At 52.7% G+C, this 219,891-nt stretch carries 201 protein-coding genes, 1 tRNA gene, 3 rRNA genes and 18 pseudogenes (1 of these 223 only partly in view); 114 read left to right on the forward strand and 109 right to left on the reverse strand.

The annotated features are described in order from the left end of the window. Positions 1-71 carry the beginning of a ribonuclease PH gene (rph, locus tag GTU79_RS28895; protein ID WP_203524131.1) on the reverse strand. 646 nt of this gene lie to the left of the window's left edge, so 71 of the gene's 717 nt are visible here — the first part of the coding sequence; it begins with the start codon at positions 69-71; its stop codon lies beyond the left edge, outside the window. A 127-nt stretch (positions 72-198) separates the two neighbouring features. On the opposite strand from rph, the gene GTU79_RS28900 reads away from it, so the two are divergent. Together GTU79_RS28900 and GTU79_RS28905 are read left to right on the forward strand one after the other, a co-directional pair. Further along, on the forward strand, positions 199-1,062 hold the full coding sequence (locus GTU79_RS28900) for a YicC/YloC family endoribonuclease (protein ID WP_132924243.1): 864 nt from the start codon (positions 199-201) through the stop codon (positions 1,060-1,062). Between the two features lie 90 nt (positions 1,063-1,152). Continuing rightward, a pseudogene (locus GTU79_RS28905) lies at positions 1,153-3,130 on the forward strand (RNA-binding domain-containing protein). Positions 3,131-3,374: 244 nt separating this feature from the next. Here GTU79_RS28905 and GTU79_RS28910 read toward each other — a convergent pair. After that, complete coding sequence (locus GTU79_RS28910) at positions 3,375-3,659, reverse strand: helix-turn-helix transcriptional regulator (RefSeq protein WP_214513589.1); 285 nt, start codon at positions 3,657-3,659, stop codon at positions 3,375-3,377. A gap of 124 nt (positions 3,660-3,783) precedes the next feature. On the opposite strand from GTU79_RS28910, the gene GTU79_RS28915 reads away from it, so the two are divergent. The 12 genes and pseudogenes from GTU79_RS28915 (at position 3,784) to GTU79_RS31760 (ending at position 12,812) form a co-directional block, all read left to right on the forward strand. Then, a complete protein-coding gene (locus GTU79_RS28915; RefSeq protein WP_132924240.1) occupies positions 3,784-4,053 on the forward strand; it encodes a helix-turn-helix domain-containing protein in 270 nt (89 codons plus the stop codon). 313 nt (positions 4,054-4,366) lie between these two features. Continuing rightward, on the forward strand, positions 4,367-4,609 hold the full coding sequence (locus GTU79_RS28920; RefSeq protein ID WP_203524134.1) for an ogr/Delta-like zinc finger family protein: 243 nt from the start codon (positions 4,367-4,369) through the stop codon (positions 4,607-4,609). Positions 4,610-5,566: 957 nt separating this feature from the next. After that, positions 5,567-6,121: a sce7726 family protein gene (locus tag GTU79_RS28925; protein WP_214513590.1), complete on the forward strand. Its 555-nt coding sequence runs from the start codon at positions 5,567-5,569 to the stop codon at positions 6,119-6,121. A 153-nt stretch (positions 6,122-6,274) separates the two neighbouring features. Then, on the forward strand, positions 6,275-6,580 hold the full coding sequence (locus GTU79_RS31750; RefSeq protein ID WP_214513591.1) for a sce7725 family protein: 306 nt from the start codon (positions 6,275-6,277) through the stop codon (positions 6,578-6,580). A gap of 201 nt (positions 6,581-6,781) precedes the next feature. Further along, positions 6,782-7,102, forward strand: a complete 321-nt coding sequence (locus tag GTU79_RS31755; protein ID WP_420854214.1) for a sce7725 family protein — start codon at positions 6,782-6,784, stop codon at positions 7,100-7,102. A 601-nt stretch (positions 7,103-7,703) separates the two neighbouring features. Next, positions 7,704-8,201 (forward strand): RES family NAD+ phosphorylase, encoded by a 498-nt coding sequence (locus GTU79_RS28940; RefSeq protein ID WP_253073450.1) that lies wholly within the window; start codon positions 7,704-7,706, stop codon positions 8,199-8,201. 577 nt (positions 8,202-8,778) lie between these two features. Further along, positions 8,779-9,206, forward strand: a pseudogene (locus GTU79_RS28945) (transposase); the annotation flags it as partial. Positions 9,207-9,260: 54 nt separating this feature from the next. Then, complete coding sequence (gene tnpB, locus GTU79_RS28950) at positions 9,261-9,557, forward strand: IS66 family insertion sequence element accessory protein TnpB (RefSeq protein ID WP_214514198.1); 297 nt, start codon at positions 9,261-9,263, stop codon at positions 9,555-9,557. A 30-nt stretch (positions 9,558-9,587) separates the two neighbouring features. Further along, positions 9,588-10,013: pseudogene (locus GTU79_RS28955) on the forward strand (transposase domain-containing protein); the annotation flags it as partial. 64 nt (positions 10,014-10,077) lie between these two features. Continuing rightward, positions 10,078-11,602, forward strand: a pseudogene (locus GTU79_RS28960) (IS3 family transposase). A gap of 3 nt (positions 11,603-11,605) precedes the next feature. Next, positions 11,606-12,596 (forward strand): annotated as a pseudogene (gene tnpC / locus GTU79_RS28965) (IS66 family transposase); the annotation flags it as partial. 69 nt (positions 12,597-12,665) lie between these two features. Further along, positions 12,666-12,812, forward strand: a complete 147-nt coding sequence (locus GTU79_RS31760) for a transposase domain-containing protein (protein ID WP_420854215.1) — start codon at positions 12,666-12,668, stop codon at positions 12,810-12,812. A gap of 32 nt (positions 12,813-12,844) precedes the next feature. Here the strand turns inward: GTU79_RS31760 and GTU79_RS30925 are convergent. Beyond that, positions 12,845-12,970, reverse strand: a pseudogene (locus tag GTU79_RS30925) (transcriptional regulator); the annotation flags it as partial. A gap of 104 nt (positions 12,971-13,074) precedes the next feature. Here GTU79_RS30925 and GTU79_RS28970 point away from each other — a divergent pair. After that, a pseudogene (locus tag GTU79_RS28970) lies at positions 13,075-13,296 on the forward strand (type II toxin-antitoxin system Phd/YefM family antitoxin). A 56-nt stretch (positions 13,297-13,352) separates the two neighbouring features. Here the strand turns inward: GTU79_RS28970 and GTU79_RS28975 are convergent. The 3 genes and pseudogenes from GTU79_RS28975 to GTU79_RS28985 form a co-directional block, all read right to left on the reverse strand. Then, complete coding sequence (locus GTU79_RS28975) at positions 13,353-13,655, reverse strand: helix-turn-helix domain-containing protein (RefSeq protein WP_203524138.1); 303 nt, start codon at positions 13,653-13,655, stop codon at positions 13,353-13,355. Beyond that, positions 13,645-13,978, reverse strand: a pseudogene (locus GTU79_RS28980) (type II toxin-antitoxin system RelE/ParE family toxin). The gene GTU79_RS28975 and the pseudogene GTU79_RS28980 overlap by 11 nt, the downstream one beginning before the upstream one ends. A gap of 488 nt (positions 13,979-14,466) precedes the next feature. Continuing rightward, positions 14,467-14,769 (reverse strand): hypothetical protein, encoded by a 303-nt coding sequence (locus GTU79_RS28985; protein ID WP_203524139.1) that lies wholly within the window; start codon positions 14,767-14,769, stop codon positions 14,467-14,469. 219 nt (positions 14,770-14,988) lie between these two features. Between GTU79_RS28985 and GTU79_RS28990 the strand changes: the two genes are divergently transcribed. The 7 genes from GTU79_RS28990 (at position 14,989) to GTU79_RS29020 (ending at position 18,817) form a co-directional block, all read left to right on the forward strand. Continuing rightward, the gene (locus GTU79_RS28990) at positions 14,989-15,207 is read left to right on the forward strand and encodes a MarR family winged helix-turn-helix transcriptional regulator (protein ID WP_203524140.1); all 219 of its coding nucleotides are present in this window, start codon (positions 14,989-14,991) and stop codon (positions 15,205-15,207) included. Then, complete coding sequence (locus GTU79_RS28995) at positions 15,204-15,527, forward strand: NAD-dependent epimerase/dehydratase family protein (protein WP_203524141.1); 324 nt, start codon at positions 15,204-15,206, stop codon at positions 15,525-15,527. The genes GTU79_RS28990 and GTU79_RS28995 overlap by 4 nt, the downstream gene beginning before the upstream one ends. Positions 15,528-15,871: 344 nt before the next feature. Next, entirely contained in the window at positions 15,872-16,150 is a 279-nt protein-coding gene (locus tag GTU79_RS29000; RefSeq protein WP_132924235.1) for a hypothetical protein, read from the forward strand. A 255-nt stretch (positions 16,151-16,405) separates the two neighbouring features. Next, on the forward strand, positions 16,406-16,462 hold the full coding sequence (locus GTU79_RS30930; protein ID WP_253073708.1) for a YjiS-like domain-containing protein: 57 nt from the start codon (positions 16,406-16,408) through the stop codon (positions 16,460-16,462). A 299-nt stretch (positions 16,463-16,761) separates the two neighbouring features. Continuing rightward, positions 16,762-17,052, forward strand: coding sequence for a YdgH/BhsA/McbA family protein (locus GTU79_RS29010; RefSeq protein ID WP_132924233.1), 291 nt, complete (start codon positions 16,762-16,764; stop codon positions 17,050-17,052). Positions 17,053-17,401: 349 nt separating this feature from the next. Next, a complete protein-coding gene (locus tag GTU79_RS29015; protein ID WP_203524143.1) occupies positions 17,402-17,542 on the forward strand; it encodes a hypothetical protein in 141 nt (46 codons plus the stop codon). 225 nt (positions 17,543-17,767) lie between these two features. Further along, complete coding sequence (locus GTU79_RS29020) at positions 17,768-18,817, forward strand: winged helix-turn-helix domain-containing protein (protein WP_253073451.1); 1,050 nt, start codon at positions 17,768-17,770, stop codon at positions 18,815-18,817. A 345-nt stretch (positions 18,818-19,162) separates the two neighbouring features. On the opposite strand, the gene GTU79_RS29025 is transcribed toward GTU79_RS29020, so the two are convergent. Beyond that, positions 19,163-20,536 (reverse strand): MFS transporter, encoded by a 1,374-nt coding sequence (locus GTU79_RS29025; protein WP_203524145.1) that lies wholly within the window; start codon positions 20,534-20,536, stop codon positions 19,163-19,165. Between the two features lie 60 nt (positions 20,537-20,596). Between GTU79_RS29025 and GTU79_RS29030 the strand changes: the two genes are divergently transcribed. Continuing rightward, positions 20,597-21,514, forward strand: a complete 918-nt coding sequence (locus tag GTU79_RS29030) for a LysR family transcriptional regulator (protein WP_253073452.1) — start codon at positions 20,597-20,599, stop codon at positions 21,512-21,514. Between the two features lie 1,028 nt (positions 21,515-22,542). Next, positions 22,543-24,198 (forward strand): UbiD family decarboxylase, encoded by a 1,656-nt coding sequence (locus tag GTU79_RS29035; protein ID WP_203524147.1) that lies wholly within the window; start codon positions 22,543-22,545, stop codon positions 24,196-24,198. Between the two features lie 99 nt (positions 24,199-24,297). On the opposite strand, the gene GTU79_RS29040 is transcribed toward GTU79_RS29035, so the two are convergent. The 14 genes from GTU79_RS29040 to GTU79_RS29105 all read right to left on the reverse strand — a co-directional run bounded on the left by GTU79_RS29040 (position 24,298) and on the right by GTU79_RS29105 (position 40,274). After that, positions 24,298-25,170, reverse strand: a complete 873-nt coding sequence (locus GTU79_RS29040; RefSeq protein WP_203524148.1) for a MurR/RpiR family transcriptional regulator — start codon at positions 25,168-25,170, stop codon at positions 24,298-24,300. A gap of 117 nt (positions 25,171-25,287) precedes the next feature. After that, positions 25,288-25,704, reverse strand: a complete 417-nt coding sequence (locus tag GTU79_RS29045; RefSeq protein ID WP_253073709.1) for an FGGY-family carbohydrate kinase — start codon at positions 25,702-25,704, stop codon at positions 25,288-25,290. Then, a complete protein-coding gene (locus GTU79_RS29050; RefSeq protein WP_203524149.1) occupies positions 25,620-26,771 on the reverse strand; it encodes an FGGY family carbohydrate kinase in 1,152 nt (383 codons plus the stop codon). Before GTU79_RS29050 ends, GTU79_RS29045 begins: the two co-directional genes overlap by 85 nt. 9 nt (positions 26,772-26,780) lie before the next feature. Then, complete coding sequence (locus GTU79_RS29055) at positions 26,781-28,091, reverse strand: MFS transporter (RefSeq protein WP_203524150.1); 1,311 nt, start codon at positions 28,089-28,091, stop codon at positions 26,781-26,783. An 83-nt stretch (positions 28,092-28,174) separates the two neighbouring features. After that, positions 28,175-28,717, reverse strand: a complete 543-nt coding sequence (locus tag GTU79_RS29060) for an SIS domain-containing protein (protein ID WP_203524152.1) — start codon at positions 28,715-28,717, stop codon at positions 28,175-28,177. Next, positions 28,717-29,622 (reverse strand): phosphogluconate dehydrogenase (NAD(+)-dependent, decarboxylating), encoded by a 906-nt coding sequence (gnd, locus tag GTU79_RS29065; RefSeq protein WP_203524154.1) that lies wholly within the window; start codon positions 29,620-29,622, stop codon positions 28,717-28,719. The genes GTU79_RS29060 and gnd overlap by 1 nt, the downstream gene beginning before the upstream one ends. A gap of 288 nt (positions 29,623-29,910) precedes the next feature. Then, on the reverse strand, positions 29,911-30,858 hold the full coding sequence (locus GTU79_RS29070) for a Gfo/Idh/MocA family protein (RefSeq protein ID WP_203524155.1): 948 nt from the start codon (positions 30,856-30,858) through the stop codon (positions 29,911-29,913). A 349-nt stretch (positions 30,859-31,207) separates the two neighbouring features. Further along, positions 31,208-32,362: a Fic family protein gene (locus GTU79_RS29075; protein WP_203524156.1), complete on the reverse strand. Its 1,155-nt coding sequence runs from the start codon at positions 32,360-32,362 to the stop codon at positions 31,208-31,210. Positions 32,363-32,562: 200 nt separating this feature from the next. Beyond that, the gene (locus GTU79_RS29080; RefSeq protein WP_203524157.1) at positions 32,563-33,321 is read right to left on the reverse strand and encodes a transcriptional regulator NanR; all 759 of its coding nucleotides are present in this window, start codon (positions 33,319-33,321) and stop codon (positions 32,563-32,565) included. A 110-nt stretch (positions 33,322-33,431) separates the two neighbouring features. Further along, positions 33,432-34,994 carry an MFS transporter gene (locus tag GTU79_RS29085; protein ID WP_203524159.1) on the reverse strand — a complete coding sequence of 521 codons (1,563 nt, stop codon included), beginning with the start codon at positions 34,992-34,994 and terminating at the stop codon, positions 33,432-33,434. A 112-nt stretch (positions 34,995-35,106) separates the two neighbouring features. Next, entirely contained in the window at positions 35,107-36,012 is a 906-nt protein-coding gene (gene nanA, locus GTU79_RS29090) for an N-acetylneuraminate lyase (RefSeq protein WP_203524160.1), read from the reverse strand. Between the two features lie 1,336 nt (positions 36,013-37,348). Then, the gene (locus GTU79_RS29095) at positions 37,349-37,621 is read right to left on the reverse strand and encodes a hypothetical protein (RefSeq protein WP_214513593.1); all 273 of its coding nucleotides are present in this window, start codon (positions 37,619-37,621) and stop codon (positions 37,349-37,351) included. Between the two features lie 227 nt (positions 37,622-37,848). Continuing rightward, positions 37,849-38,169: a hypothetical protein gene (locus GTU79_RS29100; protein ID WP_214513594.1), complete on the reverse strand. Its 321-nt coding sequence runs from the start codon at positions 38,167-38,169 to the stop codon at positions 37,849-37,851. Positions 38,170-38,447: 278 nt separating this feature from the next. Continuing rightward, a complete protein-coding gene (locus GTU79_RS29105; protein WP_203524164.1) occupies positions 38,448-40,274 on the reverse strand; it encodes a hypothetical protein in 1,827 nt (608 codons plus the stop codon). Between the two features lie 816 nt (positions 40,275-41,090). Between GTU79_RS29105 and GTU79_RS30935 the strand changes: the two are divergent. Both GTU79_RS30935 and GTU79_RS30940 read left to right on the forward strand, forming a co-directional pair. Then, positions 41,091-41,573: pseudogene (locus GTU79_RS30935) on the forward strand (MFS transporter); the annotation flags it as partial. Between the two features lie 58 nt (positions 41,574-41,631). Beyond that, entirely contained in the window at positions 41,632-42,330 is a 699-nt protein-coding gene (locus GTU79_RS30940; protein ID WP_253073453.1) for an MFS transporter, read from the forward strand. 75 nt (positions 42,331-42,405) lie between these two features. On the opposite strand, the gene GTU79_RS29120 is transcribed toward GTU79_RS30940, so the two are convergent. The 4 genes from GTU79_RS29120 to GTU79_RS29135 form a co-directional block, all read right to left on the reverse strand. Continuing rightward, complete coding sequence (locus tag GTU79_RS29120) at positions 42,406-44,001, reverse strand: methyl-accepting chemotaxis protein (RefSeq protein ID WP_203524166.1); 1,596 nt, start codon at positions 43,999-44,001, stop codon at positions 42,406-42,408. Positions 44,002-44,113: 112 nt separating this feature from the next. Beyond that, on the reverse strand, positions 44,114-44,641 hold the full coding sequence (locus GTU79_RS29125) for a DUF4865 family protein (RefSeq protein ID WP_203524167.1): 528 nt from the start codon (positions 44,639-44,641) through the stop codon (positions 44,114-44,116). Then, positions 44,638-45,027, reverse strand: a complete 390-nt coding sequence (locus GTU79_RS29130) for a tautomerase family protein (RefSeq protein ID WP_132924214.1) — start codon at positions 45,025-45,027, stop codon at positions 44,638-44,640. The genes GTU79_RS29125 and GTU79_RS29130 overlap by 4 nt, the downstream gene beginning before the upstream one ends. Continuing rightward, positions 45,027-45,335 carry a carboxymuconolactone decarboxylase family protein gene (locus GTU79_RS29135; protein ID WP_132924213.1) on the reverse strand — a complete coding sequence of 103 codons (309 nt, stop codon included), beginning with the start codon at positions 45,333-45,335 and terminating at the stop codon, positions 45,027-45,029. The genes GTU79_RS29130 and GTU79_RS29135 overlap by 1 nt, the downstream gene beginning before the upstream one ends. Positions 45,336-45,436: 101 nt before the next feature. Between GTU79_RS29135 and GTU79_RS29140 the strand changes: the two genes are divergently transcribed. Beyond that, positions 45,437-46,333, forward strand: a complete 897-nt coding sequence (locus tag GTU79_RS29140) for a LysR substrate-binding domain-containing protein (RefSeq protein ID WP_203524168.1) — start codon at positions 45,437-45,439, stop codon at positions 46,331-46,333. A 249-nt stretch (positions 46,334-46,582) separates the two neighbouring features. Here GTU79_RS29140 and istB read toward each other — a convergent pair. From istB to GTU79_RS29170, 6 genes and pseudogenes are all read right to left on the reverse strand, one after another. Continuing rightward, positions 46,583-47,362: pseudogene (istB, locus tag GTU79_RS29145) on the reverse strand (IS21-like element helper ATPase IstB). Next, positions 47,362-48,540: an IS21 family transposase gene (gene istA, locus GTU79_RS29150; protein ID WP_214513595.1), complete on the reverse strand. Its 1,179-nt coding sequence runs from the start codon at positions 48,538-48,540 to the stop codon at positions 47,362-47,364. The pseudogene istB and the gene istA overlap by 1 nt, the downstream one beginning before the upstream one ends. Before the next feature lie 73 nt (positions 48,541-48,613). Next, positions 48,614-49,756: an alpha/beta hydrolase gene (locus tag GTU79_RS29155; RefSeq protein WP_203524169.1), complete on the reverse strand. Its 1,143-nt coding sequence runs from the start codon at positions 49,754-49,756 to the stop codon at positions 48,614-48,616. A gap of 289 nt (positions 49,757-50,045) precedes the next feature. Then, entirely contained in the window at positions 50,046-50,957 is a 912-nt protein-coding gene (locus tag GTU79_RS29160; protein WP_132924210.1) for a LysR family transcriptional regulator, read from the reverse strand. 117 nt (positions 50,958-51,074) lie between these two features. Continuing rightward, positions 51,075-51,803: an ABC transporter ATP-binding protein gene (locus tag GTU79_RS29165; protein WP_203524170.1), complete on the reverse strand. Its 729-nt coding sequence runs from the start codon at positions 51,801-51,803 to the stop codon at positions 51,075-51,077. A 2-nt stretch (positions 51,804-51,805) separates the two neighbouring features. Beyond that, positions 51,806-52,584, reverse strand: a pseudogene (locus GTU79_RS29170) (ABC transporter permease). Between the two features lie 549 nt (positions 52,585-53,133). Between GTU79_RS29170 and GTU79_RS30945 the strand changes: the two are divergent. The 3 genes and pseudogenes from GTU79_RS30945 to GTU79_RS29180 all read left to right on the forward strand — a co-directional run. Continuing rightward, positions 53,134-53,424, forward strand: a pseudogene (locus GTU79_RS30945) (glycosyltransferase); the annotation flags it as partial. A 582-nt stretch (positions 53,425-54,006) separates the two neighbouring features. Then, positions 54,007-55,083 carry a dTDP-glucose 4,6-dehydratase gene (gene rfbB, locus GTU79_RS30950; RefSeq protein WP_203524172.1) on the forward strand — a complete coding sequence of 359 codons (1,077 nt, stop codon included), beginning with the start codon at positions 54,007-54,009 and terminating at the stop codon, positions 55,081-55,083. Beyond that, entirely contained in the window at positions 55,080-56,018 is a 939-nt protein-coding gene (locus GTU79_RS29180; RefSeq protein ID WP_203524173.1) for a rhamnosyltransferase, read from the forward strand. Before rfbB ends, GTU79_RS29180 begins: the two co-directional genes overlap by 4 nt. A gap of 93 nt (positions 56,019-56,111) precedes the next feature. Here GTU79_RS29180 and GTU79_RS29185 read toward each other — a convergent pair whose 3' ends face one another. From GTU79_RS29185 to GTU79_RS29225, 9 genes are all read right to left on the reverse strand, one after another. Next, complete coding sequence (locus tag GTU79_RS29185) at positions 56,112-57,428, reverse strand: glycosyltransferase family 4 protein (RefSeq protein ID WP_203524174.1); 1,317 nt, start codon at positions 57,426-57,428, stop codon at positions 56,112-56,114. Positions 57,429-57,438: 10 nt separating this feature from the next. After that, the gene (locus GTU79_RS29190) at positions 57,439-58,308 is read right to left on the reverse strand and encodes a dTDP-4-dehydrorhamnose reductase family protein (RefSeq protein WP_203524175.1); all 870 of its coding nucleotides are present in this window, start codon (positions 58,306-58,308) and stop codon (positions 57,439-57,441) included. Positions 58,309-58,310: 2 nt separating this feature from the next. Further along, positions 58,311-58,865 carry a dTDP-4-dehydrorhamnose 3,5-epimerase gene (gene rfbC / locus GTU79_RS29195; protein WP_132924202.1) on the reverse strand — a complete coding sequence of 185 codons (555 nt, stop codon included), beginning with the start codon at positions 58,863-58,865 and terminating at the stop codon, positions 58,311-58,313. Next, entirely contained in the window at positions 58,862-59,743 is an 882-nt protein-coding gene (gene rfbA / locus GTU79_RS29200; RefSeq protein ID WP_132924201.1) for a glucose-1-phosphate thymidylyltransferase RfbA, read from the reverse strand. Before rfbA ends, rfbC begins: the two co-directional genes overlap by 4 nt. 634 nt (positions 59,744-60,377) lie before the next feature. Beyond that, the gene (locus GTU79_RS29205) at positions 60,378-60,584 is read right to left on the reverse strand and encodes a GntR family transcriptional regulator (protein ID WP_214513597.1); all 207 of its coding nucleotides are present in this window, start codon (positions 60,582-60,584) and stop codon (positions 60,378-60,380) included. 133 nt (positions 60,585-60,717) lie between these two features. Beyond that, entirely contained in the window at positions 60,718-60,825 is a 108-nt protein-coding gene (locus tag GTU79_RS31765; protein WP_214513598.1) for a GntR family transcriptional regulator, read from the reverse strand. A gap of 585 nt (positions 60,826-61,410) precedes the next feature. Beyond that, entirely contained in the window at positions 61,411-62,379 is a 969-nt protein-coding gene (locus GTU79_RS29215) for a homocysteine S-methyltransferase family protein (RefSeq protein ID WP_203524177.1), read from the reverse strand. A gap of 15 nt (positions 62,380-62,394) precedes the next feature. Beyond that, positions 62,395-63,273 carry an amino acid ABC transporter permease gene (locus GTU79_RS29220; protein ID WP_203524178.1) on the reverse strand — a complete coding sequence of 293 codons (879 nt, stop codon included), beginning with the start codon at positions 63,271-63,273 and terminating at the stop codon, positions 62,395-62,397. Further along, positions 63,273-64,097 carry a transporter substrate-binding domain-containing protein gene (locus tag GTU79_RS29225; RefSeq protein ID WP_132924197.1) on the reverse strand — a complete coding sequence of 275 codons (825 nt, stop codon included), beginning with the start codon at positions 64,095-64,097 and terminating at the stop codon, positions 63,273-63,275. Before GTU79_RS29225 ends, GTU79_RS29220 begins: the two co-directional genes overlap by 1 nt. A 303-nt stretch (positions 64,098-64,400) precedes the next feature. On the opposite strand from GTU79_RS29225, the gene GTU79_RS29230 reads away from it, so the two are divergent. Continuing rightward, positions 64,401-64,964, forward strand: coding sequence for a helix-turn-helix domain-containing protein (locus GTU79_RS29230; RefSeq protein WP_214513599.1), 564 nt, complete (start codon positions 64,401-64,403; stop codon positions 64,962-64,964). Positions 64,965-65,046: 82 nt separating this feature from the next. Here the strand turns inward: GTU79_RS29230 and GTU79_RS29235 are convergent, their stop codons facing one another. Then, complete coding sequence (locus tag GTU79_RS29235; RefSeq protein ID WP_338091451.1) at positions 65,047-65,676, reverse strand: RES domain-containing protein; 630 nt, start codon at positions 65,674-65,676, stop codon at positions 65,047-65,049. Positions 65,677-66,008: 332 nt separating this feature from the next. Between GTU79_RS29235 and GTU79_RS29240 the strand changes: the two genes are divergently transcribed. Beyond that, complete coding sequence (locus GTU79_RS29240; protein ID WP_203524181.1) at positions 66,009-67,052, forward strand: uroporphyrinogen decarboxylase family protein; 1,044 nt, start codon at positions 66,009-66,011, stop codon at positions 67,050-67,052. Here GTU79_RS29240 and GTU79_RS29245 read toward each other — a convergent pair whose 3' ends face one another. Next, positions 67,053-67,493, reverse strand: coding sequence for a DUF2000 domain-containing protein (locus GTU79_RS29245; protein WP_253073455.1), 441 nt, complete (start codon positions 67,491-67,493; stop codon positions 67,053-67,055). A gap of 46 nt (positions 67,494-67,539) precedes the next feature. Further along, positions 67,540-68,379 (reverse strand): AraC family transcriptional regulator, encoded by an 840-nt coding sequence (locus GTU79_RS29250; protein WP_203524183.1) that lies wholly within the window; start codon positions 68,377-68,379, stop codon positions 67,540-67,542. 691 nt (positions 68,380-69,070) lie between these two features. Here GTU79_RS29250 and GTU79_RS29255 point away from each other — a divergent pair. Next, positions 69,071-70,141 (forward strand): type III polyketide synthase, encoded by a 1,071-nt coding sequence (locus GTU79_RS29255; RefSeq protein WP_203524184.1) that lies wholly within the window; start codon positions 69,071-69,073, stop codon positions 70,139-70,141. A 62-nt stretch (positions 70,142-70,203) separates the two neighbouring features. Here GTU79_RS29255 and GTU79_RS29260 read toward each other — a convergent pair whose 3' ends face one another. Next, on the reverse strand, positions 70,204-70,662 hold the full coding sequence (locus tag GTU79_RS29260; RefSeq protein ID WP_203524185.1) for a GNAT family N-acetyltransferase: 459 nt from the start codon (positions 70,660-70,662) through the stop codon (positions 70,204-70,206). Positions 70,663-70,897: 235 nt separating this feature from the next. Here GTU79_RS29260 and GTU79_RS29265 point away from each other — a divergent pair, with 235 nt between their 5' ends. From GTU79_RS29265 to GTU79_RS29275, 3 genes are all read left to right on the forward strand, one after another. Further along, positions 70,898-72,289, forward strand: a complete 1,392-nt coding sequence (locus tag GTU79_RS29265; RefSeq protein WP_203524186.1) for a purine-cytosine permease family protein — start codon at positions 70,898-70,900, stop codon at positions 72,287-72,289. Between the two features lie 172 nt (positions 72,290-72,461). Then, the gene (locus GTU79_RS29270) at positions 72,462-74,534 is read left to right on the forward strand and encodes a CocE/NonD family hydrolase (RefSeq protein ID WP_203524187.1); all 2,073 of its coding nucleotides are present in this window, start codon (positions 72,462-72,464) and stop codon (positions 74,532-74,534) included. Beyond that, entirely contained in the window at positions 74,531-75,289 is a 759-nt protein-coding gene (locus GTU79_RS29275) for a nitrilase-related carbon-nitrogen hydrolase (RefSeq protein ID WP_203524188.1), read from the forward strand. Before GTU79_RS29270 ends, GTU79_RS29275 begins: the two co-directional genes overlap by 4 nt. On the opposite strand, the gene GTU79_RS29280 is transcribed toward GTU79_RS29275, so the two are convergent. The 8 genes from GTU79_RS29280 to GTU79_RS29315 all read right to left on the reverse strand — a co-directional run bounded on the left by GTU79_RS29280 (position 75,290) and on the right by GTU79_RS29315 (position 85,280). Next, entirely contained in the window at positions 75,290-76,207 is a 918-nt protein-coding gene (locus GTU79_RS29280) for a GlxA family transcriptional regulator (protein WP_203524189.1), read from the reverse strand. Positions 76,208-76,362: 155 nt separating this feature from the next. After that, positions 76,363-78,357, reverse strand: coding sequence for a CocE/NonD family hydrolase (locus GTU79_RS29285; protein WP_203524190.1), 1,995 nt, complete (start codon positions 78,355-78,357; stop codon positions 76,363-76,365). 29 nt (positions 78,358-78,386) lie between these two features. Then, a complete protein-coding gene (locus GTU79_RS29290) occupies positions 78,387-79,655 on the reverse strand; it encodes an MFS transporter (protein WP_165934194.1) in 1,269 nt (422 codons plus the stop codon). A 218-nt stretch (positions 79,656-79,873) separates the two neighbouring features. Then, positions 79,874-81,436 carry an ABC transporter substrate-binding protein gene (locus GTU79_RS29295; protein ID WP_203524191.1) on the reverse strand — a complete coding sequence of 521 codons (1,563 nt, stop codon included), beginning with the start codon at positions 81,434-81,436 and terminating at the stop codon, positions 79,874-79,876. A 29-nt stretch (positions 81,437-81,465) separates the two neighbouring features. Continuing rightward, the gene (locus GTU79_RS29300; RefSeq protein WP_165934193.1) at positions 81,466-82,458 is read right to left on the reverse strand and encodes an ABC transporter ATP-binding protein; all 993 of its coding nucleotides are present in this window, start codon (positions 82,456-82,458) and stop codon (positions 81,466-81,468) included. Then, the gene (locus GTU79_RS29305) at positions 82,451-83,419 is read right to left on the reverse strand and encodes an ABC transporter ATP-binding protein (RefSeq protein ID WP_203524192.1); all 969 of its coding nucleotides are present in this window, start codon (positions 83,417-83,419) and stop codon (positions 82,451-82,453) included. The genes GTU79_RS29300 and GTU79_RS29305 overlap by 8 nt, the downstream gene beginning before the upstream one ends. Then, positions 83,419-84,333, reverse strand: a complete 915-nt coding sequence (locus GTU79_RS29310; RefSeq protein ID WP_203524193.1) for an ABC transporter permease — start codon at positions 84,331-84,333, stop codon at positions 83,419-83,421. The genes GTU79_RS29305 and GTU79_RS29310 overlap by 1 nt, the downstream gene beginning before the upstream one ends. 2 nt (positions 84,334-84,335) lie before the next feature. Further along, positions 84,336-85,280, reverse strand: a complete 945-nt coding sequence (locus GTU79_RS29315; protein WP_132924180.1) for an ABC transporter permease — start codon at positions 85,278-85,280, stop codon at positions 84,336-84,338. A gap of 1,220 nt (positions 85,281-86,500) precedes the next feature. Here GTU79_RS29315 and GTU79_RS31770 point away from each other — a divergent pair. The 5 genes from GTU79_RS31770 to recG all read left to right on the forward strand — a co-directional run bounded on the left by GTU79_RS31770 (position 86,501) and on the right by recG (position 92,634). Then, positions 86,501-86,749 carry a hypothetical protein gene (locus GTU79_RS31770; RefSeq protein ID WP_420854145.1) on the forward strand — a complete coding sequence of 83 codons (249 nt, stop codon included), beginning with the start codon at positions 86,501-86,503 and terminating at the stop codon, positions 86,747-86,749. 688 nt (positions 86,750-87,437) lie between these two features. Next, the gene (gmk, locus tag GTU79_RS29325) at positions 87,438-88,061 is read left to right on the forward strand and encodes a guanylate kinase (RefSeq protein ID WP_203524194.1); all 624 of its coding nucleotides are present in this window, start codon (positions 87,438-87,440) and stop codon (positions 88,059-88,061) included. A 54-nt stretch (positions 88,062-88,115) separates the two neighbouring features. Further along, positions 88,116-88,391: a DNA-directed RNA polymerase subunit omega gene (rpoZ, locus tag GTU79_RS29330; protein ID WP_132924177.1), complete on the forward strand. Its 276-nt coding sequence runs from the start codon at positions 88,116-88,118 to the stop codon at positions 88,389-88,391. Between the two features lie 20 nt (positions 88,392-88,411). Continuing rightward, positions 88,412-90,514, forward strand: coding sequence for a bifunctional GTP diphosphokinase/guanosine-3',5'-bis pyrophosphate 3'-pyrophosphohydrolase (spoT, locus tag GTU79_RS29335; RefSeq protein WP_132924176.1), 2,103 nt, complete (start codon positions 88,412-88,414; stop codon positions 90,512-90,514). A 38-nt stretch (positions 90,515-90,552) separates the two neighbouring features. Continuing rightward, complete coding sequence (recG, locus tag GTU79_RS29340; RefSeq protein ID WP_203524305.1) at positions 90,553-92,634, forward strand: ATP-dependent DNA helicase RecG; 2,082 nt, start codon at positions 90,553-90,555, stop codon at positions 92,632-92,634. Positions 92,635-92,712: 78 nt separating this feature from the next. Here the strand turns inward: recG and GTU79_RS29345 are convergent, their stop codons facing one another. Then, complete coding sequence (locus GTU79_RS29345) at positions 92,713-93,528, reverse strand: GntR family transcriptional regulator (RefSeq protein ID WP_203524195.1); 816 nt, start codon at positions 93,526-93,528, stop codon at positions 92,713-92,715. A gap of 313 nt (positions 93,529-93,841) precedes the next feature. Here GTU79_RS29345 and GTU79_RS29350 point away from each other — a divergent pair, with 313 nt between their 5' ends. The 5 genes from GTU79_RS29350 (at position 93,842) to GTU79_RS29370 (ending at position 99,988) form a co-directional block, all read left to right on the forward strand. Continuing rightward, positions 93,842-94,615, forward strand: a complete 774-nt coding sequence (locus GTU79_RS29350) for an ABC transporter substrate-binding protein (protein WP_203524196.1) — start codon at positions 93,842-93,844, stop codon at positions 94,613-94,615. An 81-nt stretch (positions 94,616-94,696) separates the two neighbouring features. Continuing rightward, entirely contained in the window at positions 94,697-95,671 is a 975-nt protein-coding gene (locus GTU79_RS29355) for an SIS domain-containing protein (protein ID WP_203524197.1), read from the forward strand. Between the two features lie 70 nt (positions 95,672-95,741). Then, entirely contained in the window at positions 95,742-96,635 is an 894-nt protein-coding gene (locus GTU79_RS29360; protein ID WP_203524198.1) for a PfkB family carbohydrate kinase, read from the forward strand. A gap of 145 nt (positions 96,636-96,780) precedes the next feature. Then, positions 96,781-98,166, forward strand: a complete 1,386-nt coding sequence (locus GTU79_RS29365) for a uracil-xanthine permease family protein (protein ID WP_203524199.1) — start codon at positions 96,781-96,783, stop codon at positions 98,164-98,166. A 130-nt stretch (positions 98,167-98,296) separates the two neighbouring features. Next, positions 98,297-99,988 (forward strand): AsmA family protein, encoded by a 1,692-nt coding sequence (locus GTU79_RS29370; protein ID WP_203524200.1) that lies wholly within the window; start codon positions 98,297-98,299, stop codon positions 99,986-99,988. 140 nt (positions 99,989-100,128) lie between these two features. On the opposite strand, the gene fabY is transcribed toward GTU79_RS29370, so the two are convergent. From fabY to rbsK, 7 genes are all read right to left on the reverse strand, one after another. Further along, complete coding sequence (gene fabY / locus GTU79_RS29375; RefSeq protein ID WP_132924174.1) at positions 100,129-101,070, reverse strand: fatty acid biosynthesis protein FabY; 942 nt, start codon at positions 101,068-101,070, stop codon at positions 100,129-100,131. A 32-nt stretch (positions 101,071-101,102) separates the two neighbouring features. After that, positions 101,103-101,540, reverse strand: coding sequence for a D-aminoacyl-tRNA deacylase (dtd, locus tag GTU79_RS29380; RefSeq protein ID WP_203524201.1), 438 nt, complete (start codon positions 101,538-101,540; stop codon positions 101,103-101,105). Then, positions 101,537-102,391, reverse strand: a complete 855-nt coding sequence (locus GTU79_RS29385) for a virulence factor BrkB family protein (protein ID WP_203524202.1) — start codon at positions 102,389-102,391, stop codon at positions 101,537-101,539. Before GTU79_RS29385 ends, dtd begins: the two co-directional genes overlap by 4 nt. 66 nt (positions 102,392-102,457) lie before the next feature. Beyond that, positions 102,458-103,045: a glucose-1-phosphatase gene (gene yihX, locus GTU79_RS29390; protein WP_132924171.1), complete on the reverse strand. Its 588-nt coding sequence runs from the start codon at positions 103,043-103,045 to the stop codon at positions 102,458-102,460. A 161-nt stretch (positions 103,046-103,206) separates the two neighbouring features. Continuing rightward, positions 103,207-104,226, reverse strand: coding sequence for an aldose 1-epimerase family protein (locus tag GTU79_RS29395; protein WP_203524203.1), 1,020 nt, complete (start codon positions 104,224-104,226; stop codon positions 103,207-103,209). Positions 104,227-104,243: 17 nt separating this feature from the next. Next, entirely contained in the window at positions 104,244-105,584 is a 1,341-nt protein-coding gene (fucP, locus tag GTU79_RS29400) for an L-fucose:H+ symporter permease (protein ID WP_203524204.1), read from the reverse strand. A 4-nt stretch (positions 105,585-105,588) separates the two neighbouring features. Next, positions 105,589-106,515, reverse strand: coding sequence for a ribokinase (gene rbsK / locus GTU79_RS29405; protein ID WP_132924168.1), 927 nt, complete (start codon positions 106,513-106,515; stop codon positions 105,589-105,591). 187 nt (positions 106,516-106,702) lie between these two features. Between rbsK and deoC the strand changes: the two genes are divergently transcribed. Beyond that, positions 106,703-107,380, forward strand: a complete 678-nt coding sequence (gene deoC, locus GTU79_RS29410) for a deoxyribose-phosphate aldolase (protein WP_203524205.1) — start codon at positions 106,703-106,705, stop codon at positions 107,378-107,380. A gap of 45 nt (positions 107,381-107,425) precedes the next feature. Next, a pseudogene (gene deoR / locus GTU79_RS29415) lies at positions 107,426-108,197 on the forward strand (DNA-binding transcriptional repressor DeoR). A 117-nt stretch (positions 108,198-108,314) separates the two neighbouring features. On the opposite strand, the gene typA reads toward deoR, so the two are convergent. Continuing rightward, positions 108,315-110,138 carry a translational GTPase TypA gene (gene typA, locus GTU79_RS29420; protein WP_132924165.1) on the reverse strand — a complete coding sequence of 608 codons (1,824 nt, stop codon included), beginning with the start codon at positions 110,136-110,138 and terminating at the stop codon, positions 108,315-108,317. Positions 110,139-110,514: 376 nt separating this feature from the next. Here typA and glnA point away from each other — a divergent pair, with 376 nt between their 5' ends. The 4 genes from glnA to GTU79_RS29440 all read left to right on the forward strand — a co-directional run bounded on the left by glnA (position 110,515) and on the right by GTU79_RS29440 (position 114,792). Then, on the forward strand, positions 110,515-111,924 hold the full coding sequence (gene glnA / locus GTU79_RS29425) for a glutamate--ammonia ligase (protein ID WP_132924164.1): 1,410 nt from the start codon (positions 110,515-110,517) through the stop codon (positions 111,922-111,924). 140 nt (positions 111,925-112,064) lie between these two features. Beyond that, on the forward strand, positions 112,065-113,114 hold the full coding sequence (gene glnL / locus GTU79_RS29430; RefSeq protein WP_132924163.1) for a nitrogen regulation protein NR(II): 1,050 nt from the start codon (positions 112,065-112,067) through the stop codon (positions 113,112-113,114). A gap of 7 nt (positions 113,115-113,121) precedes the next feature. Further along, the gene (glnG, locus tag GTU79_RS29435; protein ID WP_132924162.1) at positions 113,122-114,534 is read left to right on the forward strand and encodes a nitrogen regulation protein NR(I); all 1,413 of its coding nucleotides are present in this window, start codon (positions 113,122-113,124) and stop codon (positions 114,532-114,534) included. 135 nt (positions 114,535-114,669) lie between these two features. Then, on the forward strand, positions 114,670-114,792 hold the full coding sequence (locus GTU79_RS29440) for a YshB family small membrane protein (RefSeq protein ID WP_165934192.1): 123 nt from the start codon (positions 114,670-114,672) through the stop codon (positions 114,790-114,792). 122 nt (positions 114,793-114,914) lie between these two features. Here GTU79_RS29440 and hemN read toward each other — a convergent pair whose 3' ends face one another. Together hemN and yihI are read right to left on the reverse strand one after the other, a co-directional pair. Then, complete coding sequence (gene hemN, locus GTU79_RS29445; RefSeq protein WP_132924161.1) at positions 114,915-116,288, reverse strand: oxygen-independent coproporphyrinogen III oxidase; 1,374 nt, start codon at positions 116,286-116,288, stop codon at positions 114,915-114,917. 182 nt (positions 116,289-116,470) lie between these two features. Next, positions 116,471-117,004: a Der GTPase-activating protein YihI gene (yihI, locus tag GTU79_RS29450; protein ID WP_214513600.1), complete on the reverse strand. Its 534-nt coding sequence runs from the start codon at positions 117,002-117,004 to the stop codon at positions 116,471-116,473. A 769-nt stretch (positions 117,005-117,773) separates the two neighbouring features. Here yihI and yihA point away from each other — a divergent pair. Continuing rightward, the gene (gene yihA, locus GTU79_RS29455) at positions 117,774-118,388 is read left to right on the forward strand and encodes a ribosome biogenesis GTP-binding protein YihA/YsxC (RefSeq protein WP_213085632.1); all 615 of its coding nucleotides are present in this window, start codon (positions 117,774-117,776) and stop codon (positions 118,386-118,388) included. Positions 118,389-118,515: 127 nt separating this feature from the next. Here yihA and spfP read toward each other — a convergent pair whose 3' ends face one another. The 5 genes from spfP to GTU79_RS29475 form a co-directional block, all read right to left on the reverse strand. Beyond that, positions 118,516-118,563: a small protein SpfP gene (gene spfP / locus GTU79_RS31880; protein ID WP_071892919.1), complete on the reverse strand. Its 48-nt coding sequence runs from the start codon at positions 118,561-118,563 to the stop codon at positions 118,516-118,518. A 163-nt stretch (positions 118,564-118,726) separates the two neighbouring features. Next, on the reverse strand, positions 118,727-121,516 hold the full coding sequence (gene polA / locus GTU79_RS29460) for a DNA polymerase I (RefSeq protein WP_203524207.1): 2,790 nt from the start codon (positions 121,514-121,516) through the stop codon (positions 118,727-118,729). A gap of 492 nt (positions 121,517-122,008) precedes the next feature. Continuing rightward, positions 122,009-122,638 (reverse strand): thiol:disulfide interchange protein DsbA, encoded by a 630-nt coding sequence (dsbA, locus tag GTU79_RS29465; RefSeq protein ID WP_132924157.1) that lies wholly within the window; start codon positions 122,636-122,638, stop codon positions 122,009-122,011. Between the two features lie 20 nt (positions 122,639-122,658). Continuing rightward, positions 122,659-123,645 carry a serine/threonine protein kinase gene (locus GTU79_RS29470; RefSeq protein WP_203524208.1) on the reverse strand — a complete coding sequence of 329 codons (987 nt, stop codon included), beginning with the start codon at positions 123,643-123,645 and terminating at the stop codon, positions 122,659-122,661. An 86-nt stretch (positions 123,646-123,731) separates the two neighbouring features. After that, on the reverse strand, positions 123,732-124,001 hold the full coding sequence (locus GTU79_RS29475; RefSeq protein ID WP_132924155.1) for a YihD family protein: 270 nt from the start codon (positions 123,999-124,001) through the stop codon (positions 123,732-123,734). 292 nt (positions 124,002-124,293) lie between these two features. On the opposite strand from GTU79_RS29475, the gene mobA reads away from it, so the two are divergent. From mobA to GTU79_RS31780, 4 genes and pseudogenes are all read left to right on the forward strand, one after another. Beyond that, positions 124,294-124,866, forward strand: a complete 573-nt coding sequence (gene mobA / locus GTU79_RS29480) for a molybdenum cofactor guanylyltransferase MobA (RefSeq protein ID WP_203524307.1) — start codon at positions 124,294-124,296, stop codon at positions 124,864-124,866. A gap of 22 nt (positions 124,867-124,888) precedes the next feature. After that, the gene (gene mobB / locus GTU79_RS29485; protein WP_132924145.1) at positions 124,889-125,407 is read left to right on the forward strand and encodes a molybdopterin-guanine dinucleotide biosynthesis protein MobB; all 519 of its coding nucleotides are present in this window, start codon (positions 124,889-124,891) and stop codon (positions 125,405-125,407) included. A gap of 928 nt (positions 125,408-126,335) precedes the next feature. Further along, positions 126,336-126,452, forward strand: a complete 117-nt coding sequence (locus tag GTU79_RS31775) for an inverse autotransporter beta domain-containing protein (protein WP_420854216.1) — start codon at positions 126,336-126,338, stop codon at positions 126,450-126,452. A gap of 19 nt (positions 126,453-126,471) precedes the next feature. Next, positions 126,472-126,948 (forward strand): annotated as a pseudogene (locus GTU79_RS31780) (inverse autotransporter beta domain-containing protein); the annotation flags it as partial. Positions 126,949-127,312: 364 nt separating this feature from the next. Here the strand turns inward: GTU79_RS31780 and GTU79_RS30960 are convergent. The 5 genes from GTU79_RS30960 to GTU79_RS29520 form a co-directional block, all read right to left on the reverse strand. Further along, on the reverse strand, positions 127,313-127,723 hold the full coding sequence (locus GTU79_RS30960; protein WP_253073716.1) for a hypothetical protein: 411 nt from the start codon (positions 127,721-127,723) through the stop codon (positions 127,313-127,315). Between the two features lie 869 nt (positions 127,724-128,592). Then, positions 128,593-128,708: ribosomal RNA gene (rrf, locus tag GTU79_RS29505) — 5S ribosomal RNA — on the reverse strand. A 124-nt stretch (positions 128,709-128,832) separates the two neighbouring features. Continuing rightward, a 23S ribosomal RNA gene (locus tag GTU79_RS29510) occupies positions 128,833-131,820 on the reverse strand. Between the two features lie 363 nt (positions 131,821-132,183). After that, positions 132,184-132,259 (reverse strand) — tRNA-Glu (locus tag GTU79_RS29515). A gap of 231 nt (positions 132,260-132,490) precedes the next feature. Further along, positions 132,491-134,028: ribosomal RNA gene (locus GTU79_RS29520) — 16S ribosomal RNA — on the reverse strand. The 16S, 23S and 5S rRNA genes sit together here with 1 tRNA gene alongside, the layout of an rRNA operon. Positions 134,029-134,494: 466 nt before the next feature. On the opposite strand from GTU79_RS29520, the gene GTU79_RS29525 reads away from it, so the two are divergent. Then, positions 134,495-135,184 carry a FadR/GntR family transcriptional regulator gene (locus tag GTU79_RS29525; RefSeq protein WP_132924143.1) on the forward strand — a complete coding sequence of 230 codons (690 nt, stop codon included), beginning with the start codon at positions 134,495-134,497 and terminating at the stop codon, positions 135,182-135,184. An 82-nt stretch (positions 135,185-135,266) separates the two neighbouring features. On the opposite strand, the gene kup is transcribed toward GTU79_RS29525, so the two are convergent. Next, positions 135,267-137,135, reverse strand: a complete 1,869-nt coding sequence (gene kup, locus GTU79_RS29530; protein WP_132924142.1) for a low affinity potassium transporter Kup — start codon at positions 137,133-137,135, stop codon at positions 135,267-135,269. Between the two features lie 239 nt (positions 137,136-137,374). Between kup and ravA the strand changes: the two genes are divergently transcribed. The 23 genes and pseudogenes from ravA (at position 137,375) to GTU79_RS29645 (ending at position 161,707) form a co-directional block, all read left to right on the forward strand. Then, positions 137,375-138,874, forward strand: coding sequence for an ATPase RavA (ravA, locus tag GTU79_RS29535; protein WP_203524211.1), 1,500 nt, complete (start codon positions 137,375-137,377; stop codon positions 138,872-138,874). A gap of 6 nt (positions 138,875-138,880) precedes the next feature. Then, entirely contained in the window at positions 138,881-140,350 is a 1,470-nt protein-coding gene (gene viaA, locus GTU79_RS29540; RefSeq protein WP_132924140.1) for an ATPase RavA stimulator ViaA, read from the forward strand. Between the two features lie 60 nt (positions 140,351-140,410). After that, entirely contained in the window at positions 140,411-140,872 is a 462-nt protein-coding gene (gene asnC, locus GTU79_RS29545; RefSeq protein WP_132924139.1) for a transcriptional regulator AsnC, read from the forward strand. Between the two features lie 89 nt (positions 140,873-140,961). Next, positions 140,962-141,408 (forward strand): FMN-binding protein MioC, encoded by a 447-nt coding sequence (gene mioC / locus GTU79_RS29550; RefSeq protein ID WP_214513603.1) that lies wholly within the window; start codon positions 140,962-140,964, stop codon positions 141,406-141,408. A 374-nt stretch (positions 141,409-141,782) separates the two neighbouring features. Beyond that, positions 141,783-143,672, forward strand: a complete 1,890-nt coding sequence (gene mnmG, locus GTU79_RS29555) for a tRNA uridine-5-carboxymethylaminomethyl(34) synthesis enzyme MnmG (RefSeq protein ID WP_203524213.1) — start codon at positions 141,783-141,785, stop codon at positions 143,670-143,672. Between the two features lie 45 nt (positions 143,673-143,717). Continuing rightward, entirely contained in the window at positions 143,718-144,338 is a 621-nt protein-coding gene (gene rsmG, locus GTU79_RS29560) for a 16S rRNA (guanine(527)-N(7))-methyltransferase RsmG (RefSeq protein WP_203524214.1), read from the forward strand. 628 nt (positions 144,339-144,966) lie between these two features. Further along, complete coding sequence (atpI, locus tag GTU79_RS29565) at positions 144,967-145,347, forward strand: F0F1 ATP synthase subunit I (protein WP_203524215.1); 381 nt, start codon at positions 144,967-144,969, stop codon at positions 145,345-145,347. Between the two features lie 8 nt (positions 145,348-145,355). After that, on the forward strand, positions 145,356-146,177 hold the full coding sequence (gene atpB / locus GTU79_RS29570) for a F0F1 ATP synthase subunit A (RefSeq protein ID WP_132924134.1): 822 nt from the start codon (positions 145,356-145,358) through the stop codon (positions 146,175-146,177). Positions 146,178-146,227: 50 nt separating this feature from the next. Then, positions 146,228-146,467, forward strand: coding sequence for a F0F1 ATP synthase subunit C (atpE, locus tag GTU79_RS29575; RefSeq protein WP_132924133.1), 240 nt, complete (start codon positions 146,228-146,230; stop codon positions 146,465-146,467). A 63-nt stretch (positions 146,468-146,530) separates the two neighbouring features. After that, positions 146,531-147,001, forward strand: coding sequence for a F0F1 ATP synthase subunit B (gene atpF / locus GTU79_RS29580; protein ID WP_132924132.1), 471 nt, complete (start codon positions 146,531-146,533; stop codon positions 146,999-147,001). 14 nt (positions 147,002-147,015) lie between these two features. After that, a complete protein-coding gene (atpH, locus tag GTU79_RS29585) occupies positions 147,016-147,549 on the forward strand; it encodes a F0F1 ATP synthase subunit delta (protein ID WP_132924131.1) in 534 nt (177 codons plus the stop codon). Between the two features lie 12 nt (positions 147,550-147,561). Further along, positions 147,562-149,103: a F0F1 ATP synthase subunit alpha gene (gene atpA, locus GTU79_RS29590; protein WP_132924130.1), complete on the forward strand. Its 1,542-nt coding sequence runs from the start codon at positions 147,562-147,564 to the stop codon at positions 149,101-149,103. A 50-nt stretch (positions 149,104-149,153) separates the two neighbouring features. Beyond that, a complete protein-coding gene (gene atpG / locus GTU79_RS29595) occupies positions 149,154-150,020 on the forward strand; it encodes a F0F1 ATP synthase subunit gamma (protein WP_132924129.1) in 867 nt (288 codons plus the stop codon). Between the two features lie 32 nt (positions 150,021-150,052). Next, positions 150,053-151,453: a F0F1 ATP synthase subunit beta gene (atpD, locus tag GTU79_RS29600; protein WP_214513604.1), complete on the forward strand. Its 1,401-nt coding sequence runs from the start codon at positions 150,053-150,055 to the stop codon at positions 151,451-151,453. A gap of 1 nt (position 151,454) precedes the next feature. Further along, the gene (locus GTU79_RS29605; protein WP_132924127.1) at positions 151,455-151,877 is read left to right on the forward strand and encodes a F0F1 ATP synthase subunit epsilon; all 423 of its coding nucleotides are present in this window, start codon (positions 151,455-151,457) and stop codon (positions 151,875-151,877) included. Positions 151,878-152,232: 355 nt separating this feature from the next. Beyond that, positions 152,233-153,612, forward strand: coding sequence for a bifunctional UDP-N-acetylglucosamine diphosphorylase/glucosamine-1-phosphate N-acetyltransferase GlmU (gene glmU / locus GTU79_RS29610; RefSeq protein WP_203524216.1), 1,380 nt, complete (start codon positions 152,233-152,235; stop codon positions 153,610-153,612). Between the two features lie 173 nt (positions 153,613-153,785). Further along, positions 153,786-155,618, forward strand: coding sequence for a glutamine--fructose-6-phosphate transaminase (isomerizing) (gene glmS / locus GTU79_RS29615; protein WP_203524217.1), 1,833 nt, complete (start codon positions 153,786-153,788; stop codon positions 155,616-155,618). 480 nt (positions 155,619-156,098) lie between these two features. Next, positions 156,099-157,137 (forward strand): annotated as a pseudogene (gene pstS, locus GTU79_RS29620) (phosphate ABC transporter substrate-binding protein PstS). 62 nt (positions 157,138-157,199) lie between these two features. Then, the gene (gene pstC / locus GTU79_RS29625; protein ID WP_132924122.1) at positions 157,200-158,159 is read left to right on the forward strand and encodes a phosphate ABC transporter permease PstC; all 960 of its coding nucleotides are present in this window, start codon (positions 157,200-157,202) and stop codon (positions 158,157-158,159) included. A 20-nt stretch (positions 158,160-158,179) separates the two neighbouring features. Beyond that, positions 158,180-159,052 carry a phosphate ABC transporter permease PstA gene (gene pstA, locus GTU79_RS29630; protein WP_420854217.1) on the forward strand — a complete coding sequence of 291 codons (873 nt, stop codon included), beginning with the start codon at positions 158,180-158,182 and terminating at the stop codon, positions 159,050-159,052. A 39-nt stretch (positions 159,053-159,091) separates the two neighbouring features. Beyond that, the gene (pstB, locus tag GTU79_RS29635) at positions 159,092-159,868 is read left to right on the forward strand and encodes a phosphate ABC transporter ATP-binding protein PstB (RefSeq protein ID WP_203524219.1); all 777 of its coding nucleotides are present in this window, start codon (positions 159,092-159,094) and stop codon (positions 159,866-159,868) included. Positions 159,869-159,882: 14 nt separating this feature from the next. Continuing rightward, positions 159,883-160,662 carry a phosphate signaling complex protein PhoU gene (phoU, locus tag GTU79_RS29640; RefSeq protein WP_203524220.1) on the forward strand — a complete coding sequence of 260 codons (780 nt, stop codon included), beginning with the start codon at positions 159,883-159,885 and terminating at the stop codon, positions 160,660-160,662. A 334-nt stretch (positions 160,663-160,996) separates the two neighbouring features. Next, the gene (locus tag GTU79_RS29645) at positions 160,997-161,707 is read left to right on the forward strand and encodes a hypothetical protein (RefSeq protein WP_203524221.1); all 711 of its coding nucleotides are present in this window, start codon (positions 160,997-160,999) and stop codon (positions 161,705-161,707) included. 297 nt (positions 161,708-162,004) lie between these two features. Here the strand turns inward: GTU79_RS29645 and yieH are convergent, their stop codons facing one another. Continuing rightward, complete coding sequence (gene yieH, locus GTU79_RS29650) at positions 162,005-162,673, reverse strand: 6-phosphogluconate phosphatase (RefSeq protein WP_203524222.1); 669 nt, start codon at positions 162,671-162,673, stop codon at positions 162,005-162,007. 366 nt (positions 162,674-163,039) lie between these two features. Here yieH and GTU79_RS29655 point away from each other — a divergent pair, with 366 nt between their 5' ends. From GTU79_RS29655 to GTU79_RS29690, 8 genes are all read left to right on the forward strand, one after another. Further along, on the forward strand, positions 163,040-163,321 hold the full coding sequence (locus GTU79_RS29655) for a PTS sugar transporter subunit IIB (protein WP_132924117.1): 282 nt from the start codon (positions 163,040-163,042) through the stop codon (positions 163,319-163,321). Positions 163,322-163,324: 3 nt separating this feature from the next. Beyond that, positions 163,325-164,698: a PTS galactitol transporter subunit IIC gene (locus GTU79_RS29660; protein ID WP_203524223.1), complete on the forward strand. Its 1,374-nt coding sequence runs from the start codon at positions 163,325-163,327 to the stop codon at positions 164,696-164,698. A 5-nt stretch (positions 164,699-164,703) separates the two neighbouring features. Next, positions 164,704-165,156 carry a PTS sugar transporter subunit IIA gene (locus GTU79_RS29665; RefSeq protein ID WP_214513605.1) on the forward strand — a complete coding sequence of 151 codons (453 nt, stop codon included), beginning with the start codon at positions 164,704-164,706 and terminating at the stop codon, positions 165,154-165,156. Positions 165,157-165,225: 69 nt separating this feature from the next. Beyond that, entirely contained in the window at positions 165,226-165,519 is a 294-nt protein-coding gene (locus GTU79_RS29670) for a DNA-binding protein (RefSeq protein WP_253073456.1), read from the forward strand. A gap of 164 nt (positions 165,520-165,683) precedes the next feature. Beyond that, positions 165,684-166,718 (forward strand): HoxN/HupN/NixA family nickel/cobalt transporter, encoded by a 1,035-nt coding sequence (locus GTU79_RS29675; RefSeq protein WP_203524225.1) that lies wholly within the window; start codon positions 165,684-165,686, stop codon positions 166,716-166,718. A 135-nt stretch (positions 166,719-166,853) separates the two neighbouring features. Beyond that, positions 166,854-167,567: a hypothetical protein gene (locus GTU79_RS29680; RefSeq protein WP_203524226.1), complete on the forward strand. Its 714-nt coding sequence runs from the start codon at positions 166,854-166,856 to the stop codon at positions 167,565-167,567. Between the two features lie 164 nt (positions 167,568-167,731). Next, positions 167,732-167,965 (forward strand): hypothetical protein, encoded by a 234-nt coding sequence (locus tag GTU79_RS29685; protein WP_214513606.1) that lies wholly within the window; start codon positions 167,732-167,734, stop codon positions 167,963-167,965. 12 nt (positions 167,966-167,977) lie between these two features. Then, positions 167,978-168,322, forward strand: a complete 345-nt coding sequence (locus GTU79_RS29690; RefSeq protein WP_214513607.1) for a DUF3313 family protein — start codon at positions 167,978-167,980, stop codon at positions 168,320-168,322. A gap of 64 nt (positions 168,323-168,386) precedes the next feature. Here GTU79_RS29690 and GTU79_RS29695 read toward each other — a convergent pair whose 3' ends face one another. Next, a complete protein-coding gene (locus GTU79_RS29695) occupies positions 168,387-168,608 on the reverse strand; it encodes a DUF378 domain-containing protein (RefSeq protein WP_203524227.1) in 222 nt (73 codons plus the stop codon). 701 nt (positions 168,609-169,309) lie between these two features. Between GTU79_RS29695 and GTU79_RS29700 the strand changes: the two genes are divergently transcribed. From GTU79_RS29700 to GTU79_RS29710, 3 genes are all read left to right on the forward strand, one after another. Beyond that, a complete protein-coding gene (locus GTU79_RS29700; RefSeq protein ID WP_253073711.1) occupies positions 169,310-170,668 on the forward strand; it encodes an aspartate aminotransferase family protein in 1,359 nt (452 codons plus the stop codon). Positions 170,669-170,837: 169 nt separating this feature from the next. Then, positions 170,838-171,818, forward strand: a complete 981-nt coding sequence (locus GTU79_RS29705) for a peptidogalycan biosysnthesis protein (protein ID WP_214513608.1) — start codon at positions 170,838-170,840, stop codon at positions 171,816-171,818. Further along, a complete protein-coding gene (locus GTU79_RS29710; protein WP_203524230.1) occupies positions 171,815-172,702 on the forward strand; it encodes a hypothetical protein in 888 nt (295 codons plus the stop codon). Before GTU79_RS29705 ends, GTU79_RS29710 begins: the two co-directional genes overlap by 4 nt. Here GTU79_RS29710 and GTU79_RS29715 read toward each other — a convergent pair. From GTU79_RS29715 to GTU79_RS29740, 6 genes are all read right to left on the reverse strand, one after another. Further along, the gene (locus GTU79_RS29715; protein WP_203524231.1) at positions 172,699-173,922 is read right to left on the reverse strand and encodes a DegT/DnrJ/EryC1/StrS family aminotransferase; all 1,224 of its coding nucleotides are present in this window, start codon (positions 173,920-173,922) and stop codon (positions 172,699-172,701) included. The genes GTU79_RS29710 and GTU79_RS29715 overlap by 4 nt on opposite strands. Then, positions 173,919-174,296: a DMT family transporter gene (locus GTU79_RS29720; protein WP_203524232.1), complete on the reverse strand. Its 378-nt coding sequence runs from the start codon at positions 174,294-174,296 to the stop codon at positions 173,919-173,921. Before GTU79_RS29720 ends, GTU79_RS29715 begins: the two co-directional genes overlap by 4 nt. Further along, a complete protein-coding gene (locus GTU79_RS29725) occupies positions 174,293-174,649 on the reverse strand; it encodes an EamA family transporter (RefSeq protein ID WP_203524233.1) in 357 nt (118 codons plus the stop codon). The genes GTU79_RS29720 and GTU79_RS29725 overlap by 4 nt, the downstream gene beginning before the upstream one ends. Positions 174,650-174,671: 22 nt before the next feature. Continuing rightward, on the reverse strand, positions 174,672-175,565 hold the full coding sequence (locus GTU79_RS29730) for an alpha/beta hydrolase (protein ID WP_132924105.1): 894 nt from the start codon (positions 175,563-175,565) through the stop codon (positions 174,672-174,674). Then, complete coding sequence (locus GTU79_RS29735; RefSeq protein WP_203524234.1) at positions 175,549-176,295, reverse strand: MtnX-like HAD-IB family phosphatase; 747 nt, start codon at positions 176,293-176,295, stop codon at positions 175,549-175,551. The genes GTU79_RS29730 and GTU79_RS29735 overlap by 17 nt, the downstream gene beginning before the upstream one ends. A 242-nt stretch (positions 176,296-176,537) precedes the next feature. Next, positions 176,538-176,990 (reverse strand): MipA/OmpV family protein, encoded by a 453-nt coding sequence (locus GTU79_RS29740; RefSeq protein ID WP_214513609.1) that lies wholly within the window; start codon positions 176,988-176,990, stop codon positions 176,538-176,540. A 582-nt stretch (positions 176,991-177,572) separates the two neighbouring features. Here GTU79_RS29740 and cueP point away from each other — a divergent pair. The 3 genes and pseudogenes from cueP to GTU79_RS29755 all read left to right on the forward strand — a co-directional run. Then, the gene (gene cueP, locus GTU79_RS29745; RefSeq protein WP_203524236.1) at positions 177,573-178,136 is read left to right on the forward strand and encodes a copper-binding periplasmic metallochaperone CueP; all 564 of its coding nucleotides are present in this window, start codon (positions 177,573-177,575) and stop codon (positions 178,134-178,136) included. 190 nt (positions 178,137-178,326) lie between these two features. Continuing rightward, complete coding sequence (locus tag GTU79_RS29750; RefSeq protein WP_203524237.1) at positions 178,327-179,364, forward strand: aldo/keto reductase; 1,038 nt, start codon at positions 178,327-178,329, stop codon at positions 179,362-179,364. A 75-nt stretch (positions 179,365-179,439) separates the two neighbouring features. Then, a pseudogene (locus GTU79_RS29755) lies at positions 179,440-179,532 on the forward strand (type II toxin-antitoxin system Phd/YefM family antitoxin); the annotation flags it as partial. A gap of 129 nt (positions 179,533-179,661) precedes the next feature. Here GTU79_RS29755 and GTU79_RS29765 read toward each other — a convergent pair. Continuing rightward, positions 179,662-180,561: a LysR family transcriptional regulator gene (locus GTU79_RS29765; protein ID WP_203524238.1), complete on the reverse strand. Its 900-nt coding sequence runs from the start codon at positions 180,559-180,561 to the stop codon at positions 179,662-179,664. Positions 180,562-180,758: 197 nt separating this feature from the next. Between GTU79_RS29765 and GTU79_RS29770 the strand changes: the two genes are divergently transcribed. The 3 genes from GTU79_RS29770 (at position 180,759) to GTU79_RS29780 (ending at position 183,072) form a co-directional block, all read left to right on the forward strand. Beyond that, positions 180,759-181,505 (forward strand): SDR family NAD(P)-dependent oxidoreductase, encoded by a 747-nt coding sequence (locus tag GTU79_RS29770; RefSeq protein ID WP_132924099.1) that lies wholly within the window; start codon positions 180,759-180,761, stop codon positions 181,503-181,505. Positions 181,506-181,638: 133 nt separating this feature from the next. Beyond that, on the forward strand, positions 181,639-182,388 hold the full coding sequence (locus GTU79_RS29775; protein WP_203524239.1) for a glucose 1-dehydrogenase: 750 nt from the start codon (positions 181,639-181,641) through the stop codon (positions 182,386-182,388). 51 nt (positions 182,389-182,439) lie between these two features. Continuing rightward, the gene (locus GTU79_RS29780; protein ID WP_203524240.1) at positions 182,440-183,072 is read left to right on the forward strand and encodes a glutathione S-transferase family protein; all 633 of its coding nucleotides are present in this window, start codon (positions 182,440-182,442) and stop codon (positions 183,070-183,072) included. A gap of 196 nt (positions 183,073-183,268) precedes the next feature. On the opposite strand, the gene GTU79_RS29785 is transcribed toward GTU79_RS29780, so the two are convergent. Then, positions 183,269-183,670, reverse strand: coding sequence for a tautomerase family protein (locus GTU79_RS29785; RefSeq protein ID WP_203524241.1), 402 nt, complete (start codon positions 183,668-183,670; stop codon positions 183,269-183,271). Between the two features lie 595 nt (positions 183,671-184,265). Between GTU79_RS29785 and GTU79_RS29790 the strand changes: the two are divergent. The 3 genes and pseudogenes from GTU79_RS29790 (at position 184,266) to GTU79_RS29800 (ending at position 187,530) form a co-directional block, all read left to right on the forward strand. Beyond that, positions 184,266-185,401 (forward strand): annotated as a pseudogene (locus tag GTU79_RS29790) (porin). A 216-nt stretch (positions 185,402-185,617) separates the two neighbouring features. Then, a complete protein-coding gene (locus tag GTU79_RS29795; RefSeq protein WP_203524242.1) occupies positions 185,618-186,301 on the forward strand; it encodes a GntR family transcriptional regulator in 684 nt (227 codons plus the stop codon). A gap of 146 nt (positions 186,302-186,447) precedes the next feature. Continuing rightward, positions 186,448-187,530 carry a YeiH family putative sulfate export transporter gene (locus GTU79_RS29800; RefSeq protein ID WP_203524243.1) on the forward strand — a complete coding sequence of 361 codons (1,083 nt, stop codon included), beginning with the start codon at positions 186,448-186,450 and terminating at the stop codon, positions 187,528-187,530. A gap of 47 nt (positions 187,531-187,577) precedes the next feature. Here GTU79_RS29800 and GTU79_RS29805 read toward each other — a convergent pair whose 3' ends face one another. The 6 genes from GTU79_RS29805 to GTU79_RS29830 all read right to left on the reverse strand — a co-directional run bounded on the left by GTU79_RS29805 (position 187,578) and on the right by GTU79_RS29830 (position 193,332). Further along, positions 187,578-188,498, reverse strand: a complete 921-nt coding sequence (locus GTU79_RS29805) for a LacI family DNA-binding transcriptional regulator (protein WP_253073458.1) — start codon at positions 188,496-188,498, stop codon at positions 187,578-187,580. A 152-nt stretch (positions 188,499-188,650) separates the two neighbouring features. Then, a complete protein-coding gene (locus GTU79_RS29810) occupies positions 188,651-189,412 on the reverse strand; it encodes a glutamine amidotransferase (protein WP_132924092.1) in 762 nt (253 codons plus the stop codon). 44 nt (positions 189,413-189,456) lie between these two features. Further along, entirely contained in the window at positions 189,457-190,365 is a 909-nt protein-coding gene (locus GTU79_RS29815) for an ABC transporter substrate-binding protein (protein WP_132924091.1), read from the reverse strand. 75 nt (positions 190,366-190,440) lie between these two features. Beyond that, entirely contained in the window at positions 190,441-191,580 is a 1,140-nt protein-coding gene (gene solA, locus GTU79_RS29820; RefSeq protein WP_203524245.1) for an N-methyl-L-tryptophan oxidase, read from the reverse strand. 55 nt (positions 191,581-191,635) lie between these two features. After that, positions 191,636-192,448: an amino acid ABC transporter ATP-binding protein gene (locus GTU79_RS29825; RefSeq protein WP_476749684.1), complete on the reverse strand. Its 813-nt coding sequence runs from the start codon at positions 192,446-192,448 to the stop codon at positions 191,636-191,638. A 5-nt stretch (positions 192,449-192,453) separates the two neighbouring features. After that, positions 192,454-193,332, reverse strand: a complete 879-nt coding sequence (locus tag GTU79_RS29830) for an amino acid ABC transporter permease (RefSeq protein WP_203524246.1) — start codon at positions 193,330-193,332, stop codon at positions 192,454-192,456. A gap of 575 nt (positions 193,333-193,907) precedes the next feature. On the opposite strand from GTU79_RS29830, the gene GTU79_RS29835 reads away from it, so the two are divergent. Next, on the forward strand, positions 193,908-194,162 hold the full coding sequence (locus tag GTU79_RS29835; RefSeq protein WP_203524247.1) for a helix-turn-helix domain-containing protein: 255 nt from the start codon (positions 193,908-193,910) through the stop codon (positions 194,160-194,162). Positions 194,163-194,191: 29 nt separating this feature from the next. Here the strand turns inward: GTU79_RS29835 and GTU79_RS29840 are convergent, their stop codons facing one another. Then, positions 194,192-195,106, reverse strand: coding sequence for a LysR family transcriptional regulator (locus GTU79_RS29840; protein ID WP_203524248.1), 915 nt, complete (start codon positions 195,104-195,106; stop codon positions 194,192-194,194). 102 nt (positions 195,107-195,208) lie between these two features. Between GTU79_RS29840 and GTU79_RS29845 the strand changes: the two genes are divergently transcribed. Beyond that, on the forward strand, positions 195,209-195,664 hold the full coding sequence (locus GTU79_RS29845) for an ester cyclase (RefSeq protein ID WP_203524249.1): 456 nt from the start codon (positions 195,209-195,211) through the stop codon (positions 195,662-195,664). A gap of 16 nt (positions 195,665-195,680) precedes the next feature. Here the strand turns inward: GTU79_RS29845 and GTU79_RS29850 are convergent, their stop codons facing one another. Next, on the reverse strand, positions 195,681-196,562 hold the full coding sequence (locus GTU79_RS29850) for a LysR family transcriptional regulator (protein WP_203524250.1): 882 nt from the start codon (positions 196,560-196,562) through the stop codon (positions 195,681-195,683). A gap of 164 nt (positions 196,563-196,726) precedes the next feature. On the opposite strand from GTU79_RS29850, the gene GTU79_RS29855 reads away from it, so the two are divergent. Further along, positions 196,727-197,893 (forward strand): MFS transporter, encoded by a 1,167-nt coding sequence (locus tag GTU79_RS29855; protein ID WP_203524251.1) that lies wholly within the window; start codon positions 196,727-196,729, stop codon positions 197,891-197,893. A 154-nt stretch (positions 197,894-198,047) separates the two neighbouring features. Here GTU79_RS29855 and GTU79_RS29860 read toward each other — a convergent pair whose 3' ends face one another. Further along, positions 198,048-198,701 carry an NUDIX hydrolase gene (locus GTU79_RS29860; protein WP_214513610.1) on the reverse strand — a complete coding sequence of 218 codons (654 nt, stop codon included), beginning with the start codon at positions 198,699-198,701 and terminating at the stop codon, positions 198,048-198,050. Between the two features lie 371 nt (positions 198,702-199,072). Between GTU79_RS29860 and GTU79_RS29865 the strand changes: the two genes are divergently transcribed. The 3 genes from GTU79_RS29865 (at position 199,073) to GTU79_RS29875 (ending at position 201,467) form a co-directional block, all read left to right on the forward strand. Beyond that, positions 199,073-200,143: a bifunctional transcriptional activator/DNA repair enzyme AdaA gene (locus tag GTU79_RS29865; protein ID WP_203524252.1), complete on the forward strand. Its 1,071-nt coding sequence runs from the start codon at positions 199,073-199,075 to the stop codon at positions 200,141-200,143. A 116-nt stretch (positions 200,144-200,259) separates the two neighbouring features. Further along, positions 200,260-200,919, forward strand: a complete 660-nt coding sequence (locus GTU79_RS29870) for a LysE family translocator (RefSeq protein ID WP_214513611.1) — start codon at positions 200,260-200,262, stop codon at positions 200,917-200,919. A 23-nt stretch (positions 200,920-200,942) separates the two neighbouring features. Further along, entirely contained in the window at positions 200,943-201,467 is a 525-nt protein-coding gene (locus GTU79_RS29875) for a GNAT family N-acetyltransferase (protein ID WP_203524254.1), read from the forward strand. Between the two features lie 74 nt (positions 201,468-201,541). On the opposite strand, the gene GTU79_RS29880 is transcribed toward GTU79_RS29875, so the two are convergent. Continuing rightward, positions 201,542-201,928, reverse strand: a complete 387-nt coding sequence (locus GTU79_RS29880; protein ID WP_203524255.1) for a MerR family transcriptional regulator — start codon at positions 201,926-201,928, stop codon at positions 201,542-201,544. Between the two features lie 89 nt (positions 201,929-202,017). Between GTU79_RS29880 and GTU79_RS29885 the strand changes: the two genes are divergently transcribed. From GTU79_RS29885 to GTU79_RS29895, 3 genes are all read left to right on the forward strand, one after another. After that, the gene (locus GTU79_RS29885; RefSeq protein ID WP_253073459.1) at positions 202,018-202,926 is read left to right on the forward strand and encodes an alpha/beta fold hydrolase; all 909 of its coding nucleotides are present in this window, start codon (positions 202,018-202,020) and stop codon (positions 202,924-202,926) included. A gap of 216 nt (positions 202,927-203,142) precedes the next feature. Next, on the forward strand, positions 203,143-204,051 hold the full coding sequence (locus tag GTU79_RS29890; protein WP_203524256.1) for an alpha/beta fold hydrolase: 909 nt from the start codon (positions 203,143-203,145) through the stop codon (positions 204,049-204,051). 269 nt (positions 204,052-204,320) lie between these two features. Next, positions 204,321-204,602 carry a helix-turn-helix domain-containing protein gene (locus GTU79_RS29895; protein WP_132924080.1) on the forward strand — a complete coding sequence of 94 codons (282 nt, stop codon included), beginning with the start codon at positions 204,321-204,323 and terminating at the stop codon, positions 204,600-204,602. A 30-nt stretch (positions 204,603-204,632) separates the two neighbouring features. On the opposite strand, the gene GTU79_RS29900 is transcribed toward GTU79_RS29895, so the two are convergent. Then, positions 204,633-205,547 (reverse strand): LysR family transcriptional regulator, encoded by a 915-nt coding sequence (locus tag GTU79_RS29900; RefSeq protein ID WP_203524257.1) that lies wholly within the window; start codon positions 205,545-205,547, stop codon positions 204,633-204,635. Between the two features lie 96 nt (positions 205,548-205,643). Here GTU79_RS29900 and GTU79_RS29905 point away from each other — a divergent pair, with 96 nt between their 5' ends. Beyond that, a complete protein-coding gene (locus GTU79_RS29905; RefSeq protein WP_203524258.1) occupies positions 205,644-206,501 on the forward strand; it encodes an aldo/keto reductase family oxidoreductase in 858 nt (285 codons plus the stop codon). Between the two features lie 82 nt (positions 206,502-206,583). Here GTU79_RS29905 and GTU79_RS29910 read toward each other — a convergent pair whose 3' ends face one another. From GTU79_RS29910 to GTU79_RS29920, 3 genes and pseudogenes are all read right to left on the reverse strand, one after another. After that, positions 206,584-208,929, reverse strand: a complete 2,346-nt coding sequence (locus GTU79_RS29910) for a membrane-bound PQQ-dependent dehydrogenase, glucose/quinate/shikimate family (RefSeq protein ID WP_253073460.1) — start codon at positions 208,927-208,929, stop codon at positions 206,584-206,586. A gap of 586 nt (positions 208,930-209,515) precedes the next feature. Beyond that, positions 209,516-209,620: pseudogene (locus GTU79_RS29915) on the reverse strand (Rpn family recombination-promoting nuclease/putative transposase); the annotation flags it as partial. A 385-nt stretch (positions 209,621-210,005) separates the two neighbouring features. Then, on the reverse strand, positions 210,006-210,887 hold the full coding sequence (locus tag GTU79_RS29920) for an Rpn family recombination-promoting nuclease/putative transposase (protein ID WP_214513612.1): 882 nt from the start codon (positions 210,885-210,887) through the stop codon (positions 210,006-210,008). A gap of 299 nt (positions 210,888-211,186) precedes the next feature. On the opposite strand from GTU79_RS29920, the gene GTU79_RS29925 reads away from it, so the two are divergent. After that, positions 211,187-211,369: a virulence RhuM family protein gene (locus GTU79_RS29925; RefSeq protein WP_253073461.1), complete on the forward strand. Its 183-nt coding sequence runs from the start codon at positions 211,187-211,189 to the stop codon at positions 211,367-211,369. Between the two features lie 99 nt (positions 211,370-211,468). Here the strand turns inward: GTU79_RS29925 and GTU79_RS29930 are convergent, their stop codons facing one another. After that, positions 211,469-211,789 (reverse strand): DoxX family protein, encoded by a 321-nt coding sequence (locus GTU79_RS29930; RefSeq protein ID WP_203524261.1) that lies wholly within the window; start codon positions 211,787-211,789, stop codon positions 211,469-211,471. Between the two features lies 1 nt (position 211,790). Then, a complete protein-coding gene (locus GTU79_RS29935) occupies positions 211,791-212,171 on the reverse strand; it encodes a DUF4267 domain-containing protein (protein ID WP_203524262.1) in 381 nt (126 codons plus the stop codon). A 118-nt stretch (positions 212,172-212,289) separates the two neighbouring features. Here GTU79_RS29935 and GTU79_RS29940 point away from each other — a divergent pair, with 118 nt between their 5' ends. Next, the gene (locus tag GTU79_RS29940) at positions 212,290-212,886 is read left to right on the forward strand and encodes a TetR/AcrR family transcriptional regulator (protein WP_203524263.1); all 597 of its coding nucleotides are present in this window, start codon (positions 212,290-212,292) and stop codon (positions 212,884-212,886) included. Positions 212,887-213,072: 186 nt separating this feature from the next. On the opposite strand, the gene GTU79_RS29945 is transcribed toward GTU79_RS29940, so the two are convergent. Together GTU79_RS29945 and GTU79_RS29950 are read right to left on the reverse strand one after the other, a co-directional pair. After that, positions 213,073-213,474, reverse strand: a complete 402-nt coding sequence (locus tag GTU79_RS29945; protein WP_214513613.1) for an RpnC/YadD family protein — start codon at positions 213,472-213,474, stop codon at positions 213,073-213,075. A 311-nt stretch (positions 213,475-213,785) separates the two neighbouring features. Next, positions 213,786-214,118: a helix-turn-helix domain-containing protein gene (locus GTU79_RS29950; RefSeq protein ID WP_203524265.1), complete on the reverse strand. Its 333-nt coding sequence runs from the start codon at positions 214,116-214,118 to the stop codon at positions 213,786-213,788. 96 nt (positions 214,119-214,214) lie between these two features. On the opposite strand from GTU79_RS29950, the gene GTU79_RS29955 reads away from it, so the two are divergent. Further along, positions 214,215-214,442: a helix-turn-helix domain-containing protein gene (locus tag GTU79_RS29955; protein ID WP_214513614.1), complete on the forward strand. Its 228-nt coding sequence runs from the start codon at positions 214,215-214,217 to the stop codon at positions 214,440-214,442. Between the two features lie 281 nt (positions 214,443-214,723). On the opposite strand, the gene GTU79_RS29960 is transcribed toward GTU79_RS29955, so the two are convergent. The 7 genes from GTU79_RS29960 to rpmH all read right to left on the reverse strand — a co-directional run bounded on the left by GTU79_RS29960 (position 214,724) and on the right by rpmH (position 219,271). Beyond that, positions 214,724-215,017, reverse strand: coding sequence for a type II toxin-antitoxin system RelE/ParE family toxin (locus GTU79_RS29960; protein WP_203524267.1), 294 nt, complete (start codon positions 215,015-215,017; stop codon positions 214,724-214,726). Continuing rightward, positions 215,005-215,286: a CopG family ribbon-helix-helix protein gene (locus GTU79_RS29965; RefSeq protein WP_203524268.1), complete on the reverse strand. Its 282-nt coding sequence runs from the start codon at positions 215,284-215,286 to the stop codon at positions 215,005-215,007. Before GTU79_RS29965 ends, GTU79_RS29960 begins: the two co-directional genes overlap by 13 nt. A gap of 150 nt (positions 215,287-215,436) precedes the next feature. Further along, entirely contained in the window at positions 215,437-216,801 is a 1,365-nt protein-coding gene (mnmE, locus tag GTU79_RS29970) for a tRNA uridine-5-carboxymethylaminomethyl(34) synthesis GTPase MnmE (protein WP_203524269.1), read from the reverse strand. A gap of 79 nt (positions 216,802-216,880) precedes the next feature. Continuing rightward, positions 216,881-218,527: a membrane protein insertase YidC gene (gene yidC, locus GTU79_RS29975; RefSeq protein WP_132924067.1), complete on the reverse strand. Its 1,647-nt coding sequence runs from the start codon at positions 218,525-218,527 to the stop codon at positions 216,881-216,883. Between the two features lie 2 nt (positions 218,528-218,529). After that, positions 218,530-218,787 carry a membrane protein insertion efficiency factor YidD gene (gene yidD, locus GTU79_RS29980; RefSeq protein ID WP_132924066.1) on the reverse strand — a complete coding sequence of 86 codons (258 nt, stop codon included), beginning with the start codon at positions 218,785-218,787 and terminating at the stop codon, positions 218,530-218,532. Further along, positions 218,751-219,110 carry a ribonuclease P protein component gene (rnpA, locus tag GTU79_RS29985; RefSeq protein WP_132924065.1) on the reverse strand — a complete coding sequence of 120 codons (360 nt, stop codon included), beginning with the start codon at positions 219,108-219,110 and terminating at the stop codon, positions 218,751-218,753. The genes yidD and rnpA overlap by 37 nt, the downstream gene beginning before the upstream one ends. A gap of 17 nt (positions 219,111-219,127) precedes the next feature. After that, positions 219,128-219,271: a 50S ribosomal protein L34 gene (rpmH, locus tag GTU79_RS29990; RefSeq protein WP_132924064.1), complete on the reverse strand. Its 144-nt coding sequence runs from the start codon at positions 219,269-219,271 to the stop codon at positions 219,128-219,130. Between the last annotated feature and the right edge of the window lie 620 nt (positions 219,272-219,891).

Genomic DNA, 219,891 nt, shown 5'->3' on the forward strand with positions numbered 1-219,891 from the left:
GCATGTTTGGTGAAATGGCGGGTAATGGTGACGGGGCGCACTTGCTGTACTTCTCTGCTTGCTGGACGCATTGTGTCTCTCCGGACGGGTTAATCATGTATTGGCTGCGCATTATACGGTCTTCGTCGCCTTATGCCTATCATGCTCGTCCATGCGACGCTATAATCCCCCCATCTTTTTTAATGGACGGGTATGTTTATGATCCGCAGTATGACCGCTTTCGCCCGACGTGAGATCAAGGGTAACTGGGGCAATGCCACCTGGGAGCTACGCTCTGTCAATCAACGCTATCTGGAAACCTATATCCGGTTGCCGGAGCAATTTCGCGGGCTGGAGCCGGCCATTCGTGAACGCACCCGCAATCGCCTGACCCGCGGCAAGATTGAATGCAATTTGCGCTTTGAGGCCAATCCCCATATGCAAAGCGCGTTGATCTTAAACGAGGCATTGGCGAAACAGCTGGTGGAAGCCGCTCAATGGGTCAAGATGCAAAGCGACGAGGGTGAAATCGACCCGGTGGAAATCTTGCGCTGGCCCGGCGTGATGGCGGCGGAAGAGCAGGATCTGGACGCCATCAGCGCGGAACTGCTGGCGGCCCTGGACCAGACCCTGGATGATTTTATCCTGGTACGGGAAACCGAAGGCGCGGCAATGAAGCTGATGATCGAGCAGCGCCTGGCGAACGTCAGCGCCGAAGTCGCCAAGGTGCGCCAGCAAATGCCGGATATCCTGGTGTGGCAGCGGGAACGCCTGCTGGCCAAAATGGAAGACGCCAAGGTCCAGCTGGAGAACAACCGCCTTGAGCAGGAACTGGTGCTGCTGGCCCAGCGCATCGATGTCGCCGAGGAGCTGGATCGCTTGGAGGCCCACGTAAAAGAAACCTACAACATCCTCAATAAGAAAGAAGCCGTCGGCCGCCGCCTGGATTTCATGATGCAGGAGTTCAACCGGGAATCGAACACGCTGGGGTCGAAGTCCATCAATGCCAGCGTAACGACCTCGGCCATTGAGCTGAAGGTGCTGATTGAGCAGATGCGGGAGCAGATACAGAATATTGAATAACGACGCGCTAAGAATTAATAGGACGCAAATTTTCTAGGAGCAGTTCAAAATTTTGTGGCCTTTTATCTGCAAAATTTACAGGGAGGTACTATGTTCCGGATATCTGATTTAACAGACCTGCATGCACTTTCTGAATCCTCAGAGCTAGAATTCAAATTGGCTCAAGGTAAGGAAGGGCAAGGCAAGTTGCCAGATGACTTCTGGCCAACATCTAGCGCCATGGCAAACTGTCGTGGTGGATATGTTGTTTTGGGTATTCGTGAAAAAAAAGGCGAGTTCTCCGTAGCGGGTATTCCAGATATTAATATCGTCAGAAAACAGCTTTTCGACCTGGTAGGCAGTAGGAAAAGGTTAATGTTAACCTTCTTACTGAGCAGTCAGCCCAGATTGTCAGCCTGGAAGGCAAAGAGGTACTTATCGTTGAGATACCGATTGCCCGACGTGAGCAAAAGCCGGTCTATCTAAACAATCAGCCCATTTCAGAAACGTGGTTACGAATGCATGATGGGGATCATCGTTGTACGGAAGAGCAAGTACGCCGAATGATGTCCGAACAGGTAGAAGAAAGCCGGGATAACCGCGTTTTGAGAATTTCGATATGAACGATATAAGCTTGGAAAGCTTGTTAGCATATCGAAATCTCCTTTCAGCATCGAATCCCGTTCACCCCGCCTTAGAGCTGGATAATTTTGCCTTCCTGCGCAGTATCGGAGGTTATAGAAAAGATCGTCAAACAAACGTTGAAGGTATGACGCTCGCGGGAATTCTTATGTTCGGAACATGGGAGGCTATACAAGACGCCGCTCCAAATTACTTCGTCGACTACCAAGAACGCCCCGCGGCACGAACGGAAAGAAGATGGGTCGATAGATTATGTCCAGATGGAACATGGTCAGGTAATGTATTTGATTTCTACAGGCGTACGTACCGAAAACTTATTGCGGATCTAAAAATTCCGTTTGAGCTCAAGGAAGGCATCCGGCAAGACGATACCCAAATACACACAGCTTTACGCGAGGCGCTCGTTAATACTTTAGTTCACGCAGATTATACAGGGCGTGTTTCGATCATGGTCGTGAAAAGGCCTGATCTGTTCGGATTCCGCAACCCCGGATTGATGCGAATTCCACCAGAACAAGCGATCAAGGGTTATGAAAGTGATTGCCGTAATCGCCTTATGCATCAAATGTTTTTAATTATTGGCGCTGGTGAGCGCTCTGGCTCGGGGATCCCCAAAATATTCAGCGGTTGGAAATGGGCCAACTGGCGAATACCGCGACTATATGAAAAAGCAGAGCCTGAACAAACGCTTTTAGAATTATCAATCGGTAATCTTGTATCGGAAGAGATCGCTAATCTTCTACATGCCAAATTTGGTGATAAGGTTGATCATCTCAATGAGCTTGACCGCAATATCGTTATTACCGCCGCAGTTGAAAAATGGATCAATCATGAACGGGCATGTCAGCTCACGAGTTTGCATTCTCGTGAAGTAACACTTGCTCTCCCTCGACTTGTTATTAGCGGCTTCCTTATTCCTCATGGTGAAAAAAGAAATAAATCATACACATTACCAGGACAACAACTCGTCTCCCCAGAAGAAGTCTTTGGCGTAAATCCGTTATCAATAGAAATCTCAACCTCCGTTGAAGGCCTTATCATCACGGATAGCGATGATTTGATCACGGATAACGATGAATTGATCACGGATAGCGGGCAAGAACGAGACGCCTTGGGCCGTTTCATAACTGCAAAACTACCTTACCCATATGTAGATGATCTTGATGGACTTTCTCCTGCATTAAGAAAACGGCTGGAAGATCTGTCCGCATTAGCAAGGGAGAAAAAAAGGCTCTCAAATCAAGTGATGGATGAAATGATACTTGCACTTTGCTCTGGTCATTACATGCCCCTGAGTGTTATTTCAAAACTGATGGCGAGAACACCACAAAATTTGCGGGAAAAACAGCTTGTGCCTTTAGTAAGGACGGGAAAAATCTGTTTAGCCTTCCCTCACGAGAGAAGACATAAACGCCAAGGTTACATAGCCTTCGATCAAACAAGCTAATAAGAATTATATTGCTCTGAGATTCATCTAACTTTCCGTAGTTACCGAGGGTATTCACCTATAGATAAATCTCTCGATAATTAAGCCGTGTTGCAAAGAGCCCTAACGTATTCATTCAATAATACGATAAATTTTTTAAATGATTTCCCACCGTTTTACCAAATGTCCCAATGACCTGTTTTCAGGGCATTTTTGTTGCCACTCACTGACTCTTATTTTTCCCTAAATATATTATGGTCCACTGCTACTGCGCTGCGTAATTAAGAGCGATTAGACGCCTTTTCTTATCGGTATGGTAGTTAAGGATCATTTCGGCGAGATCGTCTTCTACCGTATAGAAATACGACGCGGGTATATCGAGCACCGCCGCCAGCCGGCATGCAAGGTCAAAATCCGGGGTATGAACACCTCGCTCATACTGATTCATCCGCGCGCTGGCCGTGGCTTCATCGATACCGGCAAGAACGCCAAGCCGTTGCTGTGACAACTTCGCTCTTAGTCTGGCTTCCTTTAAACGAAATGGCAGCATGATAATCCCGGTGCAGTGGATAGCTCTGCCGTGATTTTCATGCCTGCTGGTTGAAATTGTACTAAGTATTACTTAGTATAAGTTGTGAGGAAAGATTTCTGACCGCTCCCAGCCATGAGGAACTATGACAAAGAAAATGGATATGCATACGGCTGACATTATTGCCATGCTACACAAAAACAAAACGACCCTGGCCGCTGTATCCCGCAAGGCTGGATTAAGCTCTTCAACCCTTGCAAACGTGCTTACCCGCTCATGGCCGAAAGGCGAATTTCTGGTTGCGGAAGCATTAGGCATTCATCCATCAGAGATTTGGCCGAGCCGGTACTTTGATAAAGAAGGAAACTTGATTGAACGTCAGAAGCTAATGAGGAAAATGGCGAAGCGCTCATAAGCGAGACTTCCCTTTAGCGGGTTGAAACGTATAACAAACCATGAACTATTAGACACTGCATGATACCGTGGCGTGGTATTTGCCTGGAGAACTGGCATCCCGATTGCGGCGTTCAACCAATATTCCCCGCAGTGGGATAGAGCCAATTGCTTTAGGAAACGGCTTTTTATCCTGATGCGCAAGAATTCGATGACGGAAGAATGGCCTACCGGCCAGCGCAGCATCACCAGAATGCCTTAAAAAAAGCCGAACTGGATGCACTGCTCAAGGCAAATCAATAAGGGGGATCACCTATGGCTATGCGTTCCCCTTTATGCGGCAAAACCGCCACACTCGCAGCAGCTTTTACATTTCCGAGAAGACCAAGGAAGCCTATTACCAATGCCATAATATTGACTGCTCCTGCACGTTCAAGATGATCGAGAGTCTGGCAAGCATCATTCGCCGCCCGGAAGACAAAAAAGATGGTGGCGCGCCGGTGAACACCGTACCCTTGCCACGCAACTTAAATCGCTACGACGACGGGTTTAAGTTACCGGATCGTCATCGCTGGTGAGACATGCGTAAAACTTTGACCATACCTCCCCGCCAGGCTAAACCGGCGGGGATTTTTTTGGCCGCGTTTTACTGCACGAATGCCGCATCAAACTGCATGAATTCGCATGATTAAACGTCGGCATAAACTGCCCTTGGAGGCCAGTGCTAGCGGGCTTCATTGCAGTCCATGCACCTGCATGAAAAGCAATAGATCAAGCGGGCAGGCGTGGCGGGGCTATGATCGCGCTCAGAAACAAACTGTGATTCAAGAAAATCAAGCTAATTGCCGGAGATTATCCAATTCTAGACACTACGTACTCTGCTTACATGGCAGATCGGCTGCTGTCGGTGAATATGAACCCCATGTCAAACTCTTCGAAAAGGAGGTAAGCAGCATGGGCCAAAATTGACAAGTTACATAAATAAATTCATATGTGAGACTTTAGCATCAGACTAGCACTGTTTATGCGTACTGTAGTTATAGCCTTGCGCAATAAGATTAAACGATTGGTAGTGGCACCATTTTGAGATCATTCAATATTGGCATTACTAATGATTTTCTTTCAGATACTATAAATGTAAATTTTGATACGGCCCACAGTTGTTGAAAATATGATATTTTATAATAATAATCCTAAGTAAGTTGATTAAGAAAACAACAGTAATTATGCTTTAATGGTGCTTTACTTAAGAACTTTTACTGGTTATAAATACAGTCAAAGTTTAAAAACTTCATTTTACGGTTTTGTTGAGAAGATGGATGCAGGTATGAAAACACAAAAGCTGATTTTAATAACTTATTGATTTACATAAATTTTTGGAGTGGAAATTTTGCTTGATGATAGAAGCGCGGCTCAGCTGTTTACAAGCCAGGCTATTAATAAAATAGTCAGTGGAGATTTTTCTTTTCTTCATCAACTTGTGCATGAGTATGTTGTACCGAAATTTTGCCGGTAAAAGTTTCAGATGTTTTGAAATGACTTTTGAAAAATCCATAAGAGAATATAAGGGTGAATATTATTATAAAAACCTAATCGCTAAAAAAATATTCCTTAAAAATCATATCGATAGCAATGCCACTGTGGTTAGTGAATTGAGGGTGGGAAATAACAAAGCTGACTTAGTCATTGTTAATGGTCATTCAGTTTGCTACGAAATAAAAACTGAACGTGATACCTTGAAAAGATTACCTGATCAAATTAAAACTTTTGATAAGATATTTGATCGTGTTTATGTAGTCTGTTCACAGAATCATATTAAAAATGTCCTGAAAATAACTCCTGAAAATGTTGGTGTCTTTGAGTTAAGCCAAAAAGGAGCGTTGAAAGAAATAAAGAAAGCGTCAAATAACCTTGGTATAGATCGGAGTTTGATGATAAGTTCCTTGAGAAAAAATGAATATGTATATATTGCTGAAAAAATATCAGGGCATGTTTTAGTCTCATCTAACATGGATACTTTTTCTGAGTGCCTTGCAATTTTTGAAAATAGTCCTTCATGCGACTTAAAAAGCTCTATCGTGAAGCCTTAAAAAATACAGAAATGCTGACTTTGATTTTTGAAAGCACTGCCAAATTCACTGATAAACTCTGCAATTAGTTTTAAAATGTCTAAAAGCAATAAAGAAATGCTTAGGAAAAATTGGCTGAATATATTTATTAGGAGATGAAATGTACTTTCCTTTTTGAGAGGCAAACAGTTCGAACTGATAGCTTTAAGAGAGTTAGCGCCAAGGCTGCCTAATAATATTTATAAACCGATAATTGAACCTGTAAGGAAAAATTTACTGCCTTTATTGAAAACAATAAAAATAATAAACGAATACAATATAGAACCTATAGTCATCATAAACCCTAATATAGGTGATTATACTAAAGAACATATTAACTTGAATGATTTATTGTTAACACATAGTAAAGAATTAAGATTTATACCTTGCGTAAAATTTACGATGACAAAGATAATTATCAAAATATCTTTGATTCATTAAAAATACAACCTGCAGTTTTATTTCAGAGTTAGTAGATAGCACTAACATCGCACTACTGTCAGGAGCTTCATATTCAATAGTTCCTAAAACCACTATTGATGGAATATTAAGCAAGTTAAGAAACAATGTAGTTCTTCTTGATGATCCATTCCAAAGAAAAGTAGGAATGCCGATTATAAAGATAAATCTGCCTTTTCAGATATTCATTCCAACTTTTATATTAGACCTAACGTAATTGGGTTCAGTGATTATACTATTGTTGGTTCTGATTATTCTGAGGCCGGTGGGCCTGCTTACGTAGTTACCATACATCTTTCATATATCGAAGATGAATACAAACAGCTGCTTATACGCCATTTTTCTTCGGAAGAAAGCAATAGTCCAGCAAATCCTGGGGTAAATTCAAAGAGGCTCTTTCGAAGACTTTCGATTATATTAGATCAAACCCCGACGTATTTGATGAAACTCTCGGACTGGATGAATTACTGTATCTCTATGAGAAAGGCCATTTTCCGGGTTTAGGACAAGTAAAAAATCTCAGTTGAACATCATATTGAAACGTTATGTAACTTTTGAATGCCTAATTTCACGAGGAAGCAAAATGAGCTTATGCTGTGCATCGTGTTTCCATGATGCGTTTATTCGAGATAATATTGCTAAAACCACGGAAATGGTCGCTGTAGTCATTGTGGTAATGAAGATGAATTTACAGTTGAGACAGAGAAGTTATCACAGTTTTCGAACCATTTTAGGGTTAGTTGAAGAAACTGATGAGGGTAATAGTTTAGCTAATATTCTACAAAGCTTATTTTTATGTTTAGTGATCGAGTTGGAGATAAAAATCGGCTTGTTGCTCATATCTTGGGTGAAGAATATCATAGCAAAAATATAAATTAACTCATAACTATCAACAGCATTTAGATGGATGGGAAGATTTTAAAGAAGAAATAAAGCATAAAATAGATTTTTCCCGGAAAATTCAATATTTTCCTCTTTTTTGATATGAAGGAAATAGTTTTGATGCCGATTTTTTGATATAATTGAGCAATTAAAGGTTGATTATCGCGAAGGCGATAAATTTTATCGCGCACGTATAAATGAGACAACGCTTACAAAAGATCAAATGGGAATGCCTCCTAAAAACTCGGCATCAGCAGGAAGGGCAAATCCGATAGGAATTTCATATCTATATCTAGCTAATAATAAAGAGACATGTGTTGCAGAGGTTAGGCCTAACAATACAAGCAAAATATATATATCTGAATTCGACTTAGTTAAAGATGTTTCCTTAATTGACCTTACAAAGCCAAGAAAAAAGGTCTCTATATGTAAGTTTGAAGAAGGACACTACAACAATGTTATCAGTATAATAAATTTAATCGAAACTTTGTCTAGAGAACTAGCTAAACCCGTACGCCCCGAAAGCTCAAACATAGATTACATTCCAACTCAGTTTTTATGTGAATTCTTAAAAGGTTTTAGTAAATGCGATGGGATTATATTTGAAAGTTCATTTGGCTGCGGTTCAAATTTTGTATTTTATTCGGATGATGGTTTTGCTATAAATGAACCTAAACCTCATAGAATTACTCGAATCACGCATCTGTATGAAGAGAGTTGAATCTGGGTCAAACGTGATGCCTTTTGATTTGTCTCGATCAATACCTAACGTAATGCATTAAGAATAATTATGATATGAGATCGATCATCTGTGATTGATTCCTTTCTCTGATAGCCATTTCAAACTGTACCAAATGATGTACAAAACTCGTTTATTTTATCATAAAACATTTAAAACTATATAGATAACATATATTTTATAAATAGATACAGAATATCGAGTGATGTTCACTCTTAATACTCGCGACAAAAATGCCCTGTTTACAGGGCATTTTGTCGCCCTCTTCCGCTACGTTTTATCCCGTCCACAAGAATCCATCCCCAAGCGATTGGCATTAACGCTATTGCGGCCGATTAGACGACTTTTCTTATCGGCTTGGTAGTTAAGGATCATTTCGGCGAGATCGTCTTTAACCGTATAAAAATAAGAGGCGGGAATATCAAGCACCGCCGGCAGCCGGCAGGCAAGGTCAAAATCAGGGGTATGAACACCGTAAGCGTAAAGCCAGCGCCGTCTGTTATATGGGCCCCAGGATGGGTAGGTTAGAGCTCCGTCTCATTTAGAAAGAGCTCTATTCATGGATAATCTCGCGAACTGGCGTAACGATCCCCGTAACGTCTATTCCAATGAATTTAAACTGCGCATGGTTGAATTGGCATCCCAGCCTGGTGCCAATGTTTCCCAAATCGCCCGCGAGAATAGCGTTGGCAGTAACCTTATCTTTAAATGGTTACGACTTTGGCAGCAGGAAGGTCGTATATCCCGGCGCCTGCCGGCCACGGTGACGTCGCCATCAAAACCGGCGTTATTGCCGGTTGAAGTGATACCCGAGTTGCCGACATCGGACACCGCTGTTGATAAAACCCGGCATTCCCGAGCAACATTACCCGCAGCAGTCAGCGCTCCATCCTGTTGTATCGAGTTCCGGTCCGGCAAAATGACGCTGGAAAATCTCTCCCGGAACTGTTGACGGTTGTGCTTCGGGAACTGACCGGGAGTGCCGAGGATGATCCCACTCCCTCTGGAACCCAAATCTGGCTGGTTGCCGGCGTGACCGACATGCGAAAGTCCTTTAATGGTCTCGGTGAACAGATACAGCAGGCTCTCAATGAGAACCCTTTTTGCGGCCACCTGTTCATCTTCCGTGGCCGCCGTGGCGACATGGTGAAAATCCTTTGGGCGGATGCGGACGGTCTGTGTCTGTTCATTAAACGTCTGGAGCAGGGTCAGTTCGTCTGGCCGACGGTTCGCGACGGCAAAATCACGCTCACCCGGTCTCAACTGGCTATGCTACTGGACAAGCTGGACTGGCGCCAGCCTAAAACGACACGCCTTAACTCACTGACAATGTTGTAAAAAAATCACTGCTGCATTATAAAGGGGGGCATGAGTCAGGACTATCTCGCCCGTATCGCTGAACTGGAACGGCAGCTTCACCAAAAAGACCAGCAACTCAGTCTCGTTGAGGAGACTGAGGCCTTCCTGCGCCAGGCGCTGACGCGGGCGGAGGAAAAGGTAGAAGAGGAAGAACGTAAAAACGAACGCCTGCGCGCGCAGTTGGATAAGTTGCGTCGGATGCTGTTCGGTGCCTCCTCGGAAAAGCTGCTGCGTGAGGTTGACAACGCACAAACGGCACTCGAGCAGAGTGAACAGGACAGCGACCGGCGCACCGGCCGGGTGGATGACCCGCAGGTTCCCCGCCAGTTGCGTCACTCCCGGCACCGTCGCCCGCTTCCTGAATCTCTTCCCCGTGAGATAAACCGTCTGGAGCCCACAGAAATCTGTTGCCCGGAATGTGGCGGTCGGCTGGACCCCCCCCTGTCAGGATAGATGGCATCCCCTACTGAAAATCTAATTGGGGGTAGTGGAGCCTGACATGAAACGTTATTCACCTGAACGTAAAGCTGCTGTTTTGGACAAATTATTACCTCCTCACAACATGACTGTTAGCGCACTTGCACAGCAAGAAGGAATATCGGAAGCTACCCTTTACAACTGGCGTATTCAGGCCAAATTGGAGGGAAAGCCCGTGCCCGGAGCGAATAAAACTACCGAACAATGGTCGACCGAAGCCCGTTTTGCCGTGATCGTGGAAACTGCCACACTCAGTCAAGCCGAGTTAGGCGAATATTGCCGTCGTAAAGGGCTTTATCCAGAACAAATAGCCCAGTGGAAACAAGACTTCCTTCAAACGCCACAACCCGATACCCGGCAGTCGCAAAAACAGGCCCAAAAAGAAATCAAAGGGCTGAAGCGAGAACTGGCCCGAAAGGAAAAAGCCCTGGCGGAGGCGGCCGCGTTGCTGGTGTTGCGAAAAAAGCTCAATGGTTATTACGGGATAGCAGACGAGGACGACTGACGCCAGCGAACGAGCGAGTGCAATTTATCCGGTGGATAGGCGAGGCGACGAGCGCCGGTGCGCGCTTGCTCCCCGCCTGCCGAGAAGTGGGCATCAGCCTGCGCACCTGGCGGCGCTGGAACGGGCAGGCCGAAGACCGCCGGCCTTCGGCGGTGCGCCCACGACCGGCCAATAAGCTGACACTCGCCGAAGAACATCAAATACTGGCCGTGTGTCACGAGCCGGAGTATGCCAGTTTGCCGCCAGCGCAAATCGTGCCACGTCTGGCGGACACAGGGGTCTATCTAGCCAGCGAATCGACGTTTTACCGGATCCTGCGGCGCCACGGTCAGGTGCATCATCGAGGGCGTAGCCGGGCACCGCTGAAGGTCAATAAACCGACCAGCTATCAGGCGCTTGCGCCCCGCCACGTGTGGACATGGGACATCACCTGGCTCGCGTCACGAGTCCGTGGCCGGTATTTTATCTGTATCTGATAGAAGATATCTTTAGCCGGAAAATCGTCGGTTACGAGGTTCACGAAGAAGAAAATGGTGACCAGGCCGCCGCCCTGCTGCAGCGTACCGTGCTGCGTGAACAGTGCTACCGGCAACCTTTGGTGCTGCACGCCGATAATGGGGCGCCGATGAAATCCCAAACGCTGAAAGCAAAGCTGGAAGAACTGCAGATCACCGGTTCGCACAGCCGGCCGCGGGTCAGCAACGACAATCCGTATGTAGAATCGCTGTTCAGAACGCTGAAATATGTTCCAGCGTGGCCGTCATCGGGCTTCCTGGACCTAAATGAGGCAAGACAGTGGGTTGAGTGTTTTAGCCGATGGTACAACGAAGAGCACCGGCATAGCGCTATCGGTTATGTGACGCCGGAACAACGCCATCAGGGGCATGACATTGCCCTGTTGGCAAACCGAAAAGCCTTGTATGAATCAGCCCAAAGGGCCAACCCGGAACGATGGTCAAAACACTGTCGCCAATGGCAACGTGTCGAAGTGGTGATGTTGAATCCGGATAAGCCGGAAACAGCGCTGGAAAATGCAGCATAAAAAATGACTAAGGGTGCCAACATCCTTGACAGCCGCCGGGACTACCTGGGTGAAACGAGCGCGGAGCAGCTTGAGCTGATACGCAGCGCCCTGAAAGTTATCCGTACCGTCCGGGTGAAAAAAGCCTGTGTGAAGTGCGACTGTATCGTTGAAGCTCCAGCGCCAACGCGCCCCATCGATCGGGGCATCGCCGGTGCCGGTCTGCTGGCCCGCGTGCTGACCTCGAAGTATGCCGAGCATGTGCCGCTGTATCGCCAGACGGAAATCCTGGCGCGTCACGGTGTGGACCTGAGCCGGGCGCTGCTCGCGAACTGGGTGGATGCGTGCTGCCGTCTGATGGCGCCGCTGGAAGAAGCCCTTTACCACTACGTCATGGCCACCGGCAAACTTCATACCGATGACACGCCGGTGCCGGTACTGGCGCCAGGCAAGAAAAAGACCAAAACCGGTCGTCTATGGACCTACGTCCGGGATGATCGTAATGCCGGTTCATCAGATCCGCCGGCGGTCTGGTTCGCCTACTCGCCGGACCGGCAGGAAAACATCCCAAGCATCATCTTCGTGACTTCTATGGCGTGCTGCAGGCGGATGCGTATACCGGCTATGACCCGTTGTTCAGCGATGAACGCGAAGGCGGCCCACTCAAGGAAGCGGCCTGCTGGGCTCATGCCCGGAGAAAATCCACGACGTGTATATCCGAACGAAAAGTGCGGGCACGGCGGAGGAAGCGCTGGTGCGTATCCGTGAACTGTATATCATCGAAGCCGAAATCCGGGGACTTGCGGCAGAGGAGCGACTGAAGGCACGGCAGGCGCGCAGCAAGCCGTTGCTGGTCTCACTGCATGACTGGATACAAGAAAAGATGCTGACGCTGTCGAAAAAATCGCGGCTGGGCGAGGCCTTCGGTTACGCGTTGAATCAATGGGATGCCTTGTGTTATTACTGCGAAGACGGTCTGGTGGAAATAGACAACAATGCGGCAGAGCGCACCCTGAGAGCCGTCACCCTGGGCAGAAAGAACTACCTCTTCTTCGGTTCAGATCATGGTGGCGACAGGGGTGCGATGCTGTATAGCCTGATCGGCACGTGCAAACTCAACGGCATCGATCCTGAAGCGTATCTGCGTCATGTCCTCAGCGTTCTGGCAGACTGGCCGATAAACCGGGTGGCAGAACTCCTACCCTGGAATGTGGATCTTACTGCGGAATAACAGTCAATACGGCGCTGGATATACGCTTACTGAACACCGCGTTCATACTGATTCATCCGCGCACTGGCCGTGGCTTCATCGATACCGGGAAGAACGCCAAGCCGTTGCTGCGACAACTTCGCTTTCAGTCTGGCTTCCTTTAAACGAAATGGCAGCAGATAAGCCCGGCGCAGTGGATAGCTCTGCTGTGTTTTTCATCCCGATGAATGAAAAGAGAACAAACGATGTGTACACTTAATATGTACAACTTAGGAGAAACGATATGCTGACCTATACCTCGACTCAAGCCAGAGCTAATATCTCCGTAGTGCTGGATGTCGCTGTCAACGGCGAACCGGTTGAAATCACTCGTCGGGATGGCAGCGTTGCCGTGGTGATCAGCAAAGCGGAATTCGAGGCTTATAAGAATGCCTAACGGGATGCTGAGTTTGATATCATCATGCAACGGCACGGCCACACAATAGCGGCACTGACCGATCGATGAACTGGGTAGCTAACAAGATTGTGATCTTAGCTTAAACCAATCCCTGCAACGCAGATTCATGTTAAATGATTTAATTGAAAAACAAAAGAACCACCCAAGGCCGCTGCGTACTTATTCAGCGTTGAGAAATTCGGCGATACCAAACCATTTTCAATTCGGCTGATATTCTGCTTTTTTATCCCGGTCTTTAAGGCGATATATTGCTGTGTAAGGTGCATAGCTTTGCGGGCTGTCTTGAGCTGAGCGGCGAGCGCTTTTCTGACTTGGATGTCGTTATAAGCTTCCTGTACATCCGGGTTTTTCAAGGCAATGGCTTTAACTTCAGCAAATGGGACGAGATCGAAGTCTTCATTTGTCATTTTTAAGCATCCTCTTCAACATATTCATGCGTTCTTTTGCCAGTTCCAATCCCGCTTTTGGTGTTTTTTGACTCTTCTTGTGTAGGATATGCACGACATAAATTTGCCGGTCAGCCTCAAAAAAAAAAGCCCCTGGCGATACCCTCTTGCGCGTTCGCACGCAGTTCTTTCAAGCCGTTGCCTATATCTCTAACTTTTGGTTCTTTTAAAGAGACTCCTGCTTCACCTAATTCTTCCATCAAATCAAGCATCGCCGCATACAGGCCGGCAGGCAGCTTGACTAACTCTTTTTGCGCCGCCCGGATAAGGCTAATGGTGAACATGAGTACATCCTTGTAATCAATTATGATTACTTTAGCATTCTCCTCTAAAGTAATCAAATATGAATTTTAAGTTATAATTCACTGATAATAAAGTAATTATTAACAGTTGTAGTTGCTTGTAATTTTGTAATAAAGAGTGGTTTCACGTATAGGGGATGGTTAGTGTTTCTCCGTTTTCAACGTTCCTCAAAACCTCCCAAGATATTTAACATCCATTTGTACGTAGTGCCGACTAATTTGATAAGGAATCAATTTACCGAATTTACGACGATTTGGCCTATCCTAGGCAAATCAAAGTGCGAGAGCGCGACTACAATGCCGAGAATATCCGGGATATCCGGCTATTAAAACAATGATTATCCCACTCGGAGACCTAATCAAGGAGCTCGAACAGAATCCATCCTTGAGCTCCTCGGTATTTTACCGACTGCAAAGCATCAACATTGAAAATGATTAATACGCATATGCTCGGCCAGCAAGGCCCTGGCTTAATGCAGCACCTTGCTTTCAGGAATATCATCAATCCTGCTATTCACAATCAATTCCATGGCTTCGATGCCCCATTCCGTCAGCTGTGGCGGTTCGGTAAGAAAATCAGGGTCAACCAAATCACGTAAAAATTCACAGGCGTATTCCGGGCCATGTTCCAAACCATATTCAATTATATGATCGGCTTCTACTTGCCAAGCGATCTTGATTTCAAGCGCATCCAGCGCCAATGGCTGGCCCACCCCCTTTGGATAAGCAGAAATTTTGGTAAGCCAGTGCGGCAACGCGACGATACAGGGCAATACGAAGTTCGGTGGTGAGAATGGCGGTATTCATAATACAATCTCCATGGAGTAACATTAAGATTGCGCTGGCGCGCGTTCGCCATGGAGCTCATCGGGCTGCAAATCCCGGCTGCCGACTCTTCGGCAGCAAGAGAATCATATTAAATTACGAATATTTATTGTTCATGAATCATGAACGAATTAATACCATGAACAAGTCAGGTGCGCAAAGCGCTGGTGGAGCAGACCACAGACCCTGCGGACCAACGTCAGAAACTGCTGTCGATGACGCCCGCCGGACGGGCTTTGTGGCAGGTCCTGCCCAACCCCATCGACCTTATCCTGAAAACCGCCTTCGAGGGTATCCCCGAGGACGACCTTGCCACCGTCGTGCGTGTGCTGAGCACCGGCACCGAAAGGCTGAATAACCTACTGCAGAAAGGAAAAAAATCATGATGACTATTCTTGTCACCGGCGGTACCGGTCTGGTGGGCAGCCGTCTTTTGCCCCGGCTTGTGGCAGCGGGCATCAACTGCCGCGCGCTGGTCCGCGCCGGTAAGACCGTTCCCCCAGGCGTGACGGCGGTCCAGGGCGATATCCTCGATCCGGCCTTGCTGGCCGCGGCGGTGAAAGGGGTCGACGCCGTCGTACATCTTGCCGCCGTCCTGCGCCTCCCCGAGCCTGAAAAAATCTGGGCCGTCAATCTTGAGGGCGCGCGCAATCTGATTGCGGTAGTCAACAACCATGACCTTCACTCTGTCATACTCCCTCTATAGCCGCGATGCAGCTCAGTTGCTTGGGTTGTCAATCCACAATGCACCGATCGAGCGTGAGTTGACGATATAAGTATTGGCAGAGCATTGCCATACTTCCTGGTAGGCCGCAGTCATTCTCATACCCATAGTTTCCACTCCACCATCAAGATGCATTGCCGATTTTTTGAAAGAAAACGGTAAGGTATAAAAAACTTCAAGCACATGGATCTTGTCATAGCAAACCTACAGTGTTATCTTAGTAACAAGGTAACTATGTAAGGCCCGCTCAACTGTATATATCATTCTTTTCCTGCATGCAGCCGTAGTGCTGAATAAGCGGTAAAACCCATAGAGAGGATCGATAAATGACTGTTAACCAAGAAAACGTTTCAAAACCTTATACTGTAGAACGAGTGCAATCCGGTTTTCGTATTGAAAAACGTCTTCTAAAAGTACTTAAGGGTCTGGCCGAATATCACGATATAAGCTTGGGAAATCTTGTCGAAGGTATCGTACTACACGCCTTTGAAGGTAAGTGCGCATTCGGCGACCAAAGCCTTGCTCGTATTGGTGAACTTAAGAAAATCTATGGCCTTGATTTGACTGCTGATGTATCCCACCAATTGGTGGAAATTGAAAAATAATATGGCTGAAACGTTAAGTTATTATGCCATTTTTATATTGAGGACCAAGGACGATACATAAGTATCGTCTAGTTTCATATTAAAAGAATATGGAAAATGCCCAGTAAAAAAAGACGTCAGAATAAAAACCTTATTTCGTCTAAATTAAAAAAGGTTACTTCAAGGCCCAGGCTAATATTTGTTTTATATTCGAAATTTTGTATTTTTTTATACAAAAAGAAACTGCGTCGCAAAGCACGTATCGAACTGCTCAGAATGAATGATCGACAATTGCGTGACATTGGTTTAACTCGGGATGATCTACCCCGATAGCAACCCCGATTACCATCCCGCAATTTGTCTCCGCCATAGAATCTACCAAGCAACGGACGCTCGTCGCGTCGCAACCAAGGCGTGTTGCGGCAACTCGATTTTTTGCCGGGAAGATACGTGGCGGGGGTGAGGCCAATGCCATGAGCCACGCCGATTTGGCAATGGTTGGACCCGGACTTGTAAAAACCGGCAATACCGTGCTCACATTGACTTTTCACGGATTTAAGCTATTCCTTAAGAGGTGAGTAAAATAATTTTAACCCCCCCCGCAAATTTTCTATAAAAAATAAGGTCAGGCAATGAAATACATTATCTCCATACTGGCTGTAACCGTTCTGTTTTCTGCCTCTACTTTTGCGGCAAAGCAGATTACCCGTGAAGAGTCCGCTAATTACACCAAAATAGGCGATGTGTCTCTTACGCAGACGGGCACCCCTTCCATCGGTCATAAAAAACTGGCAAAAGAAGCAAATAAAAAATGTTGGGCATCGGGCAACGTAAAAGCACGTGATTGCTTCTATCTTATTGTCGATAGATCAGGTCACGAGTCGGATCATAAAACCGTTAATGCCGAAGTCTTCAAAAAATAAAGTATTAAAGCCTCGTATTTAATATTTTAAATCGTAAGCATGTGTATCTGATTAAACCTGATCTTAACGTTATATGTTTTTACAGGTGTCTGTCTGGTTAAATCTGGCTTAAATTTTCTAGGCCAGATGCGCCTGCAGTTTAGTAATGTTTCATCTACGACCGGGCACGGCACAATTTTATTTAGCAGATGCTTCCGTTCATTCACTTTCAGTGCCTTCGACCGTCAGTAAATTTGCCCAATCGTACTGCTGCTATCAAAACAATCGACTACCGGTGCTTGCCGGTTCCAAACGACCCACGCCTTGATAAAAATTCCTCTTGTACATGATGCAAGCTAATGTATTAAATATGAAACGCTACGGTGCCTTTACCGCAACCGCCGCTCCGCTCAATGTTGAAGCGTTTTACAAACGACGATCCCGCATTGATACCAAGACAGCGCTTTTCGGAGAAAAAGATGGCTTTAGCTTATCCAATCTACCTATGTGATAACCGACCCGCCAACCTGCGCGCACTTATCTCCATTGTAACGGGAGAGCCATTCTGAAGGCGGAAATCTCCGTTGCGGAAGCACGTCGCGTCGCGCTTACGGCCCAGGGCTTCAACGGGCTGCATCGCCTGGAGGCTGTCGGCGCGGCTCAGCTGCGCAAGGGCGTTGAAAAGCTCGGTCTACTTCAGATCGACAGCGTGAATATTCTAGTGCGCGCGCACTATATGCCGCTCTACTCACGCCTGGGCTCTTACGAACCGGCGCTCCTCGACGCGCTGTCGGCAGCCAAACCCAAGCGCTTCTTCGAATATTGGGGACATGAGGCGTCCATGCTGCCCATTGACTGTCAACCACTGCTGCGCTGGCGTATGAACCGCGCGCTTCGCGGCCAGGGCGTGTGGCGGCAACTCGAGCCCTTTGCCGGGGAGAAGCGGGGCGAGGCCGATGCCCTGCTTGCCCGTATTGAGGCAGAGGGTCCGCTGGCCGCATCCGATATAGCGGGCAGCCGAGCCGCAAAGGGCATGTGGGTATGGAGCGCCGCCAAGCATGCGCTGGAATGGCTGTTCTGGGCCGGGCTGGTTGCCTCAACCCACCGCAGGGGCAGCTTTGAGCGGGTCTACGATCTGCCCGAGCGGGTGTTGCCACGGGCTATCCTGCAACTCCCCACGCCAAGCGGCGTTGATGCCCGGCGGGCGCTTATCGAACGCTCCGGGCGCGCCTTGGGCATCGCGACGGTGGATGACCTGCGTGACTACTATCGCATCCCCGCGCCGGACGCAAGGTTGCCCATCGAACAGTTGGTGGAAGAGGGAACCCTCATCCCGGTGCGGGTGCGTGGCTGGCAGCAGCAGGCCTATTTACACAAAGAGGCCCGCGCCGGTCGCAAGCTTGAGGGCGCGGCACTTCTGTCGCCCTTCGACCCGCTTATATGGCACCGTCCGCGCACCGAGAGGGTATTCGGATTCCGCTATCGCCTTGAAATCTACACGCCCGCCCATAAGCGCGAGCACGGTTATTACGTACTGCCCTTCCTGCTGGATGGCGCGCTCGTCGCCCGCGTGGACCTGAAGGCGGATCGCAAAACCGGCACACTGCTCGTCCTGCGGGCACATATCGAGCCCGGTGCGCCGCAGTGTACGGTGGAACGACTTATGGGAGAGCTTCACCTGATGGCGTCCTGGCTAGGACTGTCGAACCTGACCATTGTGCCGGCAGCGGCTGTCCATCCTCTATGTTGCGAGCAAGTCTGTTTTGGCAATATTAGAAACAGTTAAGGAACCATTTAGTCTCAGGATGGCACTCTACAGCTTCATTCTTTTGCTGTGTGCCATGGATGGGCAAGTGAATCGGTCGGGCTGTCAGGTCCGGCCTTTTTTTTCAACCCGCCAGGTCTGTTTGCGGTGTCATGCCCTTTCGAGTGACGAGCAGAAGTTGCGCGTGTAGATAACGCCATAAACCGACTGCATAGCCAACATTTCAAGGGATATCAGTTAATGGCCGTCGATACCAAAAGACGAAACATAGTGATGTTCGTTATGTTCCATTAGCTGTAACAATCTCGGATGGACAAAAAGCTTTTCTTTCCCAACCGCCATCTTGTTCGTTCATGTACGGATTTTTCATTTTTCAGGGAGCCATCGCCAGACCACCAGCGCCAGCAGGAGATGAACCAGCGCTGAAACCAGCATCAGCATCGCCAAAGGCGAGACGATAAGCGAAAATACCAGGCCGGTCAGGGCGATACCCATCAGCGACCCCAGCTGACGCAGCGTGGTGTGTACCGCAGAGGCGGAAGCCACCATCGCTAAAGGCGCTCGGTGCAAGACGGTGGATGTCATCGGCGGCACGACAAAGGCGGCGCCTCCGGCCAAGAGTGCCATAGCGATAATCACCAAAGGGGTGATGTGATCTGCTAAAAACAGCATGCCAAGATAGCCGCAGGCGCTTAGCGCTAATCCGGTGATCATCTGTTTTTTGCCCCCCCAATGCGCCATCAACCGACCGGAGAGTAAATTGCCGGCCATCAGGCAAAGCGCCAACGGCAGCAGCGCCATACCCGTACGCAAAGGGGAAAGGTGCAAATGGTGCTGCAATTCCAGGCTCATGGCATAGATGCCGCCGAAGTAACATACGTTAATCATCATGCCGGTGAGATTGGCGATGGTAAACCCGGCATCCTGAAACAGGGACTGCGGGACCAGCGGAGAAACGGCGCGTCGTTCCACCATGATAAAGCCTGCCGCGCCCGCCAGGGAAATCCCTGCGGCAAGTTCGATCAAGCTGCTGGCCCATCCCAGCGCAGGCAGTTCTATCAGCAGATAACTCAACGCGGTCAGCGTCGTTATACCGAGCATTTGTCCCGCCATATCAAAATCCCGCTCGCGGCCGCCGTGAACTCGGGGCAACAGACGAAACGCCGCCAGCAGGCCGCACAGACCGATGGGAATATTGATCAAAAAAACGCTGCGCCAGCCGAAAAAATTGACCAGAAAACCCCCCAATATTGGCCCCGCCGCGGCGGCAAGGGAAACGACGGCGCCAAACAGGCCAATATTTCGTTGCCGGAGCGCATTGTCTAGCCAGATAAGAGGCATAAGCGCAAAGGATGCGGGAATAAATAACGCCGCGCCCATGCCCTGGATCAGCCTCAGCATAATCAATTGGCCGATTGAATGGGCCAGACCACACCCCAATGACGCGCCGATAAACAGCAGCAGGCCAAGCATCCATATACGACGGGTGCCGTGGCGATCGGCCAGCGCACCGGCGGACAGCATCAGGCCGGTCAGCGTCAGATTGTAAGCGTCCACTGCCCAGGTAATGCCCGCTACCGTCGTTCGCAGCTCAGACTGTATGCTGGCGATAGCGATATTAATCACATTAACATCCAGAATCGCCATAAACATGCCGGCGCAGAGCACCAGCAAAACGGCAAATTGCCTCCTTTGGGCGGGAGTTTCGCCGCCGTTAGCTATAACTCTCGCTTCGTTCATGGTTTATTCCTTCTGTTTCCTTGTCTGCCATGAGTGTAAAGAGGAATCAGCGGGCTTAAAATGCAGCAAGAATCAGGTCAGGTGCGGCAAAAATGCAGCGGGGGAGAAATGAACTGGGATAATACGCGTTATTTATTGGCTATCGCCCGCACCGGCAGCCTGCGTGCGGCGGCGGCCAGCCTCGGCGTCGATCAGGCCACCGTTGCCCGTCGCCTGCGCACGCTGGAGCAGGAATTAAACATCGGCCTGTTTACCCGCCATCCCGAGGGTTATAGCCTGACGGCCGCCGGTAGGTTATTGGTGCCGGAAGCGGAAAAGATGGAAGCCGCCGCGGCGGCAATGGGGCGCAAAACCATCGGTTTGGACACAACCTTGGCCGGCACGGTGCATATTGCCTCAACGGAAACGTTGGCGCGCTGTTTTTTACTGCCGGCACTGCGGGAATTGCGCCAGTCGTCTCCCGGTATTACCGTAACGCTCTCCACCGCACCCGCGCTGTTGGATATTAAACGCGGCGAAGCCGACCTGGCGGTGCGCAGCGCGCGTCCGACGGACGGCAGCTTGATTATCCGTCGGCTGGCCACCGTGCGGATGGGGTTGTACGCCTCGGCGGAGTATGTTTCCAGGCACGGCCTGCCGGTAGCCGGCAGCGCCTTTGCGGGACATGAGCTGGTCATGTTTCCCCGTGACGTGCTGCCCCAGTATTGGCAGGAATTGTGTGGCGAACCCTTGACCAACGGCAATATCGTTATGGAAACCGCCTCGCAATTGCTGATGATTGAAGCGGTCAGGCAAGGAATGGGGATCAGTATGATGGCGCAAGAAATAGTGGAAAGATGCTGCCCCGAACTGGTCAACGTGATGCCGTCCCGCAGCGACTCCGCCGATATCTGGCTGGTGGTCAATCCTGATGTCTGGTCTGCGGGGCGCGTCCGTGTGGTAATAGAGGCGATTAAGGACGCTTTTGGCTCGCGGTAAGTGAATGTGAATGAGATTTTATAATGGCAAGGCAAGTATAAAGGGTTCCCTAGCGGCTCCCGACGTTGTCGAATCCGCCATGCCCGCGTCAGAATTTGCCGCGTCTCGTTTGACATCGGTTCCCGGCTTGGATTTGAATTATTCCACCATGATCCCCATACCTTTACCCGCCCATATTAAAAGGTAGGCCTGGAATTAGGTTTAAGACTGATGGCGGGTATGGAACACCAAGATACTAATACAGGAAAAGGCTAAGCGTATAAGGGGTAAAACGGCCGGCCATAAAAACGGGCTGATTAAGATAAATCTAATCAGCCGCTGGAATGCCGTACCAGGCGTGGTCTATAAGTCATTATTTCTTGGTGCTGCCTTTTCCTTTGACTTATCGCCCTTTTATCATCACTTTTATCCTTACCGGATGCCTTTGCTTTTTCCGCCGGCTTCTCTTTTGCAGGCGCCTTTTCCTTTGTTGGAGCAAACGCTCTCTTACCTTCTTGATATATAGTCATTTTAACTCCAAAATAATACGTAAAAGTTAGGGTAAGGTATAAATTAAAATGCTTTTAGCATATAATCAACACTATGCATTTTATTCGCACTTACTTAAATAAGTTTAGTCATAGAGTGAGCTTATACAAATTTATTTTGCGATCTATTTAACACTATGCAGCATTGACGGATTTATTTTCTCGATTAACGTCACAGGTTTCTATACTTGCCGCTTTCAGTTCGAGTTTGCCGTCAACCACTTCGTCAATATAGGAAATGAGTAATGGTTCTTTCCCCAACGCTCGGGGAAACGCCGTTATGGCGAAGGCCTGAACTTAGGTAAAGTATGCTGAAAAATTTGCCAATCAAGGCCATTGCCGCGCTTCATCGGGCTAATGACATCAGCTTACAAATCAGCGGGAACGACGCATTGCGTTCAGGAAAATTCCGTTGCAGCATGCAGACTCGGTATAATGCCGGCGACTCTATTGCCACCGGGTTTTAGAGCCGTGCCCTTGCCCCTAAAAGAGCATTTCAATATGAATGGCGCAGAATCAGTAAGCAAGACGATGAGCCTCGATTTCCAGAGCCACCTTGCGGAACTTGAGGCCCAAGGTCTGCTTGTTCGCATCGATCGACCCATCAATAAAGATACCGAGCTGCACCCTTTGGTTCGTTGCCAGTTTATCGGCGGGATCGCCGAGGACGACCGCCGGGCTTTTCTTTTTACCCACGTCGTCGATGCCGCCGGCCGCCGCTACGACATGCCGGTGGCGGTGGGCGCCTTTGCCGCGTCGCCGCGTATTTATGGACTGGGCATTGGCCGGACTCTGGAAGATATCGGCGCCGACTGGCTAAATGCCATCAAAAATCCCATCACGCCGGTTACGGTCACTGCGCCGCCTTGCCAGGAAATCATCATCACGGGTGACGAGCTCAAGCGTCCCGGCGGCGGGCTGGCAGCGCTGCCGGTACCGGTTTCAACGCCGGGCTTTGACGCCGCGCCGTATCTCACCGCAACCCTGTGCATTACCGCCGATCCTGATAGCGGGGTGCGCAATATCGGCACCTATCGGGCCGCCCTGAAAAGCACCAACCGGTTGGGGGTGCGGATGTCGTCACGCATCGGCGGCGCCGGCGGCTATCTACACTGGTGCAAATACCGCGATCGGGGAGAACGGATGCCCTGCGCCATTGTTATCGGCGCCGCTCCGGTGGTGATGTATACCGGCCCGGAAAAGCTGGCTATTGATCAGGATGAACTGTCGGTGGCCGGCGCCCTGGCCGGCACGGCAATAAGGACCGCACGGGGTGTGACGGTGGACCTTGAAGTCCCCGCCGACGCTGAGATTGTCATTGAAGGGCTAATCGATACCGACCTGCTTGAGCCGGAAGGGCCGTTTGGCGAGAGCAACGGCTATGTCGCCCTGGAGGATTTCAATATGTCCATGGAAGTGACCGCCATCACGCACCGGCGATCAGCCGTTTTTGCCTCTATGATAAGCCAGGTGTCTCCCAGCGAATCCAGCGTTATCAAAAAGCTGGCCCTGGAACCTCTGTTCCTGAACCACCTGCGCGAGCATCTGTCCCTGAAAAGCGCTTTGCGGGTGGTGATGCATGAGCCGCTGAGCAATCTGCGGCCGATCATCTTTGTCCAATTTGCCAATAACACGCCCAAAAGCGAAATCTGGCGGGGCCTGCAGGGCACAGCCGCCCGGCAGGCCGACAGCGGCAAAATGGTTATCGCCGTGAGCGAGGATATCGAACCGGAACATACGGACGCGGTAATGTGGTCTCTGGCCTATCGCTGTAATCCCATTGAAGACGTGCATATCGAGCCCTACCGTTCCGGCGGGCATTCGCCCAAATCGGGACCGGCCCACGCCGATTCCACCCTGCTTATCGATGCGACGCTTAAATATCCCATGGCGCCCCTCGCGCTGCCGGGGCGGGAATATATGGAACGGGCGCAGACGCTGTGGCGGGAACTCGGTCTGCCCGCCCTCACCCCGCGTTCACCCTGGTATGGGTATTCCATGGGAGACTGGAATGATATCTGGCAAGATTTCGCCCGCAATGCCGTCGCGGGAGAGTGGTCGAAAAACGGCGAGAATACCTGGCAACGGAGGCGTGGCGGACTGACGCCGGAAACACCGGCGCGTTTGGTGGAGACCGAAAAGAAGCCCAATAAATAGGCGCTGCCTTTTATATGCAACCTGATCGCTAGCCTTTGCATTGGACAAAATGACACATCCCTATGTGCGATATTGATACAACGCCGTCCCATGGCGATTTTATCTATTGATCCTGCGCTTTATCGCCTGGCTATCCGCCTTATGCACCAGAGGCGATACACGTTCAAAGTGCGAATAGCCGATAATGGTATAGAGAATATCGGTAATCATCAGTTGGGACAGTCGGCCGGTCATGGAATCACTGGAAAAAACCGTGGTTTTCGCCGAGTAGGTCAATGTCAGGTCGGCAATTCTAGCCAGGGGTGAAAAGGGATCGTGGGTCATGGCCATCGTCCTGGCTCCGGCCTGGGCGGCGCTGCTAATAGCCGCCACCACCGGTTCGCTTCTGCCGGTATGGCTGATACCCATGGCCAGATCGCCGCTTTTTAACCCCGCCGATGAAATCATCATCAGATCGTTATCGGAATAACATGCCACCGGCAACCCCAGCTTGAGGAATTTATGGCGTATATCAATGCAGACCGTGGCGCTTCCCCCGATTCCGTAAATATCAATCCTGCCGGCCTGGGCAATAGACTGCGCCGCCGCCAGCAGCGCGTCGATATTTAACATTTTTTGGGTATCGGTCATGGACTGAGTGGTGGCCGCCACCAGCTTATCCCGTATAACGCCGACCTCATCGCTGACGTTTAAATCCTCCCCCGATGCAGGCGGCGGAATCAACACCAGGTCCTTGGCAAGCCACACGCGCAGCTGTGAGTAACCACTGTAACCGCTGTTTTGCGCCAGTCGGGTCACCGTGGCGACGCTGACCTCAGCCGCCGCGGCCAATTCCGAAATAGTGCAATGAATGGCGCTGTCGGCGTGGGATAGGATGTAATCCGCCAGTTTTCTCTCGGTGGGCGTCAATGAGGAACGGACAGTTTCCAAACGAAGACGAACTTTTTCCAAAGGCACCAGAATGTCACTCATTGCGGACCGCTCATAGGGTTGAAAAAGGCGATGGAGATAACAGGTCTTCCTGTAGGAAAGAGTATAGAAAAAGATAAGAAATATGATTGTGATCGCTTTCGTAACCGGCACTGCTTCTTATCGCAATTCCTCCAGCCGTTGTTTTAACATCTCTATCATATGATTATCAAAATCCGCCTGCCGTTCAAGGGCGATTTTATATCTCTCATGGGCCCCTGAATTGGGATAAACCGTCCGGTTAACTGGAAATTCAATCTCTTCGCCCTGGCCCTGTTTTTCCAAAACCAGCAGCGCCGCCCCGCGCAGCGATCCCTCTTCAATGTCTGAGACGTCAAGGGATTCCCCAAGGCAATCGGCGACAATCTGCGGCCAGACAGAGGAACGCAAAAAGCCGGCGCCGGTGGCGATAATCCGCCGTTTTCCGGGCCATGCCCGATCCAGCCGGTTTTTCAGGAAGGCAAAACGTAAACCGACGCTTTCCAGCATCGCGCGATAAATCTCCACCGCCGTGGTGGCCGCCGTGATACCGCTAATGGCTGCGGTGCGCCCTTCCGACCACTGCGGGCTGCGGGAACCCAAAAATAGGGCAGCACGCACAGGCCATGGGCATCCGGCGCCAAAGCCGCCACCCGATCATCAATATCGGCTGCGGATTCCTTATCAAGCAGCTGTCGCGCCCAGGCAGCGGCGTTTCCCCCTTCCGACAAGGCCATACCGCCGGCGAAGCGTTTGTCATCAACGCGATAACACCACAGCCCCGCATCAGGCACAGACACACTGTCGGCTTGCCACACCATACGCATGGATCCGCTGGTGCCCAGCATCAATACCAGTGAATCAAGGCTGTTTGCCCCTGCGCCGATATTGGAACAGGCGCCGTCACCCCATGCCGGATACCAAGGGATGGCAGCCAGCCTGGGCCAGCGCTCGCCCCATGGGGCAACCAATCCCCGCAGAGGTTCATCGGAGATGGGCGGCAACTGCTCCGGCCTGATGCGGGCGATACCGATAGCCTCACGTGACCACTGTTTTTGATTGAGATCGCACAGCCCGCTGCCTGAGGCCATGGAAACAGACGTGCCGATGCGGCCGAAGAGGCGAAGAAACAGCAGGTCGGCGGTGGATAACCAATAACGGGTCTGGGCGAACGCCGTTGCATGCTGTGCCGCCAGCCAGCGCAGACGCGCCGGCCAATAGCTGGAGTGCACCGGACATCCCGTCAAGGCATGGAGACGACGGCCGATGCCGGAGTATTTCAACGCGGCGGCTTCATGGGCCGATCGGCCGTCCGCCCAGGTGATAATGGGAAAGGTAGCGGCTTGCCGATCGTTTATTCCCGTCAGGCTATGCCAGAACATACTGATACCCACTCCGGTAATATTCTGCCGGTCCGGCGTAATGGACATCAGCTCATCCAACGCGCCGAACAGATCGTTAAACAGGGTATCGGCATCCAGGGTCGCCTTGCCCATGGCGTCGGTGTCCAGACTGTACCCGCGGCGGATACATTCCCCGCTCTGGCGGCCATAACCATCAAACAGGGCTGCACGGAGCGAGGACGAACCTATGTCGATAGCCAATACATAAGTGGAATGCGTCATGCTAACCTCTTACTGCTTTACCGGCGGCCGGAAAGAGGCCAGCATCACCGCGCCAACCACGAAGGAAGCGCACAGAAACAGCAAACCGGCCCGCGGCGTCCCGGTCCAGTCCACCAGCATACCGACTATCCATGGGCCGAAGAAACCGCCCAGATTGCCCACCGAGTTGATGGCGGCAAGACCGACGGCGGCGGACAGACCTGATAAAAAAGCCGTCGGGATGGTCCACCACACCGCGATATAGCCATAGGCGGCCACGGATATCAGGCACAGCCAGAGCATGGACAGCCAGGTGTTGGTGGTTATGGACAAAAGAAACATACCCACGGCCCCGATAAGAATTACCGTAACCACATGCCATTTCCGCTCCATAGTCTTATCCGAATGCCAACCGTTGATAAGCATGGCTATCCCCCCCACGACGGTTGGGATCACCACCAGGAAACCAATAACGGTGTTGGAAAAGTGCGCCTGAAAGCCCTTGATAAGGGTCGGCATCCAGAACGTGATGCCATAAATTGCCATGACAATCCATACATAGGTAACGGCTAAATAAAGAATATGTTTATCGCCCAGAATTTTCCACCAATGCATCTGCGGTGGCGTAGAATTCGCGGCTTCGATTTCCAGTTCTTCTTTAACCCAGGACTTTTCCTCGGAGGAAAGCCATTTAACGTCTTGCGGGGAGTCATTAAGTACAAAAAATGTGGCGATGCCAAGCAGTATGGCAGGAACAGCTTCCAGTAAAATCATCCAGCGCCAGCCGGAGAAACCCAGCCAATGGATATTATCCATAATGATCCCGCTTAGCGGCGCTCCCAGGCAATTACAAACGATTTGCGCCAGGAAAAATGTGGCCATGGCGCCGGCGCGGTGACGGCGCGGGAACCAATAGGTCAGATAAAACGCGATACCGGGGAAAAAACCCGCTTCCGCCGCACCCAGCAGGAAACGCAAAATATATAAATGATAAATTCCCGTGGCAAAAGCGGTTAAAAACGCCACGAGGCCCCAGGAGATTAATATACGGGCTATCCACTTTCTTGCACCGAATTTATGTAGAGCAACATTACTCGGCACTTCAAATATAAAATAGCCAATAAAGAAAATACTGGCCACCATACCGAACTGGCTGCCGGTTATTTTAAGCTCGCCATTCATTTGCAGCGCGGCATAGCTGATATTGGTACGATCCAAATAGGCGATGGCATACAATATAAGTAAAAAAGGGATAAGCCTCCAGCGCATCTTTTTCAGAGTGGATTCTTCGATCTGCGTCATAGCTTGCAGGTTATTTTTTTGGGATATGATCTGGCTCAAGATATCCTCCTGATATTGTTTTTTTGCAGATAGCTCCCTGAATTACATTCAGGGGTAGGGTTGGTAAAACATTCAATTATTATTTATTGCAAATTGGCATGCCGTTTATCGAGGTCAGCATCCTGTTTGCCACGTAGATTTTGAATGCGCCATGCAATGGCGTCCCCGGCTATCAATAGAGATTGCTCGAATAAAGAACCTGCATGTTGTTCGGTTGCCACCTCGGTACGGGACGGTATCTGAATATGAATATCCGCATCCACCTCTGGCGCCGGAGCTGAACTGATTAACACCACTTTCGCCCCGGCCTTGCGGGCCGCCGCTATGTGGGAAAGCGTTACGGTGGTTTTCGCCGATGAGGAGACCGCCACTAATAATTCATTTTTTTCGATGGCGGGCGTATTGCTCTCTCCGGCGACATATACCTGAATGCCGATATGCATCAGGCGTATGGCGATGGCTTTTACCATCAAGCCCGAGCGCCCCTGCCCGCTAAAAAAAACTCTGGGTGTTTGAAGAATAATATCCGCCAGCCGATTCAGCCGTTCACCATCCAGAGCATCTCGGATTTGATCGAGTTCGGAAATAACGGTTAAAATTCTTTCCTTCACATCATAGGCGGCCATTATTTTTCCTCACTCTTTTTAACCGCATGACCGCCAATAACCCCGCGCAAGGCGGCAATGCTTTTGATAGTCGGGGAATCATCCTGCTGCGAACGAAACCTTGCCTGCAGCGCGGCGCTGATGGTAGGCGTAGGAACCCGCAGCCGGATGGCTTCTTCAACCGTCCAGCGCCCCATGCCGGAATCGGCGGCGTACCCTTTCACCCCCTTAAGGGAAACATCCGGCGTTAATGCCTCGATGAGTTTTTCCAAAAGATGGGAACGTATCGAGCAGCCGTTTTGCCACGCCTCCATGGTGGCCAAGACATCGACCTCAATGTCCGAGGCCGCCAAAAGCTCATACCCTTCACCGTAAGCCTGCATCAAGGCATACTCGACGCCGTTATGGACCGCTTTGGTGAAATGGCCCGCGGCGCTGTTGCCGACCCGGGCCCAAGCGCCTTTTGCGGCCAGCGCCTCAAACAGCGGCGAAAGATAGGCGAATACCTGTTCGTTTGCCCCCACCAGTAAACCGCAGCCTTCCCTTGCGCCCTGCGTCCCGCCGCTGACGCCGGCATCAACAAAAATAATGCCTTTCTCGCCCAGGCTGCGGCCGCGGCGAAGGGTATCCCTAAAATCGGAATTACCGCCGTCAACGACAATATCCCCTTCGCTGAGAAGCGGCTTCAGTGTGGAGATAACCTGCTCGGTGGCGTTGCCCGGCGGCGTCATTACCCATAAAGTACGGGGAAGCGGCAACAGACCGACGGCTTCTTCAATACTGGGACAGACGGTAATGTTATGGTTTTTCGCTTCTTCCAGCGCCACAGGATCCTTATCCACCGCCACCACCTCATGACCGGCGTTGTTCAAACGCCGCACCATGGCCCCGCCCATTTTGCCCAAACCAATAAAACCGAGTTTCATAACCCATCCCTTTTTCATTACCCTCAAGATTATTTTGACGTTACTCTGATGTTGCCTTTAAAGTAAAGAAGTAAATAAATTTCAGCATTGTTTACATTTCTGTAAATAAATATCAAAAAGACAATCCTCAGGATTGCCAATATTAAATTGAGATCAATGTCTCATTATTCAGGATTGATTTTTAGAGCAATAAAATGAAATTAAAATAAAAGGTGATGGCGGGGATATATATTTCACTTTTTGTTTACAGAGTCATGGCAACCGCATGCACACATGACTCACTCTTTATCAGCCTTGCATATCTTTTCTGATCATATCAATGACTTTCAAATTCATGATACTTTCGTCCAGGGATAACAGCGGCGCGGAAGGGTCAAGCACGGCATCGGAAAAGTGGGTGATTTCCGCCTTGTAACGGTCCGATTCCGCTACCGGAATGGCACGCACGCTCCCGGCCTGATGCAGATAGACCTCGCCCGCGTCATCCAGAAAGGTATTATCGATCCGCAGCATTCCCTTGGTGCCGATGATTTCCGCATAAATCCGGGAAAAAGCGTTAAATCCGCAATGTATATTGGCAATCAAGCCATCATCATACTGCAACAAGGCCGATAGATTGGTATCCACGCCCTGCTCCGTTTCCACCAGGGCCTTACAGCGCAACGGTAGTCGTCCGGTCACCATGCCGACAAAATTGACCGGATAACAACCGACATCATAAAGCGCGCCGCCGCCCAGTTCCGGCTTGGCTTTGATGGTATTCGGCCGGTCCAGCAGGAAGCGGAACGAGGCATTGATATGGCGCAGGTCGCCCAAGGCTCCGCTGTCCAGTATCTCCTTCACCACCTGCATGCGATCGGTGTAGCGGTACATAAACGCTTCCATCAAAATACGCTGTTGCGCTTGGGCCGCCTGCTGCATCTCTTGCGCTTCGGCGGCGGTTAGCCCCAGGGGTTTTTCACAAAGCACATGCTTGCCTGCCTTCAGCGCCTTAATCACCCAATCTTTATGCAAAGAATTCGGCAACGGAATATACACCGCCTGGATGTCATCATCGGCCAAGAGAGCATCATAACTGTCATAAGTCCGTTCCCATTCTTTGGCGGGCAATTCCCCGGCGTTGCGCGAGGCTACCCCGAGCAGACGGGCATTAGACGCCCTGCCTATGGCCGGGATAACGGAAAGTCTTGCTATACGGGCATAGCCAAGCACACCCCAATTTACGATATCAGACATCTGATTTCCCTCACATGCTAAATGATATTTTATTGATAAATAATGAATTATTCCGAACACCGCTTCTGCAGGCCGGCGCGACTGCACCCATGATAGTTCAAACATATGACTAATGGTGTGACAGCTTTTACAGATTTATTGTACCAATAAAATATTTATCATATAGGTGATGGCTTTTTAGGGAGCGCCCTCGCCTTTTACAACGCTGCGAGGTGCTGATACTGGCTATAATCGGCTACACGCTGCCAACCTGGTGTTCGGACTGGTAAATTAATAAGCAAGCCTCCAATCTGACTTCACCTCACGAAGGAGATCCAAAGGCACATCCATCACGGCCAGGGGACGGTAATCAATCTTTATTCAGAATCTCTAGATATTTCAAATAGGCATAGACACGATGTCGTTTATGACCCGTAATCTCGGCGATTAAATGCTGTTCCTTTTCCAAAACGGTTAATACCTTACCTGTTGTGGCGGCGGTCAACCCTGTTCGCTCAACCAGCTTGCTGATGCTGGCGATAGGGTACTCGAAGAACGCATCCAAAATCAGTTTAGCTGACCCCGACAAACGGCCGAGTCCGGATAATAAAGCCTTATGCTCAATATGCAGTAGGTTAAGCTCTTTAGTCATTTCAACAGCCTGAGTCGCTGTAGCGGCAACAGCATCGACAAAAAACAATAACCATGCCTCCCAATCACCGGTTATTCTTGTCTGCTGCAAACGCTCATAATAGATATGGCGGTGCTTTTTGAAAAACACAGATAAATAGAGCAACGGCTGTTGCAAGACCTTAGCTTCCACCAGAATTAACGGTATCAGCAAACGGCCCAAACGGCCATTACCATCCATAAAGGGATGTATGGTTTCAAATTGAGCATGGACCAAAGCGGCTTTGACCAAAGGATCGGTTGCCTCGGGCTGATCATTGATAAATTTTTCCAACTCGCTCCAACATTCGCCCAAAGCATGGCCCGGCGGAGGAACAAAAGCGGCCTCATCGGCCCTATGGCCGCCAATCCAAACTTGATTTTGCCTGAATTCGCCTGGGCCGCGGCTGATGCCTCGTCCGGAGGTCATTAGGGCCCGATGCATCTCTACGAGCAAACGAAATGTAATCGGATAGCCCTCATTGATACGCTGGACGCCCAGATAAAGTGCATTCACATAACAAGATACCTCCTGCACATCATCCATGGGTACGCCTGGAGAACCTTCCATCTCAAACAGCATCAGGTCGTTTAAGGAAGATTGAGTCCCTTCAATTTGCGAGGACATAACGGCTTCTTTGCGCACATAACTATAGAGAAAAAGCTTGGTATCAGGCAACAACATGCCGATAGCGTCCAGGCGACCCAGTGCGCGATTGGCATCATTGATCCTTTTTTGCAATTTGCTATCGATTTGCAACGCCGGCGAGGGCGGCAGCGCATGGGGAATAAATGCTTGACAGCTGATGCTGCCCGCTATGCTGGGAACATAATGGCCGGTTAGTCCGCGTTGCATAGGGTCTCCTGGACGAAGTTAAAATTAGATTCCCCCTTATTTTAACTTAAGCCTTAACTTAAAATAAGAGCATTCGCTATTTTAACTTAGTCCTTAACTTAAAATAAGGTGATGTCTTATTTTAGTTTCATTCATGAATTATAACTTTGGAAATTAAATGCCGATTTGACGCGGTCACCGTAAACCGCAAGGCTATGCTCTCAGGTTCTAGCGTAATAGGCGGCCAATACGCTGCTTAAATGATCTTGCAGCGCTTTTTCCGCGCCGTCCGCATCGTGGCGACGGATGGCTTCGTAAAGCGTTACGTGCTGCTCATAGCTGCGGCTATTATGCCGAATAATCTCTTCCGGCTCGGTCAGTCCCACCCGCATGGCGATAAGCCAGTCCAGCAGCGCGTGATGGATGGTCAAAAAAAGCGGATTGCCGGGAATGGAGGCCAGCACGCGGTGAAACGCCACATCGGTGCGCACAAACAGCATATTATCCGCCAGCGCCCGGCTGTTGGCCTCCAGCGCCTGCTTTAGTTTGCTTATCTGCGCGTCGGTGGCGTGAACCGCGGCATGGCGTACCAGGCTGGACTCGAAAAACATACGCAACTGCTCGAAATGCTTGATGCCGCCCGGCTGGGTAAGGAAGTCCTTGGCCATACCGGAGAGTTCGCTTATCACGGTATCGGCGGACGGACGGCTCACCCTAGCCCGCTCGCCATTGCTAATCTGCACCAGGCCCTTGCGCTTGAGGGCCGCCAGCGCTTCGCGCACAGATGGCCGGCCCACATGGAAAAAATCCATCAGTTCCCGTTCGGAGGGCAATTGATCGCCCTCGACAAATTCGCCGCGGCGGATCATGAACTCCAGTTCTTCCTCAACCATATCGGAAAGCTTCTTGCGCTTTACCGGACGGCTTTGCATGAGGGGAACCCGGTTGTCAGCGGTGGATTGCTTATTCAGACTTGTCATGGGCCTTTCCATTGAACGGATACCAGGGTCAAGGATAACCTATTATACCATCGCGCTGCCACCCGGGACCGGCCGCATTTATTCAAAGGCGTCGCGCTCGGACTCCCGCCTCAGGATCGTCTTTCCGACGCGCCCGCCGGCGGCTGTGCTTTTTGCTGCAAAGCCTCGCTGTTTGCCTTGTGCCGCCGGCGCTGTTCATTTTCATGCCGGCGCCATTCGTCACGTGGCATGGCGCCGCTGAACGGCAATCCGTCCACCGTGTCGAATTTAAGCAGCGCCTGCGGACGCAGCCAGCGCTGCAACCGGGACGGCATATCAAAGCCTATCAGCAGCAGCGTCACGAAGGTCAGCCCGAACGATAACGAAGCCAGCGCCGTGCTCAGGTCCAGCCGCTGGGATATAGCCGCCCCTAGCACCGGCGCCAGGGCGCCGCCCAGCGCGCCCACGTTGTAGGTGAATCCTAGCCCCGCAGCCCGCTGATGAGTATCGAAGTAGCCGCCCACCAGTTTGGGCAGCAGGCCGGAGATCCCCTGCCCCAGCATTTGCTGGAAAAATAGCAGCGCACCCAGAGCCACCAGATTGGATGAGGTCATGGCGAATACCGGGATGATAAGCAGTTGCGACAAAAACAGGCTATACACATAGGCTTTGCGCGTGCCGAGCCAGTCGCCGATAAAGCCGGCCAGGCAGCACCCCACCGCGGCGCCGAAGCCGCTGAAAAACAGAATATGGGCCACCAGGGTGGGATTGAGGGCCAGCTCGGTTTTAAGATAGGTGGGCAGCAGCGCCTGAATAGGCCAGGAGTAAAGAAAGGCGCTGAACACCACCAGCATCAGCATCACCCCGGTAGGCCAGCGATCGCCGCTGCTTTGCACCATAAAACTGATGAAGACGGCGGCGCAGGCGATGCCAAGAAACGCCGCCACCGCCGCCGGGCCGGCATGACCGGAGAAACAAAGATACAGCATGACGATAACCGCCGCCGTGGCGATGGCATTCCAAACCCGATGCCTGCCGCGGTAAAGGATATCAATCAGCGTCTGTTTATGCCCATGCTGGGTTTTCTGCGCTTGCCATTCCACCGTTTCCGGAATGCTGCGGCGTAGCCAGAGGGCGAAAATAATCGGGACGATACCGATGAAAAACAGCATCCGCCAGCCCCAGATGGGTATGATCACGCTGTAAATCTGCGCCGCAGCCACCGCGCCGATGGCAAAGCCGGAGATGAGAAAGCCGCTGGCCTTATTACGCAAGTGCTGCGGCCAAATTTCGATGACATAGGTCGAGCTGGCGCCATATTCCCCCGCCATGCCCATGCCGATGATCACCCGTGCGACGAAGAGAAAGGTATAGCCGGGTGCCAGTCCGCACGCCAGCGTCCCCAGTGAAAACAGCAGTATGCTGGTGACCATGGCCATACGACGGCCGTATTTATCCCCCAGCGCCCCCAGTATCAGCCCGCCGAACCAGCGGGAAATAAACGCGGCGCTGATAAGGGTAGCGGCCTGCACCGTAGTTAAACCGAAATCCTGTTTGACTTCGGTGAGTACCAGGGCCATCAGGACAAAATCAAAACCATCCAGGGCATAGCCGATCCAGGCCGCGGCGAAGGCCTTCCATTGCGGTAGCGATAGCTGACGATACCAGGGTAGGGTCACAGAGGGTTGACGCATGATAATCTCCTACACTTTGCAGTGCATGTTTATCAGGCCCGGCCGCAACGGAACCGGGAGTCGGCACATATGTAAAATAAACCGGCCCCGCTCGTGCGGGCCGGCAGTTTTTCTAGTTTTTATGGTGTTGAAATTCCGCCTGCAACTCCCTTGCGATACGTTTCAATTCAGGCAGATGATTTTCTTGCACCGGTGAAAAAGGCTTGCGGCACGCGGCGCAGCGAATAACGCCCCATTCCTGGAGGATGGTTTTCAGGCCGCCGAACACGCCCGTTTTTACCAGAACGTCGATCACCTGGTTGCATGAGGACTGTATCCGACGCGCCAGGTCGATATCCCTGTTTGCCAAAGCACGCAGGATGCCTTGGTAGCGCCAGCCCATGACGTTATAGGTACTGCCGATGCCGCCCTGGGCGCCCGCCATCTGGCCGGACAGGAAAATTTCGTCATATCCGTTGTAAAGAATTTTATCGGGATAGGCCCGATGGATCTGTTCAAGCTGATAAAAGTCGCCGGAAGTATGTTTGAGAGCGACCACGTTCGGCAGCGACAACAGTTCGCCAAGCTCTTCCATCCCGAGCTTCACGCCGCTCATTGCCGGGATATTGTAGATAATCATCGGTTTGCCCTGGGCGGCGGCGATAATGTCACTGTAATGAGCACGCAGTTCGGGAAAAGTGAATGGATAATAAAACGGTGTCACCGCTGACACCGCGTCATAACCATACTCCGCCGCCGCTTCCGCCAGGGCGCAGCTTTCGGCGGTGCTGATGCCGCCTATATGGGCCACCAGCGCCAGCTTGCCTTTTGCTTCTTCTGCCACGATACGCAGTACCTCCCGCCGCTCGGCGCCGTTTTGCAGCAGCGCCTCTGCGGTGGAACCGCCCACATAAAGTCCATCAACACCTTGTTGTATGTTATGGCGCACCAGGCTGCGCAGGCTTGCCTCATCAATGCGGAACTGTTCATCGTAGGGGGTCAGCAGCGCGGTAATAACGCCGGTTAATGCAGTTTTCATCATTCCTCCGGAGATTTTTTGATTGGAATAACTATATACCTTGATACCTTTTATACCAGTTAAAGAGAAGCAATCTCTAGAGTGAATACGCGTTTTGTGATGAGGATCCTGGTTCTGCCATGATCGCCGCTTATCGGTCAGATACGCGATAATGATAAAGGAATGCCATATCGATCGGTAACGATCGCTATCACTGGGAAATGAGCTAAATAGCTTTGCGCATTAATGCTTCACTTCTCATCGTGCAGGGCCAGCGCTGGCGGGATGTCATCTCCCGCAAGTGTAGCGCTAATATGAAAAGCTATTTAGACAGCTGGCTAAGCATTTAAATTACCATATGTGGTATATAGCTTTATTAAGTATTTACCCGGTGAAGCCCGATGCTTTTTTGCTAATGAATTTTAGAGCGTGAAGGTAAAAAGATGAAGCTTTACAAATAGATTTATACAGGATATACCTTGAAGTTTGATGCAAACAAAGGCTACAATTCATTAAAAGTTGCAAAGCGGACAATAAATAGACCTGTTGAGAGAAACGAATAGATTGTGAAAAACCCAGCAAATTATTTATCAATTTTTTCTCTTGGAAAGCAGTCTCGCTCCCATCTCCGGGGACTTAGCATCCTAAGTTATTCCAACACCAATTACGTCGAGATGACGTTCCATGTGAGATGATCATATGAATTACAAAAATTTAATCACAACCACATTCCTTTACTTTTGGTTAAGTGGAGTCGCAATATCTTCTGAGTTAATATTTTTTGCAGTACAACCTCGGGAAATGAAATGAAACTCGAGAAAGAAAATTCTTACATTTTATATTCTTATGGGAAATAAAATACCACACCAGAAATAATATTAAAACAAAAATAGATCCATCACAATTAAAATTAAGCGAATCTGAAGGTTCTAATGTTGTAACCAGCATTCCTTTTTCAATGGTCAATATACTTACGAAATATTTACGAGCACCGATAAAATGGATTCGACTCACAAATCTCACTCTGGAATATTTGTCTCCAAAGATAACGAGCTATTGAGCAGGATTAGATGCAAAAATGGCAGTCAAAAAGGGAACTTATTAATGTTAGACCAAGACGGCTGAGATAACCTTTAACTCGATTTTAAAATTTTAATAAATTATTATATTTTTAAACAACGCCCCCCTTATAGCAAACTACAATTGCTCATTTAGTGATTATATAAATAATTTCAAGAAGTGAAATAAAAAGGATTTTTAAAATACAATATTACTTATTTGAAACGTTCTGAACGTCTATCATAATTATTTTTGACGGCCTAAAAGTACGGTCCGATTTTTTTATAAAAAACACACATTATTTCCAAATACAATCATTGCCATCGAACGCATCATCATTTTGTACGAAATTCATCACATTTTCATTTTTAGCATTGGAATAATTCAAATAAGAAAAAATTGCACCTTGATGCACCGCCTTAAATTTACCCGCAACACCACCATTAATTACTGCTAGCCATGTAGTTGTAGTTTCTGATGGACGATCAACATCCAATGTCTCACATTCACTTTTGATGGGTACTATCGTTATGGCTGAAGACGAATTTTTATATATAATATAACCACCCATCCATTTGTTATCCGTTAACAGTGCAAATTTTAAGTTTACTCGTCCATCTGTCGAGGTAAAACAACGAACATCCTTTGAGACTTCAGATGAAAAGCACGTCCACGAAACTAATAACAAAAATAATAAGAATGCTCTTAACATCAATTAACCTCATTTAATTTATTTATCTTTTCATCAAGAAAGCTGGATAAATTTTCGCCAATAATTCCGTACCATTTTCTTTCTTTTTATTTTTGTGTCAACGGATTTGTTTCTATTAAATACTTAGCTCTAAGATATCCTTTCAATGCTTCATTATTATTTTTTGAAGTTCCAGTCCTTCTGGATTGAGGGTCATGCCAAATTCCCCAGGCCAGGGATCCTAACTTACCGTTATAAATATCACTCTCCTCAAAAGTATAATGCTCGTTCTTATACAATTTTATTAAATGTGAAGCTTTGAGAGACTCGAGACCTTTTTTAAAAAAAGACAAACGATCATTATAACCGTTAAATCCTCCATTGACAGTCAGGGTGATCTTATTAAAATCGTCTAAGTCAGCAAACACTGCTGCTTTTGTATGAATTTTACTAAACCAGGCTGCAGACGTTACGCTATGCGGTAGAGACAGGAGCTTATCTCGATTGGTGCTTGTTGAAAAACATCCTCATTGATATATTTTGCATATGCTTTATAATTAGTTTCAAGCGTTATTTGGATCAGTCCCCGACCATACCATGGGCTATAACTCGCTGATTCCCCGGCAATCTCTTTTGTATAGATTAGTCCGCCACTTTCATGGAAAATTTGTGCTAACAAATGAGTCTTACCTATACACGTATTAATTCAAAATAATGAAAATGCTTCATTAAATGCTTGCAAATTAATTTCTAATAAAGTTACTTTTATATTAGGTGCCATTGCACACAGCTCTTCAAGAGTGATATCCCTGTTACAGGCACAAGTATTGGCATCACTCTTAGATATCGCCTCCAAAAACGTCACCGGATGCAAATGCCACAGCGCCTCGCTGCTGCGTATCTCCGGCACGTCCTTCATCCATACCAGCGCATCTATAAACTGCCGATTGTAAAGCGCCAGGGCCGGCTGCTGTCCGGCCTGCTCATCCAGCGCCGCCCGCCACAGCGCCGACAATCCGTCATGCAGCCATTCGATGTGGTGCTTGACAATAAGACGCTGAACCTGCTTGAGAATATGTGATTGCCGGTTGTGCAGAAACTGCCACAGTCTTTTACTGAATTTTTCCCCATCGCTTTCGAACTCCATCTCCTTGAGCAGCCGCTGGTAGCCCTCGATGTAGGTTAACGAATACATATCGCGGGTGTTCTGTTGCGCCAGCGCGGCGAGCCGCTGAAATCCCTGCCGCAGCCAGCCCTCTCGGGGCGTTTGTCGCAGAGTCCGCGGCGGCTCATCCTGCTCCAGCAGGATAAATCCGCGCTTTGCCAGGTCAAACTGATTGACTACGGTCACGTCGCTCTCGGCCAGCCAGGACCTCTCCGCCGGAATCTCATACCATGCGTTATCCCCGGACTTCTGCCAGCGGGTTTTGCTTCGTGGAGTGAAGCGTTCTTCGCCGGTGAGTACGGGGTCGTCGCCGATGACGGACGCCACAAAGGTATTATCCCGCTCGCGGTGGAAATAGCGCGGCTTGCCCCGGGGGGAATGAATAAAGGGCTCCCCGGCGGTGACCCCGGCCCGGTTGGCTACAAAATCCGGCAGCCGGCTGTCCTGGCTGAACACCTCAAGGTGGCAGAAATGATGCGGAGCGCTGTGGGGCGATTCCAGATAGCCGAGGTGGCCGATAATCTCGCCGGCGCTAACCGGCAGCACGTTGTCGCCAGCCAGGGCGACCACCTCGTTGAATACGCCGTTCTGACGGGCCGCTTTCATCCAGCGGGGAAGCGCGCCGGTGCCGCCACGGCGTTTAAGATACTTCTCCTGTCCCGATATCCAGCCGCTCTCTCCCACCGCCAGCCCGCCGGATACCCCCTCGGGCACGGACATGACCCGCACGTATACAAACGGCACGGCACGGCGGTCCAGCAGAAAGGTCGCCTCCTCCAGGATTTCCACCGTGCTGAGCCGAGGCAACTGCGTGTAGGTATCCCGCGGGGCCGGGTAACGGTTTTGCACATCGTAACAGGTCCGCGCCTGCGCCCCGTCGCCGCCGGGCAGTCCCTGCCGCACCCAGCCCGGCGCGGGATTGTCCCGGCGGACCTTAAGCGCCGTGGCGGCCACCTCGCCGATGACGGTGTCGCTCGCGCCGTACACCGACAGCGGCGCCAGCTGCATCCACAGGGTATAAAAATCCAGCCCGTGCGCCGGTCTGGCCTTATCGGGCGTGCAGGTGGATTTCACCAGAATAAACGTCGTGCTGAATTTCAGGGCGCGTTTGTTGTGGGCGGCGGCGCGGTAATCGTCGTTGAGCCGGTAGGCCACGATATGGCCGTCGGTCATGCTTTTCAGGCCGTGACCGGCCGGGCCGTCGGGACGGTAAATTGCCCCAGGGACGAAGCTGTCGAAAAGATGGAGGCCGCCGTGCCAATGGCCCTGCGATTTGAGCAGCCAAAAGGCATCGCCCTGGGTGCCCTGCAGGGCCGACATGAATTCGCTTGCCGATGAATACCCATCCGTGGGCAAAACCATTTTCATCCGTGATCCCTTGTTATATTTCAGGATTCCATTCCCTATGGCAGCATTGATCGCTTTGGAGCGATTTGCAGCCACTACGCCAACGCTGCTTGTCCGTAAATTCAGAACGCGATACAACGCGTTGAGTTTATTAATAAAAGCGTGGTGAGACAGCGACTTTTAGCATGGGTAGCGGGAGTGTTTCTTGCAAAAATCGCTCTTAACCAGCAAAAGGGCCACGTTATAGCCCGCAGCCGCCCCGGAATACAGCCGGTCTGCGGGAAATTCCGCCCCTGGGCACCGAGCACGTTGCGTTCGGGCGGGTCGCAGAGAAATATGCGATCCATGTAACATAAAAAGAATAATGATGTTAACAATGTGTTTTTATCATGAAATATTGTCGACAATATTCAATATTCAATCGCACTGCTTAAGGGAGAGTTCACCAGCGACACAGTAACTGAACTCTCGCAGAGAAACGCCCGAGCGGTGTAAAGACTTAAGAAATGCGTTTTTTTGTCATTTTCCGGCTGTTCTCGTAAGGAACCGGGACGGTGAATGGCATGTTGCGGCGGTTTCTCCGGCGGTTATCCCACCATGGGAATAGACGCTCGGGGTGCCCCTTATCAGGCATCGTGGTCGGGGCGAACACCGACACGGAGGCCTGTACATGCGAGCCGATGGGGGATTGAACAGCCTCTTACCGGCAATGATCACCTGCAAAGCTTGTCGGCGGACGGTTGCCGCCAGGCTGCTACCCGTTTGACGGAGAGTATGACAATGAAATTGATAATGTTCCGGGGAGCGACGGGCAGAGTCTTTATGTTGATTTGCCTGATGTATTTTATTGAATATATTGATCGGGTGAATATCTCTATCGCTGCGCCGCTGCTCAAAACCGAGATGCATCTGTCCAACACGCAGTTGGGGCTTGTCCTTTCCGCTTTTGGTTACTGTTACGCTATTTTCCAGATCATCAACGGCTACATGGGCGATAAAATCGGTCCGCGTCGCATGCTGGCTCTGTCAGGCCTTTTTTGGGCGGCGGGAACGCTGGCCACCGGGCTGTCCGGCGGCCTTATTGCGCTGTTCTTCAGCCGCATGCTGGTAGGGTTGGGTGAAGCGGGAACCATTCCCAACGCCACGCGGGCTATGGGGAACTGGGTGCCGGTGGCGCGCCGCGGATTTGCGCAAGGCTTTACCCATTCGTCGGCACGCGCCGCGGCGGCGATAACGCCGCCTATCATGGTGGCGTTGATTCCGTTGATCGGCTGGCGCGGCGCCTTTGTGGTGCTGGGAGGTGTCAGCCTGATATGGGTGGCGCTGTGGTGCTTCTATTTTCGTAACGATCCCCGTAAACATCCGAAGGTCACGGAGGATGAGATTGCCCTGTTACCCCCCCTATTCAGGACCGGCTCATCGCACACCGGTTCCCTGGCTGGCGCTGACCCGGCGTATCCTGCCGGTAACGCTGGTGTTTTTCTGCCATGCCTGGACACTGTGGCTTTATCTCAGCTGGCTGCCGAGCTTTTTTGTCGGCGAGTACGGCATCAATTTGAAAACATCCGCGCTATTTACCTCGGGCGTGTTTATCGCCGGCGTTCTGGGCAATACCGCCGGCGGGCTGTTAACCGATGCGTGGTTTCAGCGGACCAAGAATATCAATGCGGCGCGACGTAATATCATTATTTTCGCCTTTTTGGGATCCCTGGCGTTTATGTCCTGCGTCCTGTTCATTCATCAGCAGAATGTGATTGCGCTGTGTCTGGCCGCATCGCTGTTTTTCCTGGAGCTGGCGGAGGGGCCTATCTGGGCGGTGCCGCTGGATGTGGCCCCCGCCTATGCCGGGGTGGCCAGCGGCTTTGTCAGCACCTCGGCGGGGATAGCGGGCGTTGTCTCTCCGCTGGCGTTTGGCTATATCAGCGATGTTACCGGCAGCTACCGGCTGCCGTTCATTATGTCCATTGCGCTGTTGTTATGCGGCGTGGTGCTTTCATTCTGGATCCGGCCGGACCGGCCGCTGCAACGTCTGGAAAAGCTTCCCCCACAGATGAAATCCGCACGGGTTCATCAATAATTACGATAGGGCGGGATTTACCCGCCAAAAGCTTGTCCCGGATCCGCCATGCCTTAACGGCATGGCTACTCTCTATCAATAGCCGGAGGTCTCCGCTACCGGGGCTTTGGGCGCATCGATCAAATGCTGCCTAAACACGGTAACAGCCTGAAGGAGTTTTATGGTGCGATCCCGCAGACCATCGGTCACGGAGGTGGTCTCTCCCACCAATAGAGCATTTTGCTGCATGGCCTCATCGAGCTGGGCAACGGCAATATTCACCTGACCGATGCCTTCCGATTGTTCGGTGGTGGCCAGGCTGATTTCACTGATCATTGACGATACGCGGGTTACCTGGTTCACAATATCATGCATGACTTCACCAGCGTTATTCGCCAGTTGGCTGCCGGTGGCGATTTTTTCCACACTGTCATTAATCAAGTCTTTGATTTCTTTGGCGGCATTGGCGCTCCGCTGCGCCAATGACCGCACTTCGCCGGCGACTACCGCGAATCCCCGTCCTGTTTCACCGGCACGCGCCGCTTCAACGGCGGCATTCAGCGCCAGGATATTGGTTTGGAAGGCAATGCCGTCGATGACCGAAATGATCTCGCTGATTTTTTTGCTCGAGCTGGTAATGGTGGCCATGGTTTCCACCACCTGTCCCACCACCGCGCCGCCTTTACTCGCGGCTTCACTGGCGGATTTGGCCTGTTTACTGGCGTTATGGGCGGTATCGGCATTATTTTTCACCGTTGCCGTCATCTGTTCCATGGAGGCGGCGGTTTGCTCAAGGCTGGAGGCCGCATCTTCGCTGCGGGAACTCAGTTCGCCATTGCCCCTAGCTATACCATCCCCCGCATGCTGCAAGCCGGATATTTGCTCATTGACATCATCGGTAAATGACCGCAGATTCAATCCCGCCTGATTAATAGCACGCAAAATCATGCCTACTTCATCAACGCGATTTAGAGACATATTACTGTCAAATTGGCCGGCGGCGACGCTAAGCGACTGTTTCAGCACGCGTTCCAGCGGTCGTGATACCAAAATTTCCATCCAGAGTGAAAGCAACAGGGACATACAAGCGGCCAATGCCACGGTCAGCCCTATTTCTTGCGCAGGAAGCGCCAATAGGTAGGCGCTTATCAGGCTCAGGGGCACAATCGCCAATGCCCCGCAGCGAATGCGCCATCGCACCGACATGGTTTGCAGGCAGGACATCCAGCCAAACAGCCCGCCGCGAAGGGCCAGCCCTTCGTGGAACTTGACGCCGCCGGTTTTACCCGCCGTAAAATTCCGATAAAACCGGTCCGTCTCCTCCACCTCTTTACGCGTTGGTTTGGTGCGAACCGACATATAACCGGTCAACTGGCCGTTGCGAATTATCGGGGTCACATTCGCCCGCACCCAATAATAATCGCCATTCTTGCGACGGTTTTTCACCAGCGCGGTCCATGAGCGGCCGGCCTGTATCGTTTTCCATAAATCGGCAAAGGCTTGGGAGGGCATGTCGGGATGGCGCACAATATTATGAGGCTGCCCCAGAAGTTCATTGGGTTGATAGCCGCTCGCCTGAATAAAGGCAGCATTGGCGTAGGTAATATGGCTCTGTGTATCCGTCACAGACATCAGGGTGGCGTCGTCTGGTAAAATATATTCGTTCTGGGTCACAGGCAGATTGCTACGCATGCTAAAAACCCTGCAATAAGAGGTGGGAAAAATAAAGCGATGGAATCTTATCGGCACCTATTGAACAAACTTTACCTGTTTAGCCTCGCCCTTGATTAATTTATATCCGGCATCACACAGCGCGTGGTCCGGCGATATAGCCGATACGATAGCGATCCGGGAAGCCGGGTTCCTCCGGCCGGCTTGAGAAACGAGCGCGAAGCACACTCCAACGGCTGCAGTCCCAGGCCGTGAGCTCATTCCCGCCGCCCGGTTGCAACGCCTCCGTCAGAGTAGTGTAGGGTGTAATGATGTGGGTGGAGATCGTTGCGAAGAGGCAACCGTCAATGGCGGTCAGATCGGGCGAGGATATTACCGTCCAACACTCAATGACCGGCCAGCCAAAGTCGCGAATCAGCTTTTCAAAAGCGTCGCTTTGCAAAAAGCCGGTCATTGCCGTGCCGTCCCGCCATACATAGAGCGGCGCGTAACGATTCTCTTTGCCGTCAGGGGACACTCCACCGCGACGGGCATACAGGTAGGTCTTGAATACCAGACCGGGATAATTATCCAGCCGGGCGCCATTATCATGGATGCGCTGTTCGATGATGGACATATCATAGTCAGCCGGCAGGGTGAAACGATATTGCATGGCAATCATACGCGCTCCGGGGAGTAAAGTTGGCCATTGCCGAAACACCAGTCTTCCGGCGAGTTAAAACGCACCACGATCATCACATCTTCCGGCCGGATGCCGGGGCTTTCTTCCAGTCGCTGCGTCAACAGCCGGTAGAAATTCGCCTTCTGATCGCGGCTTCGCGGGCGTCCGGCGGTGATGTGGAATTGCACCTGCAGTGGTGAACGGATGCCGGTGAGATAATGCGGATCGCTGATAAGGCGCGATTCAGGCAGGCATTCTATGACCTGGAAACGATCGCCGTCCGGCACGTCAAAAGCGTCCACCAGCGTGCGGTGTAGCTGATTCGATAGCTGTGCCAGCCATGTCTCGCTGCGGCCTTCGGCCAAGATAATACGGGTAAAAGGCATCAGGATTCCTCCTCGGGCAAACAGGCCAGCGCAGTGGCGGCGGCCGGCCAACCGGCGTAAAAAGCCAGATGGGTTATCATCTCCACCAGTTCCTGTCGCGTCAGGCCATTCGCTAACCCATAGCGGAAATGCCACGCTAATTGCCGCTCGCGTCCCAAGGCAATCAGCGCCGCCAGCGTTGCCAGGCTGCGATCCCGCGGCGACAGCGGCGAACGTTGCCAGATATCGCCAAACAGTATCTGTTCGCTGAGCTCCGCCAGTTTGGGGGCCACACTGATCATCTGTTGCAATGCCGCGTTTTCTGCCATGGTTAACTCCATCAATTGTTGATGTAGCTATTGTGAAAGCAGGGCTTGATTTATAAAATCAAAACTATCAGCATTGACGATCCCATAAAACAGGACATTTAATGAAACGACCGGTCACACTGGATGGTGAAGCCCTGCGTTCGTTTGTGTCAGGCATCGAGGCAGGAAGCTTCGCCATCGCCGCGCAGCGCTTAAACCGTTCCACTTCCGCCGTCAGCGCACATCTGAAAAAACTCGAACAGCAATGCGGCACTGCATTAGTGGTTAGAACCGGCCGGCATCTGACGCTGACCCCCAGCGGCGAAGTCCTGCTGGGTTTTGCCCGCCGCCTGCTGACGCTCAATGATGAAGCCTATCAAGCGCTGTGCGGCATGACCTTGCAGGGAGAAGTGAGATTCGGCATGCAGGAAGACTTTGGCGAAACACTGTTGCCCGCGGTATTGGGAGATTTTTCACGTGCTCATGGGGATGTACAGATTGCCGCACGCATTGGACGCAATCAGGAGTTGAAACAAGGCATTAAGGAGCAGCGATTGGATCTGGCGCTGATTTGGCAGGATGAAGCCCCGCCAATGCCGGGTGAACTGTTGACCGAACTGCCAGTGCGCTGGTTATCTCATCCCCGTTTGGACGCCGCGGCCCTGATTGCCGGCGGGCGGCCATTGCCGCTGGTGATGTTTGAGACGCCCTGCCTGTTCCGCAAACGGGCGATAGAAGCGTTGGATCGCGCAGCCATTCCCTGGCGGGTGGTATTCGAAAGCCGCAGCCTCGGAGGCATCTGGGCGGCGGTAACGGCCGGGCTGGGCCTGACGTTACGTACCTTGATGGGCAAACCCGCTGAACTTAACGCCCTTCCCCATCCGTTGCTGCCGGATGCCGGTTCGTTAGGAGTAGCGCTGCTGCAATCGGACATTGCGCTGAGCCCCGCCGCAGAGCGGTTACGGGACATTATCCAACAGGCCCTGCTTGCGCATCACGCCCGCCTGGGCGGCGGATAAGCTCAAGGGGACCTTCCCGGTCCCCTTGGCTACTCTACTATCATCAAAAAATCTAATTATTATTCACAATGGCCGAAGATATCCTCGAAGAACAGCATTCTTGAACGGCTTTTCAATGAATGTTTTTGCTCATCCAGGTATCTACGAACTTGGCGGCTTGCAGGTTATTTTTCTCCAGCATGATGAAATTGTCAACATCGTGAAGTGGTGGCCCCTTTTCAACGTTTCCGTTGTCCACTGTTTATCGTTTTAACGTCCGCTCATTATCGCGTCATCTGACGCACTCTTTGCCGATAACATTCCTGCCTTGCGTTTATCTTTCAGCCGGTAACTTTGCCCCTTTATATTGACCGTGGTTGAGTGGTGCAGTAAGCGGTCCAGGATCGCCGATGCCAGCACGTTATCGCCGAACACTTCTCCCCAGTCCACGAAGCTTTTATTCGAGGTCAGTATGATGCTCGCTTGTTCATAACGCCGATTCAGTAGCCGGAAGAACAGGCTCGCCTCTTCCCGCGTCATCGGCAGATAGCCGATTTCATCCAGGATCAACACCCGGCTATAGCTTAACAGTTGGATCTGCCTCTCCAGGCGGTTTTCTTGTTTGGCCTTGAGCAGCGTTGCCATCAGTTTATCCAGCGGCGTGAACAGCACCCGGTGACCGCCATCCGCTGCTTTGACGCCCAGGGCCACCGCCAGATGGGTTTTCCCACCCCGGCGGACCCAGCAAGATAACATTTTCATTGCGCTCCACGAACGCCAGTCCCGCCAACTCGCGGATCACTTTGCGATCTATTCCCGGCTGGAAGGTGAAGTCGAACTGCTCCAGCGTTTTATCCAGGGTAACCGGGCCTGCTTGAGCCGTGATTCCAGGCCCCGGCTACGGCGCCCGTTCCATTCCTGTGACAAGGCGCGGATCAAGAACTCCCGGTAGTTCAGTTCTTCTTTCGTGGCCTGCTCCAGCAGGTTTTCCACCGCGCCGCTCAGATGGTCCATTTTCAGCCGGGTCAGTAGGTTTTCCAGTTCGTTCATCACTGTAGTCCCTCATAGGCATCCAGCGGTCGTTGCTCTACCTGGCAGGTCCGCTGCCACAGCGCCTGGTGATGTTCCGGCACCGTCTGCCATCCGGCGGTGGCCGGTGACAACGGATGGCGGGCGATAAGCTCGTCATTGCCGTAGACGCGTAACTCGTCGTCCAGGGTAATGCGTACCGTAACCTGGCGCCCGCACCAGGCTTCGGGCAGGCTGTAGCGGTTGCCCCGCACGTCGATGTAGCCATCCCAGGCCGCTTGGCGGATATCGTGATAACTCGTATCGAACGGACCGGCGGGCAACGGTTGCAGGGCGGTTTTTTCCGCCTCGAACCGTTCTGCCGGTGTCTGATGGAACTGGCGCAGGTCGCGTTGATCGGCCTCTTGCGCCAGCCACTGGGTCAGGAGCTGATTGACGTGCGCAAAACTGTCGAACCGTCGATAGTGAACGAAGAAGTTGTGTTTCACATAACCCACCATGCGCTCCACTTTCCCTTTGGTCCTGGGCCGGTGAGGCCGGCAGGCGCGGGGGATAAAGCCGTAGTGCTTCGCCAGCGACTGGAAGCCGGCGTTGAAGATAACCTCGCCGGTATTATCGTGTTTGAGCACCGCCGCCTTCTGGTTATCAACCAGCACGGTTTTCACGCAGCCGCCGAAGTAACCGAACGCCTGCACCAGCGATTCGTAAGTGTGCTCCGCATCCTGGCGGGGCGCGGCGAAGACATGAAAGCGGCGCGAGTACCCCAGCGTATTGACGGCGAAGTTGTTTTTACAGGGCAGGCCCGCCACTTCTGCTTCCACTTCACCCCAGTCGTGCTGCAACTGATAACCGGGCTGCGTTTCGAAGCGGACGGTTTCACGACCATGCCGGAGTCGGCGTTTGGGCTGGATATATTCCCGCAGCACGGTGGTCCCGCCACCATAGCCTTGCGCCTTGATTTCCTGGAAAATCACTTGCGCGTTCCAGACATGTTCACTCAGGCGCATATCGATAAAAGCCATGTAAGGTTCAAGTTTGCTCATACGCCGTCGTGAAGACGTCCGGCGAGGACGTTCAGGCTCGGACAGGTGCCGCCTGACCGTGCGTTCTGAGCAGCCAATCTGACGGGCAATGTCGATAATATAAGCGCCATGAATGCGCATTTGTTTTATCATTAGGTGGTCCTCTCTGCTTAACATGGCGCTTCCTCTTTCGGTGTCGGAACCTTAAAGAAAGACCATGTTGGGTGGAGTGGACAACTTTTCCGATGAATTACGACCTTATATCAGCGATGCCGACAAAATGGCCGTTGCCGTTTATTCCTACGCTCGGCAGGCGAATAAAATCGTTTTTGACCCCCGCTTGCGCCAGGTATTTTGAAGTGCACAGGTCAAAGGGGACATGGTATGACGCCGCGCTGCCCACCATCAGGATAGGGACCTGAGCCAGAGCGGCCAGTTTACGAACCGGCTCTGCCTGCAGCCAGCAGGGGGCAATATCCGGCTTATCTGATTTTGTCTGCTCCACGGGCTTAAGGTCTGAGGTATCGACAAGGGGCGGATCATAGGTTAACTGAGTCTGCGTCAGGCCATAAGGCCGGGCTATTTTGTTGCCGTATTTGAACCACCCGGGCGCACCGGTATCCTTGATATTGTAAAAAGGCGGTCCGCTGGACTCGATGGCGATCACCCCTTTGACGCTCTTCGGGCGATCGTTCGCGATACCCCAGCCGATGGGGCCGGATTGTGAGTGGGTCAGCAGGATGACCGGTCCTATCTTATCAATCAGCGCATCGGCGGCGGCCCGGTTGAGCGTCTCGTTTTGCTGAAGATTGGTCATGTCCTCCATCTGCGAAGCGTAGAATTGATCGAAGGTCGCATCACCCGGCTTGCCCTCTCCCGGCCACTGGGTATGTTCCTTGGCTTGGGGATAAAGGGCCGTATCCTGCTGGCGGGAAAACCATTGGATGGAGTAGCTGGTATCGGGCTTGCGGGTCGGTCCGTAAGCATCGGGGAAATAGCCGGAACGTCCGCGCCCCACTTGATCCACCACGTATACCGCATAACCGCGGCTCAAGAAATAGGTTGCCCAGCCCTCGCGGCCGTCGGGCGTTTCATAATAGCCTTCACCCGTTTGCCCGCCGCCGTGAATCATTAACAACGGATAGGGGTGAGTTTGTTTAGCGGGAATCTGGTATTGCACATACATTTGCCCCGACATGCGCTGCCCCTTGTTTGTCGGCGTATATTTACCGACGACAAAAAAATTACCCTGGCTGGCAATGGAAATCGGCCCCCCTTCGATAGGCGCTGAATGGATGGCTTTCGCGGGTTCTTGCGCTGACGTGCTGGTGAGCGTTGCTCCATAAAAAACGGCGGTTATGCAGAGACATCCTAAAATATCCGGACCTTTCATCGTCGCTTACCTTCTTGTTGAGTAGGTTATTTTCACTACCGCTACCCCGGCTACTATTTCGACATCGACGGCTTAACCTGAAAAGTAGTCAATAATTTCCACATAGCAGAAAATGTTTATTTACTACAGACATCACTGCGAGATATAAGAGATATTGAAGTCAGCGTCAAGAACAGCCGCCGTTTTACTATCGACAATGTGATGCAGGAATCTTTTTCGCTTGTTTTACGACCATGCGGGTATATCAGCCATTGCCGGGAAGGGAGTAAAGCAGAGCAACGCCAACGGTTTATCGGGCTAAGGGCAAGCGGAGAACGTCGGCAAGATGATCGAGGATGACCCGCGTTTTGGGCGGCATACGGTGGCCAACGGGAATCAAGGCATGCACCGGCGCACCCTCGACGTCGGCTGCAGGCAGAACGTGATGCAACGCCCCGGAGAGAACATAGGGTTGGGCAACCCTGTTGAACAGCTGGGCAATGCCCAGGCCGTTGATGGCGGCATCAACCATCGCCCCGCCATCGGACAGAATCATCGCGGGATCAGGGGAAAGGTCCATTGTTTGACCGCCGTCCCATAGGGTCCATGGGCGCAGGCGGCCAGAGATGGTGCGAAACATGATGGCTTGCTGGTTGCACAACTGCTTCACTGACATGATGGGGTCGCGCTCTGCCAGATAAGCGGCTGACGCATACAATCCGAGACGGAGATCGCAAAGCTTGCGCACGGTCATCTCGCCCTCGGCGGGAAGATGCCCGATGCGAACCACGATATCCCATCCTTCCCCCACGGCGTCCACATGGCGATCGTCCAGGGTGAACTCCAGGGTAATTTTCGGGTAGCGTTTTTGGATGACGGTAAAGGTGGGTAATAACAGCCTGCCCAGACCCACCGGAACATTCAGACGCACCCGCCCGGCGGGATCTTCATGGCGCGCCGCCAGCAATACTTCCGCCTCGCTTAACCCTTCCAGCGCGGTCCGCGCCGCTTGCAGATAGATTTCCCCATCTTCCGTCAGACGGACTACCCGGGTAGTGCGCTGGAACAGACTGGTGCCGAGCCGGCGCTCCAGACGCTGCACCGCCTTGCCGACGTTTGATTTACTGGTGCCCAGCTGTTCGGCCGCGCGGGTAAAGCTGGCGTTCTGCGCCACCACGATGAACGTGGCGATATCCAGCATGGCGGGTGGAGATTGGACCATGGTTCTATCCAAAGCGACATTACGCGGTCAGTACGGTGGAATGTCGCCAAAGTGTAGATCAACGAGAGACTGTACGTCACGCCCCTCTTGCTTAAGCCATCCCTGCCGAAGCACTTTTCAACCGGCTCCGATATGCCTGATATCGTCTTCCTCGATAGCGCCATGATCCAGTCGGAAAACGCGGTTGCATAACCGTCTGATTAAATTATGATCGTGGGACGCAAATACAAATATATCCGTCCCGGCAATCCAATCGTGCATCCGCGTCTCCGCCTTTTTCTGGAAGGAAGCGTCGCCGGTAGCGAACATTTCGTCAATCAGCAGGATTTCCGGCCTGACGGATGTCGCTACCGAGAACATTAGCCGCATTGTCATGCCTGAAGAATAGGTCCGCACCGGCAGGACCAGGAAATCGCCTAACTCGCTGAAATCTTCGATATCGGGTATTTTTGCCTTGGCCGCCGAAACGGAATGCCCCATCAGCAACAGCATGCGCATGATATTTTCGTAACCCGAGAGTTCAGGGTCCATACCGGCGCCCAGTTCAAAAACCGTGGAGACCGACCCTGTCCGGATGATGCTTCCCGAGGTGGCGCCGTATATCCCGGCCATGGTGCGCAATAAGGTACTTTTGCCGGCGCCGTTATGCCCGATCAGTCCGACGGCGTCCCCGTTGCCTAAAGCAAAACTGACGTGATCCAGGGCAGTCACAGTCACGATGGCGTTGCCGCTGCTGCCAATGCATCCTCCTGAGCCGATCCTGACCAATTGATTGCGCAATGATTGCGAATGGGCGTTATAAATGGGATAGGTCACCGTGACATCATCAAAAACAAGGGCCGCCATGGTTATATCCAAAATGCCAGACGGGGGGCATGGCGGTTGAAAAACAGCAGCGTCGCCGTCCAGCCCCCTATGGCCATGATAACTACCGTTTGGTAAACAAATCCGGCGGGGACAGTGCCAAAGATCGGATCGCGCACCAACGTGACAAAATAGGTAAAGGGATTCAGCCAGATAATGGCCTGGCTGACACCCACATGACCGGCCTTGTAAATGACGGGGGTCAGGAAGAACACAATGGGCATCAGGGATTGCACTATCTGCTCCACATCACGAAAGCGGGCACCGATAAGGCCAAGCAATACCGAGATCCATAACAGATTAAGCACCACCAGGCCGAAACCGATGACGCTCAATAAATTTACCCAGCTCAATGATTGAGGATAAACGATCAATACACCTACCAGCACCAGTAGATTATGGCCAAGAGAAATACATTGACGGGCAATCAGCTGAATGGGGTGGATAAAAAAAGGCAACTGCAAGTTGCGGATAATCTGCGACTGACGAACAAAAACGCCGGTACTCTCGGTGACGGTCCCGGAGATAAATTGCCACAGCAGCAATCCCACGGTTAACGAAGGAATAAACTGGCTGCGATCCTGATGCAACAGCTGGCTCCAGACCAGGCCCAGGCCCACGACGCCAATCGCCGCTCCCAGCGTCAGCCAGAGCGGCCCGAGCATGCTTCTCTTGTACCGCGCTTTGGTATCGCTATAGGCCAAATGAGAAACGAGCGGCAGATGGCGAACGCTTTTATTAAATCATTTATTGCAAAATACATTGCCGCAGCTAATCCTACATGAGATATCTATTGCCAGTCATAGTTATAGTCTGGCATGAATCATGAAATGCATTGCTTTTCCATGGCGGAAAGAAAATAAACTCAAAACGGTTCCCTTCCGGAGAGTGTAACGCCAGTTTAATAAAAACACCAGGGTTTACTTTGGGCAGGATGTTATTTACTTTTGCCTATTAACCTGGAAAAGCCTCTTAGACATCTGCTTCACTTCTGGAAGATACAAAATAACTAAATTACTGTTAATAACATATTTAACACATAAAGTAGAAATAACGTATTAATGCCCTCGCAACCCTGACTTCTTGAACTAACATAACCAACTGATATATTCCCTTCATCGTACATGACGATATTTCCATCTAAGCGCTTTGTTTCATCATTATTCCACCTTCGATTATAACTTTATGGATCAATGACTCAAACATACTCAAAGAAATATCAAACAGGAGCGTTGATGGATATGGTGTACCGGCAAGATCGATTAACACTTAAGGTTGCCATTTTGATGGGTACTTATAATGCCCAACGATTTTGGCAAGGCAATTGGATTCCATCGAGGCGCAAAGCTGGCAGGAGTGGTCGATCTGGATCTCCGATGATGGTTCCCGCGATGAGAGTTTGTCCATCATCTCTGCCTTCCGGCAAAAATGGGGTGCGAAACGGCTGGTGCTGTTGGCGGGTCCGCAAAGAGGATTTGCCGAAAACTTTATGTCCCTGGTGTGCAATCCGGCCATCAAAGCGGATTATTATGCCTATGCCGATCAGGATGATATATGGGAGGCGGATAAGCTCAGCCGCGCCCTTGATATTTTGCGCAAAAATGGGCACGGGTTACCCGCCATGTATTGTTCGAGGACAAGATTAATCGACGAGTTCGACCGTGAGCTGGGCTTATCTCCCTTATTTACCAAGCAGCCGAGCTTTGCCAATGCCTTAACGCAAAGTCTTGGCGGCGGAAATACCATGATATTTAATCAGTCGGCCCGGGAGCTTCTGCTTGAGGCCGGGCGAGTGACCGTTATTTCCCATGATTGGTGGACCTATATGGTTGTCACCGGCTGCGGCGGCTGCGCTATTTATGATGAATATCCATCGGTGCGTTACCGTCAGCATTCGAATAATTTAGTGGGTACCAATACAGGCTGGCGCAATAACATGACGCGGATTCGCCGGCTATGGCGGGGTGAATTCAGAAAATGGATTGATTGTAATGTATTAGCCTTACAGCATATCAGCAAACATTTGAATCGGGAAAATGCCCGACTATTACACCAATTTATGGTGGCCCGCGGCATTTGGCTATTGCCGAGGCTGGTGGTCCTCAAGCAGACAGGTATTTACCGGCAAACGTGGCTTGGAAATCTGGGTTTGATATTTGCCGCTATTTTTAAAAGGTTTGAAGATATGAGCATAATGGTAACCGGCGGCGCCGGGTTTATCGGCAGTAATTTTGTACTGGATTGGTTAGCGTTATCGAATGAGGCGGTGATTAACCTGGATAAGCTGACCTATGCTGGAAATAGGGGAAATCTGGCGGCGCTGATTCACGATCCCCGCCATACCTTGGTTCAAGGGGATATCGGTGACCCATTGCTATTGGCCAGCCTGCTGGAAAAATTCCGGCCGCGCTGCGTAATCCATTTCGCGGCGGAAAGCCATGTTGATCGATCTATTTTACATCCCGGCGATTTTATTCAAACCAATGTGGTAGGCACTTTTCATTTGCTGGAGGCGGTGCGGAAATACTGGATGTCCGGCGGTGACGCCTTGAAAGCCGGCTTTCGCTTTTTACATGTCTCAACGGATGAAGTCTATGGCTCCCTGGACAACGTAGCGCCGGCTTTTCGCGAAACGGACAGATACGAGCCCAACAGCCCCTATTCCGCCAGCAAGGCCGCAAGCGATCATCTGGTGCGCAGCTATTTCCATACCTACGACCTGCCGGTGATAACCACCCACTGTTCCAACAATTATGGTCCGTACCAATTCCCGGAAAAATTGATTCCGCTGATTATCCATAACGCATTAACGGGCAAAACCCTGCCCCTGTATGGCGACGGCCGGCAGGTAAGGGACTGGTTATATGTGAAGGATCACTGCGCCGCCCTTCGCTGCGTACTGGCGGCCGGCGAAGTGGGGCAAACCTATAATATCGGCGGTTGGAATGAAAAAACCAATATCGAGGTCGTGCAGACTTTGTGCCTGATCCTGGATCGGTTATGCCCTCCGGCCAGGGGGAAATCCTATGCCGGGCAAATCGCCCATATACAGGATAGACCGGGGCACGATCGCCGGTATGCGCTGGATGCCTCCAAGCTTGAAAACCGATTGGGCTGGAAACCGGTGGAAACCTTCGAGACGGGAATGGATAAAACGGTGCGCTGGTATCTGGAGCACCGGTCCTGGGTGGAGAATGTCACCAGCGGTAGCTATCTGCGCTGGGTTGAAAAACAGTATCAGGGAAAAGAGGCTTTGCCATGACCGCGGCATCGTACCGTATTTGTGCGGTTATCGTCACCTATGAGCCTGATTTACTGCTATTTGCCGACGTAATAGCCGCCATAAGCGGGCAGGTGCAGGAAGTCATCATCGTCGATAACGGGTCTGCGGCATGTTGCCGCGCCGCGCTGGGTGAAATCGTCCGGGTTTCAGCGCATCGGCATCTTCTCCTGCATGAGGATAACCAAGGCATCGCCGCCGGCCAAAATCGCGGTATTACCCTGTCCCGAGCGTGGGGATGTACCCATACGCTGCTGCTAGATCAAGACAGCATCCCCGCCGCCGATATGGTTCGGCAATTATTGATGGTGGAGTCCGGTCTGCTGGCGCGCGGCATCAAGGTGGGAGCCGTTGGCGCCACGGCGGTCGACCGGCGGACTTCCACCCGGGCCGGGTTCGTATGCAAACGGGGGATGTTGATTCACCGCTGCACTCCCCCTCCGCGGGAAGAGCATATCGAGACCGATTTTCTCATTTCATCCGGAACCCTGATCCGCACCGCCGTTTTCAAAGATACCGGCCTGTTGAACGACGGCTATTTTATCGATCATGTCGATACGGAATGGTGCTTTCGGGCGACCCATAAGGGCTATCGTCTTTTTGGTTCGAAGAAAGCGCTGTTAAGCCATAGCCTCGGCGATGCCGTCATTAAAATATGGTTTGCCCGCTGGCGCGAGGTCCCGCAGCATAACCCGCTGAGAAATTATTATACGTTCAGAAATACCATCAGGATGATTTACCATACCCCCATGAGCGTCTCCTGGCGTCTCGCCCATTGCTACCGCCTGGCGATGTTCTTTACCTTTTGCCTCATCGCCGGCAAGCCGAGGTTATTGCGCCTGAAAATGATGCTCCTCGGTTTGGCCCACGGCGTTAAAGGCGTGCAGGGCATCTTTACCCCTGACAGAAGAACATGATCCGCACGGCAGGGCCGCTTGCTGACAAAGCGCCCGGCCCGGACAGGCCGGGCCTTTATGTCAACATCCCCCGGCACCGATCCGTTCAACCGGTCAGGATACCGGCTCCTCCCTCGGGGTCATTACCGCTGAATCCAGATTTTCCATTACGTACCGGTAGATGCCGTCCATTTGCTGCTCCCATGATAACGGCGCCATGGTGGCGAGTCCGCCGTCGGCCAGCCGCTGTCGCAGCGAACGGTCATGATAAAGCGCGCTGAACGCCTCCAGCATCGCCTGTGGTACGGGATCCGCCAGGCAGGCATTTATCCCGTGCCGGCAGTGCCACTCTACATGCGGGCCGTTGTTGCAAATGACCGGCACCCCTGAAGCCATTAACTCAACGGGCAAATAGGAAAGATTGGTCCCGGAAAAGGCCATGCCGATATCACAGGTACGGTAAAGATCGCCGGTCTCCTTAAGCGTCAAATTGCCCATCAGCGTCGCCGGAAAGGGGGGTCGGGCCTGTAAATCCAGCCCCGCGATCACAATTTCAACGTCAGGAAACCGTTCAGCGATTTTTTTCAGCGCGGCCATTCCCAAATCAAAGCAGCGACGCTCCGTAGAGGGCCGGCCGTAAAAAAACAGCCGCGACACCTTCTCGCGTACACGGTAGTCCTTCACGCGCGGAGGGTGGAAAATTTGGCGATCCGCGGCAAAAAGAAAGTTCCGCGCCCGGCCGCCATGGGATTCATAGCACTGTTTCAGCCAACCGCCGCCGGTAATACCGATAAAACCAAAACCGTAGGTGGCGTTTGCCTGCATGGATGTCGTGCCGTAAGCGTAAAAAAGGCTCTCGTAATCCTGCATAAAATAAAATTTTTTATTGGTAAACTCGAAGGCCCTTACGTCATAGGCGGACTGCCAGGTGGTGGCGATGGCGGCGGCGCAGGAAGGCAATAAAGCCGGATCGATCATAACCTCTAACTGGCAATCCGGCAGCGCCGACATAAGCTCCTCTTGCAAATGTTTTACCGAGTGATGCCGGCGATTATCATGGATAAAAATAATATTCCGAGTGTCAAACCTGGCGAAATGATTGGCAAAACGAAATAAGGTATAATGACCTCCGCCCCAAACATTCGTCCAATCCGGCACAAACCAGATGAATGCCGGCCGCGGGTCTTTATTGGCAACCGGAACCACGGTACCGCCGTATTCAGTCCAGGGTTTATAATCAAGCACCGTGCCATAAGTCATTTCCGGATCCAGGTTTGTCATACCGGGCCAGACGCAGTGATGGCCGGCATTGACCTTTTGGTGTAATAACACAAAAAAACGGGGAAACTGCTTGAATAAGGCGAAAATAACGGCGTTACCCCAGCCAAATTCCTTGGCGTATTGCATAAAAAGTTTGATTTTATCATTCATGATTATGTTATTAGCCTTGGAAAGTAGCAATATATCTTGCGAGATCATCTTTCCAGTAACCGGGATTAATCGACTCGTCCAATGTGGATAAATAAAGGGATTTAATACCTTCAGAAAAAGGCCGAGGGGCCGACAGTGGGAACATGGAAGACTGAACGGGAACAATATCCCCCCGATAGTTCAAAAGATCGCCAATGGCGCGCGCGATATCGAAGCGGCTGATGGTTCCATTGCTGGCGAAATGAAAGGTGCCGGTTTGGCGCTGATTAATTGCCCACAGGATAAATTCGCTTAACTGAACGGCGTAGGTAATACTCCCCAACCGGTCGCTCACCGCTTTCAACTCCGCCGCTCCATTTTTTATTTGCTGAACGATCTTGCCGACAAATTTATGATCTTTACCCGGCCCGCCGCCTATCATCCAGCCGGCACGAAGAATCAGGTGCCGCTCGGGGCAATTGGCTTTCACCGCTTCTTCGCCGTTTAACTTTGAGCGGCCGTAATAATTTGTGGGAATGGGAATATCCAGTTCGTTATAGCTGATTTTACCTTCCGCGCCGAAAACGTTTGAAGAAGAAATATACAGTAACCATGCGCCGCAGGCTTCAGCCGCCTTGGCAATTTGTTCCGTTGCCAGATGATTGCATATACCGGCCCGTGCCGGTTCTCTTTCACATAAATCCACATCGGTTTCAGCGGCAAAATGCAAAATAACATTCGGCCTCGCTTCCCTGATAAAGGAAAAAATACACTTGGGATTCGACAGATCAAAGCGGTGGCGGTCAGCAACCACTATTTCGCAATGGGTATCACTCAACGCATTGGCAACATAGACACCGAGCATGCCGGTGCCGCCGGTAATGAATATTTTATCAGACATTGTTAAAAAACCTCCGCACCGGCCAAGGAATCCCCGGCCTGATCTTTAAAAGAGATGATGGGGTCAATATCAGTGTGAGCCATATCCTGCCATTTGATATCAATATCCGGATCGTCAAAGCGTATACAGCGATCGTATTGCGGATACCAATAATCGGTCACCATATATTGTAATTTTGCACTATCGGATATCACCAGGAAACCATGGGCGAAACCCTCCGGTATCCAGAGCTGATGAAAATTTTCGTCAGATAATAGCGCCCCTGCCCACTGGCCGAAGGTAGGCGAATTTTTTCGTAGATCAACGGCAACATCGAACACGGTCCCTTTAACCACCCGTACTAATTTCCCCTGCGGTTTACTCACCTGATAATGCAAACCACGTATCACGTTTCTTTTAGAAAATGATTCGTTACTCTGAACGAAATGTATTTCGCGATTGACCGCCTGTTGAAAGGCTTTAAGCTGAAAGCTTTCATAGAAATAACCTCGTTCATCTTTAAAGACTTGAGGTTCAAAAAGTAATACATCAGGAATGGGTAGCTTTGAGGGTTTCATTGGGTATTCTCTTTGAGCAAAAAATGCAGATATTGCCCGTAGCCGTTTTTCATCAATGGCCGGGCCAGCTTCGCGAGTTGTTGATCGTCGATCCATTGTTGTTTATAAGCAATTTCTTCCGGGCATGATACTTTCAGACCCTGCCGGCTTTCCAAAGTGGCAATGAATTGACTGGCATCCAATAAGGATTTATGGGTACCGGCATCCAGCCAGGTATATCCTCGCCCCATGACCTGTACCCTAAGGGCATTTTTTTCTAGATAAAGCCGGTTTAAATCGGTTATCTCAAGTTCGCCCCGTGAAGAGAGTTTCAATGTCCTGGTCAATTCACACACATCTTTATCGTAAAAATAAAGCCCTGTGACGGCGCTGTTTGACTTGGGATCGGCGGGCTTTTCCTCAAGGCTGATAACCCTACCATCCGCGCTCAGCTTCGCGACGCCATAACGCTCAGGATCCTGGACATGATAAACAAAGATGCTGGCGCCGCTCTCACAATAGGTCGCATTTTTCAATAAATGAGGCAGGTCATTGCCATGAAAGATATTATCCCCAAGAATAAGAGCACAGGGATCGCCATTGAGAAATTCCTCTCCCAGGATAAACGCCTGCGCCACCCCATTGGGGGTCGGCTGTACCTGATAACGCAGCCTTATGCCCCATTGTTCTCCGCTGCCCAGCAATTGTTTGAAACGCGGCGTATCCAGCTCTGTGGAAATGATGAGAATATCTTTAATACCCGCAAGCATAAGTGTGCTTAACGGGTAATATATCATCGGCTTATCAAATACGGGCAGCAGTTGCTTTGAAATGGCCAATGTTGCGGGATGCAAACGGGTACCCGCTCCGCCAGCGAGAATGATGCCTTTCCGTTTCATGTGTATTTTCCTTTGAACTCCCGTATAGGATCTCGGCAAGAGGAAGAATGACAACTTGCGCGACCCAAAGCATATTGGCAAAAATCAATGGCAGGGCAGATTGGCGTATAATGTAATGATAATCATGCAACCAATTAGACATATTAATTTTATAGATAGCGATTAATAACCAATGCCTAATGGCTGATAACGACCAAAGTCGCTTCAATATAGCCTAAAGGGATAATTTTAATACCCACCCTCGGGAAACATATCTTTGCATAATTAAACGTAAAGGCGGCCCCACGCCCTTCTTGCCTAAGGGTTTGTAGTAAGTAGGATTTCAGCGGTATGATCCCACTGCAAGGCAATAATAGGATTAAAACAAATACATATTAGCTCCCGGTCACTAGCGCCGTTGGATTAATCTATTAACCACGACACTACGTCAGGTGCTCCCTGAACGGCCGAATTTTTATATTATTAGAATTATGATCAACCAGACTTAATACGGCTATTTATTCATCTTTACGGCTGGCAATCTGTCTTTGAATCCGCGAATAATATGCAATCTGGTTTTTCGCTATAAAGAACCGGATTTTTCTCCTCGATAGCTGAAATTATTTCGTCATGCTCATCGCACAAAATATCGAGGTCAGGCACTCCCTGTCCTTCGTGAAATAAAAAGCTGCGGACCAAAATCGAGTGCTGTATACATATCGTTTATCAAGCTATTTCCCGCCGCGTTGACGATGACTTTATGAAACTCAGCATTCATGGAAATAAGATCGCTGTAATTATCATAAACCCCGTCATGACCATGGGTACGAATATCATGATTCAAGCGTTTTAATTCACCCAATTCATCTCGCGTTATTTTTCGATTACCGCATCCCCGATAGAGGACTCAATGAGCACGCGAGCCTCATGCCACTGATAAATATCATTATTACAGGGCTTTGCGGCCACTCTGAAGCCTTTATTATGCTCTAATATCAAAATTTTTCAGCGGTCAGCCTTACCAAGGCCTCCCTGATAGGAATGCCGCTTATACCGAATTTTACGCTTAGGGCGCTGACGATAAGATGCTCTCCCGGTTGCAATTGATTGTATATGATCTCCTTTTGAGAATATCATAAACTTCATCACTGACGCTTTTATTTTTAAGCATAACCTGTTCTCTTTATTTATTATCATATAGGGTGGCACGGATGGTATATAATATATCATTAAAAAATGTTAAAAAATTAAATATTATTTACATTAGATAATTTTCAAATTGGAGACTGAAAGCCGCTTTAAGCGGTGATTATAACGATAACCATATCATTAAAAAGCATTTATTTCTATTGCCGGCCAGAATTGAGTAATTTTCCGAATATTAATTAAGCCCGTGAAAACCATCATCCAATGTAATTAGTTTTTCTACAGGGATAATTATTATTTATACGAGGAGAATTTGGTCATCGTTATCCGACCCCAATGATATTAGCGCCTGTTCATTGGTCAAATTATTCAGCAGGCAGGGCATAAGCGACACCCAGGTCTATCCTTTCTATGGAACCCAGGCTATGCGTTGATGAGACCCGCTATTCCAGCGTTAACCGCCGATGCCGGTTATGTATGCAGCGGCAGGCGGCCGGGCCGAAGGGACAGCGGCTCAGCCTCCTCCCCTCCTGCCGTGACGGTCAGAACGTCAACCGCGCCTTGCGGATGGCGGCAATATGTTCCGGCCCGATACCGCAACAACCGCCCACTATGGTCGCGCCCTGATTAACCCAGCGGCGGACCCATTTCAGATAGTTTTCCGGATCGAGATCGGGCCGTATGCCGGAAATACCCGCATAAGGCTCATCGCTCGGCGGTTCGGGCAAAAAGGCATTGGCATAAACGCCCAGCCCTGCAGCCGGTGTCGGTGAAGCATCTATCACCCGTCGTGCGGCAATGATCGCCTCGCTCATGACCTCCGGCTGGCTGCAGTTAAACAAAACGGCATCGGCTCCCGCCGCAAGCGAAGCCGCCACCGCTTCTCCTACGCCTTCACCCGAGCGGAGCTCCGGCGGGCCGATACGCCCCGCTTCATCCTTCAGGGTATAAGAGACATAAACAGGCAATGAATTGGTTTGCCGGATAAAAGCCAGGTCGGTTAACGCTTCGGCGGTGGAGCTTTGTGTCTCAATCAGCCAAAAGTCAATATGCGGCGCCAGCCCCTGCACCAGCGGGGCAAGAATCTCGGGAGCGCGGGCGGCGATAAATTTATCCGGCCGATAGCTTTCAAACAGCGGCGGCAAGGACCCCGCCACACGGACCGGGGATGCCGAACGTCGGTCAGCGGCTCCGTCCGCCACGGCGCGGGCCAGGCGTCCCGCCCGGTCGGCCAGCGTTTGGGCCTGGGCGTGAAACCGAGCCTCCCCCAGCATATGGGGCACCAGTCCGAAGGTATTGGTGGTAATAATATCCGCTCCGCTGTCGGCGAACGCCTGATAGGCGCGGCTGACATATTCCGGCGCTTCAATAAGCGCCAGCGCCGACCATTCGGGAAGACGGAACGGCGCCCCCAGTCTTTCCAGCAATCGTCCCATGCCGCCATCAAGAATAGTGACGGCCCGCTTCGGGGCATGGCTTTGATTTGTGGGATTTGTGGCGCTAGCGTTCATCAGATACCGTTCCTCTCAACGTTGCGAATGCTGTTGTTCATAACCCTGCCCGAAATGGCGCTCCAGCCGCTGCTGAAAAAGCTCCAGGACAATCGACATCAGCCAGTAGACGGCCGCCGCGGTGGCCAGCATTTCCATATAATGATAGGTACTTCGGCCATAGGATTGGGCCAGGAAATTGAGTTCCCACAATCCCATCAGCGACACCAGCGACGAATCTTTAAGCATCGAAATAAAGAGCGACCCCACCGGCGGCAAAATGATGCGCAGCGCCTGCGGCGCCACCACATGGGTCAGAATCACGCCACGGGAGAGGCCGAGCGCCATTGCCGCCTCTTTTTGTCCGTTAGGCACCCCTATCACCCCGCTGCGAATGGTTTCCGCCAGATAGGCGCCGTAATTCAGCGACAGGGCAACTATCCCTGAACTGAACGCTCCCAGGACAATGCCCGCCTGGGGCAGCGCCAGATAGATTATCAATACCTGCACCAACAGCGGCGTGCCGCGGAATAACGAGACGTAAAAAGTAGCGCAGCCGAAAGCGATGGCGCTGGCGGATAACCGTCCGGCGGCGGCGATAATGCCCAGCAGGATGCAAAACAGCATGGAAATCAGGGTGATCACCAGGGTTAACGCCGCTCCCTGGATGAAACCGTCCGGCGAAAGGTGCAATCCGAGCATAAACGGCAATTTTTGCCGGATCAGGCCGGTATCAAGACCCATGCGGGAAAACAGGCAGAGCAGCAGCGTCAATAGCAGCAGCCAGGTAAGACCGGTACGCAACCGGAATCCAAGGCCGCCTTTGGCCGCCGACGCCGGGGGAGTTTGCCGTGAGGGTGCCGTCTCATCCTCGCCGTCGTTTTTGTTCGGCTGCAAAGAGAATGGCAAAGCCATTACAGCGATGCCCTGGTGATATCTTCGCCAAACCAGTGCTGCGAGATTTTTGCCAAGGTCCCGTCGGCGCGCAAGGCATTGATTGTATCGGCGACCTTTTTATTCCACTCTGCATCGCCTTTATCGGTGGCGACCCAGTTCGGTTCCGCATAGAGTTCGGCGGCAATACGGAAAGAACTGGTTTTGGCGATACGCGCCTTGGCCGTTGCCAAATCGGAGACCACCGCATCCAGGCGCGTGCCGGCGCCTAACGCCAGGTTCTGAAAGGCCACGGTTTCATCCGTGGGAATGATTTGGACATGATTAAACGGAAAATCAATAGGTTTGGCTCCCGGAATGACTAAGGTTTTATTCAGGTAATTCTCATAGCTGGAACCAATGCCGACCCCCACTTTTTTATTACTCAAATCCGCGGCGCTTTTAATGTTCTTTTCATCTTTGTTCACCACCAGTACCGCCGGGGAGCTGTAATAGGGCGCCGGAAAATCGAGGACTTTGGCCCGCTCGGAATTAGGCGTCATTGAACAGATGCAGACATCCCAGCGCCCGTTCCATTTGCCGCCGACGATGGTTTCCCATCCGGGCGCGGTCAGTTCCAGCGTAACACCCAGCTTTTGCGCCACCGCTTTCGCCACATCCACATCAAATCCGGCCAATTGGTTATTTTCATCAATAAAACCAAAGGGAGGGTAATCATTAACCAACACATCATGCAGCACTTTTGATTGATTTACCCGGTCAAGGGTTGAACCCGCGCTGGCGGGTTGCGCCCCAAAAAGGAAAATGGCGGCGGCCAGTGTCGATAGTCTTAGAAATGCGGACATTTTTACCCTGATCTTTCCATAAGAGAAGCCTATGACCACAACTTAGTAAACCAACCAGCGCTTTCAAAATACCAAAGCGGTATATCTTATATAAATCATCTTCAAAGGGGATTAAGCTGCAACGGATTTGCTAAGTTTACGATTTCATGTAAACTAATCTTGATAAATCGTAAAGTTTTGGGGTGCCCATGGGAATAGTCGCTAAAAACCACTAACCATCAAATTGGCCGTCAGTCCGTTAGCCTTGACCACTCCGAACTGGTCAGGGCGCGTCTAGCCAACCTTGCGGAACACTTTATCGATGTGCTCAGAAATAAAGACGCGGAAAATATCCATGCTTTATTAACACTGCCGGACGACCAATTCTGGTCCGAAATCAAAGGGCGCGCTAACCATATCGAAATTGTGGAAATGAGTACTCCCGAGAAAATAGAGCATCAAGAATATATTGATAATCGAAATGCTTTTCTTGCTCATCTGGGAAAATACGGCGGGGTCTATAAATCCAGCATGGTAGCTGAAATCCTGGGCATCTCCCGTCCTACCGTCAATAAATACGGCGAGCAAAGCAAGATCATCGTCCTGAACTGGGGAAGCGAAAATCTCTACCCGGTTTTTCAATTTTCCACTGATGAAAATAACGGCGAGAGAGGCCTGCTGAAAGGGTTGCCGGCGATATTAGCCAGCTTGCGAAACGTCAGCAACGTAAGAAAGTGTAATTTTTTCACCCGCGAAATTGATACGCTGGACAAAGCGCTGGATAAGCCCACGACTGCCCTGGAAACATTGCGCAAAGGCGCCACGGAAGAGGAAATACGCCAGTTGGTCAGGCTGGCGGGCATCTTCGGCAGCCCCGACGCGGCGTAGCGGCGAGCAATGGCCACTACCGATTTTATACAGATACAGTCCAAATACCGACGGGCGGAACTCGCCATAGTCCACAGCGGCATTATCCGGTAATGCGAATGTCCAGGTGGTCTCTCAGCATATCCCTGGCGCTGACGCCTTCATGCTGAAAGTCGGACAGCCGCTTGACGGATTTAGTGGTGATGAGGCCTGCCCCTGACGAGTCCTCGCACCAGAATACCGTGCAGCATTGTCCGGTCATGCATGACAGGTATTCCAATCCATCCACGTGCTTTGACAGTATTGCCGCCAGCATTTGTGTATTACGGTAATTGCCCCCCATCAGTTCCCCCAGCGGAACATGCAGCAAGGGGGCCAGCGCCGTTAAATCGATAATCGACAGATCCCGTACCGCCGTGACGATTGCCATGCAATTTTTAGTAAAATCTTCCAGATCGATAAAACGTTCTCCTTTGTACATTTCAGCGCAGGCCGTGACCGGCACGGCCGTGACATAAAATGTGCCCTTGCTTCGATCGGGAATAGCGTAACGGGACTCTCTTTTAGGATCTTTATTAAAAAAAACGCCGTTCCCGTCGTAAAAATTATCCTGTAAACGAAAATAGTCAGTTGAAGCGGGGTATGGCTTGACAATTTTACTTCCGGCAACCTTTATTTTTTGAATTATTTGATCCATTCTATATTCAATGTTACTCCATACCTTTAGCAGCATAAAATATTTACTTTAATGTGATTAGATAGAAACATTTATGCTTCCTTATGGTTTATAGGGCTGACTCCCTAATAGAAAATAATACTCAATTGATAAGATACGGAGCAAGCCTTCGGCAGGAATATTTAGGTAATGTTTATTTGTAAACGATTTTAATTATTATTTACCCATGTTTAAGAGCATATCGATTATCTAAAATCCAGCTAACAATATAACAATTTTTATCAAGGGAATATTCTTGCAGATTTTTCCCGTTAAACGAAGTATAAATTATCTTTTGATAATAACCATATTTTTTGTATGGATATAAAAGGCCGATGTCGGGTAAAACAATGACTAGCGCAGAGCGTCTGAAGAGTATCTTGCAGGGTAAATCCGTTGATAGAACCCCTATTGCCGGTTGGCTGCATATGCCGTTGGTGGACAGGGTTATCCCGGAATTCGTCGGGGCGACCGTTCAGTTCACCGATGAGAATGAGTGGGATTTTGTCAAGGTCATGTCCAACGGACATTACATGGCCGAAGCCTATGGGGCCGATATCCTGTTTTCCACCGACCCAACGCAATGGTCGGGTACTTTCCGTTCATATCCGGTGAAAAGCCCTCGCGATCTCTTGACGTTACCGGTACTGGATAAAACCAATAGCGCACTGGCGCGGGAAATTTCGGTAACCGCTGCCCTGGTACAACATTATCAGGGAAAAGTACCCATTGTGGCGACACTGTTCACTCCCCTTACCTGGATTCAGGAAATGAGCAGCTCCACCGATCCACGCCTGACCAGGGAGTTTATGCAACGGCATAAAAAAGCATTGCACAGGGGCCTTGAAGCCCTGCTCTCAACTCAGTTGAATTTTCTTGACGGGTTGCTTGCGGCGGGTATCGACGGTATTTTTCTGGCCTCGCAATTTATCAGCGGCGAGGTCATCGGCCGGGAAGAATATCATGAATTCTGTCGCCCCTATGACCAGAGGATTCTGGACTATATCAAAGGCAGGACCTGGTTCAATATTCTGCATGTACACGGCAACAAGCGGTTGCTGTTTGATGAGTGCCTTGATTACGATGTGCAGGCATTTAATTGGGAAGACGCACCCTATGGCGTACCGGACACGCAGCGGAGCAGTATAAAAGCCATACGCGGCTTGACCGATAAAATCATCATAGGCGGTATCGATCAGCACCATGATTTTTCCCAGGAGGAGAATAACCGGGATGTCATTAGGGCGCGGCTCCAGCTGCAATATCAGCGCGCAATGCAAGAAGCAGGCGGAAATAAGTTTATCTTCGCCCCCGGCTGCGCGCTGCCGCAAGATATACCCCGAGACATTTTCAAGCTGCTAAAAGAGGTCGTGGGACAGTCCTCACGCCCATGATTAGCCGAAGAGTTTGAACTGCGCGGTCAGCTTACGTACGTTTTTTTTACCACCGATAATCGCCATCCCCAGCAGTTGCAGCTGTTCGGTTTTCTGCCCCAGCACCATTGCGGTAAAGTCATCATAGCGGGTGGTCTCCTGCCCCTCAACGGGAAAGATGACCTTATCCACATCCTGGGCCCGGCAGCTTTCCAGCAGTATTTTCAGCTGGTCGGCCGACGCGGCCAGCACCGGTATTCCGATGGGGATCAGTCCTGGATATTCGCAGCGATCGCCATCGATCAGGGGTTGTCCCACCAGAGCGGGATGGCGTTGTCCCACCGTCAAGGCGATGACCGCGGCGGCATTCACCGCTTTGCCGGCGGGTAAACCGTCATCAAGAATGATGACGCAGCGCTCAGGTTGAAGGGACGTCGTTTCGTTTATCGGAATCGAACTCATGATCATTCTCCTGCTGAATCGAATTCCGAGCATAGATCAGATGTTTTTACCGGTCTGGAACGATTGTGCAGATCCGCCGGTAGGCCGCGGGGGTAAGATAATAAGCGCGTTTAAACCAGCGCCCCAGATGGCTTTGATCGGCGAAACCCGTCTGGGCGGCCGCGTCCGCCGGCAAAAAACCCTTAGCCAATAATGACCGCGCTTTAACCAGCCTCAGCTGCACCAGATAGGCGTGGGGCGGCAGACCGTAACGATGCTGAAATTGACGGGTTAACCGGAACCTGTCCATACCTGCCAACGCGGCCAGTTCCGTTAAACCGATTTCTTCACTTATATTGTCATGCAGATAATCCCGCACCCGCTGAAGAGCCGGATTTTTATTATCCGCCGTGACCCTTTTCTTACGCCAGGGATAGCGGCGGGTTAAGGCTGAAATCAGATGCTGCATCCCATGATCTTTGACGATTTTGAAATCCTGGCGGTGCAGGGCATCGAAAGCCGATAGCGTGGCGGCGGCCAATAGATCATCCTGGAACAGGGTAGCCGGGAAGGAGAACTCCGCCCGATCCGGCGCGTTCTCGAAAATCTCCGGCAATTCGCGGCGCAGCAGTTCCGGCGGAATATACAGCATACGATAGGTGAACCCGTCGCGGTCCACCGCATCGCCATCGTGCACCTCCCCCGGCGCCAGGGTAAAAACCTTGCCGGGGGTGCTGCGGTATCTCACCCGGCCGGAATGGAACTGCTGCACCCCCGCTTCGGTGACGCCCACCAGATAGCTGTCGTGCCAGTGCGCGTCATAAGCGTGTCCCTCGAAATGCGCCCGGATGGTTTCTACCTGCGAATCCTTATCCTTTACGATATCCACCCATTGCGTCGTGGTCATGGAAGCTTGCCCGGCCCGTTGATAGAGAAAAAATCTATATTAGCAGACACAGTAAGCAAGGCAGTGCTGACAAGCCGTTTTTTTGTTCAAAAATGTAAAGCAACAAACTGACGTTATGCTAAAAATAAGCATAATGCTTGACAATGAAGCTTGGCATCGTTGCCCCCTTCGAGCCCATTAGAAATTAAGATAATATTTATTGCGGAAATTGTTTTTATTGATATTGTTTTAATAAAATTATATATTTTGTTTCTACTTTTGGCATGCGAATAAGTTTTACCTATAATAAGTGGTCATTAATCAGGCCTTCTGCTCATCTCAACGCAGCGCAATAAAAGACTGGATATGTGGCAAAAATAGGCAAATCTAACGATTACGGCTCTTTAACGGCAAAATAAAAGCCGTCCATTCTAATAAACAGCTTTCTCTAAAAGCAAAATACCTACTTGTCGAAACAGTTAATTTGATATTTATTTCCCCGTATAGTTACGTTAATGGCGTATTAAAAGCATATGTATGATTATTAACGTTTTGAATAACATAAGTTTTAAAATTTCAACTTTATTTTCATATGCCTTTAGATGACGGTTTGACAAATTGATACGGTACTATCACTCTAAATGAGCGTTAGTTATTATTATCAATATTTTATTGAATCAATTTATTATAAATATATTATGGAGCCATAAAAATGCCTACACTTCACAAGCCAGCGATATATCTGCCGGAGCATATTATCACCCTCGAGGAAACGCTTGATCTTGCGAAAAAGAATTTCAAAGACAATCCCAATTTGGAAAAATCCATCGAGCTGATAACCAATACAGGCGTGAAAAAAAGGCACATCATACAACCAATCGAGCTGGCGACATTGCATCCGGGTTTTGGCTATCGGAATGCCGTATTTGAATATCAATCCAAGCGACTGGTACCTAACGTGATAGAGGAAGCGTTGAGCCATGCCGATATCACCGCCAAGGATGTTTCCGCGATCATTTATGTGTCCTGTTCAGGTTTTCTAATGCCGTCGCTGACCGCCTGGCTGGTGAATAAAATGGGATTCCCTTTGCAGACGGTTCAAATCCCTATCGCGCAGCTCGGCTGCGCCGCCGGTGGTTCGGCCATTAATCGCGCCCATGATTTTATACTGGCGCATCCCGACAGCAATGTGCTTATTGTCAGCTGCGAATTCTGCTCACTAAGCTATCAGCCCACCGATGGTGATATCGGCAGCCTGCTGTCCGACGGATTATTTGGCGATGCGATAACGGCGGCAGTGGTGACCAGCCGCGCCGGCAACGGTCTGGAATTACAAAGAAACAGCAGTTATCTCATTCCGGATACCGATGAATGGATACGCTATGCGGTAAAAGATACCGGCTTTCATTTCCGGCTGGATAAACGGGTACCGGGCACCATGGCGCCTTTGGCCCCGGTCATGGCAGAACTGGCTTCGACGCATCATTGGCAGATTGACAGTCTCGATTATTATATTATCCATGCCGGCGGTCCGAGGATTTTAGACGATTTATGCAAATACCTCGGCGTGCAAAGGGAGAAATTCTCCTATAGCCGAGACACGCTGGTGAATTGCGGTAATATCGCCAGTTCAGTGGTATTTGAAGCCTATCGTCGCATGCACGAAGACAGCATTTTCAAATCCGACCAGAGGGGGATCATTGCCGGTTTTGGCCCGGGAATTATCGCGGAAATGAACCTTTCACAATGGCGATCCGCCGAAATTTCGCGGCTCACGGCGTAGAATATCTCTCAGGCCCATAGGGCGGACGTCCAGGCCGCCCGAATCGGCTGCCCAGTAGTCCTTTACCGCGCTGAAGACGGAACGTTCTCCATGCCGATATGCGGTATGCCGTCTTCTTCATACAGCTCGGTGACCGCACGAAATCCGAAACGACCATAAAATTTCTGTAAATGCGCCTGGGCGGAGAGATGAATCTTCCGGCCCGGCCACCGCGACGCACAGGCCGCCAGCGCCTGTTCCATCAGCCGATTACCCAAATTCATCCCGCGAGCCCGGGGCGAGACGATAACCCGGCCTATGGACAAGGTATCTTTACCGGTAAGGATCCGGGCATACGCAACCAGTTCACCCGCTATATAGCCCGCGACATGGCGGTTATCATCCAGAAGATCCTGGCCGTCGATATCCTGGTAGGGGCAGGTCTGCTCTACGATAAACACCGCATTACGCAACGCGAGAATGTCATATAGACGTTGTACCGTCAGCTCATGGTGATGCCAGTCGTACCACGTTTCATTCATTGAGCTTCCTTAGAAATCGGCTGAAAATTATCAATTCGCCACCTTTATATCCACCATTACTGTAAAATGCAAATAATAACCATCTTCACGATGATAATTATGTGTTAGATACCATTGGCATATATAACAGATTGATATTTGTCCCTCAATAAATAATGCCTCCAATTTCTACTCAACAATAGATGGGCCGATTTTTAATCTGTTAGATTATTATTTTCATTCAAAGAGAGTCATCATGAAAAGACAATTCGCAAGTGTTATCTCTCCGGTTGAATTAAAAACCATTCAACCCATCAGCAGTACGGAACGGCAAGGCAAGATCAGCGATTTATTCACTATCTGGTTTGGTTCCAATATCATGATGCTGACGGTGATCACCGGTTCGCTGGCGGTGTGTGTATTCAATTTATCTTTTTTCGCCGCGGCGGCGGCGGTGATTATAGGGAATCTGGCGGGGGCCGTTTTTATGGCCCTGCACTCAGCCCAAGGCTCACAGCTGGGCGTGCCGCAAATGATCCAGACCCGCGGTCAGTTCGGATCCTTCGGCGCCTTGCTGGTTGTGGTCTTAGTGGTGGTGATGTACCTGGGCTTTTTTGCCTCCAATCTGATATTGGGCGGCCAGGGGCTGCATGCCATCTGCCCCCCGCTCAGTATCAACGGCGGCATTGCCATCGTCGGCGTCTTGAGCGTTACCGCCACGGCTTTCGGCTATAAACTTATACACGCCTACACCCGAATCATGTCCTGGCTGTCCGGTACTGCCCTGTTACTGTGTTTTGGCTGGATTCTGCTGGTAACCGGTTTGCCGGAGGCGTTCTTTAGCTACCGTCCGCCGACGTTTGCCGGTTTTTTCGGCGCCCTGTCTATTGCCGCTCTGTGGCAGTTGGCCTATGCCCCCTATGTGTCCGACTACTCCCGTTACATGCCGGAAAACAGCCATCAGGGTAAAGTATTCTGGGCCAGCTATTGGGGCTGCTCCCTGGGGTCCATTCTTCCGATGATCCTGGGCGTGGTGATCGCCCTGTGCTGGAAAGACGATGATGTCGTTACCGGCCTGGTGACCCTCACCGGCGGAGCCAGCGCCCTGATAGTGGCGATTTTCTCCGTGGGCATCGCCGCCACCAACGCGATGAATCTGTATTGCGGAACGCTGTGCGCGTTAACCGTCGGCCAGACACTGGCGCCGGCATGGTCTCCCCGCTCCGGCGCGCGCATTATCCTGGCCCTGGGGATGTTTACCTTGTCACTGCTGCTGGCGGTGGCGGGCCAGGGAAATTTTCTGGTGAATTACATCCATTTCATTCTGTTGTTGCTGTATGTGTTGATCCCATGGACCGCCATCAACCTGGTGGATTATTACCTCATCGCCCACGGCAGCTACCATGTCCCCTCTTTTTTTCGGCAAGACGGCGGTATCTACGGCTATTTCAATTACAGGGCCATAGCTTGCTACCTGCTGGGCATCCTGGTGCAAATCCCCTTTATCGCCACCGATGTCTACACCGGCTGCATCGCCCGCGCCATGGGAGGCGCGGATATCTCATGGATCGTCGGTCTGATGGTTGTCTGTCCGGTTTATTACCTGATGAGCCGGGGAATACGGGCGTCAGCCCACAGTCCGGCCTGATTCGCCCGACCGTTTTTTAACCTATTCAGGCGAAAATCGATGTCGGTCCGCTGCCTGATGTCGTATTTGACGCCAAATCGGTCGCAATGTTGATGGCCCCGGAACGGCGCTATGCAAAGATGATGCAGCGGGCATTTTTCACTGTTAGAACACCTATTATGCGGATACCTTGATGCAGATACTTGAAACAGTCTGGATTACCTTGCAGGACGGCTGCAAGCTCGCGGCGCGGATCTGGCTGCCGGACGGTCCCCGGCCGGTGCCGGCGATACTGGAATACCTGCCCTATCGCCGGCGGGACAGGCATCGCGGCGATGATGCCATTCTCCATCCCGGCCTGGCGGAAAGCGGTTATGCGGCCGTGCGGGTGGATATGCGCGGCGCGGGGGATTCCGACGGCCTGATGAACGACGAATACACTCCCCGTGAGTGGGCCGACGCGTGCGAAGTCATCGCCTGGATTGCCCAGCAGCCCTGGTGTTCGGGGGCGGTGGGCATGATTGGCATCTCCTGGAGCGGATTCAACTCTCTGCAAATCGCCGCGTTGCGTCCCCCGGCCTTGAAAGCCATCGTCACCGCCTGCTCTACCGACGATCGTTATGCCGACGATATGCATTACATGGGCGGGGTGCTGCTTAACGATAATCTGCAATATGGCTCCACGCTGTTTACCTGGACGCCGACCCCGCCGGATCCGGACATCGTCGGCGACAAGTGGAAATCAATGTGGCTCCAACGGCTGAACGCCATGGAGCTGCCCCCGGCGAGCCGCTGGATGGCGCATCCCACCCGTGATGATTACTGGCGCAGCGGCTCGGTATGCGAAGACTACTCCCGTATCGAGGTGCCGGTGCTGGCGGTGGGCGGCTGGGCCGACGGTTATACCAATACCGTGCTGCGTCTGCTGGAAAACCTGCCGGGACCGCGCAAAGGGCTTATCGGTCCTTGGGGCCATGCCTTTCCTCATGTCGCCACGCCGGGCCCGCGCATTGATTTCATCCGCTACGTGACGCGCTGGTTTGATCACTGGCTGAAGAATGAGCCCACCGGCATTATGGATGAGCCGATGCTGACCTACTGGCTGCAGGAGGCGGAACCGCCGCGGGTCAGTTATACCGAACGCCGCGGTCGCTGGGCCGCCGAACAGCATTGGCCCGCACCGGCCATTGCGCCCCAGCGGTGGGCGCTGTCTCCGGACGGACGGCTGGAGACGTCTTGGCTGGATGACGGCGCCGAGGATGGCGGCGACGCGATTGTCCGCCGGGGAGAGCCCCGCCACGAGGGATTGGTTCCCTTTACCCAGTCCATTTGTTCCCCTGCCGCCACCGGCATCGTTTCCGGGGAATGGTGTCCTTATGGCAACGGGCCGGATATGCCGGGGGATCAGCGGGAGGATGATGCCGGCTCCGCCTGTTTTGACAGCCCGGTATTCACGGCGCCGTTGCAAATTACCGGCCGTCCGGTGATAAGACTCGGCCTGTCGGCCGACAGCAGCCAGGGAATGATTGCCGTGCGGCTGAACGCCGTGGCGCCGGACGGCACCTCGCTGCGTATCACTTATGGCCTGCTCAATCTCACCCAGCGTAACGGCCATGATCGGCGCGAACCGCTGACGGCGGGGGAGCGCTATGATGTGGCGTTAACGCTTAATGCCGCGGCGTTTATTCTGCCCGCCGGCTATCGTCTGCGGGTGGCGGTATCCACCGCTTACTGGCCGCTGGCGGCGCCGCTGCCGGTCCGCACGACCTTGACATTGCATAGCGGCACCCTTGAACTGCCGGTTCGCGACAGCGGGATTGCCTCAACGCCGCCCCCTTGTCTCGGCAGGCCGCCGGTTCCCCCCGCCCTGCCTTCCCGTATCATCGTGCCGCCGCAACGGGGACGGCTGCGCCTGATCCGGGATATGAACGACGGCGATACCACCCTGGAGGTTGTGCGCAATCTGGGAGCGATATACCTGGAAGAAACCGGGCTGCGGCTGGACGCCCTGGGCCGTGAAACCTATAAAATCAACGCCCTGGCCCCCTGCGCCGCCAGCTCCAGGGCGGTGCGCAGCGCCGGTTTTCACCGCGGCGAGTGGCACGCCAGGCTGGAGATCAGCAGCCTGCTGACCGCCGATGACGGCGGATGGCGCCTGGTATCCAGCCTGGAAGCCTTTGACGGCGACAGCCGTATCTTTCATCGCCGCTGGGACGATTATTATCCCTTTTTCAGCGACATCGCTCCCAAGGGAGACGCAATATGAATATCGGCATTGCCCAAATAACGGGCACTCCCGCAGGGGAAAGTGAAATAGTGGATTGGGTTCGCGAATCCATGGACGCATTGCCGGACGCCGACATGATTATGCTGCCGGAGTTGGCGTTGTGCGGTTATGACGATCCCCACCGGGTCCGCAGTTTGGCGCTGGAAAGAGAGGGGCCGGTGCTGGGGAAGCTGGCGCAATTGGCCGCGGAGAAAGAGCAGGCGCTGGTATTCGGCTACGCGGAACGCGACCCCGCCGGACTGTATAACTCTTTACAGGTGATTGACGGCCAGGGCCGGGTGCGGGCCGATTACCGCAAAATCCATCTCTGGTCCGGTTATGAAACGGCGCTGTTCCAGACCGGTGAAAGCTTTGCCAGCTTTGCCCTGGGGGGACTGCGCTTCGGCCTGCTGATTTGCTATGACCTTGATTTCCCCGAGTCGGTCCGGGCATTGGCCCTTAAGGGAATGGATTGCCTGTTGTGCCTTAGCGCCACCACTCCCGGTTATGATGTGGTGCCACGCCATGTGGTGCCGGCCCGCGCCTATGAAAACGGCTGTTTTGTCGCGTTCGCCAACCGCGGCGACAGCGGCTGCATCGGGCAAAGCCGGATTGTGGGACCCGACGGCGGTATCATCGCGTCGCTGCCGGGCAGCGGAGCGGCGCTGCTCATGGGAGAAATCAGCCTGACGGCCCTTGAGCAGTGGCGCCTGGGCCATGCCTACCTGGCGGAGCGCCGCACGGATCTGTATTGATTATGAGAGATTTTTCTTCTGTCTGACGCGGCGCATGGCCGATGGCAAAACACCGAAGGTGCGGCGAAACCAGCCGGCGAAGTGCGATGTGGAGCCAAACCCTGCCGATACCGCGATTTCGATAATCGACTGGTCGGAATAAATCAGCATCTCCCGCGCCTGCTCAAGGCGCAGCTCCAGATAAAAGCGCTGCGGCGTTTTATCGAAATAGTGTGCGAACAGCCGCTCAAGCTGGCGCTTACCGACGCCGGCCCGCTTGGCAACCTCCGGCAACGAGATGGGATCTTCTATATGCGCCTGCATGACGGCGATTGCGGCGCCAAGAGGAGCGGGCATCGCTGCGCCGGCGGGACGCCCGCCCCGCTGATCGTCTTCAGCGCTGCGAATCCGTTCATGATGAAACTGATTGGCGATGGAGGCGGCATGTTCATCGCCGTAGCGTTCGGCAATGAGATTAAGCATCATATCCATGGCCGCCGTCCCGCCGGAGCAGGTGAGTCTTCCGCGATCGATTTCAAAAATTTTATGGGTACATTGGATATCCGGATAGACTTCCTTAAACGCCGAACGGCTTTCCCAATGGATGGTGCAGCGATACCCTTTAAGCAGCCCGCATTTGGCCAGCAAAAAGGTTCCGGTGGAAAGCGAACCGATAATGATCCCGGCACGGGCGGCCTGCCGCATGGCCTTTTGGTAGCCGCGTTCATACTTGGGCGCCACCACCCGCTCGCCGCCGCAGATAAAAAGATAATGAGAGCCGGGCATGACGTCATCGATGGATCGGGTGGGGAAAGGAATGCCGTTGGCGGCCACCACCGGCTCCCCATTCAAGCTGGCCAAATGCCAATTGAAGGCCTGTTTTTCATACAGCCGATTATAGGAACGCAACGGCTCAATGGCCGAGGCCAGACTCATCATGGAAAAGTCATGGCCAAGTAAAAAAGTGAACACGAGGGGTTCGACAAGGGGCATAGGTTCAAATCACTTCAATCTATAATATCACCGGTAAACAATACCCTATAGCCGTTATCTTTCAAGCCGCAGCGTGAAAGCTATTGGGCATTGCTTAGGTATTAACCGCCAATGGTCTTGATTCTCGCCGGAAAGCGATGTTCCCATTGCCGCTGGAAAACCTCCCGGTCATTTTCCCAGGCGCTATAGCTTGAGTTCAATACCAGGCCGCCGTTTTGCCATGCCAGGCGGCTTTCGCTGCGCAGCTCGATATGCCAGCCGGGACGCTGGTAGCGCTGCCGGCGTTCGGCCTGCCAGCTTGCGGTTTCCGCGGTGGCGCCGATCTCATACGCCTCATGGCCTTCACTATCAAAACTCAATTCGCCGATGCGGGTTTTCTGCCGCCGGGCATCCATTGTCAGCCGGTGGGTATTGCTGCCGGCATCCCAACTGAGCCGGCGGGCGGTGACTTCCGGAGCCATGACCTCATGATCCAGCGCCGGCGCCGAGCGGGGGGGGCCAAAAGCATCAGGCTTATCCGGCAGGCTTTCGGTTCGCAGCGGCAGCCGGAACCGGCCGGTGGCGGGGAGTATCTGAACCGGCCCCTGCCCTGGTTCGGCCCAGGCCATGGGCCAATATGCCGTGGAGAGCGCCAGCCGGATCCGGCAGCCGGCGGAAAACCGGTAGACCACGCCTTTAAGAGGCAATACCACAGGAAAAGTCTGGCCGGCGGGGACATCCGGCCGGCTCAGCCGATGTATGCCAAAGGTCACCCGCGCCGAACGGCCGTGCACATCCACCTCGTTCAGCCGCAGAACCAGCATGGCCGACGGCGTTTCAAAGGCGATATCCACCGTCAGCTCCGCCTTGCCGCACAGAATAAGCGGGGCTTCCAGCACCGGCGCATCGAAACACACCGACAAACCATCATCGGCGCGCTGATCCCCTTGGAATTCAGGGGCATTGCCGCCGCCATCAAGGGGACACCACTCGCCGCCCATGGCGCCGCAGTGCGCCGGGGTATCAATGAGCAACGGCGCGGCGGCGGCGGGCACATCGCTCAATAGGCCGTCCCCAAGATAAAAGTCATGATGATTTGTGGTGGCCGGCCATTGGGACGCGGTGATCCAGTGGCCGTCCAGCGTCAGCGATGACGGGTCGGGACGCAGCTGTTCCCCCTGCCATAGATGCAGCATCGGTTCATCCATGATGCCGGTTTGTTCGCCAAGCAGCCAATGCCGCCAAAATCGCAGGCATTCTCCGAGAAAATCAATTGCCGGACCGGGAGTGCCCCAATTGGGGTAGATATGGGTCCAGGGACCGATAAGACCCTTGCGCGGCACGTCAAGGTGCTCCATCAACCGTAATATGGCGTCGGAATAACCGTCTGTCCAGCCCCCCACCGCGTACACGGCGCACTGAATGTCGCGATAATTTTCATTTACCGACCCGTGCCGCCAGTAGTCGTCACGTTCCATATGCGCCAGCCAGTGGGCCAGCGGCGGTTCCATGCCCTCCAGACGCGCCAGCCATTGCTCGCGCCAGCCGTCGCCTACATAGGCCGGATCAAGGGGGCGCCCCAGCTGGGTAAATAAACCGCTGCCCCATTGCAGACCGTCGGTGAGCAGCGCCCCACCCATAAAATGCACGTCGTCCGTGTAGCGATCGTCGGTGGAACAGCAGGTGATAATCGCCTTCAGGGCCGGCGGGCGGCGGGCGGCGATTTGCAGGGCCGCGAACCCGCCCCAGGAGATGCCGATCATGCCGACGTTGCCGTTGCTCCAGCTTTGCCCGGCAATCCAGGCAATCACTTCCACCGCGTCGTCTTGCTCCTGTGACAGGTATTCGTCCCGCAGCAGGCCCCCCGAATTACCGCTGCCGCGTAAATCGATGCGCATGGCGGCAATGCCGTGGGCGGCGAAATAACCGTGGATCATCGAATCCCCCACCGCGGTATTATCCGACTGGCGATAAGGAATCCATTCCAGCACCAACGGCACCCGCCCCGGCCCATTAGGCAGCCACAGCCTGGCCGTGAGTTGGGTACCATCCGAAAGGGGGACGGTTATCTGACGAAAAGCCGGTACAGTGAGAGTATTGTCTATGGTGTCCGACATGGTCGGTCCTCCTGGCGATAAATAAATAGTTAAGAATGAGGCGGCGATAACCGGCGCCGGGTTCCGAAGCGTTCCCAGGCGGCAATGGCGGCAACGCCCGCCAGGCACAGCAGGCCGCCGACAATCATGGTCAGCGGCAGTCCCATGATCTCCGCCACGCCGCCGCAGATAATGGCGCCGATGGGGACCGTGCCGATTAACATCATGGAATAAAACGACATCAGCCTGCCCCGCAGGCCGTCGGGAACCTGGTGTTGCAGCAGCGAGTTCGAGGTGAGGTTCTGGGTCAGGATGGCGTAACCGATAGGCGCGGCAATCAGCGCGCTCAGCCAAAACAGGTGAGACAGGCCAAGGCATATTTGCGCAATCCCCAGCATCAGTGCGGCCCATAGCGGCCAGGGGCGCATGGGTTCAATACTGCTGCTGTAAGCCAGGCGCAGCGCGGCCACCAGCGCGCCGATGCCGGTAATGCTCATCAGAATGCCCGATCCGGCCGGGCCGCCTTTTAATACCCGATCGGCCAGCATCGGCAGGAACGAGAAATAGGGCACGCTGGTGAGGCTGCACAATCCCACCAGCAGCAAAATGCGCAGGGCATCGGCGTCATGGCGCAGAAAGCGCAGTCCTTCGGCCATTTCCGCCAGCAGACCGCCGGTCCGAACGGTGGGGGGACGCTGGGGAATACGCATCCCTGCCAGAAAGAGAATCAGCGGCACATAAGAGAGGGCAATAAAGGCGAAACACCAGCCCTCCCCCAGCTTATCCACCAGCAGGCCGCCCAGGGCGGGGCCGATAAGCCGGGCGCCGTTGAATATCACCGAGTTAAGCGCCAGGGCGTTGCCTAAATCGTTATATTCCACCAGATCCACCACCAGTGATTGCCGGCCCGGCAAATCGAAGGCGCTGATAAGACCCAGTCCGAGGGCGATGAAAATGGCTATCCTGGCGGTTATCCAATGATTCAAGGTGAGTATCGCCAGCATTGAGACCAGCACCGTCAGGCCGATTTGCGTGGCCAACACCAATTTGCGCCGATCGCAGCGATCGACGATGACGCCGGTGAATAGCCCGAATATTAAAATGGGACCCTGGCTGCAAAAGGCCAACAGGCCCAGCATTACCGGCGACGCGACCCCGAGACGCCAGATAAGCCAGCCCAGGGCAATGGTGTGAATCCAGTTACCGATTACCGATAACAGCTGACCGCCGAAAAACCGACGGTAATTAGGGTGCCTTAAAGCGCTGCCGGCGGACCGTAGGCTCTTTTTAGGCGCGAGGGGAAGACGGGCAGTACTCAAGGAAGCTCCCACGTTAAGACAGGGGCGAAAACAGCGCCACCGGCTTATTAATCTTTTTTTGTTGAAGGCCCGCACCGTCTCCGGGCCATGAGGGTGAAAACTCTGTCGCGTTCGAACGCGCGGGAAATTTCACGTCCGAACGTTTTATGCAAGCCGTTCAGTCATGAACTTTTTCCCGCACGCATTTTCATCTCGCGCTTCGTATTTCTCTGCTTTTATCACACTGCTTTTATTTCCCGGAACAAGGGCCACTGGCCGTCAGGAGTCCAGGCGCCTTTGATGGTGCCGGGCGTCACCCAGGCGTTACTGCCGTGGTAGAGAAAGACATAGGCGCCGGTTTCCTCCAGTTGATCCTGCAGCTTGACATACATGGCGGCCCGTTTGCCCTGGTCCAGTTCATTGGCGGCATCGTCGCTCAGTTTGTCCCAGTCTTTGTCGCAGGTTCTTTGGGTATTCCAGATACCCACCTGCTTGCAGGTGAACCAGGCGGTAACCCAGCTGGCATCCGGCGCGGTGGTAAAGGTGGTCATCCGCAGCTGCGAGTCATTCCAGGCGGTGCCTTCGGATTCCTGCCCTGCCGCCACAAAGGCCGCGCTGTCCATTTGATTGATTTGCAATTGAATACCCACTTCCGCCAATTGCGCCTGAATGACCTGGGCGACGGTGCCGCCGTCGGCGGAGGTGGTTAAGTCCAGCCGCAGCTGCAGCTTGGATACGCCGGCTTCCTTAAGCAGGCGTTTGGCGGCGTCCGGTGAGTAGGGATAGATATTTTTACTCCGGGCGCCGGGCAGCGGCGGCGGCACCAGACCGAAAGCCGGTTTTACCGCCCCGCCGAAAGCTGCGTCCAGAATGGAGGGCACGTCAATGGCTTGCTGAATAGCGCGACGGACCCGGATATCCTTAAGCAGCGGATGATCAACGTTCATGCCGAGCCAGGTATAGGCCAGCGCCGGTCGCACCGTCAGGGTGGTGCCGGCCACTCCCTGCTGGTATTTGGGTATGGCGCTGATATTGATTTTGGTCATGTCCAGATCCCCCGCTTCAAAGGCGATTTCGGCGGTATTCAAATCGCCGATGGGCACCAGTTGAATCTGGTCGTAAAAACAGTGCGGTCCACTCCAGTTCTCGTTACGCACCAGGGTCAGCCGCTCCCTGGGTTGCCACTCGCCGATGCGATAAGGCCCGGATGACGCCAAGGGATCGGTGGCGATTTTTTTATCCTTCGCCGCTTCCACGGCCTTTTTACAGATAATCAGGCCGGAGGCGTGGGGCAAGGTACTGGTGAACAGCGGCGCGAAGGGATGTTTCAAATGAATGAGTCCCTCGTAGGTGCCCTTGATCTCCACATGATCGAGGGCCTCCCAGTCGGTGGCATAAATCGCCGCCAGTTTAGGATCGATGAACCGTTCAAAGGAGTACTTCACGTCTTCCGCGGTCATTTCGCCAAAATCACCGGTCCACTTGATGCCCGGTTTCAGCTTGAAATGCACCGTCAGCGGGTCCACCTGTTCCAATATCTCGGCCGCGTCCAGTTGCCATCCCCATTCTGTGCCGGCCTTGTACTGGCATAAGCCGGAATAGACGGCAAACATGACCATTTCATCGTACCAGCCGCTGCGATTGGCCGGATCGAGGTTGGTGATATCCTGATCGTTTTGCACGCGCAGGATTTTATTTTTGTTATCGGCGGCAAAAGCCACCGTCCGTCCGCCAAGCGCCAGCGAACCGGATACCCCGGCGGCAAGGATCGCCATGGTCTTAATAAGCTCACGTCTGTTCATCGAGGGGCCTTTCATGGATGCATTTCCTTTTAAATGATGCGGCTTGGCCGGGCCATTTGGGGTTGGTCTGGGATTAACGGGGTATGACAAGTCACCTGATGCTCCGCGGTAAGCTGCCGCGGCGCCGGCGCTTCGCTTCGGCAACGTTCCGTCGCCAGGGGACAACGGGTGTGAAACTCGCAGCCGGCGGGCCGGCGGGATAAGGTGGGCACATCCCCCTGCAACACGCCGGCGCCCGGAGGGTTATGCTTGCTTTTAGCGTTGAGCAGCGCCCGGGTATAGGGATGCGCCGGCGCGCGGAAAATAGCCTCGGTAGGCCCGGTTTCCACAATTCGTCCCAGATACATAATGGCAATCCGGTCCGTGACATGGCGGGTAATGGCCAGATTATGGGTAATAATCAGATAACTCATGCCCAGCTCCCGCTGTAGCGAGGTCAGCAGGTTAAGCAACTCGCCCTGAACCGAGAGATCCAGGCCCGCCGTGGGCTCATCGGCGATGATAAGCTTGGGCCGCAGGGCAAGAGCCCTGGCTACCGCCACCCGCCGCGCCTGGCCGCCCGAAAGTTGATGGGGATAGCGGTCCAGAAACAGCGATGGCAGGCCCACCAGTTCGAGCAGTGCCGCCGCCGCGCCGCGGCGTTTATATTCGCGGCCGTTAACCGCAAAAGGTTCGGTGACCAGATACTCCACCGTCATGCGCGGATCGAGGGCGGCCATCGGGTCCTGGAATATCAGCCCGGTTTCCCGGCGGATAGTCCGCCATGATAAATCACTGGCATCCAGCGGTTCCCGGCCGTTAACCTGGATACTGCCCTTGGTTACCGGGGTCAGGCCAATCACGGCTCGCCCCAGGGTGGTTTTGCCGCTGCCGCTCTCGCCGATAAGACCGACGGTCTTGCCCGGCGGCACATGCAGACTGACGCCGGCCAGCACATCCACATGCCCGACGGCGCCGGGCATCAGACGGCTCAACAGATTGCCGGTCTTGTAGCGAACCACTAAATCCTGAATTTCAAGCATCGGCATTCACCTTATGGCAGCGCACCGTCCGGCCCTTTTCCCCCAGCAGGGTTTCCGGCGGCGTCTCGCTGCCGCACGGAGCGAACGCCAGGCTGCAGCGGGGCTGGAACGGACAACCGACGCGGTGGACGCTCGGCATCGGCACCGAACCGGCGATAAACGGCAGTTCGCGGGTGGCCACTTCAATTCGCTCCGGATCGCAGGCCAATAACGCACGGGTATAAGGATGGGCGGGAGAGCCGAAAATCTCGCCGATGGGACCGGCTTCGACGATCTCTCCGGCGTACATCACCGCCACTTTGTCGCAAAGAGCGCTCACCAAATGCAAATCGTGAGTCACAAAGATAATGGCGCCGTCCACCAACTGGCGGCTGGCCTTGAGCACTTCCACCACCTGCATCTCGGTGGTGGCGTCCAGTGCGGTAGTGGGCTCGTCGGCAATCAGCAGCTCCGGTTCGGTTAACAGCGCCGCCGCGATGGCGATACGCTGGCGAATACCGCCGCTGAGTTCATGGGGATATTGCTTCAGCCTCCCCTGAGGGTCTGAAATCCCTACACGTTCGAGCATTTTCACCGCATGATTCAGCTTATCTGCCTTCGAACCCGGCTTATGGTGCTGGAACGCCACCAGCTGCTTGCCGATGGTGATCACCGGATTGAGAGCGGTGAAGGGATCCTGGGACACGGTGGCGATACCGTTGCCCCGCAGGCGGCGCTTGGCGGATTCAGGCAGCGCAAGGAGGTCTTGTCCGTGGTAAAGCAGCTGCCCGGAAGCCTGGGCATTGGCGGGCAACAGCGTGAGCATGGCTCCCACCAAGGTTGATTTACCCGAGCCGCTCTCCCCCACCAGGCCCAGCACTTCGCCTTTTTCCACCTGCAGGGAAATCTGGCGAACGGCCTTCAGCGGACCCTTGTCGGACGCATAGGTGACCGACAGATTGTGCATTTCCAACAGTGCCATCAGTTATCCCCCCGGGATTGCCTGGCGGTGCGGGGATCAAGCGCATCCCGTAGCGCCTCGCCGAGAAAGGTAAAGCCAAGCGTGGCGATGATGATGGGAATGCCGGCGGCGATAACGATATGGGGCGCCTGGCGGATATAGGAGTAGCCGTCGTTGAGTACCGTGCCCCAGCTGGCGTCCGGCGGCTGTACCCCCTGCCCCAGGAAACTCAGGCCCGACTCAATGGCGATAACCGCCGGAATATCCATCGCCACCAGCACCAGCAGCGTGCCGGCCATATTGGGAACCAAGTGGCGAAAAACCACGCTGACGGGTGAGGCGCCCATGGCGCGGGCGGCGACAATATACTCCATGCGTTTGAGAACGCGGGTCTGGCTGCGCACTACCCGAAAGTAGCCAGGCACCATAAAAGTGATGATAATCATGATGATGGTGCTCACGCTCGCCCCTACCAGCGTCACTACCGCCAGGGCGAACAGAATCATCGGTATCGACATCAGCGAATCGCAGAACAGCATCAGCAAGGTATCTATCTGCCGCGGACCGTAACCCGCCAGCAGTCCCAGCATGGCGCCGATAAGCAGCGCGCCGCCGGTACCTAGGAATGCCACCGTCATAGCGATCCGGCTGCCGTAAATCAGGCGCGACAGCACATCGCGGCCGAGCTGATCGTTGCCCAGCCAGTAGTCCATGCTCGGCCCTTTAAGACGCAGGGCCGCTTTGATGGCAATGGGATCGTGCGGAGCCAGCCAGGGGGCGAAGAGGGCGCACAACAGCATTGCCGCCACGCAAATCAGGGCAAAACGCCCCATGGGACCTGACCAAACGTGCCGCAGCACGCGAAACGGGTCCGGCCGGCCCGCGGCGGCAATGTTGCCGGGACTCAATGCCGGGGTGGTGGTGATGAGCGCCATGGTCAAAGCTCCTGCCGCACGCGCGGATCCAGAAAAGTGTTGATCAGGTCGGCGATGAGATTGGCCAGTACATAACATCCGGAGGTCACCACCACCGTCCCCATCACCACCGGAAAATTGCGGGAAATCACCGAGTCGTACGCCAGCTTGCCCAGGCCGGGCCGCGCGAACACGATCTCGGTCAACACCGCGCCGGAGAGCAGCGAACCAATGCCGACCCCTAATACCGACACCACCGGCACCACCGCGATGGGCAGGGCATAGCGCAGCGCAATCAACCGATCGCCGATGCCGAAGGCGCGGAAGGTGCGGATATGGTTTTCCTTCAGCACTTCCAGCATCGAGGCCCGCACCAGCCGGGCCAAATAACCGATCCAGCTTAATGCCACCGTCAGGGAGGGCAGTACCAGCGCCTGTAACTGCGAGCCCAAATCCCCCTGCTGCCCCGCGCCGATGGCCGGAAACCACTTCAATGTCACTGAGAACACCAGCAGTGCGTAAATCGCCACCACAAAAGCCGGCAGGGCGATCACGCTGGTGGACAGCAGCCCTATCAGCCGGTCGAGCCAGGTATTGGGCCGCAAGGCCGCCCAGCACCCCAGCGGGATGCCGATAATAATGGCCCAGGCAATGGCCGACAGGGCCAGAATGAGGGTATTGGGTAAGGCGCGGGCAATAAGCTGATTCACCGGCCGATGAGTCAGGACATCTTCGCCGAGATCTCCTGCGGCCACATGGACGATAAATCGTCCGATTTGCACGATAGCCGGCTGATCAAGCCCCATGTGTTCACGCAATGCCTGCTTTTGCGCCTCGCTGGCCCTCGGTCCCAACGCTACCGAAGCCGGATCCCCGGGCACTAAAAACACCAGACAGAATAATATCGTGATTGCCACCAGCATCACTGACGCCGCCAGTACTAACCGGCGAAGCAGGTAAAAGAACATAAGCGCAGCCTGTTAAATTAATTTTGTCAATGAAACGACAGCCCACCATCCGGCGCCGGAGAGATCTTCCGTCACGTTTTACTCAATTCGGGTGGGAGATAACCGGAAAATCGTCGCCGGCCCGACCGGTTATTTCGCCGGCTTCGGCGGATTGCGGCGGTAAACGTAAGCAAGCTTGCCAGTGTTTCAACGAAACAAAGGCCACATTCACGACATGATTTATTAACAATGCGACATATAAGAACTACGTATGCATGTCCGGTCCTATCCGGTCCTGTCCGGCCAAAATAGCGTTCTGACCGCCGGATCATTCACCAGCGTCCTTTTCTTACGCCGCCGCGTTAAAAGCGTCGCGCCATCTCTTATGACTTTTTTAGACTTTACTTCATTGAAGTCTAAGCAATAATTTCTTCCGCTGCTGTGCCGGCAGCGTTTTTATAAAAACATCACAACATAAAAATCAACGCGTTACGTTAAACCTCACGGGTTCCCGCGAATTGTTTTACGATCACGGCAAGGTATTTATTAAATTTATTTTTTATTATTTTATAAAATGCACTATTACATTATGCTTGTACGTCATATTTACACCTTGTAGACATAATAAAAACCTCCAATAAATCAACAAGATTTTATCTATATCATCTTTATGTTAATTGAAAATTAGCAGGCTACTTAGTTATCATAAAAGTAATAAAGTAAAATAACATATCAACGACGTAATATTTCTGTATAGCATCCGTATTTTTCAATTAGTCGTGTTTAAAAATAGAAAATATTCCTATAAACTGCGCTGGCAATTCGTTAAGTATATTGCATGGCCCGTTCTTCAATTCAGAGATAATTATCGATTCCCTAATGAGACACCGGGAAATAGGAGGAATTTTATCGCCTTGGATTGAGATGTGTCATTGAAAAATTTGTTAAAAATATGTTTTAAATTATGAAAATGGCGGGACTATTAAATACCCCACCCTCCATTTATAACAAATTTTAACCTGCAATCGCGGCGAGTGAATCGCCTTAATTTCACCTAGAGATTATAAAATGGAAAAAGTTAAAGATATTGCCGACACCGTGGAATCTTTATCACGTATCTATCATCGCTTACGTAAAGAAGTGAACGGACAATTGGTTAACGAAGGACTGTCATTATCCAAAATGAAAATTCTTCAATTGATAACCCATGGCAAAACCAGCGCGACGGATATCAAAACTATATGGGCTTTTCATCCCGCACCGTGGTCACCGTGCTGGACGCCCTGGAAAAGGATCTTATGCTGCAACGCCAGCAAAGCCCTACTGACCGGCGGGGCAAACACCCTTATATTACGGAGAAAAGGCTGGGTAAACTGCATATCGCCCAACACACGCCCCGGACCACTCTTGGGCGTTTTCTTTCCCCCCTCTCCCAAACGCCCTTGGTAAAACTTTGCGGAATCTGCCATAATCTTGAACTGAGTCAATAGTAATTCTGGTCTTTTTTTGCGAATACAAACGTTAAGTGATAATGGTTAATTTAACCCCTTACACTTAATATACTCTGAACATTCTTCATCAATTTTCACGTCCGGATTGATGAGGAAAACTTTCTCGGCGTCCAGACATATAAGTGATGTTTGATATATGCATGTGGATAGTTTTACCCTGGCGGATCGGGTCAGATGAGCGATCGTGCATTTAGGAATGGGGCATATCCGCAGAAATTCAGGGTTGCCGGTATGGCCGGCATCCTTTATTAATTTGATTCATTGTCTTCATCAACAAAAAACTCTTCTTTTGATACTTAAATTTTTCTTAATATTATGCTCGAGGGACTACGCATTTTCTGCGCAGCATTGCCGATAATCTGCTTTTTAATCTTTTTACTGGAAATTTATTCCCCGCCGGCACATCGCCACCTTATGCCGGTGCGGCGCAAGGCCGCTTCCCGCTTCAGCGCCGCTTCGCCGTCGCCAGGCCATCGCTGGCCCGGACGTAAGGCTCGGATGGCATAAATTCCTCTCGCCGCAGCAAGTGAGGCTGCATCCGGCGCCAATGCCGTGTATAATAACCGCTGTGATCAATTATACCCACCATCTTTCAAGCGGCAGCTGACGCTTGAACGCCATCGGGTATAGATGCGTCGATTCATTAACCACAGTCGAAAATCCCAGTATGGTTCAAGGAACGCTTTACATTGTTTCCGCACCCAGCGGCGCGGGAAAATCCAGCCTGATTCAGGCGTTGCTTAAAACACAACCGCTTTACGACACTCAGGTTTCGGTTTCCCACACCACGCGCCCCGTTCGTCCGGGTGAAAAACAGGGTGAACATTATTATTTTGTTTCCAAGGCGGAATTCGAACGCATGATCAAGGAAGACGCCTTTTTGGAGTATGCGAACGTCTTCGGTAATTATTACGGCACTTCCCGCGAAATGATCGAACAGGTGTTATCCACCGGCGTGGACGTCTTTTTGGATATCGATTGGCAAGGGGCGCAGCAAATTCGTAACAAAATGCCCCAGACGCGCAGTATCTTCGTGCTGCCGCCCTCCAAAGAGGAACTGGATCGCCGGCTGCGGGGCCGCGGACAGGACAGCGACGAAATCATCGCCGGGCGCATGGCGCAGGCGGTGGCCGAGATGTCCCATTATGCCGAATATGATTACCTGATCGTAAATGATGAATTTAATACGGCGCTGATGGATTTGAAAACCATCATCCGTGCCGAACGTCTGCGTCTGAACCGCCAAAAACTGCGGCATGACGCTTTAATCACCAAACTGTTGGCGGACTGAGACAACTTTCAGTATGATGCCCAGTCATTTCTTCATCTGTGGAGTAGCTCGCATATGGCACGCGTAACTGTACAAGACGCCGTCGAAAAAATTGGTAACCGTTTTGACCTGGTGCTGGTCGCTGCTCGTCGAGCTCGGCAACTTCAGGTCGGCGGCAAAGACCCTCTGGTTGCTGAAGAAAACGATAAGTTCACCGTTATCGCCCTGCGTGAAATCGAAGAAGGCCTGATTACCAATCAGATCCTCGACCTGCGGGATCGTCAGGAACAGCAGGAGCAGGAAGCCGCGGAAATCCAGGCGGTAACCGCGATTGCTGAAGGCCGTCGCTAACCTCAAACAACGGTTCGCAATTGTATCTGTTTGAAAGTCTGAATCTATTGATTCAACGTTACCTGCCAGAGGATCAAATCAAACTCCTCCGGCAGGCGTATCTTGTCGCCCGTGATGCTCACGAGGGGCAGACACGCTCCAGCGGTGAGCCCTACATTACCCACCCTGTGGCCGTGGCATGCATCCTGGCGGAAATGCGCCTCGATTATGAAACGCTGATGGCGGCGTTGCTGCATGATGTCATCGAGGATACCCCCGCCACCTACCAGGACATGGAACAACTGTTCGGTAAAAGCGTGGCGGAGCTGGTGGAAGGGGTATCCAAGCTCGACAAGCTGAAGTTCCGCGACAAGAAAGAAGCCCAGGCGGAAAACTTTCGCAAGATGATCATGGCGATGGTGCAGGATATCCGGGTGGTGCTGATCAAGCTGGCGGACAGAACGCATAACATGCGCACCCTGGGTGCGCTGCGCCCCGACAAACGCCGGCGCATCGCCCGTGAAACGCTGGAAATATACAGCCCCCTGGCCCATCGCCTCGGCATCCACCATCTCAAGACGGAACTTGAGGAGCTGGGCTTCGAAGCGCTGTATCCGAACCGCTACCGGGTCATCAAAGAAGTGGTCAAGGCCGCGCGCGGCAACCGCAAAGAGATGATCCAGAAGATACTCGCCGAAATCGAAGGGCGACTGACCGAAGCCGGCATCCCCTGCCGGGTCAGCGGACGGGAAAAGCATCTTTATTCCATTTATTGCAAAATGCACCTTAAAGAGCAGCGTTTCCATTCCATTATGGATATCTATGCCTTTCGGGTGATCGTCGGCGAAGTGGACACCTGTTATCGCGTATTGGGACAGATGCACAGCCTGTATAAACCGCGCCCCGGGCGGGTGAAGGATTATATCGCCATTCCCAAGGCCAACGGCTACCAGTCCCTGCACACCTCCATGATCGGTCCCCATGGCGTTCCGGTCGAGGTGCAAATCCGCACCGAAGACATGGATCAAATGGCGGAAATGGGGGTGGCGGCGCACTGGGCTTATAAAGAACAGGGCGAAACCGGCACCACGGCCCAAATCCGCGCCCAGCGCTGGATGCAAAGCCTGCTGGAGCTGCAGCAGAGCGCCGGCAGCTCGTTTGAATTTATCGAAAGCGTCAAATCCGATTTGTTCCCGGATGAAATCTATGTGTTCACGCCGGAAGGCCGCATCGTCGAGCTGCCGGCGGGCGCCACCCCGGTGGATTTCGCTTATGCGGTGCATACCGATATCGGCCATGCCTGCGTTGGCGCCCGAGTGGATCGACAGCCGTATCCCCTGTCGCAGGCCTTGACCAGCGGACAGGCGGTGGAAATCATCACCGCTCCCGGCGCCCGTCCCAATGCGGCGTGGCTGAACTTTGTGGTCAGTTCCAAGGCACGGGCCAAGATACGCCAGATGCTGAAGAACCTTAAGCGCGACGATTCCGTCAGCCTGGGCCGCAGACTATTGAATCACGCCCTGGGGGGCAGCCGGAAACTGGCCGAGGTGGCGCCGGAAAACCTTCAGCGCGAGCTGGACCGGATGAAACTGGCGTCCCTTGATGACCTGCTGGCGGAAATCGGCCTGGGCAACGCCATGAGCGTGGTTATTGCCCGCAATCTGCAGGGCGATCAGTCCAATATGGCGCAGCCCGGTCCGAAGACGCTGCCCATCAAAGGCGCCGACGGCGTATTGATCACCTTCGCCAAATGCTGCCGCCCCATCCCCGGAGATCCGATTATCGCCCACGTCAGCCCCGGCAAAGGCCTGGTGGTACACCATGAATCCTGCCGCAATATCCGCGGTATCCAGAAAGACGCGGAAAAATTCATGGCGGTGGAATGGCAGTTGGATACCGAGCAGGAATTTATTGCCGAAATCAAAGTGGACATGTTTAATCATCAGGGAGTACTGGCCAATCTGACCGCGGCCATTAACGCCGCCGATTCCAATATCCAGAGCCTGAACACCGAAGAAAAAGACGGCCGGGTCTATAGCGCGTTTATCCGTCTTACCACCCGCGACCGTGTCCATCTGGCCAACATCATGCGCAAAATACGCGTAATGCCGGATGTGATCAAGGTGACGCGCAACCGGAATTAACCCCCTCCGGGGTTAATCTGCCACGGAGAGCTGAAATGATGGAAGGCCGTCTGCTGAACGCCATACCGTTGAATACGCTTTCAGGGGTCGGTCCCGCACAGGCGGCCAAGCTCGCCCGGCTCGGGCTGGAAAATCTCCAGGATTTATTGCTGCATCTGCCTTTGCGCTACGAAGACCGCACCCGGTTATACGCCATCGGCGACGTCCTGCCCGGCATGTTTGTAACGGTGCAGGGGGAAGTGCTCGGGTCCGACATCAGCTTCGGCCGGCGGCGCATGCTGACCTGCCGGGTCCGCGACGACAGCGGCCTTATCACCCTGCGCTTTTTCAACTTCAACGCCTCGATGAAAAACAGCCTGGCCGCCGGTCGCCGGATTACCGCCTATGGCGAAATCCGGCGCGGACAGCTGGGGGCCGAAATCATCCATCCGGAATACCATATCCTCGGCGATCACAGCGAGGTCGAACTGGCCCCGGCCCTGACGCCGGTGTATCCCACCACCGAAGGCGTCCGCCAGGCCTCACTGCGCAATCTGACGGATCAGGCGCTGCTTTTGCTCGATACCTATCCCATTGCCGAACTGCTGCCGCCGGAGCTGAGCCGGGGACTTATCGGCTTGCCCGAGGCGCTGCGCACGTTGCATCGCCCGCCGCCGGATATCTCGCTGGCGGATCTAGAGCAGGGCAAACATCCGGCCCAGCGGCGTCTGATCCTGGAAGAATTGCTGGCCCATAATCTCAGCATGCTGGCGGTACGGGCCGGGGTGCGCAAAGATCTGGCCCTGGCGTTAACCCCGGGACCGCAGTTGAAACAGCGGTTTCTCTCTTTGCTTCCCTTTACGCCCACCGGCGCGCAGCGGCGGGTGGTGGATGAAATAGAACGGGACCTGGCGCAGCCGGTGCCGATGATGCGGCTGGTGCAGGGGGATGTGGGTTCGGGAAAAACCCTGGTGGCGGCGCTGGCGGCATTGCGGGCCATCGGCGAGGGTAAGCAGGTGGCGCTGATGGCCCCCACCGAGCTGCTGGCGGAGCAGCATGCCATGACCTTCCGCGCCTGGTTCGAACCGCTGGGCATTGAGGTAGGCTGGCTGGCTGGCAAACAAAAGGGCAAGGCGCGCCAGGCCCAGCAGGACGCCATCGCGCAGGGGAGCGTGGGCATGGTGGTGGGTACCCATGCGATATTTCAGGAGCAGGTGCAATTTTCAGGGCTGGCGCTGGTTATCATTGATGAGCAGCACCGGTTTGGCGTCCATCAGCGTTTGGCGCTGTGGGAAAAGGGGCTGGCGCAGGGCTACCATCCACATCAGTTGATCATGACCGCCACTCCCATTCCCCGGACCCTGGCCATGACCGCTTATGCCGATCTGGATACCTCGGTTATCGATGAATTGCCCCCGGGGCGTACGCCGGTGACCACCGTGGCCATTCCGGATAGCCGGCGGACCGAGGTTATACAGCGGGTGCGGCAGGCTTGTTTGCAAGAGCAGCGCCAGGCTTATTGGGTCTGTACCCTGATTGATGAATCCGATTTGCTGGAGGCCCAGGCGGCGCAGGCCACTTGGGAAGACCTGCAGGCCGCCTTGCCTGAGCTGCGTATCGGTCTGGTGCACGGCCGGCTGAAGTCCAAGGAAAAGCAGGAGATTATGCGGGCGTTCAAGGCCGGGGAGATCCATTTGCTGGTGGCCACCACCGTGATAGAAGTGGGGGTGGATGTGCCTAATGCCAGCCTGATGATTATCGAGAATCCCGAACGTCTGGGCCTGGCGCAATTGCACCAGCTGCGCGGCCGGGTCGGCCGCGGCGCGGTAGCCTCCCATTGCGTGCTGTTATATAAGTCTCCCCTGAGTAAAACCGCCCAGAGGCGGTTACAGGTATTACGGGATACCAATGATGGTTTTGCCATCGCCCAGCAGGATTTGGAAATCCGCGGCCCCGGGGAACTGCTGGGTACGCGCCAAACCGGCAATGCGGAGTTCAAAGTGGCGGATTTGCTGCGCGACCAGGCGATGATCCCGGAGGTCCAGCGCCTGGCGCGCCATATTCATGAGCATCATCCCGACTCCGCCCGGCTGCTGATTGAGCGCTGGATGCCGGAGCGGGTGCGTTACACCAATGCGTAGCAGCAACTCCTGAGGCACGCTCTCCCTTTAGCATGACTCGCCTCGGCCTGCCGTAACGTTACGCGGCAGCGAACGGCGTCAGACCAGCAGATCGGCGGCCGGTCCGGCATCGCTTTCACGTCGGGCGAGGGCCTGCCCGGACGACAGGGTGGTGGCAATCCGAAATGCCACCCGCTGCGGATGGTTGACCGAGACCAAATATTCGTTCGGCCGTTTATCGCTATCGAAAATCACACCGCGGTAGGTCAGCGCCGGCGAACCGGGTTCGGCCTGCAGCAATTCCTGCTCTTCCGGGGTCATGATGCCTACGCGGATGGTGCCTTCGTCGGATACGCCGACGATGCCATAGCGCGCAGCCAATAGCTGATTGAGGGACGTGCCCTGGCGCATATCCTCCGCGCACAGGCCGGGCACCCGCTCCTGCGGCAGATAGCTGGTTTCCAGGCAGAATGGTTTGGTATCCGCCAGGCGCAGGCGTTTGATGATCAAGACCGGCGTGCCGGTCTTGATAGCCAGCAGCCGGGCGATGCGCGAGCTGGCCGCGGCCTGGTGGAAAAAAATCAGCCTGCTGCTCGGCACCGCGCCGTTCAGTTCGACTATCTTGCTGATGCCCAACTGCACCGGCTGCGTCAGCGGCCGTTCGATGGCCGTGCTGGTCAGAAACGTACCGCGATTGCCGCGACGCTCAAGCACGCCGGTCCCGATCAGCTCATCGAGGATTTTGCGCAGGGTCATGCGGCTGATGCCAAGCATGTCCGCCAGGTCGCGCTCGGAGGGAATTTGATCGCCGGGATTGAATTCCGGCGTTTCCAGCAGATGTTGCAATGCCTCGCGCGTGGCCAGATAGGCTTTGCGCGGCCGTTGGCCGGCGCGGCGTTCGGTCTGTTTATCCATGGTCTATTTTCATCCGGGCGCGTGCGGCGGAGTGATCCGGCCGATCGGTGGTAATACCGGCGCTGGATATCCGTTGGCAATCTACTGTGCCGATAGCTAACTATACCACCGTCCGCCCTCCGGCGCCAAAGGTCAGTGTCATCCCCGCCCCGGCTCGCGCGAATTATCGATATTGCGCTTGCTGGCTGTTGCCTCGGTCGCCAATATAAGTTATACCATGATGCTATGGTCTAATTTATGGTACATTTTATCGCGCCGTTCATTATCCGGACGGCCGGGGCAGGCAGTCAACTTATCCTTCGGAGCCGTTTCGATGAAAACAAGGCATTGGTTATCCCTTTCGCTTACCCTGCTGGCCTGTTCCGCGCAGGCCCAGCAGCAGGACATTCGTTTTGGCGTTGATGCCACTTTTCCACCGTTTGAATACAAAACCGCCGACGGCCGGCTGGCCGGTTTTGATATCGATTTGGGCAACGCGATTTGCAGCGCGCTTCAGGCCAAATGCCACTGGGTTGAAAATAGTTTCGACGGGCTTATTCCGGCGCTGAAGGCCAAAAAATTCGACGCCATCCTCTCGTCGCTGAGCATTACCGCCGAGCGCGGCAAAGCAATCAACTTCAGCGATAAGCTGTTTAATACTCCGGCGTTCCTGGTGGCCGCTAAAAACAGCGGACTGAAACCAACGATTGAATCTCTCAAGGGCAAACGCATCGGCGTGCAGCAGGGATCGGTCTTCGAAGCCTACGCGAAAAAATTCTGGGCGCCGGCCGGGGTGGATATCGTGCCTTACCCGAGCGCCGACGCGGTCTACGCTGATTTAGTGGTGGGGCGGCTGGATGCCACTCTGGACGATGCCACGGTGGTGACCGAATCGCTGCTGAATAAGCCCCAGGGACAGAATTTCACCCTGATACAGCCGCGCGTGAATGACGCCGAGATTTTTGGGCCGGGCACCGGCATTGGGCTGCGTAAGGAAGACACTGAGTTACAGGCCTCGCTCAACCGGGCGATCTCCAAAATCAGAAGCGACGGCACCTATAACAAACTGGCGGCCAAATATTTTAATTTTAATATTTATGGCGACTGAGCCTTGCGCGAACGGCCCGGCCGTCTGCCCCACATCCTCGCCTAGCTATTGCAGCGTTTCAAATAAAACAAGGTATTCGTTATGAATGTGCATTCCATTATTGCCGCGGCGGTGGCCGGGTCGGCAGACACCGGCGGTATACGCCAGGTTTTCCTGGTGGCCTGCGGGGGGTCGCTGGTCGACATGTATCCGGCCAAATACTTTCTTGAGGCCGAATCGACGGGACTGCATTGCGCCATGATCACCGCCAACGAATTTGTCCACGCCGCCCCCAGGCGCCTGGGCCGCAACTCGCTGGCGATCGTGTGCTCACACGGCGGCAATACGCCGGAATCCGTGGCCGCCGCCGCGCTGGCCAAACGGCGCGGGGCCACGACCGTGACGCTGACTCATAACAACGAAGCCGATTTGCGGCAGCATGCCGATCATAATATCGTCTATACCTGGGGTAACGATAGCAACGTGGCGGATAATCCGATGGCGCTCATCCTTGGGCTGTGCGTCGAGATTCTGGCCCAGACCGAAGGCTACGAGCATTATGCCGCGTTCGGCCAGGGGCTGGCGCAAATCGACGGCGTGGTGTCGCGTGCCCGCGCCAAGGTGGCCGCGCGCTGCGCGGCATTTGCCGAGCGCTATCAGCACGAGTCGCTGTTTTATATCCTTTCCAGCGGCGCGTCATATGGCCACGCTTATGGTTTCGCCATCTGTTCGCTGATGGAAATGCAGTGGCTGAATGCGGCCCCCATTCACTCCGGCGAGTATTTTCACGGACCGTTTGAGGTGACCGATCGGGAAACGCCGTTTATCCTGATGATGAACGAGGGCCGCACCCGAGCGCTTGACGAGCGGGCGCGGGTGTTCTTGCAACAGTACGCCGAAAAAGTGGAAATTATCGATGCCAATGAGCTGGGTATCGGGATCCTGCCGCCGACGGTGGTGGAATATTTCAACCCCGTCTTGTTTTACAGCGTGATGTGTGAATATCGCGCGGCGCTGGCAACCCTGCGCCAGCACCCGCTGGAGACGCGCCGTTATATGGGCCGGGTGGCATATTAATGCAGACGATTAAACCAGCGGCGCCGGGCCTAAGGTCCCGGCGGTTTGATTTTTGCCCGGCGGAGGTGTGATGAAAGTTATCGGTATCGGCGATAATGTGGTCGATCAGTATACGCATATTCGCACGCGCTACCCCGGAGGCAATGCGCTGAATTTCAGCGTATATGCCGCACGGCTGGGTTGTCCGTCGGCCTATATGGGGGTGTTTGGCGACGATGCGGCGGCGGCGCAGGTCAAGGCGGCCTTAGCGCAGCAGGGCGTGGATGCATCGCGCTGCCGTCAGGTGTCCGGAGAAAACGGCTGGGCCAGCCTGACCATCACGGACGGTGAACGAATTTTTCTTGGTTCGAACCAGGGCGGGGTCAGCCGGTTGACGTCGATGGATTTTGTGCTGGCGGAGGGCGATTATGTGCGGGATTCGGCGCTGATCCATACCGGCAGCTATGGCTATCTGGATGCGCAGTTGCCGGCGCTGAGCCGGCTGGGCGTACCGGTGTCTTATGATTTTTCGGACGATTTCCATTTGCCGGCGGCGCTGGCGCTATGCCATTGGGTGGATTACGGCTTTTTCTCCTGCGCCGGCAGTACGCTGGCGCAGAGCGAGGAGATTTTGCGGCGGGCGGTGGCCGCCGGCTGCGGTTGCGCGGTGGCGACACGGGGTGGTGAAGAAGCGGTGTCGTTCGATGGTCGGCGCTGGTATCGGCAAATGCCCCTTAAGGTGTCGCCGGTGGATACGCTGGGAGCGGGAGATGCGTTTATTACGGCGTTTTTGCTGGATTATTTGCAATTGATACCCTTTTCCTCCGGGTCAGGGGACCGCGCGGCAACGCCGGCGGCGGCCCTGGCAAGTGATTTTTCCGTGTCGGCGGAAACGCGCATGGCGGCCAGCCTGGCGCGGGCGGCGGCGTTCGCCGCGGAAATTTGTCTGGAAGAAGGGGCGTTCGGTTACGGCCAGCCGTATTAGCGTAACCGGCTGTGGGCGGGAATCGGGAATTTGCAACTGAGTTGACTTATATCAACCGGTTGGGATGCGGGTTGTAAGCAATCGATTGCTTTTAGAAACAAGTTGATTAAAATGCCTCCTTTGCCGCCCATGAAAGCCATTCAACATGACAATGCCTTCCTATGAAATCGATGACGCGCCGATTCCCGTTGTCAAAAGCGAGCTGATTTACCATCTTGACGATCGTCCGCCACTGGCGGAAACCCTGTTTGCCGCCTGTCAGCATTTACTGGCGATGTTTATCGCCGTTATCACCCCCGGGCTGCTGATCTGCCAGGCGCTGGGGCTGCCGGCGCAGGATACGCAGCATATTATCAGCATGTCGTTGTTCGCTTCCGGACTGGCTTCCATACTGCAAATCAAAACCTGGGGACCGGTGGGATCGGGGTTGTTATCCATTCAGGGTACCAGCTTCAACTTTGTCACGCCGCTTATCATGGGCGGGCTGGCCCTGAAAAACGGCGGCGCCGATGTGCCCACCATGATGGCGGCCCTGTTCGGTACCCTGATGGTGGCGTCCTGTACCGAGATTTTGCTCTCCCGCGTGCTGCATCTGGCGCGCCGCATTATCACGCCGCTGGTGTCCGGCATCGTGGTGATGATTATCGGTATTTCCCTTATCCAGGTGGGACTGACCTCTATCGGCGGCGGGTTTGCCGCCATGGGCGACCACACCTTCGGCGCGCCGAAAAATCTTCTGCTGGCGGGGATTGTGCTGGTGGTTATCATTTTACTTAACCGCCAGCGCAACCCGTATTTGCGGGTGGCTTCGCTGGTGATCGCCATGGCGGTGGGCTATGCGGCGGCCTGGTTGCTGGGCATGTTGCCGCCGTCCGGACCTGTGGCTCCCCATAAGCTTATCATGGTGCCGACCCCGCTTTATTACGGGTTGGGGTTCGATTGGAATCTGCTGGTGCCGCTGATATTGGTGTTTATGGTGACTTCCATAGAAACCATCGGCGATATCACCGCCACCTCGGATGTCTCTGAACAACCGGTACGCGGGCCGGTCTATATGCGCCGTCTGAAAGGCGGCGTGCTGGCCAACGGGCTGAATTCTTTTCTTTCCGCGGTGTTTAATACCTTTCCCAACTCCTGTTTCGGCCAGAACAACGGCGTCATCCAGCTCACCGGCGTCGCCAGCCGCTATGTGGGTTTTGTCGTGGCTTTGATGCTTATAGCCCTCGGGCTGTTTCCGGTGGTCAGCGGATTCGTCCAGCATATTCCGGAACCGGTGCTGGGGGGCGCTACCATTGTGATGTTCGGCACTATCGCCGCTTCGGGCGTCCGCATCGTCTCGCGGGAACGGCTAAACCGTCGCGCCATTATGATCATCGCCCTTTCTCTGGCGGTGGGCCTGGGGGTATCGCAGCAGCCCCTGATTCTGCAATTCGCGCCGCAATGGTTAAAAACGCTGTTGTCATCCGGTATTGCCGCCGGCGGCATTACCGCCATCATCCTGAATTTACTGTTCCCGCCGGAACACAATTAATTAACATTCCTCCTTTTATCAAGCCGCTGTCTCAATACAGCGGCTTTTTCGGAAAACACATTGCCTATTGAGAAGCGCCGCTAATTACGGCATAAACACTGTAACCTTTATGACAGCGATGGATTGAGCGATGAAATTTATTGGGAAACTCATATTATCAATACTTTTGATATTGCTATTGATAATCGTCCTGATCTACGTCTTGCTGCAAACTCCTTGGGGCGCGGGCTGGGTCAGCAAATGGGTTACCCAGCACAGCGATTTCCAACTGTCATTGGAAAAAATTGATCATTCCTGGTCCGATCCCACTGAAATTTCTTTTGTAAATATCACCTTCGGTCAAAAAGGACATCCGCCCACCCTGGTCGCCAAGCAGTTGGTGGCCGGTTTGGGCGCACGCCAACTCACCGACCCCTTCCATTTTTACCGGATCCAGATGCAGGACGGCACCCTGGATATGGATACCTCGCCGCCCCTCTCCTCGCTACAGGCGGACGTCCTGCAACTGAACGGTATGGCGGTGCGGTCTCCCCAGGGGGGCTGGCGGCTTAATGGGCAAAATGTCAACGCCGGCATCACGCCCTGGAAACCGGAAAAGGAATTTCCCCTCGGGCGTAACGCCCGCTTTCAGCTGAGCGCGCGCTCTTTGACCCTAAACGACGTGCCGGCGGAAAACGTATTGGTGCAAGGGGAAATCGATAACCATCAATTGAAGCTGGATAATCTCGGGGCCGATCTGTCCCAGGGCGAATTAACCGGCAATGCGAAGCGGGACGAGGACGGCAGCTGGCTGGTGGATAATCTGCGTCTGAGCAATGTACGGATGCAAACCGAAAAAAGCCTGAATGATTTTTTGCAGCAGATCTCCCAGGTGCCGAAAATCACCATCCATCGCTTCGATTTGATCGACGCGCGCATGGAAGGGAAGGATTGGGCCTTCAGCGACCTGGACATGACCTTGCGGAATATCACCTTCCAGGACGGCGACTGGACCACCGATGACGGTTCACTGTCCTTCAACGCCACCGACCTTATCAACGGGACGGTGCATCTGAACGATCCCATCGCCAATCTGGCCCTATCGCCCCAGGGAATAGAAATCCGCCAGTTCAGCGGACGCTGGCAAGGCGGATTGATGCGCACCTCGGGCCGGTGGCTGCGCGACGGACAGCAGTTGGAACTGGACGAGTTCATGGTGGCGGGGCTGGAATATACCCTGCCGGCAAACTGGCGTGACAGCTGGCAGCAGCCGCTGCCTTCCTGGCTGGCGCAGGTCACCGTGGATAAATTCACCGCCAATCGGAACCTGTTGATTGATATCAATCCTTCATTCCCGTTCCAAATCACCGCGCTGGACGGATACGGCAAGCAGCTGGAGCTGGCGCGCAACCATCAATGGGGCATCTGGTCCGGCAGCCTGAATCTTAACGGCAGCGATGCCACCTTCAATAAAATCGACGTACGGCGTCCGTCGCTGGCGTTAACCGCCGATCCGGACAAAATCACCGTCACCGATCTGAGCGCCTTCGCCGGTGACGGATTGCTGGAGGCCACCGCCCTGATTAACCAGCAGCCCTCACGTAACTTTTCGCTCAACCTGAACGGCAAAGCGGTTCCGATAAACGTGCTGGAGCGCTGGGGATGGCCTGCCATGCCGTTATCGGGCAACGGCAACGTTCAGCTAACCCTCACCGGCCAGCTCACCGCACAGGCGCCCCTGAGGCCGACACTGAACGGCAGGCTGCAGGCCGTCGACGCAAAAGGACAATCACTTAACCAGACCATGAGCAATGGCCAGGTGGCGGAGGATACGGCCCATTGAGCCTTTGGGAAACCGTCCCCGAAACGCCGGGGGCTAAAGTGCAATTCCCTTGGGGCAAGGGGCGTTGCATGGCAAAATGGCGATCCGCAGAAGGCGCGGAGCGCCAGAGATAATCCGCATGGGAGCCGAAGCGCTACAAATCAATCCGCATGGGAGCCGCCGCGCTCCAGCGGCCTATCATGCGCCGGCGGCAGCACCAGATAGATGCCTTTGAACACCGCGCCCAGTTTATCGTTGCCGAACAATTCCACTTCCAGTTGAACCCGCGCCTTGCGTCCGCGGGCCAGCCGGTCCAGGTCTCCGCTCAGTGAACCGAGATCCGCAATGGCGCAGGGCCGGCCGGTAACCGGCGTCGTATAGCGGATATGGGCGTCCGCCAGGATTATGGTGCCCCCCAGTTGGCGCTCGCGCAGCAATAGCCAGATCAATCCCCAGCCGGTGAGGGTGGCCAGTGAAAACAGGCTGCCGGCGAATAGCGTATGATGGGGATTCTGATTACCGGCTTCCGGCATAGTGGTCATGAATTTCTGGCCGGTGTACTGGCTTATGCGCACCCCCATTTTTTCACTCAGGGGAATATGCTCGTACCAGGCCTGCTGCAACTGGCCGCACCAATCCGGCCGGTGCAAAATATCATCCAGCGTGGCAATGGGTTTAATCATTAAAAAGTGCCGTATGGGCGTGGAGGACGGCGCCAGAATTTCACCCTGGTTGATAAAACCCAGCTTGGCGAAAAAATCCACCGCATCCTCGCGGGCGCTACAGACCACCCGCTTTACCCCTTCCTGGCGGGCGACGGATTCCAGCGTCATGGCCACCAGCGTGCCCAGGCCCTTATCCTGCACCTGCGGGTCCACCGCCAGAAAACGGATGGCCGCCTCGTTGTCGGCATTGATATACAGCCGGCCCACCGCCACGGGTTTCCCCTCTTCATCCACCACCATCTGGTGATGCGCCATGGCATCATAGGCATCTCGCTCGGAGCCCGGCGGCTGATGCAAGGGCTTACGTAACATTTCCCAACGGAACTGATAGTATTCCTTTAACTCTTCCTCGGTTTGCGGAACGCGCAAGTGATACATGACAGACTCTCTCTTTGAGTGCTTCTACCGACTCAGACTTGCAACCAGAACGTCGCCGGCCCGTCATTCACCAGCTCCACCTGCATATCCGCCCCAAAGCGGCCGGTTTGCGTCCGGATATCCGCCCGGCGGCAGCACTCGGTAAAATGGTGGTAAAGCCGTTGTGCTTCCGCCGGCAATGCGCCGCGGGAGAAGCCGGGCCGCAGCCCTTTGTCGGTATCCGCCGCCAATGTAAACTGTGACACAATAAGCACGCTGCCGCCGGACTGGCGGACATCCAGGTTCATTTTGCCTTGTGAGTCACCGAAAATACGATAAGCCAGCACCCGCTGGCAAAGTTTTGCCGCGATCTGTTCATTATCCTGCTTTTCTACTCCCAGCAGAATCAACAGCCCCGGGCCGATTTCCCCCACCGCGGTTTCGTCCACGGTAACCCGTGCACGCAAAACCCGCTGAATCAACGCAATCATCGGGAGACCGTCTCCTCTAACGCCGACTGCCGGTGTTCGGCCAGCGAGACGGTAATCTCCGCCCCCAGCAATACAATACACCAGCTCCAGTATACCCAGAGAAATAAGATTGGAATCACCGCCAACACGCCATAAATCAATTGGTAGGAGGGGAACATAGTGACATATAAACCAAAAACCTTTTTCCCCAGTTCAAAAAGCAGACCGGCCACCAGCGCGCCCGCCAGCGCATCCCTGCTCGGCACCCGTACCGTGGGCACCACGCTGTACAACAGCCAGAACGAGGCGCAGGAGAGCAATAGCGGAAAGACCCGCAGGGCGACGGTGGCAAACAGACTGGAACCGGTGGGTTGCAGCCAGGTGATGGATAAGAGATAAGAGCTGAGCGCCATGCTGGCGCCGGTTAATAACGGACCCAGGGTCAACACCATCCAGTAGACCGCAAACGAAAATATGAGAGGGCGCTTCTTTTTGCTGCGCCAAATAGTGTTAAGCACGGTATCCACGGAATAAATCAGCAGCAGCGAGGTGACAATCAGACCGCAGGTGCCCACCACCGTCATTTTGCTGGTGTTAAGCATAAACTGCTCGAGGTAACGCTGAATCACATTGCCGGTGGCGGGCATAAAATTGTTAAAGATAAAATTTTTGAGTTCTACGCTCACATCCGAAAAGACCGGAAAAGCGGCAATCAGCGCAAACACCACGGTCACCAACGGCACCAGGGAGAGCAGCGAGACATAAGCCAGATGCCCGGCCAGCACCGTCAGCCGGTCCTGATCAATACGTATGACTAATAGCTTGATGAAGGAATAACAACGGCTGAATTCCTTCAGGTTAGGACGTCTCATCGCAATTTTCCTCAATGAACGGGCCGATGCTTTTTGAGCACCGCCTTGCGCGGGGTCCAGGTTCTGTCAGGCAAAATAAGCGGGAATGACGTCAGGATCGGTAACATGCACCGTTTGCAGACCGACCGTTTTCGCGCCGGCGATATTATCAGCGTTATCGTCGAAAAAGATGGCCTTTGCAGCGGCTACCCCTTCCTGCTCCAGCACATAGCGGTAAATTGCCGGGTCCGGCTTACGCATGCCCAAATCCTGCGATAGATAGAGTTTATCCACGCTTTGCTGTATTTCGGGATACTGGCTCGGCCAATAATTACAGTGCAGGCGGTTGGTATTGGATAAAACCACCACCCGATGTCCCTGCCGCCGCAAAGCCTGGATGATATCGATAACCTCGGTGCGCACACCGGCGAAAATCGCCTGCCAGCCGGTGGTGAACTGTTCAAAGCTCAGCGCAATGCCCAACTCCCCGCAAATCCTGGCGGCAAAGGCTTCATCGGTAATATCGCCCCGCTCATGCTGCTCAAAGGCCTCGCCCATGACGAACTTCTTTTTCAGGATGGCCAGCGGGACGCCGCTCAATTTGCTCCAGACGCCCAAAACCCGGCCGAAATCGATATTGATAACGACATTGCCTAAATCAAAGATATAAAGCATGGCTCCCTCCCTTCTTTGCATGGTGTTCTCACTGTAGCGGGAAATAATCCAACTGAACAGTAATCAACAGAGATTACGCGGTCATGTCGACGGCGGAAACGGCGCCGGGCGCATCATTGGATGCGCCCGGTACGGCAATGCAGGGGGTGAATAGTGTCTGGTTATCCGTCAAGGCCGGTGACCACGGTAAATTCCCGCGTTGCCCCCGCGGGCAGCTCGATGAGCGTCCCGGCCTGGCGCGCCGCGATATGTCCCTCGGGACGGCAGGTGCCGGGCAGGATAAACGCCGCCACCTTTTGATCGCCATTATACAAAATCCAGCGGGTCGCGTAGTTGAACTGTTCGCTGGAAAACCGGGTAACGAAGCGCGGCCCTTTATCCGGCGCCTGCATAAAAAACTCCGGTTGCGGCGTGTATTGCGCCAGGTTATCGGCGAAAAACACAATTTCCGGATCGTAGAATTGCGGTTGATCCAACGCGCCGAAGGCCGAGGGATTGTCCGTCAGGGTAGCGGTATAATCCAGCCATTGCGGCGTGGGATGCACATGTCCGGGAATGGAGGTGCGCAGTGAAAACGCCCCGTCGGGGATATTCTGGCTAAAGGCCCCCCCCGGCAGATAGGCGTAGTTCATATGGCACATATACTGCAGCGGCATCGCCACGCTGGCAAGATTGGTCACCCGCATGGTAATGGTCATCAGGGTCTCGCCGGCCGCCAGCCTCACTGCCGGCGACGCCAGGTAATGATGGCCGAAACCCTTGACGTATTCATAGTCCCCCCCCAGGGCGACGCTGTCCCCGTCCAGCAGCAGATAGGCGCGGTCCAGGGGTGCGCAGGGCATTTCGCCATGCAGGGGATGAACATCCTCCGGGGACGGGCAACCGTTGCTCAGCAGGCCGGAATGGAACGCAAAGCAGCCATAGGTATCCACCACCGACTCGCCCCGTTTCGGCTCGGTAAACGGATTGGTCATTTTCAAATCATGACCCTCAAACTGCGCATCCCAAATCATTTGGCCGTAAAAAGGCAACAGGGTAATAAAACCGCGGCTGTTGCGCAGGGTCACCGCTTCAATGCCGGAACGGTATTTGAACAACGTAACGCTGAGCTCGGCGCTTTCCACCAGACAAACCGGCTGTTCGCTGAACTGGTTGCGCTGAAGATGAATGACGGCTGACATAATCGCTTCTCCTGCGGTTAAAGTTTGCTATCCATGACCGAACGGGCGGGGTCTGCCAGCAACTGATGCTGATGGTTGCGCAATTCACCCCAGAAATAGAATCCCACGTAGGCGAAGCACAGCAGCGAGACGCTGAATGCCTCTTTCATCGAACCCAAATGATCGGAAACAAAGCCCTGGATTGCCGGCACCACGGCGGCGCCGACAATGGCCATGACGATAATCGCCCCGGCCACTTCGGTATATTTGTTGTCCACGGTATCCAGCGTGCCGGCGTAAATGGTGGCCCAGCAGGGTCCGAACAAGACGCTGACAAACACCGCGGCATATACGGCGGTAAAATTCGGCACCATCACCACATAGGCCAGAGTCGCGACCCCCAGTATGGAATAGGCGATCAGGACTTTTTGCGGCATAAAACGCGTCATCAGGAAATTGGCGATAAATTTACCGGCGAAGAAACACATAAAGCTGTAAATCATGAAGTTGGAGGCGTCCCGTTCATTGGCCGCGCCCAGGTTCAGCGCCAAACGAATGGTAAACGACCATACCGCCACCTGCATCCCCACATAAAGGAACTGGGCGACTATACCCTTTTTGAAGCGAGCGTTACCGGCCAGATAACGCAGGGTTTCACCCATACCCGGCGCGGCGGTTTTTTGCCGATCTACCACAGGCTTGCAACGGGGATAGCGGGTAATGGCAAACAAGACCAGCACCACTACCAGCACCATGATCAGATACTTATAAGGTTCGAGGGTGAGTTCCAGCATATTCAGGCGGAATTGATGCCCCTGTTCCGGCGTCATAGCGGCCAATTGGCTGCTCAGGCTGTCCCCTTGCTGGAAAACCAGATATTTGCCCAGCACAATGCCCATCAGCGCGCCGACGGGATAAAAGGTCTGGCTGATATTAAGCCGCAGCGTCGCATAGTCGCGATGACCGATCATCGAACTGTAGGTATTGGCCGCAGTTTCCAGAAAGCTCAAGCCGATGGCGATGGCAAAAATCGCCGCCAGGAACATGGTGTAGGTGGCCATATGAGACGCAGGATAAAACAGCACGCAGCCGATGATATACAGCGACAGGCCCGTCATAATGGCCACTTTGTAGCTGGTTTTGCGAATGACCATCGAGGCTGGAATGGCAATCAGAAAGTAGCCGCCGTAAAACGCGCTTTGCACCAGCGCGCTGGCGAAATCGCTTAAGGCGAACACCGTTTTGAATTGGGTAATCAAGATATCGTTCAAACTGGCCGCACAGCCCCATAGAGGAAACAGGCAAGACAGCAGGATAAACTGAAACAGCGGTGTTTTATTCAGATAGCCGTCAGGCATTTGTACCGTATTGTGGTGCATGATGTTATTCCTGATGTAAGGTGGCGAGGAAATCATGGAACTGGGCGGCGTCGGCATAGGAACGCTGAGTGCCTTTGCCCCGTACGCTGAAGGCGGCATAGGCCGAGGCATATGTCATAGCCTGCTTCACGTCTTGGCTGCCGACGTAGTAATGGGCAAAACACCCTATATAGGCATCGCCCGCGCCGCTGGTATCCACGGCCTGTACCGGCACCGCATCCACCCGGTGGACGCTGTCGCCGGTCAACCACACCGAGCCGCGGTGTCCCATGGTGATAATCAGGTTTTTCAGCCCCCGGGAGAGCAGAGAGCGGCCGGCGGCAAGGATATGCTCTTCGCTGTCCACCGCCATACCGGTCAGGATTTCCAGCTCCGTTTCATTAGGCATGAAAAAATCGCACTGGCAGGCATAAGCGATATCCAGCTCCCGGCTGGCCGGCGCCGGATTAAGAATCACCGGCACATGCAGCCGCCGGGCAACGTCGATGGCGTGATACACCGTCGCCAGCGGAATCTCCAACTGCAGGATAATCAGCTTGCAGTCCTTGAGCTGCTCCGCCGCACGGTCAACATCCGCCGGCGTCAAATGGTTATTGGCCCCTTTAATGATCAAGATGCGATTATGTGAATCCCGATCAACAAAAATCGGCGCCACTCCGCTGGAAACCCCCGGCACCTTCTCAACATAGCGGGTATCGACGCCGTACCGGCGCAGGTTATTTACCGTATTGTCGGCGAACAGATCGTCGCCGACCTTACTCATCATCATCACGCCGGCGCCCAGTTTGGCTGCCGCCACCGCCTGATTAGCGCCTTTACCGCCGCAACCGATCTCAAAATCCGGGGCTTCAAGCGTTTCCCCGGTTTTCGGCATCTCGGTGATATAGGTAATCAGATCCACCATGTTGGAACCAATAACCGCTATATCCATAATCATTTGCCTCTCTAATGTTTTCATAGCATTCAATGTTACTACGCTAACATTATCAACCCATAAATGTTAATAATATGACACATATCACATCTCATGAGAAAAATTAACGGACAAATGGCTATATAACGGTGTTAGATAATGTTATTATTTTCACATTAACATCATCCCTCACGAGGACGCACTCATGAACAAAACAGAAATCGACTTTCCCCGTTATATCGATCACACCCTGCTGGCGATGGACGCCACCGAGGCGCAAATAGCCGCCTTATGCGAAGAAGCAAAGCAGTATGGCTTTTATGCCGTCTGCGTAAATTCCGGTTATGTGCCGTTCGCCGCCCGTGCGCTGCAGGGAGCCGACGTTAAAGTGTGCTCGGTGGTAGGTTTCCCTTTGGGAGCCGGCCTGACCGCCGCCAAGGCTTTTGAAGCAAAAGCGGCCATCGAAGCCGGGGCCGGGGAGATCGATATGGTGATTAACGTCGGCTGGCTGAAAAGCGGGAAAATCGACGCGGTAACCGCCGATATACAGGCAGTGCACCAGGTTTGCGCCGCCACACCATTGAAGGTTATATTGGAAACCTGCCTGTTGAGCGAAGAGCAGATCGTGCAAGTTTGCCAGATTTGCCGCGAACTTAAGGTGGCCTTTGTGAAAACGTCCACGGGTTTTAGCACCGGCGGCGCCCGGGAACAGGACGTCAGGCTGATGCGGCAGACCGTTGGGGCGGACGTAGGCGTCAAGGCATCCGGCGCCGTTCGCGATCGTCAGACCGCGCAAACCATGATACTGGCCGGCGCCACCCGTATCGGCACCAGTTCCGGGGTAAGTATTGTGACGGGCGCAGCAGCCACCGGCAAATATTGACTGTTCACACCGGCGAACATTGGAACAATTGACGCAGGGTACACTATGGAAACGCGGCGCGAAGAAAGGATTAACAGGCTGATACAGGCTTTAAAGCGGGAAGACAAAATCCATCTGAAGGATGCCGCCGTCCTGCTGGGCGTATCAGAAATGACCATCCGCCGCGATCTCAGCGCCGAGCCGGCGCAGGTGGTTCTGCTGGGGGGATATGTCGTCAACGATCCGAAAAACAGCTCAGTCACCCACTACTTTGTGTCGGATCAAAAGCCAAGCACGTTAAAGAAAAAGCATTACCGGCCGTATGGCGGCCCAAATGATTGAAAAAGACGACACGGTTTTTTTTGATTGCGGAACCACCACGCCGTTCATTATCGACGCTATCAACCAAGACCTGGCATTCACCGGCATTTGCTACTCGCTGAATACATTCCTGGCATTGCAGGACCTGCCCAACTGCAAAGTCATACTGTGCGGCGGTGAATTCCATCCGGCCAACTGCATATTCACTCCACTGACCCAATATTCCATTCTGGATAACATCTGTCCCGACAAGGCGTTTATTTCCGCCGCCGGGATAGATATTCACTACGGTGCGACCTGCTTCAATTTTGATGAGCTCACCATGAAGCACCGCGCTTTATCCCTGTCGCAGCAAGGAATTCTGGTGGCCGATCACAGCAAGTTCGACAATATCAAACCCGCCTGCATCGGCACCCTAACCCTCTTCGACACCCTTATCACCGATCAGTCCCCCCCGCGCAAATTCCACGACTACTGCCAGCAGCATAATATCGCCTTGATCTATCAGCCAGACTGACGAACCCGCCAACTCCAAAGCTGAACCGAGCGTGTTAAAGGGAGACCGCGCCGATTTTCGGCAAAAAAATACCGGTCCATCTGCATGGACCGGCATCTTGTCTTCTCGTGCCTAAGATCAGACTTCTTTGCTGGAACGATTGGCGCGCTTACGATCGTTTTCAGTCAGATAACGTTTACGCAACCGGATGGAATGGGGAGTCACTTCCACCAGCTCATCATCATCAATAAATTCCAGCGCTTGTTCCAACGACAGCTTAATCGCCGTCACCAGCGTAGTGGCTTCATCGGTACCTGAGGCGCGCATGTTGGTTAATTTCTTGCCGGTCAGGCAGTTGACGGTCAAATCATTAGAACGGGTATGAATACCGATAATCTGGCCTTCATACACTTCCGCGCCGTGGCCCAGGAACAAGCGGCCGCGATCCTGCAGGCTGTACAGGGCGTAAGCAACCGCTTTACCCTGGCCGTTGGAAATCATCACGCCGTTCTGCCGCTGGCCGATTTCACCCGGACGCACATCGTCATAATGACTGAACGACGAATACAGCAGGCCGGTGCCGGAAGTCATGGTCAGGAACTCGGTACGAAAGCCAATCAGGCCACGGCTGGGGATAATATAATCAAGACGGATACGGCCTTTGCCGTCCGGCAGCATATCGCGCATCTCGCCTTTGCGCATGCCCATCGCTTCCATCACCGGACCCTGGTTCTGCTCTTCGATATCAAGCGTAACCTGTTCGAACGGCTCCTGTTTTTTACCGTCAACGGTACGGTAGATAACCTTCGGACGGGAAACGCCGATTTCAAAACCTTCACGGCGCATATTCTCGATAAGCACCGACAAATGCAGTTCGCCGCGGCCCGACACCAGGAAGGTATCCGGGTCTTCGGTTTCTTCCACCCGCAGCGCCACATTATGCACCAGCTCTTTGTTCAGGCGCTCCAGGATCTGGCGGGACGTCACGTATTTGCCTTCTTTGCCGCAGAACGGCGAGGTGTTAACCCCAAAGGACATAGAGACGGTAGGCTCGTCCACGGTCAGCGGCGGCAGCGCTTCAACTTGGGCCGGATCGCAGATGGTATCGGAGATATTCAGTTCACCCAGACCGGTCAGGGCAATAATGTCACCGGCTTCAGCCAGTTTGGACTCGATGCGCTGCAGGCCCATATGCCCGAGCACCTGACCCACTTTGCCATTGCGGCGCTTGCCTTCGTGGTCAATGATGGTCACTGCCTGGTTCGGTCTGACCGAACCGCGTTTGATGCGGCCGATACCGATAACGCCAACATAGCTGTTGTAGTCAAGCTGGGAGATTTGCATCTGGAACGCACCGTCGCTATCAACGTTGGGCGCTTCGACATTCTTCACGATCGACTCGAACAGCGGCGTCATATCCTCGGCCATGTTTTCATGTTCATAGCCGGCGACCCCGTTCAACGCGGAGGCATATATGATCGGAAAATCCAGTTGCTCATCGGTTGCGCCGAGGTTGACGAATAAATCGAACACCTGATCCACCACCCAATCAGGGCGTGCTCCGGGCCGGTCTACTTTGTTGATGACCACAATAGGTTTGAGACCGTAAGCAAAGGCTTTCTGGGTCACGAAACGGGTTTGCGGCATGGGTCCGTCCATGGCGTCCACCAGCAGCAGCACCGAGTCCACCATGGACATGACGCGCTCAACCTCACCGCCGAAATCGGCATGTCCGGGGGTATCAACGATATTGATACGGTACCCGTTCCAATTGATAGCGGTATTTTTCGCGAGGATGGTAATTCCCCGTTCTTTCTCCAAATCGTTGGAGTCCATCACGCGTTCGGTGGCGTCATTGCGGTCACCCAATGTTCCGGATTGTTGCAACAGCTTATCGACCAGGGTGGTTTTCCCATGGTCGACGTGCGCGATGATGGCGATGTTACGCAAATTTTCGATCACAACTTTGCCTCAGGCATTAGAAATAGCGCGTTATTGTACACGTTATAGGCGAAGGACTAAACAAGATCGCGCTGTTCTCTGCATTTGCGTCATTTTCAGCGCCCCATCATCCCTTTATCAGTGCAATGTTTCAATTATTCGCACGCATTGCACCAAAATAGTGCCCACTCAGCGCACAAATGCACTAAAATAGCACTACCCCCCCAATCTGGTGCAGCTTGGCAACCGTTAAAAGGCCGCAATTCGGCGCCTCGCGTTCATTTAGCAATGTTGGCACAGTTTTAGCTTAGTTAAGCTTAGCCTAGGTAAGTTTAAAAAATCCATACCATACGATTTCGTTCCACGACGACAATGGCACATCCGGGAGAATATAAGTATGTCCGCTGAACACGTTTTGACGATGCTAAATGAACACGAAGTCAAATTCGTCGACTTGCGTTTCACTGATACGAAAGGGAAAGAACAGCACGTCACAATACCGGCCCATCAGGTGGATGCCGATTTCTTTGAAGACGGCAAAATGTTTGACGGTTCTTCAATCGGCGGCTGGAAAGGCATCAACGAATCAGACATGGTGCTGATGCCCGATGCAAGCACCGCCATGCTTGACCCGTTCTATGAAGAAACCACACTGATCATCCGCTGCGATATCCTTGAACCGGCCACCATGCAGGGTTACGATCGCGATCCGCGTTCCATCGCCAAGCGCGCTGAAGATTTTCTGAAATCATCCGGCATCGCCGATACCGTTTTTTTCGGACCTGAACCTGAATTCTTCCTGTTCGACGATATCCGTTTCGGTTCCTCCATTTCCGGTTCCCACGTTGCCATCGACGACGTCGAAGCGGCCTGGAATTCCGACAAGGTTATTGAAGGCGGCAACAAAGGCCACCGTCCGGGCATCAAAGGCGGCTATTTCCCCGTACCGCCGGTGGATTCATCACAGGATTTGCGTTCCGCCATGTGTTTGACCCTGGAAGAAATGGGTCTGGTGGTGGAAGCCCATCACCATGAAGTGGCTACCGCGGGCCAGAACGAAATCGCCACCCGCTTTAACACCCTGGTGAAAAAAGCCGACGAAATTCAAATTTACAAGTATGTCGTGCATAACGTCGCCCACGCCTTCGGCAAAACCGCGACCTTTATGCCCAAACCGATTTTCGGCGATAACGGCTCAGGCATGCATTGCCATATGTCTTTAAGCAAAGACGGCAACAACCTGTTCTCCGGCGACAAGTACGGCGGCCTGTCCGAAACGGCGCTGTTCTACATCGGCGGCGTAATCAAACACGCAAAAGCCATCAATGCGCTGACCAACCCCACCACCAACTCATACAAACGTCTGGTCCCGGGGTATGAAGCGCCGGTGATGCTGGCCTACTCCGCCCGTAACCGTTCCGCCTCAATCCGTATTCCGGTATCGCCGAGCCCGAAAGGACGCCGTATCGAAGTGCGCTTCCCGGATCCGGCCGCCAATCCGTATCTGGCCTTCGCCGCGCTGCTGATGGCCGGACTCGACGGCATCATCAACAAGATTCATCCCGGCGATGCCATGGACAAGAATCTGTACGATCTGCCTCCGGAAGAAGCGAAGGAAATTCCGCAGGTATGCGGATCGCTGGATGAAGCCCTGGCATCCCTCAGCGCGGATCGCGAGTTTTTGACCCGCGGCGGCGTCTTCACTGACGATACCATTGATGCTTACATCGAGCTGCGTACGGAAGAAGTTGACCGCATCCGTATGACGCCGCATCCGGTGGAATTCGAGTTGTATTACAGCGTTTAATTACATTGTGTTTTTTGTTGCCGTGGAAACTTTCAGCCCATCTTCGGATGGGCTTTTTTCTCCAGCAAACCTTGCGCGTAGCCATGCGCAATATTATCTAATGGACTAAAATGCACTAGAATAGTGCGGGAGACTGCTTTATGGCTACAGGCTCATTGCCCGATGCTGGGCAGATCCTAAATTCGTTAATAAACAGCATATTGCTGCTAGATAACGATCTTGCCGTTCATTACGCCAATCCGGCGGCGCAACAGCTGCTGGCGCAAAGTTCCCGTAAGCTTTTCGGTACGCCGTTGCCTGAATTAATGGGGTATTTTTCCCTCAACGTCGAATTGATGCGCGAAAGCCTTAATGCCGGACAAGGGTTTACCGATAATGAAGTTACCCTGGTGGTGGACGGACGGGCGCATATCCTTTCCCTTACCGTGCAACGCCTGCCGGAAGATTATTTCCTGATGGAGCTGGCGCCGATGGACAATCAGCGGCGTCTGAGCCAGGAACAAATCCAGCATGCCCAGCAGGTGGCGGCGCGGGATCTGGTGCGCGGGCTGGCCCATGAAATCAAAAACCCCCTCGGCGGATTACGCGGCGCGGCGCAGCTGCTGGCAAAGGCGCTCCCCGATCCCTCCTTGCTGGAATATACCAAGGTTATCATCGAGCAGGCGGATCGCCTGCGCAACCTGGTGGATCGACTGCTGGGACCGCAGCAGCCCGGCATGCACGTGACGCAAAGCATCCATCAGGTGGCGGAACGGGTGTTTCAACTGGTCTCGCTGGAAAAACCGGACAATGTGACCTTGTTGCGGGATTACGATCCCAGTCTGCCCGAATTAGCCCACGATCCCGACCAAATGGAGCAGGTATTGCTGAATATCACCCGTAATTCGCTCCAGGCTTTGGGCGAAGACGGCGGAACGATAACCATCCGGACCCGGACGGCTTTCCAGCTTACGCTGCACGGCGTGCGCTATCGATTGGTAGCCCGTATCGATATTGAAGATGACGGCCCCGGCGTTCCCGCACAATTGCAGGATACGCTTTTTTACCCGATGGTCAGCGGCCGCGAAGGAGGAACAGGCCTGGGGTTATCTATCGCCCGCAGTCTTGTCGATCAGAATTCGGGGAAAATTGAATTTAACAGTTGGCCGGGCCATACCGAATTTTCGGTTTACCTGCCTATTCGCCAGTGAGGTCACTATGCAACGAGGGATAGTCTGGATCGTCGACGACGATAGCTCCATCCGCTGGGTGCTTGAACGCGCCCTCACTGGAGCCGGGTTAACCTGCGCCACCTTTGAAGGCGGTAGCGAAGTGCTGGATGCGCTATCAACCCAAACCCCGGACGTGTTGTTATCGGATATCAGGATGCCCGGTATGGACGGTCTGGCGTTACTGAAACAAATCAAGCAGCGTCATCCCATGCTGCCGGTCATTATCATGACCGCCCATTCCGATCTGGATGCCGCGGTCAGTGCTTACCAGCAGGGCGCGTTCGATTACCTGCCTAAGCCTTTTGATATCGACGAAGCCGTCGCCCTGGTGGAGCGCGCGGTCAGCCATTATCTCGAACAGCAGCAGCCGGCGCGCGTCCAGCCCGCCAACGGCCCCACCACCGATATTATCGGTGAAGCGCCGGCCATGCAGGACGTTTTCCGCATTATCGGCCGCCTGTCCCGCTCCTCCATCAGCGTGCTGATCAACGGCGAGTCCGGTACCGGTAAAGAGCTGGTGGCCCATGCCCTGCATCGCCACAGTCCGCGCGCCAAATCCTCGTTTATCGCGTTGAATATGGCGGCCATTCCGAAGGATTTGATTGAATCGGAACTGTTCGGCCATGAGAAAGGCGCGTTTACCGGCGCCAATCAGGTCCGCCAGGGTCGGTTTGAACAGGCGGACGGCGGCACCCTGTTTCTGGATGAAATCGGCGATATGCCGCTGGATGTGCAAACCCGCTTGCTGCGGGTGCTGGCGGACGGTCAATTCTATCGGGTGGGGGGCTACGCGCCGGTCAAGGTGGATGTCAGGATCATAGCCGCCACCCATCAGAATCTTGAATTACGCGTCCAGGAAGGCAAGTTCCGCGAGGACCTGTTCCACCGGCTCAACGTAATCAGGGTGCACCTGCCGCCGCTGCGCGAGCGCCGGGAGGATATCCCGAAACTGGCGCGCTATTTCCTGCAGGTGGCGGCGAAAGAGCTGGGCGTGGAACCTAAAATCCTGCACCCGGAAACCGAAACCGCGCTGACCCGTCTGTCCTGGCAGGGCAATGTTCGTCAATTGGAAAACACCTGTCGCTGGCTCACGGTAATGGCCGCCGGCCAGGAAGTCTTGATCCAGGATTTGCCTCCGGAGCTGTTTGAAAGCACCACGCCGGACGCTTCGGTACAATCCCTGCCCGACAGCTGGGCCACACTGCTGGCGCAATGGGCTGACCGCGCGCTGCGTTCCGGTCATCAAAACCTGCTGTCGGAAGCGCAGCCTGAGATGGAAAGGACGCTGTTGACCACGGCGTTGCGACATACCCAGGGACATAAACAGGAAGCGGCGCGATTGCTGGGCTGGGGAAGAAATACCCTGACGCGTAAACTGAAAGAACTGGGCATGGAATAACCCCGGCCGCCGGCGCTGTTGATCAGGCTTGTTGATGATTAAAAAAGCGACGGCGCCAGCAAAAATGCGGTTATTTTACTCTTTACATCCCGGGCTGACACAGTATGATCTTGTCGCTGACCCGGGAGGAAGACCATGTTGAATTCGTTGATCGCTTTGGTGACACACGGCGCGGATATGACGGCCGCCGCCGGCCATGCACCTCAGACGGCGCTGGCTGCGATACTCTGCGCTGCGCTGATCAATTTTTTTAGCTAACCGGCCGTCTTAGTCTTACCGGCCAAATTGCGAATCCATTCTTGAAATCCACCGTCAGGTGGATTTCAAGCTTAGTGTCGTCATGCCCCATTACACCGGCACCGCTCGCCCCCCCTCCCCGTTCAAATCACCTGAGAAAACTGGCGCTGGCGCAGCTTGTCACGCAAATAAACGTCAAAACACATACAGATATTGCGTATCAGCAAACGCCCCTTCGGGGTCACATTGATATCCCGGTCCGTTATGTCCAGCAAGCCGTCCCGCTCAAGGGGACGAAGCTGTGCCAGATCCTCGGCGAAATAGTCGACGAAACGGATGCCGTAACGGTTTTCCAACGCGTCGAAATTGATGGAAAACTGACAAATTAGCGCTTTTATGACATCCCGGCGCACGCAATCATCGGTGGTAAGGGCCACGCCCCGCCATAAACCGTTACCCTGCCGGGAGACGCTCTCGGCATAGCTCTTCATCTCTTTCTGGTTTTGCACATAACTGTCGCCAATCATGCTGATGGCCGATACGCCCATACCCAGCAATTCGCAGTCGCCGCGGGTGGTATACCCCTGAAAATTACGATGCAGCCGGCCGGCCCGCTGCGCAACGGCCAGTTCGTCGTCCGGGCGGGCAAAGTGATCCATACCGATAAACTGATAACCCGCGTCGCACAAGGTGGCTATCGTATGCTGCAGAATATCCATCTTCTGCGCGGCGCCCGGCAAATCCTGCTGTTTGATTTTTCTTTGGGCGGCAAACAGCGCCGGCATATGCGCGTAGTTGAATACGCTCAAACGCTGCGGGTTCAATTCGATTATCCGGCCCAGGGTATGCAGAAAGCTTGACAGGGTCTGGCTCGGCAGACCATAAATCAAATCGATATTGGTGGAAAGAAAGCCGAGCTCCTTTGCCCGCTCCAGCAGGGCGAAGATCAGCCCCTCATCCTGCTCCCGGTTCACCAGCCGCTGGACCTCCTTATCAAAATCCTGCACGCCCATGCTGATACGGTTAAAACCCTCACCGTGCAGGTGATCGATCATATCCAGGGCGATTTCCCGCGGATCGATTTCAATAGAGAGCTCGGCCCCTTGGGCAAAATCAAACTGCTCGCGCAGCAGGGCCATCAACCGGGATATTTGCGCCGGCGTAAGGAACGTCGGCGTGCCGCCGCCCCAATGCATCTGCGTAACGTGGCGGTGGCGGAACAGCGGCGCGCGCTGACGGATCTCCTGTGCCAGGGTATCCAGATAACGCTCGACCCTTTCCGGCTGGCGGGTCACCATTTTATTGCAGGCGCAGAAATAACACAGCTTATGGCAGAAGGGGATATGGAGATATAACGATAGCGGACGATCCGGATAACGCTCCAGCGCGCGTTTAAACGCCGGTTCGTCGTAGCGCTCGCTGAATTCCAAGGCGGTAGGGTAGGAAGTATAACGCGGACCCGATTGGTTATATTTTTGAATCAGGGCCGAATCCCATTCTATCGTTGACACTGACATGGCTGCTTACTCCTTCCGAATTTTCCGCCGACTCCGCCTGGCGGGCATAGCCGGCCGCCGTGCGGCGGCACGGGCCGAGCGTAACCGGTCTTTACGCCGCGAGAGCCGCCATAGTTTACTCAATAACCACACCAAATAACATGTCAGCGGCACGGCAATCAGCAGAAGCAACATGCAGCAGCCTAAAAGGAGTCCTTCTCAAAACCCCGTTTCAGCAATTGCAGCATATCCTCGTTTTTGGTCTCTTCTTCTTCGTCTTCATCATCCAATTCTATACCCAGCTCAGTCATGAGCTGATCGATGCGATCCAGTTTCTCATCCACATAGGCCTGTTCTTCGGCGGACAGGATTTCGTCCTGTTCCAGCCTTATCAGCAGCGCATCCAGGCGGGTATCGTTTTCCAGGCTATCCAGTTCCGCCTGCGGAGAAAGAACCTCGGCGGGGATGATAACCTTGGGCGCCGCCGGTTTGGCCACGGCGCCGGAGGCAATCAACGGCACCGGTTTTTTACTGCCGATACGGGGATCGGCATTTGCCGACGTGGCGGAGCGTCCGCCGTTCTTGTTGCCTTCCTGGGACCGTGAACCGGCGGCCAGGCCGCGACGTTTTTCCTGACGCTGGCGGGTGCGGCCTTCAATATTCAGCTCTTCCCGTGTCTTGCGTTTGTTCCTGGCCGCGGCAGGTCTACCCCGTCCGCTTTTGGTTGTTGGTTTCATGATGTCTGCTCTTGGCTAGCGTTAATTAAGTATATACCCTTCACCTTTCGAGTTGCCGCCTTGCTGCAATTCGAAATCTATTGGGTATAGAATTGCGGCGGAATCTATCAGAAACCCAACAAATAAAAAAGGTGGCAATTATTCTGCCACCATAACATGAAGGTGCTTCGCGAGAAAAACCATCCTCCGGCGATGAACCTGACGGTCCACATCCTGTGTTTGAAGGTCGTCGCTGTGATGAAGATGTATTCTACGCTATACGAAGCAGATTGGTTAGAGTGTATTCCTTTACACGCCCATCCTGGGCCGCTTTACTTCCCTGAAAAGAGTATTGAATCGGCATAGGGCTACCAGTTTGCCCAGCCTGTGTGCAACTTTATCATCTAGATGATTTTTTGAGGCGCTCCTTGCCTTGTCATCTAATGTAACCGCGTAAAAATAACCCGCAAGACGACCGGCAGGAGCAAATAGGGCTCTAAACTGAGAGTTAATTAATTAACACTATGATTTATAATATATTAATTTTTATAAAAACGAGATTACGTTACGGACAACGAGCAAATTTCCTACACCATAAATATCCTAAAAACCTCATCTTAGTACCGAAAGGTTTAAAAGAAGCCGCAGACGCCCATCAAACACATTGATTGCTGCAAGATAGCCGCAAGATAAAACCGCATCTGACGCCATTACCCGTATAATCGACATTAAGACGGTGCTAAGTCATCCTGAGAGAGAGGAAATTTTGGCCACACTATTTAATTACCACATGACCCATTTTGTCATGAGCGCGCCGGATATCCGCCATTTGCCCACCGATGCCGGTATCGAAGTCGCCTTTGCCGGACGCTCCAATGCCGGTAAGTCCAGCGCCCTGAACACACTGACCAACCAAAAAGGTCTGGCCAGGACCAGCAAGACGCCGGGACGTACCCAGCTTATCAACCTGTTTGAAATCGAGCCCGAGCGACGCCTGGTGGATTTACCGGGTTACGGTTACGCTGAAGTCCCCGAGGAAGTGAAGCTCCATTGGCAACGCGCCCTGGGAGAGTATCTGCAAAAAAGAAACAGCCTGAAGGGTTTGGTGGTGATGATGGATATCCGCCATCCGCTGAAGGATCTTGATCAGCAGATGATCAAATGGGCGGTGAGCGTCGCCATCCCGGTGCTGATTTTACTCACCAAGGCCGATAAACTGGCTTCCGGAGCACGCAAAGCGCAGCTTAACCAGGTGCGCAAAGACGTCCTGGCATTTACCGGCGATATTCAGGTGGAAGTGTTTTCGTCGCTGAAAAAAACCGGCGTGGATAAGCTGACGGAAAAATTGGACAGCTGGTTTGGCGAAACCACGCAGGCAGAGGACATAACGCCCGACGCGCTCTGAGGAAATTGAAACGGGTAAGGGCGGCTTCGCAAACAGGGGGGCGTCAAGGCGCTCCGCCTCAGGCCGCGAGGCTTTATTGCGCCCAATAAAAAACGCCCCAGCCAATAATGACTGGGGCGGCTAATATTTAGCCAAATCCGATTACGTGAAGTAAAAGGTCTGAAAGATAGAACATCTTACCTCTGTACCCTACGACTCTAACTTTACATCAATTTTTGTCGGGGCAAAAGAATTTTTTGTTGTTAAATTTCATTTATTGCTATTGCAAGTGCGATTATAACTGTCCATATCACATATTTATGTAGCTTAATTACAAAAAAAGCTTATTGATTCGCCACTTAGTGAGCTTGATCCCAATTCTCACCCAAACCCACATCAACCCGCAGCGGCACATCCAGCGCGTAGCACCCTTCCATTAACGATTTGATATGCGCCGATGCCGATTCAGCCGCGTCCCGCTGTATTTCAAAAACCAGCTCATCGTGCACCTGCATAATCATACGCACCGGCGGATGCTCTTTTTGCAGCCAGGCATCAATGGAAATCATCGCCCGTTTGATAATATCGGCGGCGGTGCCTTGCATCGGTGCGTTTATCGCCGCCCGTTCGGCGCCTTTTTTGCGTGCGCCGTTGCGGGAGTGAATGTCCGGCAAATAAAGACGGCGTCCGTCCAGGGTGGAAACATACCCCTGCTCGTTAGCCTGCTTGCGGGTACGCTCCATATAGGCCAGGACGCCTGGATAGCGCTCGAAGTAGAGATTCATGTATTTTTGCGCTTCCGAACGGGGCACCGAAAGCTGGCGCGCCAGTCCGAAAGCGCTCATGCCGTAAATCAGGCCGAAGTTGATAGCCTTGGCGCTGCGCCGCTGTTCTTGCGTCACCTTCTCAAGAGACTGGCCGAACACTTCGGCGGCGGTAGCCCGATGGATATCCTTGCCTTCGGCGAACGCCTTGAGCAGCCCCGCATCCCGAGACAGATGGGCCATAATGCGCAACTCGATTTGCGAGTAATCCGCCGCCACGATGACCGACCCTTCAGGCGCGATAAACGCCTGCCGGATACGCCGGCCTTCGTCGTTGCGCACCGGGATATTCTGCAGGTTGGGATCGCTGGAAGAAAGCCGGCCGGTAGCGGTAATCGCCTGGTGATACGAGGTATGCACCCGTTTCGTCAGCGGGTTGATCATCAGCGGCAGCTTATCGGTATAGGTGGATTTCAATTTCGCCAAACCACGGTGTTCAAGAATCAGCTTCGGTAGCGGATAATCCAGCGCCAGCTCCGCCAATACCTCTTCACCGGTGGACGGGGCGCCGCCGGGGGTCTTTTTCAGGATGGGCAGCTTCTGCTTGTCGTAAAGGATCGCCTGCAGCTGTTTGGTGGAAGAGAGATTAAAGGGTTCTCCCGCCAGAATATGGGCCTCGTTCTCCAGCTCTCCCAGCCGCTTGGTCAATTCCACCGAATGGGCCGCCAGGATGTTTTCATCAATCAGCACGCCGGTGCGTTCGACACGTGACAGCACCGGCACCAGCGGCATCTCGATTTCTTCAAAAACTTTTTTCAGGCCTTTGTCCTGCTCGATCTGCGGCCAGAGCTTTTCATGCAGCCGCCAGGTGACATCCGCATCCTCCGCCGCATAGGGCGCCGCCTGTTCCATCGCGATTTGATTAAAGGTCAGCTGGTTTTTGCCCTTACCGGCAATATCCTCAAACCCCACCGTCGTATGCTGCAGGTAACGATCCGCCAGGCTGTCCATATCGTGACGGCCGGATACGCTGTTGAGAACATAGGATTCCAGCATGGTATCGAATGCGATGCCCGCCAGTTCGATGTCGTAACGTTTTAACACGCCGCGATCGAATTTCAGGTTTTGGCCGACTTTACGCAGCCGGGGGTCCTCAAGCAGCGGCTTAAGCCGGGCAAGTACTTCGTCAAGATTCAGTTGATCGGGCGCATCCAGATAATCATGCCCCACCGGCAAATAGGCCGCATCCCCCGGAGCGGTAGCGAATGAGAGCCCCACCAGATTGGCCGTCAGCGTATCGAGACTGTCGGTTTCAGTGTCGAAGGCAAACAAGCCGGCCTGTTTGATTTTATCCAGCCATTGCTCCAGGCTCGCCATGGTCTCAATGATGTGATAACCCGCCTGGGATAACTGTTCCGCAGGCACATCCGCGTCAGGTGCCGCGGGCGCGTTGAAGGGGGTACGCAAAGCCGCCGCCGGCGTTTTACGGCCCTGTAGCCACTTGCCGTCTTCCACATCCGCCAGCCAGCGTTTAAATTCGTATTTTTTGAACAGCTGCCGCAACTCATCCGCATCGGGCTCGCTGACCGTCAGCCGATCGAAAGGCAAATCCAGCGGCACATCGGTCTTGATGGTGGCCAATTGATAGGAGAGATAGGCCAGCTCTTTATTTTGTTCCAGCTTGGGCGCCATGGTTTTCGCCCCCCGGAACGCCAACTCCGCGACGCCGTTCAAATCGCCATAGATATTGTCCAGACTGCCCATCCCCTGCAGCAGCGCCTGGGCGGTTTTTTCACCCACGCCGGGAACGCCGGGGATATTATCCGAACTGTCCCCCATCAGGGCCAGATAATCGATAATCCGTTCCGGCGGAACGCCGAATTTCACCTTCACTTCCTCCGGCCCGAGAATGGTGTTGGACATGGTATTGATAAGCGTAATCATCGGCGTCACCAACTGCGCCATATCCTTGTCACCGGTACTGATCAGGACTTCACGTCCGGCGCGCTCGGCTTCCAGGGCCAAGGTGCCTATAACATCGTCCGCCTCGACGCCGGATATCGCCAATAACGGCAGCCCCATGGCTTTAACCATATTGTGCAGGGGTTCGATTTGGCTGCGCAGGTCGTCCGGCATCGGTGGTCTATGGGACTTATAATGTTCGAACAGCTCATCGCGGAAAGTCTTGCCTTTGGCATCAAATACCACCGCCACATGGCTGGGACGATATTGTGTCAGAAGACTGCGCAGCATGTTTAAAACGCCGTACATGGCGCCGGTGGGTTCGCCCGCGCTATTGGTCAGCGGCGGAAAGGCATGATAAGCGCGGTAAAGATAAGAGGAGCCATCCACCAAGATCAAGGGGTTGTCTGCGATATGGGCCATAGCGTAATTCGTTCTTTTTGGTCGAAAGACATAGGGTATAGCATGCCATAGCTGGCCGCCAGTGACGAACGTTAGCGTATCATAAGGCCGATAAAAATACTGAAGTTAGACCCGGATCCCCAGGATCATGCTGTGGATAACTTTGTGAGTAAAAAGATTTTTAAAGATTTATATATTCTTTGAAGAGCAATACTCTAATAAAAAAATCATATATATCATCCAGTTAGCACATTGCATTTGCTAATTGCTTATATTACATAGGTATTCCCGGTTTGTGGATATTAACTTAACCTTTCCCATGCCGTTTATTGACCGTTAAACTTAAGCCTGAAAAGAATATACATAAAATCAATTTTCGACAGGCCGATTCCGGAAATAACTTACTGATGCCAATGGCGGCAATTGTAAACCGCACCACCAACTGAAAGACGTCTATTGTCCCTCATCCAAGGTGCGGTTCACATGACCGGCACTAAAACGCAGGAGAGAATGTTATTGTTGCGTCAGCAAAAACTTCACCACATCAGCGAACTGTTTAACATAGATATCCATGGAAGAGGTATCCAGGCCGTCATTTTTAACCATGTATTTTCCATTAACAAATATGGCGGGAACCCCCCGCAATTGCAGATCGGCTGCCGCTTTTTCCTCTTGCACCACTAATGATTTGACTACAAAACTATTTAAAGCGGAATCATATTCCTCGCCGCTTACGCCCGCTTTGATAAAGACATCGCGAATATCGGCCGGTGACTGAACGGTCTGGGTTTTCTGCACGGCTTCAAACATCAGGGGGCTGACTTTATCCTCAACGCCCAGCGCCATGGCCACTGCCCAGGCCTGGGTTAATTCCTTACCCAAAGGTCCAAGAAAATCAACGTGGTACTTGGTCATTTTGGTGCCGGCCGGCAGCGCTTGCCTGACGCTGGCGGAAATATGATAGGTTTGCTCGAATTCATAGCAATGGGGGCAATAAAAAGAGAAAAATTCCAATACTTGCGGTTCGCCGGTTACTGGCTTGTCAAGCTGGACATATTGCTGCCCTTCCGTAAATTGCGCAGCGGATACACTGAATGCAACAGCCATTAGAATACCCATTAACGCAAACCAAATTTTTTTCATATAAATGTTCTCTCTAAAGTTTAATACGAAGGCATAAGCTGTAACGGCGGCTCCCGTAATACCTTTACCTGTTCCGTAAAGATCACGGTTTGCTGCTCCCAAAATCCAGCTTCCACCATCCATGGGAAACTATGGGGGAACGCAGGATCGCCCCATCGCCGGCTGATCCAGGCAAGGTAATAGATCATGCGCATTGCGCGCAACGGCTCCATCAAGGCCAATTCACGCGGATTAAAATCCATGAACTCCTGGTAGGCGTCAAGTAAAAGTGACAATTGGTACTGCTGTTCCATGCGATCGCCATTGAGCAGCATCCAGAGATCCTGAACTGCCGGGCCGTTGCGTGCATCATCCAAATCGACAAACATCGGTCCGTCGCGCCACAGAATATTGCTGGCATGCAAATCGCCGTGCAAACGCAGCGGGAGCCAGTCATCACTCCAATATATCTTCACTTCGGCAATCAAAAGATCAACCGCGCGTAAAAATGCTTCCTTTTGCTTGCCGGCGATGAGGGTGCTCTGCTCCAGCTCGCGCCTGGGTTCGTACAGATACTCTTCCAATGAGATAGTGGGGCGGAAGGAGAAACGTTTTTCACCGTTATGGCGATGAATCCGGCCGATAAAACGGCCCACCCACTCCAGCTGCTCGTCGTTATCCTGCTCGAATTGCCGGCCGCCGACGCTTGGGAAAACGGCAAAACGAAAGCCTTCATGGTTCAACAGCGTCGAGCCGTTGATGCGCATCGGCGGGACCACAGGAATCTCCGCTTCCTCCAGTCCGAGCGACAGTTCGTGCTCCTCTAGGATTTGCTCGTCAGACCAGCGTTCAGGACGATAGAATTTCACCACGTAACGTTTTCTGTCTTCATCCAGAAACTGATAAACGCGGTTTTCATAGCTATTGAGCGCGGTTAGGCCGGAATCAATACGCAAGCCGACACTTTCCAGGGCATCCATAATCAATTCCGGCATCAACGTCTTGAAATTAAATGCTGTTATGTTCATAAAACGTTTTATCTATTTTAAGCCAGTAATAGACCAGACAGGTTGCCGGCAGGAACAACCGGGAGACTCTTTTTAGCAAGCAACATCTACTCTTTGATAATGCCGCGGGCCCGAAGGATGGCGGTTTTGAAGTCTTCTTCGTAATCCTTCTGCAAGCCGGGAATCATCTCGGCCTTGTCCGCGTCCCGCATTTTCAGGTGGTAAATCAGCGTATCGTCGGTGATTTCCGCCAGGCCGCCCTGATAACCAGCTTCATCAGCCAGTTTTTGCAAAAATTGCAGCAGATTGAGATCGGATTCTTTTCTCCAAGCGGGATGAAGAAGCTCGATAAGTTCGTCAACGCGATGATATTTCATAATCCAATCCTTCTGATGGTATCGGTCATAATGTAGCAAGATCCGCCGGGGGGGATAAACATCAATGTTAAGTAACTCCGGAAACATTGTATCTTAATATGTGGGCGACCAGCATACAGCATTTGGCAAACAGCGACTCCTTCCTAAAGAGTCGACGCGGCAATGCAGCGCTGATCTCAAATCTGGCTGTGTTAAAGACGTAAACCGCTTACAGGTAAACGCAACTTTTCCAAAAGCTGGTATCTTTAGCAGTAACGGCCAAACAATAAGAAATCTCCGGGAGACAACCATCATCAGCATATCAATAACCGGTGTCATCCTGGCGGGAGGACGTTCGAGCCGCATGGGCGGTGAAGATAAAGGGCTGATATTGCTCAACCAGCGGCCTCTTTACCGGCATGTCCTCGACCATCTGGCCGGGCAGGTGTCTACAGTCATTATCAATACCAATCGCCATCTCGACCAATACCGGCAAAGCGGCCTGCAGGTAATTACCGACACGCTGCCCGATTTCCAAGGTCCGTTGGCCGGCATGCTCGCAGGCCTGAAAGCTGCCGGCACCCCATGGATAGTGTTCGTCCCCTGCGATGTACCGGTTTTCCCGGCTGATTTAGTTGCGCGTTTATGGGAAGGAAAAGGGAATGCCGATGCCGCTTTCGCCCATTCCGGTGAGCGCGATCATCCGGCTTTCGGGCTCCTTAACCGCTCGCTGATCCCCGCTTTGGAAAGTTTTCTATCCCGAGGGGAGCGTAGGGTCATGTTGTTTTTCATGCAGGTTAACGCCGCAAGGGTTGTTTTTACGGCGCGGCATCCCGCCTTTTCAAACCTGAATACGCCGCGGGATATAGCAGACTGGCGTCAGTAACCGCCCATTGAGGATAAACATCATGGAAAAATCGCATCCGCCGCTATTGGCGATTACCGCATTTAGCGGGACAGGCAAAACAACATTATTGAAACAGCTCATACCCTTGCTCAATCAGGTGGGCGTTCGAGTCGGGCTCATCAAACACACCCACCACAAGGTCGACGTGGATACCCCGGGAAAAGACAGCTATGAATTGCGCAAAGCGGGTGCTCGGCAAACCATGGTGGCCAGTGACGCCCGTTGGGCACTGATGACCGAAAATCAGGATAATGAAATGCCCGCCCTTTCATGGCTGGCGGCACAAATGGACCCGAGGTTAGTGGACCTTATCCTGGTGGAAGGCTTTAAAAATGAGCCGGTGCCCAAAATTGCCCTATTCCGCTCGGATACCGGCAAGGACTGGCGCCCGTTGATTGATGAATACGTCATTGCGGTGGCCGGGGATGTAAAAGTGGATATGACATTACCGGTGTTGGATATCAACCAGCCGGAAAGCATAGCCGCATTTATCAGCGAATGGTTGGTTGATAACCGATAGGATCTGATGCCGTTTAACTATATAACCTTACAGGTTACGAAGGTCACGCTTCGTAAGACCTTGACTCGTCCTTTTGAAAGACTCTTCACTTCAATTAAACGTTTACGTTACGCAAATAAGCAGAAATATATTTTTCTTATTTGATAGTCTTTCTACATTACCGATATACAAAATTTTTCTGTTTAAAATACCATCCAGACTTGAAAAAATAAATGTGATCCAGACATTACTATTATTATTTTTATGAATAGGTTCTTTACCCATCGTGCCTTTTTATGCTATTTATTGCCCGCTTTAAAAAATATGAGCGCAGTCAATGATATAATTTTATATTTAAATGTAATCACTTCTAATAATTAATATGGAGTATTATCGGCCAATAAACCACGAAATCACTCAATCTTATATTGTGTTTAATTATTTTATAATTGAATTAATTTTTCTTTCTGGATTGAAGGTGTTCCCATGCTTATTTTTCATTAGAGTTATATCGCTATTTATAGTTTTATACCAACACGTAGCACACAAATTTTTTAAATCAAAACACAGAAAACACTGAATCACTATGATCGCTTTCAAATGGTATGTCACTGTCATAAGTATGGCCGCCTTGCTGGTGGGCTGTTTATCTACGGAAAAGAAAAAAAAAATTGATAAAAACTCAATCCCAACGGGTTTAACACAGGATAGAAATCCATCAAATACTCATCAAAACGCATCGAATGCCCATGCCAGAAGAAAAATCACAAGAAAATAGCGGAAGATAACGAAAAGAGGTAGTTGGCACAAGCCTTCACCACAAGCAGAATGGCTATTATTCAGAAGATGTTTCTACTCGTGAATCGGAGGAAAAACAGGGTCGGCAGTCATTCATCTTCCATTGTTAGCCAAGTCGCTAAAATCTGCCTCCTTTGATTTCCTTTTGCCATTGAATAACGATGACGATAATTTAATCTTCAGCCAAATCGGAGCACGCCGCTACGATGGAAGAAATATTGTCAATTTTGGTGTCGGCCAGCGGCACTTTTCAACGGCTGGATGCTAGGTTATAATTCTTTTATGATAGGCAGATTTCAGGAAACCAACACCAACGGTTCGGCTTTGGATTAGAATTTTGGACTGAAAATTTAAAATTCTCCGCTAATAATTATTACCGGCTTTCAGGATGGAAAGCATCCAATCTTCTAAAGGGTAGTGACGAAAGGGTGGCAAATGGTTATGACCTTAACCTGGATGCATACCTGCCAAGCTACCCCAAATTGGTGGTAGGGTTAAATACGAGCATTATTTTGGTAAAAGCGTTGCCACGTTAAATCAGCATGAGCGCCAAAAATCCTTCGGCCCTGACGTTAGGTTTAACCTATAATCCCGTCCCGCTGGTAACTTTCGGGCTTGACAGATCTAAATGGAATAATGGACAAAGCGAAGTTAAAGCAAATATCATGTTCAATTATCGCTTGAATGTGCCCTTATCCAAACAATTAGATCCGCATATGGCATCTCCGAGTCGAAACCTCATGGGGAGTCGATACAATCCAGTTGAACGTAATAATAATATTACTCTTGAATACAAGGCTCAAGACAGTATCAGTTTTCAACTGCCTTCAGCATTAAAAGGCGTAGAAAATGAGAGAAGAAATGTCTCTATAGATGTTAAAGCTCAATATGGCTTAGAACGGATTGACTGGGACGATAGTGCATTAGTACCTCGCGGAGGCAAAGTTATTGCGTTGTCCAATAGTATTTATCAAATCCAAATACCTACTTTTGATGCAGATAATGCCAATCAATTCATTGTCACGGCAGTAGCCTATGACCGCCAAGGTTATGCGTCAAATCGCAGTACAATGACTATTTATAGCGAGCCTGCGCAGAAATTGCCAATTACCACTCTAAATGAAATTCTCACTGACCTGGTAAGCTCGCCACCACTCTCATCGGCGCCGTTGCCGGATGATGATTCAATGCCGCTTCCGACGCCGCCGCTAACGACCGATTATTCAATGCCGCCTCCTCCTCCGCCGCCGCCAACGGAAGCTGCTGCAGTGCCGCCGCCGCCGCCGACTCCGAATAGGGACCCAGCTCCGCTGCCCCCCCCGCCCCCGCCGCCGATAACGGACGATGATCCAATGCCGCTTCCGCCTCCGCCTCCGCCGCCGATAACGGATGATGATTCAATGCCGCTTCCGCCTCCGCCGCCGATAACGGACGATGATTCAATGCCGCTTCCGCCTCCGCCTCCGCCGCCGATACCGGACGATGATTCAATGCCGCTTCCGCCTCCGACTCCGACGCCGATAACGGACGCTGATCCAATGCCGCTTCCGACTACGACTCCGCCGCCGATAACGGACGATGATTCAATGCCGCTTCCGCCTCCGCCGCCGATAACAGACGATGATTCAATGCCGCTTCCGCCTCCGATGCCTACTCCAACGCCGGTGCCTGCTCCTACGCCAATGCCTAAATTAACGATAACAAAAGACCAGCCTGCTCAGAGTGCTGATTCCCCGGCCATTTCCTCCTCCGATACACGATCCTCAAACGTAACTGAAGATCTTGCTAGCAAAATCAAAATATTTGACCGAAGTAAGTTAAAGCCGGTTGAGGTCAAAAAATCAGACGGTGCGAGCACCGGAACAACTGGAAACCCTGCATTGGACGCGGTATTGAGGGATAGAAGGATGGTAACTGAACCATTAGATAATGACTTAGATGCGGAAAGTCCAGTATCTACTGACGAATGGGTGGATTGAAAATAAAGCGAGTCATTTTTTCATGGGCATGGAGATGAGACAATATTAAATGATCTTATGGAACTGAAAATCTCATCATTAGAATCAAACAATAAAAAGTCTTCTTTGAAAACAGAGGACTTCGTTCAACCGGCTTTGCCGGTTGTCCTACTCTACCTCTTATACGAACTGACCGAGTAGCGAACCGCCTGGTTTAGCAGGCTAGAAAAAAGCCCTCTGTTTTCTTTGAGGGCTTCATTCAATTGGATGCCTGGCAGTTGATGCCCGCCTGCGGCGGTCACCCTGCGGGCCGGCGCCTTCGGCTTCGTTCAACCGGCTTTGCCGGTTGTCCTACTCTACCTCTTATACGAACTGACCGAGTAGTGAACTGCCAGTTTGACGCATATGAAAAAGCCCTCTGTTTTCACAGAGGGCTTCGTTCAATTGGATGCCTGGCAGTTCCCTACTCTCGCATGGGGAGACCCCACACTACCATCGGCGCTACGGCGTTTCACTGCTGAGTTCGGCATGGGGTCAGGTGGGACCACCGCGCTAGTGCCGCCAGGCAAATTCGTTATCCAACCGTCATCTTTCAACGATGACCATTGGCCTTTATCCGGAACTTCGCTGAAAATTCTCTCATCGCCCTTGCGGACAACGCTCTCATCGCCCAAACACCTTAGGTGTTGTAAGGTTAAGTCTCACGGGTCATTAGTATCGGTTAGCTCAACGCATCGCTGCGCTTACACACCCGACCTATCAACGTCATCGTCTTTAACGTCCCTTCAGGTGGCCTTAAGCCACAGGGAAGACTCATCTCGAGGCAAGTTTCCCGCTTAGATGCTTTCAGCGGTTATCTCTTCCGCACGTAGCTACCGGGCAATGCCATTGGCATGACAACCCGAACACCAGTGGTGCGTCCACTCCGGTCCTCTCGTACTAGGAGCAGCCCCTCTCAATCTTCCAACGCCCACGGCAGATAGGGACCGAACTGTCTCACGACGTTCTAAACCCAGCTCGCGTACCACTTTAAATGGCGAACAGCCATACCCTTGGGACCTACTTCAGCCCCAGGATGTGATGAGCCGACATCGAGGTGCCAAACACCGCCGTCGATATGAACTCTTGGGCGGTATCAGCCTGTTATCCCCGGAGTACCTTTTATCCGTTGAGCGATGGCCCTTCCATTCAGAACCACCGGATCACTAAGACCTGCTTGCACCTGCTCGAGCCGTCACTCGCAGTCAAGCTAGCTTATGCCTTTGCACTAACCTCACGATGTCCGACCGTGATTAGCTAACCTTCGTGCTCCTCCGTTACTCTTTAGGAGGAGACCGCCCCAGTCAAACTACCCACCAGACACTGTCCTCGACCCCGATTAGGGGCCGGAGTTAGAACATCAAACATTAAAGGGTGGTATTTCAAGGTTGGCTCCATAAGGACTGGCGTCCCTACTTCACTGCCTCCCACCTATCCTACACATCAAGGCTCAATGTTCAGTGTCAAGCTATAGTAAAGGTTCACGGGGTCTTTCCGTCTTGCCGCGGGTACACTGCATCTTCACAGCGAGTTCAATTTCACTGAGTCTCGGGTGGAGACAGCCTGGCCATCATTACGCCATTCGTGCAGGTCGGAACTTACCCGACAAGGAATTTCGCTACCTTAGGACCGTTATAGTTACGGCCGCCGTTTACCGGGGCTTCGATCAAGAGCTTCTCCTTACGGATAACCCCATCAATTAACCTTCCGGCACCGGGCAGGCGTCACACCGTATACGTCCACTTTCGTGTTTGCACAGTGCTGTGTTTTTAATAAACAGTTGCAGCCAGCTGGTATCTGCGACTGGCTTCAGCTCGGGAAGCAAGTTCCTCCACCTAATGCCAGCGTGCCTTCTCCCGAAGTTACGGCACCATTTTGCCTAGTTCCTTCACCCGAGTTCTCTCAAGCGCCTCGGTATTCTCTACCTGACCACCTGTGTCGGTTTGGGGTACGATTCGATGTGACCTGGTGCTTAGAGGCTTTTCCTGGAAGCGTAGCATCAACCCCTTCGCCACCGTGGTGGCTCGTCATCACGCCTCAGTGTTATAAGAGAACGGATTTTCCTGTCCTCTCCACCTGCACGCTTGAACCGGGACAACCGTCGCCCGGCCGGTCTAGCTTTCTCCGTCCCCCCTTCGCAGTCACACCCAGTACAGGAATATTAACCTGTTTCCCATCGACTACGCCTTTCGGCCTCGCCTTAGGGGTCGACTCACCCTGCTCCGATTAACGTTGAACAGGAACCCTTGGTCTTCCGGCGAGCGGGCTTTTCACCCGCTTTATCGTTACTTATGTCAGCATTCGCACTTCTGATACCTCCAGCAACCCTCACAGGCCACCTTCTCAGGCTTACAGAACGCTCCCCTACCCAACGGGCGTATCCTTAAGTCAACTCGACGTCATGAACGCATTGACGTCGCTGCGCTCCGTCAATCGTCTTTACCGCACAATTGTCTTAAGTGATACGCCCGCTGCCGCGGCTTCGGTGCATGGTTTAGCCCGTTACATCTTCCGCGCAGGCCGACTCGACCAGTGAGCTATTACGCTTTCTTTAAATGATGGCTGCTTCTAAGCCAACATCCTGGCTGTCTATGCCTTCCCACATCGTTTCCCACTTAACCATGACTTTGGGACCTTAGCCGGCGGTCTGGGTTGTTTCCCTCTTCACGACGGACGTTAGCACCCGCCGTGTGTCTCCCGTGATAACATTCTTCGGTATTCGCAGTTTGCATCGGGTTGGTAATCCGGGGTGGACCCCTAGCCGAAACAGTGCTCTACCCCCGAAGATGAATTCACGAGGCGCTACCTAAATAGCTTTCGGGGAGAACCAGCTATCTCCCGGTTTGATTGGCCTTTCACCCCCAGCCACAAGTCATCCGCTAATTTTTCAACATTAGTCGGTTCGGTCCTCCAGTTAGTGTTACCCAACCTTCAACCTGCCCATGGCTAGATCACCGGGTTTCGGGTCTATACCCTGCAACTGTGCGCCCAGTTAAGACTCGGTTTCCCTACGGCTCCCCTATGCGGTTAACCTTGCTACAGAATATAAGTCGCTGACCCATTATACAAAAGGTACGCAGTCACCCCGATTTCTCAAGGCTCCCACTGCTTGTACGTACACGGTTTCAGGTTCTGTTTCACTCCCCTCGCCGGGGTTCTTTTCGCCTTTCCCTCACGGTACTGGTTCACTATCGGTCAGTCAGGAGTATTTAGCCTTGGAGGATGGTCCCCCCATCTTCAGACAGGATATCACGTGTCCCGCCCTACTCATCGAACCCACAACCTCTGCACCTTCGGATACGGGGCTATCACCCTCTGTCGCCGGACTTTCCAGACCGTTCTCCTGATGCAAAAGCTGATGGTGGTTCTGGGCTGTTCCCCGTTCGCTCGCCGCTACTGGGGGAATCTCGGTTGATTTCTTTTCCTCGGGGTACTGAGATGTTTCAGTTCCCCCGGTTCGCCTCATTGCGCTATGGATTCACGCAATGATAGTGCAACGAATTGCACTGGGTTTCCCCATTCGGACATCGCCGGCTAATAACGCTTCATATCAGCTTACCGACGCTTTTCGCAGATTAGCACGTCCTTCATCGCCTCTGACTGCCTAGGCATCCACCGTGTACGCTTAGTCACTTAACCTCACAACCCTAAAGTGTTTGTTCTGTCCGACCGGCTGCACGACTACATGGCCGCGTTGCTCCGGTACTCGAAATCCTCATGGACATACAGTCCACTCCGGTTTCTCCGTGCCGGGCGCCTTGCCCTGCAGTCGTTCGCTCAGCCTTGCTTCGGCGCGGCCTGTTACGGACATCGCCAGCGTTGGACAGAGGCTGTTATCGACATAACAGCATTCTAGGTTTGCTTGCTTTGAGAGACTCGCATACTGATTTTGCTCAGCATGTTTTTTTCAAATTTTCAGCTTGTTCCGGATTGTTAAAGAGCAGTATTTCGCAGCGCACTCTTTCAAATGCGCTCTGAAATTTATCAGACACGTAGGCTGTTTGGCGTCCCCTAGGGGGTTCGAACCCCTGTTACCGCCGTGAAAGGGCAGTGTCCTAGGCCACTAGACGAAGGGGACACGGAAAATGCTTGCAACGCACCGCGTTGCTTTTCCGTGTAAGGCGAAACTTTCATTAATGAAAGTAAGCGACCTCTTTCTAGTCGAACAACGCATCGCGTTGCTCTCCTATCATCGGACGATGCCTTGCACGTGCGAAGCCGGGCTTCACGTGTAAACCATACGAGCTGTTTGCTCATCACTTCTATCAGACAATCTGTGTGGACACGTCACTTGACGCGTATCTTTCGGTAAGGAGGTGATCCAACCGCAGGTTCCCCTACGGTTACCTTGTTACGACTTCACCCCAGTCATGAATCACAAAGTGGTAAGCGCCCTCCCGAAGGTTAAGCTACCTACTTCTTTTGCAACCCACTCCCATGGTGTGACGGGCGGTGTGTACAAGGCCCGGGAACGTATTCACCGTGGCATTCTGATCCACGATTACTAGCGATTCCGACTTCATGGAGTCGAGTTGCAGACTCCAATCCGGACTACGACGCACTTTGTGAGGTCCGCTGGCTCTCGCGAGTTCGCTTCTCTTTGTATGCGCCATTGTAGCACGTGTAGCCCTACTCGTAAGGGCCATGATGACTTGACGTCATCCCCACCTTCCTCCGGTTTGTCACCGGCAGTCTCCTTTGAGTTCCCACCATTACGTGCTGGCAACAAAGGATAAGGGTTGCGCTCGTTGCGGGACTTAACCCAACATTTCACAACACGAGCTGACGACAGCCATGCAGCACCTGTCTCAGAGCTCCCGAAGGCACAACTCCATCTCTGAAGTCTTCTCTGGATGTCAAGAGTAGGTAAGGTTCTTCGCGTTGCATCGAATTAAACCACATGCTCCACCGCTTGTGCGGGCCCCCGTCAATTCATTTGAGTTTTAACCTTGCGGCCGTACTCCCCAGGCGGTCGATTTAACGCGTTAGCTCCGAAAGCCACGGCTCAAGGCCACAACCTTCAAATCGACATCGTTTACAGCGTGGACTACAGGGGTATCTAATCCCGTTTGCTCCCCTGGCCTTCGTGCCTCAGTGTCAGTAACTGTCCAGAGAGCCGCCTTCGCCACTGGTCTTCCTCACGATATCTACGCATTTCACTGCTACACCGTAATTCCACTTCCTCTCCAGTACTCTAGCAAGGCAGTATCAAGTGCAGTTTCGAGGTTGAGCCTCGGGATTTCACATCTGACTTAAAGGCCGCCTACGCACCCTTTAAACCCAATAAATCCGGATAACGCTTGGATCCTCCGTATTACCGCGGCTGCTGGCACGGAGTTAGCCGGTGCTTCTTCTGCGGGTAACGTCAATGATTGAATCTATTCAACTCAACCCCTTCCTCCCCGCTGAAAGTGCTTTACAACCCGAAGGCCTTCTTCACACACGCGGCATGGCTGCATCAGGCTTGCGCCCATTGTGCAATATTCCCCACTGCTGCCTCCCGTAGGAGTCTGGACCGTGTCTCAGTTCCAGTGTGGCTGGTCATCCTCTCAGACCAGCTAGGGATCGTCGCCTAGGTGGGCCGTTACCCCACCTACTAGCTAATCCCATCTGGGTTCATCCGATGGTGTGAGGCCCTAAGGTCCCCCACTTTGGTCTTGCGACGTTATGCGGTATTAGCTACCGTTTCCAGTAGTTATCCCCCTCCATCGGGCAGATCCCCAGACATTACTCACCCGTCCGCCGCTCGCCGGCAAAGTAGCAAGCTACTTCCCGCTGCCGCTCGACTTGCATGTGTTAGGCCTGCCGCCAGCGTTCAATCTGAGCCATGATCAAACTCTTCAATTAAAAGCTTGATGCTCAAAGAATCTACTGTTTCATTCATTACTGAATTAACTGGTAAACACTCTAAGACTTGTATTGTTGTGTTTCGATACGGTCTTGTGAGTGCCCACACAGATTGTCTGATAAATTGTTAAAGAGCATGGCCGGGGAGGTCTAAATCTCACCTGGCGCGGGTTGCGTATATTACGTTTTCCCGCTGAAGAGTCAAGCTTTTATTTGCTTTAGCAAAGCGCTTTTCCCTTCCCGACCCGGCCCGTCGCAGCGGTTAATCCCGGTCAGTGGAGGCGCATTATAGGGACTTATTAACGTCTGACAAGGCTTTATCCGCAAAAAAATACTGATCGGTTTATTTTTCGACAATGAATGTAAAAAATCAGGGATCGCCGCTGCATTTAAAACATTTGTCCCGCCATCGAGACGCGCGAAAGTTTACTATGAAGTGAATTAAATCAGTACAGGACAGGCCACGATGCACTTAACAGCGCAACAGCAAGCCGCACAGCGAAACCTTTCCTATCTTCTGGCCGAGAAGCTGGGGCAGCGTATTTTGGCCGGTGAGTATGTAGCTGGGGATATATTGCCCGGAGAAATAGAGCTGGGCGATCTTTTTGGCGTCAGCCGAACCGCGGTGCGGGAAGCGGTGAAAATATTGGCCGCCAAAGGGATGCTTTTACCCAGGCCGCGTATCGGTACCCGGGTGTTGCCGCGCCATCAGTGGAATTATCTCGACCAGGAATTGCTGAGTTGGTGGGTGACCCGGGAAAACTTCGACGATGTCATGGCGCACTTTCTGATTATGCGCACCAGTCTTGAACCGCAGGCCTGCGCATTGGCCGCCATCAATGCGGCGGAAGACGAGAAGTATAAACTGGTGCTGCTTATGGAAGAGATGAGCGCGCTGCACAAGCGTTTTGACCGGGAGCGTTGGATAAGCGTCGACGCCCAATTCCATCGGCATATTTACGAAATAAGCGGAAATCCGTTTCTTTCCTCGTTTGCCAATCTGTTCAGTTCCATTTACCAGAACTATTTCCGCGCCATCGTCAGCGATGAAGTCGTTAAGTTAGGTTCCCACCAGGCGATCGTAGACGCCATATTGGCATCCGATTCTCCTGCAGCCTTGGCAGCCTGCCAGCGGTTGCTGGCGGAAAATGACTGATAAGGCCCAGACAGCAGCAGCGGTGAAATAGCGAACCGGTATGATATGGCACTAGCCTATAAGTGACACCGGACTGGGGACATCAGATTTCCACCTGGGTGCCCAGTTCAATTACCCGGTTAGGTGGAATCAGGTATTGATCAGGAGCCCTTAGCGCATTTCGGCTCAGCGCAATAAACAACTTGCCACGGATAAGCAGATACCACGGCCGTTTACCCAGAATCAGCGATTCATGGGACATAAAAAATGATGTTTCCATCATCCGGCAGGATAAGCCTTCCAGACCGCACCTGTGGAAAATTTCTTCCATATCAGGGGTCTCTTTGAAGCCGTAATTGGCCACAACCCGCCAGAAAGTCGGCGAAAGCTGTTCAATGGTGACGCGCCGGACGTTATGTACAAACGGCGCATCTTCCGTTCTGAGTGTCAACAGTACCACCCGCTCATGCAGGACCTTGTTATGTTTGAGGTTATGCAGTAACGCAAACGGAATGACATTCATGGCGCGAGACATGAACACCGCCGTACCGGACACTCTTACCGGCGGTGATTTTTCCAATGACGCAATCATGGCCTCAAGGGAATTGCCATGCTCATGCAAGCGGCGCAATAGCCGAAAACGTTCGCTTTTCCAGGTTGTCATGACGATAAACATCAGGAAGCCCAGCAGCAACGGCAGCCAGCCGCCGGAAAATATCTTGAGGACATTGGCGGAAAACATCGGGACATCCATTCCCAGCAGCACCACCAGCAAAATAATCACCAAAAAACGATTCCAATGCCAGTTTTTCACGGCGACGGTACAGGACAGAATGCTGGTGATAACCATGGTGCCGGTCACGGCAATGCCGTAAGCCGCCGCCAGATTGCTTGAGTGCTCGAAACTCAGGATCACCAGCACCACCGCCGTATAAAGCAGCCAATTGATAAAAGGAATATATATCTGGCCGGATTCCATTTCGGAGGTATGGACGATACGCATAGGGGGCAAATATCCCAAACGAACCGCCTGGCGCGTTAAGGAGAAAACTCCGGATATCACCGCCTGGGAAGCAATAACCGTGGCGAGGGTAGCCAGAATCAATAGCGGAATCAACGCCCAGTCAGGTGCCAGCAAAAAGAACGGATTTTTTATCGCAGCGGGGTGCTTCAGCAATAACGCCCCTTGGCCGAAATAATTCAATACCAGCGAAGGTAATACCGCACTGAACCATGCGAGGCGAATAGGCAGCTTGCCGAAATGTCCCATATCGGCATACAGCGCTTCTACCCCGGTAATGGCCAGCACCACTGCGCCAAGTGCAAAAAAGGATACTGCTTTATATTGGATAAAAAAATCCACCGCCCACTTGGGATTTAATGCATAGAGCACTTCAGGATTGATCCAGATTCCCCTGATGCCGAGAACAGCTAAGGTAAAAAACCACAACACCATGACCGGGGCGAATAATTTACCGATTCCGCCGGTTCCTTTTTTCTGTATGGCGAACAATAAGGTCAGAACCAAAACCGACAATGGAACGATATAGGTGTCCAGGGAGGGAGCGGCAATTTGCAGCCCTTCAATGGCCGAAAGCACTGAAATAGCCGGCGTTATTACTACCTCGCCATAGAAGAAGCTGCCGCCGATGAGGCCCATGATAACCAGAACCCAGGTTAAACGGGCAGAAGTGTTCCTGCCGGCCAGCGACATCAGCGTCAATATCCCCCCTTCGCCGGAATTATCCGCTTTCATTACGAAGGTCAGGTATTTAAACGAAACGATGAGTATCAGCAGCCAAAATATCAATGAGAGGAAGCCGAATACCGCTCCCCGCTCAACGCCGAAGCCATAATGACCGGCCAGGCATTCTCTGAGGGTATATAGAGGACTGGTACCGATATCTCCATAAACCACGCCAATTGCGGCTAAGGTGACCGCCGGCAAGGATTGCTTTATCTCTCTGCTCATAACCTCTTCGCGCTGTAGTGTATCCGTAAGCGTTTGGTGGGCTTCGTCCTGAGCTCATCAAAAAGCGCACAGTATGCATGAAACTTGAAGAATACCTAATTTAATATCATCTTTATGAGTATAAAAAACGGTCGGCCAGTCCATCGACCCGCTGATGGACATATCTTTTCTCACCTATCATTCTAAAAATGAGTGGTTTATTGTTCTGGAATCACTCTTTTTGGGTTAACGCATTCATTATGGCTCATTCATCACTTCTGGTTGAGAGAATTTATCGTCTGAGCAATGCTTTGGAAAGCGGACTTTATGAGCGGCAACATACTATCCGTCTCTGTCTGCTGGCGGCATTGTGCGGTGAAAGCGTCTTTTTACTCGGGCCGCCCGGTATCGCCAAAAGCCTTATTGCCCGGCGGATTAAACTGGCGTTCAGCCACGCCAGGGCCTTTGATTATCTCATGACCCGCTTCTCCACGCCGGAAGAGGTATTCGGTCCCCTGTCACTGCAGGCGCTAAAAGAAGATGGTCGTTATGAACGGCTGACCAAGGGATATTTGCCGGAAGCGGAAATCGTTTTTCTCGATGAAATCTGGAAAGCAGGTCCGGCTATTCTGAACACATTATTAACTGCCATTAATGAACGGCGGTTTCGTAACGGTGATAAAGAGCAAGCACTTCCGATGAGGTTGCTGATTACCGCCTCCAATGAATTACCGGATGCTGAAAGCGGCTTGGAGGCCCTTTATGATCGCATGCTGATTCGTCTGTGGCTGCATAAGGTAAAAGATAAATCCAATTTCCACGCCCTGCTGACCCATCCGGCGGAGCCGGGTGGGCAAACCATCCCTGAGTCGGTGAGAATCAGCGATGAGGAGTATCGGTCCTGGCAGTCGCAAATCGATCAGGTCAGCTTATCATCGGAATGCTTCGAATTGATTTATCAATTACGCCAGCGCCTGGACGCGCTGACGGATGCGCCCTACGTTTCCGATCGGCGCTGGAAAAAAGCGCTGCGTTTATTGCAAGCCTGCGCTTTTTTCAGCGACCGGCAAGCCATCGCACCGGTGGATATCATTCTGCTCACCGAATGTTTATGGCATGACCCCGATAGCCTAAGCCTCATAGAGCAGCAGGTGGAAGGGGTGATTCTGGAACACGGTTACCAACAGCAGGCCATGCTGTTAAAAATCCAGGAAATTATCCGGCAAAAAATAGAGCATCGGCATAGGCACAGCGCCAGTGAATCTATAACGGTGGATGCGAAAAAGGGATTGATGGCCCGTCGGCCTGTCTACTCTCTGCCGGAGGCGCTCAATGACAAAACGCTGGTGCTGGTATTACAAACTCCATTGGTTTTACAGGATATACAGGTCACCCATATCGCCGTGGAGCGGGATACTTTACAGCAATGGCTGGTGAAAGGCGGGGCGTTGAAAGCACGACTGAATAACATCGGTTTTGCCCAACCGCTGGAGGCGCGGATAAACGAGCAGCAGCAATTGGAAGTGCTGGATATCAGCCGGCGGGCCTCGTTGCTGGCGCGTGAGAGCAGGCTTTCCACTGAGGAGTTGCCCTCGGAGCTCAATGAAGCCCTGGTCGGTGTGGAACGGCAATTTAACCAGCAACGCAGTCGTTTCAGCGAACACCAATCCTGTCTGTTTATCACTAAAGACTGGGTGGCTAAAATCGAAGCCAGCTTATTGGAAGTCTCACAACAGCTTCAACTGGCCAGACAAGGCTAACCTATCATGCTGGCTTTAACCACGCTGGACATGTTTTTGTCGATTAACGACAGTGAACTGCTGGATAACTTTATCCTGACGCTGCTTGCCAGTCCGCAATTAGCGGTTTTCATGGAGAAATACCCTTCGCTTAAGAAAGCCCTTCTACATCGAACCCCGCTGATAAAGCAGCGATTGGAACAAACGGTAAAAGAGACCAGGGTGCCGCCGGAACTGGCTGCTGAGTTCCAGGCGTTTCAAGAGTGTCAGTTAATGGCGCAGAACGCCTTTAATGCGGCATTGCCGCAGATATTGGCCCGGCTGGAACGGCTGGGTTCGCCTTTTTCCTCTCAGGCCCGGACGTTGACCAGAAACGCAACCCTGAACAACACGCGGCCCGAAAGCAGCTTCCAGGTACTTTTTCTCCAGCGCTGGCGGCTAAGTCTGACCTTTCAGGCCACCACGCTGCATCAGCAGTTGCTTGAACAGGAACAGGATATATTGCTCGAGGAACTACAGCAGCACCTGGCGGCCAGCGCCGCATTGGTGCCGTTACTGGCGGAAAACGACAATTCGGCGGGAAAGTTGTGGGATATGACCGCCGGACAGTGGCAGCAGCTGGATTATCGTCAGCTGGTGCATTATGGCGAATTCTTGCGGCAACAACCCGAGCTGCAGGCCCTGGCTGATCAGTTGGGCCGCAGCCGCCATGCGAAAACCCATGCAGTAGCGGAAGCCACCCAGCAATGGGTTCGATTGATGATCCGCGAACCGGCGATACTTCCGGAGGAAGTCAATGGTATTCATCAAAGCGACGATCTGCTGCGATTGCTGCCTTCCGAGCTGGTTACCCTTGGGATAAGCGATCTTGAGTTTGAGTTTTATCGCCGTCTGCTGGAAAAACGCCTTTTGACCTATCGATTACAAGGGGATACCTGGAGGGAGCGTATCAGTCAGCGGCCGGCACGGAGCGAGCGTATGGAATCGCAGCCCCGGGGACCCTTTATCGTTTGCGTAGATACATCCGGTTCCATGGGCGGCATTAACGAGGAATATGCAAAGGCATTTTGCCTGGCATTAATGCGCATTGCCCTGACGGATGACCGCCGTTGTTATGTCACTCTTTTTTCGACCGGAATGGTGAGCTATGAGCTCACGGCGCCGTCGGGACTGGAACAGGCAATTCGTTTTCTCGGACAAAGCTTCCGGGGAGGGACCGATCTCGTCGCCTGCCTGAGCGCGCTGGCGGATAAATTGGATACTCCACCCTGGAGGGACGCGGATGCGGTGGTGATTTCCGACTTTATTGCGCAGCGGTTGCCAGATGAACTGATTACCCGCATCAGGCATCAGCAGCAGCGGCAAACGCAGCGTTTTCATGCTGTCGCCCTGTCAGCGATGGGAAAACCGGGTATTCTGAAGATATTTGATCATATCTGGCGGTTCGATACCGGTTTAAGAAGCCGGTTGATGCGTTTCTTGCGCCGCAGAAACTAAGCAATGCCTGGCGATATGCCGCGATGACGCGGACCGTTCATCGGCTATACAGAGGAAACCATGTCGGACCTATACCAGATAGATGACCTTGACCGCGCTATTTTAAAGGCATTAATGGCCAATGCCCGTACCGCTTATGCCGAACTGGCCAAGCAGCTTGCGGTCAGTGCCGGTACTATCCATGTGCGGGTGGAAAAGATGAAGCAGGCGGGCATTATCACCGGCGCCCGGGTGGATGTCAGCGCCAGGCATCTGGGCTACGACGTGTGCTGCTTTATCGGCATTATTTTAAAAAGCGCCAAGGACTATCCTTCGGCGCTCAAGAAACTCGAGGATCTGGAGGAAGTGGTGGAAGCCTATTACACCACCGGCCACTACAGTATCTTTATCAAAGTCATGTGCCGCTCCATCGATGCCCTGCAACAGGTACTTATCAACAAGATCCAGACCATTGATGAAATTCAGTCAACAGAGACGTTGATCTCGCTGCAGAACCCCATCAGCCGTACCATTGTGCCTTAAAGGTTATTTCTTATACCCCTATTATCCACAGGTAGATCCCAGGCCGTACACAGCGTACAATATCGGCTCATTTATCAGGTTGGAATAATATGGCCGATGTAACGTTAATCTCCGGCAGTACCCTGGGTAGCGCCGAATACGTGGCCGAGCATATCGCCGGTCTGTTGGAGCAGCAGGGATTCACCACCGAGATTTTGCACGGTCCCGAATGGGAAGAGCTGAGTCCGCAGGGGCTTTGGCTGATTATCACCTCCACCCATGGCGCCGGAGAGTTGCCCGACAACCTGCAGCCTTTATTTGAACAAATGGCCGCCGATCGCCCCTCGCTTTCTGGTGTGAAATATGGCGGTATAGGGAGTGGGAGCAGGGAATACGATACCCCTTGCGGCGCCATCGAAGAGGGTGATCGTCAAATGATAGCATTAGGCGCGGCACGGATCGGTGAGATATTGAAGATCGATATCACTCAGCATGAAATTCCCGAGGATCCGGCTGAAGAGTGGGCCAAAAAGTGGATCGGTTTGATTAAATCGTAAAAAATATCTTCTTTTTATGTGTATAACATAGTTTAAAACCGGCTTATAACCGGTAGTTATCCACTGTATAACCTTTGCTCGCTTATTGAGCTGTGCATAAGTAGCGATCTTGATCCCAGCTTATACCGTTCAGGATCACCACTCATTCACAGCAATCGATCGGTCTCAATAAGTTGTTTTCCATCATGAAAAATGGCTTATCCACAGAAGATCGCGATCCTAGTAGTAGAGGTAATAAAGAGATCTTTAAATAAAAGATCTTTCTTTAATTACCCGTGGATCCACGGGCTTGTATCACTTCCAAAGTTGAGTAGAATCCACATTCCCGGAAGATCCAGACGATCCTTTGCTCCCAGAAACGAGGTTTATGCAACATGTTTTATCCCGATCAGTTTGACGTCATTATCATTGGTGGCGGCCATGCCGGAACTGAAGCGGCCATGGCGTCGGCTCGTATGGGATGTAAGACCCTGTTATTGACGCATAATATCGATACCCTCGGGCAAATGTCCTGTAATCCGGCCATCGGCGGCATAGGGAAGGGCCATCTGGTGAAGGAAATTGATGCTATGGGCGGTCTTATGGGAAAAGCCATCGACCGTGCCGGCATTCAGTTCAGGATACTAAACGCCAGTAAAGGACCTGCGGTTCGAGCTACCAGGGCTCAGGCGGATCGGCTGCTTTACCGATTGGCGATCCGGACCGCTCTGGAGAACCAGCCCAACCTCATGATCTTCCAGCAGGCGGTGGAGGATCTGATCGTTGAAAACGATCGGGTGGTGGGCGCGGTGACGCAGATGGGGCTCAAATTCCGCGGACGTTCGGTGGTGTTAACCGTCGGCACCTTCCTGGACGGCAAGATCCATATCGGCATGGATCATTACAGCGGCGGCAGGGCCGGCGATCCGCCGTCCATCGCCCTGTCAAAACGCTTGCGTGAATTGCCGTTCCGGGTCAAGCGGCTGAAAACCGGCACCCCGCCCCGCATCGATGCCCGCACCATCGATTTTAGCGTCCTGGCCACGCAACAAGGCGATAACCCGCTGCCGGTCTTTTCGTTTATGGGGTCAGTGACGGACCATCCCCGCCAGGTGCCTTGTTATATTACCTATACCAATGAACGGACCCATGAGGTCATCCGTCAAAATCTCGATCGCAGCCCGATGTATACCGGCATCATCGAGGGCGTGGGTCCGCGATATTGTCCTTCCATCGAAGATAAGGTCATGCGCTTCGCCGATCGCGATTCCCACCAGATTTTCCTTGAACCGGAAGGGCTCACCAGCAACGAGGTCTATCCTAACGGCATCTCCACCAGTTTGCCCTTCGATGTGCAGATGAAAATCGTGCATTCCATGAAAGGCCTGGAAAACGCCCTGATCGTCCGCCCTGGCTATGCCATCGAGTATGATTTTTTTGATCCCCGCGATTTGAAACCGACGCTGGAAAGCAAATACATCGCCGGCCTGTTCTTTGCCGGACAGATTAACGGCACTACCGGTTATGAAGAAGCCGCTGCCCAGGGCATGCTGGCTGGTATCAACGCAGGGCGCGCCGCCAAGGATTTGGAGGGATGGTTCCCAAGGCGGGATCAAGCCTACTTGGGAGTTCTGGTGGACGATTTATGCACCCTGGGGACGAAAGAGCCTTATCGTATGTTCACTTCTCGTGCCGAATACCGTTTGCTGCTGCGTGAAGATAACGCTGATTTGCGGCTTACCGAAACCGGCAGGGAGTTGGGGCTGGTGGATGACGAGCGCTGGGCGCGCTTTAGCGAAAAACAGGAAGGTATCGAACGGGAACGCCAGCGCCTGCGCGACCTGTGGGTACACCCTCGCACCGATGAAGTGGAAAAGATCAACTCCCTGCTGAAAAGCCCGTTGACTCGCGAGGCCAGCGGCGAAGAGCTGCTGCGCCGCCCCGAAATGACCTATGACATTCTCACGTCATTACCGATGTTTTCGCCGGCGTTAGCCGATGCGCAGTCAGCGGAACAGGTGGAAATCCAGGTCAAATACCAAGGCTATATTTCACGACAGCAGGATGAAATCGACAGGCAGCTGCGTCATGAAAACACCCTGCTGCCGGTTGATTTGGATTACCTGCACGTGGCGGGCTTGTCCAACGAGGTGATTGCCAAACTCAACGATCATAAACCGGGTTCTATCGGCCAGGCGTCCCGCATCTCCGGGGTGACGCCCGCCGCAATCTCGATTTTGCTGGTCTGGCTTAAAAAGCAGGGTTTGTTGCGCCGCAGCGCCTGACATGCTGTTAGGTCAGGCGCTGCGGCACCGTTAAAGGATGTATGCATGTTAGCTAAACTGGATGCCCTGCTGGCTCAGGGGGGAATTATGCTGTCCGATCGGCAAAAACAGCAATTGCTGCTTTACGTTCAGCTGCTCGACAAATGGAACAAGGCTTATAACCTGACGTCGGTGCGCGATCCCGAACAGATGTTGATACGCCATATCATGGACAGCATCGTGGTGAATGCCCATTTACAGGGACAGCGCTTTATCGATGTGGGCACCGGGGCCGGCTTGCCGGGCGTTCCCTTGGCCATTGTCCGACCCGCGTCCCGTTTCACCCTGCTGGACAGCCTGGGCAAGCGTATCCGGTTTTTACGCCAGGTGCAGCATGAGCTGCAATTGGAGAATATTGAAACGGTGCAAAGCCGTGTTGAGGATTATATTCCGCCGGCGCCTTATGACGGTATCATTAGCCGCGCGTTCGCTTCCGTTAACGATATGCTGTCCTGGTGTGAACATTTGGCCTCGCCCGGCCAGGGCCGGTTTTATGCCCTTAAAGGAACGATCCCGGCAACCGAACTGGCGGAACTGCCCGCGGGGTTCGAGATGGAGTCAGTGATAAGACTCGATGTTCCAACGTTGGCGGAAGAGCGTCATTTGGTGATTATGGGGCGGCGCTAAAATTGTTTTTATCAATAAAAGTCGAATAGCACCGTAGGGATAATTCAGTCAATGAACAGGTAGTGAAGTAATAATATTTCAAATATTGTTCACTATTATTTAACATTTAAAGATCATCTTTGTGGGCATAAATTTAGTTTTAACTCTAATAGTCACTATAGAAAATATATGTGTCGAAAAATGTCAATGATATTCCCTTATAGGATGGGAAAAAACTCCTGGTATTTTCCTTTGACCGGATTGGCGGCCTATAAAGCCTATTTTATAATAAAAATATATAACTTAATGATATTTATCATTTTATTGGAAATGATTTGCTGAAGTCGACAAGGTGTATTGAGCTGACAGAGAGACTTCCTTCTTATAAATGTGATCATGCGCACAGTTTGATATGTAATAATTGCTCAAGCAGTATGAAGTTATGCATGGTATGATTCCTGCGCTTTATAGCGAAAAACGGGCAAAACGAACTGATTTAAATTATTGTTCACCTTTTCGCTACTTATGGATTGAATTCATAGTATCGACCCGTATAATTTGCACGTTTTTAGCTGCTTGACTCATGACGCTAAAGGCAGTTTTATACACCTTCAGTCTGACCAGAACGGGTGCGGAGAGAAGTTAAGTCATGTCCTTATCCCTCTACAGCGGGAAAGTCGCCGGAAAGTTGTTATTTATCCAGCTAATGACTTTTGTTCTGGTAAGCGCACTGTTTGCGCTGTTCAATTCGCATTGGAGCGCTTCCGCCCTGAGCGGTGGGCTGGCGGCTTGGCTGCCGAACATATTGTTTGTGCTGTTTGCCTGGCGCCATCAGGTAAATGTTCCGGCCTCGGGACGTGTTGCCTGGTCGTTTGCCATCGGAGAGGCGCTCAAGGTCGTCGTTACGATAGTCTTGCTTATCGTGGCGCTTGAGGTGTTCAGGGCTGCGTTTGTTCCATTGGGCCTGACCTATTTATCGGTGCTGATTGTGCAGATATTGGCACCGGCCGTAATTAACAACAAAGGGTAAGAGGCATCATGTCTGCATCAGGAGAAATCTCTACTCCACAGGAATACATAGGGCATCACCTGAATAACCTTCAGCTGAACCTGCGTACTTTCGAACTGGTTAATCCCCACAACGGCCCGGCAACATTCTGGACGCTGAACATTGACTCCATGTTCTTTTCCTTGCTGCTGGGCGTGATCTTTATCTGGATTTTCGGTCGTGTCGCCAAAGGCGCCACCAGCGGCGTTCCCGGTAAACTGCAAACCGCCGTTGAACTGATTATCGGGTTTGTTGATGGCAGCGTACGGGATATGTTTCACGGCAAAAGCAAGCTTATCGCTCCGTTGGCGTTAACCATTTTCGTCTGGGTTTTTCTGATGAACCTGATGGATTTGCTGCCAATCGATTTGCTGCCTTATATCGGCGAACATGTTCTCGGGTTACCGGCGTTGCGCGTTGTTCCTTCCGCCGACGTGAATATCACGATTTCTATGGCCTTGGGCGTATTCATCCTCATTTTGTTCTACAGCGTGAAGATGAAAGGCATCGGCGGTTTTATCAAAGAACTTACCATGCAGCCGTTCAACCATTGGGCCTTTATCCCCATCAACTTTATTCTCGAAGGCGTTAGCTTGCTGTCCAAACCGGTTTCATTGGGCCTTCGGTTGTTTGGCAATATGTACGCGGGTGAGTTGATTTTCATCCTGATTGCCGGTCTGTTACCGTGGTGGTCTCAATGGATTCTCAATGTGCCATGGGCCATTTTCCATATACTGATCATTACGTTACAAGCCTTTATCTTTATGGTGCTGACGATTGTCTATCTTGCGATGGCGTCTGAAGAACACTGATACTTTTTACAATAATGTTGCGTTTAATCTGAAACAAACTGGAGACTGTCATGGAAAACCTGAATCTCGATCTGCTGTACATGGCTGCCGCTGTGATGATGGGTCTGGCGGCAATCGGTGCTGCGATCGGTATCGGCATCCTGGGTGGTAAATTTTTGGAAGGTGCTGCGCGTCAGCCGGATTTGATTCCCCTGCTGCGTACACAGTTCTTTATCGTTATGGGTCTGGTTGACGCCATCCCCATGATCGCTGTAGGTCTGGGACTGTACGTGATGTTTGCTGTAGCGTAGTGTGTATCATTGCGTGATTTTAATACAACATCAATCCGTTAACTTTATAAGAGGCATTGTGCTGTGAATCTTAACGCAACAATCCTCGGCCAGGCCATCGCGTTTGTCCTGTTTGTCCTGTTCTGCATGAAATACATATGGCCGCCGCTGATGGCAGCCATCGAGAAGCGTCAAAAAGAAATTGCTGACGGTCTCGCTTCTGCGGATCTTGCCAAAAAAGAGGTGGACATAGCGCAAGCCAATGCGACCGATCAACTGAAGAAAGCGCGAGCCGAAGCCCAGGCAATCATTGAGCAAGCCAATAAACGGAAAGCTCAGATTGTGGACGAAGCGAAAGCGGAAGCAGAAGACGAACGCAATAAAATCGTGGCGCAGGCCCAGGCTGAAATCGAAGCCGAAACCAAACGCGCTCGCGAAGAGTTGCGCAAGCAAGTCGCACTGCTGGCTTTAGCGGGTGCCGAGAAAATTATCGAACGTTCCGTGGATGAAGCTGCCAACAGCGACATCGTTGATAAACTGGTCGCTGAACTGTAGGGAGGGAGGGGCTGATGTCTGAATTAGTAACTGTAGCTCGCCCCTACGCCAAAGCAGCTTTTGACTTTGCCGTCGAGCACCAAAGCGTTGAACATTGGCAGGATATGTTGTCGTTTACCGCTGAGGTAAGCCGCAACGATCAGATGGCGGAACTGTTATCCGGCGCTGTCGCTCCGGAGACGCTGTCGGATACATTTATCGCTGTCTGTGGTGACCAACTCGACCCGGCGGGCCAGAACCTGATCAAGGTCATGGCCGAAAATGGACGCTTGGCGGTCTTGCCGGATGTGCTGGAACAGTTTATTCATCTGCGCGCGGCGCAGGAATCGACTGTGGAAGTGGAAGTCATTTCCGCAAGCCAGCTAAAAGATGAGCAACTGGCGAAGATTACTGCTGCGATGGAAAAACGTCTGGCACGCAAAGTTAAGCTGAATTGCAAAATTGATAAGTCTGTCATTGCCGGCGTAATTATTCGTGCAGGCGATATGGTGATAGATGGCAGCGTTCGCGGTCGTCTCGAACGCCTGACAGACGTATTGCAGTCTTAAGGGGACTGGAGCATGCAACTGAATTCCACCGAAATCAGCGAACTGATCAAGCAGCGCATTGCTCAGTTCAATGTGGTGAGCGAAGCTCACAATGAAGGTACGATCGTTTCCGTGAGTGACGGTATTATCCGTATTCATGGTCTGGCTGAAGTGATGCAGGGCGAAATGATAGCACTGCCCGGCAATCGCTTCGCCATTGCCCTTAACCTGGAACGCGACTCTGTCGGCGCCGTGGTGATGGGGCCTTATGAAGACCTGGCCGAAGGCCTGAAGGTCAAATGCACCGGCCGTATTTTGGAAGTGCCGGTGGGTCGCGGCCTGTTGGGCCGCGTGGTGAATACCCTGGGCGCTCCCATTGACGGGAAAGGTCCGGTTGAAAATGACGGTTTCTCCGCGGTCGAGGCGATTGCCCCGGGCGTTATCGAACGTCAATCCGTCGATGAGCCGGTACAGACCGGTTATAAATCCGTCGACGCCATGATTCCTATCGGTCGCGGACAACGCGAACTGATTATCGGCGACCGTCAGACCGGTAAATCCGCCCTGGCTATCGATGCGATTATCAACCAGCGCGATTCCGGCATTAAATGCGTTTATGTCGCCATCGGCCAGAAAGCCTCCACCGTGGCTAACGTGGTGCGCAAACTGGAAGAACACGGCGCCCTGGCCAATACCATCGTTGTGGTGGCCACCGCGTCCGAATCCGCCGCTTTGCAATATCTGGCGCCGTATTCCGGCTGCGCCATGGGCGAATATTTCCGCGACCGCGGCGAAGATGCCCTGATCATCTATGATGATTTGTCCAAACAGGCCGTGGCATACCGTCAAATTTCCCTGCTGCTCCGTCGTCCGCCAGGACGTGAAGCTTATCCTGGGGATGTATTCTATCTCCATTCCCGTTTGCTGGAACGGGCATCCCGCGTAAATGCCGAGTATGTTGAAGCGTATACCAAGGGTGAAGTGAAGGGCAAAACCGGTTCGCTGACCGCATTACCGATCATCGAAACCCAGGCGGGTGACGTTTCAGCGTTTGTTCCGACCAACGTGATTTCCATCACCGACGGCCAGATCTTCCTGGAATCCAGCCTGTTCAACGCCGGTATTCGTCCTGCGGTAAACCCCGGTATTTCTGTATCTCGCGTGGGCGGTGCCGCTCAAACGAAGATCATGAAAAAACTGTCCGGCGGTATCCGTACAGCTCTGGCGCAGTACCGTGAATTGGCGGCCTTCTCCCAGTTCGCATCCGACCTGGATGAAGCTACCCGCAAACAGTTGAATCACGGTCAGAAAGTGACTGAATTGCTTAAACAGAAACAGTATGCGCCCATGTCGGTGGCTCAGCAGTCTCTGGTGCTGTTCGCGGCGGAACGCGGTTATTTGGAAGACGTTGAACTGGCGAAAGTCGGTGATTTCGAAGCCGCGCTTGTAGCCTATGTTGACCGCGAACAAGGCGATTTGATGCAACAAATCAACCAGACCGGCGCTTATAACGATGATATCGAAGGCAAGCTGAAAGGCATCCTCGATAGCTTCAAGGCAACCCAGTCCTGGTAATGCGCCGCGGTCTGCTTCGGCGGGCCGCCAAGCTATGAGGAGGAGCAGAGATGGCCAACGCAAAAGAAATACGTACCAAGATCGCCAGCGTACAGAACACGCAGAAGATCACCAAAGCGATGGAGATGGTTTCCGCTTCTAAAATGCGAAAATCTCAAGATCGCATGGCGGCCAGCCGTCCTTATGCAGAAACGATGCGTAATGTGATTGGTCACCTTGCTTTGGGAAATCTGGAATATAAACACCCCTACCTGGAAGAACGCAAGGTTAAGCGCGTCGGGTATCTGGTGGTTTCCACCGACCGTGGTCTGGCCGGCGGTCTGAACATTAACCTGTTCAAAAAAGTGCTGACGGATATGAAGGGCTGGAGCGAGAAAGGCGTTGAATCCGAACTGGCTGTTATCGGATCCAAAGGCGTCTCTTTCTTCAATGCCATCGGCAGTAAAGTTGTCGCCCAGGTCACCGGTATGGGGGATAACCCCACCTTGTCGGAACTGATCGGTCCGGTAAAAGTCATGCTGCAGGCCTATGACGAAGGCCGTCTTGATAAGCTCTATATTGTCAGCAATAAATTCATTAACACCATGTCCCAGGTTCCGCAGCTTTTGCAGGTTTTACCCCTGCCGCCCGCGGAAGACGATGAAAATCTGAAGAAAAAAACCTGGGATTATCTGTATGAACCTGATCCCAAGTCCCTTTTGGATACGCTGCTGCGTCGTTATGTGGAATCTCAGGTTTATCAGGGCGTCGTTGAAAATCTGGCCAGTGAACAGGCCGCGCGCATGGTGGCGATGAAAGCTGCAACGGACAACGGCAGCAGTCTCATTAAAGAACTGCAGCTGGTTTACAATAAGGCTCGTCAATTCAGCATCACTCAGGAAATCACCGAGATCGTTTCGGGAGCCGCCGCAGTTTAGGTTAGGGTTACGAATTACGTAGAGGATTCAAGATGGCTACTGGAAATGTTATCCAGGTTATCGGCGCCGTGGTTGACGTCGAGTTCCCGCAAGATGCCGTACCTAAGGTGTACAACGCGCTTGAAGTGGAAAACGGTGCCACCAAACTGGTGCTGGAAGTTGAACAGCAATTAGGCGGCGGCGTCGTACGTTGCATCGCCATGGGCACATCCGACGGTTTGCGCCGGGGCCTTAAAGTGACCAACCTGGAACGTTCGATTGAAGTCCCCGTGGGTAAAGCCACACTGGGACGTATCATGAATGTGCTGGGTCAGCCTGTTGATATGAAAGGCGATATCGGTGAGGAAGAACGTTGGTCAATCCATCGTCCGGCGCCGAGCTATGAAGATTTGTCGAGTTCCCAGGAATTGCTGGAAACCGGTATCAAGGTAATCGACCTGATGTGCCCGTTTGCGAAGGGCGGTAAAGTGGGTCTGTTCGGCGGCGCCGGTGTCGGTAAAACCGTTAACATGATGGAACTCATCCGTAATATTGCCATCGAGCATTCGGGTTATTCAGTGTTTGCCGGCGTGGGCGAACGTACCCGTGAAGGGAACGACTTCTACCACGAAATGACCGAATCCAACGTTATCGACAAAGTATCGTTGGTCTACGGCCAGATGAACGAGCCGCCGGGAAACCGTCTGCGCGTGGCGTTGACCGGGCTGACCATGGCGGAAAAATTCCGTGATGAAGGCCGCGACGTCCTGCTGTTTATCGATAATATCTATCGTTATACCCTGGCCGGGACGGAAGTGTCCGCACTGCTGGGCCGTATGCCGTCGGCGGTAGGTTATCAGCCGACGCTGGCGGAAGAAATGGGCGTGCTGCAAGAACGCATCACCTCCACCAAAACCGGTTCTATTACCTCCGTGCAGGCCGTTTACGTCCCGGCGGATGACTTGACCGACCCGTCTCCGGCAACGACCTTCGCCCACCTTGACGCCACCGTGGTATTGAGCCGTCAAATCGCTTCCCTGGGTATCTACCCGGCGGTTGACCCCCTCGACTCCACCAGCCGTCAGCTGGACCCGCTGGTGGTGGGACAGGAACATTACGACGTTGCCCGCGGCGTGCAATCCACTCTTCAGCGTTATCAGGAGCTGAAAGATATCATTGCCATCCTGGGTATGGACGAGCTGTCGGAAGACGACAAGCTGGTGGTATCCCGTGCTCGTAAGATCCAGCGCTTCCTGTCTCAACCGTTCTTCGTTGCCGAAGTATTTACCGGTTCGCCGGGTAAATATGTTTCCCTGAAAGACACGATTCGTGGCTTTAAAGGCATCATGGACGGGGAATATGATCACCTGCCTGAGCAGGCGTTCTATATGGTGGGTTCCATTGATGAAGCAGTGGAAAAGGCAAGAAACTGTAACGCTGTGAGAGGAGGGTGATATGGCTGCAAATACTTACCATCTGGATGTCGTCAGCGCGGAACAGAAAATGTTCTCCGGGCTGGTGGAAAAAATCCAGGTGACGGGGAGCGAAGGCGAGCTGGGTATTTATCCCGGTCATGCCCCGCTGCTCACTGCCATTAAGCCCGGTATGGTGCGTATCGTTAAAGAGCACAGCGAAGAAGAGTACATTTACCTGTCCGGTGGTGTGCTCGAGGTGCAACCCAGCATCGTTACCGTGCTTGCCGATACCGCTATTCGAGGCAAAGATCTGGATGAAGCGAGAGCGATGGAATCCAAGCGCATGGCGGAAGAGCATATCAATAATTCCCACGGCGACGTGGATTATGCTCAAGCCTCGGCTGAATTGTCGCGGGCTATGGCTAAATTGCGGGTTATTGAATTAACCAAACGGTCCATGTAATCAAGTCATCATCCATAAAAGGCCGGTCAACATGACCGGCCTTTTTTATTAAGGAGCCAGAAAATGTCCTTGATAGCGAATCTCAGTCACCTTTGCCGTCAGGTAAGGTTCTTAATTTCAGCCGCAAAATAAGTACGGCCTCCGAATCTCCCTATGGGGCCGCCATTGCTGTCAAAATAGCCTTTAATTTCCCTTCTTTTGCCCACGGATTGTTCAGCAGGCCCGGTTAAGGTTAATATTTTAGCTGGTACGGGTATTCTGCGGCCATATTGCATTTTTCTGACCAAAATATGTAGTAATCCCTGTTATGAACGGGTTTACTTTCGTCTATTGAATTTGATTCATCAGGATAGTTATGTCGAATCGAGCAATGAGCGTGGTGATACTTGCCGCGGGTAAAGGCACCCGCATGTATTCTGATCTGCCTAAGGTGTTGCACCCCCTGGCGGGAAAACCGCTGATTAGCCATGTTATCGATGCCGTTAGTACGCTAAACACCGAACATATCCATCTGGTTTACGGTCATGGCGGCGAATTATTACGGGAGAGGCTGGCGGACGGCGGTTCCCGATTGAGCTGGGTGCTGCAATCCGAGCAGCGTGGCACGGGACACGCGGTACAGCAGGCGCTGCCCTATTTGCTTGATGATGAAGATGTGCTGATCCTGTATGCCGATGTTCCGCTTATCGCTCCCGAGACCCTCAAGCGTTTGCTGGCGGCCAAACCGGACGGCGGTATCGGCCTGTTGACCGTGACGCTGGACGATCCTTCCGGCTATGGGCGCATCGTGCGTGAAAACGGGCAGGTTACCGGCATCGTGGAGCAAAAGGATGCCTCGGAAGAGCAGCGCCGGATTAACGAAATCAATACCGGCATTATGGTGGCGGCGGGGGTGGATCTGAAGCGCTGGTTAGGTTCGCTGAACAATAATAATGTGCAGGGCGAGTATTACCTCACCGACATCATCGCCATGGCCTGGCATGAAGGACGGCAAATCAATACCGTGCAGCCAGGGCGGCTGTGGGAAGTGGACGGTGTGAATAACCGCCGCCAGCTGGCGGTGCTGGAGCGGGCCTATCAGCAGCAGCTGGCGGAGGAGCTGTTGCTGGCCGGCGTCATGATTTGCGATCCGGCCCGCTTTGATCTGCGCGGTGAACTCAGGCACGGACGCGACGTGACCATTGATACCAATGTGATTATCGAAGGCCGCGTGGCGCTGGGCAATAACGTGGTCATCGGCACAGGCTGTGTCCTGAAGGATTGCGATATCGGCGATAACGTGGTCATCAGCCCCTATTCGGTAATAGATGGCGCCATATTAAGCGCCAATGCCTCCGTCGGACCGTTTGCCCGGCTGCGTCCCGGTTCGGAACTGGGAGAAGGCGCCCATGTGGGCAACTTTGTCGAAATGAAAAAAGCCCGGCTCGGCAAAGGCTCGAAAGCCGGACATTTGAGTTATCTCGGTGATGCCGAGATTGGCGCCGCGGTGAATATCGGTGCCGGCACCATCACTTGTAATTATGACGGCGCCAATAAGCATCAGACTATCATCGGCGATGACGTTTTTGTCGGTTCGGATACTCAACTGGTGGCACCGGTTACCGTAGCCAAGGGGGCGACCATCGCCGCTGGCACCACCATAACCTGCGATGTGGGTGAAAACGAGCTGGTGCTTAGCCGGGTGAAGCAAACGCATATCAGCGGCTGGCTGCGGCCGGTCAAGAAAAAAAAATAATACATACATCCTAAATAGTTCGAGTTGCAGGAAAGCCAACGCGCCTGCAACGTGAAGTATGACAGGTATAACAATACCCCGCTCTACAGGCTCGGGGAAACCGGATAACCGGAATCGGTCGGATCAACGATATCGAAACGGCTCGTCAGGGCCGTTCATTAGGAATAACACAGATGTGTGGAATAGTAGGTGCAGTAGCCCAACGTGATATTGCTGAAATACTGTTGGAGGGGTTACGCCGGCTGGAATATCGCGGCTATGATTCCGCGGGTTTGGCGGTGGTGGATAATCAGGGACAGTTGCAGCGTCTGCGCCGGGTAGGCAAGGTCAGCGCGCTGTCCCGGGCGGTGGAGGAACATCCCCTGGCCGGAGGCACCGGGATAGCCCATACACGTTGGGCCACCCACGGCGAGCCGTCGGAATCCAATGCTCACCCCCATGTCTCGGAACATATCGTGGTGGTGCATAACGGTATCATTGAAAATTTTGAATCCCTGCGCAGTGGCTTGATAGAACGGGGATACCGTTTCGCTTCCGAAACCGATACCGAAGTGATCGCCCATCTGGTCCATTGGGAACAGTCGCAGCACGGCGGTACGCTGGCGGAAGTGGTATTGCGGGTTATCCCGCAACTACGCGGCGCTTACGGCACGGTTATCATGGACAGTAAAGACCCCAGCGTGCTGGTGGCCGCACGTTCGGGCAGTCCGCTGGTGATAGGTCGCGGCGTGGGTGAGAATTTCCTGGCTTCCGATCAGTTGGCCCTGTTGCCGGTCACCCGGCGCTTTATCTTTTTGGAGGAAGGGGACGTTGCCGAAGTCACTCGCCGTACCGTGCGGGTGTGGGACATCCAGGGCAATCCGGTGGAACGGGAAGAGATTGAATCCCAGGTGAAATACGATGCCGGTGATAAAGGCCTCTATCGCCATTACATGCAAAAAGAGATTTTTGAACAGCCGCAGGCCATCAAAAATGCTCTGGAAGGCCGGTTCACTCACGGCGAAGTGACCCTGCCGGAGTTGGGCGAAGAGGGGAACAAGCTGTTATCGCAGGTGAAATATGTTCAGATTATCGCCTGCGGAACCTCCTTTCATTCCGCCATGGTGGCGCGCTATTGGTTTGAAGCGCTGGCCGGCATGCCCTGCGATGTGGAAATCGCTTCTGAATTCCGTTATCGAAAATCCGCCGTGCGGCCCGGCAGTCTGCTTATTACCCTTTCCCAGTCGGGCGAAACCGCCGATACCCTGGCGGCGTTGCGTCTGACCAAAGGCCTCGGTTATCTGGGGTCGCTTGCGGTGTGTAACGTGCCAGGTTCGTCACTGGTGCGGGAGTCCGATTTAGCGCTGATGACCAAAGCCGGCACCGAAATCGGCGTGGCGTCCACCAAGGCCTTCACGACTCAGCTCACGGTGCTGCTGATGCTGGTGGCCCGTATCGGCCGACTGCGGGGCATTGACGGGGAGGTTGAGCGGCAGATTGTTCATGCCCTACAGGCCCTGCCGGCGCGCATTGAGCAAATGCTGGCGCTGGATAAGACCATCGAAGCGCTGGCGGAAGGATTTATGGATAAACATCACGCCCTGTTCCTGGGACGGGGAGCTTTATATCCTATCGCCATGGAAGGAGCGCTGAAGTTGAAGGAAATATCTTATATCCATGCCGAAGCCTATGCCGCGGGTGAATTAAAACACGGTCCGCTGGCGCTTATTGATAGCGAAATGCCGGTTGTCGTGGTGGCGCCAAATAACGAGTTACTGGAAAAACTGAAATCAAATATTGAGGAAGTCCGCGCCCGGGGCGGCCAACTCTATGTCTTTGCCGATCAGGACGCCGGTTTTATCGATGACGACACCATGACGATAATTCCGTTGCCCCATGTGGAGGATATCGTTGCGCCGATTTATTACAGTGTCCCCTTGCAGCTATTAGCCTATCACGTAGCTTTGATCAAAGGCACCGATGTTGATCAACCGCGTAATTTGGCGAAATCAGTTACTGTCGAATGATAATCTAACATCCGCAGCCTATATGAGGGCTGCTTTTATAATCTGTAGCTGAATAGATCCGGTATGCTCTTCAAAAGCATACCGGATTTTTCAGGCCAAAATCGTTATCTAACGGATTTATCGAAACCGCCGATACTTAGGGCCGTTTTTTCGTTGTTTATCAGAACCAGGCTTCCCGCATTGCCCCGACATTAAAGGAATCAAGGTGCTTTAATCTTAACAAGTAAAAGAGAATTGCCGTTCTATGTTGGTGGTTGTGCATTCCCAACATCATGAGCAATGACATCCTATATTCATAATTCGCTTGGCACCGCAGCCAATCCTAACTATATTTGAATCGCGTATTTTAGAATGAATCCAGTCATAAAATGTCACATTACTGACATGTGACTGTCACCTAATTGTCCTATTTTCCTTCCTGCAGCTCTATAATTAAAGAAAGCGGCCTCTGGCCGATTTTAATATCCCACAGGAGGGATTATGAAACAGATGCATACAGCCGTTGCCAGCCTTGTTGCAGCTACATTCGCCTTGGCGAGTTTTTCTTCGTTTGCTGCTGCCAGTCTGACCGGCGCCGGCGGTACTTTCCCTGCCCCGGTTTATGCTAAATGGGCCGACACGTACCAAAAGAAACCGGCACTAAAGTCAACTATCAAGGTATCGGTTCCTCTGGCGGCATTAAACAAATTGAAGCGAATACCGTTGATTTCGGCGCATCCGACGCCCCTTTAAGCGATGCTGATCTAAAATCAAACGGCCTGTTCCAGTTTCCCACCGTTATCGGCGGGGTCGTGATGGCGGTGAATATCCCCGGCATCAAATCCGGCCAGCTGACCCTGGACGGCCATACCCTGGGTGAAATCTATCTGGGTAATATCAAAAATGGAACGACCCGGCCATCACCAAACTTAATCCGGGCGTTAAGCTGCCCGACCAGAATATCGCCGTGGTTCGCCGCGCTGACGGTTCGGGTACTTCTTATGTCTTCACCAGCTATCTGGCCAAAGTCAATGATTCCTGGAAACAGAAGATTGGCGCGGGCTCCACTGTTAACTGGCCGGTGGGACTGGGCGGTAAAGGCAATGACGGCGTAGCCGCTTTCGTTCAGCGTTTACCCGGCGCCATCGGTTATGTTGAATATGCTTACGCCAAGCAAAACAACCTGCCTTACACCAAGCTTATCTCCGCCGACGGCAAGCCGGTCGTGCCGAATCAGGATAACTTCAGCAACGCGGCCAAGGGCGCTAACTGGAAGGAAACGTTCGCTCAAGACCTGACCAATCAGAAAGGCGATAATGCTTGGCCTATCACCTCCACAACCTTCATAATGATACACACCGCGCAGACCAAGCCGGAACAGGCGAAGGAAGTCTTCAAATTCTTCGACTGGGCTTATAACAAGGGCGGTGAGCAGGCCAATGCCCTTGACTATGCTACCCTGCCCAAAGACGTAGTTGCCCAGATTCGCGCCGCATGGAAAGCGAATATCAAAGACACCAACGGTAATGCGCTGTACTAAGCAAATGTGTTTCTTCCCTTCCTTGATGGGAAGGGAATACGAACCCACTGAAAGAGTATCCTATGGCTGACAATATGCCGGTACAGCATGCCCCCGGTAAAAAAGGCGACCTGATTTTCGGTACGTTGGTCAGACTTGCCGCCCTCATTACGCTGTTAATGTTGGGCGGCATTATCGTCTCGCTGATTGTTGCCTCATGGCCGAGCATCGAAAAGTTCGGTTTTGCATTTCTCTGGACCAAGGAGTGGGATCCACCCGGCGAGCAGTTTGGCGCGCTGGTGCCCATTTACGGTACGCTGGTAACCTCTTTCATTGCTTTGCTGATAGCCGTGCCGGTGAGTTTCGGCATCGCGCTGTTTCTGACTGAATTGGCGCCTGCCTGGTTAAAAAGACCGCTTGGCGTGGCCATTGAATTATTGGCTGCCATCCCGAGCATTGTTTACGGCATGTGGGGCCTGTTTGTCTTCGCACCGCTCTTCGCTCAATATTTCCAACAACCCCTGGGCGACGTATTGTCCAATATTCCCTTTGTCGGAGTATTGTTTCAGGGACCGGCGTTCGGCATAGGTATTCTGGCGGCGGGCATTATCCTGGCCATTATGATCATTCCCTATATTGCCGCCGTGATGCGCGATGTGTTCGAGCAAACGCCGGTAATGATGAAAGAGTCGGCCTACGGGATCGGCTGCACCACTTGGGAAGTTATCTGGCGCATCGTGCTGCCTTTCACCAAAAACGGCGTTATCGGCGGCGTTATGCTGGGCCTGGGGCGTGCGTTGGGCGAGACCATGGCGGTGACGTTTATTATCGGCAATACCAACCAGTTAACCAGTATTTCCCTGTTTATGCCCGGCAACAGCATCACCTCGGCGCTGGCGAATGAATTCGCGGAAGCGTCGGCCGGCCTGCATACCGCGGCGCTGATGGAACTGGGGCTGATTCTTTTTGTTATCACCTTTATCGTCTTGGCCTGCTCCAAGTTCATGATCATGCGTTTGGCGAAAAATGAGGGCGTGAAATAATGGCCACTGTCGAACATCAGATGACCCATACCCCCTCGCAAATGGAAGCCCGGCGTAAAAGACAGGCCTGGCGCCGCCAGAAAAACCGGTTGGCGCTGTTTTTATCGCTCATCACCATGGCGTTCGGCCTGTTTTGGCTCTGCTGGATTTTATTGACTACGTTAAGCCGCGGTTTCGAGGGATTGTCGTGGTCTTTGTTCACCGAAATGACCCCGCCGCCCAATACCGCCGGCGGCGGTCTGGCCAATGCCCTGGCGGGCAGCGGCTTATTGATCCTCTGGGCGACTATCGCCGGCACGCCGCTGGGCATAATGGCCGGGATTTACCTGGCGGAATACGGACGTAAATCCTTTCTGGCGGAGGTGATTCGGTTTATCAACGATATCCTGCTGTCCGCGCCTTCCATTGTTATCGGTCTGTTTGTTTACACCCTGGTGGTGGCGAAAATGGAGCATTTCTCCGGCTGGGCCGGCGTGATTGCCCTGGCGCTTTTGCAGGTGCCCATCGTTATCCGCACCACGGAAAATATGATGCGGCTGGTGCCCGATACCATGCGTGAAGCCGCTTATGCCCTCGGCACGCCGAAATGGAAGATGATCTCAGCCATTACGTTCAAGGCGTCTATTTCGGGTGTTATCACCGGCGTGCTGCTTGCGGTGGCGCGTATCGCCGGCGAGACGGCGCCGCTGCTGTTTACGTCGCTCTCCAACCAGTTCTGGAGCACTGACCTGATGCAGCCCATCGCCAACCTTCCGGTCACCATATTCAAGTTCGCCATGAGTCCGTTTCCCGAATGGCAACAGCTGGCTTGGGTAGGGGTATTGCTGATTACCCTGTGCGTTTTGCTGTTGAATATCATCGCACGGATCATTTTTGCCACAAAAACCAACTAAGAGTCAGGCGCCGACGCGTCTTTGAAAGAGAGAGTGTGCATGAGCAGGATAAACAACGCCACCGACAGCAAAATACAGGTCCGCGATCTGAATTTTTATTACGGCAAATTCCATGCGCTTAAAAATATCAGTCTTGATATTGCCCGTAATCAGGTGACAGCATTTATCGGTCCATCCGGTTGTGGCAAATCCACCCTGTTGCGCACCTTCAATAAAATGTACCAGCTTTATTCTGATCAGCGTGCGGAAGGGGAAATTCTGCTGGATGGGGAGAATATTCTTACCGATAAGCGCGACGTGTCTTTATTGCGCGCCCGCGTCGGTATGGTTTTTCAGAAACCGACGCCTTTCCCTATGTCAATTTATGACAATATCGCCTTCGGGGTGCGTTTATTTGAGAAGCTGTCCAGAACGGAAATGGAAGAACGGGTACAGTGGTCGCTGACAAAGGCGGCGCTGTGGAACGAGACCAAAGACAAGCTGCACCAAAGCGGCTACAGCCTGTCCGGCGGTCAGCAGCAACGTTTATGTATTGCGCGGGGCATTGCCATCCGGCCGGATGTTTTGTTGTTGGATGAGCCCTGTTCCGCGTTGGATCCTATCTCCACCGGGCGCATTGAAGAGCTGATTTCAGAATTGAAAACGGACTACACCGTGGTGATTGTCACTCATAATATGCAACAGGCAGCGCGTTGCTCGGATCACACGGCATTTATGTATCTCGGCGAGTTAATCGAATACAGCGATACTGACAGTATCTTTACCGCTCCAAAGAATAAACAAACCGAAGATTATATTACTGGCCGCTATGGTTAATCACGGGATATATCATGGAAAATCTGAATCTTAATAAACATATCTCCGGCCAGTTTAACGCTGAACTGGAGCACATCCGCACTCAGGTCATGGCCATGGGCGGTCTGGTGGAGCAACAGCTCACCGACGCCATCAGCGCCATGCACAGTCAGGATGAGGAGCTGGCCAAACGGGTAGTGGCCGGCGACGTTAAAGTGAATATGATGGAAGTGTCCATTGATGAGGCCTGCGTGCGCATCATTGCCAAACGCCAGCCCACCGCCAGCGATTTGCGGCTGGTGATTTCCATCATCAAAACCATCTCCGAACTGGAGCGTATCGGCGACGGGGCTGACAAGATTTGCCGTACCGCCCTGGAAAAATATTCCCAGCAGCACCTGCAGATGCTGGTGAGCCTGGAGTCGCTGGGCCGTCATACCATTCAAATGTTGCATGATGTTTTGGATGCGTTTGCCCGCATGGATTTGGATGAAGCCATCCGGATTTATCGGGAAGATAAAAAGGTGGATCAGGAATACGAGGGCATTGTCCGTCAGCTGATGACCTATATGATGGAAGATCCGCGCACCATACCGAGCGTACTCACCGCCCTCTTTTGCGCCCGATCCATTGAGCGTATCGGCGACCGCTGCCAGAATATTTGCGAATATATCTTTTACTTCGTCAAAGGACAGGATTTTCGCCATGTGGGCGGCGATGCGTTGGAAACATTGCTGACCGGTACCGGCAGGGATGTGCCCAAAGACCTAGCGGCGCAGGCGCCTGATGAGAATCCCATCCCGCCGACAGAATAAAGGTCACGGCTTACCATTGCTGATTATCAAACCTGTTGACCAGCAATGGGAGCTCCGCCCGTCGTGAGTTCACCAGCCTTATCTTTGTTAAATGATTAAATGACCCGATCATATCAATGCCGCCGGCGTACGCTGTCCGTTACCACGGGCACCCAGCGTTAGATAATTGCAGCAAAATAGAAAATGGAAGCTAGGCTTTGCCTGTTGTCTATTGATTAATGCCTATTCTGATAATATTAAGACTTGTACCGTGAAATCACCTAAACGTTTTAGCATTTTGTCATTATATGTCACGGCAGAGATGGATAGGGTAATTAATACTTAAAGGATTATTATGGGAAATATCTTTACAAGAAATGTGCACTCATCCGCGAATAATTCCGAAGAGTTGAATAAAAATCGTAGCCATCAAACCTCATTCGCTGGCCTCAACAATGTGCGTGCTAGTCAATCTTCCTTGAGTTCAACTTCAACTTCCTCTGACACAGAGTATGGCCGTTACCTGACGCCGGCTCAATGCTTATTACTTCCACTGATATGTTTATGTGCAAGTATTGAAGATGGCTGCCTGCGAATATCCTTCGCGACAAAAAAACGCTTCGGTAAAGCACAGAATATTCCTAAGCTGAATCAGGATTCCATTGAACTGGTACGAGGAATTATTGAAAAATTCAAGGTTAAATTGCCAAATGCTAACGATAGCAAACATGGCATAGAGTTGTTTGTGTTTTATATTGGTATCATTGTAAAACGGCTGGCTGATCCGGCCTTTCCTCATGATCCTGGAGGCTACATCAGGAAATGCGCCTCGGATATTTTGCATGAGTATCCTAAGCATCCGGGCTTGGGAATGCTGATTTATGTTGAAAAACACTACTTTGATCACAAACACTACTGCCATAATCAACGACACTTTGGTTCAGCGATTATATCCTTGGCGGCGCATAAGGGCGAAATGCTCTTTACACGTTACAATGGTGAACGGTATGCCTCTATGGATAATTTAAGATTTTATCTAAGATGGAATGTGGACGACAAAATTTGATTCGAATTATCTAGTATAAGTAGATAGTTAATTGACCTCGCAGAGTTTAATCCTCCGCGTATTTGTAATTGGCTGCTCGTCGTGCCGATTAATGTTTCCAGCTCGCTCACCCCAGCCACTTACCTATTTTACCAGAAGTAGTAAAGCTCCTGGTGATTGATGAACCTCATCCCTGAGGTTCACCCTGCGGGCCAGCGGTTGCGCTGTTCAACTCTATTCCAAACAGATTTGTCGCTGCGTTGCCTCCTTCCTGCAACTCGAATTATTTTGAGTATATACATATATTGGAGGTGATGACTAATTGCGGGTAAGCGCCCATCCGCGTGTGCGCCATAATTCCGATAGCTGGCTCATGGCATCGAAGCGGGTCACCAGCGGATGGTGGATGGGCGGATTAAGGGGATCGGCGCAGTAATAGAACACCGGAATACCGGCGGCAATACCGGCCTGGGTTCCGGCGGCGGAATCCTCCACCAACAGGCATTGATTCACCGGCACCTGTAATTGGGCGGCGGCATGGTAAATAATGGCCGGGTCCGGTTTCCACCGTTGCAGATCGTAGCCGCTGTACAGCCGGTTTTTGAAAAAGGGTAGTAATTCCGTCAGCCCAAGGGAGTGCTGCATTTTGCTCACCGGTCCGTTGGATACCACCGCCAGCGGTACGATTATCTGCTGCAACAGTTCTCGGATTCCATCGATAGGCACCAGGCGCTCATCAAACAGACGCGCCACTTCGGCACGATACTCGGTTTCCAGTATGTCCACACGCTGATACAGCGGGTACCGCTGTTTAACGCGATCGATGATTTCGTAGAGTTTTATCCCTTTGAATTCTTTGACGACCTGTTCCAGAGTGATGTGAATACCGTATCTGGCGAACAAAATGACATAGGCTTCGCAGCAGAGAATCTCGCTGTCCACCAGCGTGCCGTCGCAATCAAACAATACGCATGAAATATCCGTCATTACCCCTGGCCTTTTATCAGCATTCATCGCTCTGAATAATACTTTACCTCATTGCGCCGCGGAAAGGATCGTTAATAACCGCGGGCCGGCCGGCGCGGCGCGGCCAGGGCCGGCAATAAGAACAGCGGGCGGAAGGGACCGCTTTGGCGGAGCCGATGATGTGCCTTAAGGGTAATTCTACACACTGTTATTATGATAATAATAGCCATCTAAAATAATAAATACTTATAAATCAATAGATAAATTAATAATCTATGACTCATGATCCATTTTATGTGTTTTATGTGTGTAAAATTACACACTGATCACATTTACTATTCACTTAACATGTTTTAATCATTCCACCTCTTCAAGCCGGGAATTAACATGAAACATATGATGATCTGCTGTGGCGCGGGCGTGGCAACCAGTACCGTGGCGTTAAAAAAACTGGAAGCCTATCTGAAAAGCGAGAACCTGCTGGACAAAGTGCGCATCTCTCAGGGCACGGTGGCGGAAGCCATTACCCACAGCGATCTGGACTTTATCGTTTCCACCTCGCCGGTAAAAGTCTCCGTTCCGGTAATAAATGCCTTGCCCCTGCTGACCGGCATGGGTGCCGATAAAGTCTTCACTAGCGTTAAAGCGTTGATTCTCGCTGAGGGTTAAGCCATGTTTATCATTGATTACATTGTCGGCATGGGCGCATCGGTAATGATGCCGCTGATTTTTATCATACTCGGCCTGATATTGCGGTTATCCATATCGAAATCCATAAAAGCCGGTTTGATGGTGGGGATTGGTTTTATTGGATTGAGCATTACCGTTAATCTGATGATCGATTCCTTAACACCGGTGAGTAACGCCATCGTCCAGCGCTTCGGTCTGCATCTCACCGTATTGGATATGGGCTGGCCCGCCGCCGCGGCCGTCGCCATGGGAACCCGGGTGGGCGCGCTGGTGATACCCGTCTGCGTGGCTATTAACGTTTTGATGCTTTATACCAAAACCACCCGGATCCTGAACGTGGATATTTGGAATTTGTGGCATCATGCCTTTACCGGTTCGCTGGTGGCGATTATCACCGGCAATCTCTGGCTGGGAGTATTGGCCGCCGGCCTCAACTGCATCGTTACCATGGTGATTGCCGACCGGACTACCGCTGATGTGGAAAAGTACCTGAATTTACCCGGCATTTCGGTGCCGCATGGTTTTTCAGCCTCTTTTGTTCCCGCGGCCTGGCTGGTGAACGCCATCGTTGATCGAATTCCCGGCGTGCGCGATATTAAAATCGACACCGACGTTATCCAGAAACGACTGTCCATTTTGGGCGATCCCGCCTGCCTGGGGGCGATTATCGGCGCTATCCTGGCCATTATCGCCGGTGTCGATGTGAAGTCTGTTTTGCAAACCGCCATTACCATGGCGGCGGTAATGACCATCATCCCCCGCATGGCCAAGATGCTGATGGAGGGAGTCTATCCAATCAGTGAACGTATTCAGGAAATCGCGCAATCCCGGGCAGGCTCGTTCGGCCGGATTTCCATCGGTCTTGATTCCGCCGTAAGCGTCGGCCATCCGGTAACCTTGTCGGTTTCCATGTTGATGATTCCCATCATGCTGATCCTGGCGGCTATTATACCGGGCAATGAATTTCTGCCCTTCGCCTCCCTTACCGGGCTGCCGTTCGCTTTCGTGCTGGTTACCGCCGTGTGCCGCGGCGATATGTTCCGTACCCTGCTTAACGGGCTGATCACCTTGAGCCTGGCGCTGCTGATTGGTACCGCCCTGGCGCCGTTGGTGACCAGTACAGCCATCAGTACCGGTTTCTCGTTGCCCCACGGCGCCACCAGCATCAGCAGCGTCGATTACGCCGGCGCCATGCTGCCCTGGGTGATCATCAAGGGTTTCTATTTCAAAACCATCGGTATCGCCGTGTTGATAATCTGCGCCCTGCTGTTGGCGCTGTGGAACCGTAAAAAAATCAGGCTTGAGGACCAGGAGCTGATGCAATCCGAGTCGACTCAGGCGAGCATAGGGGAATAACCGGCATGTTCAGCGTAAATCGTATATTCACTATTAACCGGCCGATAAGCCGTACCGACCTGCTTACCCAGATGGCGAAAAGCCTGCATGAAGATGGTTTCGTCAAGGAAAGCTTCTTGCAGGGGGTGCTGGACAGGGAAGCGGAGTACCCCACCGGAATCGATATGGAAACCCACAGTATCGCCATTCCGCATACTGAATTCGAGCACGTTAATAAAACAGGCTTTGCCGTCGCCATCAATCACGCCGGGGTGGAATTTCACCGCAGCGATGAGCCGGACAGCGTAGTGAAGCCAACGGTGGTGGTGTTGATGGCTATCGATCCCAGCTGCGAAAAAGTGGCGGTCATTCAGTCGCTTTTTGCGCCGCTGTCGGATATTGAGCAGGGTAACAAAATCGCTAGAAAATCGCCGCCGGAAAACGCAAAGTTGTTCACTGAAGCTATCAGTACCCGGTAGAATGACCACATGGGACCTCACTCGACCGGATAGCGACGTCAGAGATATGCGATGTTAAGAATAAGCCAAGTGATTGAAATCGCGATGGTCAGTCGCAAGACTATCTATAACGCTATCAACAGTGGGCGGTTGAAATATCAATTGGTGCAGCTGGATAACCGTCAGGTACGGATGTTTGAAGAAAACGACGTGCTTGACGCCTTTCCCAAAGCCAATCGCGCCTCACTGGAAGTACAGGCACTGCATCAGGAAATAGCGTCACTCAAATTCGCGCTGGCTGAATTGCAAAAAGCCGTTGAGGCCATGGATCCCGCCGCCCAGGTGGAAATGATCTCCCCCAAGCCGAAAAAGAACAGGCCTTGATGAGCTGTTCAAACCCTGTTTTCTGACCGGTACGCCGCCGCGCTCCCTCGGTAAAATTGCCTCGTTCCTATACTTTAGCCATGTAAGATCAAAAAATAATTATTATGAATGGCGTATTTTATGTTATCCATTTTGCTGGGTGACCTTTATCAATAGGCTACATAATGACTAACGTTAAACAAACCGGCGCTAAAAAGAGGGCACTTTCCCTGCTGGCGCTGTTGCTGGCGGCCAATATCATCGCCTGGGCGTGGGCCTTGCTGGTTTTTAAGCATAACGCCGCCCTGATAGGCGCAGCGCTGCTGGCATACAGTTATGGTTTACGCCATGCGGTGGATGCGGATCATATTGCCGCTATAGATAACGTTACACGCAAGCTGATGCAACAAGGCCAGCAACCGGTATCCGTCGGCGCCTATTTTTCGTTAGGCCATTCCACTATTGTGCTCATTGCCTGCGCCGCCATCGCGGCGACGTCCTTGGCATTTCAGGGACAGATGGGGTGGATACATGACTATGGCGGTATTATCGGCACCCTGGTTTCGGCTTTTTTTCTGCTGACTGTCGCCCTGATAAATTTAGCGATCCTGCGTACCGTTTATAAAACCTTCCAGCGCATCAAAAAAGGTGAGGCTGTCAGCGGTCTGGATATTGATACGCTGGCGGCAGCAAACGGTGGCCTGATGACGCGGATATTTCGTTTCGCCTTTAGATTCGTTAATAAAAGCTGGCAAATGTACCTGGTGGGCTTTCTGTTCGGATTGGGATTTGATACCGCCACTGAAGTGGGACTGCTGGGAATATCCGCTGCCGGCGCGACGTCGGGAATGTCCCTCTGGTCGATAATGGTGTTTCCGGTACTGTTCGCCAGCGGCATGGCGCTCATCGACTCGCTGGATAATTTCGTGATGGTGGGCGCGTATGGCTGGGCTTTCACCAAACCGGTGCGCAAGCTTTATTACAATATGACCATTACCGCCACCTCGGTCATTATCGCGCTGTTTATCGGCGGCCTGGAAACGCTGGGACTGATTGCCGGCCAGTTTGATTTGCATGGTGGTTTCTGGGATCTCATCGCTTATCTCAACGACAACATGGGCAATGTCGGTTATTGGGTGATCGGGCTCTTTATCTGCTTCTGGATTATTTCGGTCCTAAATTTCCGCTGGAGAAAATACGATAGCCTGGCGGTCCTTTAATAAGTATATGAAAGATTAATGTTTTGCTGTTTAACGAGCGTTTAGCCATAAGCCGATAAAAAATAGCTACTTCCCGAGAAGTATGGTGTTTATTACCCTTCTCCTTTCGGGCGTTAACCAGCAAAGGATTGATCAATGAAAGTGTCTAATCTGAATCTTCCGAAGCCCTCTCTTCATATTACTTCATCCGACAACGCCGTGGCCGCGGAGAAGGGTTCGTTTATCGCCAGACTACGCCGGATCGGACAGACATTAGCGGCACTGGCGTGCCGCTTTTTCTTAACGGGCCGGGATACTTTGCTCCGTATTAAAAATTCGGTACCGGCGATAATGTTGAATACCCTGAACGCCGTCGGCAATTATCTCTCGGATGCTTTTGATAAAACGTTAAGCCGGCCAGTGCTTGTACCGTCCGTGGAGCCGCCCTTGTTTGCTTTAGATAAACGGGACCGGGAGATTGCCGAAAAGATTATTGAGGAATTCGCGATTCCATTGGCATCGGAGTGGGAAAGAAAAAACGGCATGGCCGGCAGCATTGAAAAACTCATCTATCGTATCGGTATAGCCCTGAACCGTCTGGCGACTTCCTCTCGTAATGAACGTTCTGTAAGCCGCGCTAAACGGGAGGCGAAATTTCTCGATGACCAAAAATTTCCCGGTCTGGCAATGTTGATGTATCTATATAAGAATCGGGTTGGGGAAGGGTTTTTTGAAAGCCTGTTACTGTCCCAAGCGGGAAATTTCGGCGAACGGTATAAGACGGATAACCAAAGTGCACAGCACCAACAGGCCGTTCACGCTCTGGAAATATTATGGTCGATCATTATCGCTCAGCGCCCGGCTCCTTAGTGTTGGGCTTCTTCAGTGATTCAACGCCGCCCGCATTGATGGCATGAACAAACGCCAATAATGATGATTTATCCGCCGGTTAAAGGGTATTTCCAGGGTGTTTAATGAGCAGGTATAGTCGATAATGAATCGGTAACCGTGTTGATAAGGCGTGGAGCTTGCAGATGAGTCGATTTTGTACGGATAGGCCCCCGTTTTTCACCTCCGGACTGTGGTTGGGCGTTGCCGTGCTGTTTTTGTCCGCCTGCGGGACTACCATGACCACCAGGCAGAGCGGTTTTCTAACCGATTACCAGCGCCTGTCGCCGGTTTCAGCGAAAGGAGAACGTTCGCTTAAGACGCCGGTTGCGTTGAATCCGGCCCGTACCGCTATTACGGCGGTGGGAAGGGGCGGGTAAAAACGCACCGCCTTGCTGGCTGCGTTACGGACCGATCTACAGCATCAGCTTGAGCTTTTACCCCAGTCTCCTGATGGCCGGCCCGCCGAGGTGCGTGCCGCCATTACCGATGTTTCCACCGTCTCTCCGTCGTTGAATGTGCTGAGTACCGCCATGTTTGCCGCGCCTCTGGAACGGGGCGGCGCCGCGGTGGAAATAGAGGCTGTGGAAACCGGCAGCCATCGGCAGCTGGCCGCCTTAAGTCTGGGATATTACGCGCCATTGAGCGATTTAAAAGCGCGGTACAGCAAACTGGCGCCGGCGCAGATCGCCCTGGACAAAGCCGCCGGCGATTTCGGCCCGCTTTTACACCCCTGAGGATTGAACAATGGCGGGAACGAAAATACGCCGGCGCTTGAGAGCACGCCAAGCCGGCTCGCCGTTAATGGCTCTGGTGATGATGCTGAAGTAAGCCGACGCGAGGGATAAACGTTAACGCATATAAGGCGCAAATGCCGACGATGGTATATACCACGCGCGCCAAGGTGGCTTCTTGTCCGCCAAAAATGGCGCCCACCAGATCATATCTGAACAACCCCACCAGTAGCCAGTTCAACCCGCCAATAATCAATAATACCAATGCAACCATGCTCAATGCTTTCATACGACCTCCTGCTATAAAAATAAAAGTTAACAACGACAAGTAACGCTAAATAACCTTATTACTCCTTCGTAAAAGAATAAAAGTTAATGATAAATTCAGTATACATTCAATAATTGTTCACAACTTGATTAACAGGACAGAACATATGTCTTCAAATGCTTGGCAGGGTGAGACAAGTACAAACCAAATACTTATCTTTTCCTCAGCCTGTTTACCCTTTTTTACTTAATTCGCATAGCATATAGGCGTTCCATGCCATGAGGAAAGAAAGAGACATCATGTGAGGCCCGACACGTTGCCCGTTTCAGAACTGGTTGCGCCATGGAATAGCCGGGTTGAGAAGAAAACCCGCATCTTTACCGACAGACGGTAGCGGCGGCGAAGGAGTGAAAGCTTGTCATTTCTCGCCAAAATGTAATAAATACTCACAGTTTTAATTTTTTAAATCCTTAAGGTTAATAAAAGAAGTGTGATGTATCCTATTGTTATTTATTGGTTTTATGAGTATTTTCTTGCCCTGCCGGAAATCGTTGAAATGTCATTAGAGAAGCGAATTATAAACGGCACTACAACATGATGTTGGATTCAGCCACTCCGGTTTTATTTGCTCGATATAATAACTTCCACTAAACATAATTAGCCATATTGCCAAGTTAATTCTTGGCCGGAGATGTAATGTTATGACGCTTTCTGAAGCACAGATGTTGGAAGATGAAGCAAAGTACTGTTCATTTGGAGACACAGTCCATTATGTGAATCCGCCTAAGATTTTCCAAAGATGTCAGGGCAGCTATATATTTGATGGACATGACATACCTTACCTTGATCTGCAAATGTGGTACTCCGCGGTCAACTTTGGCTATGCTAATCCGCGGCTGGACAATGCCTTAAAAAATCAGATCGATGTGCTACCGCAAATCGCCAGCCAATATCTGCATCCGACGAAAATTGAACTCAGTAAAATCATTGCCCAGGACATGGAAAAGAAATTCGGCCTGCCGGGACGTGTCCATTACAATGTAGGCGGTTCACAATCCATTGATGACTCACTGAAACTGGTGCGTAACTTTTGCAACGGCAAGAGCCGGATGTTCGCCTTTGAAGGCGGCTATCACGGACGGACGCTGGGTGCTTCCGCCATTACTTCCAGCTACCGTTATCGCCGCCGGTTCGGCCACTTCGGCGAAAGAGCGCAGTTTATCCCCTTCCCTTACCCCTTCCGGCGCCAGAAAGGCTTGTCGCCGGAAGAGTATGCGGACAAATTGATCGCTGATTTTGCCCGTCTGTTTGAAAACGAGTATCACGGCGTGTGGGATCCGAAAGTGCGGCAAGCCGAGTTTGCCGCATTTTATATCGAACCCATCCAGGGTACCGGCGGCTATATTATCCCGCCGCGCAACTTCTATAAGGGCTTGAAAAAAGTACTGGACGATCACGGTATTCTGCTGGTGGTGGATGAAATTCAGATGGGCTTTTACCGCACCGGTAAATTGTGGTCCATAGAACACTTTGGTATTACCCCGGACGTGCTGGTATTCGGTAAAGCGCTGACCAACGGCTTGAATCCGCTGGCAGGTATTTGGGCTCGTGAAGAAATGATCAATCCGGTGACCTTCCCGGTAGGTTCTACCCATTCCACTTTTGCTTCTAACCCGCTGGGTACCGCCGTCGGTCTTGAAGTCATGCACATGCTGGCGGAAAAAGATTACGAAACCCAGGTTATGAACAGCGGCGCCTATTTCCTCGAAGGGCTGAAAGCGCTGCAACTCCGCCATCCGGAAATTGGCGATGTGGACGGGCTGGGCCTGGCTCTGCACGCTGAACTTTGCGAAGCCGACGGTTTTACGCCGAACAAAGCGCTGTTGGACAAAATGGTGGACATCGGCCTGTCCGGCACCCTGGATTATAAAGGCCAGAAAATGGGCCTGGTATTGGATGTGGGCGGTTATTACAAGAATGTCATCACTTTCGCGCCGTCGTTGGAAATCAGCAGGTGCGAAATCGATCAGGCTATGGAACTGCTGGATCAATTAATTAGTCGTGCGAAACGCGAACTGTAAGCGTACGTGGTAAAAAGCGCACATCGGTGCGCTTTTTTTTGAATGTTGATTTCGGACGCGACTTATGACTGGCCATAGTCGCCCGGGGGTTATTTATGTAAACAATATAGAACCCCAGGCGCTCATCTTGAATTTTCACCGGTATCCACCGGTCGGTTTTAACGTCCGGATGTCAGAAAGTGGACTGCCGTATTTTTCCACCCGGTTTGATTTACTGACCACGATGGATAAAGACGTGCTTATAAAATTGCTTCGCTGGCCCGGATCTGGTTTATGGCGCCGGTGGCTCAGTGTCGATACCAATTTTATCGGCACCATCGTCAATGAATATTCGCCTTTCCCGGCCGATGTTACGCCGCAGGCATTATCCGGATGGATCCAACGCCATTGCGCCGGGGAAAAAAAAATCACCATCATTAAAGATGTACCGCAGAATTCACCGTTGCTGCAAGATCGGGATAATCATTATTCCCAAGCGTTGATAGCTGAATGTACCGGCCGTGGATTTATAAAGGTGGAGGGGCAGGCGTTAGCCTATGTGCCCATTGATTTTAAGGATGTAGACGACTATTTGTCGCGCTTATCCCATAGCCGTCGGCGCAATATTCGCCGTAAGCTGCGCAGCAGGCGGGATTTACGGCTGGAAGTGTTGCACACCGGCGATAATCGCTTTCACGATGCGCTTTGGCGGCAACGGCTTTATACACTTTATCAGGCGGTCTATGACCAAAGCGAAATTCATTTTGATTTGCTCAGCGCGGATTTTTTTGCCGGGCTGCTGCTGGATGCCAATAGCGGCGGGCGGGGATTCTGCTACTGGATGGGGGAGGAATTAGTGGGGGATAATCTGTGCTATCAATGGGGTGATAAGCTGATCGATAAATATATTGGTTTAAATTATCCCTTGGCATTAGAGTCTAATCTTTACGTTGTGAGCTGGTTTGCCAATTTGGAATATGCCCTTGAAAACAGATTGCGTTATTATGTGGCGGGCTGGACCGACCCCCAGGTAAAAGCCGATCTCGGCGCCCAATTCACCTTTACCGTTCATCTGGCGTGGGTGCGTAATCCTCTGTTGCGCCGGGTTTTAAACCGGTTTCGGCACTATTTTGAAAGCGATACGCGCTGGCATCAGGATAGACTATCATGACCCAGTCTCGACCGCCGTTGATTCTGAATTTTGATGATTCAGTGACGCTGGAAAATATCGACAGCGCTGTGCACATTCCTTTGCAAGACTGGCAGGAAAGCATCCGTTTCGGCTGCCGCTGGCCGCGGTTCCAACAGCTGGTCGCCGCGCTGGAACAACAGCTTGCCGTTGATTATGGCTGTGTATTCACCGGCAGCGGCGATTACCATCACCTGACGCATCTGTTATTGCAGCGCCAGGTTAAACAGCCGCCGTTCCAGCTCGTGATTTGTGATAACCATCCGGATAATATGCGATATCCTTTCGGTATCCATTGTGGATCTTGGGTATATTGGGCCAGCTTGCTGCCGCAGGTTGAGCATATTCATGTTCTGGGTATCGGTTCATCGGATATCGCTCTCGGCCATGCCTGGGAGAATCACTGGCGGCCATTGATGAGAAAAAAACTCTCCTATTGGAATATCAATGTGGACACCGGCTGGCTTAATTGGCTGGGAGCAAAGGACAGCAGTCGTCGTTATAACGATGCCGATGGATTGATGACGGATTTTTTATCGCGCTTTCGCTCCGGCAGCCGGCAATCGGTTTACCTCTCCATCGATAAAGATGTGCTGAGTCCTCAGGTGGTGAATACCAACTGGGATCAGGGATCGTTTCAGGAACGGCATCTGAATGAATTGATTGATGCCTGCCGGGGACGGCTTATCGGTGCTGATATTACCGGGGAAGTGTCGGTTTACCGTTATCTGAGCTGCTTCAAGCGTTGGCTCAGCGCCGCGGACGGACAGCGGGAACCCTCCATTGCCGAGGCGCTGGCCTGGCAGCAACGGCAAAATCAGCTGAACCAGCGGCTGCTTGAGCGGATAAACGGCTGTTGGAATTAACCCAGTGCAGCCCGCAATTGCGCCAGTACCCGTCCGAACATGTCGTCGGAGAGCCATGGGCTGTTAGTGATGGACAGGCCGCGGGTCGCAAGGGCTTGCGCGTTGGGAGACAACAGCTTCGGCTGTAAAAAAGACGTTACCGCCGGGTAGCCCGCCAGGGTGTGAATAAACAAGCGGGTCACGCCCAATCCCGAGGTCCAAAGGCTCTCCATTGCCGCATCACGCGTTTTATTATCCGGCATCAGCAACAGAATAAACGGCCAGGTGCCCTGCTTGTCCGGCGAATCCGCCACGACGCCGACACCCGGTAATTGCCTTAACAAATCGACCCGACGCAGGGCGCGTTCTCGCCCCTGGCGGAGAAAAGCGGGCAATCGCGCCAGCGCAGCGGCGGCGACCCGCTGCCGGTAACGCCCGAGGGTGTGCAATGGGATTGCCTGCGCTGAAAAATCATCCCCCACCGCCGCCACCATATCGCCATTGGCCAGGGCGCGTCGCAGCGGTTTACCATAGACATAATACAGGCCGTGGGGCCGGTAAAACACCGTATATCCCCACAGCCCGGCGATCCGCTTCAGCTCCCAGCCGATGCTGAACGCCAAATCCTGCCGGCATTGCCGCTGTAAGGCCAGGTTCAGCTCGGGATTGCTGCTGAACAGCACGCCGCCTTCCGCGGTAGTCAATCCTTTCCCCAGAGCCATACTGAAAAAAGCGATGTCGCCTTTGAGCCCTACGCTGCGGCCTTCATCCAGGGCCCCCATCGCCTGGGCGGCATCCTCGATTATCGCGGCCCCGGCCTTTGCCGTTATGGACCGTGCGCTGTCCACATCGGCCACCCGGCCGGCAAGGTGCGTTACCACCACCGCCAGCGTTTGTTCATCGCACAGCGACGCCAGCTGCCCGGCGTCCAGACTGATGCCGCCAGGCGCAAGATCGCAGGGAACAACGCGCAAAGGCGGACAGAAATGAACGGCCAGCGCCACCAGGGGACAGGTATATGCCGGAACTATCAAGGCGGTCCGTCCGGGCAAGCGCTGCTGCAATACCCGCAGCGCCACGATCAGGGCGGCAGTCCCGGAACAGGTGAGTGCGGGGAGGGGAATTGACAGCTGTTGCGCCAGGCCGGCGGCCAGATTGCCGGATAAAGCCAGAAGATCGCTCCATTGCGCGGGTAGGCCGGCGGTGGGCGGAATTTCCACCAAGGGAGGGAAGCGCGTCACGAAACGGCGGTCTCGCCTTTGGCCAGGCAGAGGATGCCCGATAATATCAGCAGGCCGCCGATGGCCTTTACCGGATTGAGCTGGTCGTCAAATAGCCAGACGGACACCAGGGTGACGCTGATAATTTCAAGATGCGACGCGGCAAAGGCCGGCCCCACCGGGGCATATTTCAACAGGGTCATCCAGGTAAAAAAAGCGCCGATGTAACCGATAAAGGCGCCGTAGATCCACGGATGGCCGAACACGCGAACCAGCCATTGGACATCCATCATCAGCGGCGCGGCGTGCAGCGAGGCGTATTTAAAGCTCACCTGGGCCAGGGTATCAAACAGCATCAGCGCCAGGAAGCCGAACACATAAAAGCGTTTCATCATTCGATACCCACAACCAAAACACCGCAGGCGATAAGCAAAATGCCTATCAGCCGCCATTTGCTCAGGCTTTCCTTGAACCAAATGCGGCCGACTACCATGATGGCTACAATATTGATTGAGCCCAGCATGACCCCAACCGACAATGGCACCAGCGACAAGAAGGCCAGCCACAACAGGAATTCGAATACATAGCTGAAAATACCGACCCAAATCCATTTATGGGACAGCATATGGCGCCAATGGGCCAGGCCGGAATAGGCTGTACCGGACAATGCGGCGGCTTTGAAAGCCAGCTGGCCCAGCGTATCCACCAGCACGTTCATCACCCATAGAAGAATGGTTAATTTGCTCATGACCTGGTCTTGTATCCCTTTGTCATGCGCTCTGCATCGTCGAATTCAGCCCTGCCTGCAGGCCCGGGACGCTAAGCTGGCTGCCGCCGTTACGATCCGTCTGCGGAACGTTTTGCTGAATGAAGGTTATGGAACGGGATACCAGCTCCCGTCGGTCGTTATCAATAGTAATCATATGGTAGCTGTTTTTCAGCAGTACCATCTTCACCGGCCCGCGAACGTTATCACGTACCAGTTCGCCGTTGCGGCGATGGGCGATATCGTCATTTTCCGCATGCATAATCAAGCAGGGCGAGGTTATCCGGTGCAGCGAGCGGCGCACGTTCCGCGTCAGGTAAACCAGCTGGCTCAAGGAAGGCCAGGGGTTGCCCGCCAAACCGGCCGCGCCGCTGTCGCCGCTTAACATGCTTTGGGAAATTTTACGGCGCAGCTGCTCGTTGCGTATGCCGTAGGGCGGCTCTTCGTTGAAGATACGGCGGCGGCCGAGATGGAGTATATCCGTCATTATCAGGAACCCCGGCGCCAGTATTCGCGTAATGAGCGGAACCGTCCAGCCGTCGAAGCGGAACGTCGCGCCGTACACCAGCACGCCGCGGGTGCGCTCTGGAAAATCGGATGCATATTTCAGCGCAAGTACCGCCCCCATCGACAGGCCGCCGACATACAGATAATCAACCTGCGAGCGCAGTTTCTCCGCGGCGTCGATAACGCTTTGGTACCAGTCTTTCCAATTGGTGGCGATGAGATCGTCCACATCGCCGCAATGGCCGGCCAGCTGCATGCCGTAGACGGTAAAACCGGCCCGATTGAATTCCCGCCCCACTCCCCGCATTTCGGTGGGCGTACCGGTCAGGCCATGGATCAACAGAACGCCGATGTTGCCGCCTTCCAGCATAAAATCATGATGGTTGATCACACATCCCCCGGATCATCAACTGCTCCATGGGCGCCAGATAGGCGCTCTCCCGCTGCTGCAAAAGCCGCTCCAGCTCGGCGGGGGCCTGGGAAAAGTCCTTCATGGCGGTAAAGGGAACGCCCATCCGCCGGCATTCGGCAACCAGGCTGCCTTTGGCGAAAACATGATCGGCGATTTGCGAGACACAGAAATCCGAGCGCCCGTCGCCAATCATTAAAAATTTATCCGGCGCCACGGTTTTTGCTATGCCGCATTTACATACGCCGCTTGCCTTCAGGCAATTGGCGTTATGATAGGGGAACTCCAGCGCCCAGCGCCGTTCGCTCACCTGCCGCAAACGGTTGGCCATCACCGGTATGCCGCTTATGCCGTGGGTTTGCAAAATATGATTAATCGCGTAGTCCAGTCCGTCGCTGACGATATGCAACGGTATGTTTTGCCGGCGGGCATAAGCGGCGAATTCGGCAAACCACGGATCGATGGCCAGGGTGGCAAGGCATTCGTTCAGCTCAAGGCGGGAGGTATCCAACAGGGCAATTTGCCCTGCCATGCATTCCCGCGAGCCTATCTCGCCGTTTTCCCATCGCTGCTCCAGCGCCTGCCAGCCCGGCATGCCAAACGCATCCAATAAGGTATCGGTGACGTCTTTGAAACTGATGGTTCCGTCGAAGTCGCACAACACCGTCCATGACGGTAATCGCGGGATTGATTGAATGGATCTTGTTGCCATATATACAGCTATTAGCTCTGAAAGGGAGACGGTGGTAAAAGAGCTACTCAGCCCCGGGAGCAATGAGGAGCTTGCATTCATTGAATTCAGCGGATGCCGGGTATTTTACCTTAACAATAATAAATAGTTTATAAACGAAGTGATTGGAGAAGTAATATTAGGCTTAATATTACTTTATAGTACTAGTATGTTGATTTTAAATAATTTTATTTTTATTAAATGACTCTTTTCTAAAAAAAACGCTAGAAATTGTAATTTATCCCCAAAGAGAATGCATAAATTTCATCCCCATCGACCATCGGACTGTCACGAACCGTTGAAGGCAGGAAATTGCCCCTTGCGCTGGCATACGTATCCCACCGCTCGGAGAGCTTATAGTCGGCGGTCAGGGAAACATAAGGCGTAATATTCGCCGAAGGTCGGTATTCGCTCAAGCCGCTGCGGCGGGCCTCCATGGACGATACGCCGTAATAGTAGCGGGTTTGCTGGCCGTTGGCCCCATCCACGCCGAACTCCGGTATGACCGTCAGCATGCCCAATCGCACCTGATTCAGATAGGAGATATTAGCCAAAACACCCCGGCTGTTATTCAGGATATCCCCCCCCAGCTGGACATGCACAGCCCCCATCCGGGGGGTGCGCTGATAGCTTATACCGGACATCACCGTGGACCGGCGATCGTTCAGCCTGCGCATCGCCGTATTGCTCCCCGGCTGGACTTATACTCCTGATCCAGAAAAACGCTTTTAATTTCAGCTCATTGGCGTCATCGTTCATAAGATAGCGCCCGGCATCATCCCCTTGGATATACCAGGTATCATCGTCATAGTTGATTACCGGCCAAACCGAATGATCGTCTCTGTCCACCTTATAGGGTGAGGTGGTCAGAAAACCGCCGATACCCAGAGCGATATCCGCCGCCCAACCGTATACGGGGCTAATAAAACCAAGAAAACTACGATTTGTTTAGGCGTTTTCATCGTTTGGTTATGGTGTGATCCTGATAATACGTTTTCTTACTTAGTGCTGCCGCTATGAATCCGCCAGCGCGTTTCCCGCGGGTCTGTGATTCACTCCGCCAGGGTGTCCAAGGTCTGATGCAAAGAACGGCCCATATTGTCTTTAAGCGTCGGTCAATCAAAAGAAATTTACACTTCTATTCAAATCAGCTTTTGACCCTGCCCTTAGGGAAGGTGTAAATTCTTTTTAACACTTTCTTTGCAAAGAAAGCGGCTTGAATCGGCTGTGCATTCTTTTCATTGCGAGGATATTTGAACATGAAAAATTTATCGGCTTACGCCATAAACACAATATTACTGGGCTCAGCCCTGGCTGCGTTCAGCCAGTTCTCTTATGCTCAAGATCAATCTTTTCTGGCAAAAAATGGTCTGGAAAATAAGACAACGCCACAAATGGTGGAATATATCAATCGCCTGCAGCAGGATCGGCCATTGAACTTTTCCGCCGCCGTCACCAGTACCGAACTTACCGTATCGGATGGTAAAGAAGCGCATTCTTACCCTCTCGGCGATAAGTTTTATCTGTCATTCGCCCCTTATATTACCTACACCCATCCTTGTTATAACCATAATCTGTCATCCTGTACCGGAGAATTAAAAAATACCGCGTTCAAGGTAAAAATCATCGATCAACAGGGTAAGGTCATTGCCAGCAATAACATGACCAGTTATCAAAACGGTTTTATCGGCGTCTGGCTGCCGAGAAATATTACCGGAACCATAAACGTGACCTACAACGGTCTTTCCGCCGTGACTCCTTTCGCCACAGGAAACGATAGCCAAACCTGCCTGACCAATGTGAAGCTCGAGAAAACAATTTAACGGTCGTTCTGGCGGGCACTTTTAAATTTGAACGCTCGCGTAAGTTATCCGGACGATGAAGTATTAAAGGTTTCCGCCATGCCGGATAACCTGTTGACGTGTACTGCAACACCCTTTCGGGGGAGCCGGATGATTGTTACCGCCGTAGGCGGCATCCGGTTTTCCTGGATGACATCAACAGGAAACCGCTATGCGATATATAAAACTCGGCAATACCGGATTGGACGTTTCACCCATCGCCCTTGGCTGCATGACCTATGGCGAACCGAACCGTGGCCATCCGGTATGGTCACTGGATGAAGACGCCAGCCGCCCTTTGATTAAACAGGCGCTCGAAGCAGGGATCAATTTCTTCGATACCGCCAATATGTACTCCCAAGGTTCCAGCGAGGAGATCCTCGGCCGGGCTTTGCGGGATTACGCCGATCGGGATAGCGTGGTTATCGCCACCAAAGTGCGCCATCCCATGCGCGCTGGTCCCAACGGCGCCGGACTGTCGCGTAAGGCGATTTTCACAGAAATCGACCATAGCCTGCGCCGGCTGGGGACCGACTATATCGATCTTTACCAGATTCATCGATTGGACAACGCGACTCCGCTGGAGGAAACCCTTGAAGCGCTAAACGATGTGGTGAAATCCGGTAAGGTGCGTTATCTCGGCGCATCGTCAATGCATGCCTGGCAATTCAGCAAGATATTACATCTGCAGCGCCAGCACGGCTGGGCGCGATTTGTCTCCATGCAGGATCATTACAATCTGCTGGCGCGGGAAGAAGAGCGTGAAATGCTGCCTCTTTGCAAAGATGAGGGCATCGGCATCATTGTCTGGAGCCCGCTGGCCCGCGGGCGTCTTGCCCGGGAGAGTGGCGCCGCCACCGGCCGTTCAGGCAGCGACCCTTTTGCCGATATGCTCTATACCCAGGAAAAAAGCGATGGCGCCATCGTCGATGCCGTGGCGGCCGTCGCCCGTGCAAGGGGCGTTAGCCGGGCGCAGATTGCCCTGGCCTGGCTGCGGCGAAACCCGGTGGTGGCGGCTCCGCTGGTGGGCGCCGGCAAGCCCTCTCATATTGCCGATGCGGTGGCGTCGCTGGACATCGTCCTGACCGAGGAGGAAATCGCCGCCTTGGAAACCCCTTACACGCCGCGTGAAGATTTCCAGGGAGTGTCGGACGATGCCCTGTTGGCCCGCATCTCGGCCCGCATCGGCATCAAACCCGCCGGGGCCTGACGGCGTGAAGCCAATGCGTTTATTGCGCATTGGCTCAATTAAATAAAAGAGCATGCCCTGATGTCCTTGGACTAATACGAATCACTGGAAGAAACCGCCTACCTCTTGCGCTCATCGGCGAATGCCAGGCATTTAATAAAATCCATTGAGGAATTGCGTGGTGGATAATAAGGAGTTGAGCGAGAACCTGAATAAAATAATTTTTTCAAGCCAATCATGGACCGATTATCTTTATTGGCAACAGACCGATGAGAATATTCTTAAGCGAATAATAGTCTATTCCGTTTTATTACAGATTTAGCGCCGCTTTTGCGCCACGCTATGGATAAGGTCGTCCAGCCGGGACAGGAATAGCGCCAGAACCGGTGACGAATTTGACCGGCTGTAACCCGCCACCAGATCAATCCTTGGCGCTTCTCCGGCCAGGGGGCGGCTTACCACTGACCAGGGCATCAGGCTCTCGACGTAGGCGGGGATCAGTGTCAGGCCCCGGGTCGATGCCACCAGCGACATGACCTTGGCGGGATTATCCACTTTTTGCGCCGGTATAACCCTTATCCCGGAGCGTGCGAGGTAATCCTCGATGGCGGCGCGCAATACGACGGCCTTATCGGCCATACCGATGAAGGGATGATGGGCAAGGTCTTGCGGTGAAATACTTTTGCGGGAAGCCAGCGGGTGGTCACTGGGCATCAGCACCACCAAAGGTTCCGAATCCACCACCCGGTAGGCGAGATCGAAACCGGGCTCGGCGCGCAGAAATGCCAAATCCAGCTTACCCTTTGCCAGCGCTTCGGCAAGGTCGGGTGAATAATCGCTGGAAACGGTGATATCAATGTTAGGTAATTCGTCGCGCAAAATATGCATGGCTTCAGGCAGCCACTTCATTTCCTGGCCGGTAAGAAACCCCAGCACCAAACGCTGCTTTAATGGCTGAGCCGCCCTGCGGGCCGCTTCAACGGCGGCATCCACCTGATTCAGCGCCAGCCGCGCGTGGCCGATAAAGGCGTGGCCGGCAGCGGTCAGCTCTACGCCGCGGGGACCGCGAATCAACAATGTGGCTCCTACCTGCGCCTCCAGATCCCGTATTTGCCTACTTAGCGACGGTTGGGAGGTGTGCAGCCTTTTTTCCGCCGCGACGGTCAGGCTACCGGTCTCGGCGACGGCGATCAGATAACGAAGATGACGCAGCTCCATATACTTCCTTTTATTTCGTTGCCCACAGACCCATGCTTTTCAGGCATGCCTGCCAGCTTATAAAGTCTTTTTCCTCGTCGATATTAAATCTTACATTGCTCTACATGGCGGTCTGGTAGAGCACTTCCCACGTCGCGGGATAATCGCCTGCGGGACATGGCCCCATACATTTCAACTATACCACCGGGAGTCTGAAAATGATCAATCTCACTGGCAAGACGGCGCTCGTTACCGGCGCATCACGCGGCATCGGTCGGGCATGCGCGCTGGCGTTGGCTCACGCCGGCGCCCAGGTGCTGGTACATTACAGCAGCGGCGAGCTGGAGGCGCAGGCCATCGTCGACGAAATTCGTCAGGGTGGCGGCAAAGCGGAGAAGCTGGCGGCCGACCTGGCGGCGCCGAACGGCCCGCACGAACTGGCCCGGCGCGTTCGGGATATTATCGGCGGCAGATTGGACATTCTGGTAGCCAACGCCGGGATATCCAAGGCCGCCGCCATTGAGGATACCACCGTGGAGGATTTTGACGCCCTGTTCGCGGTGAATGTGCGTGCGCCCTATTTTCTGGTGCAACAACTGCTGCCGGCGATGTGCACGGGCAGCAGCATTATCCTGCTATCGTCCCTCGCCGCCCATGCCAGCGTCGGGACGCTTTCCGCCTACGCCGCCACCAAAGGCGCTATTGATACGCTGGTGAAGCACTTTGCCGCCGCCCTGGGCGAGCGCGGTATACGAGTCAATGCCGTCGCTCCCGGCGTGGTGCCCACCGACATGTCCAATTTTGCCAAGACCGATGCAGGGCGGGATTTCACGCTGGGTATGCAGGCTATCAAACGCATGGCTCGGCCTGATGATATCGGCGCGGTGGCAGCCTTTCTGGCGTCCGATGATGCCCGCTGGATCACCGGGGATACGCTGCGGGCGGACGGCGGCTCGAAGCTCTGAGTCCGTTCCCGACCATGCCTGTTAGGTGTGAATGTTTGCTGAAAACGTCTTCCGCACCGGCACGCCTTCGCATACCGGCATGTAGGAAGATAACGTGAAATCTCATTAATCATCTGTGTTTAGAGGATAAATCATGTCGCAACTTCCCGTTGTTCTCGTCACCGGCGCCCTGACCGGAATCGGTCGCGCCACCGCCCTTGCCTTTGCCGCATCCGGAGCCCGCCTTGTTATCTCCGGCCGTCGACCCGCCGAAGGCCTAGCCCTCGAAGCCGAACTGCGCCAGCTCGGAGCCGAAGCGATTTTCATTCAGGCGGACGTTCGTCGCGACGACGATGTTCGCCATCTGGTGGATGCGGCCGTGGCACGGTTCGGGCGCCTCGACGTGGCGGTTAATAATGCCGGCACCGAAGGCCGACCGGGCCTGATCGTTGATCAAACCGCTGAGAGCTATGCCGCCACTTTTGACACCAACGTGTTGGGCACGTTGCTCAGTTTAAAACATGAGCTGCGTATACTCACCGCCCAGAAAAGCGGCAGCATCATCAATATCTCTTCATCCTATGGCCATGAAGGCGCGGCCTATGCCTCCGTCTACGCCGGCAGCAAGCATGCGGTCGAGGGCATCACCAAGTCGGCCGTGCTGGAAGTGGCCGCCACCGGTGTGCGGGTTAATGCAGTGGCGCCGGGGCCCACTGAGACCGGCATGCTCGATCGGTTTACCGGTACACCGGAAAACAAGGCTGCCCTGGTCTCCGGCGTACCTTTGGCACGCATCGGTAAGCCCGAGGATATAGCCGCAGCGGTGCTTTACCTCGCCTCCGACGGTGCTGCTTTTGTCACCGGTCATATCCTCACCGTAGACGGTGGTAAGACCGCGGGCTGATCCCGGTTTGAAAAAGCCGTGTTTTCCCTGAAAAGACCTTATGGAGCCATCATGAAACTCTATCAATCCGCTTCATCGCCCAATTCACGCCGTGTCCGTATTTTCCTGGCGGAAAAGGGCATTCATTTAGACATTATACCGGTGAATCTCGGCGCCAAGGAGCAGTTTGGCGCTGAATATCGCGCCATTAACCCGCGCCTGCAGGTGCCGACGCTGGTGCTCGATGACGGCACGTCCATCGCGGAAGTCCCGGCCATCTGGCGCTACCTTGAAGAGACCCATCCCGGGATGCCGTTGCTGGGCTCGTCAGCCAAAGAGAAAGCGCTGATCACCATGTGGGAACGACGAGTGGAACTTGACGGTTTCGCTGCGGTGATGGAAGCGGTGCGCAATACCGTGCCGGGGCTTGAGGGCCGGGCGCTGTCCGGCCCCTATGACTACGAACAGATCCCGGCACTGGCTGAGCGCAGCGTTTTGCGGGTCAAGAACTTTTATGACGATATGGAAGGGCGCCTGGCCCTAACCCCTTTTATCGCCGGAGAGATTTTTTCCGTTGCCGACATCACGGCCATGGTCACGGTGGATTTTGCCACCGGCGGCATCAAGTTGCCTGTCCCAGACGATCGCCCGGCGCTGGAGCGTTGGTATCAATCGGTTTCCTCGCGTTCAAGCGCCGGCGCCTGAACCAAATTGCAGCAGGGAGCATTTATGTGTCGGTGCTCGATGCATGGGGCGGCAAAGAACATTGAAGCGCCTATGCTTGGTATCGATTACGGATGAAGTATGCAACAGACCGCGGGCGGCGCGTTCAATCATAGGGGCGAATTTTTTTCATCCCGCCCCGGCGGGAAAAGATTCGCCATTTAATATGAACTCAGATTTACCGCGACCTCTCTCCTTGCTCCCACTCGGGGCTATAGCCCCCTAGCGCCGGGTGATACATTTCGTCGCCGGAATGTTGGGTAAACTCAACATTGAGGCGGTCGGCTCGCAGGCCCAAAATTTCGATGCAATGCGCACAGAGCGCTTTTGCCACTTCCATTCGCAGTTCAGGAGTTCTGCCTTTTCTAATATCCAGCATCATTACGGAAACCGGGGTCGGCTCGCCCCCGATATCCGGTATCCGCCATACCCCGCCTTCGCCCAGTTCACGAATGGCAACGCTGATGCGGCGAATATCCACCGACATCATTTGGGCATAGGTTTCGCTGATTTTCGCCGCAAGACGTTTTTTGTCCGCCACCGGGTAATGACCGTTTACGTCAAGTTGAAGATAAGGCATGTTCGACCTCCGGATGAGGGCCCTCATGACACGAAAGCAAAGCCGTTGCCAGGGTCGCGCCAAGGGCGTTAGGGAAAAGATACATGCATATGCCAGTATTCGTCAATCATCTTCAAAAAGCATGTGTTTAAGGCCGATATAAATCGGAGGCATACCCCGCCATCCCTGACGGCTATGGTTTTATCTAAGATTAATCTGTGATCTTGCCTACAAAATCTTCTTATCAGTCTTGTATGGTAGATGGACAAGTGCGTATATTTGCGCTGCCTCATTAATCATTAGCATCAATCATTAATTAATCATCATTAAGCGATGTACTTATGTCATTTTTGGCAATGTCATGAAATTCGCAACTTTCCCATAAAAAAGATGAGGGAAATTTTATGAAAATGTAAAAAGAAAAGCTAACGATAACATAATTACAACCTAAAAATTTTTATAGGTAAAAGCGATGACTTTCGTTGGGATAGTCGTGCTTTAAGCCTAAGCGATTATATGGTTTGGACAGGGTTGGCCCGGATATTCAGGCACTGGCATGCTTGGTAAGGTCATTATAAAGCGATGCTATTTAAAATTTCTTTCACACGGAACGATTATTAAAAATGAAAAATCCATATTAGGGATTTCTATTGGCCTGGTGTTGAGTGGTGTTTCTTTTATCTCGAATGCAGAAATTACCTTGCTAAAGCAAGATCCACAGCCTTATGACTTATTGAGCCGTCTCACCTTCCAGGTGGGGGGAAGCATCCGTCCGCAAATGAACCAGGTAACCGGTCAAAGATCCTATAAGGATAATGGTTTTGACGGCGGGGTTCGGTTTTGTTTTTTTTCTTTTTATTATTTTTTCGGTGACGTCAGCTGGATAATTACTACGAATTGGGTGTGAATATCCCCGCGGTCCTGGATTGGGATAACCATCATGCCGATGGAGCAAATAATACTATCCGCCGCCAGCTTTATACCGGTTTCAAAAGCAAAACCTTCGGCCAGTTAACCTTCGGCCAGCAGCTTAGCGTTTATTATGATGTGGTTGGGGCTAAAACCGACGTATGGGATGATGATATGCTCGCCCAGGCGCCGGGCAACGGCGTCAACGGCGACTATGACGGTTCTTACCGTTCTCGCAAGCAGTTGAAATACAAAGTCAGCGCCGGCAACGCCGATCTGTATGCCGCCTATTTGTTTTCTGATGAAGACTATTTGACGCCGGATAATTTCCACTACAAACGTAAAGGCGGCGGTTCGTTAGGCATCAACTATCATTTGACGCCCACACTGAGTTGGGGATTGGCATACAACTACACCAGCGCGGAAATTAAAGATCCGGTCAGCCACAAGTCGAATGATTATAATCAAAGCATTACCGGTACCGGCTTAAGCTGGACGCCCGGTCATTGGATGCTGTCCGCCACCGGTGGCTTATATCAAAACTTCTTAACCACCAAAATCAAAAATACCAATGATTACTTTGCCGGTAATGCTTATGGTATTGAATATTTTGCCGGCTACACCTTCCCAATTGATAGCTACGCGGTTAAAACAATAAAACCTTATGTTATGGGTGACCGTCTGGAATATATAGATGATCGCAATTATGAAAAACGAGATAATGGCGTAGGTATCTCGTTCCAATTGAAATATGGCTTCCGTGTTGACTATGAACACGTCATTACCAACGCCACTGGTCAGGATTATGGTACAAATATCATCCGTGCATGGTACGATTTCTGATGCTGCCGCAATGAGATTGCTTATATTATCGTGAAAATAGCAAAGATAACCAAACGGGCCGGGTGCGCCGCGAACCTCCGCATGGCGTGCCCACCGTTTCGTTATCTTGCTGAGGAGAGCGTCCAAGCTGGTTAGCGCCGATAAGGCAATTGTCATACCGTCAATATACATAGTAGGATGACTCTTCATGTATCGAAATAAGCCATCCAGACCGTCATGCCAAAAGCATTTGATTTCAACAACCATGAACCAATTAATCTGCAAGTTTACCGTTTTTTACGTAATGAAATAATCTCGTGCTCTATTGCTCCCGGCAGTGTGTTATCGGAAAAAGAGATTTCACTCTATTTAGGCGTGTCGCGTCAGCTGATCAGAGAGGCCTTCATCAAACTGGCTGAAGCCGGTCTGGTCCAAATCCTTCCTCAGCGCGGTACGTTTGTGCGGCGTATTTCCGCTAAGCGCGTCGCCGAAGCGCGTTATATCAGGCAGGTCATAGAGTGTGCCGTGGTGCGGCGCGCCTGTGCATGTATTACCGACGAACAGGTGCTGTCGCTGGAACATAATCTTCGCCGTCAGGCGCTGGCGGCGGACAATGATAAGTTCAGGGAATTTTTTGACCTTGACGATAGTTACCATCAGGCGCTGGCCGATATCGCCGAATGCCAACTCGCCTGGAAGACCATAGAATCCATCAAGTCCACCATGGACCGGGTGCGGTATCTGAGTCTGAGCGTTGTCTCGCCGCCCCGGGACCTTATCGCGGAGCATTATCGCATTTTCGACGGTCTGAAAAAACGGGATGCCGATGCCGCAGAGCAGGCGCTCCGGCGCCATCTTGGACACATGATTCTATCCATTGATCCTATTGCCGCACAAAATCCTGACTGGTTTGAAGGATAACGGTCGAAGTGACCAGCAGACATTCTCCTTACCCATGTCCCCCTCTTTACCACTTATACTGGTAGGTTATAAGTATATAATGAATTTATCTTTTGAATGGTCCGCTGATAATCTAAGGCCCGGTCACTACTGGAGCAGGAGGTTTCATGTCCATTCACTTATTGCATTCATTACCCGAACGTTTTCTTTTACCTCGTGAACCTCTGGGTCTGCTGCCGGGGCTGATCTTAGCCGGCGCACTGACGGCGGCGGCCATCTGGACCGGCAATATTCCCTTGATCACGCATTTGGGCCTGGGTGCGCTGACGCTGGCGATTATTTTTGGCATTATCGCCGGTAATACGATTTATCCCTGGCTTCAGCCGGCAAGCCATAGCGGCGTACTTTTCGCCAAGCAGCGGCTGCTGCGTATCGGCATCATTCTGTATGGCTTTCGGTTAACCTTTCAGCAAATCGCCGATGTGGGCGCCACCGGTGTCGTCATTGATCTTTTAACCCTGAGCAGTACCTTTTTGCTGGCCTGCTGGCTGGGCCGAAAGGTGTTTGGCATGGATAGCCAGACCGTTATGCTTATCGGGGCTGGCAGCAGTATCTGCGGCGCGGCGGCGGTAATGGCCACCGAACCGGTACTAAAGGCCGAAGCCAGTAAAGTCACGGTCGCCGTGGCCACGGTGGTAGTGTTCGGTACCTTGGCCATTTTTGTTTACCCCTGGCTGTACCGCCTCAACCTACACTATCATTGGCTGTCGTTCAGCGAGCTCTCTTTCGGTATTTACGCCGGTTCCACCATTCATGAAGTGGCGCAAGTGGTCGCCGCCGCCCATTCCATCAGCCCCGAGGCGGAAAATGCCGCCGTGATTACCAAAATGATTCGCGTGATGATGCTGGCGCCCTTTTTAGTACTGGTTTCCGGCTACCTCAGCCGCCGTCACCACGGCATTACCGACACCGCTGGAAAATCGGCCATTACCATCCCCTGGTTCGCGGTGGTCTTTATTCTCGTGGCGGCATTCAATTCCTTTCACCTGCTGCCGGCGGCGCTGGTGAATCAACTCATTACCCTGGATACGGCCATGCTGGCCATGGCCATGGCGGCGCTGGGCCTGACAACCCATGCCGGCGCTATTCGGCAGGCGGGACTAAAACCTATCCTGCTCGCCACCCTGCTGTTTATCTGGCTGATTATCGGCGGCGGGGCAATTAATCAGCTGGTACGGCACCTGATTTAATTGCGTTTGACAGACAAGCCCAGCTTCCTTTCGGCCAAGCTGTGAGTCTACAGCTTCCAGTTCAGACCGCCCAGCTTGGGGGCGAATTCAAACAGCTCGGCGGCGGCATCGGACTGCTGCTGCTGAAAGATAATCCGTTCTCCGGCCAGGCGCCCCATTTCATGAGGATTTTGGTCGATGGAGGCGATGCGTTTACCCGCCAGCAGCGGAATTTCATTTAGGTCAAAGCCCACAAAACCGATATTATCCCGGGACAGGGCGGCCCAGTCGTCCAACGCTTTAATAACGCCGATGGTCATCAGGTTGTTGGTGACAAAAACGGAGTCAAAGACGATGCCCTCTTCCAGCAGCTGGCGAATCGCCGTATAGCCGCCTTCGATTCGATTATTGCCGTATTTGACCTTGGCGATATCCAGCAGGCCGGTTTTATTCACCGTGGCGGCGAACCCTTCCAGGCGTTTTTCGCTGGTAGGGTTCGGCGAACCGGCGATACAGACGGTTTTCCGGTAGCCGGCGGAGGTGAGGTAATTGGCCGCCAGCGCCCCGCCGGCGAAGTTATCCGTCAGCACCGTATCGTAGCGATTGTCCGGCAGGGAGCGGTCGACAATCACCACTGGAATACCGGCCTCGGTGAGTCCCGAGAGATCGGTGGCGTCCGAGGCCGGGGCGATCACCACGCCGCCCACCCGTTCGGCGATGGCGACATCCAGATAATGCCGCTCTTTTTGCGGATCGTCATCGGAACTGCCGACAAACACGCAGGTATTGCGCGGCAGGCAAATCTGTTCCAGACCGCGGGCTAAACGGGTAAAAAAGGAGTTTTCGAAGTCCGGGACAATCAGTGCCCACAGATGCGACGTGGTCAGCCGCAGGCGCTGGGCCGTACGGTTCGGCCGAAAGCCAAGAATGGCAACGGACGCCAGTACGCGTTTAGCCAAATCCTCACGCACTTTTTGACCGTTCGTCACCCGCGAAACCGTTGCCACGGAGACATGGGCGTGTCGGGCTACGTCGTAGATAGTTACAGCTCGATGATCAATAGTCATTAGTGGTTTTATTCATCGCGTGCGGGGCCCGGCATAAAAAGCCGGGCCGGCCAGACTGCATTAAATCGGCGTTGTTATATTTCGCGCGCGGCCCATTTCACCATGCGCTCCCACATCAATCCGTAATTTTCCCACTCGTGAAGATTACCACACCAGTGATAGACAGGATCGGTGGTATAGGTGACGGAGCGGCCTTTACCGGGTTCCGCGACGGCCATAAACACATCGCCGCGCGTTTCCATCAAAAGCGTCGAGTCGGATTTCAAAAACACCCGATTATAACCGAGAATGATGCGATCTTTATCAAAAGTAACGCCCTTTAAGATGGGATGTTCAGGCACCAGGACATCCAGCTTGGCGCCGTCGGGCACTTCGATGCGGTCATCGATACCGCGTTCGCAGGTGACCGGCAATACAGCCTCTATCGGCGTGCCTCCCCATAATCCCTTACCCTCGATACCGGAATAGGTGGTATATCCGCCGGCCATGATCAGTCCGCCGCCGTTTTCGACCCATTTGCGGAAATTACCGATGCGGTCCGGCCCCATAGGGACTATACGCTCGCGGTTGCCGGGCAGCAGCGCGAAATTATTGTAACCGGTATCGCTGAGAATAATGACGTCCCACTGGGAGAAATCCTCTTCCGTCATGGGAAATTCCGCGCGGATACGGTCGGCGGACATATGGGTCAGCGCAATACCGGGACGGGGCGAGAGCGCATCGCGCAATACCTTGGCGGAATCGCGATAGTAATTAAGAATAAAAGTATCAATGCCTTTGGCGGATATTAACGTTTCCGTTTGGGTATCGCCGCAATATAAAACACGAATGGACATTTTTCTCTCCTGTATAGGGAATTAGCGTTAAGCGTCGGTAAATATCAGCCCCCGGGCTGATTGAAGCGAAGGCCGTCATTGACGGTGAATTTTTCCAGTCCGTTGGGCTGCATGCCCCATGCGCTGAGGATTTTTTGATAGCTGCCGTCTTTTTGCATCTCGCCCAGCGCGGCCTGTACGGCATCGCGCATGGCGGTATCGGCGCGGCGGAACGGCATGGCGTTATATCCGGTGCCGTATTGCTCAAACGCCAGCACTTCCAGACCGGCGGCGTCAGGGGAGGTTTTGATCACGTAAGCGGCCACGCCGTATTGATACATGGTGGCATCCGCCCGGCGGGTACGAACCTGTAGCAAGGCCTGGTTGATATCCTGGAAAACCTGAATGTCGATTTTGGTGTCGCACTTTTTATTTTGTGCCTCCACCAATCCCTGCATAACGCTGCCTTGCAGCAGGGCAACGTGTTTACCGCACAAATCGCCGATTTTCTTGATGCCGGAGGGATTGCCTTTGGCCACCACGATGGCGTTGCCGTCGGTGGAATAATCAACAAAATCCACCTCTTTTTCCCTCGCAGGCGTATCCCCCATGGCGCTGAGGGCGGTGTCAATCCTGCCCGCTTTTATCGCCGCCAGGATGCCGGGGAATTTCAGCGTCTGCCATTTGGCGTGCAGCCCCAGTTTGGCGGCGATGGCGTTGCCTAAATCGATATCCAGGCCCACCAGGGTCAGCCCGTCCTCGCGATAATAGGAGTAGGGCGGCGTGCCGGGATCGGTGCCGATGGTAAAGGTCCCGCCGGCATGGGGCACTTTGCCGGCCAGGTCGGGTGAGGCGTTGACGCTTAACGGCTCTCCTTTGGGACCGATGCTCAACTCCGCGGCGTAAGCGGCGTGAGCGCACCAGAATGTCGCGACGACCAGCGTTGTCCGCCAGGTATTGACGAATAAGCTCATGGTGTAAACCTCTTATGGACCGCATGCCGCGGTGGATTAGCCGGCCATCCCCGGCCGGTTGTTGAGAAAACGGATTCAGCCGGCCCGGCGGGCTGCGCATCCTAGTGAAAAATGCTCATTGATATAGGGGTCGCCGTCGCGTTCGATAAGGTCGGCCACCGCCACCCCGACGGCGGGTGACATTTTGTAGCCGTGCCCAGAGAAACCTGTAGCGATAACGATGCGTTTGGTTTCCGGGTGGTAATCGATTACCGGGCGATCGTCGCCGGTAAAACCGTCCAGATAAACGCCGCTGCGCACCGGTTGATGATCTACCCCCTCCAGCAGGGTGCCTGCAACACGCCGCATAATGGCGGTGTCGGCGTAAGAGACCGTTCTGTCCACCGCAGAGGGATCAATATCGCTGAGATAATTCACCGGCGGCATGATTTTAATGGTCCAGCCATCCATGCACGGAAAACCTGAGTAATCGATTTCTGACGTGCGCCTGATACAGACCGGAAAGCGGGACGGCAGATAAGCCTGCTTATCATCGATACCAAACCAGGTCCCTACCAGACGGCGGGCGATGAAATGAGGCGAAGGAACGTCAATCATGCGCGTTCCCCAGGCGCCGCTGGTGACCACCACGCGGTCAAAGCGCCGGGTATTGCCGTCACAGGTGACATCGACCCCGTCGGCATGGGGATGGATACGGGTTACCTCGCAGCCTTGATGCAGCGTCGCCCCGGCCGCCAGCGCGGCCTTTACCGCGGCTCTTACTCCCAGCTCAGGCCGCAGCAGGCCGCCGTCGAGATCAAGCAGGGCAAATTCGCCGCCGCTTAAACGGTGCTGGGGAAAACGGGCGCGCAGCGCCTGCTCGTCCAGCACTTCATGGCGCACATTATGTTCCCGCGCCCCTGCCAAGGTGCCGGTGAGCCACTCCGCACCCTTTTCACCGATGTACAGGCAGCCGATGGGAAAATGGAATTGGCGTTCGGAGGTGGACTGAAGCTCGCGCCACAGCGCCAGGGAGCGTTTCAGTAAGGGAATATATTCCGCGCCTTCCTTGTAGGCGAGGCGGAATATCCGCGATTCAGCGCCGTGGGCGCTGGTATCATGGGGTACGCCCATGCGATCGAAACCGGTAACCTGATACCCGCGTTGAGCCAACTGCCAGAGCGACATGCTGCCCATGGCGCCGACGCCGACGACCGCGACTGTTTGCGATGACATGATGAATCTCCTGTAAAAAAGAACTGTGGTGACGTATAGGGTGACGCAAGCCGCGCTATTTGATTTTTGACAGGAACGCCCGCGTTCGCGCATGCGTCGGCGTGTTGATCACCTGGGCGCTGGGACCTTCTTCCACAATGCATCCGCGATCCATAAACACCACCCGATGGCTCACCTCGCGCGCAAACCCCATTTCATGCGTTACCACCACCATGGTCATTCCCTGCCGGGCAAGCAGGGTCATTACCGACAGCACCTCATGCACCAGTTCCGGATCCAGCGCGGAGGTCGGCTCGTCAAACAACAAAACCTTGGGTTTCATCGCCACCGCACGGGCAATGGCGACCCGCTGCTGCTGCCCCCCCGACATCTGCGTCGGCCGCCGGTGGGCATAGCTGTCCATGCCCACCGATGCCAGAACCGCCATGGCATTTTCCCGCGCCTGAGCCTTTGGGATATGCAGCACGTGGCGCAGCGCCAGGGCAACGTTTTCCAGCGCGCTCAGGTGAGGGAAAAGATTGAATCGCTGAAAGACCATGCTCATGGCCGCCCGTTGACGCGCGAAGTCCGGTGCCGGCAGCTCCCACAGCACTCCATTTGTTTCCCGGCAGCCGAAACGTTCGCCATCCAGCCATACGCCGCCGCTGTCCGGCATCTCCAAAAAATTCAGGCAGCGTAAAAACGTACTTTTGCCCGACCCGGACGGACCGATGATGCATACCACTTCGCCGCGCTCCACATCCAATGAGACATTGGTGAGCACTTGGTTGGCGCCGAAGCTTTTGCAGATATCGCGCGCGCAGAGCATGGGGCGATGCCAGGACACGGGCCGCAGTATCGGATTATCTTGTGGCAGCATGGAGGTCATCATGGTTAAACCCCCGTCTCGGAGAGCAAATTACGCGTGTTTTTGCCGTCAAGGTGGCGCTCGAGCCAGTACTGCAGGCCCGAGGCTACCGTGGTGAGAATCAGATACCAGATGGAGGCCACCACCAGCAGTTCGATAACATGAAAATTCCGCGCATAAATATCTTCGGATTTGGTTAACAGCTCCTGCGCCCCGATGACTGAGACCAGAGAGGTGTTTTTCAACATGCCGATGATTTGATTGGCGGTAGGCGGGGTGATTATTTTCAACGCCTGGGGAAAGACGATAAGGGTCATGACCTTGGTTCTGCTCAGGCCGATGCTGTGAGCGGCTTCGGTCTGCCCGCTGTCCACGGCGTTCAGGCCGGCCCGCACGATCTCCGCCATATAGGCGCCTTCATTCAGCCCCAGCCCCAATACCGCGGCGACAAAGGGGGTTATCAGCACATTCACCGATATCTGCCAGTCGCCGGTGCCGATAACCGGAAATACCAGGGCGATATTGAACCAGAAAATAAGCTGCACCAGTAACGGCGTGCCGCGAAACAGCCAGATATAGAGCATGGCGGCGGCGTTTACGATGGGATAGCGGGAGAGGGACATAACGGCCAGCAGGGTACCGAGAATAATGCCCGATAGCATGGAGAGTACCGTGAGTTGCAGCGTCATGACCAGCCCGTCAAGGATGGCCCGATGGAAGAAAAAGCTGGCCATGACCGACCAGTCAATCGCTCCGCTGATGGCAATGCGTACGATGAGCAACACCAGGAGAACGCTAACCAGCGCGGTAATCAGCAGGCGTTTGCTTCGGCCTGGAATCCTGGGCTTGCCCGAAAGATAGGGCTCGGGTTTTCCCGCATACTGGGATAGGGGTTTTGCAGTCACTCGCTACCTCACTTGCTGGTAAGTAAAAACGAATTTCCAATGTCTAGAAATCGATTTCTCATTGATGGCGAATTTCTCTTGAAAAGACGTTGCTGCACGCCATCAGAATATGAGTAATCGATTTCTTGTCAATATGGTGCCAGAGGGAAAAAGCGGTAAAAATGGGATTGGGATAGGGATTCATGCTGCGGTAAACCGATTTATAAAATATTTAGAACCAGTAATAGGGATTGCATCTGTGGTGATTACGTCTTGGCAACATAATCAACGATATTATTGTGCTTAATTTAACCAATTTATAGCAATGGAATCTATGCTGTTTTTACTTGTTGAAATTTCGATGAATTTTCAAATTCTATTATTGAGAAGGATATAGATAGTTTTCCAATGATAATCGGGATACACATCACATTTTCTTATTTCATCATGCCTGAAAAGAAGATCCTATGCTTTCCTAAATTTGTTTAAAAAAGAGGATGGCACTTACTGACAACGGGAATGTTATTATCCAATTGGGAATCTTTAGGTAAAATGCGGACATTCAAATTCGGGATATTTTACTCAGATACTCTTTTATGGTCTCGATATACGCCCAGGAATATCAATTAGTTATAACATTGTTCAAAACTACCCGTATTTCAAAGGGGATTACCCAGGGACAGCTTGCCGACGCTTTGGGTCGCCCGCAATCATTTATTGCAATAGTGGAAAACGGTGAAAGACGATTGGATATCGTTGAGTCTGTTCATTTGTCTCAAATGCTGGGGATTGAGCCGGAAATCATGATCAATAAAATCCCCCGTAAATTCAGTCCGCTTTACCCGTTGTAATAATCGGATAACGGAGGTTTCAATACCTATCAATCTAATGAAGCGCCAAGCGTCGCGATAAGCCCCCTGAACCACTGCTGAGCCGGATGCGGATCGCTGCGCCGGTGCCAGATCAGGTGAAAATCAATGGACGGCAGCACAATCGGCGGCGGAAACAGGACCAGATCCCGTTGAACGGACGAATGGAGCACGACCCGCTTCATTACCGTTGCCGTCATGTCGGTTTGAGCAATGACCGCGGGAACCGCGAGCATTTGCGGCAGGGTCAATGCCAAGGTGCGCTGCTTGCCCATCTGCGCCAGCGCCTGGTCCACCAGGCCGTAGCGATCCCCTTCCGGCGACACCAACACATGGGACAGGGCCAGGAAGGCATCCATACTCATTCCCCTCTTCGCCGCGGCGCTGTCGCGGCGAACAATGGTCACGAATTCATCCCGGAAAATGGACTTGGTTAATATGCGGCTCTCCGTGCGTCGCGGGGGTACCCCTACCGCCAGATCGATGGTCCCCGCATCCAGCAGGTCCACTGCGCTATCCCGGCCGTTGAACGCATGCACGTTTAATGCGACGCCGGGGGCCCGCTTTTCCAGCGCCCGCGCCAGCGCCGGTAGCAACACAATGGCCGCATATTCGGACATCCCGAGGGTAAAGGTAAGCGACATCCGTTCGGGTATAAACTCCGGTTTTTCCACCAGGGCCGCCTCTATCTGCCTTAGCGCCTGGGAAATAGGGTTGGCGATATCCCTGGCGAGGGGTGTGGGCAGCAAGCCGCCCGCGCTGCGCAGGAACAGCCGATCGTCAAACAGCTGGCGCAGGCGCGACAGCGCCGCGCTCATTGCCGGCTGACTGACCCCCACGCGCGCCGCCGCGCGGGTCACGTTACGCTCAATCATCAGCGCATCAAACGCCGCCAGCAAATTTAAATCGATACCATGAAAATCCATATTTCAAATAATCATTCATATTGGATATTTGTTAGACAAATTTTAACGGGTTATACAGAATTGGCCATGGGTTCTTATAAATTCAACGAGGATGAGAGGCATATGACCGACACCAACACGCTGGCCGATACCGAACGACTGAAAATTGAACGTCAGGCGGTGGAAACGCTGTATCGGGCGTTCAACGACAAAAACCCGGATCTGATGGATATCGCCGTCACCGCCGATTGGGAAGACATTCCGCTGGCGCCCGGCCAGGGACCCGGCCCGGAAGGACTAAAGCCGATCATCGGTCTTTTTTTACAGGCCATGCCCGATGTCAATATCATCGTCCATGATCTGATCCAGGTCGCCGGCCGCGCCGCCGTGCGGGCGGAAATTACCGGCACACATCTTGGCCCGCTGTTCGGTATTCCGGCCACCGGAAAAAAGGTCAGCTTCAGTATCCATGAGTTCCATGAATTCGAAGGAGAGCGTATCAAAAGAACCTGGCATCTGGAGGACTGGTTCGGCCTGTTCCAGCAGTTGGGCGCCTACCCCCCGTTAGGTAATCATTGATGGCGGGCGGGATGTTTCACGCCGCAAAACAGGTGGACAGATAATCGATAAATACCCGGGTTTTCAGCGGCAGGTAAGGCCCGGAAGGCCATAGTAGCCAAAGCGGTTCGACGCGGATGGCATACTCATCCAGCACGCTCACCAAGGTGCCCTCATCCAGAGCGCCCTGGACGATATAATCCGGCAGCCAGGCCAACCCCACGCCGCGCTTGGCGAAGTCCAGCCGCCCCTGGATATTGTTGCATACCATCGCAACGGGCAGCGTACCCGCGGCGGCGGGTTCCAAACCCCTTAACTGCCAATGCTCTATTTTACCGCTATGAAGGAAGCGGTAATGCAAACAGGCATGGCGCAGTAAATCCGCCGGGTTTTCAGGCGTTCCGGCTTTGGCGAGATAATCGGGCGAGGCGACCACCTTTGAACTGAATACCGCCAGCTTTTTGGCCATCAGCCGGGAATCGCCGATATTGCCGCTGCGGACGACCACATCGAACCCTTCCTCGATGACATTCACCATGCGATCGGAGACCACCAGCTCCAGCTCGATATCCGGCCAGGCCAGGGCAAAATCCGCCATAAAGGACGACACCATGCTCTCTTCCGCCATGCTGACCTTAAGCTTGCCCCGCGGATATTTCCTGATTTGGGTTAGATCCTGTTCCGCGTCTTCAACGGCGCGCAGTATCACCAGTGTGTTCTGATAAAACCGGGTACCTTCCGCCGTCAGGGCGACGCTTCGCGTGCTTCTGTTAAGCAAGCGAACCTTTAACCTCGCCTCCAGCCGGGCGATGCCTTTGCTTACCGCCGAAGGCGATACGCCGGTAAGTCGGGCCGCCTCGACAAAACTTCCCGCCTTGGCCACCTGTACGAACAGTTCGAGACCACCCAAATGATCCATGCGCGCTCCATTCATGACCTATCCATTCATGATTTATCCATTCATGACATAGTTGTCATCAGAGAATTGAATGCTACCTTATTTTTCTTTAATCGTTTAAAGATTATTGTGGGGGCCAGACATCGGTCTACTCGACGGCGATTGTGACAACCGGATAAACAACGATGATTCGTGCTTTATTGGTATTGATGTTAGGCGCCTTTGTTTCCCAAACCACCGAGTATTTACCCATAGGACTGCTGCCTCGTATCGCTGAGGACCTCCAGGTGTCCCAGGCCGCCGTTGGCGCGCTGGTGACAGGCTATGCCTGGATCATTACCCTGACGGTCATTCCCATCACGCTTTTGACCAACCGGATAAACCGCCGCCCCCTGTTTCTCGCCCTGCTGGCTATTATCACCCTATGCAACGGACTGGCGCTGGTAGCTCATTCCTATTGGTTTCTGATGCTGTTAAGGATCGTTGCCGCCTTGGGGCATGGGGTATTCTGGTCCATTCTGGCCTCCTACGCGGTTAAAATCGCGCCGCGCATGCCGCCGGGCCGGGCGACCGCCTGGGCCTATTCCGGCATCTCCCTTTCCATTGTCGGCGGCGTACCTTTATCTACCGCCCTGGGACAGGCCTTTAACTGGCAAGTGGGATTTGCCATATTCGGCGCGTTCGGACTGATCATTTTTATCCTGGGGTATTTTTGGCTACCGTCGGTGGCCGTCGCGATCCCGGATTCCGGGGGCAGCTTCCCACGCCGCAACTGGCCGCTGTATGGCGCGGTGGCGGTGACGCTGCTGATTATTACCGCCCACTTCAATGGTTACACCTATATCACCCCGCTGGTAACAGATACCCTGGGGATGCGGGGCCCTCGCCTGCCGCTGGCGTTACTGGTATTCGGCCTGTCCGGCGCGGCGGGAACATTACTGGCCGGCTGGCTCGGAGCACACCCCGCGCGTTTGGCGGTACTCTCCGCCAGCGGTATCGTTATCAGCCAAGTGCTAATGCTTTATCTCGCCCCGCAGCCCGGTATCCCCTGGCTGGTGATGGCGGTTTGGGGCGCGGGCATCGCCATGCTGTTTATCGGCTTGCAGAGCTGGGTCATAGAGCTGGCGCCGGGTCAGGCCGAGGCGGCATCGGCGCTGTATGTAATGACGTGCAATATCGGCATTGGCGCCGGCGCGATGTCGGGTGGATTGTGGATGGTGCATTACGGCCCAAAAGCATTGTTGCAGGCGGGGGCGGTGTTGGGCATTGTTGCCGTGTGCAGCTTTATGCTGCCCGGTTATTTACGAAAGCGGCGGAAGGCTTATTCCCAGAGCCGTTCGGTGCGCCGCTGAAAGCGGGGACATTCGAGCGATTGCTCCCCGACTTGCGGTGGAGAACATTGTATCTTTAGCGTGGATGATATTTTTTGGTAAAGATAATTATCTCTGGCGCAGATTGTACGCGTTGACGAAAATTATTATTCACGCCATTTCCTCCTGCTTTAGCTTAATCGAACCAAGTCTCTTTATTGTTTTTTATAATGTCCAGGCTGCTTTCAATTTCAATGGGAACGATCCGCGTTAAGGATAATGGCGGCAGCTTTTGCGGATCGAAAAAATCAATATCAAGAGAGTCCTCGCTTAATTGCAACGTGCCCCCCAGTTCTTTACAGAAGAATATCAGCTTATAGACATGCCAGGGATAACGGGGATGTCCATGCAGATTTCTGTCCCATACTCCTAATAAACGCTCAACCCTGACTACCAGGCCGGTTTCCTCGACAACTTCCCGGCACACGGCGTCGGAGGGACGGTCTCCCACATCGGCCCAGCCGCCGGGCAAGCTCCATAATTTATCATCGGCTTCCTTTACCATCAGTATCTTACCCTCCCTTAGCACCACGGCCCTGGTATCAACCTTGGGTGTGGCGTAACCCTGCTGTTTGATAAATTCTTCCGCAAAATGCAGCTTGTCCGCCGAAAACTGTTGAGCCATAAATTGCGCGGCGATATCACGCAGTTCCGTGTAACGCTCAATATCATAGCGATCTTTGGTAAAGGTCAGCCCGGTTTGCGCCATTGCCTGCAGTTTTTGTCCCAATGCAATCAACGATAATTCCGCTGTGTTTCCCTGATCGTCTTTTATATCATTTGAGCTCATAGCGCCCTCTCGTAAAATAAAAAATATCTGGCCAGTATAAAGAAAATAAAATATTCTTAAAGCACTTTGCTAATATTTTAAGAATAAGGTGCAAGATGAAATTTGGTTAATTTGTGTTAAGCCTGATATATGAAGAACGAAACGCACCGGGCAAATAAAATTGCCATCATGGCCAACAGTAAGTGGGTCTTGGATGGGTAGCGTGAAAGTCTTTAATTTTTACAATTGATAGATATTTAATTCTTAATAATTGATTTTGTAAGCATATAACTTCAATCTTAAACAAGAAAAAATCCGTGCCCGATTTACGTCGCCGGCGATGATTGTTTGTATTAGCATCGTCATGACTTGCTCGGATGAAGGTGACCGTAATGTTATTTGATCTGCCGGATGATGACATTCTTTACCAAGCGTTGATGGAACGGGATCCGTCCTATGAGGGGTTCGCTTATGTGGGTGTGAAAAGCACCGGTGTTTTCTGTAAGCTAACCTGCCCGGCGCGCAAACCGAAACGGGAAAACGTCCTGTTTCATCCCTCAATAGCCGCCGCGCTGGAAGCGGGATTCCGGCCCTGCAAGCGTTGCCGACCCATGAACGCCGGGCTGACCCGTGAGCCGGCCATCGATCGATTGCTCGACGCATTGGAGCATGACCCCAATCAAAAGTGGTCGGAAAAAGAAATAATCGATATGGGGTATGATCCGTCCGCCGTCAGACGGGCTTTTCGGCGGCAGTTTGGCATCACCTTTTTAGAGATTGCCCGATTGAGGAGAATCGGACGGAGCATTGATTCGTTAGCTCATGGCGCCAAAGTCATCGAGGCGCAGGTAAATGCCAACTATGATTCAGGCAGCGGCTTTCGCAATGCCATCGCCAAATTGATAGGCGTTGCGCCCAAGAACGTCAATCACCTTTCTTATCTTAAAGCAGATTGGATAGAAACCCCCATCGGCACAATGATCGCCATTGGGGATAAGCGGACGCTTTATTTATTGGAATTTCTTGATCGCAAGGCATTGCCCGGCGAAATAGTATCTATCAAAAAGGCCACCGGTTCCGAAATAGTCATGGGGCGGGAAGAGCCCATCGATTTGATTGAAGAGGAACTTGGTTTATATTTTGCGGGAAAGATTTCCGACTTCACCACGCCGCTGGCGAAATTCGGCACGCCTTTTACCAATACCGTCTGGGATGCGTTGAGAACCATCCCCATGGGACAGGTGCGCAGCTATTCGGACATAGCCAGGCAACTAGGCAATGGCAAAGCAACCCGCGCCGTTGCGAGAGCGAATGGCGCCAATCAAATCGCCATTGTTATCCCTTGCCATCGGGTCATTGGCGCTGACGGCTCGTTGACCGGCTATGGCGGCGGTCTCTGGCGGAAGAAGTGGCTTATTGAGCATGAGCGCCGTATGACGCATGTACAGGTTACTCATGAATAAAAATTGAGAATGCATGAATGGTAAGAAGACCCTGAACGTGGCTGTAACATTGTTGCTTATATAGCCGTAACGCCGGGGTGATTTTTTGTATTTTTAATTATTTATCAAAGTGTTATATGACATTTTATACAGGAAAAATGATGCTGTCATACGATTTGTTTATCCCTTTCTTTTTTACCACTATCATATTCGCCTATATTCCCGGCCCTGCGATGCTTTATACCGCCGCCCAGACCATTGCCAAGGGTCGGCGCGCGGGATTGATGGCCGCGCTAGGTATCCATTTAGGTGGTTATGCCCATGTTATCGCGGCAGCGGCGGGACTTACCTTGCTGTTTCATGTCGTTCCCATTCTTTTTTTGGCGGTAAAGCTGCTGGGTGCGGCCTATTTAGTCTGTCTGGGTATACAGATGTTCCGTATCCGACCCTCTGGCGAGGTTGCGACATCCGACGTGAGAAGGGTTAAATCTGCAAAGCAGGCTTTTTTTGAGAGTGTTACGGTTGAGATTCTGAATCCTAAAACAGCCATTTTTTATCTGGCATTTTTGCCGCAGTTTATTGATGTTTCCGGAACTCTTCCGGTTTGGCTGCAATTTATCGCGCTGGGAAGCATCGTTAATCTGACATTTTCTTCTGCTGATATTGTTTGCGTGCTTTTGGCCGAAGTCATTTTATCCCGGCTGAAGAAGTCAAATCGCATGCAAAATGCCATGCAAAAGATCGGCGGCGCGATTTTCATCGGCTTAGGAGTAAATGTTGCATTGCAGAAAATTTAAATTTTATCAAATGAGGATAATAGATGGAGCTTTGCATCGCGGAGGTCAAAGACCTCGATAAAGTCGCCGAACTGGTTAACCAGGCCTATCGAGGTATTTCAGCGCCGGATTGGACGACCGAAGTCGGATTGATCGAAGGGCCACGTACCAACAGGCATTCGCTGGAAGAGATGATTGAGAACGGCGCATCGATCATTCTTGTGGCGCGTGGTAACGCTTCTGGCAAATTGGCCGGCTGTGTCGCCCTTACTCCGATGGACAGCGGCGAATGGTACCTCTCGATGCTGGCCGTGAGTCCTCAGGTGCAATCCTCCGGTCTGGGCCGCTCTCTAATGATGGGGGCGGAGAAATTCGCCCGCGACGCCGGCGCCCACAGTCTGAAAATCTCGGTCATCAATGTGCGTGAAAAGCTGATTGAATGGTATGAGCGGCGCGGTTTTGCGAAAACCGGACATATTGAGCCCTTTCCCTATGACGATCCCGGCGTAGGCGTCCCGCTGCGCGGCGATCTTACGCTGGTTACGCTGAGCAAATCATTAATGGCTTGAACTCGTATGGGGCTGTTTGCGTTCGTCCAAAAGCGGCAAGACGCCGCACCGCTGACAGACAGGCATTGTGCACATCAATCCAGCGGGGGGACCGCGCCTTCCGCCAGCGTCTTAAGCAGACGCGCGCGGCGGCGCTCAAGATCGGCTATCTGACGTTCTATTGAAAGTAACCGCTTGCGCTGAACCTCGGTGGTTTCGGCGCACGAGCTCGCGCCTTCGATCATCAGCATGCAGTCGGGGAAAGCGCGAATTTCCGCCAGGGTGAAACCGGTGGCAATCATGCGCTGGATTTGTTTGACCTGCGCAACCGCAGCCCGCGGAAATGCCCGATAGCCGTTACCGGTGCGATAAGACGTAAGCAGTCCGTGTTCGTCGTAGTAACGGATTGAGCGCACGCTGGCGCCGGTCTCGCGGGCCAGCGTGCCGATGGTCAGCGGAACCTGAGGGATATTATCGTTCATGGGAAAATGATAGCACTTTTTCTCCTTGACCCTAACACTAATGTGAGGGTTGACACTGTCGGCAATCTTCCTACAGTGGGTTTATTTCCATGCTGAAAATCATGTTTTGCCATGCCCGGCACGCGGTGTTATTCACCGTCTTTTTGTTTATCTCATCACCGTTCGCGCTGGCCGCTACCAAAAGCTACACCACAATCTCGCCCGATGGCGTCACCATAGCCGTTCAAGAATCAGGAAACCCGGACGGTGCTCCTGTTATATTCATTCACGGGCTGCTGGGCAGTCATCTGAACTGGGACACCCAGGTTAACAGCCCGGAACTCCAGCGGTATCGTCTCATTACTTATGACATGCGGGGTCACGGCCTATCCGGCAAGCCAACGGACGCCGAAGCTTACACCGATGGGAAACGCTGGGCGGACGATCTCGCCTCGGTCATCAGCACATCCCATGCCCGCAAACCTGTTCTTGTCGGCTGGTCGCTGGGGGGCGTGGTTATCACAAACTATCTGGCCAAGTTCGGCGATAGCCTTATTTCCGGCGCGGTGTATGTAGACGGCGTGATAGAACTCACGCCGGAACAGCTAGTGCCGCATCCTGAAGTCTATCGAAACCTGAATTCAGCGGATTTAAAGACCCACCTGGATGCCGTACGTGATTTCCTGAGCCTGTGCTTTCATACCCAGCCCGACACGACCACCTTCGAACGCCTGCTGGCTAATGCGTCAGTGGCATCCTGGGATATGCAGCGCGCCGTTCAGTCAATATCGGTGGATGCCTCTCAGGGGTTAGGTAAGGCCCGCGTACCGCTGCTGTTCATCTACGGCGGTCGCGATGCGCTGGTTAAGGCGAAACCCACTATTTCCCGGGCGGTGCAACTGAATCCAAGAATAAGGAGCAAGCTATACGCAAATTCCGGCCACGCCCCGTTTATTGAAGAGCCGGAGCGGTTTAATCGCGATCTCTCCTCATTTATCGATGCTACCGCGTTGCATTGAGCGTTTTCGGCAGAGGGACATATAGGCCGGATGGCGGCCGTCATTATCCAATGGGGGTTGCTTTCACGATTAAACAGCGATAGCGGTGATCACTCCCGCGGCGGGGTGGGTTTGGGTGCATTTCTTGCTTAAAGGGTGCCAAATTAGACGATTGACCCTGACCTCGGCTTAAGGGTAACTGTGTAATCTCTTATTCGTAAATGAGAGTACCTTAAAATGGTTAAAATTAACCTCAGTCGCATCCTGTCAGTAATGGCGGTTATCGTTGCGTTGTTCTTTGGGACGTCCTTTGCTTTCGCGCAGCCCAAGAACTATACGGTCACTTCTTCCGACGGCGTTGTCATCGCTGTTCAGGAATCAGGAAACCCTAACGGTATCCCTGTGGTATTGATTCACGGACTGCTCGGCAGTCATCTGGATTGGGCGGGGCAGGTTGACAGCGCCCAGCTCGCACGTTATCGCCTGATTACCTACGATCTGCGCGGCCACGGCCTGTCCGGCAAACCCACGGCTGCCATTGCCTATACCGATGGATATCGCTGGGCTGACGATCTTGCCGCCGTCATCAACGGGGCGCACGCCCGCAAACCGGTATTGGTGGGGTGGTCCCTAGGCGGTATTACCCTCTCCAACTACTTGGCGAAGTATGGCGACGGTAATATTTCCAGCGTGATGTATGTGGATGGCGTGATAGAACTGACCGCCGATCTGATTACACCTCATCCCGATGTCTACGCGAACCTGGTTTCACCCGATCTCCTGACACACCTCAATGCCATACGTGATTTCCTGAACCTGTGTTTTTATACCAGGCCTCCTCAGTCCACGTTTGAGCTGTTGTATGCCAGTGCCGCCATGGCCTCCTGGGATATGCAGGATAATATATTTTCAGTATCCGTCTTTGCCGTTCAAGGGTTAGGTAAAACCAAGGTGCCGGTATTGCTGCTCTTTGGCGCGAAAGACGCCCTGGTGCAGCCTAACCCGACCATCGCCAGGGCGAAAGCCATTAATCCCGCCGTTAAAAGCAAATTATATGCAAATTCCGGTCACTCGCCTTTTATCGAAGAAACGGTGCGGTTTAACGGCGATCTTTCGGCTTTCATCAGAGCTACCGCATCTCACTGAGGGTGTTCCCTCCCGGCCGGCAAAACCCCTGACGCTACAGATTTTCTTAATCTCTCATCCGCAGGCGTGAAAAGGTGCTGTTATCTGCAGCGGCCAGGGGTATTGGCCCGATATAATGGTGGGTCGGCCATTTATTATTCAAAACGTCCTATGCTTACTATAAGATTATCAATTATTACTGATATGAATCTGCTCGTGCATTGCTTGTCTGTCTCATCGATGTTAAGGAATGCTAAAGATGTTTTTACATAGACGTTGGCGAAAACTCGATGGTTCCTAAGCGCTTGAAGTCAGCACGGATAAGGGCAAATCTTACTCAGGTGGAGTTGGGTATTCTGGCGGGTATTGAGGAAGCAACGGCATATTCCCGCATGTCACATTATGAAAATGGCACTCACCGTCCTTCTTTTGAAATCGTCTGCGCATTTGCTCGCGTTTTAGATTTACCCGAAGCCTATTTTTATACCGTTGATGACAAACTTGCCGAGGCGGTACTTGAATTGTATCTGGAACATAAGGCGAATAAGCCGCGTGGGAAAAAACCGTTGTGATCCGCGCTATGGTCGGCAATTATCCTTTTTTTATTTAAGAGAGTACTGTTGATATTCGCGAATAAAATCGATAAAGGCGCGCAGCGGCGTCGGCACCAGCCGTCTGTCGGGGTAATAAAGATAAGGGCCGGGAAAATCTTTCCACCAGGGTTCCAGTATGGGCTCCAGCGCGCCGCTGGCGAAGTGGGGTCTGAGCCACTCCTCAAACAGCTGGATGATCCCGATTCCCGCCATTGCCGTTTCCACCGCCAAATCAACCCCCGCGCCTATATTGACGATAAGCGGCCCTGACGGTTTTAGCTTGACAACCTCGCCGTTTTTTTCAAATTCCCATTCCGGCAAGACGCCGCTGGCAAACTTGCCGCGAAGGCAAGCGTGGCGCAGCAGCTCTCGCGGATGTTCCGGCCGGCCCCTGCGGTCAAGGTAGCTGGGCGATGCGGCAATGGCGTAACGCTGCCTGCGGGGACCGATGGGCACGGCAATCATATCCTGTTCCAGATTCTCGTCGTAACGTATCCCTGCGTCGCTTCCGGCGCTGAAAATATCGATCACGTTGCTTTCCGCCGTGATCTCCAGCTGTATGTCAGGATACCTGGCCAAGAACGCGGGAACGATGCCTGGCAGCACCAGGCGCGCCGCGCTGACGGGCACGTTCAGCCGCAATGTGCCGGCGGGGGTTTTACGAAATCCGTTAACCGCATCAAGGGCTGATTCCACTTCGCTCATGGCGGGCAGCAGCCGTTGCAAAAGGATTTCCCCGGCCTCCGTCAGGACAACGGTGCGGGTGGTTCGATGGAATAATCGTACCCCCAATTGCTGCTCGGCGCGCCGGACGGCATCGCTAAGGCGCGATGGATTGCTGCTGGTGGCCCGTGCCGCCTCCCGAAAGCCACCCGCTTTGGCAACGGCGATGACCGCATTCAACAGTCCGAGATCGATTTGCATTGTCCAGATTTCCGTACAGCCTGTTTCAACTTAACGGTATAGTCGCACAGGCATTTACCCCATACAATAAGTCACACATTGCAGAGGAGAGACATTATGGGAAGCCGCAACACATCCGGTAGTTATCAGCTTGGCCATCGTCAGGTCAAACGTATTGGCTACGGGGCGATGCAACTGGCGGGGCCGGGCGTATTTGGCCCGCCCAAAGATCCCGCTATATGCCTGCGTGTTCTCCAGGAAGCGGTTGCCGCCGGCGTAGACCATATCGATACATCCGACTTCTACGGACCGCACATCACCAATAAACTTATCAAAGAAGCGCTGCATCCCTACGCTGACGATCTTTGCATTGTCACCAAGGTGGGCGCACGCAGGGATGAGAAGGGCGCTTGGCTTCCGGCCTTCTCGCCGGCGGAACTCATCAAGGCGGTGGAAGACAACCTGCGTCATCTAGGGCTAGATGTGCTTGATGTCGTCAATCTGCGCAGCATGTATGGTGAGCATCATCCTGAAGACGGCCCCCTTGAAGCCCAACTGACGGCCTTGGCCGACTTAAAGGAACGAGGTCTGATCCGGCATATCGGTCTGAGTCATGTGACGTCCGCGCAAATAGCTGGCGCCCAAAAAATTACCCCCATCGCCTGCGTGCAGAATCTTTATAATCTGGCTTTACGTGATGACGATAGCCTAATCGATGAGCTTGCCGCTCAAGGTATCCCCTTTGTGCCGTTTTTCCCGCTGGGCGGTTTTTCACCTCTTCAATCCGAGGTGCTTAACGATGTCGCGCGCAAATTGGACGCCACACCCATGCAAGTGGCCCTGGCCTGGCTGTTGCAGCGCTCGCCGAATATTTTGCTGATTCCCGGTACGTCATCTCTCACGCATTTGAGAGAAAACCTGGCGGCGGCCGACGTGCGGCTGTCACCGGAAGATATTAGCTTGCTGGAGCAATAGGGCGGGCAAAGGTAAACGAAGCGTTGTCTTTAGATAAGGCACGGACGGCAGCCAAAGTACCGTCCGTGCAGGTAAGCGCAGCTTATTTCTGTTCAGGCAACGCGTAGGCGATAACGTAATCCCCTTCCGGGGTCATCATCCCGTGATGGCCGCCGGCCATGATGATGACAAATTGCCGCCCGTTGACCTCATAGGTCATCGGCGTCGCTTGGCCCCCCGCAGGCAGCTGGTCCTTCCACAGCGTTTTGCCCGTATGCACATCGATGGCGCGCAGGTAGTCGTCCGTGGTGGCGCCGACAAAGGCCAAACCACTGGTGGTGGTCAATACCCCGCCATTGTTCGGCAATCCTATCTGGAATGGCAACATGGAATGCAAACCCCACGGGCCATTGCGCTCGGCGGTACCCAGCGGGCGATCCCAGAGGGTTTTACCGCTGGCAAGGTCAATCCCCTTGATCATGCCGAACGGCGGCTGTTTGCAAATAACGCCGATATTGGAGACCCAGCCGGTGTTCACGTCCTGACCGTAAGGCAAACCGGCCTGCGGACGGTTACGTCCCGGCGGCGGATTTTTGTAGCGTGGATCCCCCAGCCAGAACACGTTCATGGCATCGTCAACGGCGCGCGGCACCAGCTTGGAGTAGCTGGGAAGGTCATTGTAGTTTTCAATAATCAGCCCATTGTGCACATCCACCGAAACGCTGCCCCAATCGGAGCCGCCGTTATTTCCCGGATATTCAATCCAGGGTTTATCAGCGGTGGGGGCGGTAAAGATGCCGTGGTAACTGGCCGCACGGTACTGGATCCGGCAGACCAGTTGGTCAATGGGCGATATGCCCCACATCATTTTCTCGGTCAGGTCAGGCTTCTGGGTGCGGCTGTAAAGCGAACGTTTTTGCACCGGCGCCCGTTCGGCCGGTTCTACGCCGCCCTGGGGCACTTTTTGTTCCTCTACCTGGTGCAGAGGCTGCCCCGTACGCCTGTCCAGTACCCACAGGTCCCCCTGCTTGGTGGTGACGATCAATGCCGGAACATTGCCTTTATCGGTGGGAAAGTCCACCAGGCTGGGCTGTGCCGGCGTATCGTAATCCCAAACATCATTCTTGACGAATTGATAGACCCAGCGCGGTTTACCGGTGGCGACGTCCAGCGCGGTAATCCCCGAGTCATATTTTCTCTCCTCATCATTACGGGTGGAGCTGTAATAGTCGCCCGCGGAACTTGCCATCGGCAGATAAACCAGGCCGAGTTTTTCATCCCCCACCGCCGTGGACCACATATTCGGCGTACCCAAAGAATAGGTATTGCCGGCGGCGGGAAGGGTGGTGATATCCGGTTGTTCCATATCCCAGGCGAAGCGCAGTTGACCGGTAACGGCGTCATAACCGCGTACTACGCCGGAAGGAGCGGACCTCAGTTGGCCATCCATCACCTGCTGCCCCGCCACCACCACGCCGCGAACGATGGTGGGCGCCGAGGTCTCGGAGACAATGCTTGGCGGCCATTTGCCCAGGCCTTGCATCAAATCAACGAAGCCGTGCGAGCCAAAATCCTCACAGGCCTGGCCGGTTTGAGCATCTACCGCCACCAGTTTAGCGTCCATGGTGCCGGCGATAATGCGCGTAGAACAGGCTTGCCCTGGTTGCGCTTGCGGATTGGCATAATACGCCACGCCGCGACAGGCCGAGTTAGGCGCGGAAGATTCCGGCGGGGTTTTGGGATCAAACATCCACTTTTGTTTCCCAGTCGCCGCGTCCACGGCAAACACCTTATGGCGGATAGTACAGCCATACACCGTATCGCCGATTTTAATCGGTGTCAGTTCATTACCGTAGTTTGCCATGTGCGGCTCACCCGTCCGATATACCCAAGCGCGCTGTAAACCGCTGACATTACCGGGGGTGATTTGCGATAAGGCTGAGAAACGCTGTGCGCCATAACCCCCGCCATAGGTCGGCCAGTCCTGGGAGGCGGGCGCGGTGACATCGTCAAAATAATTGCCCGGCTTGGTGGTGACGGCCGCGACCGGATAGGGTTTTTGCGCCATAGGCACGGCGATGCCCAATCCCACCACGGTTACCACCAGTAAGGCGATACCATAGGGACGATAGCCCTTTTCTCCATTGGCGCGTCGTGCCGGCATCAACAGCACGGCAAAGATCAAAAAAAGCAGCGGCAAATCAAGACGGGGCACCAAGGCCCAGCCGTTGAGTCCTGATTCCCAAAGCGACCAGATTAGGGTGGCGATGAAACTGGTTGCATACAGATAAAGACCGGCGCCGCGTCTAAATAGCGTCAGTAATCCGGCAATCACCCATACCAGGCCGATGGTAAGGTAATAAGGACTGCCATGTAGCCTAAGGAGTTTGAAACCGAGCACAGCGAGGATAGCGCCGGCGATGATGAGCACTATCCCAAATACCACCATGCCAAAATATCTTAGGCGCGAATGTTTTACACTTCCTTCATTTGACGAATTCATGGGTAAACTCAGTTTGGATTGAATGCGATGGTGTGTTCAGCTGATATTCACATAAGCGAGATTTTTCGCAGAGAAGGTCCAGCCAGCTACCGCTATTGTTAATGAGTATTTAACAAAATGCGTGACGGATTTTAATAAAACCATTTTCAATCTAGGTATTGCGGTTCCGGCTGTCAAGCATGCTAAAGATCATTTGATTGAATAACCTCATGTTTTGTAGAGGCTATGGTTGCAACAATACGATTTCCCTCAAGTTTAAAGAGAATGCCTCTTGTTAAATTATTGTGATAAAATATTACATTGCTGAAGTTATGATGGCGGAGACCGATGGGCTGGCTGCTGCAATCTTGATCAATGGTGTTCCAGAGCTGGAAAAGTGAATTATTGTCGCTGTGTAGACCTTGTGCCCGTACAGGTTGCTAAAAAAACCGTTGTCCACAATCCGATATGTGTCTTAGCGGGTCAGATTTTTTAGTTCAGCGTTCATCAGTCCGTCAAGTTCTGCTTGAACTCAATGCGGTGGCCAAATATTGATATCCCTTGCCCTGATATGCTTTTGCACAAATTCCAGCAGCGCGACTTTACGATGAGTTTTGATTTTGTCGCTCGGTATAACGATCCCATCCATCAGGGGAAACCCGTGTTTTTTTTACGCCATGATCTAAAGCGAGTCATGAAGATTTTTTTAGGGGATATATTTGCCGTTAGGAAATCATTAAGCTCTTCATATTTTAAGTTGCAGGTGCGTTGGTAATACTCGGCTCATCCATGAGCCTCGCTCCTTCGGGCCCGACCAACGATGTGCTTACTTATATTTTTATCAAACTCGGGAGTCCATTTCTTTTCGATGATAAAGCAATTTAATAGCTCAATATTAAATTGATTAAATAATATATGCTAACTCAATTTCGATAATGAGCAAATCTTATATTCCTTACACTTTGCGACCGAAAAAGCATTCACCTACAAACTTCCCCACCGAGAAGCTTGATCCATTGAAGCGTCGTTGTTTGGCCCTTGATTTACGCTGCTGGCTCCATCAGGGCATCAAGTTCATTAGAGCTCAATCCGGTGGCACGTTCTATCGTGGCGCGATCTAAACCCATGAATAATAAATTAAGAGCGATTTCTCGGGTTTGCTCGCTCCGTCCTTCAAGTTTCAGGTTTTCTGCAAGAGTCATCATTTCCTCCCTGTAACGTGGCGTATTTTCCATAAGAATACGTAAAAGGGTTTCTAAGTCAAGATTATTTCCCTCCTGCGTAAGATAGCTCAAAAGCGATTTCACCTGCTCTTTGCTGGGATTTTCAAATTTCAGCAAAAAGACAATATCCGGTAGCCAAACATTAATATCCCTTGCCCTGATATGCTTTTGTACAAAATCCAGCAGCGCGACTTTACGATGGGTTTTGATTTCATTGTCTGGGATAACCGTTATATCTACTAGGGGAAACGCTTGGCAATACAGCATTTGTGCCACGTCTGGGTTGTGGAAGCAGTCCAGCCAAAGGGTGCTGTACGGGTAGGGACTTTGTCTACCATGGTAAAACAACAACGGTATCACCAGCGGCAGTTTTTTATGACCTTGCTCAAGGTGGTGATGCATTGCCGCTATGCTGTAGCGCAGCAGCCGAAACGCCATCATCTCGTCCGCGCTGGACTGGTGTTCAATCAGGCAATAGACATAACCTTCTCCCTCCGAGGTGTGCATGCTGTAGAGCATGTCGGAGTACCGGGTGCTAAAGTTATTTTCGACAAAGGAGCCGGAACTAATGGCCAGCGTGCCAAAGTCGCATATTTCCCGCAAAGCTGGCGGCAGGTGTATTTGCAGGAAATCATTGACGACGCTGGCATCGCTAAAGAATTTCTTGAACAACGAATCATGAGGTATAGGGATAGTTTTCATCGGTTCACTGTAGCGGTGTGAATATCTACACAATATAAACGGCATTTTGACCGGATTGAGCAAGGTATAAATTTTCTAGGTGCTTCGCACTTTAATACAATACTGTATTTCTTATCGGTTGCTTATTTTTATCAATGAATTTCCACAAATAAAATACTACGTTCGGATTATATTAATTGAGAAGAGTTTATTTATTAAGGTGTTTTTAACTATTTTTGGTGGATTTTTAATCTTTGCACTGATAGAGCCGCTTTGTACTGCGTGAATTGAGTGGTCAGGTTTGGCTTACTCAGTTGGAAATGGCCGAGTTGTACCAGACAAGTGAACAAAATTTCGGCAAACACTTGAAAAGCGTGATCACTAATGGGGAACTGGCTGAGGAGGCAGTTGTAAACCAGAAGTTTACAACTGGCGCTGATGGTAAAGAGTATCTGACTTTGCTCTTTTCTCTGCCGATTGATCCGATGCTCAATTCGGATTGAATTCCATCAAAGAGATCTACTATTTTGCAAAGCTATTTAGTGGCAACATTCCCTGTGGGATACATTCGAACGATGTATGATTATTTCCGTGCCACACACTCAAGACGATATCTCTGCGAGCGCGATCACGACGATGAAAACACTCAGTGGTACAAGGTGCGTTAAGTCGCGGTGGCGCAAAACGGTCACCACCGCGGCCGCAATAATTACTGTCCCAAGCGCCAGACCAACCATTCGACTGGCGGGCAGCGCAATCAGCAAGGCGCTTAATATTTCCAGGCCGCCGGTAAAACGGCCCCACCAGCGCGGGTAACCCCATCGGGCAAAATCGCGTCGCGTTGCGGCCGTGCCGATGGCGTTAACAAGGCCTGCTCCAAGGAAGCCGGCGGCCAGGAGCCAAACCGAAACAGCATGGACCATCTCAGCGTACCCCCATCAGTAAAGGAATAGCCGTTAAGATCATAAGCACGGCCGTAGGGGCATGAATGCTGAAGGCGCTTTTGGCGGAGCCTTTCGCAGCCAGAATCAGCAGCATGTCGCCGACAGGGACGATGGCTTCCACCAGCAGGATGATGCCGATCCCTTGGGGGGCGCCCCAGGCCATGAACGCCAATACCAGCACTCCCGATGCAATGTCCCGCACCCCCTTGAGGCGGAGCCACCAAGGGATGTTGGCGCCGCTTTCAGGCAGCGGCAGGCCGAAACTGCGTGTCGCGGTCATCGGTTTCAAAACATATTGGGTGCCGATCGCGATAATCGCCAGCGCCAGTAACAGCGCCATTCCCATCACAAGCCAATGCATGGCGGTAGTACCCTTGATGGTTAAATGTAGCAATGAAATATAATCTATCATTGCTAGATAATCAAGCCTCCGTATAATAACAAGACATATCGCACATCTGTGTCTGGGAGATCGAACGATGAGTATCGCCGAGCGGAAAGGCAGACAACGCGCTGAACGCGAATTCCGCATCATCGCGGCAGCGCGTGCGATCGCGGAGCGGGAAGGATGGAATGCCGTAACGATCCGCCGCCTGGCCGAAGAGATTGAATATAGTCAGCCGGTTCTCTATTCACATTTCGAGAACCGGGATGCGATTGTTGCAGCCGTTGCCATCGAGGGTTTCCAGGAGCTTACCGTCGCAATTCAGGAAGCGGCGCATGGATCCACCGGACAACAAAACGCTCTCGAGCATGTCGCCATGGCCTATTTCGACTTCGCATCGGGTCAGCCCGCACTCTACGAGGCCATGTTTATCCTGCCGACGGATCTGCGGTTCGCTGAAGCAGAAACCAGACCGGAACTGCGGGCTGCTTTCGACGCCATGGCAATGGTCGTAACGCCGTTTTGCGACGACGTGGAGCTCGTGACCGAAACTTTTTGGGCAGCCCTGCATGGACTGGCCGAACTTGAACGTTCAGGCCGAATCAGGCCCGGTGCGCGCGTTGAACGCATTATGCTGGTTGTTCGGGCACTGCTCGTTTTCCGAAATAACTCACATGACTCCGGCTCATAGGCCAAATTACCTTAAAAAATTCAATCTATAATAGGGGATTTGCATAGCAAAAAAAGCTGTTGAAAATTATCAAATTAAATTTTAATAATTGAAAAATCATATTTTATTTGCTTGGACTCATCGGATGAAAAATAACCCTCCACAAATCTTTCCACCGGTGAGTATGATTCTTGAAAGCCTGTATGATTAGCCCTTAATTCTTACCGCTAAATCCATCAACGCATCAAGCTCTATATTACTCAATCCCGTGGCCCGCTCTATCGTTGTGCGATCCAGACCCATAGACAATAAATTACGGGCGATTTCCCGGGCTTGCTCACTACGTCCTTCATTCCTTCCTTCATTCCTTCCTTCCAGTTTCAGATGTTCTGCTAGAGTCATCATTTCATCCCTGTAACGTGGCGTATTTTCCACAAGAATACGTAAAAAGGTTTTCGAGTCAAGAGTGTTTGTCTCCTGGGCGAGGTAGCGCAGCAGCGATTTTCCCTGGTCTTCGCTGAGTTGCGCCAAATCCATTAAAAAAGCAATATCCGGCAGCCGGAGGTTGATATCCCTTGCTCTGATATGTATTTGCACATACTCAAGCAATGCCGCTTTGCCATGGGTTTTAATTTCACTATTCGGTAACGGTGTGAATATCTACCGAATATAAACGTTATTTTGACCGAAGTGAATGCGGTATAAATTTTCAAGGTGCTGTGCAATTTAATGCAACCTGCTCGCTGTTTTCAGATACTTATTATCAATAATAAATTTCCACAAATAAAATACCAAGGTGGGATTATATGAAATGAACAGTGTTTAATTATTGTGAATTTTTCTAATATTTTTGGTGAATTTTTCATCATTGCACTGATGGGGCATTCAGTATAAATCTGACTTGTAGGGGAACCAAACCATCAATGCTTCCTTTCAGCCCGCCTTTTTATCAATGTAAAAATCTCTGTTTTCTCTTCCGGCGATAGCGTCAGGAATGCCAGCATCAATTCGGCTAACATATCATCGTCGGTATAAAAATAAGCTAACGGCACCTCCAGCACATCGGCTAACTGCTGGGCGGTCTTGATGCTGGCCTCATGGACGCCTTTCTCATAACGATTGATGCGGGCACTTGCGACAAACTCGTCAATCCCGGCGGCAATGCCGAGCTTCTTCTGTGATAAACCCTTAGCAAGCCGTGCCTGCTTGAGTCGCTGGTAAAAAACTTCATGGTAGTTTGGTTTAGATTTCATAACTACGATAATCGTAGTTATGGCTTGAACTCGATACTACGAATAACGTAGTATTGGGAGCCTATATTCTCTTAATGGCAAAGAGTTAAGGTTTACATGAAAAACGACTGGCATCCGGCGGATATAATCGCTGCCTTGCGAAAACAGGGCACCACATTGGCTGGGCTTTCACGCTCCGCCGGCCTTGGCTCATCGACACTGGCAAATGCGCTGACGCGTCCTTGGCCGAAAGGTGAATGGCTTATTACCGAGGCACTGAGTATTCATCCTGCTGAGATTTGGCCGAGTCGCTATTATGATGGTGTGGGGGTTGATAGATCGTAAGATCAGAATTCGGGAAAAACGGCCGAAGTGACGCCTGAGCATTAATACACGCCGCCGCTGGTTATTCGCTTTCTAATATTTTTAGGCTTGCTGTGACATTATACGAATGCGAGTCTATTTCTGGTTAGTCCGCTATGAACCTACGCAGATACGATACAGAAGCTGGAAAATGAATATATATGATTGATTTAAAATCATATTTATTTTCGTGTTTTTGTGCGGTGGGCACAAATTTGGACACAAAACGGAAATTGCTTATAACTCTATGATTTTTTTGTGAGTTAATATCCCGCTTCTTTCTGATGCCGAAAGGCCAGCACATAAACACGGTCTTCTATTTTCTCGTAGCGGTACAAGGCCACATAGCCGGAATCGCCGAATTCAATCTTCAGTTCCCGCAGTACAGGCAGCTCAGTAAAAGGGCGGCCCATTTCGGGGTTGTTTCCCCGTTGCTCAAAATGCGCTTCGAGCATCTGACCCGCCCTGATGGCCGCCAGCGGATTTTTGCTGGTCAGAAACTCCCGGCTGTGCGTTAACCCGGTTGCAGCTTGTTGTGTGATGATTACTTGTGGCATTCAGGAATATCCGTTTCCACTTCTGTTCCCCAGCCACGCAGCCAGGTTTTAACTTCATCACCGGTCAGATGCAGACCGGTTTCCTGATACTCACGCCAGGAGTCGATGGCTTCCTGTTTAAAACTCTCGCGTGCCTCTTCGTGTTCAATATATTGAGTGATAGCGGCTATCATCAGATAGTGTGGGCTGCGATCGCGTGAATCCGCCAGTTTTTTGACACGCGCTTTGAGCCTGTCGTCGATCTTGAGTGTGGTGCTTGATGTTGACATGAAGCTGGCCTCCCTAGGAGTATAAGGTGTTACCTTTTACCAGTTTCATGTGTGGATAGGGGAAGGGCAATACTTGAGAAGATGATTATTGTTGGACCTATCAAAGCCAGGATAATCGGTGTCCATTTTAATTGTCCTATCTAACCAACATCACTTCCCGATACAAAAACTCGAAAATATCCGTCCCAGCAAATCATCCGAAGTGAATTCACCGGTAATTTCGCTTAATGCCTGCTGCGCCAGCCGTAATTCCTCCGCCAGCAACTCACCGGCGTAAGCACTTACTAACTGTTCTTTGCCCATTACCAGATGTTCCGCCGCCGTATCCAGGGCCTGCAGATGACGCCGCCGGGCAAGGAAGCCCCCCTCCAGGTTGCCGTTGAAGCCGATGCTTTGCAGTAAATGGTCCCGCAGCAGGTCGATGCCGGCGCCGGAATGGGCGGAAAGGGTAATAAGTGAGTGGCCATTCACTTCGCTTACGGTTTCAGCTTCACCGGTCAGATCGGCTTTATTACGGATAACGGTTATGGGCAACGTGGCGGGAACCCTGGCGACAAACTCCGGCCATAGGGTATTGGGGGCGTTTACCGCGGTGGTGGTGCCGTCCACCATCAGCAGCACATGGTCTGCCTGTTCTATCTCCTGCCAGGCGCGTTCGATGCCGATGCGTTCCACTTCATCACCCGCTTCCCGCAGGCCGGCGGTGTCGATAATATGCAGCGGCATGCCGTTCAGCAGGATATGTTCCCGCAGAACGTCGCGGGTGGTGCCGGCGATATCGGTGACAATGGCCGCTTCCCGACCGGCCAAGGCATTGAGCAGGCTGGATTTACCGGCGTTGGGGCGACCGGCTATCACCACCTTCATGCCTTCCCGCAGCAGGCTGCCCTGGCGGGCTTCGGAGCGTACCGTTTTAAGCTCGTCCATGACCTCGTTGAGCCGGCGTTCAATCCTGCCGTCGGAGAGAAAGTCGATTTCCTCGTCAGGGAAGTCGATGGCGGCTTCTACATAGATGCGAAGGTTAGTGAGTGCTTCCACCAAATGCTGTATGCGTTGGGAAAAAACGCCCTGGAGCGAATTCACCGCCGAACGGGCGGCCTGCTGCGAACTGGCGTCAATCAGGTCGGCGATGGCCTCGGCCTGGGCCAAATCAAGCTTATCGTTGAGGAACGCCCGTTCAGAAAACTCTCCCGGACGGGCGATACGCACGCCTGGCAGCCCCAGGACGCGTTTTATCAACATATCCAATATCACCGGGCCACCGTGGCCGTGCAGCTCCAGCACGTCCTCGCCGGTAAAGGAATTCGGGCCGGGAAACCACAGGGCTATGCCTTGATCAAGCACAGCGCCGTCCTCGTCGCGAAACGGCAGATAATCGGCGTAGCGGGGTTTGGGCAGTTTGCCCAGCAGCCGGCGCGCCGCCTCGGCGGCCAAGCGGCCGGAAATCCGCACGATGCCTACCCCGCCGCGTCCCGGCGGCGTGGCGAGGGCTACAATGGTATCGGACTGGCTCATGCTGTTCTCTCTTCGCGCTTGGACGGCGCGCATAATAAAAAAGGCGGCCATTAGGCCGCCTGACCGCCTTGCCAAAAAATCAGGTTTTCTTTTTATCCCGGCTGTGCAAACCGCGTTTTTCCAGGCCGCGATAAATCAGCTGCTGCTGGATAATGGTCACCATGTTGCTGATGATATAGTACAGCACCAGGCCTGACGGGAACCACAGGAAGAATACGGTAAAGATCACCGGCATAAAGGTCATGACCTTCTGCTGCATCGGGTCGGCAACGGTGGTGGGCGACATCTTCTGAATGAAGAACATCGTAATGCCCATCAGGATCGGCAGGATGTAATAGGGGTCCTGAGCGGAAAGATCTTGTATCCACAGGATAAACGGAGCGCCGCGCAGCTCGATGGAGCCCATCAGCATATAATACAGCGCCAGGAAGATAGGCATCTGCACCACCAGCGGCAGGCAGCCCCCCAGCGGGTTGACCTTCTCGGTCTTATACAGCGCCATCATTTCCTGGCTCATGCGCTGCTTGTCGTCGCCGATACGCTCGCGCATGGCCGCCAGTTTGGGCTGCAGCATGCGCATCTTCGCCATGGAGGTGTATTGCGCTTTGGTCAGCGGATACATGATGCCACGGACGATAAAGGTGATGACGATAATCGAGAAGCCCCAGTTACCGACGTAGCTATGAATAAACTTCAGCAGCTTGAACAGCGGTTGACTGATAAACCACAGCCAGCCGTAATCCACGGTTAAATCCAGGTGCGGCGCGATGGCGGCCATTTTGTCCTGGATTTCCGGACCAACCCATAACGTCGCGTCCAAGGTGTTCTGCGCGCCAGGGGCCACGGTAACCGGGGTGGATTTGAAACCTACCGCCGCCTGGCCGTTGTCCAGATTGCTGGTGAAGAAATTATGGTTGCCGGGGGTTTGCGGAATCCAGGCGGTGGCGAAATATTGCTGCAGCATGGCGACCCAGCCGCCCTGGGTATTGATGTTCAGGTTATCGTCTTTGATATTGCTGAAGCTGTATTTCTTGTATTTGGTATCGCTTGACGAGTAAGCCGCGCCGCGGTATGTGTGCAGCGCAAAATTGCTGCTGCTGGTATCGCGGTGCTTCGGCAGATCCACTGACTGCTTCAATTGGCCGAACATCACCAGTTCAAGGGGTTTGTCGCTGGTGTTGTTGACGCTGTATTCCACATTCACCGCATAATCGCCGCGTTTGAGGATGAAAGTCTTGGTATAGGCGACGCCGTCCGGCGCGGTATAGGTCAGGGGAACGCGTAGCTCGCCCTGGTTATCCGCCAGGACATAGGTGTCCTGATTGATATTGTACAGAGGACGTTCGCCGTTGGCCGGATTATCCGGACCATTTTTGCCGGTCAGGCCGCTTTGCGCCTGATAAACAAATTCGGGGGAGGTTTCAAGCAAATGGAAAGGTTGATCTGAACCCAATTTATCAGGATAAGTCAGCAAGTGAGCCTGCTCGATATCGCCGCCACGGGTATTGATGGAAAGCGACAGAACGTCGGTTTTCACTTTAATCAATTGCCCTTGCCCACTGGCGGGTAAACCCTGATTTGCTGCGTCACCGGTAGCTGTGTTCGCTGTCTGTTGCGTAGTCTGAACCGTCGCAGGCTGCGGATTGTGGTCCGTTTGCCAGGCTTGCCAGATCATGAAAGACACGAACAGCAGAGCGATGAAAAGAAGATTGCGTTGCGAATCCATCGTTAATGTTCTCTGTTATCGTTGGTTTTCGGCGGCACGGGGTCATCGCCACCTGGGTTCAAAGGGTGGCATTTTAATACGCGTTTTAATGTCAACCAACTGCCTTTTAACATACCGAACCTGCGTATTGCCTCGATACCATACTGCGAGCATGTGGGCTGGAACCGGCAATGAGGCCCCAGCAGCGGGCTGATATAGAGTTGATACAAGCGTATCAGCCCGATCAGCAGCCCGGAGACTGGCGACAATGGCGGCGCCATAATTTTTCCAACGCTTCCGTCAAAGCGTGATTATCCAAATCCGCCACCCCTTTTTTGGCGATAACGACAAAATCCATTGCGGGCAGGGCGTGCTGGTGCGTCCGAAAGCTTTCTCGCGTAAGACGCTTGATGCGGTTTCGTTCATGAGCCCGTTTTACATGTTTTTTGGCGACTGTCAAACCGACGCGGGGATGCCCCAGCATGTTCAGGCGGCCGAGGATGGTGATTTGCGGCGTGCCGGCCCGTTGTGGCTGCTGGAAGACGAAAGTAAAATGATTGGGAGTTAACAACCGTAACTCCCTGGGAAATGCGAGCTTAACCACCCGGGGGGTTAGCTTTATTACTTCGAAGAGACGGTCAGACGTGCACGGCCTTTAGCACGACGGCGTGCCAAAACCAGACGACCATTCTTCGTTGCCATACGCGAGCGGAAACCGTGATCACGGTTACGTTTCAATACGGACGGTTGGAAAGTGCGTTTCATAGCGATTTCTACCTAACTAATATTTGACTTCACAGTAAACGCGTTTGGCTGTTCGGCGTGAAAAGACCGACGCCTCAATCGCATTACGCATTAAAGAGGCGGGATTGTAGTAATTGTACAGTCCTGAGTCAATTCCCATCACGTTTTACCCACCTGAATACTCGTGCCTGCCCGGAATCTTCGTCTGAAAACAGAACAAAGGAAACAGGCATCACGCGTAGGGGTGAGAATTATACGGGTTCCAGGCCAAAGCGCAAGGATCAGGCGGGATCTGCCGCATTATATTTAGGATCCCGCCAGAGAAGAGCAACCGTTGAAAATCAGACTATGCTTAATTTCACTGATATAAGACTTACATTTTATCCCAAGGATGGAGAATCGGTTACACTCATTCCCGCCCTTTTCAGCCTGTGGATAAAAAGGATCGAAACTGTGTAGAAGAGGAGGATCTCTGGCGCGCTTTGCGTTATGATCCGCAGTCCCCTGACGGGATCCTCAAGGGGTTTCGTTGCGGTAAACCGTTTAAGGCGGTTCGCGGATTGCCATCGCGGTAACCCGTGTCAAAAAGATGATCCTGAATCATACAGTTTTGTTCTTTCCTTTGTTGATCTTGTTCGATT

The organism is Sodalis ligni (assembly GCF_016865525.2).
Lineage (GTDB): Bacteria > Pseudomonadota > Gammaproteobacteria > Enterobacterales > Enterobacteriaceae > Acerihabitans > Acerihabitans ligni.

Coding starts and splice junctions, on each gene's coding strand:
- GTU79_RS29395 (WP_203524203.1), bottom strand. CDS start 104,226: ATGTCAGCCGTCATTCATCTTCAGCGCAACCAGTTCAGCGAACAGCCG.
- GTU79_RS28920 (WP_203524134.1), top strand. CDS start 4,367: ATGCGGCAAAACCGCCACACTCGCAGCAGCTTTTACATTTCCGAGAAG.
- GTU79_RS29235 (WP_338091451.1), bottom strand. CDS start 65,676: ATGCTGCTAAAGGTATGGAGTAACATTGAATATAGAATGGATCAAATA.
- GTU79_RS29605 (WP_132924127.1), top strand. CDS start 151,455: ATGGCTGCAAATACTTACCATCTGGATGTCGTCAGCGCGGAACAGAAA.
- GTU79_RS29215 (WP_203524177.1), bottom strand. CDS start 62,379: ATGAACGCTAGCGCCACAAATCCCACAAATCAAAGCCATGCCCCGAAG.
- atpG (WP_132924129.1), top strand. CDS start 149,154: ATGGCCAACGCAAAAGAAATACGTACCAAGATCGCCAGCGTACAGAAC.
- GTU79_RS31760 (WP_420854215.1), top strand. CDS start 12,666: ATGCTGTATAGCCTGATCGGCACGTGCAAACTCAACGGCATCGATCCT.
- GTU79_RS29350 (WP_203524196.1), top strand. CDS start 93,842: ATGAAAACAAGGCATTGGTTATCCCTTTCGCTTACCCTGCTGGCCTGT.
- GTU79_RS29105 (WP_203524164.1), bottom strand. CDS start 40,274: ATGAAAATGGTTTTGCCCACGGATGGGTATTCATCGGCAAGCGAATTC.
- GTU79_RS29220 (WP_203524178.1), bottom strand. CDS start 63,273: ATGGCTTTGCCATTCTCTTTGCAGCCGAACAAAAACGACGGCGAGGAT.
- GTU79_RS29135 (WP_132924213.1), bottom strand. CDS start 45,335: ATGGCAGAAAACGCGGCATTGCAACAGATGATCAGTGTGGCCCCCAAA.
- GTU79_RS29860 (WP_214513610.1), bottom strand. CDS start 198,701: ATGAGCTCAAATGATATAAAAGACGATCAGGGAAACACAGCGGAATTA.
- rpoZ (WP_132924177.1), top strand. CDS start 88,116: ATGGCACGCGTAACTGTACAAGACGCCGTCGAAAAAATTGGTAACCGT.
- GTU79_RS29880 (WP_203524255.1), bottom strand. CDS start 201,928: ATGAACGATAATATCCCTCAGGTTCCGCTGACCATCGGCACGCTGGCC.
- GTU79_RS29140 (WP_203524168.1), top strand. CDS start 45,437: ATGAAACGACCGGTCACACTGGATGGTGAAGCCCTGCGTTCGTTTGTG.
- GTU79_RS29845 (WP_203524249.1), top strand. CDS start 195,209: ATGACCGACACCAACACGCTGGCCGATACCGAACGACTGAAAATTGAA.
- GTU79_RS29060 (WP_203524152.1), bottom strand. CDS start 28,717: ATGGCCGCCTATGATGTGAAGGAAAGAATTTTAACCGTTATTTCCGAA.
- GTU79_RS29160 (WP_132924210.1), bottom strand. CDS start 50,957: ATGGTCCAATCTCCACCCGCCATGCTGGATATCGCCACGTTCATCGTG.
- GTU79_RS29875 (WP_203524254.1), top strand. CDS start 200,943: ATGGAGCTTTGCATCGCGGAGGTCAAAGACCTCGATAAAGTCGCCGAA.
- nanA (WP_203524160.1), bottom strand. CDS start 36,012: ATGAAAACTGCATTAACCGGCGTTATTACCGCGCTGCTGACCCCCTAC.
- GTU79_RS29680 (WP_203524226.1), top strand. CDS start 166,854: ATGAAAGTGTCTAATCTGAATCTTCCGAAGCCCTCTCTTCATATTACT.
- GTU79_RS29660 (WP_203524223.1), top strand. CDS start 163,325: ATGTTTATCATTGATTACATTGTCGGCATGGGCGCATCGGTAATGATG.
- fucP (WP_203524204.1), bottom strand. CDS start 105,584: ATGCACCACAATACGGTACAAATGCCTGACGGCTATCTGAATAAAACA.
- yihI (WP_214513600.1), bottom strand. CDS start 117,004: ATGAAACCAACAACCAAAAGCGGACGGGGTAGACCTGCCGCGGCCAGG.
- GTU79_RS29940 (WP_203524263.1), top strand. CDS start 212,290: ATGAGTATCGCCGAGCGGAAAGGCAGACAACGCGCTGAACGCGAATTC.
- GTU79_RS29000 (WP_132924235.1), top strand. CDS start 15,872: ATGACTGTTAACCAAGAAAACGTTTCAAAACCTTATACTGTAGAACGA.
- deoC (WP_203524205.1), top strand. CDS start 106,703: ATGAACAAAACAGAAATCGACTTTCCCCGTTATATCGATCACACCCTG.
- polA (WP_203524207.1), bottom strand. CDS start 121,516: ATGGCCCATATCGCAGACAACCCCTTGATCTTGGTGGATGGCTCCTCT.
- GTU79_RS29725 (WP_203524233.1), bottom strand. CDS start 174,649: ATGAGCAAATTAACCATTCTTCTATGGGTGATGAACGTGCTGGTGGAT.
- GTU79_RS29315 (WP_132924180.1), bottom strand. CDS start 85,280: ATGTTCTTTTACCTGCTTCGCCGGTTAGTACTGGCGGCGTCAGTGATG.
- GTU79_RS29255 (WP_203524184.1), top strand. CDS start 69,071: ATGCCTACACTTCACAAGCCAGCGATATATCTGCCGGAGCATATTATC.
- GTU79_RS29665 (WP_214513605.1), top strand. CDS start 164,704: ATGTTCAGCGTAAATCGTATATTCACTATTAACCGGCCGATAAGCCGT.
- phoU (WP_203524220.1), top strand. CDS start 159,883: ATGGAAAATCTGAATCTTAATAAACATATCTCCGGCCAGTTTAACGCT.
- atpE (WP_132924133.1), top strand. CDS start 146,228: ATGGAAAACCTGAATCTCGATCTGCTGTACATGGCTGCCGCTGTGATG.
- GTU79_RS28975 (WP_203524138.1), bottom strand. CDS start 13,655: ATGACAAATGAAGACTTCGATCTCGTCCCATTTGCTGAAGTTAAAGCC.
- GTU79_RS29120 (WP_203524166.1), bottom strand. CDS start 44,001: ATGCGTAGCAATCTGCCTGTGACCCAGAACGAATATATTTTACCAGAC.
- GTU79_RS29870 (WP_214513611.1), top strand. CDS start 200,260: ATGACATTTTATACAGGAAAAATGATGCTGTCATACGATTTGTTTATC.
- GTU79_RS29810 (WP_132924092.1), bottom strand. CDS start 189,412: ATGTCCATTCGTGTTTTATATTGCGGCGATACCCAAACGGAAACGTTA.
- recG (WP_203524305.1), top strand. CDS start 90,553: ATGGAAGGCCGTCTGCTGAACGCCATACCGTTGAATACGCTTTCAGGG.
- GTU79_RS29025 (WP_203524145.1), bottom strand. CDS start 20,536: ATGAACGAAGCGAGAGTTATAGCTAACGGCGGCGAAACTCCCGCCCAA.
- GTU79_RS29865 (WP_203524252.1), top strand. CDS start 199,073: ATGTTATTTGATCTGCCGGATGATGACATTCTTTACCAAGCGTTGATG.
- mioC (WP_214513603.1), top strand. CDS start 140,962: ATGGCCGATGTAACGTTAATCTCCGGCAGTACCCTGGGTAGCGCCGAA.
- GTU79_RS30940 (WP_253073453.1), top strand. CDS start 41,632: ATGAGATTGCCCTGTTACCCCCCCTATTCAGGACCGGCTCATCGCACA.
- GTU79_RS29130 (WP_132924214.1), bottom strand. CDS start 45,027: ATGCCTTTTACCCGTATTATCTTGGCCGAAGGCCGCAGCGAGACATGG.
- GTU79_RS29705 (WP_214513608.1), top strand. CDS start 170,838: ATGTCAGAAAGTGGACTGCCGTATTTTTCCACCCGGTTTGATTTACTG.
- GTU79_RS29645 (WP_203524221.1), top strand. CDS start 160,997: ATGGGAAATATCTTTACAAGAAATGTGCACTCATCCGCGAATAATTCC.
- GTU79_RS29765 (WP_203524238.1), bottom strand. CDS start 180,561: ATGGAGCTGCGTCATCTTCGTTATCTGATCGCCGTCGCCGAGACCGGT.
- GTU79_RS29655 (WP_132924117.1), top strand. CDS start 163,040: ATGAAACATATGATGATCTGCTGTGGCGCGGGCGTGGCAACCAGTACC.
- GTU79_RS29840 (WP_203524248.1), bottom strand. CDS start 195,106: ATGGATTTTCATGGTATCGATTTAAATTTGCTGGCGGCGTTTGATGCG.
- GTU79_RS29365 (WP_203524199.1), top strand. CDS start 96,781: ATGACAATGCCTTCCTATGAAATCGATGACGCGCCGATTCCCGTTGTC.
- GTU79_RS29345 (WP_203524195.1), bottom strand. CDS start 93,528: ATGGATAAACAGACCGAACGCCGCGCCGGCCAACGGCCGCGCAAAGCC.
- GTU79_RS29895 (WP_132924080.1), top strand. CDS start 204,321: ATGGTTCCTAAGCGCTTGAAGTCAGCACGGATAAGGGCAAATCTTACT.
- GTU79_RS29070 (WP_203524155.1), bottom strand. CDS start 30,858: ATGTCTGATATCGTAAATTGGGGTGTGCTTGGCTATGCCCGTATAGCA.
- GTU79_RS29015 (WP_203524143.1), top strand. CDS start 17,402: ATGAAACGCTACGGTGCCTTTACCGCAACCGCCGCTCCGCTCAATGTT.
- tnpB (WP_214514198.1), top strand. CDS start 9,261: ATGCGAAAGTCCTTTAATGGTCTCGGTGAACAGATACAGCAGGCTCTC.
- GTU79_RS29300 (WP_165934193.1), bottom strand. CDS start 82,458: ATGCTTGAAATTCAGGATTTAGTGGTTCGCTACAAGACCGGCAATCTG.
- yidD (WP_132924066.1), bottom strand. CDS start 218,787: ATGGCGCCGCCATTGTCGCCAGTCTCCGGGCTGCTGATCGGGCTGATA.
- GTU79_RS29250 (WP_203524183.1), bottom strand. CDS start 68,379: ATGACCACGACGCAATGGGTGGATATCGTAAAGGATAAGGATTCGCAG.
- cueP (WP_203524236.1), top strand. CDS start 177,573: ATGAAAAATTTATCGGCTTACGCCATAAACACAATATTACTGGGCTCA.
- GTU79_RS29900 (WP_203524257.1), bottom strand. CDS start 205,547: ATGCAAATCGATCTCGGACTGTTGAATGCGGTCATCGCCGTTGCCAAA.
- GTU79_RS29855 (WP_203524251.1), top strand. CDS start 196,727: ATGATTCGTGCTTTATTGGTATTGATGTTAGGCGCCTTTGTTTCCCAA.
- GTU79_RS29965 (WP_203524268.1), bottom strand. CDS start 215,286: ATGTCAACATCAAGCACCACACTCAAGATCGACGACAGGCTCAAAGCG.
- GTU79_RS29260 (WP_203524185.1), bottom strand. CDS start 70,662: ATGAATGAAACGTGGTACGACTGGCATCACCATGAGCTGACGGTACAA.
- GTU79_RS29475 (WP_132924155.1), bottom strand. CDS start 124,001: ATGAAATATCATCGCGTTGACGAACTTATCGAGCTTCTTCATCCCGCT.
- glnL (WP_132924163.1), top strand. CDS start 112,065: ATGGCTACAGGCTCATTGCCCGATGCTGGGCAGATCCTAAATTCGTTA.
- rsmG (WP_203524214.1), top strand. CDS start 143,718: ATGTTAGCTAAACTGGATGCCCTGCTGGCTCAGGGGGGAATTATGCTG.
- rfbC (WP_132924202.1), bottom strand. CDS start 58,865: ATGAAACCCTCAAAGCTACCCATTCCTGATGTATTACTTTTTGAACCT.
- GTU79_RS29080 (WP_203524157.1), bottom strand. CDS start 33,321: ATGACAAGTCTGAATAAGCAATCCACCGCTGACAACCGGGTTCCCCTC.
- GTU79_RS29165 (WP_203524170.1), bottom strand. CDS start 51,803: ATGGCGGCCCTTGTTTTTGATGATGTCACGGTGACCTATCCCATTTAT.
- GTU79_RS29310 (WP_203524193.1), bottom strand. CDS start 84,333: ATGGCGCTCATCACCACCACCCCGGCATTGAGTCCCGGCAACATTGCC.
- yihA (WP_213085632.1), top strand. CDS start 117,774: ATGACCCATTTTGTCATGAGCGCGCCGGATATCCGCCATTTGCCCACC.
- GTU79_RS29370 (WP_203524200.1), top strand. CDS start 98,297: ATGAAATTTATTGGGAAACTCATATTATCAATACTTTTGATATTGCTA.
- GTU79_RS29885 (WP_253073459.1), top strand. CDS start 202,018: ATGCTGAAAATCATGTTTTGCCATGCCCGGCACGCGGTGTTATTCACC.
- GTU79_RS29285 (WP_203524190.1), bottom strand. CDS start 78,357: ATGTCGGACACCATAGACAATACTCTCACTGTACCGGCTTTTCGTCAG.
- glmS (WP_203524217.1), top strand. CDS start 153,786: ATGTGTGGAATAGTAGGTGCAGTAGCCCAACGTGATATTGCTGAAATA.
- GTU79_RS29960 (WP_203524267.1), bottom strand. CDS start 215,017: ATGCCACAAGTAATCATCACACAACAAGCTGCAACCGGGTTAACGCAC.
- yihX (WP_132924171.1), bottom strand. CDS start 103,045: ATGCTTTATATCTTTGATTTAGGCAATGTCGTTATCAATATCGATTTC.
- mnmG (WP_203524213.1), top strand. CDS start 141,783: ATGTTTTATCCCGATCAGTTTGACGTCATTATCATTGGTGGCGGCCAT.
- GTU79_RS29085 (WP_203524159.1), bottom strand. CDS start 34,994: ATGCGTCAACCCTCTGTGACCCTACCCTGGTATCGTCAGCTATCGCTA.
- GTU79_RS29720 (WP_203524232.1), bottom strand. CDS start 174,296: ATGATGAAACGCTTTTATGTGTTCGGCTTCCTGGCGCTGATGCTGTTT.
- gnd (WP_203524154.1), bottom strand. CDS start 29,622: ATGAAACTCGGTTTTATTGGTTTGGGCAAAATGGGCGGGGCCATGGTG.
- atpD (WP_214513604.1), top strand. CDS start 150,053: ATGGCTACTGGAAATGTTATCCAGGTTATCGGCGCCGTGGTTGACGTC.
- GTU79_RS29525 (WP_132924143.1), top strand. CDS start 134,495: ATGCACTTAACAGCGCAACAGCAAGCCGCACAGCGAAACCTTTCCTAT.
- glmU (WP_203524216.1), top strand. CDS start 152,233: ATGTCGAATCGAGCAATGAGCGTGGTGATACTTGCCGCGGGTAAAGGC.
- dtd (WP_203524201.1), bottom strand. CDS start 101,540: ATGATTGCGTTGATTCAGCGGGTTTTGCGTGCACGGGTTACCGTGGAC.
- GTU79_RS28925 (WP_214513590.1), top strand. CDS start 5,567: ATGACTTTTGAAAAATCCATAAGAGAATATAAGGGTGAATATTATTAT.
- gmk (WP_203524194.1), top strand. CDS start 87,438: ATGGTTCAAGGAACGCTTTACATTGTTTCCGCACCCAGCGGCGCGGGA.
- pstB (WP_203524219.1), top strand. CDS start 159,092: ATGAGCAGGATAAACAACGCCACCGACAGCAAAATACAGGTCCGCGAT.
- GTU79_RS29935 (WP_203524262.1), bottom strand. CDS start 212,171: ATGCATTGGCTTGTGATGGGAATGGCGCTGTTACTGGCGCTGGCGATT.
- rfbB (WP_203524172.1), top strand. CDS start 54,007: ATGAGCATAATGGTAACCGGCGGCGCCGGGTTTATCGGCAGTAATTTT.
- GTU79_RS29385 (WP_203524202.1), bottom strand. CDS start 102,391: ATGAGACGTCCTAACCTGAAGGAATTCAGCCGTTGTTATTCCTTCATC.
- GTU79_RS29185 (WP_203524174.1), bottom strand. CDS start 57,428: ATGAATGATAAAATCAAACTTTTTATGCAATACGCCAAGGAATTTGGC.
- GTU79_RS28940 (WP_253073450.1), top strand. CDS start 7,704: ATGGGAATGCCTCCTAAAAACTCGGCATCAGCAGGAAGGGCAAATCCG.
- GTU79_RS29710 (WP_203524230.1), top strand. CDS start 171,815: ATGACCCAGTCTCGACCGCCGTTGATTCTGAATTTTGATGATTCAGTG.
- atpB (WP_132924134.1), top strand. CDS start 145,356: ATGTCTGCATCAGGAGAAATCTCTACTCCACAGGAATACATAGGGCAT.
- GTU79_RS29905 (WP_203524258.1), top strand. CDS start 205,644: ATGGGAAGCCGCAACACATCCGGTAGTTATCAGCTTGGCCATCGTCAG.
- GTU79_RS29795 (WP_203524242.1), top strand. CDS start 185,618: ATGCCAAAAGCATTTGATTTCAACAACCATGAACCAATTAATCTGCAA.
- rpmH (WP_132924064.1), bottom strand. CDS start 219,271: ATGAAACGCACTTTCCAACCGTCCGTATTGAAACGTAACCGTGATCAC.
- atpH (WP_132924131.1), top strand. CDS start 147,016: ATGTCTGAATTAGTAACTGTAGCTCGCCCCTACGCCAAAGCAGCTTTT.
- GTU79_RS29735 (WP_203524234.1), bottom strand. CDS start 176,295: ATGGCAACAAGATCCATTCAATCAATCCCGCGATTACCGTCATGGACG.
- GTU79_RS29890 (WP_203524256.1), top strand. CDS start 203,143: ATGGTTAAAATTAACCTCAGTCGCATCCTGTCAGTAATGGCGGTTATC.
- rfbA (WP_132924201.1), bottom strand. CDS start 59,743: ATGAAACGGAAAGGCATCATTCTCGCTGGCGGAGCGGGTACCCGTTTG.
- GTU79_RS29920 (WP_214513612.1), bottom strand. CDS start 210,887: ATGAAAACTATCCCTATACCTCATGATTCGTTGTTCAAGAAATTCTTT.
- GTU79_RS29785 (WP_203524241.1), bottom strand. CDS start 183,670: ATGCCTTATCTTCAACTTGACGTAAACGGTCATTACCCGGTGGCGGAC.
- atpI (WP_203524215.1), top strand. CDS start 144,967: ATGTCCTTATCCCTCTACAGCGGGAAAGTCGCCGGAAAGTTGTTATTT.
- hemN (WP_132924161.1), bottom strand. CDS start 116,288: ATGTCAGTGTCAACGATAGAATGGGATTCGGCCCTGATTCAAAAATAT.
- ravA (WP_203524211.1), top strand. CDS start 137,375: ATGGCTCATTCATCACTTCTGGTTGAGAGAATTTATCGTCTGAGCAAT.
- GTU79_RS29750 (WP_203524237.1), top strand. CDS start 178,327: ATGCGATATATAAAACTCGGCAATACCGGATTGGACGTTTCACCCATC.
- viaA (WP_132924140.1), top strand. CDS start 138,881: ATGCTGGCTTTAACCACGCTGGACATGTTTTTGTCGATTAACGACAGT.
- rbsK (WP_132924168.1), bottom strand. CDS start 106,515: ATGGATATAGCGGTTATTGGTTCCAACATGGTGGATCTGATTACCTAT.
- mobB (WP_132924145.1), top strand. CDS start 124,889: ATGGAAAAATCGCATCCGCCGCTATTGGCGATTACCGCATTTAGCGGG.
- GTU79_RS29825 (WP_476749684.1), bottom strand. CDS start 192,448: ATGACCTCCATGCTGCCACAAGATAATCCGATACTGCGGCCCGTGTCC.
- GTU79_RS29245 (WP_253073455.1), bottom strand. CDS start 67,493: ATGAGTTCGATTCCGATAAACGAAACGACGTCCCTTCAACCTGAGCGC.
- GTU79_RS29155 (WP_203524169.1), bottom strand. CDS start 49,756: ATGAAAGGTCCGGATATTTTAGGATGTCTCTGCATAACCGCCGTTTTT.
- glnA (WP_132924164.1), top strand. CDS start 110,515: ATGTCCGCTGAACACGTTTTGACGATGCTAAATGAACACGAAGTCAAA.
- GTU79_RS29950 (WP_203524265.1), bottom strand. CDS start 214,118: ATGAAATCTAAACCAAACTACCATGAAGTTTTTTACCAGCGACTCAAG.
- GTU79_RS31770 (WP_420854145.1), top strand. CDS start 86,501: ATGGGCTTTTCATCCCGCACCGTGGTCACCGTGCTGGACGCCCTGGAA.
- GTU79_RS29035 (WP_203524147.1), top strand. CDS start 22,543: ATGAATGGCGCAGAATCAGTAAGCAAGACGATGAGCCTCGATTTCCAG.
- fabY (WP_132924174.1), bottom strand. CDS start 101,070: ATGTATCACTTGCGCGTTCCGCAAACCGAGGAAGAGTTAAAGGAATAC.
- GTU79_RS29800 (WP_203524243.1), top strand. CDS start 186,448: ATGTCCATTCACTTATTGCATTCATTACCCGAACGTTTTCTTTTACCT.
- GTU79_RS29040 (WP_203524148.1), bottom strand. CDS start 25,170: ATGAGTGACATTCTGGTGCCTTTGGAAAAAGTTCGTCTTCGTTTGGAA.
- GTU79_RS28900 (WP_132924243.1), top strand. CDS start 199: ATGATCCGCAGTATGACCGCTTTCGCCCGACGTGAGATCAAGGGTAAC.
- GTU79_RS29075 (WP_203524156.1), bottom strand. CDS start 32,362: ATGCAACGCGGACTAACCGGCCATTATGTTCCCAGCATAGCGGGCAGC.
- GTU79_RS29910 (WP_253073460.1), bottom strand. CDS start 208,929: ATGGTGGTATTTGGGATAGTGCTCATCATCGCCGGCGCTATCCTCGCT.
- GTU79_RS29360 (WP_203524198.1), top strand. CDS start 95,742: ATGAAAGTTATCGGTATCGGCGATAATGTGGTCGATCAGTATACGCAT.
- GTU79_RS29010 (WP_132924233.1), top strand. CDS start 16,762: ATGAAATACATTATCTCCATACTGGCTGTAACCGTTCTGTTTTCTGCC.
- GTU79_RS29685 (WP_214513606.1), top strand. CDS start 167,732: ATGAGTCGATTTTGTACGGATAGGCCCCCGTTTTTCACCTCCGGACTG.
- GTU79_RS29775 (WP_203524239.1), top strand. CDS start 181,639: ATGTCGCAACTTCCCGTTGTTCTCGTCACCGGCGCCCTGACCGGAATC.
- GTU79_RS29225 (WP_132924197.1), bottom strand. CDS start 64,097: ATGTCCGCATTTCTAAGACTATCGACACTGGCCGCCGCCATTTTCCTT.
- pstC (WP_132924122.1), top strand. CDS start 157,200: ATGGCTGACAATATGCCGGTACAGCATGCCCCCGGTAAAAAAGGCGAC.
- GTU79_RS29440 (WP_165934192.1), top strand. CDS start 114,670: ATGTTGAATTCGTTGATCGCTTTGGTGACACACGGCGCGGATATGACG.
- GTU79_RS29265 (WP_203524186.1), top strand. CDS start 70,898: ATGAAAAGACAATTCGCAAGTGTTATCTCTCCGGTTGAATTAAAAACC.
- GTU79_RS29770 (WP_132924099.1), top strand. CDS start 180,759: ATGATCAATCTCACTGGCAAGACGGCGCTCGTTACCGGCGCATCACGC.
- pstA (WP_420854217.1), top strand. CDS start 158,180: ATGACCCATACCCCCTCGCAAATGGAAGCCCGGCGTAAAAGACAGGCC.
- GTU79_RS29955 (WP_214513614.1), top strand. CDS start 214,215: ATGAAAAACGACTGGCATCCGGCGGATATAATCGCTGCCTTGCGAAAA.
- GTU79_RS29030 (WP_253073452.1), top strand. CDS start 20,597: ATGCAGCAAGAATCAGGTCAGGTGCGGCAAAAATGCAGCGGGGGAGAA.
- GTU79_RS29740 (WP_214513609.1), bottom strand. CDS start 176,990: ATGCGCAGGCTGAACGATCGCCGGTCCACGGTGATGTCCGGTATAAGC.
- yidC (WP_132924067.1), bottom strand. CDS start 218,527: ATGGATTCGCAACGCAATCTTCTTTTCATCGCTCTGCTGTTCGTGTCT.
- GTU79_RS29270 (WP_203524187.1), top strand. CDS start 72,462: ATGCAGATACTTGAAACAGTCTGGATTACCTTGCAGGACGGCTGCAAG.
- dsbA (WP_132924157.1), bottom strand. CDS start 122,638: ATGAAAAAAATTTGGTTTGCGTTAATGGGTATTCTAATGGCTGTTGCA.
- GTU79_RS29280 (WP_203524189.1), bottom strand. CDS start 76,207: ATGATGAGTCTGGCCTCGGCCATTGAGCCGTTGCGTTCCTATAATCGG.
- mnmE (WP_203524269.1), bottom strand. CDS start 216,801: ATGAGCCAGTCCGATACCATTGTAGCCCTCGCCACGCCGCCGGGACGC.
- GTU79_RS29925 (WP_253073461.1), top strand. CDS start 211,187: ATGGCCGAGTTGTACCAGACAAGTGAACAAAATTTCGGCAAACACTTG.
- GTU79_RS29850 (WP_203524250.1), bottom strand. CDS start 196,562: ATGGATCATTTGGGTGGTCTCGAACTGTTCGTACAGGTGGCCAAGGCG.
- GTU79_RS29050 (WP_203524149.1), bottom strand. CDS start 26,771: ATGACGCATTCCACTTATGTATTGGCTATCGACATAGGTTCGTCCTCG.
- GTU79_RS29020 (WP_253073451.1), top strand. CDS start 17,768: ATGCCGCTCTACTCACGCCTGGGCTCTTACGAACCGGCGCTCCTCGAC.
- GTU79_RS29470 (WP_203524208.1), bottom strand. CDS start 123,645: ATGAACATAACAGCATTTAATTTCAAGACGTTGATGCCGGAATTGATT.
- GTU79_RS29095 (WP_214513593.1), bottom strand. CDS start 37,621: ATGGGTGGTTATATTATATATAAAAATTCGTCTTCAGCCATAACGATA.
- GTU79_RS28910 (WP_214513589.1), bottom strand. CDS start 3,659: ATGCTGCCATTTCGTTTAAAGGAAGCCAGACTAAGAGCGAAGTTGTCA.
- GTU79_RS29240 (WP_203524181.1), top strand. CDS start 66,009: ATGACTAGCGCAGAGCGTCTGAAGAGTATCTTGCAGGGTAAATCCGTT.
- GTU79_RS29180 (WP_203524173.1), top strand. CDS start 55,080: ATGACCGCGGCATCGTACCGTATTTGTGCGGTTATCGTCACCTATGAG.
- kup (WP_132924142.1), bottom strand. CDS start 137,135: ATGAGCAGAGAGATAAAGCAATCCTTGCCGGCGGTCACCTTAGCCGCA.
- GTU79_RS29295 (WP_203524191.1), bottom strand. CDS start 81,436: ATGAACAGACGTGAGCTTATTAAGACCATGGCGATCCTTGCCGCCGGG.
- glnG (WP_132924162.1), top strand. CDS start 113,122: ATGCAACGAGGGATAGTCTGGATCGTCGACGACGATAGCTCCATCCGC.
- GTU79_RS29275 (WP_203524188.1), top strand. CDS start 74,531: ATGAATATCGGCATTGCCCAAATAACGGGCACTCCCGCAGGGGAAAGT.
- yieH (WP_203524222.1), bottom strand. CDS start 162,673: ATGACGGATATTTCATGCGTATTGTTTGATTGCGACGGCACGCTGGTG.
- istA (WP_214513595.1), bottom strand. CDS start 48,540: ATGTTAAGCAGAGAGGACCACCTAATGATAAAACAAATGCGCATTCAT.
- GTU79_RS29355 (WP_203524197.1), top strand. CDS start 94,697: ATGAATGTGCATTCCATTATTGCCGCGGCGGTGGCCGGGTCGGCAGAC.
- GTU79_RS29190 (WP_203524175.1), bottom strand. CDS start 58,308: ATGTCTGATAAAATATTCATTACCGGCGGCACCGGCATGCTCGGTGTC.
- GTU79_RS29675 (WP_203524225.1), top strand. CDS start 165,684: ATGACTAACGTTAAACAAACCGGCGCTAAAAAGAGGGCACTTTCCCTG.
- GTU79_RS28915 (WP_132924240.1), top strand. CDS start 3,784: ATGACAAAGAAAATGGATATGCATACGGCTGACATTATTGCCATGCTA.
- GTU79_RS29125 (WP_203524167.1), bottom strand. CDS start 44,641: ATGATTGCCATGCAATATCGTTTCACCCTGCCGGCTGACTATGATATG.
- GTU79_RS29700 (WP_253073711.1), top strand. CDS start 169,310: ATGTTGGAAGATGAAGCAAAGTACTGTTCATTTGGAGACACAGTCCAT.
- GTU79_RS29780 (WP_203524240.1), top strand. CDS start 182,440: ATGAAACTCTATCAATCCGCTTCATCGCCCAATTCACGCCGTGTCCGT.
- GTU79_RS29305 (WP_203524192.1), bottom strand. CDS start 83,419: ATGGCACTGTTGGAAATGCACAATCTGTCGGTCACCTATGCGTCCGAC.
- atpA (WP_132924130.1), top strand. CDS start 147,562: ATGCAACTGAATTCCACCGAAATCAGCGAACTGATCAAGCAGCGCATT.
- GTU79_RS29815 (WP_132924091.1), bottom strand. CDS start 190,365: ATGAGCTTATTCGTCAATACCTGGCGGACAACGCTGGTCGTCGCGACA.
- solA (WP_203524245.1), bottom strand. CDS start 191,580: ATGTCATCGCAAACAGTCGCGGTCGTCGGCGTCGGCGCCATGGGCAGC.
- GTU79_RS28995 (WP_203524141.1), top strand. CDS start 15,204: ATGATGACTATTCTTGTCACCGGCGGTACCGGTCTGGTGGGCAGCCGT.
- GTU79_RS29930 (WP_203524261.1), bottom strand. CDS start 211,789: ATGGTCCATGCTGTTTCGGTTTGGCTCCTGGCCGCCGGCTTCCTTGGA.
- GTU79_RS29835 (WP_203524247.1), top strand. CDS start 193,908: ATGGTCTCGATATACGCCCAGGAATATCAATTAGTTATAACATTGTTC.
- asnC (WP_132924139.1), top strand. CDS start 140,411: ATGTCGGACCTATACCAGATAGATGACCTTGACCGCGCTATTTTAAAG.
- GTU79_RS29695 (WP_203524227.1), bottom strand. CDS start 168,608: ATGAAAGCATTGAGCATGGTTGCATTGGTATTATTGATTATTGGCGGG.